The organism is Pseudomonas sp. HLMP (genome assembly GCF_046365545.1).
GTDB classification, from domain to species: Bacteria; Pseudomonadota; Gammaproteobacteria; order Pseudomonadales; family Pseudomonadaceae; genus Aquipseudomonas; species Aquipseudomonas guariconensis_B.
Map to the genome: position 1 here is coordinate 1 of NZ_JBDLLR010000001.1, position 219,108 is coordinate 219,108.

Here is a 219,108-nt window from a genome sequence, read left to right on the forward strand (position 1 = left end):
GGCCGGTGACCATGTCGGTGCCGGCAGGGCCGGAGGTGCCGATGCACACGCCGATGTTGCCGGGGTTGGCGCGGGTGTAGCCCTCGGCCATGTGCGAGGCGCCCTCGACATGACGGGCCAGCACGTGGTCGATGCCACCGATTTTCTTCAGCGCAGCGTAGAACGGGTTGATGGCGGCACCGGGGATGCCGAACGCGGTATCTACACCTTCACGGCGCATGACCAGAACGGCGGCCTCGATCGCTTTCATGTTGGCCATATGTGTACTCCTTCGCACGGGTCGATAATTTTTGTAGTGGATGCCAGTCTGTATTAGGCTTCCGTGCGGTAGAACACCTGAAAATTGTTTTCTGTCGATATGAAAGGTATCGAATGGCCCGGTACACAGAACTGCACAGCTTCGTCCAGGTCGCCCAGAAGGGCAGCTTCGCGTCCGCCGCCCTGAGCGAGGGGGTGACCCCGGCGATCCTCGGCCGGCGCCTGGATGCGCTGGAGAAACGCCTGGGCGTGAAACTCATGCACCGTTCGACCCGCGGCTTGCGCCTGACCGAGCTGGGTGAGCAACTGCTGGAGCGGGCCAGGCTGCTGCTGCGCGACTTCGACGACATGGAAGCGGATATCAGCGGCTGCGGCTCGATGGTGAAGGGCAACCTGTTGGTCTCGGCGCCGGCTTCGTTCGGCAGGCTGCACGTCGCGCCCCATGCCCTGGGCTTTCACCAGCAGTTCCCCAACCTGAAACTCTCGTTCAACCTCACCGACAGCCTTGTCGACCTGGTCAGCGAGGGCTACGACATGAGCATCCGTATCGGCGGGGTGACCGACCCCAACTACGTGGCCGTCAAGCTGTTCGGTAATCGTCGGGTGGTCTGCGGCACACCGGAATACTTCGCCCGTCATGGCCGGCCGACCACCCTGGAGGAACTGGCCGAGCACAACTGCCTGGCCTTCACCCTCCAGGGCGGGCAGCAACGGGGCTGGGTGTTCCAGCGCGATGGCCGGCAGGTGGCGATGCGGGTCAGTGGCAACCTGGCCTGCAACGATGGCGAGCTGTTGTTCTCCTGGATGCGCCAGGGGCTTGGGATCGGCTGGCGCTCGACCTGGGAGATCCACAACGAGTTGATGAGCGGCGAGCTGGTCACCGTCCTGGATGACTTCGCCCTCGATGACTACGATATCCAGGCGGTGTTTCCCCAGCAGCGCTTCCTGCCGGCCAAGGTGCGCCATTTCATCGAGTACCTCAAGGCGGTGTACCAGAGCCCTGGGTATTGGGCCCAGTAGGCGGCGCGCCCGACCGTGCTATCGTCGGACGGCGGTCAACGCGGGTACAACTGCTCTTCTATCGAGACCGTGCGTGACGAACGTTCGCCACCGGTATGCAGTGTCGTGTCCGTTTCGATCAGCATGACCGCGCATTCCTCTTCGGCGATCGGCTTGTGCTGCACCTGTTTGGGGATCACGCAGAACTCCCCGGCGTTCAGGACAATGGTGCGATCCTCGAGTTGAATCCGGAGCGTGCCATAGATCACCGAGAACATCTCGTCCTCATGTTCATGGGCATGCCAGACGAACTCTCCCTTCAACTTGGCGATCTTGATGAATTGGTTGTTGACCCGGCCGATAACCCGCGGTTTCCAGTACTCGGTTATCGCTTCCAGCTCGCGTTGTGGATCGATGTTGGTCACAGTGTTGGTCATGTGCATGCTCCCGTTAGGCTGAGGCTTGAAATCTAAAGGGGAGCATGGCCTTTGCGTAGCGACGAATTATAATGCCCCCATTAACGTCGCTAATGACCAGACATGCCAAAAGTCCACCACATCGACCTTGCATTGCTTCGTGCCTTCGTGGAGGTGGCCGATACCGGCAGCATGAGCGTCGCCTCGGAGCGCCTGCATGTGACCCAGGGGGCTGTCAGCCAGCGAATCAAGCGGCTGGAAGCCTTCCTCGGCTGCCAGTTGCTGACGCGAGATGCCCAGGGCAGTCGCCTGACCGGGCAAGGGCAATCACTGTTGCCCGATGCCCGACGCCTGTTGCGGATGAACGACCGCCTCTGTGCCCGCATGGGTGACAGGGCGTCTGCCGATCCGGTGCGCCTGGGGCTGCCCTTCGACATGGCCGGCGCCCCGCTGGCGCCCTTGCTCAAGGCCTTCGGTGAGGCGTTTCCGTGGGCTGAGGTGAAGATCGTCAGCGCCTCGTCTCTGGATATCGTGCAGGCGTTCGCCAACGGTGAACTCGACCTGGCGCTGAGCCAAGGCCCGGTGAGTGTCGCATTGGGCGAGCGCCTGGCTGTGGATCAGTTGGTGTGGTTGGGCAATGAGGCGGTCTCGGCACGGCGGCCATTGCCCTTGTGCTTCCTGACGGCCAATTGTGCCTTTCGGGATACCGTCTCCCAGCGCTTGGACGAGGCGGGCACCGCGTGCAAGGTGGTGTTCGAGAATGCATCGGTGGATACCACGCTATCGATGGTCATCAATGACCTGGCGGTAACCCCTTGGTTGCGCAGCCTTGTGCCTGTCGAGGCGAAGGGCCTTGTCCTGGACGCCGGGTTGCCGGTGTTGCCTGATTTTGCGATTCGCTTGCAGGTGGAAAGCAATGCGAGCCCGGCTGTGTCAGGGCTTGCGCAGATCATCAGGGATCACTATCGGCAGGTGCTGCAGCGGCCTGCACGCATCCGCCACGCAAGCCACTAGAATATCGCCTCCCTTGTCGTTTCACGGATACCGCTCATGAGTACCCCGACCTTCCGCCAGGCCACGTCCCGCGATGTGGACCGCTGCTACCAGATCGAGACCGCCGCCTACGAAGGCGACGAGGCCGCCACCCGCGAGAAGATCGCCACGCGCATCGCCCAGTACCCCGAGGGGTTCCTGGTGCTCGAGCTCGACGGCGAGGTGATTGGCTTTATCAACAGCGGTTGTGCCGATGAGGTCGTGGTGTCCGACGAAGCCTTCAAGGAACTGGTCGGCCATGACCCGCAGGGCGCCAATGTGGTGATCATGTCGGTGGTCGTCGACCCGGCGTTCCAGGGCCGTGGTTTTGCCGGGCAGTTGATGACCCGCTTCGTCGCGCAGATGCGCCAGCGTGGCAAGGCGAGCATCCACCTGATGTGCAAGGCGCGGCACGTGGGGATGTACGAGAAAATGGGTTATCGCTATGTCCGGCCCTCGGCCTCCGACCATGGCGGCATGGCCTGGCATGAGATGGTCATGCCGCTCTAAGTCCTCGGTTGCTGTCGCAAACGTGGCCTTGATGCAAAAAAAATGCATCGATACCGCAATGATGGCCTCTTGCAAATAAGCCCAAGGCCATGGGGCGCTGGAGATAGGCGCTGGTTTCGGGTGTTTCGCCTTGGTTACATATATTCATTTTGTTGCACTCAAGCCCCATTTAATTTCAATTAATTTCAGCAAGCCAGCGCTCTAAGCTCCTCCTGTCGCCGCGCAGTCCAGCGGCTTCAGGAGTTTTCCCATGTCGCATGCTTGTGAAACACAGGACCCCGCCACACCCCCTTCCGATGATCTGGTCGACTGGCTGCGCCTGCTCATGCGCGCCGAGCGTGCCGGTGCCCGGCTGATGCTCGACAGCGCCCGGCAGACCGACGACCCCGTGCTGCTCCAGCGCCTGGAGCGCTTGCACGACGGCGAGGCGCAGAGCTGCCAGCGCCTGCGTCATTGCCTGGAGCGGCTCGGTGCCAAGCCCGGCGCTGGCGTGGGCGAGTTCTACGCCAAGGCCATGGCCATCCCCGACCTCCACGAGCGCCTGCAGTTCATCGCCCGCGGCCAGCGTTGGGTGGCGCGGCAACTGCAGGCGCGCCTGCCCCTGATCGAACAGGACTGGCTGCGCCAGGAGCTGGACGTGGTGCTGCGGCTGCACCAGGACACCCCCGACGTTTGAAGCGCGTCCGATCTCCAATACTGACAAGGACACACCATGCCTTCCGAGCTTTCCACCGACCTGCGCAGCGCTGCGCCGGCCAATCGCACCACCCGTTTCGCCCGTTCGTTGCTCGCCCAGGCCGGCCTCGGCCTGGAGGGCGAGCAGCCCTGGGACATGCAACTGCACGCCGCCGACGTGCCCCAGCGCGCCCTGGCCCAGGGCAACCTTGGCCTGGGCGAGGCCTACATGGACGGCGACTGGGATTGCGAACAGCTGGATGAGTTCTTCACCCGCTTGCTGCGCTCCGGGGTGGCCGACCAGGTCAGCCCGCTGGCGCTGATCTACCATGCCCTGCAGGCCCGCCTGCTCAATCGCCAGACGGCCCGGCGTGCCTGGACCGTGGGCGAGCGCCACTATGACTTGGGCAACGATTTCTACGCGGCCATGCTCGACCCACGCATGACCTATACCTGCGGCTATTGGAAGGAGGCCAGCGACCTGGCCCAGGCCCAGGAAGCCAAGCTCGACCTGATCTGCCGCAAGCTCGGCCTGCGCCCCGGCATGCGTGTGCTGGACATCGGCTGCGGCTGGGGCAGCTTCATGGGATTTGCCGCCGAACGCTATGGCGTCGAATGCGTTGGCGTGACCATCTCCCGCGAGCAGTGCCAATGGGCCGAGAAACGCTACAAAGGCCTGCCCCTGGAGTTTCGCCTGCAGGACTACCGTGAGCTGGACGAACGCTTCGACCGTATCGTCAGCATCGGCATGTTCGAGCATGTCGGGCGCAAGAACCATCGCACCTTCATGGAAGTCGCGGCGCGTTGCCTGGGGGATGATGGCCTGTTGCTGCTGCACACCATCGGCAAGAACCGTCGCCGCGACGTACCGGACCGCTGGATCGACAAGTACATCTTCCCCAATGGCGACCTGCCCTCGATCGGCCAGATCGGCGATGCCGCCGATGGCTTGCTGGTGGTCGAGGACCTGCACAACTTCGGTGCCGACTACGACCGCACGCTGATGGCCTGGCATGACAACTTCGAAGCCCACTGGCAATACTTCGCCAACGAGTTGGGGGAGCGTTTCCGGCGTATGTGGCGCTATTACCTGTTGTCGTGCGCCGGGGCGTTCCGCGCCCGGGATATCCAGCTGTGGCAGTGGGTGATGTCGCGGCGCGGCGTGGTCGGTGGGTATCAGCGGGTCAGTTGAGTGAGCAGGGGCCGCTTGGCGGCCCCTGCCTGACCCCCGCGAGAGATGGCGACACTGCTGTACAAATTCTGTTCAATTTAACAGAGGCCGCCGCCGGCGTGACTTACAGCGTTTTATCCACAGACCTACCCACGTTTTTTGTGGACAGATTTCCCAACGCAAAGAATGACTTATCGCACGTCCAGCAGGGCCGCGTTGGCCTGCCTGACCAGTTCGATCCACTCGCTCGTGCTGATCACGCCGCGACGTTCCAGGTCTTCGGCCCAGCGCAAGGCCTGATCGTACTTATCCTCCTCTAGGATGCTTTCCCCGAGAAAACGGCTGCGCCACTCCAGCATTGCTGCAGTGCCTTTCTTGCATTCCATGTATCGATCGACTCCAAGGCAAATGGCCGGCCCCTGCGTGAGAGGCCGCTCGACGGCGGCGCGAGGTTACACGAGTCATTTGCGCTTGAGAATTACTTGCAGATACCGCTTGTCCAGGTGTTGCAAGGGGGAGGGGGCATGCAGGAGGGGAAGGGCCAGGCCCGCCTGGCGGATTAGACGGGCCGCTGGGGTATATCAGCTTGGTGGGATGGTGCCCAATAGGCCGACCAGGATTGTCAGCAGCAGGAAACCACCCAGGAACAGTGCGAGCTTGCCCATCGGAACCTCTGTGTGTGATGACGGAACGGGGGATATTGTCGGGCCTGGGCTGATACGGTTACAGAGGCAGGTTCGATGGAAAAAAGCAGATCAGATGAACCTGCGGTATGGCTTGCATGGGGCCGCTTCGCAGCCCCAGTACTGACTACCCGACCGCCTCACGGCCGCGCTCGGCGCAACGCCTGCAGCAACTCCCGGACCCGCGTCGGCATCTCACCGCCCGGGTACAGCGCATGCATCTGCGGATCCTGCCCGCTGCTGGAGGTCAGGCGGTACTCGGGGCAGACGCGCACCAGGCGGCCGGCACGGACCTCAGGTTCGCCGACCCAGTCGGCCAGGCGGGCGATACCAGCGCCGGCCAGCGCGCTCTGCAGCACGGCGCTGCCGGCGCTCAGGCGCAGCCGTGGATGCGGCCGCAGGCTGGTGATCTGGTCGTCACGGCAGAAGTGCCAGGCCTTGAGGATGCGCGGCGCGGTGTGCAGGATCAGCGCGTGCCCAGCCAGTGCTTCCGGCTCTTGGGGCGTGCCTTCGCGGGCCAGGTAGCCGGGGCTTGCGTACAGGTGGCGTCGGTAGCTCCACAGCGGGTAGCCGATCAGTTCGCTGGACTGGGGAAAAGCGCCGCGCACGACGAAGTCGAACTTGCCCTGCAGCGGGTCGAGGGGCTGGTCGCTGAACTGCACGTCCAGGGTCACCTGGGGATGGCGCCGAGAGAACTCGGCGAGCACCGCCGGCACCACCTGCTGGCCGAGCAGTTCCGGCGCGGCGAAGCGGATCCAGCCTTGCGCCGTGCCACGGAGCGCCGCCAGTTCGTCGGCGGCATCGCGTTGCACATCCAGCAAGCGCTCGGCATGGGGCAGCAGGCGCTCGCCGGCTTCGGTCAGGGTCACGGCGCTGGCGTTGCGGTTGAGCAGCTTGGCGCCAGCGTTGTCCTCCAGAGCTTGTACCGCACGGGTCACGGCGCTGGGCGAGCGGCCCAGGGCACGGGCTGCGGCGACGAAGCTGCGTTTGTGCGCGACACTGACGAAGGCTTGGATCTCTCGCAACATGTCCAATGCCATGGACGACTCCTGATTGCAGTTTTTGCAACGTGGCATTTCAACACAAGCGCGACGCTTTGATTAGCCTTGGCCGGGTTTTTACTGCCTGGAACCGCGCCCATGATGGATATCGTCCTGCTTTCGTTGTTCGCCTTCGCCGCCGGCCTGATCGACGCTGCCGTGGGAGGCGGCGGGCTGATCCAGATCCCGGCGTTGTTCAACGTGCTGCCCAACGCTCAACCAGCGGCTCTGCTGGGCAGCAACAAGCTGGCTTCGGTGTGCGGCACCAGCTTTGCCGCGCGCTCGTTCATCCGCAAGGTGCAGCTGGACTGGGGGCTGATCGTGCCGGCGATGCTCAGCGCCTTCGTCATGTCGTTCGTTGGCGCGGCCACGGTCTCCCTGGTGCCGCCGAGCGTGATGCGTCCGGCGGTGCTGGTGCTGATCGTGCTCATGGCCCTCTACACCTTCTGCAAGAAGGATTTTGGCACCCTGCACACACCGGCCCGCATCGGCCGCAAGGAGCAGTGCCTGGCGGTGCTGATCGGCGGCGCGATCGGCTTCTACGACGGCCTGTTCGGGCCGGGCACCGGCAGCTTCCTGATCTTCCTGTTCATCCGCTTCTTCGCCCTGGACTTCCTGCATGCTTCGGCCTCGGCCAAGCTGGTCAACATCGCCACCAACCTGGCGGCGCTGGTGTTCTTCATCCCGTCTGGCAACGTGCTCTGGGCCATCGCCCTGCCCATGGCGGCGTTCAATATCCTCGGCGCGCTGACCGGGACCTGGCTGGCAGTGCGCAAGGGTGCGGGGTTCGTGCGTGGATTGTTCCTGGTGCTGCTGTGCGTGCTGATCGCCAAGCTGTCGTGGGACCTGCTGGCAGGATGAATCAGACCACCTGACGCTGTGCCTCGGCCTGTTCGACCCGGTTGCGGCCATGGGCCTTGGCCCGGTACAGCGCCTGGTCGGCGTGGGCCAGCAACTCGTCCAGGCTGGGCGCGGGTTGGCCCTCGGCGCAGCCGGCCAGGCCGATGCTGACGGTGATCTGCAGGCGCTGGTCGGCCAGTTGCACGTGCAGGTCCTGCACGGCGCGGCGCAGGCGCTCGGCGGTGAACTTGGCCTGCTCCGGCGCCAGCCCTGGGAGAATGACCACGAACTCCTCGCCGCCCAAGCGGGCGAACAGCTCACCCTCATGCAACTGGTCTTGCAGGGTGCGGGCGAACTGGCGCAGCACCTGGTCACCCACGGCATGGCCGTGGCGGTCGTTGATGCCCTTGAAGTGGTCGATGTCGAGCATCATCAGGGTCAGCGGCAAGGCCGGCACGTGCTGCTGGCGGTTGTCGAGCAGGGCGCTGGCGCGGCGGGTGAAGGCGCTGCGGGTCAGGGTGCCGGTCAGGTGGTCGACCGTGGCCTGGTGCGCCAGACGCGCCAGCAGGCTGCGGTTGGCATTGCTGACACAGGCCACCACCAGTGGCCCGAGCACCAGCATGGCGATGCCCAGGCGCGCCGACACCAGGGTGGTGACGCCGGATTCGCTCTGCGGCACGCTGAAGTGCATGAGGTTGTGGGCTACGGCGACGATCAGGGTGCTGCCGGCGGTCAGCGCCAGCAACGAGACCAGGAACGGCGAGTAGGTCCAGGCGCACCACAACAGCGCGGCGATGGGGAAGGCGATGGCACCGGGCCCACCGAAGGCGATGCTCAGGGCCAGCGAGGCCAGCAGCACCAGCAGCGGGGCGAGGCGGATCGCCTGGCCGCCACCGCGTACCAGGGCGCGCAGCGAGGGGGCGGTGAGCAGCACCGGCAGGACCAGCACGTTGGTGGAGAACTGTTCGCTGAACCACGCAAGCCAGGTAGCGCGCAGCGACTGCTCGAACCATGGGGCGGCCATCATGCAGGCCAGGCTGGCGGCCACCGCGGCCCCGGCGGCGCAGGCGCCGAACACGCAGAGCACGCCCTGGGGCGTGCGCAGGCGCCGGTGCGGGCGTGGCAGACGCGACAATAGTTGCCAGAGGGTGACGATCACGCCCAGGTTGCACAGGTTGAACCACAGCGCGGGCGGCCAGGCGCTGCCACAGGCCAGGTCGGCGGCGACCATGGCCATCCAGACCAGGCCGAACCCTGGCAGGGTGGCCTGCCGTGGGTAACGCAGCAGGACACCCGCCAGCACCGCATTGACCGGCCAGAACAGCGACAGCGATTCGATCGGGCGGGCGAGGATGCCGCCCAGGGTCAGGGCAAAGGTCAGGCCGAACAGGACGAAGGGAGGCAGCAGGCGCGACTGGACTGGAAACACCATGGGCTCGACCGGCAAGCGGAGACGGAATCCAGGACAACGGCTGAAGGCACCTGGGTCAATAGGCGCCAGTGTGTTTCGAGAGGGTAGTTGATGTCAATTGGATATTATCGTGTCGCGAACAGCGGGGATAATGCCATTTTGCCACTTTTCTGCGTCCCTAGAGTCCATAGAACCACGGCACCATCAGCACGGTCACCAGCATCACCAGCAAGGTGAACGGCACCCCGACCTTGACGAAGTCGGCGAAGCGGTACTGGCCGGGGCCCAGCACCAAGGTGTTGACCGGTGAGGACACCGGTGTCATGAAGGCCGCCGAGGCCGCCAGGGCCACCGTCATGGCGAACGGGTAGGGCGACATGCCCAGCTGTTGCGCGGTGCTGATCGCCACCGGGGCCATCAGCACCGCGGTGGCGGTGTTGGAGATGAACAGGCCGATCAGCGCGGTGACGGCGAACAGGCAGGCGAGGATGGCGCTGGGACCGGCATTGCCGAGCAGGCCGACCAGGCCGCTGACCGCAAGGTCGATGCCGCCGGTCTTCTGCAGGGCCAGGGCGAAGGGCAGCATGCCAACGATCAGCACCAGGCTCTGCCAGTGGATGGCGCGGTAGGCGCTGTCCATGTCGATGCAGCGGCCGGCACCCATCAACAGGCAGCCGATCAGCGCGGCGACGACATTGGGCACGGCGCCACTGGCCATCAGGCCGACCATCACCGCCAGGCTCACCAGCGCAAAGGGCGCACGGGTGCGAGCCGGGGCTACCTGGTCGATTTCCGCTGGCAGGCTCAGCACCAGGAAGTCTTTCGGCTGGCTCTGCAGCTGGCGTACCGCCTTCCATGGGCCGACCACCAGCAAGGTATCGCCCAGGCGCAGCTTTTCTTCCACCAATTGCTCCTCGATGGCCGTCTGTTCCCGGCGCAGGCCCACCACGTTGAGGCCGAAGCGGCTGCGAAAGGCAAGCTCCAGGAGGGATTTGCCGATCAGTTGCGAGCCAGGCGGCAGCGAGACTTCGGCCATGCCCAGCTCCTGGGACTGGTCGATGAAATAGGCGGCCTTGAAGTGCAGGGGCTCCAGTTGCATGGTCTGGCACAGGCTGCGCAGGTCGTCGCGGTTGGCGAACAGGTCGAGCAGCAGCACATCGCCCTGGTGCAGCACGGTGCCGGAGTCGACGCTGATCACCCGGGTGGTGAACTTGTGCTGGCGCTCGATGCCGATCACGTTAGCGCCATGCCGGGTGCGCAGTTCCAGTTCGCCGAGGGTGTGGCCGATCAGCGGCGAACGGGGGCGGATGCGCAAGCGCCGTTCGCGGCCGTTGAGCTTGTAGTCCAGCACCAGGTCGAGCAGGGTGCGGCGGGTTTCCAGACGGCCGTCCTTGCGCACCTCGCCCTTGAGCCAATGGCGGGTGAGCAGCATGTAGCCGATCCCCAAAACCAGCACCACCAGGCCGAAAGGGGTGAAGCTGAAGAAGCTGAAGCCCTGTTCGCCATGGCGCACCAGTTCGCTGTGCACCACCACGTTGGGTGGCGTGGCCACCAGGCTGAGCATGCCGCTGATCAGGCCGGCGAAGCTCAGCGGCATCATCAGCCGGCTCGGTGAAAGTTGCAGGCGCGCGGCGATGCTCAGCACCACCGGGATGAAGATCGCCACCACGCCAGTGGAACTCATCACCGAGCCCAGGCCGGCAACCGCGACCATCAGCAGCACCAGCAGGCGTACCTCGCTGTTGCCGGCGCGCTCGCTCATCCACTCGCCGATGCGGTAGGCGATGCCGGTACGCACCAGGCCCTCGCCGATCACGAACAGTGCGGCGATCAGGATCACGTTAGGGTCGCTGAACCCGGCCAGAGCTTGTTCGACGGTGAGAATGCCCGAGAGTGGCAGGGCCAGGATCACCAGCAGGGCGACCACATCCATGCGTGGACGATTGACGACGAACAGGGTGACGACGATGGCCAGCAGGCCAAGGACCCAGAGCAGCTCATGGTTCATGGGGAGGGGGTGTTCCTTCACTCGAGGCACGGAAGACGATTGTGCCCAGTGTGGCAGCTTGCGGTGAAGGAGGTGTTGATGTGTTGCAGGTTTTTGCTGCCAAGGTTTCCGTGGGCAAGCCCGCTTCCAAAGGCCCCGCGCCTATTTCAAGAGCTGCGCAGGGCCTGTGGGAGCGGGCTTGCCCGCGAGGGGAGTACCCCGGTCAGTGGCGATGACGACGTTTGTGCTTGCGGCCGTTGTCATCGCCCAGGTGGTTGCCGATGGCGCCACCAGCCGCACCGCCCAGGCCCGCACCGACGGTGGAGCCGGTCGAGCCGCCGAGCTTGCCGCCTATCACGGAGCCGCCGGCCGAGCCCAGGCCGCCGCCGATCGCCGCTTCGGTACGGTTGCCCTTGCGCGCGCCGACCGCGCTGCCAGCGGCACCGCCAAGGCCGGCACCGATGGCCGCGCCAGTGCTGCCGCCGATCTGTTGACCAACGACGTTGCCCAGGGCGCCCCCCAGGCCGCCGCCGATGGCTGCGGTGCCGTCACCGGCGAAAGCGCCCTGGCACAGCAGCAGGCCGAGGGCGAGGGAAGGCAGAGTCAGACGCATGATATGAACCTCGAAGGAATCATCAGGATAAGGATGTCGCGGCACGGGTGGCCATCAGGATGGCAAGGACGCTTCAGCGGTAATGGCGGTCACGGTAGTTACGGCGATCATCATCACGGTCGTGACGCTGATGATGGCGGTGCCCACGGTCACGATCTCGATCACGCCAGCCATCCTTGTCGTGGTAGTGGTGGCTGTGGCAGCCGCCGACCAGGAGCACGGCAGCAATCAGGGAAAGGCTTGCAAGGCGAGTCATCACGATATAGGTCCTTGATCCGCAAAGGTTTACGGGACACCTCATGAGACAGGGAACGATCGATTTGGTTTCTCTGCCACGCAAGATTTTGTCGCGCGAGCGATGAATGGGCGTGCCTGGCGGCTGCTGTTCTGTCCCGTTGGGCCATGGCTTGGGCGTGCGGCGCACTCTAGACTTCAGCCATTGCCGCCCCCGCAGGCGCGGTATAGCGCCAGGCCGCAACCAAGACGGCCCATCTGCCACACGGTGAATCACGATGATCGCCCATACCCCCACGCTGTTCGCTGCCGTTGCCCTGGTTGCGACGATCCTGGCCTTTTGCCTGTTGCTGGTCGGCCAGCTCAACCGCCGCGACAACCTGTTGCTGACCGGGTACGGGCTGCTCGCCCATGCCCTGGCCTATGTTTGCTACACCCTGTATGGCCATGCGCCGCTGTGGATCAGCTATGGCCTGGGCAACAGCCTGCTGTCGCTGGCCCTGGCCTTCTATTCGGCCAGCCTGTTCCGGGTGCGCGAGCAACGGGTGCCGTGGCGGTCCATCTTCGTCATCCCGTTCTTCATGCTGGCGGGCCTGATGCTGCTGCTCGATACCCTGGAGCCGCGCATGCTACTGGCCACCCTGGTGCTGATGCTGCAGTGTTCGCTGATCCTGTGCTGGGCGCGGCGTCGGGCCGAACATCAGGGGCGGGCGCACCTGTTGTTGATGATCGGCGCGCTGATCAGCCTGGTGGGCTTGGGAATGCGGGTGCTGGCGGTGGTCTTTGGCGAAGCGGCCGAGATGCGCTATGACACCAGCAATCTCAAGCAGACCATTTCCGTCAGCATCGGTACGGTCACGGTGATGATGTACGCCATCGGCCTGGTGCTGATGGCCAAGGAGCGGAGCGAGTCGCGCCTGCAGCACCTGGCCCTGCGCGATGTGCTGACCGGCACCTACAATCGCCGGGCGATCCTCGAGCGTTTCGCCGTGGAGCTGGAGCGGGCCCGGGACGAGCAGAGCGAGCTGGCGGTGGCGATGATCGACATCGACCATTTCAAGCGCATCAACGACCTGCATGGCCACCTGGCCGGAGACGAAGTGCTCTGCCATTGCGTGCGCCAGTTGCAGCAGCGCCTGCGCCAGGGCGACAGCCTCGGGCGCTATGGCGGCGAAGAGTTCCTGCTGCTGTTGCCGCGCACCGATCGCGAAGGTGCGTTGGGCGCCCTGCAGGGCCTGCGCGAGGCCATTGCCCGAAGCCCCGCGCGCTTTGCCGGGGGCGATATCGAACTGCGTTTCAGTGTCGGGCTGTGGTGTGGCGTGCCGGGGCCGCACCACAGCATCGCCAGCCTGATCGCCCAGGCCGATGCGGCGCTGTACCAGGCCAAGGCCGGTGGGCGCGATGCCGTGCGCATGGCGGCCCTGCTAGGGGGCTAGGTCAGTGGATGGCCAGGATCACCCCATTGGTGATCTGCACCAGCACGTAACGCTCGCCCAGGCGTACCCAGTGGCTTTCCTTTTCAGGCGCGGGCAGACCCTTGGCGCGCCAGTCGCGTATGGCCTGGTCGTCGCGCTTGTACTGGTCCGGCGCCTTGTCGCCGACCTTCAGTTCCCGCTGGCTTTGCGGGGCGGTGACGCTGTCCTCGCCCGCCGTCGCCGCCAGGGGCAGGCAGGGCAGGGTAGCAGCGAGCAACAGGGCCGACAGCGATGGGCGCAGCTTCATGGGGTGTCTCCTCCGTGGCGATACATGCCTTATCTGCGACAGCGGTGCACGCAGGACAATTCACTCGCCGTGGCGCCAGTGCTAGAGTCGCCTTCTTTTTTGCCCCGAGGATGGAACATGCGAGCAATTCTGCCGATGGCCGCAGCGCTGGTGCTGGTCGGTTGTGCTTCCGCAACCATGGATGCGGCGCGTGGCGGTGCACCCACCGCCCAGCTCGATTCGAACAAGACGGCGGACATCGTTGCCCAGTGCATCCAGTTCAGCTGGCAGGAGGAGGCGGTGTTCGGTGTCGACGCCAGCGGTTACCTGGAGCGGCGCAAGCAGGGCGGGTTCACCGTCTATACCCGCGAGGCCGAGTCGTTCGCCGACATCTACCCGCAGGCTGGCGGCACGCGGGTCGACTACTACGCGCAGAAGCAGGATTCCACGGCCTTGCGCCGCCGCGCGGCCGCCGCGACCTGCCTGTGATTCAGCGAGGCATGTAGCGCAGCTGCCAGCGCCGCGGGATCTTCAGCGATACCAGGCCCAAAAGGGCTGTGAGCAGGGCGCTGGCCAACAGGGCGGAGCGGCCGAACTGCTGCTCCAGCAGCACGCCACCGATGGCACCCAGGAACATGCCGCACCAGGGCACCAGCTGTACCCGCCAGCCCATCCGGCGCTGGCCCAGCAGGGTGCGGCCCAGGCCACGGCCGAAGCGCGACAGGGCGCCGGTGACGTAGGTCAGGCCGATCGGCAGGCCGTTCACTTCCTCGACCACCGCGTTGATCATGCCCATGGCCGTGACCGCTGCCAGCAGCGCCGGCAGTTGCAGGGGGGCCGGCAGCAGGCCGGCCACCGCCAGCAGGGCGGCGATCAGGGTCAGCAGGGGCCATGGCCGGCGCCCGGTCTTCACCGCGATGATCACGCCCAGGGCGTTGCCAGCGACAAAGGCGCCGATCACCAGCGCCAGGCGTATGACCGGCCCCAGCTCGGCGTTGCCCAGCGAGACCGCCAGGCGGGTGGTGTTGCCGCTCATGAACGAAACGAAATCGCCGGTGGCCATGAAGCCAATGGCGTCGGTCATGCCGGCCAGGACCGACAGGCAGGCGACGAAATACAAGCCGACCGTGCCACGGCGCTGCACGCGCTTCTGGCACTGGCCGTTGACCGACACGCTCCCCGGTAGCATCGTTTTTCCTCCGTCTCAGCCCAGGCGGCGATATGGGCCATTAGCCGCTCGTACTTCCCGCGTTCGACGGTGATGCCCGTGAATACGCTGAAAGCGGGAGTATACCCGAGCGGTCAGCCGGAGTTGATGGGAGCGGTTCGGCTTTGCTGGGGCCGCTTCGCGCCCCAATTACGCCCGTGAAGCCTTCGGCTCAGGACAGGAACCCCCCATCGACATTGAGCGCCGTACCTGTGGTGTAGCTGGAAGCCTCGCTGGCCAGGTACAGCACCGCCCCGGCCATTTCGCTCGGCTCAGCCACGCGCTTGAGCGGGATCTGCTGCAGGGCGGCATTGAGGATGGCGTCGTTCTTCACCAGGGCGGAGGCGAACTTGGTGTCTGTCAGGCCCGGCAGCAGGGCGTTGCAGCGGATGCCGAACGGTGCGCATTCCTTGGCGAAGACCTTGGTCATGTTGATCACCGCGGCCTTGGTCACCGAATAGATGCCCTGGAACAGGCCCGGGGACACACCATTGATCGAGGCCACGTTGATGATGCTGCCGCCGCCGTGCTCACGCATCAGCTTGCCGGCTTCCACCGACATGAAGAAGTAGCCGCGGATGTTCACGTCCACGGTCTTCTGGAACGCCCCTGGGTCGGTGTCCAGTACGTTGCAGAACTGCGGGTTGGTGGCGGCGTTGTTGACCAGGATGTCCAGGCGGCCGAATTGCTCGCGGATACCGGCGAACACTTGCTGGATCTGCTCCAGCTCGCCGATGTGGCAGGCCACCGCGGTGGCTTTGCCGCCGGCGGCGATGATGGCGTCGGCGACCTGCTGGCAGCCTTCGAGCTTGCGGCTGGAGACGATCACATGGGCACCCTGCTGGGCCAGCAGGTGGGCGATGGCTTCGCCGATGCCGCGGCTGGCGCCGGAGACGAAGGCGATCTTGCCATCGAGGTCGAACAGGTGGGTCTTGGACATGCCGGTTTTCCTTCTTGTCTGTCCCAGGGGGCGCTGTTTACAGGGTGGACTTGTCGATCACTTGCAGGGTCATCTGCTCCAGCAGCCGGTTCATGTGGATGAACTGGGCGAAGCGCTTGTCCTGCGTCTGGCCATGGTAGAAGCGGTAGTAGATCTGTTGGACGATGCCGGCCAGGCGGAACAGGCCATAGCAGTAGTAGAAGTCGAAATTGTCGACCTGGATGCCGGCGCGCTCGGCATAGTAGTCGACGAACTGGCGGCGGCTGAGCATGCCTGGCGCGTTGCTCGGCTGGCGGCGCATCAGTTGCACCGGCGCCGGGTCGTCTGCCTCGATCCAGTAGGCCAGGCTGTTGCCCAGGTCCATCAGCGGGTCGCCGAGGGTCGCCATCTCCCAGTCCAGCACGCCGATGATGCGCATGGGGTTGTCGGCATCGAGGATGACGTTGTCGAAGCGGTAGTCGTTGTGCACGATGCCCGGGCGCGGATGATCGGCGGGCATCTTCTCGTGCAGCCAGGCGGTCACCTGCGTCCAGCGGGGGGCATCCGGGGTCAGGGCCTTCTCGTAGCGGTTGCTCCAGCCTTCGATCTGGCGTTGCACGTAACCCTCTGGCTTGCCCAGGTCGGCCAGGCCGCAGGCCGTGTAGTCGACTTGGTGCAGCTCTACCAGGCGATCGATGAAGCTCTTGCACAGGGCTTCGGTGCGGCTGGCGTCCAGGCCCAGGGACGGCGGGATGTCCGAGCGCAGGATGATGCCCTTGACCCGTTCCATCACGTAGAACTCGCTGCCGATCAGCGAGGTGTCGGTGCAGTGCGCGTAGGCCTTGGGGCAGTAGGGGAAGCCGCTGTTGAGCTGGTTGAGGATGCGAAACTCGCGGCCCATGTCGTGGGCGGACTTGGCCTTCTGGCCGAAAGGCGGGCGGCGCAGCACGAACTCCCGGCCCGGGTAGCTGACCAGGTAGGTGAGGTTGGAGGCCCCGCCAGGGAACTGGCTGATCGTCGGCGTGCCGGCAAGGCCTGGAATATGAGCCTTGAGGTAGGGATCGATGACGGCCGCATCGAGCTCTTCGCCGGGGCGTACCTGGGTGGACTGGTCGGTGAGCGTCATGCGTTTTCCTTATTCTCGATCGCAAGGACTATTGGCTAATCTAATTTCCTGCCGCCGCTGGTACAAGCGTGCCAGGCGCCTTATTGGTAAGGGTGTTGCCGGGCGATCAATGCACCTGATGGGCCAGCCCAGACCCCGGGCTGTTCTGTCGTGCAGAAAACATACGGCCGACGAAGGACCCCGTGGGAGAGGGCTTGCCCAAAGGCAACGGCCGGCAGAGGCAAAAAAAAAACCGAAGCGCATCAGGCTTCGGTTTTCTCGTCGGCGTTCGTGGCCGCCACTCAGGCTGGGAACAGCTCGCTGAGCTTCATCGACAGCATCATGTCGCCCTCGACGCGCAGCTTGCCGCCCATGAAGGCCTGCATGCCATCGGTTTCGCCGCTGACGATGCCCTTGAGGGTCTCGCTGTCCATCACCAGGGTGCAGTTGGCATCCGGGTTCTCGCCTTCCTGCAATTGGCAGGTGCCGTCTTTGACGAGCAGGGCGTAGTGCTTGTCCTCGTCGGTGATGTTGAAGCCGAACACCAGGTCCAGGCCGGCGGCAGCGGATGGGTTGAACTTCTCTTGCATCTTCTTGACGGCATCAGCTACGGAGGTCATGGCGCATTCCTTATAGAGTGATATTCACGTCCCCGCAGGGACAACAACAGGCCGGGCTCATCGATAGGTGACGAGCTCCGGCACCTTCAGCAGCCGCACATGGGCTTGGCTGTTGAAGGAAGCCAGTGTCACGTCGCGGCCACGGAACTTCAGCTGGCTGAGCGACGTGTTGATGATCTGCCAGTTCAGCGCGAAGGCTTGACTGGGGGTGATCCGGGTAACCAGGTGGAGCAGGGCGGCGATGGTGCCGCCTGAGGTGAAGATGGCGATGTCGTCACCGCTGCTGGCGCGTTGCAGGACACGCCCCAGGCCTGCCTCGACACGGGCGGTGAAGGCCTGCCAGGTCTCCAGACCATCCTCTTCTTCATGCTCGCCGTCGTACCAGCGCTGCACCATCAGGGCGAACAGACGTTGGAACTCGCTACGGTTCTGCGCGCCGTTGCGCAAAACATGCAGCGCTTCGGGTTCTTCGGGCAGCAGGCCGGGGAGTAGGGCACGGATCACGCCATCGGCGTCGAACTCGTCGAACGCCGGGTCGGTCTCTATGGGCGGTACCTGGCAGCCGTTGGCGTGCATCGCCTCCAGCGCCAGGCGCGCGGTGTCCTGCTGGCGCCGCAGGGTACCGGCCACGCAGTGGTCCAGGCACAGGCCCAGTTGGGCCAGATGCTCGCCCAGGGCCTGGCTCTGGCGCACGCCCACGGGCGACAGGACGTCGTAGTCGTCGGCACCGAAGGAGGCTTGGCCATGTCGGATCAGGTAGATGTTGCCCACGGAGGAGTCCGGCCTGGTGAAGTTGCTGCGAGGTTAGGATGCGGCACGAAGGCTGTCAATGAAAAAACATACAAGCGTTTGAAAAGGTTGTTTGAACTGTATTGCTGCCGTTTTCCGTGGCTGGCAGCGCCACAGGCGCACCGGTATGCTTGGAACAGTTTCGCGCCGTTGGGCGCTGGTCTATCAAGGAGTCAACGTGGAGTTTCTTGCCGAATACGCAAGCTTTCTCGCTAAAACCGCCACCCTGGTGATCGCCATCCTGGTGGTCCTTTCGGCCATCGCCGGCATGCGTGGCAAGGGGCGGCGCAAGCCGGGCGGGCAATTGCAGGTCACCCGTCTCAACGAGTTCTACAAGGACCTGCGCGAGCGCCTCGAGGCAGGCCTGCTCGACAAGCCCCAGCTCAAGGCCCTGCGCAAGCAGCAGGCCAAGGCGGAAAAACAGCAGAAAAAGGCCAAGGGCGACGACAAGAGCCGGGTGTTCGTCCTCGATTTCGATGGCGACATCAAGGCTTCGGCTACCGAGAGCCTGCGCAACGAGATCACTGCGCTGTTGACCCTCGCCACCCCACGTGACGAAGTGGTGCTGCGCCTGGAGAGCGGTGGTGGCCTCGTCCACAGCTACGGCTTGGCGGCCTCGCAGCTGGCGCGTATCCGCCAGGCCGGTATTCCGCTGACCGTGTGCATCGACAAGGTCGCTGCCAGCGGCGGCTACATGATGGCCTGTATCGGCGAAAAGATCATCAGCGCGCCCTTCGCGGTGCTTGGCTCGATCGGCGTGGTGGCGCAGTTGCCCAACGTCAACCGCTTGCTGAAGAAGCACGACATCGATTTCGAGGTACTCACCGCCGGTGAATACAAGCGCACCCTGACGGTATTCGGCGAGAACACCGAGAAGGGCCGTGAGAAATTCCAGGAAGACCTGGACGTCACCCACCAGTTGTTCAAGGATTTCGTCGCCCGCTACCGCCCGCAGTTGCATATCGACGAGGTGGCCACCGGCGAGGTCTGGCTGGGCGTCGCCGCGCTGAACCGCAAACTGGTCGACGAAGTGCGTACCAGCGATGAGTATCTGAGCGAGCGGGCGCGAGAGGCCAACCTGTTCCATCTGCACTACGCCGAGCGCAAGAGTCTGCAGGAGCGTATCGGTATCGCCGCCAGCGGTACCGTTGAGAACACCCTGGTCGGCCTCTGGAGCAAACTCGGCCGCCTGCGCTAACACCTTGAACCCCTTGAAGATTTTTTCTGACAAGGGGGTTGCAAGGTTCTGCGAATGCAGACATAATGGCGTCCATCGAAACGCAGCTGACTTGAAAAAGTCCTGATGTTTCAAGGAGATAGCGAAGCGTGAGCAGCTAGATCCGAACTTTGAGGCCGAGTAGCAAAGTGGTTATGCTCCGGATTGCAAATCCGTCTACGCCGGTTCGATTCCGACCTCGGCCTCCACCATTCGAAAGCCCCGCAGCCATTGAGGTTGCGGGGCTTTTTTCATGCCTGCGGATTTTGCTGGCCCCGGCCATTTGGGACAATTCTGGGACACTGGAAGAAATTGCATGTCCCACGTGTCCCCGGCAAAATCCGGTGCATGGCCACTATCGAGCAGCGCCCCAACGGGGCATGGCGGACCAAGATCCGCCGAAAAGGATATCCGACCCTCTCCGCGACCTTCGATACCAAGGCCGAGGCCCAGCGCTGGGCGGCTGAGATCGAGGGCGACATGTCGCGCGCCAGGTTCGTGGACATGCGCGAGGCGGAGAGCACCACCCTGGAGGAGGCGCTTGACCGTTACTCTCGCGAAGTGACCTCGGCCAAGAAGGGCGCCAAGCAGGAAATGACCCGCATCGCCAAGTGGAAGAGGCACAGGCTAGCGAAGAAAGGCCTGGCCGCAATCCGCTCCAGCGACATGGCTGCATATAGGGATGATGAGCTCAAGGAAGGGAAGTCCGCCGCTACGGTCAAGCTCGACCTAGCGGTGATCAGCCACCTTTTTACAGTGGCCATCAAGGACTGGGGTATTGAGGGGCTGAGCAACCCGGTGGCTCGGCTGAGGATGCCGAAAGGGGCGAAGTCGCGTGATCGGCGGCCGACTGCCCAGGAACTGAAGGATGTGATTAAGGCGGCTGGTGATATCCACGCTGAGATGCCGGCGATCATCGGTATTGCGGTCGAGACGGCGATGCGCCGTAGCGAACTGCTGACTCTTCGTCGTGAGAACGTCAAGGCGAAGCACGTGATCCTGGAAGACACCAAGAACGGCTCCCGCCGACTGGTGCCGCTGTCCGTCCGGGCTCGAAACCTGCTCGAGTCTCTTCCAGCGCGCTTGGATGGCAAGGTGTTTTCTCTGGTGCCGCACTCGGTCAGCCAGTACTTCACCCGGGCGTGCCGGGCTGCCAATGTCGAAGACCTGCACTTCCATGACCTTCGACACGAAGGCACGTCGAGGCTGTTCGAAAAAGGCCTGTCGATGATGGAGGTCAGCGCAATCACGGGGCACAAGTCCTTGAGCATGCTCAAGCGCTATACGCATCTGTGCCCCGATACCCTGGCTGACAAGCTCGGCTAGCGCACGCTGGCCAGCGTCGGCGGCGCCTGGCGCTTCCGGCCGGGCTTCGCCGGCGTGTGCATCCCCCTCTCGCACTCCTGCAAAAACTGGCGAACCGTGCTGACCCTCCAGCAGATCCGGGCGCCCTGCTTGAAGAATGGCGGCAGCCAGGGTGCGCCGACCTGCCGGGCGCTGCGGATGGCGGATTCTGACCGACCAAGCAACTTGGCCAGTTCGGGGATGTGGATGATCTCTTGTTCCATGTAGGGCTCCTGCCGCACCCGGCGGCATCAGTAGGATGCGACTATCTTTTTGCGCTGCTCATGCAGCTCGTTCTCTTTGGCCAACTGCGCCTCACGGTCAGCGAGCCACTTCCTGGCTTTGTCCTGTGCAGCCTTGGCGCTGGTGAACAGCTTCGGCCTCGGGTGCTTTACGCCTTTGCTGTCTACGCAGAACAGGCCTTTTCGCACGATGATGACCTCCCTGACGGCGAAGTCATCGCCTAGGGTGTAGGCCTTGAATGGGGTGGTCATGCAGGTCTCCACGCCGCCGGTGGCGGCAGGTTGGTGGTCAAGCTAGGTCAGCCAGGGCAAATACGATGCCGCGGCAGTAAGGCTCGCAGTCTTCAACCACTTCGAAAGTGGCGTGCGGAATGTCGGTCTTGTAGGTCCAGGAGTAGCCATCCTCCTTGCACCACAGGGCTTCGATGGCTCGGGCAGTCTGCTTGCGTGCGGTGTACTGAACGATTTCCTCGTCTGTCTCCAGGCAGTCGCGATATGGAAGTACGCCCCTGGCATCAACCCGCACAGTGCCGCCGTCGTAGCATCCAACTTCGTCATAGACCGCGCCATCGAACTCCATCAAGTCATCGCTTGCTCCATACACGATGACTAGGCCTGCGGCCTTGGCTGCCTGGCGCAGGTCGGAGGTGATGGCGCGGTGCACCGGGTACTGGGAGCCATTCAGGCGTGCGGCCAGTTCTTCTTTCGTCATGGTAATAGCTCTCCATGCCCGTGCATGTATGCGGCGGGCTTGAGTAGTTGGGGAAGGGTTAAGCTGGGCGCTTCATGAAGGTGATCCAGTGCGTCTTTTCGCGCTTACCGGACTTGTGGCCAAACAGGGGCTTTTCGGGGGTGAGGGCCAGCAACTCACTCACCAGCACCTGGGTTTCGTTCCACTTGAAGATCAAGATTCCTTCGGGCTCCAGCACGCGGAAGCATTCGGCAAAGCCTTGGCGGATGTCCTCTCGCCAGTCGCTGGTGAGCACTCCATACTTGGCTCGCATCCAGCTATCCACGCCGGCGCGGGTCAGGTGTGGCGGATCAAAAACGACCAGTCGGAAGGTTGAGTCCTCAAAAGGCAATTGGCGGAAGTCCATCAGCACGTCAGGCTCCACCTTCAGCACCCGGCCATCGCAGAGCAGGTGTTCCTCGTCACGGATGTCGCCGAACAGGGCGCGCTGGTCCTGCTTGTCGAACCACATCATGCGGCTGGCGCTGCAGGGGTCGAGTACCTTGGCTGTCGCGCTCATCGCGGCCACCTGTAGATCATATAGGCCATGTACATCAGGGGCAGGATCATGGCTTGACCTCCATGGTCGCGTCGATGGCGCACTCGATGTCGTCAGTGTCAGGGTGGCCGCGCTGGTCGCTCCACTGGGCGTTGACGTTGCAGACGTTGTAGACGTGAGCTGCGGCATCGACGTACCAAGCCAGCTTACTGACGAACCGATACCGCTCGGCGTCTTTGCGAAGAGACTCTTTCTCGGCCACCAGCTTGCCCAGGGCGCCGTAGCACTCAGCCAGCAGGTTGTTGGCCACCTCGATCGCCGGCCCCTTGCCGGTCACGCCTCGCTGGCAGGCCTTCATCAGGGCTTCCACGCTGTTCTTCTCAGTCGGCATCAATCAGCTCCTTCGGCACCTTGACGGTATCGCCGAGCAGGTCATTGACTATCCCTCGGCACAGAGAGGCCAGAGGCGTTTGCGAGAAGTGCAGGCCGCCAAGGCCAAACACGCACGCCTCATCACCTTTCAGAAGCTTCTCGCAGTCCTGCTGGTAGAGGTGGGGCGTCTTGCTGCGGTAACGGACCGCGTTTTCCCGGCCGATATCTCGCAGTGTTTCGAGAACATCTTGCTGACGATCGGTGAGCCTCACAGCTACCGCCTTTTCTTCAGGCATGACTTCGTCCTTGGCCGCCATATCGCGGCAGTGAATAGAGGGGTGGATGGCGCTTAAGCTCTGAATCAATCGGGCGTCCAGTCGTCAGGATCACATGCCTTTCAAACGCCGCCCGCTCATCGTGTTCAACCGGCGCGCTCGGCTCTGCGCTGGCGGATATGGTGTCTTGCAGTTTTTCGAGATACTGCGCCCGTTTCTTCCCACTGCTGCCGATCAAGCCCCAGCAAAGCGCGCTCAGCTCGGCAAGCTTGCGATCAGAAGCCTCCAGTTCCCAGCGCCATTTCCTTGCATAGTCTTCCGCCGATTTCGTCTGGTTCTTCAGGTTGCCGATATGGCAGGTAATCATCCTCCCAATATCGTCCGGACGATCAGGGAAGCGGGCGCGATCCTCAATCAGCCTGATGTTCTCGGCGCGCAGCCGCTCAACCTCGCCAGGGGTAGCGTGGGTAAACAGCGGTACGGCATGCTTACCTTCTTCCTGCATTACCTTGATGCCTACGGCTTCACAGTTTGTTGACCAGATGCGGATATTGCCGTTGTCGGCGAATACGGCGTAGGCAACGGGTTCGCCATGGTGCTGCTCGGCTGGCTGGGCCAGGGCCTTGCGCAGCTCGTCTGCCACACTTCGCTCTGCGCTCGGCCCCTCGAAGTGGATTTCAAGCCACTTGGCTGCGCTCTCAGCTAGCTCGCGGGGCACGCTGATCATGTCGGTGTTGCTGGATCGGTTTTCTATGGGCATGTGAATGTCTCGCGGGTATATTGAGCTCGCTGGGTATGTTTCATTGGAAGAGCTGACTAGTGAGTCAATGCCATGATGGTTTATCACTTCTGCAATGAGCAATATGGGTTGCAAAATATAGAAAGGTCGAGGTTAAAAGTTGCGACCGTAATGGATCTCAATGATCCATTTGAAATGATGTGCTTGTCATCTGAAGATCCAGAAACCAGAAAAAGCCTTCGTTTCTTCAAAAGTCGTATAGCGGACCTATATGGAATGCTCTGTTTCAGCAAAACATATGCCAGCCCTGTGCAGTGGGGTCACTACGGAGATAGGCACAAGGGAATATGTTTAGCTTTCGAAATCGACGATTCGTCACTCCATACTGTTGAATACCGCAACGGGCGAATGATTTTTGATCCGGAATCCTACCTCTCTAAATCAAAGGAGCAGAAATACGATTTCATGCTGCGGCAACTCAGGATAAAGCACTCAGAGTGGTCTTATGAGAAAGAGGTAAGGCAGATTTTCTTACTAGAGAAGTCGCAGAGTATTGATGGGTTGTATTTCATGCCGTTCTCTGAGATTGGGTCGCTTCGACAGGTCATTGTCGGTTGTAACTCGTCGCTCAAAAGATCGAAGCTCGCGGCAGTGCTCAGAAATGATTACCCCGAGGTTGAAATTTTCAAGGTAAGGACCGCATTTAAACAGTACAAGATCGTGAGGAATCGCGACGATAATCTTTGGCTGTGAGTGTTTTCCTATCAGGCAGCGAGGCGCCGGTAAAGCTGTATGAGGTCGGATGCGTTCGCGGCGACCAGTGCCCGAGCTTCGTCTTTGCAGACGCTGTTGCCCAGCAGCTTCACCTGGTCAGCGCCGGAGATTGGCTTCCAGTACAGCTGGCCGGTTTCCTCATCAAGGAACAGCCCGCGGTCGATGATGTAGTCGGCCCGGAACCCTTGGGCGCGCTTCAGCTCGTGCGGCTTGAGCATGCGCAGGGTAATGTCAACCATCACGTAATCGCCGACCATCACAACGTCGGCGTGCTCGGTGAAGTGCTGCGGCAGGTACCTGCGCATGAAGGCTGCGCACTTGTAGGCTGCTGCATTGTCACGCTCAAGCTGGGCCTGTTCGTGATCGCCCTCACCGCGGCAAACACCGCACAAATCGCGCTGGAGCGGATAACCGACGCTGGAGACGTCGATCCGGATTGGCCAGGATTCGACTACATCGAGAGCAACTCAGCATCCCTGCAGCTGGATAGTTCCACTCTCGAGGGGGACTGGGCTGGCGCCTACGCCGGCTGCCCGGTTGGCGAACTGGCGACTTCGTTCGAATTCGATGTGATGTGCCCGCAAGGCCTGGCCAGCGTGGACAAGAAGGGACGGGTCAACAGCTGGTCCGTCACGTATGAAGTTCAGTGGCGTGACATGGCGACAGCGGGTGCCTGGTCGTCTTATCGCGAAACGATCACCCGTGCCACGCTCGATCAGATCGCGTTTACTCGCAAACTTGATCTGGCATACCCAATGCGACCTGAAATCAGGATGCGGCGCATCGGGGCGAAATCGACCGAAACAAACGTTCAAGACATGATCCAGTGGTACGGGCTTCGTTCGCGGTTGCCAAGCCCAGCTTCGTACCCGGGCGTCACCACGATATCGATTGCCGTGGCGGGTGGGGGGCGACTGGGCGCCCAGTCGGAAAACCGGGTATCTGTCGTAGGCACTCGAATCCTGCCAACCCGGGAAAACGGTCAATGGACAGAGAAGCGGCCTGTGCGCGACCTTGTCGCGCCGTTCTGCTATGTGGCCAAGAAGGCCGGCTATCAGGACGCTGACCTCGATCTGATGGAAGTCGACGCACTCGCAGAGGGGGTGAATGAGAACTTTGAGTTGGGTGAGCGCTTAGATGGGGTAGAGCGAATGCCAGAGATGGGTTAATGTTGCCGCATTTAAATATGAGCTAACGGTATGGAACGGAAAATCCACTCGAAGCTGATCGGGTATACAATTTTTTCCCTTTGGGCATTGCTGTTTCTCAGTGCAGCGAGCTGGGTTTTAGTTGGCTCAGTTTCCTATTGGGTTAAACATGGGTGGCTCCCTCCAGATAGTTCAGGTTGGGCCCAAGCAATCGGTGGTCTGTTGGCAGTAATTGTCGCTATCACTGTTCCTGCGTTTCAAAATTTCAGCCAGTCTCGACAGCTGAAGGAAAAGGAAGAACTTGTTCGCTTGGAGGGAATCCAAGCGACGAGAGCTTTAGTCGAGCATGTTTTGCGTGTACAAAAGCGACTTCTCAGTGCACTCAAACTGCTTGGCTCTCAAAAAGGTATATATAGTCCGCTGGCAGATGCCAAGGCCGAATCTCACGAAGCTATACAAGCTGCGGCAATGTTACGAGAAATCTCGGTTGTTGACTTGAATATTCAAATGGTTCATTTCGTAGTCAGGCTGCGGGAGGTCGCCAATTTTGGTGAATTCGCCGGGAATCAGCATGACCACTACCAGTTGCTGGGGTATGCAAACCCAGATGTAGTAAGTCAGCTTCAGAGAAATACAGAAACTTTGAATAAGTGGGTGGAGGAGTTGGATGACCTGGAAGCTTTTGCGAAGTGAGTTCGATTGAGAGCTTACGCGGCTTGGAGTACCGCTTCTATCACCCGCTGCCCAGCCAGCGGCGGAAACGCATTGCCAGCCATGTGCATGGTCAGCCGGTGGTTTTCAGGCCGCAGGGTATCAGCCGGGAACGACATGGCGGCCAAGGCCTCGCTGGCGCTGAGCATTCGCATGCGGTCGCCGTCGACCAAGGCCCAGCGGTCCAGGGTGGTGATGGTGCCGATCGGTCGGTTTATGTCGCAGCCGGTGTTGCCGGAGCCATTGCCGTAGTAGGGCATGATGAACCGGTCGCCGAAGCGCTGGCGCCCGTTTCGCGCTCGGTCGAGCGTGGCCTGGGCCCGGCCTGGCTTCTCGATCTGCGACCACCGACCGGCGTCGAAGTCGAGGAAGCTCGCTGCCGGCACATGCCGTTCCTGTGGCAGCTGCAGCATCAGCGGCGCTTTGCTGCGGGTCAGCACGATGAACAGTCGCACCCTGTGCTGCGGCACTCCGAGGTCGGTGCAGTCGACGATATGCGGAGCGGCCTGATACCCCAGCGCCTGGACCGCTTGCAGCCATGCCGGGTAGAGCACCCAGTCGGTGAACTTTGGCACGTTCTCGATCACCGCCGCTTGTGGCCGGTGGAACTCAAGGGCTGACACCGGTGCCCAGGCCGTAGAGCGCGAAGCATCATGCTCAGGGTTGCCCGACTTCTTGCTGCGGGCCTTGGCGTGTCCTTGGCAGCAGGGCGATGCGAGTAGGATGTCGTGTGCTGGTACTTGCTCCCAGCGTGCCTGGTGCAAGTCCTGGCAGACGTGCTGCGTGTCGGGGTGGTTGGCGCTGTGCCATTCAACGGCCACGGGCCAGTGGTTTGCCGCCCAGAGAACATGGACGCCTGCGACGCGCGCGCCGATGTTCCATCCGCCGAGGCCGACGAAAAGGTCAATTGCTGTGGTCACGTTGCATTCCTTACGTGTAGGCGCGCTGCCCTCGTTGGGGCGCAGCGAAAGCTGAGTGAGACGGAGCGGGGTGCAGCATTGATGAGGATTGGCCGCGTTAGGACAAAATTCTGGTAGTCTCAGGCTTGCTATCTATTCGACGCGAGCCAAATGAAATGACCCTTAAAATCAAAGAAGCTGTCCAGATTGCAATTGACAACGTTGTTGAGCTTTTTTCTGAGCAAAAGCTGTCAAGCGTATTGCTAGAAGAAGTAGCTCGGGATAGCGAAGGCAATTTTTTAATTACTGTAGGCTTTGAAAGAGCCGCCCCGAGACGGGCAGGTAACGCGCTGGCCGGTGGCATAGGGGCCCTCCTGTCTACGCAAAGGGCCTATAAAGTAGCGTTTATCGACAAGGAAACTGGCGAACTAATTTCGGTAAAAGATCGGCTGCTTGAAAAATAATGTCCCGAAAAATAGTGCTGGACACTAATCTTCTTATCTTGCTTGTGGTTGGGTTGTATGAGCCTAACTACATATCTCAGCATAAGAATTTGCAAGATTATTCGTTGCGAGACTTTGAAGATTTGATTGTTCTAATCGACGGGGCTGACATCGTTGTTACAACTGCTGTGCTTGCAGAGGCAAGCAATTTGCTTTGGCAAACCTCGCCACCACACAAGCAAAATCTCCGGCGGGTTCTGGGCGAGCTTATTTCAAAGTCCATGGAGCACCGCCCCGTTTCAATACAAGTGGCTGAATCAACACATTTTATGCAGTTAGGTCTTACTGACGCCGGAATTCTAGAGCTTCCAGCAGGATCCGGAGTTATTCTTACCGTAGATCTTGACCTGCACTTGGCTGCGCTTGAAAAGGGCCTCGAAACGGAGAATTTTACCCACTATCGCGATTTCTCTTGAACCAAAAAGTTCATGAAGGTCAGCTGTGACGCCCCCTCCCTAGAGGGGGCGCCTGATTGGTTACTTGGCGTCGAAGGTGCCTAGGGATAGCTTCGCGGCGGTACCAACCTTGTCGTTGAGAACAGCCTTGAACTCTTGAGCAATGGCCTCGCGCTGGGCTTCTTCACCAATCCAGCGCAGTTTCAGCACCGGTTGAGAGCCGCCGGTGATGACGGAGACGCACAAGCGGATCATCCCAAAGTAGATACAGGTAATCCACTTCCCTCAGGTCAGACACTTGATCGGGGCTCCAGTGATGTTTGTTGATCAGGTAAAGCTGGAGCGCCTGCTCCGTAGTCAGGTGCCCCCAGAGTGCCAGCGGTTCTTTGGCGATTTTTTCTGCAAAGCACAGAAGCTTGTAGTGACCAAGCGCTTGGTGCTCCGCCTGATATCGATTCGCTCCCGGCCAGCTCAGGTCTGGCTTGTCCCTGAGCTCGTCTGCAAAGCGAGAAACCAGCTTCTCCCACTCTGCCCGGTAATTGATCCGGGGAAGTTTCATGTCCGGTCTCCTTGGACCTTGTTGTGTGGAAGCAAAAAGCTACCACGGATGCACCGGACACCCATAACGCCCGAACTGCGGACATAAAAAAACCGGGTGGCAGCCCGGCTTCTTCAACAGCAACAAACGAGGTCCATTATGCACTTGGCAATGGATGCTAGCAATACCGCGCCTTTGTCCGTAACAAATAGGAGTGGAGACAGCTAATCTGTCTGCGCTTACTGCTTTGCCACACTCAACGCCCAGCCCAGCCCAGCCCAGCGCTGGGCTTTTTGCATTTGGTTCGCGGAGTCGTGATATCTTTTTGCCTCTATTTGTGGAGGCAGGGAATGAAGGTCAAGAACTGGAATGGCTGGGAGTACGATTGGCTAAAACTGGTGGATCACTATCGCGATGCGCCGGCATTACCTGGTGTCTATATCGTCTGTGCGGATCGCGCAATCGCACGCGCTGTTGGAGTCGACGACAATGGGATCCTTACGGTTGGTGAGTCGGACAACTTGAGACGTCGGCTTGCTGCCTTTGTCCGATGTGCAGGAACGAAAGGCGCTACTGGGCACATGGCGGGTTGGCGGTTCAACTTTGCTTCGTTCGAAAAAATGTTCCCTCTGGATACGCTATGGGTGAGCTGGTATCCCACTATCGACAAAGCGGCGGCATACGCGAAGGAGGGAGAAATGCTTGGGCTGTACCTAGCCGAGCATTACGAGCTCCCGCCCCTCAACTACAAGTTCAACTGGTCTCCCCAAGAGCGGTGACAGATGGCTCCGGCCCGCGCAGTGTTTTGCATCTGCCAAGAAGATAGGTCAAATGGATCAATCTTGGCCTCTTCGGCTTTGCGCACAATGCTCTCTGTTTGCTGGGTGCGAAGCAGCCTTCAATAATGAAGGGGTGTGCTGCTCGGTTGGGAGGAGTGTTGATTGGAAAATCTGCTCAGGCTTGGTCTATGCCATAGAAATTGCCTTGATCATGCTGGCCGCACTTTCAGTGGGGCGAACGTTTGATCACCTGCCGGGCCTTGGGCGGGTATTCCCGCCAAGGGTCCGGCAGCGAGGTATACGCTGTACTTCAAAGCTTAGAAACATCCGCCTCAACGACATCAGCCGCTGGCGCCTCAGTGCTGGTGGCCAGTTCCGTAGGAAGGGTAGAAAAGGTCACGGCATATTTGCCCAAGTCGTTTTCCTGCCGCTGGAAGCTGATCGCCACCTTGTCTCCTTTCCAGTTCATCACCTCCGTCAGATAGGAGGCCCCGGACTTCATCTTGATCCACTGGCTCTTCTGCTCGGCAGGTTCACCAAAGCGTTCGGTCAGCATGTCCGTGACCAAGTAGAGACTATTGGCATTGCCGCTGAAGACCAGCTCGCGCACCTGCCCGCCCGACAGGGTGGCGATCAGGTTGTAGCCTGGCGATATGGGCAGGTAGGGGAGGCCATGGATCTCAAAGCGGTTCGGGTCGGCGGTCGCTACCCGGCAGGGCTCGGTGGGGCGGGTTTCGTCGGTTGGGCATTCTGCGACTTGCTGCAGGAAATCACCTTGCAAATCGACGCCGAGAAATGAGCTCGGTTCCTGTGCCCAAACGCGTCCGGCCTGGCTGGAATCTGCCCAGGCAGGGTGGATGAGGAGCAGGCTTGCCGAAGCGGCCAAAAAAAATAGAGGCCTCATGGGGTCCGTCCTTGTGAGGTAAAAAAAGGATTCAGCGCCACAGGATACGCGCCCGCGCAGCAGGTTCAAATGCTGTCGGAGTGCCATTGCGGCGAAGTAGCGGTCCTGCGTAACAGACGAGAGGAACACGAAAAAGTTTAAGGCAACGCCAGAAAATGTGAGACGCATCACATTTTCTGGCTTAAAAAGGCGATCTTTCTGGCAGGCAAAGAAAACCCGCCATCAGAGGCGGGTTGAAAGAACGTACGAAGCCTGTGCATTGTGCTCGGGATGATGTCAGAAATTCGTGAAGAGCATGTCCAGAGTCTGTCGAAATGCCGCAATGATGGGCTTGTCCACGGCTGATGCGATAGGGCGCAAAAAAGAGCCCGCCATGGGGCGGGCAAGGACGTTTGAAGGGAGAGCATCCAGGCTAGCTGGCAGGGGGTTAAGCCAGCGTTAAGCACGAGCGATTGACCTGGCGCTCGGATCGCCCTATACAGGCGGGCGCTAACCTCAGGAGCCAGGCATGCACGACGAAGACGACCTTCCCGAACCCGAGCACGATCATCTGCTCGATCATGAATTCCTCTACGACGACTTCGACCCGGAGGCCGATGCCCAAGGTGCCTTGGATGAAGCCGAGGAAGACGAAGCGCTGCTGGATGATTTCGACGATGAGGACCACCCGGCCTGGCACGACGAGGTCGACGACAATTGAGGCCTGCGATACGCAGGCCTCTTTGCAGGTAGCCTCACCGCGAGGCGCGTCCGGCCAGGCGTCAACGGCGATCGAGCGAGAAGCGTCCGGCGCCGGTCAGGGCCAGCAACAGCAGGCCGCCAACGATACTCAGGTTCTTGAAGAACTGGGTCATGTTGGCGCTGCGCTCGGGGTCGACCATGTTCCAGAAGGGGTGGCCGAGCAGCGCCGTGCCCACCACGAACAGCGCGAACAGAAACGCCAGCGGGCGGGTATAGAAGCCCAGGATCAGCAGGATGCCGACGGCGAACTCCATGATCACGGCGATCGCCGCTGCCAGCATCGGGACGGGGGCGCCCAGCGACGTCATGTAGCCGACCGTGCCTTCGAAGCCGGTGAGCTTGCTCCAGCCGGACATGATGAACAGGATCATCAGCAGGACGCGGGCGATCAGGATGATCAGGTCGCGTTGACCTTCGAACAAGGAGTAGCGCATGGCGAGGTTCCAGTGGACGGGGACATGTTCCACTTTAGCAGCCGCTTCGATTTGCGCCGGATGGAAGAAAGGCGCCGCGAGGGCGCCTTTCGAAAGAAGATGGTGCGAGTGGCGGGACTCGAACCCGCAAGGCTGACGCCGACAGATTTTAAGTCTGCTGTGTATACCAATTCCACCACACTCGCACGCTTGAAAGGGTCGTGGCGACCGGCGCGCTTCAGGGCAGAAGGGCCTGGCAATCAAGCGCGCTTTATAACCCATCGTTATAGCCGAGTCAACCACACCGCGTCTTCCAGGCGGATATGGGCAGGGATTGGATATGTCCGTTGACACCTTGCTGTCACTGGGCCACTGTTACGTCATTGGATCCAATGGGTACGCAATCATGCCTTCGGCCACGCCGTCCTCCACCCCTGCGCGTATCGTCCGGCCGAAGCTGTTCTGGCGCTTGTTGTTCCTCCAGGTCTATCTGTTGGCGATTTTCCTCTATCTGAGCCTGATGGCCTTGGGCGGTTACCTGCTGATGCTGGGCTTCGACGAGCCGCGCCCGGAGGCGCAACGGCTGATGGCCCTCGGGGGAGGGGGCGCGATCATGCTGGTTTGCCTGTGGCTGCTGAAGGTGGCGCTGCCGCGGCGGCTCAGCCCTCAGGTGGTCGAGCGGGAAAGCTGACGAGCGTCTCATGCAAACCGGGCGGTGAGCCTGCAATGGGCTTGCCGCATGATCAGGCCTGCGCGCAGCTGTCTATCCTGTATCGGTACCCATACACTACGCTCAATCAATATGTCCCCTGCGGTGCCCGTGGAGCTTGCATGGTTTCAGCCGACCGCCCCAACCAGCCGGAAATCCCCACCAACCTCTACGAACGGCTGGTCCAGTCGGTGTTGGACTACGCCATCTACATGATCGATCCCACAGGTACCGTGGTGTCCTGGAATGCCGGTGCCGAGCGGATCAAGGGCTACCGTGCCGATGAAGTGATCGGCCAGCATTTCTCATTGTTCTTCACGCCCCAGGATCGTGCCGACGGGCGTCCCGAATATTTGCTGCGCCAGGCCCTGGAGCAGGGGATGGCCCAGGATGAAGGCTGGCGGGTACGCAAGGATGGCACGCAGTTCTGGGCCCTGGCTGCGCTGGATGTGATTCGCGACGAGGCTGGGCGGATCATCGGCCTGGCCAAGGTCACCCGCGACATCACCGACCGCCGCGAATCGATGCTGCAACTCGATGCCATCCGCGTCCAGTTGTTCCAGGCGCAGAAGCTCGAGGCCCTGGGCCAGTTGACCGGCGGGCTGGCCCACGACTTCAACAACCTGCTGACCATCATCCTCAGTTCCGCCCGCCTGGCCCTGGGCAGCCAGGATTCGCAACGGGTGCAGCGCCTGCTCCAGCACATCCTCGATGCCGGCCAGCGCGGCACCCAGCTGACCCGGCAACTGCTGACCTTCGCCCGCAACCGGCAAATGAGCGTCACGCGCATCGCTCCGGCTGAACTGATCGACTCCACCCGTGGTCTTCTGGAGCATGCCCTGGCCAGTGACATCGAACTGGAGGATCGGGTGGAGCCGGACCTGCCGCTGATCGAAGTGGATGCCGGGCAGTTGCAGATGGTCCTGCTCAACCTGCTGTTCAATGCCCGCGATGCCATCGAAGGCCAGGGGCGTATCCGCCTGGAGGTGGGCTGTGTGGAGCTGGCGGGCGAGGTGGAAGGATTGCAAGGGCGTTTCGTGCGTTTCGATGTGCACGACACCGGCCAGGGCATAGCGCCAGAGGTGTTGCCGCGCATCTTCGAGCCGTTCTTCACCACCAAGGCGTTCGGCAAGGGTACCGGCCTGGGGCTCAGCCAGGCCTATGGTTTCGCCAGGCAGAGCAATGGCGCCATCTGCGTGGCCAGCCAGGTGGGCGAGGGGACGAGCATGAGCCTCTACCTGCCGGCTTGCCCAGGCGCCCCCGACCCCGATCACAACGAGTAGACAACATGGCAGAACCACTCAAGCGGCTGGCGACGGGAATCGAAGGGCTCGATACCCTGCTCAAGGGGGGGCTGGTGGCGGGCGCCTCCTATATCGTCCAAGGCCCGCCGGGAGCAGGCAAGACCATCCTGGCCAACCAGCTGGCCTGCGGCCATGTGCGGGACGGTGGGCGGGTGCTGGTGGCGACCTTGCTCAGCGAGTCTCACGAGCGGTTGTTCCAGTACCTGTCGACCCTGGCGTTCTTCGATCCGGCGCTGGTCGGCGACCCGATCCAGTTCGTCAGTGCCTTCGACACCCTGGAGCAGGAAGGGCTCGATGCCGTGGTCAGGCTGTTGCGCCAGGAGATCGCCCGGCAGCAGGCCAGCCTGCTCATCGTCGACGGCCTGCTCAATGCAAGGGTACGGGCCGAAACCAGCCTCGACACCAAGAAGTTCGTTTCCGAGCTGCAGGGGCATGCGGCGTTCGCCGGGTGCACGGTGCTGTTGCTGACCAGTGCACGGGTGCAGGAGGGCAGCCCGGAGCACACCATGGTCGATGGGGTGATCGAGCTGGGCGAGCACCTGGTGGGCAGCCGCGCCGTGCGCCAGATCCAGCTGCGCAAGACGCGTGGCAGTGGCGCGTTGTCAGGCCTGCACGAGTGTCTGATCAGCGAGGCCGGCTTGCAGGTCTACCCGCGCCTGGAGGCCTTGTACAGCCACCCGAGCCAGATGGGGTCGGAAACCTTCAGCCGGGTCACCACTGGCATCACGGCCCTGGACGAGATGCTCGGCGGTGGCGTGGGCAAGGGTTCGGTCAGCCTGGTCATGGGGCCTTCGGGCATCGGCAAGACCTCCTTGGGGCTGGCCTTTCTCGCCGCCTCCAGCCACGAGGCGCGCGGCTTGCACTTCGGCTTCTACGAAACCCCGGCGCGGCTGCGCCTGAAGGCCACTGCGCTGGGCCATGACATTGCCATGCTGGAGCGCCAGGGCGACCTCGAGCTGTGCTGGCAGCCGACCACCGAAGGGCTGCTGGACCAGGTCGGTGCCCGCTTGCTCGAACGGGTCCAGGCGCTGGGGGCCCAGCGCGTGGTGATCGACAGCCTGGGCGCCTTCAGCCGGCTGGCGGTCGATCCGGCGCGGCTCAATGCGTTCTTCCGGGCATTGACCGGCGAGTTGCGCGCCCGCGATGTCAGCGTCCTGTTGACGTGGGAAATGCGCGATATCTTCGGCTCGGAAATCACGGCCCCGGCGCCGGACCTGTCGAGCATCGTCGACAACCTGCTGTTGATGCGCTTCGTCGAGCTGGATTCGCAACTCAGGCGCATGGTCTCCATCCTCAAGGTGCGCGACAGCCACCATGATCCGGCCCTGCACGAGCTGTGCCTGGGCCCGCAGGGCATCACCCTGCGCAAGGCCTTCGAGGGCGCCAGCGGCGTGCTTTCCGGCACGGCGGTGCCCCAAGGGGGCGACTGATGGGATAGCGCGATGAACACCATCCTGATCGTCGACGACGAGTACCTGATAGCCGACATCCTCGGGTTCGCCCTGGAGGATGAGGGGTTTCTCGTCGAGAAGGCCAGCAACGGCCGCAAGGCACTGGACGCGCTCAAGGACAAGCGGGTGGAGCTGGTGATCACCGACTACATGATGCCGGTGCTCAATGGCGAGGAGCTGGTCAGGGCGATTCGCGAGGAGTTGCAGTTGCCGGACTTGCCGGTGATCCTCATGAGCGGCGCGCAAGCCAGCCAGGGCCGCATCTGCCCGGAGCTGTTCGCCGCGGTATTCGACAAGCCCTTCGACATGGACAGGATGATCGCCAAGGTGCGCGAACTGCTGGGCACCTGAAAGGTGGCCCGCCGGGGCGGGTGGGGCGTCGGTCAAGCGCATCCGTGCGGCTCGAGACTTTAAGGAAGGTCAGTGCTGGTCGTCGTTTTTCTCCGGTGCCGGATTGCCGGCCTGGATGCGCTTGAAGATCTCTTCGCGATGGACCTGGACATCCTTTGGCGCATCGATGCCGATCCTCACTTGCATCCCTTTGACTCCCAGAATGGTGACTTTGATGTCATCGTCGATGACGATGCTTTCGCCAACCTTGCGGGTGAGTATCAGCATGTAGTTCTCCTTGGTGATGATGAAATCCGCACGGCCAGGTGCCGTGGCGGTGGGAGCTTGTCCCTCTTCCTTCTCATTAAAGACGCTTTCGGCGCAGAGTAATTCCCCTGCAGACAAATTCTGTTGCCTGTCTTTAGTCGCAGGCGCCGACCAAGGCTCGAGGCAGTCAATCGGCGAAGGTGCTCGGTGGCAAGGATAGGGTGCTTGCGTCCATATGGGAAATTTCTCTGCTTGATAGCGTAAATAGTCGGGCTCAATGATCGTTTATATGTCCAGCGCCTGCAGAAAATGCAGCGATCGAGCGCTATTGTGGCGCTGCCCATGAGCATCTTCAGGCCGGGATGGGTATCGTCGACAGCGTGCTGGTTCGCGAGCAGTGGGCCGTCGGGCATCGGCGGGGTCCATCGGCCAGTGGCTGAAACAATGGATAACGCGCGTTCGGTCGATGCTCAGCCCAACAGCGCCACCGACTTGATCTGCGCCCACAGTGCCTGGCCCGGGTGCAGGCCGAGCTGGTCCGCCGAGTAGCGGGTGATACGTGCAAGCAGGGCATTGCCGGCGGCGTCCAGGCTCACCATGACATGGGCCGGGTTGTCTGCCGGGCGGCATTCACGGACCCGTACCGGCAGCCGGTTGAGGATGCTCGAGGCGCCGTCGGCGGTAAGTGCCAGGCTGACGTCGCGGGCCTGCACCTTGAGCCTGAGGGTACTGCCCACCACCTGGGCAGGATGGGCGATGCGCAGCACAGGACCGTCGTTGCCCGGCAGGCGCAGGTCGAACAGTTCGTAGTGCGGGTCATGGCCGACGACCACGCCTTCGAGCACCACGCCGGCATCCTCGCCTTGGGCCAGGGGCAGGTCGAGGCGGGCCAGGGTCTGGCCGATCGGCCCGCTGGCCGTGGCCTGGCCCTGTTCCAGCAGTACCAGGTGGTCGGCCAGGCGGGCGACCTCGTCCTGGGCATGGCTGACGTACACCAGGGGGATGTCCAGTTCGTCGTGCAGGCGCTCCAGGTAAGGCAGGATCTCGCGTTTGCGGGGAGCATCGAGGGCGGCCAGGGGTTCGTCCATCAGCAGCAGCCGAGGGCTGCTGAGCAGCGCCCGGGCAATACCGACCCGCTGCGCCTCGCCCCCGGAGAGGGTGGCCGGCCTGCGCTCGAGCAAGTGGCCGATCCCCAGCAGCTCGCAGGCCTGCTCCAGGCTGACCTTGCGTTCATGGGGCGCGATCCGCCGCCAGCCGAAGGTCAGGTTGCCACGCACCGACAGGTGCGGGAACAGGCTGGCCTCCTGGAACACATAGCCCACCGGGCGCTTGTGTGGTGCCAGGAAATAGCCGCAGGCGCTGTCTTCCCAGACCTCGCCGTTGACTTCGATGTAGGCGCTGGCGGCACGCTCCAGCCCGGCCAGGCAGCGCAGGCAGGAGGTCTTGCCCGAGCCCGAATGGCCGAACAGCGCACTGATCCCGCGGCCAGGCAGGTGCAGGTCGACATCCAGGGTGAAATCGCCGCGCGCCAGCTTCAGGCGCGCCAGTATCGATGAAGGCATGTCAGCTCCAGCCAGCCTTGCCGCGGCGGCCAGCATAGAGCACGAGCAACACCAGGAAGGAGAACACCAGCATGGCGCCGGCCAGCCAGTGTGCTTGCGGATAGGCCATGGCCTCGACGTGATCGAAGATCTGCACCGAGACCACGCGGGTCTTGTCGGGGATGTTGCCACCGATCATCAGCACCACGCCGAACTCCCCCACGGTGTGGGCGAAGCCCAGGATACTGGCGGTGACGAAGCCCGGTCGGGCCAGCGGCAGCACCACGTGAACGAAGGTGTCCCAGGGGCTGGCGCGCAGGGTGGCGGCCACCTCCAGTGGACGCTGGCCGATGGCGCCGAAGGCGTTCTGCAGGGGTTGCACCACGAACGGCATGGAGTAGACCACCGAGCCGATCACCAGCCCTGTGAAACTGAACACCACGCTGCCCAGGCCCATGGCCTGGGTGGCCTGGCCGATCCAGCCATGGGGGCCGAGGGCGATCAGCAGGTAGAAGCCGATCACCGTCGGTGGCAGCACCAGCGGCAGGGCTACCACCGCACCGATCGGCCCGCGCAGCCAGGAGCGCGTGCGGGCCAGCCACCAGGCGATGGGCGTGCCCACTATCAGCAGGATCAGGGTGGTCAGGCTGGCCAGCTTGATGGTCAGCCAGATCGCGCCCAGGTCACTGGCGTCCAGTGGCATCAGATTTCATAGCCGTAGGACTTGATCAGCGCGGCCGCTTTCGGGCCCTTGAGGTAGTCGACCAGAGCCTTGGCGGCCGGGTTGTCCTTGCCCTTGTCGAGGATCACGGCATCCTGGCGGATCGGCTCGTGCAGCTCGGCGGGGACGATCCAGGCCGAACCGCTCTGGACCTTGCCATCCTTGTAGATCTGCGACAGGGCGACGAAGCCCAGCTCGGCATTACCGGTGGAGACGAACTGGAAGGCCTGGGTGATGTTCTGGCCTTCGACCAGCTTGGCCTTGGTGGCTTCGGTCAGTTGCAGCTTGTCCAGCACCTGGGTGGCCGCCAGGCCGTAGGGTGCGGTCTTGGGGTTGGCGATGGACAGGTGGCGGTATTCGTTTTTCTTCAGGACCTCGCCCTTGTCGTCGACATAGCCGGGCTTGGCCGACCACAGGGCCAGGGTGCCGATGGCATAGGTGAAGCGCGAGCCTGGGACGATCTGTTTTTCCTGTTCCAGCTTGGCGGGTGTGGTGTCGTCGGCGGCGAGGAACACCTCGAACGGTGCGCCGTTCTTGATCTGCGCGTAGAACTGGCCAGTGGCGCCGTAGGCGGCGACCAGCTTGTGGCCGGTGTCTTTCTCGAAGTCCTTGGCGATGGCCTGGATGGGCGCGGTGAAGTTCGCCGCGACCGCCACCTGGACTTCATCGGCCCAGGCGCTGTTGAGGGAGACCAGGCTGGCCAGGGCACTGGCGGCCAGGTGGGACAGGCGGATACGCATGGGGACAGCTCCTTGGGATGGTTTTCGTTATGTGGCGGAATATATAGCGATAAGCCATCCGTCGGGAAGGGGCGGGCGGGGGATTTGTGGGTAGTACAGGGCCCATTCGCGAGCAAGCCCACAGGGGCGCGGTGCTCACGAATCATGTGCCCGGCAGAGGGCTTTGGGGCGCGAGCGGCCCCACATGGCAGTGCTCAGCGCCCCATCTGTTCCAGCGCCTTGTCAGCCATCTCCCGGGTCAACTCGCCAGCCGACCGCTGTCGCCCCAGGCGCAGCGCCTGGCCCGCCCACAGGTTGCTGAAGTCGCTGTTGCCCTGCGGGTCGCGAATCGCCCGCAATGGCATCAGCGCCCCTCCAGCCAGGGGGAAGTGCGGTGCCAGTGGGCTCATCGGCCCCAGCTCACGCATGATGCGGTTGTTGATGCCCCGGGCAGGACGGCCGGTGAACAGGTTGGTCAGTGCCGTGTCGCTGGCCGGCGCGCTGTCCAGGGCGCGGCGGTGCGCCGGCGACACCTTAGCCTGCGGGCAGAACAGGTACGCGGTGCCGACCTGCACCGCCGAGGCGCCGAGCGCCAGGGCGGCGACCAGGCCACGGTGGTCGCCGATACCGCCGGCGGCGATCACCGGCAGGCGCACCGCGTCCACCACCTGGGGCACCAGGGCGAAGGTGCCGATCTGGCTGGTGATGTCGTCGCTGAGGAACATGCCGCGGTGGCCGCCGGCTTCATAACCCATGGCGATGATCGCATCGCAGCCGTTGGCCTCCAGCCATACCGCTTCCTCTACCGTGGTGGCGCTGGACAGCACCTTGGCGCCGCTGGCCTTGACCCGTTGCAGCAGGTCGGCGCGGGGCAGGCCGAAATGAAAACTCACCACCTCCGGGCGCAGTTGCTCCACCAGCTGGCAGCTCTGCTCATCGAAGGGCGCGCGGTTGGATACCGGGGTCGGGGCGTCGAAGTCGGCGCCCACCTCCTCGTAGTACGGCTTGAGCGCCTGCTTCCAGCGTGCCTCGCGCTCGGCATCGGGCGCTGGCGGCTGGTGGCAGAAGAAATTCAGGTTGAGCGGGCCCTGGCAACTGGCGCGGAAGGCCTCGATCTCGCCACGCACCTGCTCGGCAGAGAGCATGGCACAGGGCAGGGCGCCCAGCCCGCCGGCATTGCCCACGGCGATGGCCATGGCCGAGCCGGTGGCGCCGGCCATGGGGGCCTGCAGGATGGGCAGTTGGATGCCCAGCAAATCGAGGATACGGCGGTCTGGCCAGGTGCTCATGCGCTACTCCTGTCAAAGGGGGTTGCCGGTCAAAGGGCCTTGCTGACCTGGATGTCGCTGATCTTCTCGGCGTCCTCGCCGTGGATCTTGCGCAGCGCTTCCAGGGCCTGCTCGTGGGAGGCGTCGGGCATCACGGCGAAGTCCCAGCGGCGCTCGCCGTCGAGCTTGTACTTGATGACGTATTTGATGGTCTGGGTCATGGCGGGCCTTATCCGAGTTTCGACGACGAGCGACGGATGATCTTGATCTTGTGGGTGAAGGTCGGCTTGCGCGTCACCGAGATCGGCCGTGGGCTCACGGTATCGATGGTGATGTTCCAGAAACCGGTGCTGGGCACGGTGATCTTGGCCGGGAAGCGCACGAAGTGGCCACCGTGGTAGGTGTGCCGGCCGCCGTTCTTGAAACTGCGGAAATTGGCGTCGTTCATCAGGCGGATGTTGCAGCGCTGGGAACACTCGATGACGACCACGTCGTCCTCGTTGAGGTGTTCGCGCTGGTGTACGAATTTCATGTGATGCTCCGCAAGGGTCGGTTTTGCAAAGACGAAAGATACCACGATGTCGGGGTGCGCTTGCGCCTGCCATGGCCGGCACGGGGATAAATCCGCCAAAGCCGGGAGCAAATCGGCCCGGCCGTTGTCCAACGGTTCCTGTGTGATGTCTGTGTGATGCAAGGGGTAGATCGAATGAAGTGGGTGGTGGCGGCGGTGTCGTTGGCGTTGGGTGGTTGTGTCAGCGTTTCGGAGCTGGAGCAGTCGAGGGAAACGCTCGACGTGATTTCCGGAAAGACACCGCGTGAGTATGCCGATTGCGTCAAGTCCAGGCTGGCCGACAGCCGTGATCCGTTGGTGGAGGAGCCGCGTGGCGACGGCCTGCGCCTGATCGTGCCGCAGAAGCTGGCCGCTGGTGCCGGCCCTGCGGCACTGGTGGATATCGACAAACGCGGCAGCGGCAGCAGCATCAAGCTGCACGAGCGGCTGAACAACTTCCCCCTGCGCCTGGGTGACGTGCGTACTGCGGCTACCCAGTGCATCTCCGGTTCTTGATCCAGCTCAGCAAATGAGCGATTAGCAGGCGGACTGCCATTCTCCTTGTCCGGTGGGCGTTGTTCCCCACCGGCGATAGGCCTACTATTTTCAGGCTTATATCGTTTAAGCCTAAGCTTATAACAAGGAAATGGAGCGTCCCGTGATGAACCCGTTGAGTCGTGTCGTGATCGGCAGCCTGCTGATCCTGGCCTGGCCTTCGGCGCATGCCGTCGATGGCCAGAAAGTCTTCACCCAGGGCGGGCAGAACCCCGCCGCCATGGCCTGCCTGGGCTGCCATGGCCCGGATGGCAAGGGCATCGCCGCCGCCGGCTTCCCGCGCCTGGCCGGCCTGCCGGCTGGATACCTGAGCAAGCAACTGGATGATTTCCGCGCGGGCAGCCGCAAGCAGGCGGTCATGGAGCCGCTTGCCAAGGCATTGAGCGATGAGGAAATCAAGGCTGTCAGCGCCTACCTGGCCAGTATGCCGGCCGACCCCGCACCTGACCTGCGCCGCCAGCAGATGGCCACGGACCCTGTGTCCAGGCTGGCGCTGTACGGCGACTGGAGCCGGCAGATACCCGGCTGTGTGCAGTGCCACGGCCCAGGCGGCAGCGGTGTTGGCGAACACTTCCCGCCGCTGGCCGGGCAGCCGGCCGCCTACCTGGTGGCGCAACTCGACGCCTGGCGCGACGGCAGCCGTCGCAACGACCCCAATCAGTTGATGGTCGGTGTGGCCAAGGCCATGACCGACGAGGAGGTCAAGGCGATCGCCGCGTTCTTCGCCCAGCCCGCCAGCCAGGAGGTCAAGCCATGAAACCGATGCTTCCAGCCCTGTTGCTGATTGCCCTGGGCAGCGCCCAGGCGGCGCCCATCGCGATGGAGGACCAGTCCCAGCTCAAGGTGCCCGGCAGCCAGGCGGCCCCGGTGTTCACCCCGCCGGCGGAGAGCGACCTGCCCGACAACGCCTTCGGCCAGATGGTCCGCGAGGGCCATGCGCTGTTCGTCGATACCCGTCGGCTGATGCCCGAGGCGGTGGGCAACGGCATGAACTGCAGCAACTGCCACCTCGACCAGGGGCGCCTGGCCCATTCCGCGCCGCTGTGGGGCGCCTACCCGATGTACCCGGCCTATCGCAAGAAGAACGACAAGGTCAACACCTACGCCGAGCGTATCCAGGGCTGCTTCCAGTTCAGCATGAACGGCACGCCGCCGGCCGCCGACAGCCCGCAGATGACCGCCCTCAGCGTGTACTCCTACTGGCTGGCGACCAAGGCAGCCACCGGCGTGGAGAGCCCGGGCCGTGGTTACCCCGAAGTGCCACAGCCCAAGGGGGGCTATGACTTCACCCGGGGCCAGCAGGTCTACCGTGAGCAGTGTGCGATCTGTCACGGCGACCAGGGCGAGGGGCAGAAGGTGGCCGGTGAATACGTGATGCCGCCGTTGTGGGGCAAGGACTCCTACAACTGGGGCGCCGGCATGCACCGGATCAACACCGCGGCGTCCTTCATCAAGCACAACATGCCCCTGGGGCGGCCTGGCAGCCTGAGCGACCAGCAGGCCTGGGACGTGGCGGCCTGGATCAATCGCCATGAGCGGCCCCAGGATCCGCGTCTGGTGGAAGGCTCGATCGAGAAGACGCGGCTGAAGTTCCATGCCAACGACGGGGTCAACCTGTACGGGCAGAAGGTCGATGGCGTGCTGGTCGGGCAGGGGACTGGCGGCTGATCGTGGCAACGGGGCTGCTTTGCAGCCCTGGATGTCTGGGTGGTGTTCCCTACCGTTGTCACATCCCCGCCCCCAGGTTGTCACAGCCCTGCAATGGCGCCTGGGGTGCAATGGCTGCAATCTTCGCAAGGGAGCGTGGCCATGGAACTCTGTGTGATCGGGGCGGGGTATGTGGGGCTGGTCACGGCGGCGTGCTTCGCCGAAATGGGCAACCGCGTGGTCTGCCTGGAGCGCGATTCGGCGCGCCTGGCACAGTTGCGCCAGGGCCAGTGCCCGATCTACGAGCCCGGCCTGCACGCCTTGCTGCAGGCCGGGCTGCGCGCTGGCCTGCTGAGTTTCACCGAGCAGTGGGAGTTGGCCTTGGCCAAGGTCGACGTGGTGTTCATCGCTGTCGGCACACCGAGCCAAGAAGATGGTTCGGCGGACCTGCAGCATGTGCTGGCGGTGGCCGACAGCCTCGCTCGCCACCTCACCCGGCCGTGCCTGGTGGTGAACAAGTCGACCGTCCCCGTGGGCACCGCCGAGCGGGTGGGCCAGCGCATCGCCAGCGGCCTGCGCGAGCGCGGCGCACGCTTTGCCGTGGAGGTCGCGAGCAACCCGGAGTTCCTCAAGGAAGGCAGCGCCGTCGACGACTTCATGCGCCCGGACCGCATCATCATCGGCAGCGACAGCGAGCAGGCCAGCCAGTGCTTGCAGCGGCTCTACGCACCCTTCGTGCGTAACCGCGAGCGGGTGCTGGTGATGTCGCCGCGGGCCGCGGAATTCAGCAAGTACGCCGCCAATGCCTTCCTCGCCGCCAGGATCTCCCTGGTCAACGAACTGGCCGGGCTCTGCGCGCGCCTGGACGTGGACATCGAGCAGGTACGCCGGGGTATCGGCAGCGACCGGCGCATCGGCAGCCACTTCATCTATGCCGGCTGCGGCTACGGTGGTTCGTGCTTCCCCAAGGACATGCGGGCATTGATCCACTGCGCCGAGCAGGCCGGCTACCCGCCTGACATCCTGCGTGCCGTGCAGGCGCGCAACGATGTGCAGAAGACCATGCTGTTCCAGGCCCTGCGGCAGCACTTCGGTGGTTTTTTGCGCGGGCGCAACGTGGCGATCTGGGGGCTGGCCTTCAAGCCGGGGACCGACGACCTGCGCGAGGCGCCCGGCCTGGTGCTGCTGGATGCCCTGCTGGCAGCAGGCGTACAGGTCCAGGCCTGCGACCCGGCGGCGCTGCCAGGGGTCGCCGCGCGCTACCCGCAGGCCCTGGCCTCGGGCCAACTGCACCTGACGCACGACCCCTATGCCTGTGTCGAAGGCGCCGACGCCCTGGTACTGGTGACCGAGTGGAAGCAGTTCCGCCAGCCGGACTTCCCGCGTGTGCGTGGCCTGATGCGCATGCCGGTGCTGTTCGATGGGCGCAATATTTACGATCCCTCGGAACTATCTACACTGGGTTACCTCTATCATGGCATCGGTCGGCCACGGGCGGGGCATTGTAAGGTGACTGCCGCCTGATTAGACTGCGCCGAACTCCACAGGCCCAGCCTTTGTTTTAAGGACGTATATGATCAAGAAATGCTTGTTCCCGGCAGCCGGTTACGGCACCCGCTTCCTGCCCGCTACCAAAGCCATGCCCAAGGAAATGCTGCCGGTGGTGAACAAGCCGCTGATCCAGTATGGCGTCGAAGAGGCGCTGGATGCCGGCCTGAACGAGATTTCCATCGTCACCGGCCGCGGCAAGCGCGCCCTGGAAGACCACTTCGACATCAGCTACGAGCTGGAGACCCAGATCAAGGGCACCGACAAGGAAAAATACCTGGTCGGCATCCGTCGCCTGATCGAGGAGTGCTCGTTCTCCTATACCCGCCAGACCGAAATGAAGGGCCTGGGCCATGCCATCCTCACCGGCCGCCCGCTGATCGGCGACGAGCCCTTCGCCGTGGTCCTGGCCGATGACCTGTGCGTCAACCCGGAAGGCGACGGCGTGCTGACCCAGATGGTCAAGCTGTACAATCAGTTCCGTTGCTCGATCGTCGCCATCCAGGAGGTCGATCCGCAGGAGACCAACAAGTACGGCGTGATTTCCGGCGAGATGATCCGCGATGACATCTACCGGGTGAACACCATGGTCGAGAAACCCAAGCCGGAAGATGCCCCGTCCAACCTGGCGATCATCGGCCGCTACATCCTGACCCCGGACATCTTCGACATCATCAAGAACACCGATCCGGGCAAGGGTGGCGAGATCCAGATCACCGACGCCCTGATGCAGCAGGCGCAGAACGGTTGCGTGATCGCCTACAAGTTCAAGGGCAAGCGTTTCGACTGCGGGGGCGCCGAAGGCTACATCGAGGCGACCAACTTCTGCTTCGAGAACTACTACAAGGCCGGCAAGGCTTACTGAGCCTCGAGCCATGAGCGGCGAGCGGGCGGCGGTGTGACCGCCGTTTCTTGCAGCGTGAAGCTTGCAGCTCGCCACAAAAAGAGCCACCCTCGGGTGGCTTTTTTTGTGGAGTCTGGATTGTGGCCTACGATTTTGATCTGTTCGTGATTGGCGCCGGTTCCGGCGGTGTGCGTGCGGCGCGCTTCGCTGCGGGCTTCGGCGCGAAGGTGGCGGTGGCCGAGAGCCGCTACTTGGGAGGGACCTGTGTCAACGTCGGTTGCGTGCCGAAGAAGCTGCTGGTCTACGGCGCCCATGTGGCCGACGAGCTCGAGCAGGCCGCAGGCTTCGGCTGGACCCTGGAAGAGGGGCATTTCGACTGGGGCACGCTGATCGCCAACAAGAACCGCGAGATCGAGCGGCTCAATGGCATCTACCGCAACCTGCTGGTCAACAGCGGCGTGACCCTGCTGCAAGGCCATGCGCGCCTGACCGGCGCCCATGAGGTCGAAGTCGAGGGCCAGCGCTATACCGCCGAGCACATCCTCATCGCCACCGGCGGCTGGCCGCAGGTGCCGGACATCCCGGGCAAGGAACTGGCGATCACCTCCAACGAGGCCTTCTACCTCAAGGCGCTGCCACGGCGCATCCTGGTGGTCGGTGGCGGCTACATCGCGGTGGAGTTCGCCGGTATCTTCCAGGGGCTGGGCGCCAGTACCACCTTGCTGTATCGCGGCGACCTGTTCCTGCGGGGCTTCGACGGCTCGGTGCGGAGCCACCTGAAGGAAGAGCTGGAAAAGCGCGGCCTGGACCTGCAGTTCAACAGTGACATCCAGCGCATCGACCAGCAGGACGATGGCAGCCTCAAAGCCACTCTCAAGGACGGTCGCGAACTGGTCGCCGATTGCGTGTTCTATGCCACCGGCCGCCGCCCGATGCTCGACGACCTGGGCCTGGAGAACACCGGCGTTGAGCTCGACACACGCGGCTTCATCCGCGTCGATGAGCAGTACCAGACCACCGAGCCATCGATTCTCGCCATCGGCGATGTGATCGGCCGTGTCCAGCTCACCCCGGTGGCCCTGGCCGAAGGCATGGCCGTGGCGCGCCGGTTGTTCAAGCCCGAGCAGTACCGCCCGGTGGATTACCAGAACATCCCCACCGCGGTGTTCAGCCAGCCGCCGATCGGCACCGTGGGCCTGACCGAGGAGCAGGCGCTGGAGGCCGGGCACAAGGTGCAGATCTTCGAGAGCCGCTTCAGGCCGATGAAGCTGACCCTGACCGACATCCAGGAGAAGACCCTGATGAAGCTGGTGGTCGATGCCGAGACCGACAAGGTCCTGGGATGCCACATGGTCGGGCCGGACGCCGGCGAGATCATCCAGGGCCTGGGCATCGCCCTCAAGGCCGGTGCGACCAAGCAGCAGTTCGACGAGACCATCGGCGTGCACCCGACGGCGGCCGAGGAGTTCGTGACCCTGCGTACGCCTGCCCGCTGACCTGCAATGCCTATTCGCGGGCTTGCCCCGATGCCCTGGCAGTTGGGGCCGCTTTGCGCCCCATCGCGGGCAAGCCCGCTCCCACAGGGGCCGCGTAAAGCCCCTATCAGTTCTCTGCGTGACAGCGCAGCCCAAAGACTGGGTAATCTCCCACAGGTACGAGTCGTACCCTAGATGACGCGGTTTGCAGGGACTCTGTGGGAGCCGGCTTCCCGGCGATGGGCTGCAAAGCAGCCCCAGCTGTTTGACTGACAGCCCCGCGCAATCCTTTGCTCAGCTCGAACCCTTCTATTAATAAACCCCGGTTATAGCCAAAACCAATCAGCAGCATGAGGTTTGCCAATGAGCCTTTCCCGGTTCCATTGGTTAGGATTCTCTCCGTCAACGATTTTCAACCCCATGAAGGAGCGTCTCTCATGCCTATCATCAACAGCCAGGTCAAACCGTTCAACGCCACTGCCTACCACAACGGCGAGTTCGTCGAGGTGAGCGAAGCCGACCTCAAGGGCAAGTGGTCCGTCGTGTTCTTCTACCCAGCCGACTTCACCTTCGTCTGCCCGACCGAGCTGGGCGACCTGGCCGACAACTACGAAGAGTTCCAGAAACTCGGCGTGGAAATCTACGGCGTGTCCACCGACACCCACTTCACCCACAAGGCCTGGCACGACACTTCGGAAACCATCGGTAAGATCAAGTACCCGCTGATCGGTGACCCGACCCACGCCATCGCCCGCAACTTCGACGTACTGATCGAGGAAGCCGGCCTGGCCGACCGCGGTACCTTCGTGATCAACCCCGAAGGCCAGATCAAGATCGTCGAGATCAACGACGGTGGTGTAGGCCGTGACGCCAGCGAGCTGCTGCGCAAGGTCAAGGCTGCCCAGTACGTCGCCGCCCACCCGGGTGAAGTCTGCCCGGCCAAGTGGAAAGAAGGCGAGGCCACCCTGGCCCCTTCGCTGGACCTGGTCGGCAAGATCTAAGACCGTGCGCCAGCCGCGGGCGGTGAGCAGCCGCCACACCTGAAGCTGTCACCGCCCCGTCGAACGCCCGGGCGCACCTGCCTGGGCGTTTTTGTTTGAAGAGATTGAAAAAGGAAATCGCCCGTATGTTGGACGCCACGCTTAAATCGCAACTCAAGGCCTACCTGGAGCGGGTCACCCAGCCGATCGAGATCGTCGCTTCCCTCGACGACGGCGCGAAGTCCCGCGAACTGCACGACCTGCTGGTGGAAATCGCCGGCCTGTCGAACCACATTACCCTGCGCGAGGACGGCACCGACGCCCGTCGTCCATCGTTCTCGCTCAACCGCCCCGGGGCCGATATCAGCCTGCGTTTCGCCGGCATCCCCATGGGCCATGAATTCACTTCCCTGGTGCTGGCCCTGCTGCAGGTCGGCGGCCACCCGTCCAAGGCCAGCGCAGAGGTGATCGAACAGATCCAGGCGCTCGAAGGTGAGTTCCTGTTCGAGACTTATTTCTCGCTGTCCTGCCAGAACTGCCCAGATGTGGTCCAGGCCCTGAACCTGATGGCGGTGCTCAACCCCAACGTGCGCCATGTCGCCATCGACGGCGCGCTGTTCCAGGACGAGGTCGAGGCACGCAAGGTCATGGCCGTGCCCAGCATCTACCTCAACGGCCAGGTCTTCGGCCAGGGCCGCATGGGCCTGGAGGAGATCCTTGGCAAGATCGACACCAATGCCGGTGCCCGTCAGGCCGAGAAGATCAACGCCAAGGACGCCTTCGACGTGCTGGTGGTCGGCGGTGGCCCCGCTGGCGCCTCCGCCGCCATCTACGCGGCGCGCAAGGGCATCCGCACCGGCGTTGCGGCCGAGCGCTTCGGCGGCCAGGTGCTCGACACCCTGGCCATCGAGAACTTCATCTCGGTGCAGGAGACCGAAGGGCCAAAGCTGGCTACCGCGCTGGAAGAGCACGTCAAGCAATATGACGTCGACATCATGAACCTGCAGCGCGGCGAAGCGCTCATCCCGGCCACCGATGGTGGCCTGCACGAAGTGCGCCTGGCCGGTGGTGCCTCGCTCAAGGCCAAGACCGTGATCCTGGCTACCGGTGCCCGTTGGCGCGAGATGAACGTGCCGGGCGAGCAGGAGTACCGCGCCCGTGGCGTGGCCTACTGCCCGCACTGCGACGGCCCGCTGTTCAAGGGCAAGCGCGTGGCGGTGATCGGCGGTGGCAACTCGGGCGTGGAAGCGGCCATCGACCTGGCCGGCATCGTCGCCCAGGTGACCCTGATCGAGTTCGACAGCCAGCTGCGCGCCGACGCGGTGCTGCAGCGCAAGCTGCACAGCCTGCCGAACGTCAAGGTGATCACCAGCGCACTGACCACCGAGGTGCTGGGGGATGGCGAGAAGGTCAACGGCCTGCGCTACAAGGACCGCACCAGCGACGAGCTGCATGAGCTGGCGCTGGAAGGCATCTTCGTGCAGATCGGCCTGCTGCCGAACACCGACTGGCTCAAGGGCACCGTCGAGCTGTCGCCGCGTGGCGAGATCATCGTCGATGCCAAGGGCCAGACCAACATCCCCGGCGTGTTCGCTGCCGGTGACGTGACCACGGTGCCCTACAAGCAGATCGTCATCGCCGTGGGCGAGGGCGCCAAGGCCTCCCTGGCAGCCTTCGATCACCTGATCCGGACCTCGGCACCGGCGTAAGCTTGTAGCGAACCCTTCGCGGCGGTCCGGCGCGAAGGGTTCGTCACGCATGGCTCAAGTCAATCAGGTTCACCGGGTGTCTATGCTTAATCAGACACTTTCGGGAATCTCATCCATGACCCTGATCAGCCGCGAACCCTGGTGGTTCGAGCCACCCAAGCCCGGGCAGAAGGAGCAGGACCTGCACTGGGGCTACCTGGAAATCTACGCCGACGGGCGCACCGTATTCGTCGACCAGCGCCCCAGCGACCGGGAGCTGGCCGAACGCAAGAGTTGCCGCAACTTCCCCGACCCCGAACAGCCCTGACTCAGCCTTCGAGCTGGGCCAGGCGTGCCTCCAGTGCGGCGATCCGCGCCTCCAGCGCCTCGATGCGCTCCTCCGACACGTTGCTGGCGCCACTGCGCTCGCCGCCACCCTGCTGGCGCGCGGCGAGGATCGCCTCGATCTCCGCCGGGTCGCCCAGGGCATGGGTGTAGCGGTCCTCGCGCTGGCCGGGCTGGCGTGGCAAGTGCAAGGCCAAGCCGCGCGACACCAGGCGTTCGAGCTGATGCTGGACCTGGTCGATGTCTTCGAAGTCGTGCAGGCGGTTGCTGCGGGTCAGCAGTTCGTTGAGGGTCTGTGGCCCGCGCAGGAACATCAGCCCCATCAACACCAACTGCGCCGGTACCAGTTCCAGGCCCTTGTCCACCCGCTGCTCCCAACGGTCGGCGCGGCTGCCCATCTGCAGGCGGGTCATGCCTTGCCCTTCCAGGGCGCGCAGCGCCTGGCCGACCTGGCCGGGGGAGAGGTTCATCACCGGTTCCCGGCTGGTCTTCTGGTTACAGGCCAGGACCAGGGCGTTGAGGGTCAGCGGGTAGGTTTCCGGGCTGGTGGCCTGCTTTTCGATCAGCGAACCGAGCACGCGGATCTCGATGCTGTTGAAGCGGCCTTCGCCTGCGGTTTCGTGTTCTGACATGGCCCTGTCTCATTGCGAGGAAAAGGCCACTAGCCTAGGTAAAGCGCTGGGCTTAATCAATCGGGGGCGCCGATCTCAAGAGCGGCGCGGGCTTTGGGGGAGCGCCGAACCGCCGCGAAGGGGCCGCACCGCTGACTCAAGCGCTACGCCGCTCCTGCGCCTGGCACGCCGCCGCGGTGAACAGCACGTCGGTGGAGGAGTTGAGCGCGGTTTCCGCCGAGTCCTGCAGTACGCCGATGATGAAACCGACCGCCACCACCTGCATGGCGATCTCGCTGGGGATGCCGAACAGGCTGCAGGCCAGCGGGATCAGCAGCAGCGAGCCACCGGCCACGCCCGAGGCGCCGCAGGCGCAGATCGCCGCCACCACGCTGAGCAGCACGGCGGTCGGCAGGTCCACGGGAATGCCCAGGGTGTGCACGGCAGCCAGGCTCAGCACGGTGATGGTGATGGCGGCGCCGGCCATGTTGATGGTCGCACCCAGCGGGATCGACACCGAATAGGTGTCCTCATGCAGGCCGAGTTTTTCCGACAGCGCCAGGTTGACCGGGATGTTGGCTGCCGAGCTGCGGGTGAAGAACGCCGTGATGCCGCTTTCGCGCAGGCACAGCAGCACCAGCGGATAGGGGTTGCGACGGATCTTCCAGAAGACGATCAGCGGGTTGACCACCAGGGCCACGAACAGCATGCAGCCGATCAGCACGGCCAGCAGGTGCAGGTAGCCGAGCAGGGCATCCAGGCCGGACTGGGCCAGGGTCGAGCTGACCAGGCCGAAGATGCCGAGCGGGGCGAAGCGGATCACCACGCGCACGATCAGGGTGACGCCGTTGGACAGGTCCTCGACCACGGTGCGGGTGGTCTGCCCAGCGTGGCGGATGGCCACGCCCAGGCCGATGGCCCAGGCCAGGATACCGATGAAGTTGGCATTGAGCAGGGCATTGACCGGGTTGTCGACGGCGCTCAATAGCAGGCCCTGGAGGACTTCGCCGATGCCGCCGGGGGCGCTGAGCGAGGCTTCGCCGGTGCTCAGCACCAGGTGCGAGGGGAACAGCATGCTGGCGACCACGGCCACCACCGCCGCGGCGAACGTGCCCAGCAGGTAGAGCCAGAGGATCGGGCGGATGTGGGTTTCCTGGCCGTGGCGGTGGTTGGCGATCGACGCCATGACCAGGATGAACACCAGCACCGGCGCCACGGCCTTGAGGGCGCTGACGAAGACCTTGCCGAGGAACGCAAGGTCACGGGCTGCGGCCGGGGCGAGCAGGGCCAGGACGATACCGGCCACCAGGCCGATGCAGATCTGCGTTACCAGGCCGGTGCGGTTGATGAGGCGGAGGACGGGGGTCATGTGCAGCAGAATCTCGTTCTTGTAAAAACCGGCCACTCTACCACAGGCCTTGGCTGACCGGTGCTGCATGGCCGTGGGGGGCTGCGCAAGGCGCCCTCATGACCCCGCCGAAGTCACCAATGAAACAATTCCCGCCGCGCCCCCTCGGTAATCGCCACGATCCCCGGGTGCTTCACCTTCCGCTCCACGGAAATGGCATAGAACGACTCGTGCACCGCCTCGGTCTGCCCGATCAGTTGCACGCCATACTGCCGGCACACTTCCTCGGCGATCACGCTGGGCGCGACGAAAATGCCACTGCCGGACTGGCCGAAGGCCTGCATCAGGGCGCTGTCGTCGAATTCGCCGACGATCCGCGGCTGCACCTGCTGCTCGGCCAGCCAGCGCAGCAGGCGGCTGCGCACCACGGTTTCCTGGCCGGGAACCAGCAGCGGTGCATCGTCCAGGCAAGCGGGAAACGGCCGGTCATGGCGGTGGGCCAGGGCAGGGGTGGCGAAGAAGCTAAGGCCGCATTCGCCGAGCTTCTGGCTGTAGCCCTTGATGTCCAGGTGGCTGGGCATCGGGCTGTCGGAAATCACCAGGTCCAGGCGCTGGATGGCCAGGTCGGCGAGCAGGCGTTCGAGCTTGTCTTCGCGGCAGTTGATGCGCAGCACGCTGTCCAGCTCCATGGTCGGCGCCAGCAGGCGATAGACGATGGACTTGGGGACCACGTCGGCCACGCCCACGCGGAACAGGATCTGCTCCTGGGGCCCGGCCCGCAGCATGGCTTCGAGCTCGCCGCCGATCTGGAACATCTGCTCGGCGTAGGCCAGGGCCTGGCGGCCGGTCTCGGTCAGCTCGAGCTGGCGGCCGACGCGCTGGAACAGCTCCAGGCCGTAGGTCTGCTCGAACAGGCTGATCTGGCCGCTGATGGTCTGCGGGGTCAGGTTCAACTGTTCGCTGGCGCGGGCGATGCTGCCGGTCCGGGCCACCACCCAGAAGTAATGAAGCTGGCGGTAATTGAGCATCCTGGATGTCCGATGTTCGTAAAATCCGAAGTATAACCGCCAAAAATACGAATTTTCCTGATGTATTGCGCTCTCTAGAATACGACCCCATCAGGGCGCCAGGGGCGCCAGCGTAATATCGACGAGCGAGGACTTCATGCTGCAACTCAAATCCATCGGCACCCCCTTGGTGCTGGTTCTGGCACTGTTCACCATGGCGGGCTGCGACCAGGCCGAGAAATCCGCCCAGCAGATGCTCGACCAGGCCGCCGAGTCGGCCAAGCAGGCCATCGACAAGACCAACGACGCTGCCCAGCAGGCCCTGAGCGAAGCGCTCGGCTCCCAGGGCGAAAAGCCCCAGGCCGATGAAGGCCAGCGCAAGACCCAGGACATCTGACCCAGACCCGACTTAGGATCGACCAATGGAATATTTGCTGGAACTCGCCGCAAGCCCTACCGCCTGGGTTGCCCTGGCCACCCTGGTGGCCATGGAAATCGTGCTGGGTATCGACAACCTGATCTTCATCTCCATCCTCACCAACAAGCTGCCCGAGGCCTACCGTTCCAAGGCGCGGCGCATCGGCATCAGCATGGCCCTGATCATGCGCCTGGCGCTGCTTTCCACCGTGGCCTGGATCGTCCAGCTGACCGAGCCTGTGATCGATGTCTTCGGCCAGAGCTTCTCCTGGAAGGACATGATCCTGATCGCCGGTGGCCTGTTCCTGTTGTGGAAGGCGACCAAGGAAATCCACGAGAACGTCGACCCGCGCGGCGCCAAGGAAGAAGCCAAGGCCGGTTCCACCGTGACCCTGGGCTTCGCCGCCGCCATCGGCCAGATCCTGCTGCTCGACATCGTCTTCTCGGTCGACAGCATCATCACTGCCGTGGGCATGACCGAGCACCTGCCGATCATGATCATCGCCGTGATCTGCGCTGTGGTGGTGATGCTGGTGGCCGCCGACCCGCTGGCCAAGTTCATCAACGACAACCCGACCGTGGTGATGCTGGCCCTGGGCTTCCTGATCATGATCGGCATGACCCTGATCGCCGAAGGCTTCGGTGCCCATGTGCCGAAAGGCTATGTGTATGCCGCGATGGCCTTCTCCACGGCGATCGAAGTGCTCAACATCCTGGCGCGCCGGGCGCGGGTGAAGCGCGAAGCCGCGCAAGGCTGAGGGCTGGGGCCTTGTATAGCGAAAGGGCTGCGTTGCAGCCCTGGGACTATCCGATCAATGCGCACCCGCATGCCGCCGGGCACGACGCACCGGCTGTGGCTTGGGCTGGGCTTGGGGGGGCAGGTGGTGATGGTGGGCGTGACGGCGCACGATGCGCAACACACCCCACAGCATGGCGGCTGCGACACTGAGCCACATACCTACCAGCATGAGGATTGCCATTGTCAGGCTCATGTGTGCCTCCTTCTCTCAGGCGGGCTGCGCTCGCCTTCCAGACACTGCTTTAGTCTAGCGCGTTGCCCGTGACGTTCCATTGACCGAAGGTCTATTCCCTTGGGCCGATTCGTTCCAAGCCGGTGCCGGGCTATACCCAAGCGCGTGCCCGGCCTATGATCGGTACCCATGGCCGGGCGCTGCCTGCCTGGCGTCGAACAAGCGAGTGTCCATGTTGCAAGATTCCTTCACCTCACGGGCCACGGGCCCGCGCCGCCTGCTGGCCGCGTGCCTGGTGATCGCCAGCCTGGCCGGATGCGCCGGCACGCCACCTCCCGCGCCCAAGGGCCTGCCGCAGCGGGTCGAGATCAGCAGCGTGCCGTTCTACCGCGGCAATGCCAATCACAGCGGTGCCATGGCCCTGGCGGCGGTCCTCTCGCAGCAGGGGGTGGGCATCACCCCGGGCCTGCTGGACAAGCCCTTGAACCTGCCACAAGGTGTCGACGCGCTGGAAACCGGCATTGCGAGGGTGGCGCGGGAGTACGGCATGGTCGTCTACCCGCTGGACAAGCGCCTGGACGCCCTGCTGGCCCAGGTGGCCGCAGGCAATCCCGTGCTGCTGCGTTACCAGGAGGGGGCGGCCTGGTGGAGCGAGCCGCGCTATGCGGTGTTGATCGGCTATGACAGCTACAAGCAGCGCGTGTTGCTGCGCTCAGGGATGCATCGTCGGCAACTGATGGCATTCGACGACTTCCAGGCGGCATGGGCGAAGGAGGGGCGTTGGGCGGTGCTGGTGCAGCCGCCACGGCAACTGCCGGCCCAGGTGGACCGACAGCGCTGGCTGCAGGCTGCCGACGAATTGGCCCGGGCGGGCCAGGAGATCGCGGCGAAGCAGGCGGTGCGCAGCCTGGGGCAGTGACTTTGCCTGTACCGGCCTATTCGCGCCGAACCGCCGCGAATAGGCCGGTACAGCCAGCAACTACCTCAACTGACGGGTACCGGCATGGCGGTACCCGCCAACCAGGGACTCAGATCCCCAGACGGTCGCGCAGGCTGTAGTACCAGGCGCCGAGGGCGCTGAACGGCACGCGCAGCAGCTGACCACCCGGGAACGGGTAGTGCGGCAGGCCGGCGAAGGCATCGAAACGCTCGGCCTGGCCGCGCAGGGCCTCGGCCAGCACCTTGCCCGCCAGGTGGGTGTAGGTGACACCATGGCCGGAGCAGCCCTGGGAGTAGTAGATGTTGTCGCCGATACGGCCGACCTGCGGCAGGCGCGACAGGGTCAGCAGGAAGTTGCCGGTCCAGGCATAGTCGATCTTGACGTTCTTCAGCTGCGGGAAGGCCTTGAGCATCTTCGGACGAATGATCGCCTCGATGTTCGCCGGGTCACGGGCGCCATAGACGACGCCGCCGCCGAAGATCAGGCGCTTGTCGCTGGTCAGGCGGTAGTAGTCGAGCAGGTAGTTGCAGTCCTCGACGCAGTAGTCCTGCGGCAGCAGGGTGCGCGCCAGGTCTTCGCCCAGCGGCTCGGTGGTGATCACCTGGGTGCCGCAGGGCATCGACTTGGCCGCCAGTTCCGGCACCAGGTTGCCCAGGTAGGCGTTGCCGGCGACGATGATGAACTTGGCGCGCACCTTGCCCTGCGGGGTGTGCACGACCGGGTTGGCGCCACGCTCGATGCGCACGGCCGGGGTCTGTTCGTAGATCACGCCGCCCAGCGACTCCACGGCGGCAGCTTCGCCCAGGGCCAGGTTCAGCGGGTGGATGTGGCCGCCGCTCATGTCCAGCATGCCGCCGACATAGTTGTCGCAGGCGACCACTTCACGGATACGCTTCTGGTCCATCAGCTCCAGCTGGGTATGGCCGAAGCGCTCCCACAGGCGTTTCTGCGACTCCAGGTGGCCCATCTGCTTGGCGCTGAGCGCGGCGAACACGCCGCCGTCCTTCAGGTCGCACTGAATGTTGTACTTGGCCACGCGCTCACGGATGATGCGGCCGCCTTCGAAGGCCATCTGGCCCAGCAGTTGCGCCTGCTTCGGGCCGACGGTGCGCTCGATCACGTCGATGTCGCGGCTGTAGCTGTTGACGATCTGGCCACCGTTGCGGCCCGACGCGCCGAAGCCGACCTTGGCAGCCTCGACGATGCTCACCTTGAAGCCGTTTTCCAGCAGGAACAGCGCGCTGGACAGGCCGGTGTAGCCGGCGCCGATGATGCAGATATCCGTCTCCACCTCACCCTGCAGCGCCGGACGTGGCGGCACCGGGTTGGCCGAGGCGGCGTAGTAGGACTGGGGGTAGGGGGTATTGGCCATGCTCGGGGAACCTCGTGTTTTATATTTTTAACGAATGTACCGATGCTATCAATAATAATAAACACCCGCTAGTCGTCTGTTGAAAATCCTTTACTCGGCCCTGGTGCTGGCTTCTGTCCAAATATTTTTTAGATTCAGTGGGTTAGAGTGAAAAAAACAGTTGACACCGATTTTGGAATGCGTAGAATGCGCCCTCATCGACAGGCACATAGCTCAGTTGGTTAGAGCACCACCTTGACATGGTGGGGGTCGTTGGTTCGAGTCCAATTGTGCCTACCAAACGAAAGTCCCGGTTTACGGGCATGAAGAAGGGCGATCCGCAAGGGTCGCCCTTCTTCGCTTTTGCAAAAGCCCACTGGATCTCGGCGACCCTGACGCAGGCCGCCGACGTCCATGCAAAAGCTGTCAGAGCACGTTCGCGGCACGTATCCTCGGGCCGCTGTGGGGCAACCTGGACAGCGCCACGGTGCAGCAGGCCAATGCCCGGCGCAGCTATGACGTGCAGCCGGTGAAGCTGGACAACCTCGATGAGCAGCAGCGCATCGCCGATGCGTTCTACCGCGAAGGCTTGCTGCCCAAGCCGGTGGATGCGCGAGCGGTATCTGTATTCGAGCCGCTGGGCGAATGATCGTCGCGGCGGGCTAGCCGGGCAGAGCGCGAATGCCAGGGGGCGTTCGCTACTCGGTCGCTTCAAAAGCCTTGTGGTACTCCACGATGCCTTCGGGGAGTTCACCGCCAAAAGACAAGGCTTGGAAGTACTCAGGCGCAACGCCAGGCAGCGTGAGGCCGGCGTGGGCTCGGAACCCGAAGCGGCCATAGTAGCCAGGGTCGCCCAGCACCACGCAGCCAGCCCCGCCAAGGCGCTGTAGTTGGGCAAGGGCGGCTTTCATCAAGGCCGAACCGATACCTTGCCCCTGGCGGCCCGGCTGCACGGAGATAGGCCCAAGGCCGTACCAGCCCGTTGCACCGGACGAGATCGTGACGGGTGAAAGGGCGACATGGCCAATGATCGCATCATGCTCTACCGCGACCAAGGAGACGGTCAGCTGGTTGGCGCGTCGCAGTGCATCGACAATGAATTGTTCGGTATGGCTTGAATGCTCCTCGTGCTCGAACGCCGTCTCGGTCAGTTGGGCGATGGCGCTGATGTCTTGGGGGTGTTCAGGGCGGATGGTCGTGTTCATGCTGATGTTTTCTCTGGTGTCCTTGTCGATGATGCTGCGAAGCACCTCGAATAGAGGGGCGGCATCGGTGTATTTCCTGCCATAGGCCAGATTGAATGCGTAATCGAAGCCAGTTGGGTTCTTGCCCTGGTTGTGCTGCAGGAGGGTCTCCAGCTTGTCTAGCGCCTTGACGGCTTTTGCTTCTGGCGATCGTGCATGTTCATAGTCATCCCAGAGCGCCAGTATCTCGGCTTGCAGCGTTTCATCCAGTGCCTGGGTCAAGAGCAGAAGATCATTTCGCTCTTGCTGGTTCTTGTTGGGAAACGCGTGTTGGCTGACGGCGGGAATGTCGCCGTTGATGGCCTCGCCCAAGTCGTGAATCACGCACATCTTGAGCATTTTCAGCGTATCGAGGCCGCTTAGCTGCGCCTCGAAAACAATGGCCATCAGGCAAAGGCGCCAACTGTGCTCGGCCGTGCTTTCGGTGCGCCCGGAGGAGGTGTGTGCGCTTCTGAGCACGTCCTTGAGCTTTTCCGCCTCGCGCAGGAATGCAAGGCGCCCTTTGAGTTTCTCGATGTCCATAGACCCCTCTGATTTCGTCGGTGAACAGCATGCCGTTCACCTTGATGAGGCCAGCCTAGATCCGAAGGTGTTCAGCGTCCACGCATAAAATATGCGAGCAAAGGGGAGGGCGATCCGTCAGAGCGTCTCTACCAGGCGCGCGGCCGTTCCATCCGAGAGGGGGATGCGTGTCCAGCGACAGAGGCTCTGGCTGATCGGCACGAGGGACGAGTCGTTGTTGCCGGTTGTGAACTCCAGCGCTGGCGGTGCGAGGGCTTCCCGCCACCCCGATTCATCCAGCGCGAACTCCTTGCTGACGATCTCTGGCGTAGCGAAGCGCCACAGCGAACGACCCAGCAGGTCGCTGAGCGGGCTGGCGAACTGGGCGGCGCGCGAAGGGGAGCAGGCCAGCAAGCGATGCGTCAGGTCGCAAATGAGGTGAACGGGCCGTGAGCTTTCCCTGACCAGCCGGGCCAACGCTTGATCGGCGGCTGCATCGAGGCGCGCGGCCAGCAGTCGTTCAAGCTTTTCGTGTGCGAGGGGATCCATGGCCTGTACGCCGCTTTCCCAGCGCGAGATGGTCGACTGAGTGACGTTGAACAACGCCGCGGCATGGGATTGCTTGACGCGGTGCAGTAGGCGCCATCGCCTGAGCGCAATGCCGGGCAATGCTGGTTTTAGCGACAGGTCAGGCATCTTGGCGTCCGGGGACGTGGCGGGCTGGCCAGTGTGATTTAGGCAAGACCAGCCTGCAAGTTGGTTCGATAAACGGGAGTCAGGTGGGAGGTGCTCGCCGTGCAGACATTGTGCCTTTAGAGAGCCTTGATCCCCTATCCTGGTCATTGTTGTCGCAAGAAAGAAACCGTAGCCATGCCCAGCAACGCGTCGAGAGGGGCATGCTTTGGCCCTAGAACAACTCCCTTTATAAGGGGGCCAGTCAGTGCGCTAGCCGTGCCCCGTTCGCAGCCGTGTGCCAATTGGCACTACGCCACGGACATCCGCGCCGTGAGGTTCTGTTGCATGTAGTCGAGGAACCGGCGCTGAAACAGCATCGTATGCTCATGCGCAGCGGCTTCCGCCGCATCCGGATCACGGGCGGCGATGGCATCGATGATCTCGTCATGGTCACGACCCAGCCGGTGGGTGCTCGCCGAGCTGACCACGTGATCGAAGTGCAGGTGCAACAGGCGTTGCCCTTCACTCAGCAAGCGCTCGTAGTAGTTGATGAAGTACGGATTTCGGCCGGCCTGGGCGATCGCCAGGTGGAAGGCCTTGTTCAGCTCGGACATGGTCTGGAAGTCGCCATCCGTTACGGCCTTGAGGTAGGCCGCGTCGGCCTGGCGGATGGCCTCGAGGTCTTCGGCGCGGTGCTGGGTCGCGGCCAGGCGAGTCACCGCACGCTGCATCAGGTCCAGCGCCGAGATGTAGTTGGGGAATTCCTCAATCTCGAACGGGGTCACCAAGGTGGTGCGGTTGGGAAGGATGACCACCAGCCCTTCGGTAATCAGCCGTGCCAGGGCATCGCGCACCGGTGAGCGCGACAGGCCGAACTGGGCGGCGAGCGACACTTCATCCAATTGCACGCCGGGCTTGAGCTTCAACGTCAGGATCTGCTTGCGCAGTTCTTCATATATGTAGCGGCCGCTGTGACGACGGGGGCCGCCTTCGAGGTCGTTGTCTTTTGCCATCATCGGTTCTCGGTTGGACCGCGCCATGGTCGCGTGCGGCCTTCGTTATCTTGCCGTGCTTGTCGACGGTGTAGCCGGCAGCATGCTGCGGGGATGGCGGCTGCGTCAAACATGCCTGGCGGGTGTCGAGCAGTAGGAGCAGGAACGCACCGTGCTCCGCCTGCCTACCAGGAGCACGGTGCGCATGGGCTACTGGTCCAGGCCCACCCCCCAGGTATCGCTGAGCATGAACCCCGCCGCCAGCGGATCGTCAGGGTCCACACCGATCTGCTGGAGGCCATAGAGCCAGGCCCGCCCGGTTACCCGAGGCAGCACCGCGGGGCGGCCCGCCACCTCGGTATGGCCCAGCAGCGTGACCTGGAACTGCCCGCCGATGGTCGAGCGTGACACCAACTGGTCACCCGCCTGCACCAGCCCCCGCGCCGCCAGCGTGGCGAGGTTGGCGGAACTGCCGGTCCCGCAGGGCGAGCGGTCGACCCGCCCCGGGGGCAGGGTGGTGCAGGTCTGGTAGGTGCGGTCGTCCAGCCGATGACGGAACATCACGTAGGCCACTTCGTTGACCGAAGACAGCAGCGGGTGCTGGATCGCCAGTTGGCGGTTGATCACAGTCTTCAGCGCCACCCCGGCATCGGCCAGGGCGCGGGCATGTTCAGGGGCGATCGACAAACCGGTCTGCTCGACATCGACCAGGGCGTAGTACACGCCACCAAAAGCCACGTCGACCTTGAGCGTGCCGAACGCTTCGGTCTCGATGGCCAGGTCGAGGTGCTCCACGAACGCAGGCACCATGTCCAGTGAGACGCTCAGGCAACGGCCATCCGCGCATTGGGCGCGGGCGGTCACCAGACCGGCCGGGGTGTCGAGGACCACGGTGGTTTCCGGCTCCTGCATCGGCACCATGCCCAGCTCGAGCAGGGCGGTGACGACGCAGATGCAGTTGCTGCCGGACATCGGGTGCGCCTTGTCGGCCTGCAGCACGATGAAAGCGGCATGGGCCTCGGGGCGGGTGGGCGGTAGCAGCAGGTTCACCGACATCTGTAGGCAGCCGCGCGGCTCCAGAGTCACCAGGCGGCGCAGGCTGTCATCGACCTCGTTGATGTAGTTCATCTTGTCGAGCAGGGTGGCGCCCGGGATACCCAGGACGCCGCCAGTGATGACTTTGCCGATTTCGCCCTCGCAGTGCACTTCGGCCAGTTGCAGGGTCTGTTTCCAACGCATGGGTGTTACCTCACTTGATGTACCAGCCCCAGGGCTGTTCGCTGTCGTAGCGCGTGATCTGCTTGGTTTCCAGGTAGTTGTTCAGGCCCCACTCGCCCAGCTCGCGGCCGATGCCGCTCTGCTTGTAGCCGCCCCATGGGGCCTCGGTGAAGGTCGGCTGCGAGCAGTTGATCCAGACAATACCTGCACGGAAGCGACGGGCGACACGTTCACAGCGCTCCAGGTCCTTGGACATCACCGCGGCACCGAGGCCGAAGCGCGAATGGTTGGCCGAGCTGATGGCCTCTTCTTCAGTATCGAACGGGCGAATGCATACCACCGGGCCGAAGATTTCTTCGTTCCAGATCCAGCTGTCTTCCGGTACATCGGCGAAGATGGTCGGCTGCAGGTAGAACCCCTTGTCCAGGTGCGCCGGACGCTCGCCACCCGATACCAGGCGGGCGCCTTCTTCCAGGCCGCGGGCTATCGCCTGCAGGGTGTTGTCGTACTGGCTGCGGTTGACCAATGGGCCGAGCAGCACGCCTTCTTCCATGCCATTGCCGATCTTGATCTTGCGCGCCTCCTCGGCAAGGCGGGCCAGCAGCGGCTCGTACGCGGAGCGTTGCACCAACACGCGCGAGGTGGCGGAGCAGACTTCGCCCTTGTTCCAGAAGATCCCGAACAGGATCCACTCCACGGCGGCTTCGATGTCGCTGTCGGCGAAGATCACGAAGGGCGACTTGCCGCCCAGCTCCAGGGTGACGTTCTTGATGTCCTGGGCCGCGGCTTGCATGATGCGGCTGCCCACCGGGACGCTGCCGGTGAACGCCAGCTTGTCCACGCCAGGGTGGGCGGTCAGCGCGGCGCCGACCGTGGACCCGGAACCGGTGACGATGTTCAGCACACCTGCCGGCAGACCGGCTTCATCGGCGATACGGGCCAGCTCCAGCGCCGTCAGCGAGGTTTGCTCGGAAGGCTTGAGAATGATGCAGCACCCTGCGGCCAAGGCCGGGGCGACTTTCCAGGCGGCCATCAGCATCGGGAAGTTCCACGGCACGATGGCCCCGGCAACACCGATCGGCTCCTTGCGCGCCACCGAGCTGAAGCGCTCGTCCGACAGCGCGACAGGTTTTTCACGCTGGGCATCGAGCGCTTCGGCCATGTTGGCGTAGAAGTCGAAGCAGCCTGCGGTATCGCCGATGTCCCACATGGCCTCGGGGAACGGTTTGCCATTGTCGCGAACCTCCAGGGTTGCCAGCTCTTGCTGGCGCGCGCGAATCCCATCGGCGATCTTGCGCAGGTAACGGCCGCGCTCTGCGCCGCTCATGCGCGGCCAGGGGCCCTCGTCGAAAGCGGCACGGGCCGCCTTCACCGCGGCGTCCACGTCTGCGGCGCAACCGGCTGCCACCGTGGTGATCAGGCTCTCGTCACTCGGGTCGAAGGTCTCGAAACTATCGCCATTGACGGGGCTGACCCATTGGCCGTTGATGTAGAACTGGTCGTAGCGGTTCATGCGTTTCCTCCAAGGACGGCGAAGCGTCGGGCACTGAATGCAGAGAGATCCTGGGTTGGGCTGCGTTGGGCAGCGAGGTCGCTCACCAGGCGGCCGGTGGTAGCGCCGAGGGTGAGGCCGAGCTGGCCGTGACCGAAGGCCAAAAGGGCGTTCTTCAGCCGTGGCGAGCGGTCGATCACAGGTTTGGTATCGGGCAGGAACGGGCGGTAGCCGACACCGAACTCCATGCCTTGGGTGTTCAATTGCGGCAGGACGCGGCGGGCCTTTTCCATGATGATTTCGGCACGCTTGAAATTGGGCTCGGCATCGGCGCCGGCGAACTCGAGGGTGCCGCCGATCTGCAGGCCGCGGGTCATGGGGGCGAAGCAGAAGCCGCCGTCGGCGTAGATCACCGAATGGCGAAATTCCACGTCGGGTCGTGGCAGCACCGCCTGATAGCCGGCGATACCCGCCAGCGGAATGTTCACGCCGAGGGTGTCGAAGAATGCCCGCGCACCAGTGCCTGCGGCCACTACCAGCAAGCCGGCGGGTACGCGACTGCCGTCGGCCAGGGTCACGCCAGTCGCCTGGTCGAGGTTTTCATCGATTTTCACCACCCGCTGGCGCACGCGCCTGCCGCCCTGGGCAATGAAGCTTTCGGTCAGGGCGGCGATGAAGCCTTCGGTGTCGTTCACCGCACGCCAGTCAGGGAACATCAGGCCATGTTGGAACTTGCCAGCCAGGGCCGGCTCCAGGTCAGCGATCTGCGCGCCGTCGAGCTCCTCGGAACGAAAGCCCAACTGCTTGCGCAAGGCCAGGTGGGGGCGCTCGTGGGCCAGGCCGGCAGGGGAGTCGAACACCTCGATAATCGGCCGGTCGCCAAGCAGAGCCTTGTCCGGGCAGGCATCGAGTAGAGGGGCATAGTCTTCATAGACATGCTGGGTCAGGCGCGCCATGTCCTGGGCGATCTCATGGATCTTCGACGGGCGGGCACAGGCCAGGAAACGCATGAACCAGGGCAGGATCCCCGGCAGCGCGCTGGGGCGCAGGGCCAGCGGGCCTTTCTGGTCCAGCAGCCAGCCAGGGATCTTCATCAGGATGCCAGGCTTGGACAACGGGATGACTTCGCTGACCGCCATCTGGCCACAGCTCCATTTCGCGGTGCTGTCGCCGGGCGCGGCAGGGTCGACCAGGGTGACCCGGTGGCCGTCGCGCTGCAGGTACAGCGCGCAGCATACGCCGACAATGCCGCCACCGATGACCACGGCCTGTTGCGATGACGTTTGCGGGTTGTTCATGAGAGGCGTGCTCTTCAAAAGGTGGTGGGGTTCCTGTGGGGGCGGGCTCGTCCCGCACACAAGGGCATGGCCCTTGCCATATACCGGTGTCGTCAGGGGCCGGCCTATTCGCGGGCAGGCCCGCTCCCACAGGGGGAGTGCATCAGGCTTGCGACGCCTCGTACGCCTTGCGGAACTCGGCTTTTTCTTCGTCGGTCAACGGCAGCAGCGGTGCCCGTGCGTTGCCTACCTTGAAGCCGGACAGCTCGGCGCCGTACTTGACCTTCTGTACGAACTTGCCGCTTTCCAGGTTGGCCATGGCCGGGAACAGGCTGCGCATGACTTGCTGGGCACCGCGGATATCGCCGCTGGTGAACGCCTTGTGGAAGGCGACGACCTTCTCCGGGAAAATGTTCGCCGGGCCGCAGATCCAGCTGTCGGCGCCCCACAGGTAGAAGTCCAGGGCCTGGTCGTCCGAGCCGCAGGACAGCTGGATGCCCTTGTATTTCTCGCCGATCTCGATGGCGCGCAGCAGGTTGCCGCTGCTTTCCTTGATGCCGATGACGCGCGGGTGCTCATGCAGCGCGGCGACCACGTCCAGGCCGACTTCGACGTTGGTACGGATCGGGTAGTTGTACAGCACCACGTTGATCTCGGGGAAGGTTTCGAGAATGGTGTTGTAGTGGGCCAGCAGTTCCTCCTGGGAGGGCAGGGCGTAGTAGGGCGGCGCGATCAGCAGGTGGGTGTAGCCCGCCTCGACGGTCTGCCTGACCTGCTCCAGCACCTCGCGGGTGCAGGCGCCGTTGGCGCCGGCGATCAGGGTGCCACGGTCACCGACCACTTCCTTCACCGTGGCCAGCACCTGGCGGCGTTCTTCGTTGGTCAGCGCATAGTATTCGCCGGTGGAGCCCAGCGGCACGAAACCGCTGACGCCCGCGGCCAGTTGATGTTCGAGGATCGAGGCCAAGGTGTCGTGATCGACCTTGCCAGCGGCATCGAATGGGGTGACCAGGGCAGGCAGGATGCCATTGAGTTTCATGGTGAAGTCTCCTTGTTGGGAATCAGTAGGCGTAGCGGCGCAGCAGGCGCCCTTCGACCACACCGACCAGGCGGGTCAGCGGGAAGGCCACGAGGAAGTAAATGACTGCGACAGCCGACAGGAACTCGACCGGGCGGGCGGTGCTGTTGGAAATGTTCTGGCCGACGAACATCAGGTCGGCCACCCCGACCGAGGAGATCAGCGCGCTTTCCTTGAACAGGCTGACCACGTTCGACAGCAGTGGTGGCACAGCGCGCAGCAAGGCCTGGGGGAACACCACGTAGAGCACCTTGACGCGGGAGGTGAGGCCCAGGGCCGTGCAGGCGTCGTGTTGTTCGCTGGCGATCGACTTGAGCGCACCGCGGAACGTTTCGCTGGTGATCGCCCCCATGTACAGGGTCAGGGCGATCAGCACCGAGACGTAGGGCGGGATGTCCAGGCCGAATATCACCGGGAAGCAGAAGAACACCCAGAACAGCTGGATCAGCAGCGGCGTGCCACGGAAGAACTCCACGTACAGCGTCAGCGGCAGGCGCACCAGCTTCAGCTTCAGCTGCCGCAGCAGGCTGACCACGAAGCCGAACAGGCTGCCGAGCACGGCGCAGGCACCAGTGAATGCCAGGGTCAGGCCCAGGCCTTTGAGCAGCACCGGCCAGTAGTTCAGGACAACCGAGAAATCGAGTGGCATGGCTATCTCCTCAGCGCTGGCCGGCCAGTTCCTGGCGCCGTTCGAACCACTGCACCAGCTGCGCGATCGGTAGCGACAGGGCGAAGTAGATGAGGGCGATCAGGGTGTAGGTTTCCAGCGGGCGGTAGGCTTCGGTCGCGAGGCTTTTGCCCACGTACATCAGGTCGGCGACGGCAACGATGGCCACCAGTGCGCTCTGTTGCAGGGTGCCGATGCCGTTGGTGATCAGCACCGGCAGGGCGCTGCGCAGCGACTGCGGGAGGATCACGTACAGCGTGCGTTGCCAGCTTTTGAGGCCCAGAGCGATCGAGGCATCCAGGTGTTCACGCGGCACCGCCTGCACGCCGGCCCGATAGGCTTCGGCGTTGAACGCGGTGAGGTTCAGGCCCAGGGCCAGGAAGCCCATGGCTATCGGGTCGATGAACACGTCGAACAGCATCGGCACGCAGTAGAAGAACCAGACGATCTGCAACAACGCCGGTGTGCAGCGGAAGAACTCGATGAACAACTGCGCTGGCCAGCGAATGAAGAACCAGCGGCTCAGGGTCATCAGGCACAGCACGAAGCCCAGGGTCAGGCCGATGAGGTTGGAAACCAATGCCAGTTGCAGGGTGACCTTCAGCCCATCCAGCAGCGCAGGCAGGCTGCCGTTGAGGAAGTGGAAGTCGAATTGGTAGTTCATCACGGCGTCCTCAATCGAACTGCACGACCTTTTCGAGGAACTCACGCGTGCGTGCTTCCCGTGGCTGGGTGAAGATCTGCTCGGGATGGCCTTGCTCGACCACCTTGCCGTTGGCGCAGAACACCACGCGGGTGGCGATGTGGCGGGCGAAGTGCATGTCGTGGGTGACGATGATCATCGCCATCTTCTGCTCGGCCAGTTGCATCATCACGTTCTGCACTTCGATGACCATTTCCGGGTCGAGCGCCGAGGTGACTTCGTCGAACAACATCAGGCGGGGTTCGAGCATCAGCGCACGGGCGATCGCCACGCGCTGCTTCTGCCCGCCGGAGAGCTGGCTTGGGTAAGCGTGCAGCTTGTTTTCCAGGCCCAGGCGGGCGAGGTAGGCGCGCGCTTTCTCGGTGGCTTGGGCCTTGCCCAGGCCATGGACCTTGACCGGCGCCAGGATCAGGTTGCCCAGCACCGACAGGTGCGGGAACAGGGTGTAGTGCTGGAACACCATGCCGATCTGCTTGTGCAGGGTTTCATCCAGCGGCTTGCCCAGCTTGCGGCTGCCATCGATATAGGGCTTGCCCTGGAAATGGATCGTGCCGCCCTGGATGCCCTCGAGCCCCATCAGCACCCGCAGCAGCGAACTCTTGCCGCTGCCCGATGGACCGATGATCACCAGGCGGTCGTCGGCACGCATGTCCAAGTTCATCTGGTCCATCACCACCAGTTGCTCGCTATAGGCCTTGCGCACGTCGCGCAACTGGATGAAGTCGCCGCCCTGGGGCGAATCCGGGCCGAGCGAAACCTGTGGCTGGGCTGCCACCAAACGAGGGATGTTCATCGCGATTGTCTCCACGAGGGCGCACTGGGCGGCACCTCGGCTCAGGGTTACGGGAGGCTGTTGCCTGCGGCGTTGGTTGCGGTGCGCGCTGTGTCGGTCAGGCCGACGGTCTTGCCGGGCCTGGCCAGTGGTGCATGGGGGCGTTTGCAGAAGTGCCTAGCAGCCCGGGTGGGCGCTTGCCACCGCCATGGCGTTTGGAGCGAAGGGCTGGCAGCACCTGCGCAGGCGCTGTGGGAAGCGGTCTGAGCCATTTTGATTCTCTCCGATAGCTTGTTCTTGTAGGCAGAAGAGTCGATCAACAGTTGATGAGTGCTTTGCTGAGCTTCTTGTTGTGTGCAATGTTGTATTCAGACTATGGCCGCCTTGAGTGTACTGTCAACACACGTGGGGAAAAATTTATTCGCTTGCCTTGGCGCGCCGTCCATCCAGGACAAAAGGAAGGCCCGAGGGCGCGAGGAAAGAAACGAGGGGAGCGAGAGAGGCCGATTCCAACCATTCGAAAAAGCCTGTTGACAGCATCCGGTGTGCTTCATAACCTGCATGCAGTAATGCACACAATATGGCGTGCACTGCCCAGCGCTTACCTTCCTGCCTACAACAATGATTAACAGTGAGGTCAAAAATGCTCCGTTCCCTCAAGCCGCTTTTCCTGGGTGCCAGCCTTTGCGGCGCCATACTTGGCCAATCCATGGCCCAGGCTGCTGAAACCTCGGTTTGGCAGAATGTGCAGAAAGCCGGTGTCCTGCGTTGTGGCGCTGCGGTAGCCGCGCCCTATGTCATGCGCGATGCGCGTTCAGGTGACTACAGCGGCTACTTCGTCGACCTGTGCAGGGACTTCGGCGAGAAGGTGCTGAAGGTCAAGGTCGATTTCGTCGACACGAGCTGGGACAACCTTGTCGCCGGCTTGCAGAGCGGCAAGTGGGACTTGGCCATGGCCCTCAACCAGACTCCCGAGCGCGCGCTGGCCGTGGCATTCACCACCCCCGCCACGGACTATCAAGTGTCGTTGCTGGTGAACAAGAACAACCCCAAGTTCACGGACATCGAGGACGATCTCGGCGCCCTCGACAAACCCGACGTGACCTTCGCCGTCATGTCCGGCACCGCCCAGGACAAGGCGATCTCCTCGGTGATCCGGAACGCGAAGATCATGCGTCTGCCAGGCATGGACGAGACCCGTCTGGCGGTGATGTCCAAGCGCGCCGATGTACTGGTGGACGCCAGCGACACCAACCACCTGTTCGCATTGGCCAACGCCGATTGGGCGCGCGAGATCCTGCCCAAGCCGGCGCTGGCCAAACAAGGCGTCGCGTTCGGCGTGCGCCGGGACATTTCCCCGGCCGACATGGACGTGCTGAACATCTACCTCAAGCAGCGCCGCGACAGTGGCGACATCGACAAGCTCGTGGACAAGGCCTCGGTGCAGGCCAACGCCGCGAAGTAACCCTTCGTCGTTAACCGGGAATGCCGTCTTCGCGCGCGAGGCAGGCGGCACCTTTGCATCTTTATCAAGAGAAGGTGAGCACGGATGAACGATTCCACACGCCCATTGGCTGGCCAGACATTGCTCGTCACGGGTGGCTCCGGCGGTATCGGTGCGGCGATTGTCGAGCGCCTGGCGGCTGAAGGTGCCCGACCGGTGATCCACTACAGTCGCGACGCGCAGGGCGCGCAAGCCTTGCTCGAGCGGATTGGTGGCCAGGGCTTTATCGTCCAGGGCGACCTGTCCCAGGACGATGGTCCCGAACGATTGTGGCAGGCAGCGATGGCCCTGGCCGGCGGACGCCTTCATGGCCTGGTCAACAACGCGGGTATTCGCACGGAGATTCCCTTGCACGCGCCGTCATCCGAATGGCGTGCCGCCTGGCGCCGCGAGTTCCAGGTGAACTTCTTCGCGGCGGCCGACCTGTGCCGTGAGGCGGTCGAGCATTTTCGCATCCATGGCGGTGGCCGCATCGTCAACATGGCCAGCCGTGCCGCCCAGCGTGGCTACGCGGCCGACGCCTTGCCCTATGGCGCCAGCAAGGCTGCGCTGATCAACCTGACCAAGTCACTGGCGCGCAGCGTGGCGGGCGAGGGTGTGGTCGCCGTGGCCATCGCGCCCGGTTGGGTCCGTACCGATATGGCCGAGCGCTTCGTCGCCCAGTTCGGCGAGGCCGCGGCGACTGCCGACATTCCCGTGGGGAGCATGGCCAGCCCCGAAGAGATCGCCGAGTTGGTGGCCTTCACCTTGCGTCCGTCCCAGGTTTCGCTCAATGGCGCGACCCTGGATGTGAACGGCGGCAGCTATATCCGATAAATCGAGGAGTCGACGATGAACAGGTTCGAAAACAAGGTGGCGATCGTGACCGGTGGTGCCGGGGGGATCGGCTCGGCGATCGCCGGTCGGTTGGCGGCCGAAGGGGCGACGGTGGTGGTCAGCGACGTCAATCTGGAGGCGGCCCAGGGCGTCGCCGAGGCCATTCAAGGCAACGGCGGCAAGGCCATCGCCGTGGCGGCGGATATCGCCCAGGGTGAGGCCTGCCGGGCGCTGGTGGAGACGGTTGTCAGGCAATTGGGGGGGATCGATGTGCTGGTCAACAACGCCGGGATCAACCGCCGCGGCAACCTCCTGGCGCTGACGGAAGATGACTGGCATACCAGTTTCGCGGTCAACCTGGACTCGATGTTCCACCTGTGTCGGGCGGTATTGCCGATCATGATCGAGGCGGGAGCCGGCGCTATCGTCAATACGGCCTCCCAGTGGGGGCTGCATCCTGCGCCCGGGCACATCGCCTACAACGTGACCAAGGCTGCCGTGGCCTCGTTCACCCAGAACCTGGCGCGTGACTATGCGCCGCAGAACGTTCGGGTCAACGCGGTATGCCCTGGCGAGATCCATACGCCGATGCTCGAGGCTGGCGTGCGGCGCTCGGGAAGGACCATCGCCGACCTGGACAAGCTGGTGCCCTTCGGCCGGATCGGCAAGCCCGAGGAGGTCGCGGCGCTGGTGGCGTTCCTCGCGTCGGATGAAGCGGCGTTCATGTGTGGTTCGTTGGTGGAGATTACCGGGGCGCAGGCGGTGGCTTGAGTGGCGCCGCCTTTGTGATACTGGGCTGCAAAGCAGCCCCGAATGGAGACCGCTCACGCCCAGATGTCGCTCACGACAAAGCCTTCGGTGAACGGATCGTCATGGTCCAGCACATAGGTATTCAGGCCATAGATCCAGCTGGTACCGGTAATGGTCGGCACCACGGCCTTGTAGTCGCCGATACGGGTTTCCTCGACCAGGCGGCCGGTGAACACGTTGCCCAGCACACCCTGGTGGCGGAAGTCCTGGTTCAGCGGTAGCTCGCCCTTGGCGTGCAGGACCGCCATCTTCGCGCAGGTACCGGTGCCGCATGGGCAGCGGTCCAGTGCACCGGTCCAGGTGGAAGGGTTGTCCCAATCCAGCTCACCGGAGGCGACGGTGACGGCGTTCTTCCAGTCGGCGTCCGGGCTGTCGGTGGGGCCGGACAGCTGGGAAATGGTGATGCCGATGCCAGGGTAGTCGGGATGCGCGACCGGCAATTGCTCGGCAGCGGCCTGGCGGATCATGGCGCTGACGCGCGCGATCTCGCCGCCATGCTCGGGCTTGAGCTCCAGGCCCGGGAACTGGCGCACGTCGGCGATCGCATAGAACATGCCGCCCCAGCCCACATCGACCGTCACTTCGCCCAGGTGGGGCACCTGGATCTTGGCATCCAGGTGTGCGGCGAAGGCCGGCACGTTCTTGAACGTGACACTCTTGACCTTGCCGTCGCGGCATTGCGCCTTGATGCCGATCAGCCCGGCCGGCGCTTCGAGGATCAACTCGGTGACGGGTTCCTTCATGGGCAGCATGCCCATTTCCAGCAGTACGGTGACCACCGAGATGGTATTGCCACCGGACATCACTGGGTATTCGACCTGTTCCATGATGATATAGCCGGCATCGGCGTCGGGATGGCTCGGGGGCACGATGAGGTTGCAGCACAGGGGAGGGTAGCCGCGGGGTTCGCGCAGCATCAGCTTGCGCAACTGATCGTCGTTTTCGCGCAACCATTGCATCTTTTCGTGAACCGTCTTGCCCGGGATATGTGGAACGCCACCGGTGATGACGCGCATCGGCTCGCCGGCGTGCGTATCGACAGCATGAATGGTTCTTTTGAAGGCCATCGGGATCTCCAGCTTATGGGTATCGAACAGACTGTCTGTGGCGCAATGCCCGTCAGTTAAGCGGCATTGGCCTGTAGCGGCACTTTCTCACCCCTGGCACCTGCTGCCCTATAACGTCTGGGACAGCTCGTGTGACGCCAGGGCGCGCAGCTGTACGTCCTTCACGTCCTATCAATCGCCGGAAATAGCAAATCCATGACAAAAGGCGTGGCCGTTCTATCAATTGTCATGACTGTAATATCGGTGCCCTGTGCCGGCTGAGCATCATGTCGCGACAAGACAACCTGTTCAGAGGCACCCTCACTATGTACCGTGGATTCTGGTATGCCCAGGCACTCGACCTGGACAGCGACCTGGCCCCTGCGCTGCAGGACTCGATTCAAGCCGATGTCTGCATCGTCGGCGGTGGTTTCCTTGGCCTGTGGTCGGCCATCCGCCTCAAGCAGGCGCATCCCGGGAAGACCATCGTCATCGTCGAGCGCGACCGCTGCGGTTCCGGTGCCAGCGGGCGCAACGGCGGCATCGCCACCAACTGGTGGGGCAAGTACCTGTCGCTGCGCACCATCTGCGGAGACGTCGAGGCACGGCGCATCTGCGAGGCGGCCGAGTCGGCCATCGACGAGATCGGCAGCTTCTGCCAGGAGCACGGTATCGATGCCCAGTACCGCAAGGACGGCTGGCTGTGGACCGCCACCAACCAGCGCCAGTTGAATTCCTGGCGCGTGCTCACCGACGGCCTGCAGAACCTGGGCGTCAACCCGTTCCAGGAGATGGCGCGCCACACCATCCAGGGCCGCGTCGGCTCGCCGCTGGTGCTCGGCGGCATCTATGATCCCAACGCCGCCACCGTGCAGCCGGCCATGCTCGCTCGCGGCCTGCGCCGCGTCGCGCTCAAGCTTGGCGTGAAGATCTTCGAGAAGTCCCCGCTCACCCACCTGGCGCGCGGCCCCAAGCCTGTGGTGCACACGGCCAAGGGCCATGTGAAGGCCGACCGCGTGGTGCTGGCGATGAACGCCTGGGGCGCAGCGTTCCCGGAGCTGCGCCGGATGATCGCGATCATGTCCAGCGACATGGTGGCCACGGCGCCGGTCAAGGCCAAGCTCGACGCCATCGGCTTGAGCGGCGGCGAGTGCATGACCGACTCGCGCACCGTGCTCAACTACTGGCGCAACACCCCGGATGGCCGCGTGGTGTTCGGCAAGCCGCTGGGCCAGTTCGCCTTCGCCGGGCGCATCGGCAACCTCTACGAGAAGCCTTCGCCGGCCGCCGACAAGGTCGCCGCCGAACTGCGTCGGTTGTACCCGCAACTGGCGGACGTGCCGGTGGTCAGCAGCTGGACCGGCCCGATCGACCGCGCCATGAAGGGTTTGCCGAACTTCGGCTACCTCGACCGTCACCAGAACATCGCCTACGGCATCGGTTTCTCCGGTAATGGCGTGGCCACCACGGTGTTCGCCAGTCGCATCATCAAGTCGCTGGTCGAGCATGCCAACGACGCGTGGGCCAACTGCGGCCTGGTCAACCAGAAGATGAAGCTGCTGCCGCCCGAGCCATTTCGCTTCTTCGGCGCGCACATGGTGCGTGACGCCCTGGTGCGCAAGGAGTCGCTGGAGGACCACGACCAGGACGCCGGCTTCGTCACCCGCCAACTGGTGGCCATGGCGCCGGCCGGCTACGTCCCCGCCCAGAAAAAATAAGGACAAGATCGTGAGCGAACATATCGTCTTCCTCGACGACGAGGGCCTGGCATCCTCGACCCGTCTCAAGCGGCCTGACTGCGCGCACACCTGGCAGCAGTTCGCCTATACCCATCCGGACCAGGTGCTCGAGCACCTCAAGGACGCCACCATCGCCCTGACCTGCAGCGTACCGCTGCGTAAGGAGCACCTGCGTCAGTTGCCCAAGCTCAAGATGATCTCGCTGGCCCTGACCGGCCGCGACATCGTCGACGTCGACTATTGCGAGGCCCATGGTATCGAGGTGGCCAGCGTGCCTGGCTACGCCGCCAATACCGTGGCCGAGCACAGCATGGCGATGATCCTCGAGCTGTTCCGCCGCCCGGCAGCCTTCACCCGGCTGATGCGCCAAGTGCACGCCGGCCAGGCGCAGCACAAGAACATCTACTTCGACCACCGCATCCGCGATGTGCGCGGCAAGCAACTGGCGATCATCGGCAGCGGCCCGATTGCCCTGCGCCTGGCCGAACTGGCCCGTGCGTTCGGCATGGAGGTGTTCTTCGAAGACCGCGGTGGCAAGCGCAGCGGCCCGGATTGCCGTCCGCTCGCCGCGCTGCTGCGTAGCTGTGACGTGCTGTCGATCAACTGCCCACTGACCCCGCAAACCCACGACCTGATCGACGCAGGTCGATTGGCCCTGATGAAGCCCGACGCCCTGGTGATCAACACCGGCCGTGGCGGCATCGTCAACGAGGCGGCGCTGATCGATGCGCTGCACAACGATCGCCTGGGGGGCGTGGCGCTGGATGTGGTGGAGCATGAGCCGCTGCACCCGAGCAACCCGCTGTTCCAGCTGATCGATCGCGACGATTTCATCCTCAACCCACACATCGCCTGGAGCAGCGAAGACGCCATGCAGCAGTTGATGGACAGCGCCGTGGACAACATCAGCCGCTTCGTCGCCAGTCAGGCCCCGGAAAAAAGGATCCAGCGCGCATGAGCATCGTGATCAAGAGCAGTTATGTCGACGGCGCCTTCGTCGGTTTCGACGCGGCCAGCGACCTGCTGGAAAACCGCAACCCCTCCAACCCGGCCGAGGTCATCGAGCGCTTCGTGCGCGCCGATCAGGCCCTGACCGAACAGGCCATCGCCGCCGCCCGCCGTGCCCAGCCCGTTTGGGCGCGCAGCAACCCGCAGCAGCGCGCAGACGCGCTGGACTTCATCGGCAGCGAGATCCTCGCCCGCCGTGAAGAACTGGCGACCCTGCTGGCCCGCGAGGAAGGCAAGGTCGTCCGCGAAGCGCTGGGCGAGGTGGACCGCGCCGGCCGTTCGTTCAAGTTCTACGCCCAGGAAGCCCTGCGTGCCGAAGGCGAGAAATACCAGTCGGTGCGCCAGGACGTGGGTATCGACGTGTTCACCCAGCCCCTGGGCGTGGTGGGCATCATCGCGCCGTGGAACTTTCCCATCGCCATCCCGGCATGGAAGATCGCCCCGGCCCTGTGCTTCGGCAACAGTGTGGTGTTCAAACCGGCGGAGCTGGTGCCGTCCTCGGCCTGGGCGCTGGCCGAGATCATCAGTCGCGCCGGGTTGCCGGCCGGCGTCTTCAACATGCTGGTCGGCCCCGGCCGTAGTGTGGGCGACACGATCATCCGCTCGCCACAGGTCGATGGCATCAGCTTCACTGGTTCCGAGCACACCGGGCGGCAGATCGCCAGGTTGGCGGCTGAAGGCATGAAGAAGGTGCAACTGGAGATGGGCGGCAAGAACCCGCTGGTGGTGCTCGACGATGCCGACCTGGAGCAGGCGGTGGAGGTTGCGCTCAACGGCTCGTTCTACAGCACCGGCCAGCGCTGCACTGCCAGTTCACGGGTGATCGTCACCGAGGGCATCCATGATGCCTTCGTCGCCCGCCTGGCCGAGCGCACCCGGGCGCTGACGGTTGGCGACGCCTTGCAGGCCAGTACCGACATCGGCCCGGTGGTCGACGGCCGTCAGCTGGAGCAGAACCTGTCGTACGTGGCCAGCGGCGTGGAGCAAGGCGCGAAGCGGGTATGCGGTGGCGAGCGGGTGGAGAACGAGGCGGGTGCCTACTTCTTCACGCCGGCGCTGTTCACCGAGGTCACGCCGGACATGCGCATCTACCGCGAGGAGATCTTCGGGCCGGTAGTGAGCGTGCTCAAGGTGCGTGACTACGACGAGGCGTTCGCGGCCGCCGAGGACACGGCTTTTGGCTTGTCCGCCGGCATCGTCACCACCTCGCTGCGCCCTGCCGAGCACTTCAAGCGCAACAGCTCGGCGGGGATGGTGATGGTCAACCTGCCGACGGCGGGGGTGGATTATCACGTGCCGTTCGGCGGCAACGGCGCCTCGAGCCTGGGCTCGCGCGAGCAGGGCACCCATGCCCGACAGTTCTTCACCCGAGTGAAGACCACCTACCAGTTGGCTTGAGTCAGCCCCCGGGGCTGCAAAGCAGCCCCAGGATTACCCGCTCAAGGTGATGACCGAGATCTCGCATTCTTTGAGGTAATCCTTCTATTTCTTATATTCATGCGAGCTTAATCTGAAGCTGTCATGTGGCGAAGTGCCCGGTGAACTTCAAGTCAACGGGTACACATGATTGAACGTTGTGGTGAACGGAATAATCAAGGCACTTCCAGATTGTTTGGCTGGCGGCCAGGGAGTGCCTGGCTTCGCCGGGTAATTAGTTTGAGGCCCTCACGAAGGTGAGCGGCACGATACGGCAGTTTCTAACAATAACAACATTATTCACTAGCGTACGACGCCATGTGTCATGCGTGAAGTGTAGTTCAGCAGCGAGAAGAAACCGAGGCAGCAAGACATGACCAATAATCATAAGATTTCATTAGAAGATGCCCCCCTTAACAGTTTCCATAAGAAACTGGCCGTTTATTCATCAGGTGCTCCGTTCCTGGACGGTTATATCCTCAGCATCATTGGCGTAGTACTTGTCCAGCTCAGCCAATCGCTGCAGCTCACCGTCTTCGAAGAAGGCATGGTCGCGGCGGCATCGCTCATCGGCATGTTCTTCGGCGGCTTCGTCGGCGGCCTGTTCACCGACAAACTCGGCAGGAAAACGCTTTACGTACTCGTGTTGGTCGCGCTTGCGGTGTTCTCGCTCGGGCAGTTCTGGGTCACCTCCGCGGCCGCACTGATCACGCTGCGCCTGTTGCTGGGTATCGCGATTGGCGCCGACCATCCCCTGGCCACCTCGCTGCTGGCCGAGTTCCTGCCCAGGAAACAGCGCGGCTCCATCCTCGCCAGCCTGGTGATGATGTGGTTCGTCGGGGCGGCGGTCGCCTATGTGGCTGGCGAGCTCATCTTGCGCAGCATGGGCCCTGAAGCCTGGCGCTGGGCATTGGCCAGCGCGGTGGTGCCGGCGGTGCTGTTCCTGATCATGCGTGCCGGCACGCCAGAATCCGCCCGTTGGCTGCTGAGCAAAGGCCGTACTGCCGAAGCGGATCAGGTGATCAAGAAAGTCTATGGCGACGCCTTCTCGATCGCCGACCTGCCCGAGCCTGTGGCCGAGCGCCGGGTATCGGTCTGGTCGCTGTTCCATTCCCACTATGGCAAGCGCATCTTCTTCGTCAGCATCTTCTGGACCTGCTCGATCATTCCGCAGTTCGCCATTTATGCCTTTGCACCGAAGATCCTCTCGGCCATGGGGCTGACCGGTGATTTGGCAGCCTGGGGGGCTGTCGCCATCACCATCATCTTCGTCCTTGGCTGCCTGCTCGGTGTGAAGCTGATCAACCCATTGGGCCGGCGCAACATGCTCATCCACAGTTTCCTGTGGTCCGGCCTGGCGCTGCTGTTGCTTGGCCTGTATCCAGACGCCGCCGGCCTGTTGACCCTCGCGCTGTTTGGCAGCTACGCGCTGTTCATCGGTGGTGCGCAGGTACTCCAGTACGTTTATCCAAACGAGCTTTTCCCTACTGAAGTACGGGGTTCGGCCGTCGGCCTCGCGACCTCCCTGTCGCGTATCGGTGCGGCGATTGGTACCTACCTGGTACCGATGTCCCTGTCTTCGATCGGTATCGCCAATACCATGATCGTGGCCTTCGGCATCTCCATGGTGGGCCTGTTCTTTACCTGGAAGATGGCCCCGGAAACGCGTTCGCTTGACCTGGCAACGGCGAGCGCCGCCTGAGGCGACAGGTTACGAGTGAGCCTATTGATTTAGCTGGAGCCTGCTCCCCCACAGGTCCCAGCTAAATCAACGCGTTACGATTCTTTTGTGGGTCGGCTTGCCGGCGACGAGGCGCGAAGCGGCCCCAGGCTCGACTACGGCGGGCTCAGCGCTTGAGCGCCTCATGGGCGAGCACGTTGCGTGTGGTGGTCTCGTAGTGCTCCTGGAGCAGCGCGCAGGCTTTGTCGACATCTCGCGCCAGCGCGGCTTCGAGGATGGCCCGGTGCTCGCCGGGCACATCGCGCGTGGCGCCGTCGGTGTAGTGCAGCGAGAGCATCCGGTAGCGCGCGGTCTGGTCGCGCAGCAGGCGCGACAGGCGCAACAGCCAGGGGGAGCGGCAATTGGCGATCAGCGCCTGGTGGAAGACTTCGTGGGCGTTTTCCCATTCCGGCTTCATGAGCCGCTCCGAGCCTTCGACGATGGGCAGGCGATCGAGCCGGTGATGGGCGGCGATCAGCTGGCTTTCCCATTCCAGATCGCCATTGCGGATCGATTCGGCCAAGGCCTGGCATTCGATGAGCAGGCGGGTGCGGGTGATGTCGCGGATTTCCTCCGCAGGGTTACGAACCACAACAAGAGGTCTTCCCATGCGCTACGTTCGCTTCACTCTCCAAGGCACGCCCCGTGCTGGGCGTTCGCACCACCGAGGGCGTCAAGGTTCTTGGGGAACAGACGCTGGAGTCGCTGCTCGAGCGCGGCGTCGACCTGGCGACCTACGGTGCCCAGGCCCAGGGGCCGCTGGTCGAGCTCGGCGAGCAGGACTATCTGCCGCTGATGAGCAAGCCGGGCAAGATCATCTGCGTCGGCCTGAACTACGCCGACCACACCAAGGAATCGCCCTACGCCCAGCCGGACTACCCGACCCTGTTCCCGCGCTTCAACAGCAGCCTGACGGCGCACAACAAGCCGCTGATCCGCCCACGTATCTCCGACACCCTGGACTACGAAGGCGAGATGGCCGTGGTACTCAAGAGCGGCGGCCGCCACATCGCCAAGGACAAGGCCCTGGAGCACATGGCCGGCTACGCGTTGTTCAACGAAGGCTCGGTGCGCGAGTACCAGTTCAAGTCGCCGCAGTGGACGGTGGACAAGAACTTCGACGAGTCATGTCGGCCATTGGCCTGGGCAGTTGCCCGGGCGGTCGGACCGGGTAGGGCGCCCGCAGGTCGAGGATGCTGCCTGAAGCAGCATCTACAGGGATGGCGCTGAACTTCAGGGGGGCACCCTGTGGGAGCCGGCTTGCCGGCGATGGGCTGCAAGGACCTGCGCAAAGTTTTTGATTTTTTTGAAAAAAGCTTTACAGCCTTTTGAATCCCCCTTAATATGCGCGCCACACGACAGGCACATAGCTCAGTTGGTTAGAGCACCACCTTGACATGGTGGGGGTCGTTGGTTCGAGTCCAATTGTGCCTACCAAACAAAAGTCCCGGTTTCCGGGCACGAGAAGGGCGATCCGAGAGGGTCGCCCTTTTTGCTGTGCAAAACTTTTGCCCCCACCTAGAGATGGTCCGGTCGTACCGAGGCCATCCAGCAAATGCTGCAATTCAACCTGGCGCAGGCATGTAAGCAAGCCCTTGACCCTGCACGCTCGGCCAGCTTCAGCCGCTACCCCGGCAACAAGAAAGCACCCGGCACGCCGTTGCGGCGGCCGGGGCTTGGCGGTCAGTCGCTCAACGGGATTTCCATGCCGTCATTGCCGACGATGATCGGTCCCTTGAAGGTCGTGCCCACGGCGGCGCGCCAGTCGGCATCGGTGATGCTCGGGTCGTCAGCCGGCACGAAGTGGCTCAGGACCAGGGTTTTCACCTTGGCTGCGGCGGCGACGCGGCCAACGTCCTCGGCGGTGACGTGGTGGCTGATGATCGCCTTGGCCAAGGTCTTGCCATTGCCGATGCGCGCAGCCAGGCGATCGACCGCCTGGACATGCACCACTTCATTGATCAGCACATCGGCATTGCGCGAGAAATCGGCCAGGGGCGGGAAGTAGTTCAAGTCACCCGACAGCACGATGGTCTTGCCGCCCACCTCGAACTTGTAGGCGAAGGCCTCGCCATCGGCGAACGGTGGGTGCGGCACGCGCAAGGCGCTGACTTTCAGGCGGTCGTCCTGGAAGACCACGCCCTGGTCGATGTCGTGGGCGGTGACCAGTGGGCGTGGGTCGGGCTTGCCCTCGTCCTTGATGCGCAGGCCGATGTCGATGGCGAAGGTCTCCCACACATGGCGGGTCATCTCGGTGGTGCCCGGCGGCCCATAGACAGCGACCGGGGTTTTCAGGCCGCTGGCCCAGCTGTTCATCAACACCGCCGGGTAGTCGACGATGTGGTCGCTGTGCAGGTGGGTGATGAACACGCCCTTGAGCTTGGCCAGTGGAAGCTTGGCCTGGACCAGCCGCAGGCTGGCGCCGTAACCGGCATCGAGCAGGTAGACATCGTCATCCACGACCAGCGCGGTGGATTGCGGCAGCTTCTCGGTGGCGAGCATCGACGGCCCGCCCTTGGTGCCCAGCAGAATCAGGCGCACCTTGGGGGGCTGGGCGTCTGGCTGGGGCGCTGCCAGGGCTGCACCGCTGGCGAACGACAAGGCGGTGGCCAGCGCCACGGCGCGGGGCAGGGTGGACAGGGCGGAGCGTAGGGTGAATGCCATGAGTGGGTTCTCTTATTGTTGGAAACAAGTGGGGTGGGGCGTGCGGCCGAGCCGGTCGCGTTATGGTTAATATATTAACTATCGTCAAGCCATTTACCACAGTGCCAGGCTGTAGCCGATGATCACGCGGCTTTCGTCGAAGTCGTTGGTCAGGCCGCTGCTGGAGCGGAAACTCGAATTGCGCAGCCGCAGGTTGACGTTCTTCAGCGGCCCGCTTTGCACGGTGTAGACCAGGTCGGTGTCGCGCTCCCATTCGCGGCCGTGTTTCACGGTTGCCGTGTTGACGTGGCGGCCATCGACATAACGGGTCATGAACGTAAGGCCGGGGATGCCCATGGCTGCGAAGTTGTAGTCGTAGCGCACCTGCCAGGCGTCGGTTTCGGCCTTGTTGAACACGCTGGCGGTCACCAGGTTGATCGAGTAGGGATCGCGACCGGGAAACGGGAAGTCGCCGTCGCCTGACAGGTTCTGGTAGCCGACGGCGAATTTCTGCGCACCCACGGTCAGGGTCAGCATGCCGTTGAAAAAGCGATTGTCGATCTTGCCGCCGTCCACGCGGGTGGGCGCGCGCAGGGCCTTGTCGCCTTGCTCTTGGGTGTCGAAGTAACGCAGGTCGCTGCGCAAGTTCATGCCTTCGCCCAGCGGCAGGTCATGCACCAGGCCAACGAAGTGCTGGCGGTAGATGTCCGCCATCTGCGCGACGTAATAGGTGGCGGCCAACTGTGGGCTGACCGCATAGGTGCCACCGGCAAGATCCAGGTGGTCGCTCTCGACGCCGGCATAGCCGATAGGGTCGTTGCTGGAGGCGTCGCGCAGGTTCTCTTCTTTCAACCGGCCTGCGTTCAGGATAAGGCCTTCGATGTCGTGCGAGGTGAGCAGGGCGCCGGAATAGGTCGAAGGCAGCAGGCGGCCATCGTTGTAGCTGACCACGGGCAGCAGGGGTTGCAAGGTGCCGACCTTCAGCACGGTCCTGGACACGCGCAGTTTTGCGGTCAGCCCCAGGTTGCTGTAGTCATCCACCGGCTCCTGGCTGGCGCCATAGGGCAGCAGGCCAGTACCCCGCCGATCGCGGCTGGCGTCGAGCTTGACGCCGAGTTTGCCCAAGGCGTCGACCCCCACGCCAATCAGCCCCTCGGTGTAGCCAGACGCCATGCGCAGGACAAAACCCTGGGCCCATTCCTCGGACAGGTTTTGTGGGGCATTGGCCTGGTGGTAGTCGCGATTGATGTAGACGTTGCGCAGCTCCACGCTGGCTTTGCTGTCGCGGACGAAATCGGCATGGGCGCTCAACGGGGCAAGCATGATGCACAAGCCGTTCGTTGCTGCTGCGCGCAGGCAGTAGGGGGGCATGAGTGATTCCTTTTTTGTTCTTGTAGGTGTCGATGAGGTTCGCCTCGCTGCTAAATTGTTAACATATTATCTTAATTTTTGTGAAGATTTTTTTGTGAATTCCCAATGAAATAGCCACTCGTGCGCGAGGCTCTCAGTGCGATTTCTTTTTTTATTAATAAATTAATGGTGTGTTCGGCCCGTTGGATACTTGCGTACCCCTGCCGACGACTCTAATCTGCGGGCTTTCCCTTTTACGTGTGAAGTCAATGGCCGACCCCAGACCGTCCCTGACCCTGACCCTGTTGCAAGCCCGCGAGGCGGCGATGGCGTTCTTTCGCCCCTTGCTCAACGAGCACGACCTGACCGAACAGCAATGGCGGGTGATTCGCATCCTGCGGTTGCAGGGCGAACTGGAAAGTCATCAACTGGCGCACCAGGCGTGCATCCTCAAACCGAGCATGACGGGTGTGCTGGCCAGGCTGGAGCGCGAAGGCCTCGTGCGGCGTTGGAAGTCATCGCAGGACCAGCGCCGGCTGCTGGTGACCCTGACGGAGAAAGGGCAGCAGTGTTTCGTATCCATGAGCGAAGGCATGGAACGCAACTATCAGCGCATCCAGGAGCAGTTCGGAGAGGAAAAAATGCAACAGTTGCTGGGTTTGCTGGAGGAGTTGAAGCGCATCAAGCCTTGAGGGCCTGGTTGCGAAGGGGCCTGTTCAAGTCTTGATGTACTATTTTTTGGCCAGGGCGCTTTGGGCCGCTCTCTTCAGTTAGCCCTCAGCTAGGAAAACGCCAATCAAGTCCGCCCAACTCGCCTGGCCTGTGCTGAACAGCCCTCGGTACAGCCTATACGCGCCTGGCCTCGGGAACATGCTCCACGTTCTGTCGGGGCGGTGTTATCAATAACTACAAGAATAGGGAGCCGCTATGGATCGCCTGTTAAGCATCGAGGCGTTCGTCCGGGTCGCCGAAACCGGGAACTTCGCTCGTGCCGCACAGCAGCTCGGTGTTACTCGATCCGTGGTCACCCACCGTATCCAGCAACTGGAAGCGTTCATCAATACGCCGCTGTCAGGTATATCGCAAGGGCTACCTACGTCCCTTGGGGCTGCAAGGCAGCCCCAAAATGATGACTGACTGGCATGGGTCCACGGCGTGCCTACCGGGCCTGGAAGACCTGAAGGCACGCCCACCTTGAAGCCGGCGTCGTAGCTCTCGAGCCGCATGGCTTGCAGGCGTAAATCATGGTTGGCGTATTCGTACTGGATGAACGCCGTAGTCTTGGCCGGCGAAACACGCGTGGCCGGAAGGTCCCGCCATTCGCCGTCCTGGCCAAGTCGTTTGCGAGTCGACCGACTGCCCTGCAGTCAAGGCATTGACATTAAAGTTAACTTTAAGGCTACTGTCCGAACACGATCACCTTGAGGTACTCCCGATGAACGTGTTCAGCCCCCTGACCCTCCCCAATGGTTCGACCCTTGCGAACCGCATTGCCAAGGCCGCCATGGAAGAAAACATGGCCGATGCCGACCACGCGCCCTCGGCCCGGCTGATGCGTCTCTACCAGGCCTGGGCGGACGGTGGAGCCGGGCTCATCATCACTGGCAATGTCATGGTCGATAACCGTGCAATGACCGGCCCTGGGGGCGTGGTGCTGGAGGATGAGCGGCACCTCGACACGTTCCGCCAATGGGCGAGGATCGGGCGCTCGCAGGGCGCGCAGTTCTGGTTGCAGATCAATCATCCCGGTCGGCAGATGCAGGCCAACCTGGGGCAGAAGACCTGGGCGCCCTCCGCGGTACCTTTGGCGCTGGGCAGCATGTCCAGGCATTTCGCCACGGCGCAGGCCATGACGCCGGAGCTCATCGACGAGGTCATCCGCCGTTTCGCCAATACGGCGCGGCTGGGCGAGCAGGCCGGTTTTACCGGTGTGCAGATCCATGCCGCGCATGGGTATCTGCTCAGCCAGTTTCTCTCGCCACTGAGCAACCGGCGGACGGACCAGTGGGGCGGTTCCCTGGAAAACCGCGCGCGCCTGTTGCTGGACATCGTCAAGGCGGTGCGGGCGGTCGTCTCGCCTGGGTTCGCCGTGGCCGTCAAGCTCAACTCAGCTGACTTCCAGCGTGGTGGCTTCAGTGCCGACGAGGCCAAGCAGGTGGTGCGCCTGCTCAATGCGCTCGAGGTCGACCTGGTGGAGATTTCCGGCGGCAGCTACGAGGCACCGGCGATGCAGGGCGAAGCCCGGGATGGCCGGACATTGGCGCGGGAGGCTTATTTCCTGGAGTTCGCCCGCGACATTCGAGCGGTGGCGAAGATGCCGGTGATGGTGACCGGCGGTATTCGTCGACGCTCGATAGCCGAGCAAGTGATCGAGAGTGGGGTGCAGATGGTCGGGATCGGTACGGCCCTGGCGATCGATCCCGCCTTGCCTCGGCGCTGGCAGGAGGGCAAGGACACCGTGCCCCAGCTCCCGCCGATCCGATGGAAGAACAAAGCCCTCGCCTCGCTGGGCAACATGGCGGTGGTGAAGTTCCAGCTGCGCAGGCTGAGCGAGAACAAGGCACCCAATCCACAGGTGGCACCTTGGTGGGCCCTGGTGGTGCAGCAGTTGGCCAACGCCTTGCGTACCCGGCAGTACCGTCGGCGCATGGCTGGTCGATAGCCGGCTTGATCCCCAGGGAGGGGTACTCACGAGTCTCGGCTGCACACCCTACGCCTCGCTCTGCCGGACCGCGAATGCACTCGGGCATGGCATGCCAGAACCCGCGACCAGCACCGGTGCCAGCGTGGCCGAGACCGGCTTGGCGGTCTACCCGAGTACCCGGCGTGCGACGAACAAGATCAATGCGTTCATCGAGCACCTGCGCGAGTACTGGCATCGCCACCCATTGAGCTGATGCTCGCGGCGGCGCCGAGGATCATCGCGGTGAGTTGTTCGGTGACCTGCTGGGGCGGTTCGATGTCCTCGACGTCGGGAAGGCTTTCCAGCATGCCGATGACCCCGCGGGTGAAGCACTTCATCCGTGGGCCTTCAAGGCTCCCGTGGATCGTGACAGGGCCGATGATGGCGGCCAGGCACTGCGTGTATTCATGATGCAGAGCGCCGAGCAGGCGACGCTGCTCGGCCGTCAGGTTGCGCCGCTCCCGCAGCATGAGCTGCAACCGTTTGCGCTCGCCGAGCTGGAACTCGACGAAGGCGCCGACGAAGGCACGCAGGCGGGGGCGCATGCCCTGGACGTTCTTCAACCTTGCCCGGGTAAGGCCGAGCAGGTCGCTCATGCACTCCTCGATCAGGTCGAAGAGCAGGGCCTGCTTGCTTTCGATGTGGTAGTACAGTGATCCCGCGCCGATGCCCAGGTGGGCGGCCAGGTCGCGCAGGCTGGTGTTCTGGTAACCCTGTTCGGTGAACAGGTCCACGGCCGCCAGGTGCAGGCGTTCCTGCGTGCCGGTCGGCTGGGCGAATCTTGAGCGGCTGTTCATGGGGGCTTGGAGTGTGTCGTCGAAAGGGGCAGGGATCGGGCTTGCCGCCCCGGCGGGGCGACAAGCCGTGTTCGCTAGCAGCGTTGCTGGCCCAGGTCCTGGCCATGCGAATGCGGCCGGCGCCGGGCCCATTGCCGGGCGAGCGGATAATAGACCAGCGCCGGCAGGATCAGGCCCACCAGCCAGGAGATATCGGTATCACCCAGGTGCTGCACCAGTGGGCCGGTGTAGAAGCCAGTGGCGATGAAAGGCATCTGCACCGCCACGCCGAATGCATAGGTACCGATACCCACCCAGTTCCAGCGTCCGTAGCGGCCATCCGGGTCGCCCAGGGCGGGGATGTCGTAGCGCTCCTTGGTGATGAAGTAGTAGTCCACCAGGTTGATGGCGCTCCAGGGGGTGAAGAACGCCAGCAGGAACAGCAGGAACGACTTGAACGCGCTGAGGAAGGCGTGCTGGCCGACCAGCGCCAGGCTGGTGGAGACACCGACGATGCACAGGACGAACAGCAGGCGCTGGCCGTGGGAGACGGTAAAGCGGCTGCGGAACGCGCTGACGATGGTGGCGATGCACATGAAGCTGCCGTAGGCGTTCAAGGTGGCGATGGTCACCTTGCCGAAGGCCACGCTGAAGAACAGCAGGCTCGCCATCACGCCACTGGCGCCCAGGCCAACGATGTAGCTCACCTCATGACCGGAGAAGGCATCGCCCGCCAGCGCGGCTGCGAATACACCGAGCATCATGGAGGTTTGCGAGCCCAGCACCGAACCCAGGCCGACGGCCAGGAAGGTACGCAATGGGGAGGTCGCGCTCGGCAGGTAGCGCGAGTAGTCGGCGACGTAGGGGCCGAAGGCGATCTGCCAGGAGGCCGACAGCGAAATGGCCAAGAGGAAGGTACTCCAGCTGAAGTGGCGGTTGTCGAGCAAGGTGACGATGTCACTCACCGACAGCAGGCGCACGAACAGGTAGGCGAAGGCCACCAGGCCGAGCACGCTGGCGACCCGTCCCAACAGGTGGATCACCCGGTAGCCGCAGACCGTCAGCACCACGATCACGGCGGCGAAGACGAGGATGCCCGCCGTGTCGCTGACGTTGGCCATGCGACCGATGGCCTGGCCGGCCAGTACCGTGCCGGTGGCGTTGAAACCGATGTACATGATGCAGACCAGTACCAGGGGGATCACGGCCCCGAACACGCCGAACTGCACCCGGCTGGAAATCATCTGCGGCAACCCCAGGCGCGGCCCCTGGGCGCCGTGCAGGGCCATGACGATGCCGCCGAACACCTGACCGATCAAAAGGCCGATCAATGACCAGAACACATCGCCGCCCAGCACCACCGCCAGGGCGCCGGTGACGATGGCGGTGATCTGCAGGTTGGCGCCGAACCACAGGGTGAACTGGCTGAAGAGGCGGCCGTGCCGTTCGCTCTCGGGGATGTAGTCGATAGAGCGCGTTTCAATGAGGGACTTGCCAGACATGAGGGTTTTCTCCTGCGGCGCCATTGGCCATGGCGCCTCTATTGTTGTTATGCAACGGATGCCCTGCAGACCCGGGCGGCCACTACCGCCCAGGCCGGTCGCCTCAACTGCGGGCAGCGTCCAGTACGGCGCGGGAGATGATGATCTTCTGTACCTCGGAGGTGCCTTCGAAAATGCGCAGGATGCGCGCATCGCGCACGAAGCGCTCCAGAGGCAGGTCGCGGATGTAGCCATAGCCGCCATGCAGTTGCAGGGCGGCATCGGTGATGAAGCCGGCGGCCTCGGCGGCGAACAGCTTGGCGGTGGCCGACTCCAGGCTGAAACGCTCGCCCGAGTCGCGCCGAGCCGCGGCCTGCATGGTCAGCAGGCGCGCCGCTTGCAGTTGCGTGTGCATGTCCGCCAGGCGCCACTGGGTGCCCTGGTAGGCGGCCAGGGGCTTGGGGCCGATATGCCGTTCCCGGGCCCAGCCGAGGCTGTACTCCAGGGCTGCGCGGGCGATGCCCAGGGACATCGCCGCCACTTCCACCCGGCCGCGGTCCAGCACTTCCATCGCGGTCTTGAAGCCCTGGCCCTGCTCGCCCAGCAGGGCCGAGGCGGGCAGCCAGCAATCCAGGGCCAGCTCGTAGATGGTGCTGCCGCGCAGGCCCATGGTCTTCTCCGGGCTGGAGAAGGTGATGCCCTCGGTGCCCTTGGGGATGAGGAAGGCGCTGATGCCGTGGTGGCCTGCGTCGGCGTCGGTCTTGGCGTAGAGCACGATGAAGTCGGCTTCGCGGGCATTGGTGATGTAGTGCTTGCTGCCCCGGATGCGCCAGCCGTCGTTTTCCTGGATAGCGCGGGTGCGCATGTCGGCTGGGTTGGAGCCGGCGGCAGGTTCGGTCAGGCCGAAGGCGCCGAGCAGCTCGCCGGTGGCGGCGCGGGGCAGCCAGGCCTGGCGCTGCGGTTCGCTCCCACCGATGAGGATGGAGTCGGTGGCCAGGAAGTGCGCGGTCAGCGCCGAGGCGGTGGAGGCGCAGGCGGCCGCCACCGCCTCCACCACACGGCTCATCGTCAGGCTGCCGATGCCCAGGCCGCCGTAGGCCTCGGGCAGGTTGATACCCATGAAGCCCAGCTCGCCCAGGGCCTTGAGGCTACCGGCGCAGAAGGCCTCGGCCTCGTCGTAGCCTTGGGCGTTGACCTGCAGCACCTCGCGGGCGACACGCTCGGCAGATTCGATGACCGCGAGCTCCGCGGCGTCCAGTTCGAAGTTCATCTTCATTCTCCAGTGGGGTTCAGGCCGAACAGGGCATTGGCCTCGCCCAGGCGTGGGGCGGGCGAGGTGGCGTGGGGTTTGTTGCCGTTGAAGAAGATCGGCTGCGGGACCAGGGGCGACTGCACGCCAGCCTCCACCAGCAACTGGCGGGTTTCGGCCTGTTCGCTGCCGGTGGCTTGTGCCAGGTTCCAGACCGGGGAGGCGGGTACGCCGGCGTCCAGCAGCAGGTCGCAGATCTGCGCGACACTGCGAGTGCCTGTCCAGGCTTCGATCTGCGCCTTCAGTGCCGCCTCGTTCGCGGTGCGCGAGCCGTCGTCGACGAAGCGTGGGTCATCGGCCAGGGCCTCGTGCGCCATGCAGTGGCACAAGCGGCGGAACAGCTTGTCGCTGGCCACCGCGATCACCACCAGGCCATCGACGGCACGGTAGGTGTCGAAGGGTGTCGAGACCGGATGGCGGTTACCCACCAGGCCCGGTGCACTGCCACGGGCGAAGAGGTTGGACAGGCCGGTCACCTGCAGGCTGACCAGCACGTCGAACATGGCCACGTCGAGGTACTGCGCGCCTGTCCCGTGGAACTCGCGGGCGAACAGCGCCGAACTGATCGCCCAGGCGGCATAGACCCCGGCGCATAGATCGCCCAGGGCTTCGCCGCTGCGAGTCGGGCCGGTCTGCGGGAAACCCGTCACGCTCATCAGACCGGACATGGCTTGGGCAACGATGTCGTAGGCCGGGCGCGCGGACAGCGGCCCGCTCTGGCCGAACCCGGAAATGCTGGCATAGATCAGCCGGGGGTTGAGCGCCTTGAGGCTGTCGAAATCGATGCCCAGCCGCTGCGTCACGCCGGGGCGGAAGTTCTCCACCACGACGTCTGCGTCGGCCACCAGCTCATGGAAGCGGCGCAGGTCGGGCGGCGCCTTGAAGTCGAGTTCGACACTGCGCTTGCCACGGTTGATCAAGCCGAAGTAGATGCTCTGGCCATCTGCGCCGAAAGGGCCCAGGTGGCGGCTGTCGTCGCCATGGCCAGGGACTTCGAACTTGATGACCTCGGCGCCCAGGTCGGCCAACATCGCGGTGCAATGCGGGCCGGCCAGCACGCGGCTGAGGTCGAGCACACGGATGCCCTGCAATGGCCTTGGCGTAGAGTTGTGCTGGTTCATGACAGTGGCCCTCACGGCTTGCCTGTGATCATCGGCAGGTCCAGGCCCTGCTCCTTGGCGCAGTCGATAGCGATCTGATAGCCGGCGTCGGCGTGGCGCATCACGCCGGTGCCCGGGTCGTTGGTCATGGTGCATCACTGGAAAAAGGCCGGTGGGCCGGGGCAGATACCGGGGTATGCGACGCATTTGGAAGAAGTGGCGAAGACGGCGCGGTATTTGAAATATGGTGGATATGTGGCGATTGGGTTGGGGGCTTCTTCGTCCTACTTGAAAGTGCAGGAGGTTTGTAGGGCGGGAGAGACGCAGGAGTGTAAACAGGTTCGTTTTATTGAAATAGGTGGTTTTGCTGGAGGTATCACTGGTGGTGTCGTAGGGGCAACGATAGGGAAATCGGCTATTAAAGTAGTTTGCGGTTTCGGTGTATGGGGGCGAGCATTCTGCGGAATCGCAATGATTGGGGCCGGATCTTTTGCAGGAGGAGTCGCTGGAGGAATTGGCGGGGAAGAACTGGGTGAGTTTATACATAAGGTTGAATATGATTGATTTGAGTGAGTGGCCCTCGGCCTTAAAGATCGCCTCGCTCTTTACACCGTTTCTGATTATGTTGGTGGGGCTGGCAATTGAGCTGCATATCGCTGCGTCGAGGCACTTCGAGGTGATGTGTGCAGCACTCCAACGGAGCAGAGGGCTTCACGATGAGCTCAAAAATGGAGGTGCACTGACCTTGAAGCTCCGGTTGATGACGGTGAGTGCCATGACGGCGGGAATGATGTGGCCCAACTTGAGTATTCGCCAAGGTTGGTTGGATCCAGAGGACAGTCGACTCTTTCCGGCCTATCTCAAGAGGCGAATGAAGACAGGTATGTACTGTATGTACATTGGCATGGGGTGGATTGCCTTCGTCGTTTTTCTGGTCGAATTCAAGCGAACATGATGTTGTGCGGATATAAACGAAAATCCCTGCTGGAGAACAATACCGTTCAGTTAAGCATTTCAGTTGTCATTTGGTCTGCAAGGCAGCCCCAACAATGACGAAGCGCCGCTTGTGTAATGGCGAAACACCTCGCGCTCGTTCCGTCCATTGCGGCCATCCAATTCATCTCATTCCGGTGTTTCAACAGGAGTCGCCAGCACCTTGTCGATGCGTTTGCCGTCCATGTCGACCACCTCTAATATCCAGCCGTCCCACTCTACCCGGTCGCCAGTGACCGGCACCCGGCCAAGCAGCAGCATGACCATGCCGGACAGGGTGTGGTAGCGGCCCCTGTTTTCCTCGGGCATTGTCTTGAATGCCAGGCGATCCTTCATCTCCAGGATCGGGATGGCGCCATCGAGCAGCCAGGAGCCATCGTGCCGCTGGACGGCCCAAGCATCGTTTTCATCGTCAGGGGTGAACTCGCCGGTTACGGCTTCCAGTACATCCTGCAGCGTGACGATGCCTTGCAACTCACCATATTCGTCGATCACGAACGCCATGTGCATGCCATTGGCACGAAATTGCTCCAGCAGCTCCATGCCGGTGAGGGTTTCAGGCACGAACACGCAGGGAGGGAGTTGGTCGGTGAAGTTGGGCTGCTCGCCCTTGGCCAGGCAAGCAAAGGCCTGCTTGGCATGAATCAGGCCGAGCAGGTTGTCCAGGCCACCGTCGCAGACCGGAAAACGAGAGTGCTCGGACTCGATCATCACCTGGACGTTCTCTTCCGGGGGCCTGCGAATGTCGACATAAACCAGGTCTGAACGCGGGATCATCAACGAGCCGAGTCGGCGATCGTCCAGGCGGAACACATTGCGTACCATTCGGTGCTGATGGTGTTCGATCACTCCAGCCTCGGAGCCTTCTTCGAGCATTGCCTGGATTTCTTCCTCGGTGACGCTCGGATTGTCGAGCGGACGCACGCCCATGATGCGCAGAATGGCCTGGGTCGACCAGGACAGCACGGCCACGAAAGGACGCGTCAGGAAAGCGAGGGTCACCATCGGCCGCGCGACCAAGCGGGCAATGCCCTCTGGATTGATTTGCCCGATGCGCTTGGGCACCAGTTCACCGATCACGATGGAGACGTAGGTGATCACGATCACCACACCTGCCGTGGCTCCGAGGCTTGCTGTCGCGCTCGGCACACCCAGGGTTTGCAGCCATTCGGCCAAAGGGGCGGCCAATACAGCTTCACCGACGATACCGTTGAGGATGCCAATGGAGGTGATGCCAATCTGCACGGTCGAGAGAAACCGGGTCGGGTCCTCGCCAAGCTTGAGGGCTACCGCGGCTGATGAGTCCCCTTCGGCCACCAGCCTCATCAACCGTGCTTTCCTCGCTGCCACCAGGGCGATCTCCGACATGGCAAACAGGCCATTGAGGACGATCAGCAAAGCCAGTATGAAAAATTCCATTGCTGTTCTCCTACGTACACCACCGAGGCAAGTTCCATGCACTCGTTTTCTGTCGGTACGGGCAGCCAAAGCGCACGTGCGGTAGGCGCAGCACGCCACCGAGGCGGGATCGAAACAGGAAAGCTGGCGTGATGGGGCGGCTGGTCAGAGGCCGTGCGGAGCGCTCTGCTGGGGGGGATAGTTCGCAGTATGGGCCTTTCTCGTCAGGGAAGGCGCAACTGGGTGGCTCCGATGAAGTTGCCATGCAGGAAATAGGGAGGCCAAGGGAACTTAATGTTAACCACTGCTATTTCGGGTGTGGAGGGCATTGTTTTACAAGCTGTGTGATTCGGTCGCTACCTCGCATGCTCAATCTGGGGCCTCACCCGCGATGAGGCCCACACAGATACCGCGAAAATCAGCAGCCCTCGAACGGAATGCTCTGCACCACCTCCAACTCATACCCTGCCAACCCCGCATACTTGAGCGGCGGACCAAGGTGGCGCAGCTTGCCCACGCCCAGGTCCTGGAGGATCTGCGCGCCGGTGCCGACTTCCGAATACACCTTCGATTGGCCCCTCTGGTACGGACGCACCGGCTGGGTCAATTGCGGCACGCGCTCGAGCAGGGCCTGGGAGGATTCGTGGTTGGCGAGGATCACGACCACGCCGGCACCTTCCTCGGCAACCTTCTCCAGCGCCGCCCACAGTGTCCAGTTGGCCGGGCCGGCATACTCGGCGCCGACCAGGTCGCGCAGCGGATCGATCACATGCACCCGCACCAGGGTCGGCAGGTCGCGGCGAATGTCGCCCATCACCATGGCCATGTGCACGCCGCCTTCGATACGGTCCTCGTAGGTCACCAGGCGGAAGGTGCCGTGCACGGTCGGCAGCTCGCGCTCGCCGATGCGCTTGATGGTCTGCTCGGTGCTCAGGCGGTAGTGGATCAGGTCGGCGATGGTACCGATCTTGATGCCGTGGCGCTCGGCGAACAGTTCCAGGTCCGGACGGCGGGCCATGGTGCCGTCGTCGTTGAGCACCTCGACGATCACCGAGGCCGGGCTGAAACCGGCCAGGCGTGCCAGGTCGCAGCCGGCCTCGGTGTGGCCGGCGCGGGTCAGCACGCCGCCTTCGCGGGCGCGTAGGGGGAAGATGTGGCCGGGCTGGACCAGGTCTTCGGGGCGGGCGTCGGGGGCCATGGCGGCGGCCACGGTGCGCGCCCGGTCGGCGGCGGAGATCCCGGTGGTGACGCCCGTGGCAGCCTCGATGGAGACGGTGAAGGCAGTGCTGAAGGCGCTGCCGTTGCTCGGCACCATCTGCTCCAGGCCCAGGCGTTGGCAGTGCTCGTCGGTCAGGGTCAGGCAGATCAGCCCACGCGCCTCGCGGGCCATGAAGTTGATGGCCTGGGCGTCACAGCGCTCGGCGGCGATCAGCAGGTCGCCCTCGTTCTCACGGTCCTCGTCGTCCACCAGCAGCACCATCTTGCCTTGCCGATAATCCTCGAGGAGTTCTTCGATGCTATTGAAAGCCATGCTGCACACTCGCTGTGGTAGGGTGGTGTTTATGGTATACCATCATACATAAATATCTCTATAGAGGAGAGCGACGGATGAAGGCCTACTGGATCGCCCATGTGGATGTCACCGACCCCGAGCAGTACCAGCAATACACCCAGCGTGCCCCGGCGGCCTTCGCCGCGTTCGGTGGCCGCTTCCTGGCCCGTGGCGGACGCAGCGAGGCGATGGAGGGGCGGCCTACTCCCCAGCGTAGCGTGGTGATCGAGTTCGAGTCGTACGAGCAGGCGCTGGCGTGCTATCGCTCGCCGGCGTACCAGCAGGCGTGCCAGTATCGACAGGGAGCGGCCAGGGCCGAGGTGATCATTGTCGAGGGCGCTGCGCCCTGAACGCAGGCTCAGGCTGCAGGATGCAATCGAACAGGAGCCTGGGCGGGGCTCAGGGCGCCTTGAGGTCCAGTGCCAGGTCCCTGGCCGCTTTGGTGGCCAGCACGCTCATGAGTTTGTTCATTTCATCCTGACGCCCGATACCACCCTCTGCGCTACCCATCATTACGCCTGGCACCGGGGCCCGTGCTGCGGCATCGGCCCAGGCACGGTTGATCTGCACCAGTGCGTCGAGCTTGGTTTGCAGGGCGCCGTCGGCCTTGAGCGATGCCTCACGGGCGTAGGCCTCGGCGTCGGCCGTGATCTTGGTCGCTTCGGCATTGACCCTGGCCTTGTCCCGCAGCAGTTCGGCGGTTTGCTTGTCGATCTCGGCACGCCGGTGCTCCCGTTCGGCATTGATCAGCGTGAGCTGCTTCTCCGTTTCGGCTTCGGTGGTGCGTTCGATCTGCTGACGCAGGCTTTCCTGGCGCTTGGCCTCGACATCCTTGGCGCCGCGGGCGGAGACCAGCTCCTTCTCTTCTTCCTCCTTGAGGCGGTTCTGCCGGGCCACCGCCAGCTCGGCCAGTGCCTGCTGCACCCGTACCATCCGTTGCTGGTACTGCGGGTTGGGGTCGATATGCGTCACCCGCGCATCGACGACCTCGACACCGAACAGGCGAAACTGCTGTTGCTTGCGCAGCTCCTGACCATCCTTGTCGAGCTTCTTCTCGATGATGAAGCGGGTCGAGGAGTTGTCACCGAAACTGCCCTGGTCGGTGCCGGCCTGGAGAATGGCGGTCTGTGCCGGGAAGTTGTCACGTTTGACGCGCACTTCCTTGCGGCTGGTCAGGTACAGGCCATTGCGCAGCTGGTTCTCGAATTCGGCACCGAAGTGGCTGCGGTTGCCTGCGTAGTAGTCGTCGGCGCTCATCAGCGAGGCCGTGGCTTGGAGGGTTTCCTTGACCGCTGGCAGCAATGCTCGCTGGAGGAAATTGTCCGGCGTCCGGTATTCCTGGGCGATCTTCAGGAACGCTTCCCCCGAGGGCAGGCGAAACTGGGTGCTGAATTCGGCCTTTGCGTCGACATTCCCCAGGAACACGATGGGCAGGTTCTGCAGGACCACCGCAGGTTGCCCACGAGGGGTGTCCTCCTGCTGATCCACCTGCAAGGCCGACTGGACGCCGATGGTACGGCGCCAGACGGTGCTGCGGCCAAACCACTTGGTCGCATAGCCGACGTCCTCGACCACTTTCTCTTCGCCGAAAATGGTGCGCACGTGGGTCATCTGACCCGCCTCGTTGTAGAAGAACACCTTGTCGAAAAGTATTGCGAGGGCGCCAAGGGCGAGTGCCGGGAGAGCGATGCTGGTGACGAGTTTGCGGTGCTTGCGCAGGAAGGCGGCGGATCCAACCAATGGATTCGTATGCATGGGAACTCCTTATCCGGGGGAGCGGGCATGCTGGCGATGGACGCGGCTCATTTCCATCAGGTGAATCGGTTGTCTCTGTGGGAGGCGTCCCAAGCCTCTGTCAGTCGATGCGTTCAGCGGCCATTGGGGCTGCAAAGCAGCCCCAATGCGCTTGATTGATTGGCATTGCGTAGCGGCGGAGTCAAACCCCCGCGGCGAGCTTGGCACTCATCTGCCGACGACGATAGGCACTGTCGCGGGTCGCCAGCCACCAGTACAGCGGCGAAGTCACTGCCAGCCCCACCAGCCACGACAGGTCGGCACCGTTGATGTGCGCGGACACCGGGCCTACGTACAGCGGCGTGTTCATGAACGGGATCTGCACCGCGATACCCACGGCATAGGCGATCAGGGCCTGCGGGTTGTAGCGCCCGTAGATACCGCCATCGACCTTGAAGATCGACTGGATGTCGTAGTCGCCCTTGTGGATCGCATAGAAGTCGATCAGGTTGATCGCCGTCCACGGTACCAGCACCACCAGCAGCACCAGGACCATGTCGACGAAGTGGCCGATGAAGTCCGCCGAGGCGAACACCGCCACCACGCAGCAGGCCGCCAGGACGATCAGCGACAGCACCGCACGGCTCTTGGCGGTGGGGATCCAGCGGTAGGCGAAGGTCTGCACCAGGGTGATGATCGACAGCACCGCGCCATACAGGTTGAGGGCGTTGTGGCTGATCACGCTGAGCAGGAACAGCACCAGCATCAGCGGGCCGATGGCACCGGTGGCGAGTTTGACCGCGTCCATGGTGTCCATGCCCGCGGGGATCGCCAGCACCGCCACCGCACCGAACACGAACGACAGGCTCGAGCCCAGGGCCGAACCCAGGTAGGTGGTCCAGAAGGTCGACGACACCTTCACGTCGGCCGGCAGGTAGCGCGAATAGTCCGACACGTACGGGGCGAAGGCGATCTGCCAGAGGGCCGCCAGGGACACCGTGGCCAGCCAGCCGGAGATGTTGAAGCCACCGCGGGTGAGGAAGTCGTCGCTCTGGATGTGGCTGAAGATGTAGCCGAAGCCGACCACGATGCCGATGCCCAGCACCCAAGTGCCGATGCGGTTGAGCACGTGGATGAAGCGGTAGCCGATGATGCCGATGATCCCCGAGCCCAGGGCACCGATGACGATGCCCACCGGCACCGGCACGGCCTCGACCACCCCATGCAGGGACTTGCCGGCCAGGACGATGTTGGAGGCGAAGAAGCCGATGTACATCACCCCGGCGATCACCACCACCAGCAGCGCGCCGAGGGAGCCGAACTGGGCGCGGCTCTGGATCATCTGCGGGATGCCCATCTGCGGGCCCTGGGCCGAGTGCAGCGCCATCAGCACGCCGCCGACCAGGTGGCCGACCAGGATGGCGACGATGCCCCAGACGAGGTTCAGGTTGAACAACTGCACGCCCAGCGCGCCGGTGACGATGGGCAGAGGCGCGATGTTGCCGCCGAACCAGAGGGTGAACAGATCCCTTACCTTTCCATGGCGGTCCTGCGGGGGCACGTAGCCGATCGTGTGTTTTTCTATGAGGGGTGCCGATGTGGCTGCACTGGTCATGACGGACTCCAAGGCAAGGAGGGGCGCGCGGGCGTGCCCGGGTGCGTGCCGGCAAGGGGCGACGCGTTCTTGTTGGCGCGATCATGCGGGGTGCGGGAGGATCGATAAATTAGTAAATATGTACCCATAAGCGTTAAAAAAACTAAGGCTGGCAAACGGTTGGAAACGGGCGGGTGCAAGGCCCTGTCGGACGGTGTATCCTTCATTTGATGTAGATATCCCGTCAAATGAGGTTATCCATGGCCGAGACGACAGAAAAACCACGTGTCCGCCGCTCCGCGCCCGCCAGGCGAGGCGCTGACGGGCGTTATGTCGCGATCGAGGGCGGGCGCAAGGCAACCGTCGAAGCCCGCGAGGCCAGCGGTGTGTTCTGGGGCTACTCCAAGGCCCATGACCAGCTCACCGAGGCAGAGCGCCTGGTGCAGATCCGCGACGGCTTGCCCGCCAGGCTCTACCAGGAGGTCAAGCGCCTGTTCAGCTTGCCGGAGAAGCAACTGGCCGAGCTGTTCAATGCGTCGATTTCCACGCTCGAGCGCCGCGTGCGCGATAACCAGCCACTCGATGCGGTGGCCTCTGAGCGCCTGGACCGGATCGCCGAGATCACCCACCAGGCGGTGGCGGTGTTCGAGAGCGAGGCCGATGCCATCGCCTGGATGTCCCGGCCCAACGATGCCCTGGGCGGCACTGCGCCGGTCATGCTGTGCGAGACCGGGATCGGCGCCAAGCAGGTGCGCCGGGTGCTCAATGCCCTGGAGTGGGGCGGCGTCGCCTGATGCTGGCCTGGCGCGTGGCCAAGGCGTCGCGGGCGGACGACCTCAGCGGTCGGGGCGCGGCCATCGTGGGAGGGCGCTGGAACCAAGTCGACGTCCCCGCGCTGTACATGGGCCTGACCCCGGCCATCTGCAGCCTGGAGACCTTCGTCCATGCGTCCGGGCGCCCGCAGTTTCCACTCAAGATCACCTGCTTCGAGTTGCCCGGCGATCCCGCCCTCTATCTCGAGCCCGGGCCTGCCGAGCTGCCCGCGGGCTGGGATGCGCTGCCGGCCGATAGCCCGAGCATGGCCTATGGCACCCGCTGGCTCCAGGCGCGCAGTCACCTGGGCCTGATCGTGCCCTCGGTGGTGCTGCAACTGGAGCGCAACCTGGTGGTCAACCCGCTGCACCCGGCGATCGGCGAGGTCCGGGTGCGGGAGGTGTTCGACTTCGTCTATGACGAGCGGATGTTCAAGGTGCGCAGCAGATGAGCCGCGTAATGCCTACGGGAGCAGCTTTACCGGGGCGCCGTATCGTTCAGGAGGCGCCGAGCACCTTGCCGAGCAGTTGGCACACCTGCTCGGCGGAGTAGGGCTTGGCGAGGAAGTCGAAGCCCTGGTGGCCGCCTTCGGCGATGGCGTCGCTGTAGCCGGAGGTGAGGATCACCGGCAAATGCGGGTGGCGCTGTCGCAGCTCCCGGGCCAGTGCCAGGCCGCCCATGCCCGGCATCACCACATCGGAAAACACCGCATCGAAGCTGCCCTGCGTACCGTTCAACTGCTCCAGGGCGTCCTCGGCCGAGGTCGCCCAACTGATCTGGTAGCCATGGTCCTTGAGGATCTGCGCGGTGAAACTGCCGACATCCGGGTTGTCCTCCACCACCAGGATGCGCCGCCGGCCGTCGTTGCCATGGAGCGTGACGCAGGTTTCGGGGGGGGTGTGTTCGTCCTGGAGTTGCGTCACCTGCGGCAGGTAGAGGGTGAAGGTGGTGCCCTGGCCCGGCACGCTGGCGACCTGTATGTCGCCGCCGGATTGCTTGACGAAGCCGAAGACTTGCGACAACCCAAGGCCTGTGCCCTGGCCTGCGGCCTTGGTGGTGAAGAATGGATCGAAGATGCGCTCGAGCAGCTCCGGAGCGATGCCGACACCGCTGTCGATCACCGAGATGGCCGCGAACGGCCCGGGTTGTGCAGGTTGCCCATGCAGGCTGGGCATGGCTTGGTCCGGCGACAGGCGCAGGCGCAAGGTGCCTTCGCCGGCCATGGCGTCGCGGCCGTTGATCATCAGGTTGATGATCGCGGTTTCCAGTTGGGCGAGGTCGGCGCGGACATGGCAGGGCGCGTCGGGCAGTTCGAGGATCACCTTGATCCGCGCGCCGGTGGCGGTGGCGAGCATCTCGCTCATGGCTTCCAGCCGGGGGCCGGCCTCGAACACCTGGGGGCTGAGGGTCTGGCGGCGGGCGAAGGCCAGCAGTTGGCCGGTCAGCTTGGCGCCACGATCGACCGTTTCGGCCATGGTCCTGAGGTAGCGCTGGCGGCGTGTTTCGTCGAGGTCTGGGCGCTGCAGGAAGTGCAGGGACGAGCGGATGATGGTCAGCAGGTTGTTGAAGTCGTGGGCCACGCCACCGGTCAGCTGGCCGATGGCTTCGAGTTTCTGGGCCTGGCGCAGCACCGCCTCGGTGTGCAGCAACTGCAGGGTGCGCTCCTGTACCCGTTGCTCCAGGGTGGCGTTGAGCGCTTCCAGTGCCGCTGCCGCCTCGCGCATCTTGGCATGGGCCTGGGCCCGCTGGATATGGGCCCAGCAGCGTTCGGTAACCTGCCCGATCAAGGATCGCTCGTAGTGGGTCCAGGTGCGCGCGAGCTTGTCGTGAATGGACATCAAGGCGGTCAGGCGGCCGTCCTTGATCAAGGGCATGCAGATGCTGGCGGTGATATCCAGGGCCTTGAACGCCGCCGCATCCGCGGCGGGCAACTGCCGAAAGGTGTCGTCGATCACCAGGGCCTGGCCGGCGCGCAGGCGGTTGACCACCTGTTCGCCGAAGTCGGAGATGCGATACCGGCCGACCAGGCGCGGCTGGCCTGGCGCCACCCAGTCGCCGCAGACGGTGACACCGTCCTCGTCGGGGTCCACCACAGCATAGGCGCAGCTGGACAGTTGCAGGTGCTCGCCGAGCATGCATGTGGTGACGGCCATGATCCGCTCAGGGTCGGTGACGTGGGCCACAGCCCGGCCCAGGCTGTCGAGAAAGTGCAGGCGCTGGTTGCTCACCACGCTGGTGGTGGTTTCGGTCACCGTGTCGAGCATGCCCACGACCTTGCCGTCCAGGTCGCGGATAGGGCTGTAGCAGAAGGTGAAATAGGCTTGCTCGGGGCCGCCGCGGCGATCGATGACCAGGGGAAAGTCCTGGATGTACACGGCTTGGCCGGCCAGGGCCAGTTGCGCCATGTGGCTGATCTCGCTCCAGGCTTCCTGCCACACGTCGCTGAACGGGCGACCGAGGGCGGACGGTTTTTCACCGAGGATCTCGGAGAAGGCGTCGTTGTGCAGGGTGATCAGTTCCTGGCCCCAGAGCACGGCCTGGGGGAAGCGCGAGGTCAGGCACAGGGCCACCGAGGTCTGCAGCACATGTGGCCAGGTGTCCAGCGCCCCCAGGGGCGTGGCTGCCCAGTCGTGGTGGCGGATGCGTTCGGCCATGAGCCCACCGCCTTCTAGCCATTTCGCCATGTGCGCTGCCGCTCCTTTGCATGGGGATCAATAGGGTGCACCCGCAAGCGGCGGTTGGCGAGAGATTTTATGCAGGCTGTGGCGCAGTGCCAGTCAGTTGAGCGGCGCTTTGTCATTTTTGGGGCTGCCTTGCAGACCATCGCTGGCAAGCCCCACAAGGTGTGAGTCGACCCCAAAATGATACGGTTTGCAGGGACCATGGGGAGCCGGCTTGCCGGCGATGGGGCCACCACGACTGGCGAGTCAGCGAATGAAGTGCACCTTGCCGGTATCGTCGTTGCCCATGTAGATGCCATATACCCCGGCCTGGCGCTCGAGGATGTAGCGCTCGAGGATCTGCCGGATGGCGGGGTAGTAGATCTCGTCCCAGGGGATCTCGTCGGGCCCGAAGAAGCGGTAGGCCAGGGTCTCGGGGCCGTGCTGGCCGGTCTCCTGCGTGGCGATGGCGCGGAAGATGATGTACACCTCGCTGATCCTCGGCACGCTGAAGATGGAGTAGGGCGAGACGATCTCGGCCTGCACGCCGCTTTCCTCCCAGACCTCGCGCAGGGCTGCCTGCTCGGTGGTCTCGCCGGCCTCCATGAAGCCTGCGGGGAGGGTCCAGGTGCCGGGGCGCGGGGGGATGGCTCGCTGGCACAACAGGTACTTGCCGTCGCGCTCGATGATGCAGCCGGCGATGATCTTCGGGTTGATGTAGTGGACGTAGCCACACCCCGTGCAATGCAGGCGTTCGTGGGTGTCGCCGTTGGGAACGCCCCGGGCCAGTTCCGTGGTGCAGTGCGGGCAATAGCGCGGGGCGTTGGGCATGGTCAGCGGCCTATGCGAGGGTCTTTGAGGACCAGCGGCTCGACGATCGCACGCACCGTGCTGTTGTCGTCCTGCTTCTGGCGCAGGTAGTCCAGGGCCACCTTGGCGGCGGCGCGCACATGGTCGACCGAGGCCTGGTGGGCGGCCTGTGGGTCGCCGCTCTTGATCGCCTCGACGATCTTCTCCATCTCGCGGTTGCTGGCGCCACGGCGGTTCTCCTGGGACACCGAGGTGGCGCGCAGGTAGCTGATGCGCGCTTGCAACTGGCGCAGCTGGGTGGCGGCGACCTTGTTGCCCGAGCCTTCCAGGAGCACGTCGTAGAAGCCTTGCACCGAGTCGAGCACCTGCTGCAACTCGCCTTCCTCGAGGGCCTCGCGATTCACTTCCAGGGCGCGCTCCAGGGCGCGGATGTCCTTGGCCTTGGCGTTGAGGGTGAACAGCTGGACGATCAGGCCTTCGAGCACGCAGCGCAGCTCGTAGATGTCGCGGGCGTCTTCCAGGGTGATGATCGCCACCCGTGGGCCCTTGGCGTCGGCGAACTCCACCAGGCCTTCGGACTCCAGGTGGCGCAGGGCCTCGCGCACCGAGGTGCGGCTCACGCCGAGGCGGTCGCAGAGGTCGCGTTCGACCAGGCGATCGCCGGGCAGCAGGTGGAAGTTCATGATCGCCCCGCGCAGTTTGTCGAGCACGATTTCGCGCAGGGTAACGGGGTTGCGGTTGACCTTGAAGCTGTCGTCGAGGGGCTGGCGTTTCATCGAGTGCGCTCTGAATGAGGCTGCCCGGCCGCAACCGCTGGAGCACCACGAACCTGGGGCGCTCCATGCAGGGGTTCGAACAGCCCGCTGTTAACGGGTTGGCTCCGCATCGGCTTCTGCGAACGCTTCGCGGGCCAGGCGGAAGCTGTCCACCGCCGCGGGCACGCCGCAATAAATGCCGACCTGGAGCAGGATCTCGCGAATCTGTTCACGGCTCAGGCCATTACGCAAGGCGCCGCGGATGTGCAGCTTGAGCTCGTGGGGCCGGTTGAGCGCGGAAATCATGGCCAAGTTTATCATGCTGCGCTCTTTGAGCGACAAGCCGTCGCGGCCCCAGACATGGCCCCAGCAGTATTCGGTGACCAGTTCCTGCAAGGGCTGGGTGAAGTCGTCGGCGTTCTGGATCGAGCGGTTGACGTAGTCCTCGCCCAGCACCTGGGTGCGGATCGCCAGGCCTTTTTCGTACTTCTCGTTGCTCATGTGCCGTGTTCCTGCATGGTTGAAAAAAGGGGGGCCGCAACCGAAGGTGAGGGGGACAGTGCGGCCCCCCGGAAACAATGGGGCTGCTGTGCAGCCCCGGCTCAGCCCAGCGAGGGCAGGGCGCCGAGCTTGCCCTTGTGGTAGACCATCGGTGTCACCGGCTCCTGCGGCAGGATCAGGTTCTTCACCTGGCCGACGATGATCGCGTGGTCGCCGCCGTCGTACTCGCGCCACAGCTCGCACTCGATGATCGCCGTGGCCTTGGCCAGCAGTGGGTTGCCCAGCTCGCTCAAGTGCCAGTCGATGCCCTTGGCCTTGTCCTTGCCTTTACCGGCGAAGGCGTAGGCCTCAGCGGTCTGGTCGGCGGACAGCAAATGGATGGCGAACTGCTTGCTGTCGCGCAGGATCGGGTAGGTGTCGGAGGCGTAGTTGGGGCAGAACAGCACCAGTGCCGGGTCGATCGACAGCGCGCTGAAGGCGCTGGCGGTGATACCGACGATGGCGCCGTCGGCGTCCAGGGTGGTGACCACCGTGACGCCGGACGGGAAGGAGCCCATCACGTCTTTGTAGATGCCGGGTTCGATCATCTTGTGCTACCTCGATCAACGCATCACGAACGGGTCGGGCATGGGCGCCGTGGACAGGTTGATCCACACCGTCTTCAGCTCGGTATAGGCCAGCACCGAATCGATGCCGCTCTCGCGGCCGTAGCCGCTGTTCTTGAAACCGCCGATCGGCGCCATGGCCGAGACCGCGCGGTAGGTGTTGACCCAGATGATCCCCGAGCGCACGTCGCGGGCCAGGCGGTGGGCGCGGCCCAGGTCGCGGGTCCAGATGCCGGCAGCCAGGCCGAACTGCGAGTCGTTGGCGATGGCCAGCGCCTCATCCTCGGTCTTGAAGCGGATCACTGCCGCCACCGGGCCGAACACTTCTTCCTGCATGATCTTCATCGAGTTGCTGTCGCACTCGAACAGGGTCGGCTCGTAGAACCAGCCGTCGCCCTCGACCTCGGCACGCTTGCCGCCCAGGCGCAGCTTGGCGCCTTCGGCCTGGGCCGCGGCGACCAGGCCCTCGACCACGGCCAGTTGCTGGGCGGTGGCCATCGGGCCCATTTCGCTGGCGTCGTCCTGCGGGTTGCCGATGCGGATGCGCTTGGCGCGCTCGACCAGGCGCTCGACGAAGGTGTCGAAGATCTCGTCCTGCACCAACAGGCGCGAGCCGGCCACGCAGCTCTGCCCGGAGGCGGCATAGATGCCGGCCACCGCGCCGTTGACGGCGCTGTCCAGGTCGGCGTCGGCGAAGATGATGTTCGGCGACTTGCCGCCCAGTTCCAGCGACAGCTTGGCGAAGTTCTCGGCGCTGCTGCGCACCACGTGGCGGGCGGTGGCGGCGCCACCGGTGAAGGCGATCTTGCGCACCAGCGGATGGCGGGTCAGCGCCGCGCCGGTGCTTGGGCCGAAGCCGGTGACCACATTGACCACGCCGGCCGGGAAGCCGGCCTCGAGGGCCAGGCGGGCCAGCTCGAGGATGGTCGCCGAGGCGTGTTCGGACGGCTTGAGCACGATGGTGTTGCCGGCGGCGAGCGCCGGGGCCAGCTTGATCGCGGTCAGGTACAGCGGGCTGTTCCAGGGGATGATCCCGGCCACCACGCCGATCGGCTCGTGCACGGTGTAGGCGAACAGGTCCGGCTTGTCCAGGGGCAGGGTGCCGCCCTCGAGCTTGTCGGCCAGGCCCGCGGTGTAGTGGAAGAACTCCGGCAGGTAGCCGACCTGGCCGCGGGTCTCGCGGATCAGTTTGCCATTGTCGCGGCTTTCCAGCTGGGCCAGGTGTTCCTTGTTCTCGGCGATCAGGTCGCCCAGGCGGCGCAACAGCTTGCCCCGCGCGGTGGCGGTCAGGCCACGCCAGGCCTTGCTCTCGAAGGCGCGCTGGGCGGCTTGCACGGCCAGCTCCACATCGGCTTCATCGGCGTCGGGCAGTTGCGCCCAGGCCTTGGCGGTGGCCGGGTCGAGGCTGTCGAAGGTCTTGCCGCTCTGGGCATCGCGCCATTGGCCGTCGATGCACATCTGGAAACGAACGAGGGTCATGCAACAATCCCCTTGGCGGATTCGGTGAGGGTGTGGGCGTGCTTGAGGAAGTCCAGCAGCATCTTGTTGACTTCACGCGGCGCTTCCACCGGCATCATATGCCGTTGTTCGGCCAGGACCACGCTGCGAGCGCCCGGGATGCGCGCGGCCAGCTGGCGGGTCATGTCCGGGGTCGACCCCAGGTCGTGCTCGCCGGTGGCGATCAGGGTCGGCACCTGGATGCTGCCGAGGTCATCGGCGCGGTACATGTCCTGGGTGGCGAACAGCTTGTAGGTGGTCAGGTAGCCCTGCGGGTCGTTGCTGGCCAGGGTCTGGCGGATGGCCGCGACCTGCGCCGGGTTGGCCGCCTGGTACTCGCGGCTGAACCAGCGTGCCAGGGCCGCTTCGGCATTGGCGTCGGGGCCGTGTTCGGCGGCTTGGGCGGCGCGCGCGATGACCCCGGCGCTCTGCTCGGGGCTGCGGTTGAACACGCTGTTGAGCACCACCAGCGCCGCCAGGCGCTGTGGATGGTGCAGGGCGAAGGCGCGCGCGACCAGGCCACCCATGGAGAAGCCGATCACCGTGGCCTGCGGGATCTGCAGGTGGTCGAGCAGCTCGGCCAGTTGCGCGGCATAGCCTTGCAGGTCGGTGTCGGCAGCGGGTCGTGGGCTCTGGCCGTGGCCGAGCATGTCGTAGGCGATGACGCGGTAGTCGCCGGCCAGGCCGACGAACTGCCCGCCCCACATTTCCTTGTTCAGGCCCACGCCGTGGATCAGTACCACAGGCTGGCCCTGGCCGAGGCTCAGGTAACTGGTCCCGGCCGGTGTACGTTCAGCAACAGGCTGAATCATGGAGGGCGCTCCTCAAGGTCGGGCGTGGCGGCAGTGCTTGCACGCAACGCCCCGGCCCGTCTGGTTGTTGTTATTGAGCGTTGGCTTTCTCGGCCGCCAGTTCTTCCAGGTCGATGTAGCGGTTACCGATGCGCGGGTGCAGGCGGCCGCCATCGGAGGCGCCCAGGACCACGACGATCTCGTCGGCGCGGGGGGCGTCTTCGATCTGCATCTCCAGGGTGATGTAGTGCGAGCGCAGGCCTTCGTCGTCCTTCTGCATCATCGGGATCTGGATCGAGGTGCCCGGGCCGCCGCGCTTGTTGGTGAAGCTCAGGTAGCTCTTGGCCTGGACCGCTTCGCGGTAGTGGTTGCCGAAGCGCAGGGTATGGATCACCGCGGAAGCGTGCTCGATCTCGCCGTCAGCGCCGACCACGGCGGCCTTGCCATAGGCTTCGATCTTGTCGGCACCGCCGATCGCCGCGCACAGGCGCTCGACCATCAGCGCGCCCAGCTCGGAGCAGTTGGCACGGATTTCGGGCTTGAGGTCTTCGACGAAACCGCGACCGGCCCACGGGTTCTTGATCACCACGGCCAGGCCGACCATGGTCACCGGCTTGTCGGTAGCCTTGCCGCCTTCGATGCGGGTCTCTTCGGAGTAGGTGACGATCTTGCGGATTTCGAAACTCATGAGCGGCTCCTGTGGAGGGTTATCAGGTCTTGTTGTCTGATGGTATACCATAATATCGATAGCGCAAGAGGCGGGACGAAAATTTCTCTAGGGCGGCTGCACGCTACAAGTCGCAAGCGAAGCGCGTCGGCTGAACCTTCGCGCTCGCTACTTGCGATTTCGGGTGGACGGCGCGTACCGCTTTTACTTGCAGCTTGCCGCTAAAAAAACGCCCGCTCCCGAGAGCCACGGGGCCCCAGGAGCGGGCTGGTCCCGCGCTATTGCTGGTGAGGGGTGTCAGGCGAACGCCGGCACCACTTCCTTGATGAACAGCTCCAGCGACTTCTTCTTCTCGGCGTGCGGCAGGCTGTTGTCGCACCAGAAGCTGAACTCGTCGACGCCGAGTTCCTGGTAGTACTTGATGCGCACGATGATCTCTTCCGGGGTGCCGATCATGGTGTTCTTGCGGATGTTCTCCAGCTCGAACGCCGGCACCTCGGCGAACTTCGACTCCGGGCTGGGCTCCAGGAAGCCGTTGACCGGCGTGGTCTTGTTGCCGAACCAGGCATCGAAGGTGCGGTAGAAGCGCGAGATGGCTTCGGCACCGACCCTCCAGCCTTCCGGCTCGGACGGGCTGTGCACGTGGGTGTGGCGCAGTACCATCAGTTGCGGGCGCGGCACGTCGGGGTTGTTGTCCAGGGCAGCCTGGAACTTGTTCTTCAGGTCCAGGACCTCCTCGTCACCCTTCATCAGCGGGGTGACCATGACGTTGCAGCCGTTCTTCACCGCAAAGTTGTGCGAATCCGGGTCGCGCGCGGCAATCCACATCGGTGGCAGGCTTTTCTGCACCGGCTTGGGCACGCTGGTGGAGGTCGGGAACTTGTAGACCTCGCCTTCATGGGCGTAGTCGCCTTGCCACAGCTTGCGTACCACCGGGACCATCTCACGCAGGGCCTTGCCGCCGTCGGTGGCCGGCATGCCGCCCGCCATGCGGTCGAACTCGAACTGGTAGGCGCCACGGGCCAGGCCCACTTCCATGCGGCCGTTGCTGATCACGTCGAGCAGGGCGCATTCGCCCGCCACGCGGATCGGGTTCCAGAACGGCGCGATGATGGTGCCGGCACCCAGGCGGATCGTCTCGGTGCGCGCGGCCAGGTACGCCAGCAGCGGCATCGGGCTGGGCGAGATGGTGTATTCCATGGCGTGGTGTTCGCCGATCCATACGGTGCTGAAACCGCCGCGCTCGGCCATCAGGGTCAGTTCGGTCAGGTCTTCGAACAACTGGCGGTGGCTGACCTGCTCATCCCAACGTTCCATGTGCACGAACAACGAAAATTTCATGGGGCTTTCCTCGGAGCTTGAAAGTGTCGCCTGTCGGGACAGGCGTCAGGAGTCTCGACGGATGCCTGGGCACCCGTCATAAGGTGACTTCAGGCGAAGGCCGGCAGGCTGGCCATCTTGCCGCGGCAATAGACCATCGGCCGCGGCGCCTCTTCAGGGACGATCAGGTTGTGCACCTTGCCGACCATGATGGCGTGATCGCCCCCTTCGTATTCGCGCCACAGCTCGCACTCGATGATCGCCGTGGCGTTGGCCAGCAGCGGGTTGCCGAGTTCGCTCAGGGTCCACTGGATGCCGGCGGCCTTGTCCTTGCCCTTCTTGGCGAAGGCATAGGCCTCGGCTTGCTGCTCGCCGGAGAGCAGGTGGATGGCGAAGCGCTTCTGCTTGATCAGCACAGGGTAGGAGTCGGAGCTGTAGTTGGGGCAGAACAGCACCAGCGGCGGGTCCATGGACAGGGAGGAGAAGGCGCTGGCGGTGAGGCCGACGATCGAGCCGTCGTCGTCCAGGGTGGTGATGACCGTGACGCCGGACGGGAAGGAGCCCAGGACGTTCTTGTAGACGGTTGCGTCGATCATGGCGTGTTCCTCGGAAGGGACTGCGGTGGTCCGCGGTTGTTATCGTTGATGTGTCTGATGGTATACCGTAATACCTGTTTTGCAAGCGGAATTTTTTCTCCCCTGGTGCATGCGATGAACGGTACAGGCCCCGTATTCCTTGGCGTGGCTCCATCTACGGGCGCTGCCGGGCCGGGCGCGAGGCAGATCAGATGCACTGAAAAAGCGCAGCTCAGTGTTGTCAAAGTTTTGGAATACCATAATATGGTGCGCAGCTGAGAGGCCGCCTCGAGCGGTTTCCTTACAAAGATAAAAACGACCTTTCGAGCTGAAACCTATGTCCCAACCGTCGTCGCAACACCAGTTTGTCGAAAACCACACGGTCGATTACGTTCCACCCGCCGAGCGCCATGGGAAGGCGCGCGACCTGTTCACCCTCTGGTTCAGTACCAACATCGCGCCACTGCCCATCGTCACGGGGGCCATGGTGGTCCAGGTGTTCCACCTGAACCTGCTGTGGGGCCTGGTCGCCATCGTGCTGGGTCATCTGCTGGGTGGCGTGGTCATCGCCCTGGCCTCTGCGCAGGGACCGCAGCTGGGCATTCCGCAGATGGTCCAGAGCCGTGGCCAGTTCGGCCGCTACGGCGCCTTGCTGATCGTGTTCTTCACCGCGCTGATCTACGTCGGCTTCTTCATTTCCAACATCGTCCTGGCGGGCAAGTCGATCCACGGCATCGCCCCCAGCGTGCCGATGCCCACGGCCATCGTCATCGGTGCCCTGAGCGCCACCGCCATCGGGGTGATCGGCTACCGCTTCATCCATGCCCTCAACCGCATCGGCACCTGGGTCATGGGCTCGGCGCTGCTGGCCGGCTTCATCATGATGTTCGCCCAGCAACTGCCGGCCGACTTCTTCAGCCGCGGCGCGTTCAACCTGTCCGGCTTCATCGCCACCGTGTCTTTGGGCACCATCTGGCAGATCAGCTTCTCGCCGTACACCTCCGACTATTCACGCTACCTGCCGCGCGAGATCGGCATCGGCAAGCCATTCTGGGCCACCTACTTCGGTGCGACCCTGGGCACCATCCTGTGCTTCAGCTTCGGTGCGGTGGCGGTGCTGTGCGTACCTGAGGGCACTGATGCCATGGCTGCCGTGAAGCAGGCCACCGGTTGGCTGGGGCCGATCCTGATGGTGCTGTTCCTGCTCAACATCATCAGCCACAACGCCCTCAACCTGTATGGCGCGGTGCTGTCGATCGTCACGGCGATCCAGACCTTCGTCGCCCACTGGACACCGAGCGTCAGGGTGCGGGTCGCCCTGGCCTCGGTGATCCTGGTCGGCTGCGGGGTAGTCGCGTTGAACGCCTCGGCGGACTTCATCGGCCAGTTCATCGGCCTGATCCTGGCGTTGCTGCTGGTGCTGGTGCCCTGGGCGTCGATCAACCTGATCGACTTCTACCTGATCAAGAAAGGCCAGTACGACATCGCCTCGATCTTCCGCGCCGATGGTGGGATCTATGGGCGTTTCAACCACCACGCGATCGTCGCCTATGCCTGCGGCATCCTGGTGCAACTGCCGTTCGCCAACACGTCGCTGTATGTGGGGCCTTATTCGAATCTGGTCGAAGGAGCGGACCTGTCGTGGCTGTTCGGGTTGCTGGTGACCTGCCCGCTGTACTACTGCCTGGCGACCCGGAGCCAGCAGCAGAAGGTGGCAGGGGTGGTCGGGGCGAGCGAGTGAGCCTGTCCTGATCGCGCTCCCGATGGCTTGCAATGCGCTACCCACCGTGAGGGCTAGACTGAAACCTTTCCAACCCGTCCACGGAGCACGACCATGACCAGCAAGAACACCCTCTGCCTCTGGTACGAAAAGGACGCGCTGGAGGCGGCGACCTTCTATGCCAAGACCTTCCCCGACAGCGCAGTGGGGGCGGTGCACCATGCACCAGGCGACTTTCCGTCGGGCAAGGCGGGCGATGTGATCACCGTCGAGTTCCGCGTCATGGGCATCCCCTGCGTAGGGCTCAACGGTGGGACGGCGTTCAAGCATACCGAAGCGTTCTCGTTCCAGGTCTGCACCGAAGACCAGGCCGAGACCGACCGCCTGTGGGACGCCATCGTCGGCAACGGCGGCCAGGAGAGCGTCTGTGGCTGGTGCAAGGACAAATGGGGCGTGTCATGGCAGATCACCCCCAGGGTCCTGCTCGAGGCCATCGACAACCCCGACCGGGCCGCGGCCAAACGGGCATTCGACGCCATGATGGGCATGACCCGGATCGATGTCGCGGCGATCGAGGCGGCGCTGAAGGGCTGAAAGGGCGAGCGAAGGTGGGCGTGCAGCGACACCTTTGATGCAGGTCAAGCGGTCCCCCGCGTACAGAGGCACGATCAGGGCATCCTTCCCTTGCCTGCGAGGTGTGCCATGTCCGATCAACAACGCCTGATGCTCGTCGTCTCCCCGCTGATGCGGCGTACCTCGGCCTACGACCGGGCCGTGGCCCTGGCCAAGGCCAAGGGCATGGCGCTGCACATCGTCGCCTTCGACTACCTGGAGGGCCTGGCCACCGCCGGGCTGGTCAACCCCCAGGCCCTGGCGGCGTTGCGCCAGGGCTATGTCGAGCAGCACCGGCAATGGCTGGAAAGCCAGGCTGCGCCGATGCGCCGCAATGGCCTGACGGTCACCACCGAGGTGGTCTGGGTCGAGGATGCGCTGGAGGAGATTCTCGTGCACCTGCGCGAACACCCCTTCGCCATGCTGATCAAGGACATCGAGCACGAGTCCCGCCTGATGCGGGCCTTGTTCACGCCCCTCGACATCCAGTTGCTGCGAGAGTGCAAGGTGCCCATGCACTTCGTCGGCCAGAGCCGCCATGCCTTGCCGCAGCGGGTGCTGGCAGCGGTCGACCTGTCGCGCCCGGCGCAGCAGTACGAAGGCTTCAACGAACGCATCGTCGGCGAGGCGGCGAAGCTGGCCATGCAATGCGGCGCCCAGCTCGACCTGCTCTACGCCTATGACCTGGGGGCGCTGTACGATGAGGCCGACGACAGTGGTCGGCGTTCCTTCCTGTTCAGCTCCAACCTCTCCGAGACGCTGTACACGGCCCAGCGCGAAGCGTTCGACGAACTGGCCGAGCGCAACGGCATCGCCCTGGAGAACCGCCACATGATCACCGGCGACCCGGCCAAGGTCCTGGGGCAGTTCGTGGAGAACCATGGCATCGACATCGTGCTGATGGGCCGCACCCACCATCGCGGGCTGGCCAAGTACATCGGCAGCACGGTCGAGCGGGTGTTGTACAAGCTGCCAGGCAGCGTGCTGGTCATCACGCCGGACGCCGCCGACGGTTGAGAACCCAAGGCACCCTCGGCGCAGGATCCGACTGAACCCTCGCGGCCCGTGGCTACCCAACGCATTACATGCTCACGGGAGAACGCTCATGGAGATCGGAACGATCTGGATCATCATCGCCGCCATCGTCATCCTGCTGGAGATGCTGGCCATCTGGCACATCATCGGCAGCGAGCGACGCGCCGAACGCAAGATGCTGTGGATCGTCTTCGTGGTCTACGCGCCGATTCCCGGCCTGATCGTGTGGGCCTGGATGGGGCCACGGGCGGTGAAGGGCAGGGCCGTACTGCAGGAAAAATGACGACTCAATGCACCGTCTTGCGCTGCCTGACGCAGTCCTGGGCCTGCTCCCCCAGCGCGTCCAGGCGTGCATCCCGCTGTTGCTCCGCCTCGATCATCGCCGCCTGGCCATGCTGCTTGAGCAGGTAGGCATGGATCTGCCGCACCTCGAGGGTGCGATAGATCGGTGCGATGTCCAGGCGGCCGACCAGCGCTTCGCTGGCCTGGCCGGTGCTGCTCATCAGCACCTGCGGTCCATTGGCGGCCACCACCTGCATGCCCATCGTCTCGAACCAGGGCACCAGGCTGGCGAAGACGTTCAGCTCCACGCAGGCATAACGTGATTGCAGGTCGGCCAGCAGCGCCCGGGCGATCCCCTGGCGGCGATGGCTCGTGGCCACGGCAAGGAAGGCCAGGGTGCAGGCTTGGTCGTTGTCCTGGGCGGGCAGCGACAGGGCGAAGCCGAGCAGCCGCTGCGGAGCCTCGGCATCCAGGGCCAGGGTCAGTTCCACCGCCAGGCCGCGGGTGCCGTCCATGGCCTGCAGGTATTGGTGGACCTCCAGGCCGACCCCGTACTGGTACAGCGGATAGAGCGGATTGTCCGGGCTGATGGCAACGCTGCTCAGCTCGCCGACATGGTCGATCACCAGTTGGCGGATCTGGTTCTGGAAGGACTCGGGGGGCACGCCGTCAGGGCGGCTCAGGATGAACATCGGGGCAGGCTCCGGCATCTGTTGGGTCTTCCCACGCCGGGTGGGGCGGGGTGCACAGTCTAACCATCGGGTGGCGCGGGGCAAGCCCGCCACGGCGATCGCAACGCACGAAGCGTTCCGATCGCCCCCGGCTCTCAGGTAAGCTCGTCTTTCCAGCGAGATACCGCGAGAACCCGCATGACCCCGACCTACCTCACCCTCGACAGCCTGCTCACCGGTCGCGCCCGGCCTTTCACCCGCCCCGGTTCGTACAGCGGCATCGACAAGCATCCCCGGCAAGGGCCGCTCAAGGTGACGTTCCTGGGCCTGGAGGGGGACGAGCAGGGCGACCTGCGGGTTCACGGCGGGGTGGAAAAGGCCCTCCACCATTATCCGCGCGAACACTACGCCCAGTGGGCCGAGGCGCTGGGCGGGCATCCGCTGCTGGCCCAGCCCGGCGCCTTCGGCGAGAACTTCAGCAGCACCGGCTGGCGTGAGTCGGACGTCTGCCTGGGCGACCGTATCCGCGTGGGCTCGGCCCTGCTGGAGATCTCCCAGGGACGTATGCCTTGCTGGAAGCTCAATGATCGCTTCGGCGTGGCGCAGATGGCCTTGCAGGTCCAGCAGAGCGGACGCACGGGCTGGTATTACCGGGTGCTGGAGGAGGGCACGGTCGAGGCCGGCGACGCCTTGCAATTGGTCGAGCGCCCCCATGGCGACTGGTCCGTCGCACGGCTGTCGGCGGTGCTGTTCGACAAGCGCCTGGAACCCGAGTTGTTGCGCGAGTGCCTCACGCTGCCCTTGGTGCCATCCTGGCGCAAGACCTTGCAGCGGCGCCTGGAGCAGCACCAGGTCGAAGACTGGGCGCCACGCCTGCAAGGCAGGCCCGCATCATGATCGCCTTGTCATTCTCGTGTGTCGAAGGAGCAAGCCATGGCCTATGACGTGGACGATCGCCTGGTGATCGGCGTGGCGTCGAGCGCGGTGTTCGACCTCAGCGACTCCGACGCGGTATTCCGTCGCGAGGGCGAGGCCCAGTACCGCAAGTACCAGGAGCAACACCTGCATGTGCCGCTGGGCAAGGGCATCGCTTTTCCCTTCATCAAGCGCCTGCTGGCGATCAACGACCTGCGCGACGACCCTGACGATCCCTTGGTAGAGGTCGTGCTGTTGTCGCAGAACGACCCGGACACCGGGCTGCGGGTGATGAAGACCATCGAGCACTACGGCCTGAACATGACCCGGGCGATCTTCATGCAGGGCCGTTCGCCCTACGAGTACATCCCGGCACTGAACATCGCCCTGTTCCTTTCCGCCGACAGGGCCCATGTGGACGCGGCGATCCAGGCCGGCTACCCGGCCGGGCAGGTGCTCGACTCCCGGTTCGACGACGATGAGCATGACACCGGCCTGCGCATCGCCTTCGACTTCGATGGCGTGCTGGCCGGCGACGAGTCGGAGGCGGTGATGCAGCGCGATGGCTTGCAGGGCTTCCATGCCCATGAGGTGACCAATGTCGCCCAGCCCCACAACCCTGGGCCGCTCAAGGAGTTCTTCGTGCGCATCGCGCGGATCCAGGCGGTCGAGGAACGCTACAAGCTCGACCACCCCGGCTATGAGAACCGCCTGCGGGTGTCCATCGTCACCGCGCGCAACGCGCCGTCCCATGAGCGTGCGCTGACCACCTTGAAGAGCTGGGGCGTGATGGCCAACGATGCGTTCTTCCTCGGCGGCATCGAGAAGCGCCGGGTGCTGCAGGTACTCAAGCCGCACATCTTCTTCGACGACCAGTCGGGCCACCTGCAGGGCACCAGTACCGTGGTGCCCTCGGTGCATGTGCCGTTCGGCGTGGTCAACCAGCCGGCCTGAGCCTCAGAACCAGCGGTCGTTGCGCTTGCGCCCGCGGGTCAGGGCCGGCAGGATCAGGCCCGCGAGCAGGCCGGCACCGGCGATGCTGCCGCCGTAGACCATGTAGCGCATCATCACCTGCTTGTTCTCGTCGCCCAGGCGTGCCTGGGTGTCACGCAACGACGACTGGGCCTGGTCGAGCTGCTCGTTGAGCGCCTTGTTGCGCGCCTCCAGCTCGTCGATCAGCGCCTTGCGCGAGTCCAGGGTTTCCTGCATGCCCTGCACGCGGTTCTTCCAGCTGTCGTCGATGGTCTTGAGCTGCTCGGAGAGCTGGGCGACCTGAGCGTCCAGCTGGGGCAGGCGCTCGGCCTGGCCGGGCACGGCCTGCAGGTCGCTGGTGAGGATCCACACCAGGTCGCCGTTCTGCCCGCGTACCTGGCTGTAGCTGCCCTGGGTGCCGATCAGCGTGACCTTCTGCCCGGCCTTGAGCGTGCCGACGATGCGGTGGCCGTTGGTCGGGCCGCTGCGTACGTAGGTACTCAGGGTGTCGCTGACCCAGCGTGCGTCGCTGGCCGGTTCTTCGGCATGCACGGGGGCGGCGAGGGCGATCAGGGCGGCGATCAGGCTGCCGCGCAGGGCGGGAAGGGCGGAGGAGGCTGGGCGCAAATCAGGCATGGTGGTCTTCGCTGAAACAGGACGGAAAAAGGCCCGGGTCACGGGGCCGTCGAACCGGTCGGTGGATTGACCGTCAGCGAAAGACCGTTTTTATCGAGGCAGGTTCACTGCTTGGGGTAGGAAATGTCTACAGGATGTTGCGTCGTCCCGGGCTTCAGATAGGGGGGCGCAAGCGCCCCCGTAGCCTCAGGTCACGACCTGGTAGCAGGGCACATAGTCGGCCCCGCCCGGCAGCTTCATCCGGTGCTGGTCGACGAACGCCTGCAGCAGCCGGCCCAGCGGGTCGAGCACTGCGCTGTCGCCACGGATCTGGTACGGCCCGTGCTCCTCGATCAGGCGGATTCCCTTGTCCTTGACGTTGCCGGCGACCACCCCGGAAAACGCCCGGCGCAGGTTGGCGGCCAGCTCATGGGGTGGCAGCTCATGGTGCAGCTCGAGGTTGGCCATGTTCTCGTGGGTCGGGTCGAACGGGCGCTGGAAGCTTTCCTCGATCTTCAGCAGCCAGTTGAAGTGGAAGGCATCGTTGCGCTCGCGGCGGAACTGCTTGACCGCCTTGAGGCCCTCGACCATCTGCCGGGCCACCTCGGCCGGGTCGTCGATGATGATCTGGTAGTGGCTCTGCGCCGCCTCGCCCAGGGTGGCGCCGACGAAGGCATGCAACTGCTGCAGGTAGGCCTCGGCGCTGCGCGGGCCGGTGAGGATGACCGGGAACGGCAGGTCCTGGTTGTCCGGGTGCATGAGGATGCCCAGCAGGTACAGGAACTCCTCGGCGGTGCCGGCGCCGCCGGGGAAGATGATGATGCCATGCCCGACCCGCACGAACGCCTCCAGGCGTTTCTCGATGTCCGGCAGGATCACCAGCTCGTTGACGATGGGGTTGGGCGCCTCGGCGGCGATGATGCCAGGCTCGGTCAGGCCCAGGTAGCGGCTGCCGTGCATGCGCTGCTTGGCATGGGCGATGGTGGCGCCCTTCATCGGCCCCTTCATCACGCCCGGACCGCAGCCGGTGCAGACGTCCAGCTTGCGCAGGCCCAGCTCGTGGCCAACCTTCTTGGTGTACTGGTATTCCTCGCTGCTGATCGAGTGGCCGCCCCAGCACACCACCATCTTCGGCTCCACGCCGGGGCGCAGGGTGCGGGCGTTGCGCAGCAGGTGGAAGACGTAGTCGGTGATGCCCTGGGAGCTCTCCAGGTCGATGCGCTGGCTGGCCAGCTCGCTCTCGGTATAGACGATGTCGCGCAGGGCGCTGAACAGCATCTCGCGGGTGCTGGCGATCATCTCGCCGTCGACGAAGGCATCGGCCGGCGCGTTGAGCAGTTCGAGGCGCACACCGCGGTCCTGCTGGTGGATACGGACTTCGAAATCCTGGTAGGCCTCGAGGATGGTCTTGGCATTGTCGACATGGGCGCCAGTGTTGAGGATGGCCAGGGCGCACTGGCGGAACAGGGTGTACAGGCTGCCGGTACCGACTTCGCTCAGTTGCTGGACTTCACGTTGCGACAGCGTCTCCAGGCTGCCTTTGGGGCTGACGGATGCGTTGATGACATGGCGTTGGGGCATCTAAGTCTTTCCTGTGCGTATGGAACTTCCTACTGGGATACCACCATACCGACAAATGCGCGCCGCAACGAGAGGGGGGCCCAAAAAGCTTGGCGCCCCTGCCATTCATCCGAACAGGCGCTGTACGCCATGGACGATCGCCAGGCCACCGCCGACCAGCCAGAGGTTGAGAATCGCCCCCGTGAGCAGGGCGCGAGGGCCAGCCTGGCGGATTTGACTGAAACGGGTCTCCATGCCCAAGGCGGTCATGGCCATGGTCAGGGCGAAGGTGTCGAGACCGTTGATCGTGGTGACCAGTGTGGTGGGCAGTATGTGCAACGAGTTGACCAACACCAGCAGGAGGAAGCCAAAGGCGAACCATGGTACTGCGATCCGGCCGCCCCCCTGGGCTTGGTCGTTCCGGCGCGAGTGGCTGATCCACACGCCGACCACCAGCAGTACCGGCACCAGCAGCAATACACGGGTCATCTTGACGATGGTGGCGATGTGGGTGGCCTCGGGGCTGACGTTGCTGGCCGCGCCGACGACCTGGGCCACCTCGTGGAGGGTGCCACCGAAGAACAGGCCCACGCCGACGGTATCGAGGTGTATCCAACCGGCAGCGACCGCCAACGGGTAGAGGAACATCGACAGGGTGCCGAACAGCACCACGCTGCCCACCGCCATGGCAGCCTTGTGCGGTTGGGAGCGCAGCGCCGACTCGAAGGCCAGCACTGCCGCAGCGCCGCAGATCGCGCTGCCGGCTGCGGTGAGCAATGCGGTGTCGCGGTCCAGTTTCATCAGCTTCATGCCGACCCACAGGCCCACTAGCAGGGTGCTGGCGACCACCAGTAGCGAGACCGTCAGGCCCGACCAGCCGACCTGGGCGATTTCCTGCAGGCTCACCCGCAGGCCGAAGAACGCCACGGCCAGGCGCAGCAAGTTGCGCGCGGAGAAATTCACCCCCGCTGCCCAGCTTTCCGGCAGCCCATGGCGCAGGCCATTGCCGTACAGGGCACCAGCGACGATGCCGACGATCAGCGGGCTGATGCCTAGGCTGGAGATGGCCGGCAGGGCAGCCACTTGAGTGACCGCGAGCGCGAACAGAGCAACGAACAGGATGCCGTTGAGCCGCCCACGGGTGGTGTGGGTAGGCGCAAGGGCGGGGGCCGAAGGGGTCGTGGCCATGGTAGGACCTCCGATCTGGGGTGATGAGGCCTACGTTAATTCAGTTATAAGCTTATAAAAAATCGTCATTTGGAATGCCAGATATCCATTTTGCTGATACTTTGTCTTCATGACCCCTGAACAACTGATAACCTTCGCCACCGTCGCCGAGCATGGCAACATCAGCCATGCCGCAGCAGCCCTGCACCTGTCGCAGCCGGCCGTGTCGGGCCAGCTCAAGCTGCTGCAGGAAGCCTTCGGCGAACCGCTCTACCAGCGCGCCGGGCGCGGTGTACGCCTGACCGCTGCCGGCGAGCAATTGCTCGAGCATGCCCAGCGGTTGCGCGAGACCTTCCACCAGGCCCAGGCCCTGCGCGATGCCCTGCGCGGGCTGGAGCGCGGTACCTTGCGCATCGGCGCGAGTACCACCCCGGCCAGCTACCTGTTGCCGTACCTGATCGCGGATTTTCATGCGCGCTATCCGGACGTGGCGGTGACGACCACCAACGGCAACACGGCGGAGATCGTCGCTGCCCTGGGGACGCTGGACATCGCCTTGATCGAGGGGCCGCCAGGGCAGGAGCTGCCGCTGGGCACGGGCGTCACGGCGTGGCGCGAGGACGAGATCGTGGCCATCGTCCCGAGCGATCACCCGTTGGCCAATGGCGCCACTGCGCAGACACTCGAGGCGCTGGGCGCCTATCCGTTGGTACTGCGCGAAAGCGGCTCGGGGGTGCGCCGGCTGGTCGAGCGTGCCTTTGCCCGCGACGGCGTGGCGATGCGCGTGGCCCTGGAGATCGCCGGGGTGGAAGGAGTGAAGGAAGCGGTGCGTGCAGGGATGGGCATCGGCTTCGTTTCGGCGATGTCGATTCGTCATGAAGACAATGCGTTGTACCGGTTGGGTATCGCGCCGAAGCCGTTGACACGGCATTTCTCGATCCTCATGCCCCATGCCGCGACGCCGTCCCGGGCAGCGGCGCGGTTCATGGAACTGTGCCTGGACGCGACAGTGGGCGGTTGACCCTGGTCGATGTCGAGCCGCCCATGGATGTTCAATCGCCGCGTGACAGGGGGCCAGGCCACATGCTGCGCAGCACGCTGTCCCGGCGTACCAGGGCATGCACCAACGCGGCGCCCAGGTGCAACAGGATGGTGGCGTACAGCAGGTAGCCTGCCCAGCCGTGTGCCTGGCGCAACACCGTATAGAGTTGCAGGTCGTGGGGCGCGATCGCGGGCAGTTGCAGCGGGCGAGGGTAGCCGCCAGCCGAAAGCATGGCCCAGCCCAGCAGCGGCATGGCCAGCATCAGTGCGTAGAGCAGCAGGTGCGAAGCCCCCGCCGCGAGCCGTTGGAGCGCCGGCAGGTCACGTGGCAATGGTGGGTGGGGCAGGGCCAGGCGCAGGCCGATGCGCAGCACCACCAGGGCGAGCAGGGCCAGGCCCGTTGCCTTGTGCAACTCGACCAGCACTGGATGACGCGGCGACAGGTCGCCGACCATGCTCACGCCGATGAACAGCATGGCCAGGATCAGTACGGCCATCAACCAGTGCAGCAGGCGGGCCAGCGGGTGGAAGGTGGTGGGGGCGAGCTTGTTCATGGGCGGCCTCCGGTGCCGAGGGACTCGCGGCTGCGACGGTTGAAGGATTCCGAATAGGCCGCCGAACGGGCGGCGAGGATAGGGTCGGCGGACGGTTCGATGCCGGGGGGCAGGATCAGCGGGTCGAAGTTGATGTCACGGCAGGCGCCTTGCTCCGGGGCATCGACTTGTTCGATGACCAGGGTGCCCGCGTCGATGCTGCGGCGTTCGGTGGGCCAGGGGCGGGACGGGTCGTCCACCGGGTCGTCGGGCTCGGCCAGTGTCAGGCGCAAGGTCCAGCGCAGTGGGCCGTGGGCCAGGCGCCGTTGCAGGTCGTGCTGCAGGTAGCGTTTGTCCTCGACCTCGCTCGGCAGCGGGGCGAAAGGCGTGCCGGGCTCCAGTTGCCAGCGCACCGGGCGGGCCTTGCCGCCATCGTCGACCAGGTAGAAGGCATTGATGCTGTGGTACGCGGTGCTGGCGAAGCTGTCGCTGGGCGTGTAGCCGGCTGCCCACTGGCGGAACGCGGCACTCTCGGGGTGGGCGGCGAAGAACGCCTGCATCTTCGCAGGGTCCGGCTTGCCTGTGGCGGGGTCCGGTGCCGCAGCCAGGAGCTGTTGGTAGAAGGCCTCGGGCGTAGCGATCGCCAATACCGGCGTATTGTTCATGCCGGTTCGCCAGACGTGCCCATCATCGCTGCTGAACTGCAGGGCCAGGCTGCGCACCGGCACACGGGTGTCGGGGCTGAACGGGTTCGCCCCACCGATGGCGAAGCGGCCGATCACCGGCACCCGAGGCTGGCTGAAGACCCGTGCGCTGGACAGTGGCTCGGCCAGCCCACTGCTCTGGAAGTAGCCACTGACGCACAGGCCCTTGGCGTGGTTCTTGCGGTAGCCAGGATGATGGCCGGCTTGGGCTTCGAAGGTGTCGACGATGCGCTGCGGGGTCAGCGACGGGCCGCCGATCCAGCCGGCGGCGTAGGCAAAGCCTGCGCCCAAGGCCAGCAGGCCGGCACCGATGGCGGCCAGGCGCAGGGCCTTGGCGGGGCCGTGCAGGGGTGTGTTCATGGTCAGGATCCGGTCAATGAGTGAGCCGGTACGACGTGGGGTGGAAAAATTTATTCCCGGCCAGGGAATGGATTTCGTCCCTGGCCGTCTGCCTCTTACACTGCAAACCCAGAAGGCCGGGACCTGACCATGCATGATCTGGATGACCAACAATGGCACGAACTGCTCCAGCGTTTGCGTCGCTTCGCCTTGTGGCTGACCCGCGACCCAGGCAGCGCCGATGACTTGGTCCAGGCCACGGTCGAGCGTGCCCTGAGCCGCCGTGGGCAGCAGCGCGAGGCCGACAGCGTGCGCCCGTGGCTGTTCACCATCCTGTATCGGCTGTTTCTCGACGGTAAGCGCCGCGAGCGCCTGCACGCCCGTTGGCTGGCATGGTTCGGGCGTGCCCAGGAAGAGGCGGTGGGGGGCGAGACGGAGCGGATCGTCATGGTGCACGCCGACCTGCAGGCGTTCGCCCAGCTACCGACCGAGCAGCGGGCGCTGCTGTTGTTGGTCAGTGTCGAGGGCTTGAGCTACAAGGAGGTTGCCCAGGCCCTGGGTATCCCTATCGGTACGGTGATGTCGCGCCTGTCGCGTGCCCGTGCCGCCCTGCGTGAACTGGCCGAGGGCCATCCGACACCCCCGGCTTTGCGGAGACTGAAATGACGCAACTGATTCCCTCTGAGCATGAGTTGCATGCCTATGTCGACGACCGGCTGGACCCAGCACGCCGGGCTGAGGTGAAGGCGTGGCTGGCGGCCAACCCACGGGAGGCGGAGAGGGTCGAGGCCTGGTGCAGCGATGCCCGGCGGCTGCGGGCGGCCCTGGCCGGCTTCGCCGAGCGGCCTGGCCATGCGCAACTGGACTTGGGGCGCCTGCGACAGCGCCTGCGCCAGCGGCGTCGCCGGCAGTTGGCATCGGCTGCGGTGTTGTTGCTGGCCTTGGGCGTGGGAGGCGTGGGCGGGTGGCAGGCCCGCGAGGCGACGCTGGTGGCGCGTAGCCTGCCGATGGCGGATGCCGTCCAGGCACATCGCCTGTTCGCTGGCAGCTCGGCGTTGGATGTCCAGGCGAGTGATCCGGCGCAGCTACAGGCTTGGCTGGCGCGGCATTTCGATCAACTCGGGCAATTGCCAGATCTGGGGAGCTATGGGTTCCGTCCCGTGGGTGCGCGGTTGCTCAGCAATGAGCAAGGGGCGGCGGCACTGCTGGTGTTCCAGGATGGCAGCGGGGAGCGGATCAGCCTGTTCCTGCGCTCGCCTGGAAGTCGGCATGAACGGATGCCCAGCGGGCAGCGCACGGAGGGGACGCTCGAGGCGCGCTACTGGTCCCATGGGGCCTACAACTTTGCGTTGGTCAGCGCAGTGGATGATACGCGGGGGGAGCAGGTACGGCAGGCGTTGGGGGTGGGTTTGTAAGGTCAATGTTCTTGAGCCTGAACCTGCTGTGGGCTGAGCAGCGGGGTTCAACCCACATCATTGTCATTTCCTCTTACCGCGTCGAACGGAAGCATCCTCCAAGGCCTCTGGAGGCGGTGGGGCTGCGCGGACGTTGAAGAGGCGGCAGATGACGTACCAGCAGAGGGCAACGGACAGGTTGTAAGGGAACAACACGGCCCAGAACGGCAGTTGCCAGTTTTTCTTGCCCTGCATTTCACCAGGCTCGCCGGTTCGCCAGGGAGCGTAGTGCTGCCAGGCTTCAGCGGGTGTCAGGCAGATCTGATGCAGGGGCTTGTACCACCAGTTGGGTTCTCCGGGGGGCGGTAGTTTGTCGGGGCCGTGCTCCATGAAGTGGCGGAGGTATTCCCAGACTTCGGCGACGTGTTTGATGCCGGGTTCGGTCGGTTCGTTGCTGTCGACCCAGAGGCAGTCTTTCTGATGGAGGGTGCCATCTGCTCTGCGGGGAGCGAAGGCGAGTGCATAGCTGGTACTGAAGGACGCACCGCCAAATTCGGTGCGTTTGAATAGGCCGCCCCCCATGTCGTGCCAATCGAAAATGAAGAGCTTATTGAAACGCTGATAATAAACCTTTCTTGTGGTGCGATTGAGGTAAAAGCTTGATAGTTTTACTATGAGGAATATCCTGTAGATCAGGAAGGGGGTGAATATCAAGGGGAGTGATAAGTATATTGCTATTGATGCTGTGTCTGATAGGATGACTTCCCGATATCTCTTGTTGAATATGTCTGAGTAAGTTGCAAGCGCTAAAGCCAAGGTCATTGCAGTATAAAGCTTTCCCATAAAAACCGAGTCGGTTACCCATGGGTTCCGCAGGGTTAGTAGGATTTTGCTCATGCTGACGACTTGGCCGCCTATCCTTGGAGTTTTTTTTGAGTCGGTGTGTGGAGAGAAAAGCCATATTGTTGCCATGTGGTTACCTCTCAACTCTGAATTTTTGAGAGACCTCTGCCTCTTCATCTAGTCCCATGTTGGGTTGGTAACTGATTTCCAATGTGGCATGCCTAAGATATTTTGCTTCGCTTTTGAAGTTTAAAATCAACCCCGCAGCGACTGTGTAGCACTTTGGTATGGCTGAGAGTGTGGTGACGTTACCGTTTTCTTGATGACTATTCAAACTTGCGCGCCATTCACTCTGGCCGAGAATGAAACCCCGCAAAAGTATTGTGAATTCCACTGTAGGTGCTTGCTGAGCTACTTCGTTGTGAACAATTGCTGTCCAGTTTGGAGGTGACCAGGTGTTGTTATCAGACCATCCACTCTCTAACCCTTCTATACCAAGCGCTGCTGCTTCTTTTTTTGAAAGCAAGATAGGTAGGTAGATGGTGGTATACCAGGCTCTGATTTCTTCATGTAAGGTGCTGAATTTGGGCAGCTTTTTCTCAAGGTCAAGAGCTATATTCTTTCGAATTTCCCCATCGCTTTGGCGTGTGCCGAAAATGGTTCTGACTGCCCATAGCTCAATGGGGGTGTGAAGACGTTCATTTGCCTTCGCGTGAAGATATAGCCCTCCAGCAAGTATCGCGACACCAAGCAGGACGACTGCCGCTGCAGTCCAATTGGCAAAGAAAAGCACTGTTGTAGGTCTGGCGATGGCCAAACTCCCCTCTAGAACAAGAATAGAACCGGCAGCTATGGAAATGCCACCAGAGAGAGTGTATGAGGAAGCTTTCGAGTCGCCATTTTCATTTTGCCTGATGTATTTTTCATAGTCTGAACGGAGACCGAGGAGCGTGGCGGGGTACCCGAAGAGGCGAACAAATAGATTGCTACTTAAGAACTTGATAAATCCATTACCAAACGCCATCCCAGGCACCGTGGAACTCAACCTCAACATCAGCGCCTTTTGCATCGCCCGAACGCTCACCAGTGTCCCCGCCGCTGCGCCTATTACCCCGAAGATCGACGCGGCGAACCCCGCCGTGTATTCCGGTGCATCGCTTTTCTGCAAGTTCTGGTAGGCCGCTTTGAGCGAGATCACGTTGAACCACAGCATCCCGCTATTCAAACCGGTTCCAACCCCACCGGTGAGCAGCCCGACAAAGGTCGGCTTCACACGCAATGTGGTCGTGAGCTCGACCGCCACCGTCCGGCTCCCCGTGACCCGCAGCTGTTTCATCTCCTCGACTTGGGCCATTCCGCTTTTCAGGTACCGTTCCACCTCCTGGCTGAACGGATTCTCGCGTACGGCCTGGTCGGTGATCCGGTAGCGCGCCGCCAGCAGCCCCAGGGCTTTCTCGGCATTGGCTTCCTTGGCGGCCATCAGCACTTGTTGGCGCAGGGTGTGGCTGGCGTCCCAACGGGTGCGGCCGCGCATGCGCTTGAGCACCACGGCGCTGACGGACTGGGCGGTGAGGTCGGTGATGTCGGCAATGGCCGGGAAGCGCCCGGCCAGGCCCTCGATGACATTGTCGCTGCCACCCAGCAAGGTGCCGACCGTATCGGCTTTTTCCCTGAAGGGGTTGAACGGCGCCAAGGCCGTGTAGAGGGGGCTGTCGTGCTGGTCCAGCCATTGCTCGAGGCGCTTGAAGCGTCGGTCGTGGTCTTCGGTGCCGGGGACTGGCTGGGCCATGGGGTGGATCAGCAGGGCCAGGGCGATCTCCAACCCACGGGCGCAGGTCGGCTCGTCACGGTCATAGGATGACAGCGCGGCCGCCAGGCTGTGCGGGTCATCGATGTGGTGGGCCTCAGCGGTGGCCAGCCAGGTGTCGTGGTCGTCGCTGGCCTGCAAGGCAAGGTCCTGCAGGGCCTTGATGCGCTGCTCCAGTTCATCGCGCTCGGCCAGGAACTGCCGGTACTTGGCCGTGTCGATGCGTTGCCCCAGGCGTGCGCCCATGGAGGAGTAACGTTCATCGGTGAGGGCGCGGTAGCGGGCCTCGGCCCGGGACAGCGTGCGCCCGGTCGCCTCTGACTGAAGCCGCTGCGCGGCCAGCTCCGGGGATGGGGATTCTGGCGGGTACAGGCTTTCCAGGGTCTTGTTCAGCAGCATGGCCACCAGGTTTCGATGATGGAAATCCCGGCTCTGCCGGCTCAGCCGTTCTGCATCGAGTTGGTAGCAAGGCGGTACGCCTGCCTGCTCGGAACCTTGTGCCGGCCTGGTGTGTTCAAGCTGCTCGGCCGGCATCAGGTCGCGCAGTTGATGTTGGTAGGCCGAAACGGACAAGCTCAGGTCCAGGGTCATGCCTTCGGCATCGCTCAGCGCCACCACCGCCGGGATTTTCGGCTGGGTGCTGGGGTAGTGCCGGGCCATGGCGCAGAGGCTGCCGATGGGCAAGGTGTCGGTGAGCGGGTGGCTGCTCCAGGCCAGCGACATGCGCCGGTCCGTGGGCTTGAAGTCCTCGACCCAGGTTTGCAGGGCACTGACCGGCAATACATGGGGCTGGGTGGAAGGCGAGTGGTTGCCGGCGATCAGCTCGGCCATGTCCAGCGGGCGCATGTGCCGTTTGCGCAGCGCCACCGAAGCGCTGATGCGGGCGGTCATGGCGTTGCTCCACAGGTGTGGGCTGTAGCCGATCCACACCTCCTTGGCGGTGTCCTCGCAGGTGTCGGCCCATACCCAGGGCATGGGCCGGCTGGACAGGTAGCGGTCGCGGCGGTGGTAGTGCTCCAGCCCTCGGTACCTGAGTTCCTTGTAGTAGCCCTCGCCATCGTATTCATGGATGACCAGCTTTTCGCCCAGGGGACCTTTCATGAACACGTAGATGTAGCCCGGGCGCAGGGCACGTAGGGTGTAGGCGCAGTGGTGCAGCGGGGCAAACCCTTGCTCCAGGTTGAAGCCCGAATCGGCGTAACGGCAGGGCGGAGCATCGCCCATGCGTGGGACGATGGCGTAGCGCACGGGCAGGATGGGTACCCGTGCACTGCAGGCGGGGCCAGAGGTGGCGCTGCTGACGGAGGCGTCAGTCATGGGTGTTTTCTTCCTTGCAGTGGATCAGTGCTTGCAGCTCACGCAGGCGGGCCTGTGGCGGCTCGTCGAGGTGACCGAAAGCTCCGGACACTAGCGAGGAATCATTTTTAGAAGGAGCTTTGCGCTTCCTAAAATGCTGTGGGAAATTTCGTTTTTGATTTGAGCAGGGCGATATGCTCGTGGCATTTGCCCCTTTTAGCCGGAGTCTCGAACCTTACCTCAGCGTCCGCTCGATCCCTCCGAGCAGCAGGCTCTCCATCAGGCCAAGCCCTTCGCCCTCATCCAGGCTCCGTTCGCGCAACAACCCTGGCAGTTGATTGAGCAGTGTCGCCAGCACATGCCCTGTGGCCGCCAGCGCCTCTCCCTGCAACCGCGCCTGCGGTGCGATCAAGTGCAGCAGCCCCTTCTCGTACCGCTTGCGCAGCGCCGCCAGGCGCGCCTGCTGGTCCTCGTTGAGGCAGCAGAAATCCCGCTCGGCCAGGCGAAACTGCAAGGGCCGCTCGGCGTGCAATTGCCAGTGCGCGGCAATCAGGCAGGGCAAGGCCGCCTGCCCGCGGGCCAGTGCCCGGCGGCCTTGGTCGAGGGTGGCCTGCAGTTCCTCGTAGAGCTCCTCGATCAGGTCGTAGAGCAGGTCTTGCTTGCTGGGGAAGTGGTGATACAGCGAACCTGCGGTCAGGCCGACATGCGCGGCCAGTTCACGCATGCTGACCTGGCCGAAGCCCTTCTCGGCGAAGAGCGCCATGGCCTTGTCGCGGCGCTCTTCGAAGCTCGCACAGCGCAGGGCGGCGTTGATCGGCATGGCGCTCGCTCCTCAGTAGGTGAAGAAACCGCGACCGCTCTTGCGCCCCAGGTAACCGGCGGCAACCATCTCCTTGAGCAGCGGGGCGGGGCGGTACTTGCTGTCGTTGAAGCCTTCGTGGAAGGCCTCCATGATCGCCAGCAGGGTGTCCAGTCCGATCAGGTCGGCCAGGGCCAGCGGCCCGATCGGCTGGTTGCAGCCCAGGCGCATGCCGGTGTCGATGTCCTCGGCGCTGGCCAGCCCTTCCTGGCGGACGAAGATGGCCTCGTTGATCATCGGCACGAGGATACGGTTGACCACGAAGCCTGGGCGGTTGCCGGCGGTGATCGGCGTCTTGCCCAGCTTTTCGGTGACCACCAGGGCCTGGGCATAAGTGCTGTCGCTGGTCTGCAGGCCTCGGATGATTTCCACCAGCGCCATCATCGGCACCGGGTTGAAGAAATGCACGCCGATGAAACGCTGCGGCTGTTCGATGCTGGCGGCCAGCTCGGTGACCGACAGCGACGAGGTGTTGGTGGCGATCAGGCAGTCGCTGGCAACGTTGGCCGCCACCTGCTGGAGGATGCGCTGTTTAAGCGCCAGGTTCTCGGTGGCGGCCTCGATCACCAGTTGCACGCCGCCGAGTTGGGCGTAGTCGGTGCTGGTGCGGATGCGCGCCTTGGCTGCCGTCGCCTGGTCGGCGTCGAGGGTGCCCTTGTTGACCTGGCGTTCCAGGTTCTTGCCCAGGGTCGCCAGGCCACGCTCCAGCGCGGCATCCGAGACATCGATCAGCAGAACCTGGTAACCCGCTACCGCGCAGACCTGGGCGATACCGTTGCCCATGGTGCCGGCGCCGATCACGGCGATATGTTGAATGCTCATGCGACGACTCCTCAAACGCGCTCGAAGACCACGGCGATGCCTTGGCCGCCGCCGATGCACATGGTGGCCAGGGCGTAGCGGCCCTGGATGCGGTGCAGTTCATGGATGGCCTTGGTGGCGATGATCGCCCCGGTGGCCCCGACCGGGTGGCCGAGGGAGATGCCCGAGCCGTTGGGGTTGACCTTCTCCGGGTCGAAGTCCAGGGCGCGGGCCACGGCGCAGGCCTGGGCGGCGAAGGCTTCGTTGGATTCGATCACGTCCAGGTCGTTCACCCCCAGGCCGGCTTTCTCCAGCGCCTTGCGGGTGGCCGGGATCGGGCCCAGGCCCATCAGCTCCGGCTCGACCCCGGCATGGGCATAGGCCACCAGGCGGGCCAGCGGCTTGAGGCCCAGGCGGCGTACCGCCTCGCCCGTGGCCAGGACCAGGCCGGCGGCGCCGTCGTTGATGCCGCTGGCGTTGCCGGCGGTGACGCTGCCGTCTTTCTTGAACACCGGCTTCATGCTGGCCAGTTGTTCGGCGCTGGACTCGCCACGCACATGCTCGTCCACGGCGAACTGCACGCTGCCCTTGCGGGTCTTCAGCTCCAGCGGGACGATCTGGCTGTCGAAGCGGCCCTGGGCGATGGCGTGGGCAGCGCGGCGCTGGCTGGTCAGGGCCAGTTCATCCTGCATTTCCCGGGTAATACCGTGCTTGGCCGCGACATTCTCGGCGGTGATGCCCATGTGGAAGTGTTCGAACGGGTCCTGGAGGATGCCGACCATGTAGTCGATGCCCTGTATGTCACCCATGCGCGCGCCCCAGCGTGCCTGGGGCAGCAGGTAGGGGCCACGGCTCATGGACTCGGCGCCGGCGGCCAGGGCCACGTCGGTATCGCCCAACAGCAGGCCCTGGGCCGCCGAGACGATCGCCTGCAGGCCCGAGCCGCACAGGCGGTTGACGTTGAAGGCCGGGGTTTCCTTGGGAACCCCGGCGTTCATCGCGGCGACCCGGCCCAGGTAGGCGTCGCGGGGCTCGGTGGGGATCACGTTGCCCATCACCACGTGGCCGATCTGCTCGGCGGCCACGCCCGAACGTTCGATGGCGGCACGGCTGATCGCGGTCGCGAGGTCGGCCAGGGCCAGGTCCTTGAGGGAACCACCGAAACCGCCGATGGCGGAACGGACTGCACTGACGACGTAGATTTCTGCGTTGCTCATTGGAGGCTCCGATTGCGAAGGCATGGCGGGAGCGGGCCAGGCTCTGCGAGAATGACCGGCGTTCCCGGGATGGGTCGAGTCTAGGCAAAGGCCAGGGCATGGCCTATGCCGGATCTGTTCAGTCAACCTGGCATTTTTTGCCACTCAGCATAGACAGCGAAAACCAGCCATGCGCGATAGCGATTCGGTCGCGGTGTACTTCCTCAATGCCATGGTCCACACCCTGCGCGAGCGCCCTGGCGAGCGTGACGAGCGCCTGCGTGCGGTGGGTATCGACCCGGCCCTGCTCGACCAGCCCCAGGCCCGCGTGCCGGCCAAGGCCTTCGCCCGCCTGTGGCTCGACCTGATCCATGCCCTGGACGACGAATTCTTCCGCCTTGACAGCCACGGCATGCCCCTGGGCAGCTTCGCCCTGATCTGCCGCGGACTGATCCAGGAACCGAACCTGGAAAAGGCCTTGCGCCAGTGCCTGGGCAACTTCGCCCTGTTCCTGCGTGATTTGCACGGGACGTTCTCGGTGCGTGGCGGGCGCGCGGTGATCAGCGTGCAGTCGGACATCGCCGATCCGTTGACCCGTGTGTATGCCGAGGAGACCTACCTGGTGCTGGTGGTCGGCCTGCTGTGCTGGCTGGCCGGCCGGCGCATCGCCATCGATCGCACCGAACTGGCCGTGGCGCGTCCGGCGCAGGACGACGACCTGCTGCTGTGGGGCCCCGACCTGCGCCTGGGCAGCGGGCGCACCGAGGTGGAGTTCGACAGCGCCTACCTGCGCTTGCCGGTGGTGCAGGACCTGGCGGCGCTGAAGACCTTCCTGCGCAGCGCCCCCCAGGGCCTGGTGATCCGCTTTCGCAACCAGAACGGCCTGGTGGCCGAGGTCTACCGGCATTTGCGCGCCCGCCGCTACGGGCAGTGGCCGACCCTGGCCGCCATGGCCGGGCAGCAGGGCATCAGCGCCAGTACCTTCCGCCGCCAGCTGGAGCGCGAAGGGCGCTCGTACCAGCAGATCAAGGACGAAGTGCGCCGGGCCATGGCCTTCGAACGCCTGCGCGAGGGGGTGTTGAGCATCGCCGAAATCGCCGAGCAGACCGGCTTCCAGGAGCCCAGCGCCTTTCATCGCGCGTTCAAGAAATGGACCGGTCATAGCCCGGGCAATTACCGCGCGCGGCTGCTCGGGCGTTGAGCTGGGGCTGTGCTGGCGCATTGGGAGCGGGCGGTGGGCACGGCCTATGGGCAAGCGGCCCTGGATGGAACTGAAGGCCCCAATTGAGCGGGTTCGACCGCGAAGGGGCCTGCCCTGGCCGCGATCCGATCAGGCCGGCACCATGGCGAAACCCACGCCGAAGCGGTTCCAGGCATTGATGGTGGCGATGGCCAGGGTCAGGTTGGCCACCTCGGCCGGTTCGAAGTGTTCCAGCAGCGCTTCGTACTCAGGCTGCGGAGCACCCCGCTCGGGCAACCGGGTCAGGCTCTCCAGCCAGGCCAGGGCCGCGCGCTCACGGGGCGTGAAGTAACGGGTTTCCCGCCACACGCTCAAGGTCTGCAGGCGCGCCTCGGTCTCCCCGGCCTTGCGTGCATCGTTGGCGTGCATGTTGACGCAGTAGGCGCAGCCGTTGATCTGCGAGGCACGCAGGCGGACCAGCTCGAGCAGCGAGTGTTCCAGGCCGCTGTTGGCCAGGGCCTGTTCCAGGCCGATCATGGCCTGGTAGGCCTGCGGGGCGTGCTTGGCCCATTCGATGCGGTTGTGCATGGGGTACCTCCAATGGCTTGAGGGGTTGTACAAGGTGTGGGGAGTACCTTAGCGCCGCGCCGCGACCGGCCCGATAGCCAATCCCGCACTTTGCCAGGAGACCAATCTGCTCATTCGGCCGAGCACTGACTTGCATCCAATCTCTTCATTTCAGCCTGGGGCCCCGAGCCGGGATAATGACCGGGTCTTGCACCAGGAGAACGACCCCATGTCCGAAGAACGTTTCATGCGCGAAGCCCTCGACCTCGCTCGCGCCAATATCCAGGCCGGCGGCCGGCCCTTCGGTGCCGTGCTGGTGTACCAGGGGCAGGTGGTGGCCCGTGCGGTCAACGAGATCCACAGCACCCAGGACCCGACCACCCACGCCGAGATGCAGGCCATCCGCAAGGCCGCCCAGGCCCTGGGGCGGGCACGCTTGGATGGCGCGCAGATCTATGCCAGCGGCCACCCATGCCCGATGTGCCTGGCCGCCATGCACCTGTGCGGTATCGAGCGGGCCTGGTTCGCCTACGACAACGACGAGGGCGAGCCCTATGGCCTGTCCACGGCCGAGGTCTACGCGCAGATGGCCCGGCCACCCCAGCAGCAGAGCCTACCCCTGCGGCCGCTGAAGCCGGCCGGCGAGGCTGACCTGTACCGGCAATGGCAGCAGGCCCACCAGGCATGAGAAGCGCGCTGAACCTGCTGCTGGTGGTGCTGCTGGCACTGAACCTGCGGCCGATCCTCACCAGTATCGGCCCGCTGCTCGAGCCCATGCGCGCCAGCACCGGCCTGGGCTACCAGCAGGCGGCGCTGCTGACTGCGCTGCCGGTGCTGTGCATGGGCCTGGTGCCGCTGCTGCAGCCCTGGCTACGACGCTGGTTGAGCGAGCACGGCGGCATGCTCATGGGCCTTGCGGCCATCGCCTTGGCCTGCCTCTGGCGCCTAGAACTGGGCAGCGCCTGGGCGCTGATCGCCAGCGCGGTGCTCGCCGGGCTTGGTGTGGCCGTGGTCCAGGGCATGATGCCGGGCCTGGTCAATCGCTGGTTCCCTGGGCGCCTGGCGGCGGCCATGGGCGTGTACTCGGCGGCGCTGATGAGCGGTGGTGGTTTGGCCGCCGTGCTCGGGCCGCACATCAGCGGGTATTTCGGCCATTGGCAGGCCGGCCTCGGCGTCTGGGCGCTGCCGGCCGTGCTGGCGGTGCTGGCCTGGAGCGTCCTGCGTCCACGCCAGGGCCTGCCGAAACTGGCTGGCAGCGGGGGCGGGCACTGGTTCGGCAACCGTCGTGCCTGGTTGCTGGCGCTGTACTTCGGCCTGATCAACGGCGGCTACACCAGCATGGTGGCCTGGCTGCCGGCCTATCACCTGGAGCATGGCGGCACGGCCCAGGGCGGTGGTGAGCTGGTCGGCCTGATGACGATCTTCCAGGTTGCCGGTGCCCTGGGCCTGCCGCTGTTGCTGCGGCGCCTGGCGGACCGTCGGCCCGGCCTGTGGCTGGCGCTGTCGATCCAGCTGGGCGGCTTTCTCGGCCTGTTGCTGGCGCCGACGCTGGCCATGGGCGTATGGGTGGCGATGATCGGCCTGGGCCTGGGCGCCTGTTTCAGCCTGAGCCTGACCTTGACCCTGGAGCACCTCAGGACGCCCGCCGAAGCCGGTAGCCTGGCGGCTTTCGTCCAGGGCATCGGTTTCATCATCACTGGCATCGTGCCGTACATCACCGGTTGGCTGCGCGATACCAGCGGCGACTTCCAGGCGTCCTGGACATTGCTCACCGTCACGGTGCTGGCCATGTTGCTGGTGACCGCGCGCTTCGCCCCGCGTGGCTATTCCGCCGCCATCGCCCGGTCGCGGCCGGCGGCCCAGGCAGCGCTCAATTGAGGCCTTGCAGGGTATCGCGGACCCGGTCCAGGGCCGGGTCGATATCCAGCAGCTCGATGGCACCGAAACCCAGCAGCAGCCCCGGGCGCACCGGGGCCTCGCTGAAGAACGGCGCCAGGGAATAGAGACCGACCTCCACCTTGCGCGCCAGGCTGGCCAGCAGTTCCACGTCCACCCCCGGTTTGGCCAGGGCGCTGAGGTGAAAGCCGGCATTGGCCGGCACGGCCGTCAGCCAAGGCGCCAGGTCGCCTTCCAGGCGCATCAGGATCCGTTCGCGTCGGGCGCTGTAGATCTCGTGGCAGCGGCGGATGTGCTTGCTCAGGTAGCCTTCGCCGATAAAGCGTGCCAGAGCCCACTGTTGCAGGCTCGGGCTGTGCCAGTCGCTCAGGTGCTTGGCCACGCAGGCGGCTTGCAGCACGCTGGGCGGTAGCACGGCGTAGCCCAGCCGCAGCTCTGGCAGCAGCGTCTTGGAGAAGGTCCCCACGTAGGCCACCAGCCCATGCCGGTCGAGGCGCTGCAAGGCATCGTCGGGCGGCCCCTGGTAGCGGAACTCGCAGTCGTAGTCGTCTTCGATCACCACCGCCCCCAGCTCGGCGGCCCTGGCCAGCAAGGCCTCGCGGCGCGCTTGGCTCATCGGCATGCCCAGCGGGAACTGGTGCGACGGCGTCACGTAGATCAGCCGCGTGCCGTCGGCGATCCGCTCCACGCACAGGCCTTCGTCATCCACCGGTACCGACTGCAGGCGCGCGCCGAGGGCCAGGAACAGCTGGCGCGCCGGTGGGTAGCCAGGGTCTTCCATGGCCACCTGGCAGCCGGGCTCGACCAGCACCCGGGCGATCAGGTCCAGGGCCTGCTGCGCGCCGTTGCACACCATGACGTCCGCGGTGCTGCATTGCACACCGCGGGCGAAGGCGATGTGATGGGCGATGGCCTCCCGCAGTTCGGGCAGCCCCTGGGCTGGGAACTGCCGCTGCGGGTGGCGCTGGCTGCGGCGCAGGGCGTAGTGCAGGCAACTGCGCCACTGGTCGAAGGGAAACTGCGCCTTGCTCGAGGCGCCCCCGACGAAGTCGTAGCGCGACGGCGCTTCCAGGGCCGGCCTGTCGAGCACGGTGGCGCGCTGGCGCCAACGCTCCAGGGTGTCGGCCGCCGCCAGGGGGATGGCCTGGGCTGCACTCGAGCGCAACGGCCGGCGTTGCCTGACGAAGGTGCCACGGCCGACCACGCCGCTGAGCAGGTTGTCGTAGGTCAGCCGCGAATAGGCTTCGGCCACGGTCTTGCGCGACACTCCCAGTTGCTCGGCCAGCAAGCGGGTAGGGGGCAGTTGGGTGCCGGCCGCGAGGTGGCCGCTGTCGATACTGGCGCGCAGTTGCTGGTAGAGCTGGTCGGCCAGGCCTTTGCGGCCTTGCAGGCGGATGTGCAGTTCCATGGAGCTGTCCGGGGCGGTTCGGGCCCCCAAGCTTCGAGCCTTGTGCCGCACGCTGCAAGCACAAACCCCGCGAGCCCGCTGGCAATGGCGTCAGAAGCGTGCCGTGCTGACCGTGATGTAGCCCTTCTCGGGCAGGGCGATGCGGATCACCGTCTCGTCGGCCGGTGCCTTGCGTTTTTGCTTGATGCGCACGCCGTCGACGGCGGCGGCGCGCATGCGTTCGGGGATGGCCCGGCCACTGGGGTCGAAGAAGATCTCGCTGGCCAGCAGCTCGATGCGCTCGATCAACTGGCGCGTACGTTCGTCGGTGGCGCAGAAGAACATCACGCCGGAGAGGTGCGGGTCGTCGTCGGGGTTGTTCACCTCATGGGCCAGGAGCTGGCGCAGGGCATCGCGCAGCTCGGCGGCGCAGCGGCAGTATGAATGCATGGCGGGAGGCCTCCTCTGGAAAGTGGGCTCGCGCCGGGCCGCTTGCTGCGGTCGCGACGCCATCCAGGGCGGATCATGTTTTCGTTGAGCTGTAGCGACAAGTAAGACGCTTCCCTACATGGCTTGGGAAATTTCGGAAGCTACCAGGCGAACGCCAGGGCCGGCCTTGATGCTGATCAAGACCAGCCCTGGCGTTCAGGTCGGGAGGCGGGGCCGGCTGGCGAGACACTTTTCTACTGCGCCAACCGCCTGATCATTGCCACCGTCAGGTACAGTCGTGGCGCGATGCTGGTCAGTTCGATGTACTCGTCGTCGGCATGCAGCCCGGCGCCGACCACGCCCATGGTTTCCAGCACCGCCGGTTTGGCACTGCCTGGCACATAGGCGTAGCCGGCATCGGTGCCAAAGCGCATGGCGATAGGTTCGAGGCTGCGGTCGACCTGGCCATACAGCTCGCGGGCGGTTTCGGCGAGCTGGCTGGAGCCCTCGTTGCGGGCCAGGGGTGGGCGGCCCTTCTCCAGGGTGACGGTGGCCTGGGTGTCCTCGATCAGCCGCTTTTGCGCGATGCGCGAGGCGTCGGCCGCCACCCGTTCGGTTTCGCCCAGGTCCGAGTAGCGCATGTCCGCCTCGGCGGTGGCCAGGTTGGGGATGATGTTGGCCTTTTCGCCAGCCTTGGCCAGGGTCCAGTTCACCGTGGTGCCTTTGCTGGCGTCGCCCAGGTCCTTGAGTTGCAGGAGCTGGTGCGCCAGTTCCGTCAGGGCGTTGCGGCCTTGCTCGGGCGCGGAGCCGGCATGGGAGGAGCGGCCCTTGACCTCCAGCTTCAGGCGGTTGATGCCGTTGGTGGCGACGGTTACGGCGTCCTTGTCTGGCGGTTCGTAGGAGAAGACGTAGTCATGCTTGCGTGCCAGCTCGGCGATGATCTGCTTCGAGCCGGCCGAGCCCATTTCCTCGTCCGGGTTGAACAGCACGGTGAGGGTGCGGTAGCCCTTGAACTGTTGCTCCTGCAGGAGCTTGAGCGCATGCAGGATCATCGCCACGCCGCCCTTGGCATCGGCGACGCCGGGCCCGTAGGCACGCTCGCCCTCGATGCGAAACGGCCGCTTGGCCGCCGTGCCGGGCCCGAACACCGTGTCGTAGTGGACCATCAGCAGGAAGTCTTTGCTGCCGTTGCCCTTGAAGGTGCCGACGATGTTGTCGCCCACCGAGGGCTTGGCCGGGTGGGTCTCGACGGTGGCACCCAGGGCGCTCAGGCGCTTGGCCAGCTCGGCACCTATCTCGGTCAGGCCGGGCTCGGTGCCTGTGCCGGTATCGACCGAGACCAGATGCTTGAGGGTATCCAGGTAGGCAGGTTGTTCGGCCTGGGCCTGCTTGAGCAGGTCCTGGGCGGAGGGTTCGGCGGCGATGGCGCCGGTGCAGGCGACGCACAGGGCAAGCGCCAGGCTCAGGGGTGGGCGTGATAGTGGCATGGGCCTCGATCCTTGATTGTATGGTCTTGTTGCCAGGTTCAGCCTAGACCCTGGCCTGGCCTTGGCCAGGCATTATTGATCGCTCAGCGGGCCGTCCTGCGCCAGCAGCGCCTTGGCCAGTTCCTCGTCGCTGGCCTGCAGGCCCGGGTTGGCCTTGCGTGCCTGCTCCAGTGCCGATTCCACGTAGGCACCGCGGATGGCGCCGCCGCTGGCGATGAAGGCCGACAGCTCGTCGCGGGCGGGAATGATCCGTTTGTCGTCCTTGAAGGTCGAGTACAGCGAGGCGGAGATCCCCGCCGAGGTGGCGACATCGCCCGCGTCCACACGGGCCAGGGCCGAGCCTGCGGGCAGCAGGAGCAGCAGCGAAGGGACGAGCAGTAAGTGGCGCATGGCAAGACCTCCGGAACGGGTGAAGCCCAAGGAATTTACTGCATGCAATTATGAGCGGGGCAGGGGCGTCGGAGTTCCCTTTGGCGTTTCGCCAGGCCAGGGGGTGCTGGGGCTGCGCAGCAGCCCCAATACCGCTTCAGCCGGCCTCAGCCCTCCATCCCCTCGATCAAGGCCCACAGCCGTGGATCATTGAAGTCCTCGATCACCAGTTGCGCCCCGGCGGCGAGCAGGCGCTCGCTGGATTGGCTGGTGGCGATGCCCACGGTGAAGATCCCGGCCCCGCTGGCGGCCTTGACGCCCGGCAGCGAGTCCTCGAAGGCCAGGGCCTGGCCGGCCTTGGCGTCCAGGCGCTGCAGGCCGGTCAGGTAAGGCAGGGGGTCGGGCTTGGGGCGCAGCAGTTCCTCGGCCACTAGCACATGCCTGAAGCGGCCCTGCAGGCCCATGGCCGCCAGCATGTGCTCGGCGTTGAGCCTCGGCGCATTGGTCACCACGCACATGCCGATGCTGCGCACCTGCGCATACTCCAGCAGGCGGGCAAGCCCCGGCATGGGCTCGAGGCGTGGGGACAATTCGCGGAACAGCGCCTCCTTGCGCTCGGCCAGGGCTTGGCGCAGCTCGGCGCTGGCCGTGGGGAACAGCTCGGCGAACAGCGCGCCATTGGCCCGGCCGCTGACCTGGGCATCGAACTGCGCCTGGCTCAACTCGCGGCCGTCGTGCTCGCGCAGCAACTGGCGGAAAGCCTGCAGATGCAAGGTGTCGGTGTCGGTGAGGGTTCCATCGAGGTCGAACAGCAGGGCGGTCAGCATCGGGCATCCTGGCGGGGAAAACGTCAATGCTGGGCATGATAGTCAAAGCCGACGACGAAGGGGGCTGTTCACCGTTTCACGAAAAGAGTACAAATGTACTCCATGGACAACATGCCCCCCAAACGCCGCGCCATCCTCGAGTTCATCCGCGAACGCATCGCCGACCACGGCCAGCCGCCGAGCCTGGCCGACATCGCGCAGCGTTTCGGTTTCGCCTCGCGTAGCGTGGCGCGCAAGCACATCACCGCCCTGTGCCAGGCCGGCTTCATCGAGGTCACGCCCAACCAGGCGCGTGGCATTCGCCTGGCCGAGCCCCTGCGTCGCCCCGAGATCCTGGAAGTGCCCGTGCTCGGCCAGGTAGCGGCCGGTGCGCCGATCGGCCCCGACCTGGGCATCCACGAGCAGTTGTTGCTCGACCCCAGCCTGTTCCGCCGTACCCCCGACTACTTGCTCAAGGTGCGTGGCGACTCGATGATCGACGACGGCATCTTCGACGGTGACCTGGTCGGTATCCGCCAGCAGGCCGAGGCACGCGACGGCCAGGTCGTGGTCGCCCGGCTGGACGGCGAGGTGACCATCAAGCGCCTGCAGCGCGTGCCCGGCGGCTACCGCCTGTTGCCGCGCAATCCGGCCTATGCGCCGATCGAGGTGGCGCCGGGCCGGGAGTTCTTCATCGAAGGCGTGTTCTGCGGCTTGCTGAGGCGCGACTGATGGGCGCGGTGGTCGATCTCGACAGGTTGCTCGACCAGCGTCGGGTATGGCGCGGTCGCCAGGCCCAGGCGCGCCCACTCGGCCAGCAGCCCACCGGCCATGCCTCGCTAGACGAGCGGTTGCCCGAAGGTGGCTGGCCGGCGGCGGCGCTCAGCGAATTGCTGTTGGCCAGCCCTGGGTGTGGCGAACTGCAGTTGCTCTGGCCGAGCCTTGCACGCTTGACCGGCGAAGGCGGCCGGGTGGTGCTGGTGGGCCCGCCCTTCATCCCCTATGCACCGGCCTGGCAGGCGGCAGGGGTGGACCTGCGCGGGGTGGTCCAGGTGCAGGCGCGGCAGGCCGATGCCTTGTGGGCGGCCGAGCAGTGCCTGCGCTCCGGCAACTGCGCGGCGGTGCTGTGCTGGCCCGAGCGTGCCGACGACCGCGCCTTGCGCCGCCTGCAGGTGGCTGCCGAGGCTGGTCAGGCCCTGGCCTTCGCCTGCAGGCCGCAACAGGCCGCGCACAATCCCTCGCCAGCGGCACTGCGCATCGCCATCGACGCCCGGCCGCCTCAGTGGCGAGTGCTCAAGTGCCGGGGCGGCCTGCCACCGGTCATGCCGATCGCCTGCCCGCAGTGGAGGTGACGGCGCCATGCTCTGGGCCTGTATCCTCTTCCCCCAACTGGCGTTGGACACCGTCCTGCGCGAGCGCGACGACCCCGATTCGCCGCTGGTGCTGATCGCGGGACCGTCCCAGCGGCGGGTACTGCAGGCGGTCAATGCGGCGGCCGCCAGGCTCGGCTTGCGTGCCGGGCAGACCTTGACCGCCGCCCGAGCCCTGGCCGATGGTTTCGCCTGCGTCGAGACAGACCCGGCACGCATCGAGCAGGTGCAGCAGCTGTTGGCGGCCTGGGCCTACCGTTTCAGCGGCCAGGTCAGCCTGCATTACCCGCGTGCCTTGCTCCTGGAGGTTGGCTCCAGCCTGCAACTGTTCGGCCCCTGGCCTTCGTTCGAGGCGCGCCTGCGTCAGGAGCTGGGCGCCCTGGGGCTGCGCCAGCGCATCGTCCTGGCGACCAACCCGGTGGCGGCGCGCATGCTCGCCAACGGCCACGATGGCCTGGCCGTGACCCGCCCCGAAGAGACCCGCGCGGCCCTGGCCAGCATGCCGGTCGGGCGGGTCGGCCTGCCCACGGAGGCGGCCGAGGCGTTCGCCCGCATGGGCCTGCGCCGGCTCGGCGAGGTCCTGGCGTTGCCACGCGATGCCCTGGCCAGGCGTTTTGCCGCCGACGTGCAATTGCACCTGGACCAGTTGCTCGGCCTGCGCAGCCTGGGGCTGGACTTCCATCGCCCGCCGGACCGCTTCGAGGCACGCCTGGAGCTGAACTTCGACGTCGAGTCGCACCAGGCCCTGTTGTTTCCCTTGCGCCGCTTGGTCAACGACCTGGCCGCGTTTCTTGCCGGCCGCGATTGCGGGGTGCAACGCTTCGAGCTGTACCTGGAGCATGCCGACGGGCCGGACACCCGGCTCAAGGTCGGCCTGCTGGCGGCCGAGCGCGATGCCGCGATGCTGTTCGAGTTGGCCCGTGGTCGCCTCGAACCGCTGCGCATCCCGGCGCCGGTGCGCAACCTGCGCCTGCTGGCCGAGGACCTGCCGCCCTTCGTGCCCCAGCATCGGGCGCTGTTCGAACCCCGGGCGCAGCAGGCCCAGCCGTGGGAGCAATTGCGCGAACGCCTGCGGGCGCGGCTGGGCGACGAAGCGGTCAAGGGCCTGCGCGCCGAAGCCGACCCGCGCCCCGAATGCGCCTGGCAGCTGGCAGAGCAGGGCGCCCAGGGGGCCGTGACGGTCGCGCCTGGCAGCCGCCCCGGTTGGCTGCTGGCCGAACCCCAGGTGTTGCCGCAGGCCGGCCTGCGCCTGCTGGGCCAGGCCGAGCGCATCGAGTCGGGCTGGTGGGACGGCGGCGATGTGCGTCGCGACTACTACTGCATCGAGACCCGCGATGGTTTGCGCGGTTGGGCCTACCACGACCTGGCCCGGCCCGGCCCGCTGTGGCTGCAGGGCTGGTTCGCATGAGCGCACCGGCCTACGCGGAGCTGCACTGCCTGTCGAACTTCAGCTTCCAGCGCGGTGCCTCCAGCGCCGACGAGCTGTTCAAGCGGGCCCATGAGCAGGGCTACCAGGCCCTGGCCATCACCGACGAATGCACTCTGGCTGGCATCGTTCGTGCCTGGCAGGCTGCTCGGCAACACCCACTGCATTTGATCGTCGGCAGCGAGGTGCGCGTGCACCAGGGGCCAAGGCTGGTCCTGCTGGTCGAGGACCTGGGCGGCTACCAGAACCTCTGCGCCTTGATCACCCAGGCGCGGCGGCGGGCGGAAAAGGGCGACTACCAGCTCCTGGCCGAGGACCTGCAGGCCCATTGCCAAGGCTTGCTGGCGCTGTGGATCGCCGATGAACCGAGCGATGCGGCGCCTGGGCAATGGCTCAAGAGCCTGTTCGGCGAGCGTCTGTGGCTGGGGGTGCACCTGCACCGGGGCAGCGACGATGCCGGCCGCTTGCAGCGCCTGCGTGCCCTGGCCGGGCAGTTGGGGATCCGTGCGGTGGCCTGTGGCGACGTGCACATGCATGTGCGTGGCCGCCGGGCCCTGCAGGATTGCATGACCGCGATCCGCCAGCACTGCAGCGTGGCCGAGGCCGGCCGCTACCTGTTCCCCAATGGCGAGCGCCACCTGCGCTCGCGCGAGCAGTTGGCCGAGCTGTACCCGGCCGACCTGCTGGCCGAGACCCTGGCCATCGCCGGGCGCTGTCGTTTCGACCTGGGCGAGCTGAAGTACCAGTATCCCCGTGAGCTGGTCCCGCAGGGTCACACCCCGGCCAGTTGGCTGCGCCAGTTGTGCGAGCAACGCTTGCCCGAGCGCTGGCCCCAGGGGCCGAGCGCCAAGGTGCGCAAGACCCTGGCCAGGGAGCTGGCTCTGATCGAGGAGCTGGGCTACGAAAGTTATTTTCTCACCGTCCACGACATCGTCGACTTCGCCCGGCAGCAGGGCATCCTCTGCCAGGGCCGGGGCTCGGCCGCCAACTCGGTGGTGTGCTTCGTGCTGGGCATCACCGAGCTGGACCCCATGCAGCACCGGCTGCTGTTCGAGCGCTTCCTGTCCCGCGAGCGCAACGAGCCGCCAGACATCGACGTGGACTTCGAGCACGACCGCCGCGAAGAGGTGATCCAGTACGTGTTCCGTCGCTATGGCCGGCACCGGGCCGCACTCACCGCGGTGGTCAACACCTACCACGCCGCCGGTGCGGTGCGCGACGTGGCCCGGGCGCTGGGGCTGCCGGCCGACCAGGTGGATGCCCTGGCCAAGTGCTGCGGGCGCTGGAGCGACCGCATCCCCGATGCGCAGCGCCTGGCCGAGGCTGGCTTCGAGGCGCAGAGCCCGTCGCTGCGGCGCATCCTGGTGCTGGCCGGCGAGCTGATCGGGTTTCCCCGGCACCTGTCCCAGCACCCTGGGGGCTTCGTCATCTCCGAACAGCCGCTGGACCGCCTGGTGCCGGTGGAGAACGCCGCCATGCCGGAGCGCACGGTGATCCAGTGGGACAAGGACGACCTCGACCTGGTCGGCCTGCTCAAGGTCGACGTGCTCGCCCTGGGCATGCTCAGCGCGCTACGGCGCTGCTTCGACCTGATGGCCCGGCACCGTGACCGGCACCTGAGCCTGGCGACCATCCCGGCCGACGATCCGGCCACCTACGCCATGATCAGCCGTGCCGAGACCATGGGCGTGTTCCAGATCGAGTCGCGGGCGCAGATGGCCATGTTGCCCCGGCTCAGGCCACAGACGTTCTACGACCTGGTGATCGAGGTGGCCATCGTCCGCCCGGGGCCGATCCAGGGCGATATGGTCCATCCCTTCCTGCGCCGGCGCCTGGGGCAGGAGCCGATCAGCTACCCGACGCCGGCGCTGAAGGCGGTGTTCAAGCGGACCCTGGGCGTGCCGCTGTTCCAGGAGCAGGTGATGGAGCTGGCCATGGTCGCTGCCGACTACAGCCCCGGCGAGGCCGACCAGTTGCGTCGCAGCATGGCCGCCTGGAAGCGCCATGGCGGCTTGGAGCCGCACCGCGAGCGGCTGGTCCGCGGCATGCTGCGCAACGGCTACGACCAGGCCTTCGCCGAACGCATCTTCGAGCAGATCAAGGGGTTCGGCAGCTATGGCTTTCCTGAGTCCCATGCCGCCAGCTTCGCCTTGTTGTGCTACGCCAGCAGTTGGCTCAAGTGCCACGAGCCGGCGATCTTCACCTGTGCCCTGGTCAACAGCTGGCCCATGGGGTTCTACAGCCCCGACCAGTTGTTGCAGGAGGCGCGTCGCCAGGGTGTCGAGGTGCGGCCGGTGGATGTGTGCCACAGCGAGTGGGACTGCACCCTGGAGCCGATGGGGCAGGGGGCGCTGGCGATCCGCCTCGGGCTGCGCCAGGTGCGCGGTTTCAACGAGGCCGACGCCCGGCGCCTGGAGCAGGCGCGGGCGCAGCGGCCCTGGCGGGACATCGAGGACCTGTGCCTGCGCGCTGGCCTGGACGGGCGCGCCCGTGCCCGCCTGGCCGATGCCGGTGCCCTGCGCACGCTGGCCCGTAACCGGCACCAGGCACGCTGGCAGGTGGCGGCGGTGCAGGCGCAACTGCCGTTGTTCGCAAGTGTGCAGGCCACGCCGGAAGCGCCGGTGGCATTGCCGGCGCCGACGTTGGGCGAGGACCTGCTTGCCGACTACGCCACCCTGGGCACTACCCTGGGGCCGCATCCGCTGGCCCTGCTGCGCTCCCGCTTGCGGGCGTTGGGCTGTCGCAGTTCCGGCGAACTGGCCGGGGTCGGGCATGGCGACAGCATCGCCGTGGCCGGGCTGGTGGTGGGCAGGCAGCGGCCACAGACCGCCAGCGGGGTGACCTTCGTCACCCTCGAGGACGAACACGGGATGGTCAATGTGGTGGTCTGGCGCGACCTGGCCGAACGCCAGCGCAGGGCGCTGGTGGGGGCGCAGTTGCTCAAGGTGAGTGGGCGGCTGGAGCAAGAGAGTGGCGTCAGGCACCTGGTCGCCCGACGGCTGGAGGACATCAGCCCCTTGTTGCAGGGGCTGGATGTGCGCAGTCGGGATTTCCATTAGGGCAAGCGACATTGCTCGCTTTTCAGGGTGTCAGGGCTGGCTTATTCGCGGGCAGGCCCGCCCCCCTTGGTAGCCTTCAGACCATCGCCAACCGCTGCTTGCGCGTAGGCGCCGGAAACGCCCGGTCGATCGCCCGCAGGTCCTCGCTGGTCAACACCAGGCTTCCCGCCGCGGCATTGAGTTGCACATGCGCCGGCGCCACCGCCTTGGGTATGGCGATCACCCCGTCGTTGCGCGTCACCCAGGCCAGGCTGACCTGGGCCGGGGTCGCCCCGTGGCGCTCGCCGATCTCGGCCAGCACCGGGTGCTGCAACAAGCGCCCGGCCTGGGCCAAGGGGCAGTAGGCCATGGTCGGCAGTTGGCGCGCCTGGCTCCAGGGCAGCAGGTCGAACTCGATGCCGCGTTGGGCCGGGTTGTACAGCACCTGGTTGGTGGCGCAGTCGGGATTGTGCAGTTCGCGCAAGTCGTCGACATCGAAGTTGGAGACGCCCCAGCGGCGGATCTTGCCTTGCTCGCGCAGGCGCTCGAAGGCCTCGACGGTTTCCTCCAGCGGGTACTGGCCGCGCCAGTGCAGCAGGTACAGGTCGATGCAGTCGGTACCCAGGCGCGCCAGGCTGCGCTCGCAGGCGGCGGGCAGGCCACGGCGGCTGGCGTTGTGCGGATAGACCTTGCTGACCAGGAACACCTGGTCGCGGCGCCCGGCGATGGCCTGGCCGACCACCTGCTCGGCGCCACCCTCGGCGTACATCTCGGCCGTGTCGATCAGGCTCAGGCCCAGTTCGATACCCTGCTGCAGGGCGGCCACCTCGGCCGCCCGGTTGCCTGGGTCTTCGCCCATGTACCAGGTGCCCTGGCCAATGGCCGGAACCGTGGCGCCTGCCAGTTTCACGAAACGCATGTCACCTCCTGTGGTCGGGTGTGGGAAAGCAATACCTCGAGCAGCGCCTGGGCTGCGGTGGAGAGCTTATGGTCGCTCAGGGCGATGACCCCGATGCGTCGCTCCACGCTGGGCTCGACCAGTGGTACGCAGCGGGCACCGAGCTCCTGCATCTGGCCGATGCACAGCGCTGGCACGGCGCTGACGCCCAGGCCGTTGGCGACCATGCGACCGATGGTCGACAACTGGTGGCTCTCGAAGGCCACCGCCAGTTTGCCATGCTCGGCCGCCAGGTGCTGCTCCAGCAGCAGGCGTACCGCCGAGGGGCGTTGCAGGGCGATGAAGTCCTCGGCCAGCAGTTCGCGCCAGGTCACTTGCCGCTGCCCGGCCAGGGGCGAGTCGGCGGGCACCACGGCGACGAAACGGTCCAGGTACAGCGGGTGGAAGCGCAGGGCGTCGCTGCCTTCCGGTTCGAAGCCGATGCCCAGTTCGACGCGGCGATGGCGCACCAGCTCCAGCACCTGTTCGTTGATCACGTCGTGCACGGTGACGTTGACCCGCGGGTAGCGCTGGCGGAATACCTTGAGCGACTGGGGCAGCAGGTTGCCGGCGAAGGCCGGCATGGCCGCCACCGCGACCCGGCCCAGTTGCAGGGTGAAGCGCTGGCGCAGCATCTCCTCGGTGTCGTCCCAGTCGGCCAGCAGGCGCCGCGCCAGGGGCAGCAGCACCTCGCCCTCGGGTGTCAGGCTGACGCTGCGGGTGGTGCGGGTGAGCAGGGCGCCGCCGAGGTTGTCCTCCAGGGCCTTGATGGTCAGGCTCAGGGCCGGTTGCGAGACGTGCAGGTGCTCGCCGGCCTGGGCGAAGCTCTTGTACTTGGCCACGGTGACGAAGGCGCGCAGTTGCTTGACGTTCATGGCAGGCTCGGTTTTGTTTTGGAAAAATTATCAATCGATGATTAAAACAAAATTAACAAATCAGTCGCCAGCGGTGAAGATGCCCACACATGCACTTCAACAACTACAACAGGGCGAATCAGCATGGCCGGACTGGACAAGCGCGTAGCAACCTATGAACAGGCCCTCGAAGGCCTGACCGACAACATGACGGTACTGGCCGGCGGTTTCGGCCTGTGCGGCATCCCCGAGAACCTCATCGCCGAGATCAAGCGCCGTGGCGTCAAGGGCCTGACCGTGGTCTCCAACAACTGCGGCGTGGATGGCTTCGGCCTGGGCGTGCTGCTGGAAGACCGGCAGATCCGCAAGATGGTCGCCTCCTACGTGGGCGAGAACGCCGAGTTCGAGCGCCAACTGCTCAGCGGCGAGCTGGAAGTCGAGCTGACCCCGCAAGGCACCCTGGCCGAGAAGATGCGCGCCGGTGGCGCCGGTATCCCGGCCTTCTACACCGCCACCGGCTACGGCACCCCGGTCGCCGAAGGCAAGGAAGTGCGCGAGTTCAAGGGCCGCAAGTACATCCTCGAAGAATCCATCACCGGCGACTTCGCCATCGTCAAGGGCTGGAAGGCCGACCACTACGGCAACGTGGTGTACCGCAACACCGCGCAGAACTTCAACCCGCTGGCCGCCACCGCCGGCAAGATCACCGTGGTCGAGGTCGAGGAGATCGTCGAGCCGGGCGTGCTGCTGCCCAGCGAGATCCACACCCCGGGCATCTATGTCGACCGGGTCATCGTCGGCACCTTCGAGAAGCGCATCGAAAAGCGCACCGTCAAGGCCTGAGCGCCGTCCACAGAACAACAAAGAGATCCTGACCATGGCACTGACCCGCGAACAGATGGCGCAACGCGTCGCCCGTGAACTGAAGGATGGTTACTACGTCAACCTCGGCATCGGCATCCCGACCCTGGTGGCCAACTACGTGCCCGCCGACATGGATGTGATGCTGCAGTCGGAGAACGGCCTGCTGGGCATGGGCGAGTTCCCCACCGAGGGCACCATCGATGCCGACATGATCAACGCCGGCAAGCAGACCGTCACCGCCCGCCGCGGTGCCTCGATCTTCGACTCGGCCCAGTCCTTCGCCATGATCCGTGGCGGCCACGTCGACCTCACCGTGCTCGGTGCCTTCGAGGTGGACGTGGAGGGCAACATCGCGTCCTGGATGATTCCCGGCAAGCTGGTCAAGGGCATGGGCGGCGCCATGGACCTGGTGGCCGGTGCCGAGAACATCATCGTCACCATGACCCACGCCTCCAAGGACGGCGAGTCCAAGCTGTTGCCGCGCTGCAGCCTGCCGCTGACCGGCGCCGGCTGCATTCGCAAGGTGCTCACCGACCTGGCCTACCTCGAGATCGAGGATGGCGCCTTCATCCTGCGCGAGACCGCACCGGGAGTGAGCATCGAGGAAATCATCGAAAAGACCGCCGGCAAGCTGATCGTGCCGGACGATGTGCAAGAAATGACGTTCTGACGGACGTTGTTGGCAAGCCCCCCATCGGAGGGTGAGCCCGTTCCCACAATGGACCACGCATCCATTGTGGGAACGGGTTCGCCCCCCGATGGGGTTTTCGTCGTTTCAGGAAAGACCAATAAGAAGGAAAACAACCGTGGCCGCTGAAATCCAAGACAGCCGCTCTGCTCGCTTTGCCCTGCGCTGCTCCAACTGGGCCGAACGCTGGTTCCCCGACTCCTGGGTGTTCGCCGCCCTGGCCGTGGTGCTGGTGTGCCTCGGCGCCCTGGCCATGGGCGCCCAGCCCACCGACACCGCCAAGGCGTTCGGCGATGGTTTCTGGAGCCTGATCCCGTTCACCATGCAGATGGCCTTCGTGGTCATCGGCGGTTACGTGGTGGCCAGTTCACCGCCCGCGGCGCGGCTGATCGACCGCCTGGCGCGCCTGCCACGCAACGGCCGCTCGGCGGTGTGCTGGGTGGCGCTGATCTCGATGCTGGCATCGCTGCTCAACTGGGGCTTGTCGCTGGTGTTCGGCGGCCTGCTGGTGCGCGCCCTGGCGCGCCGCCAGGACCTGAAGATGGACTACCGCGCCGCGGGTGCCGCCGCCTACCTGGGCCTGGGTGCGGTATGGGCGCTGGGCCTGTCGTCGTCCGCCGCGCAGCTGCAAGCCAACCCGGCCAGCCTGCCGCCCTCGATCCTGGCCATCACTGGGGTGATCCCGTTCACCGAGACCATTTTCCTCTGGCAGTCCGGCGTCATGCTGGCAGCGCTGGTGATCATCTCGCTGATCGTCGCCTATGCCACCGCGCCCGGCCCGAACAGCGCACGTACCGCCGAGGCCTGCGGCGTCGACCCAAGCTTCAGCGCGCCCCCACCGGCGCAACGCACCCGCCCTGGCGAGTGGCTGGAATACAGCCCGGTGCTGACCCTGCTGCTGGTAGTGCTGGCCGCCGGCTGGCTGTACCACGAGTTCGCCACCAAGCCTGCGATCACCGCGATCTCCGGGCTGAACACCTACAACTTCCTGTTCATCATGCTCGGTGCCTTGCTCCACTGGCGCCCGCGCAGCTTCCTCGACGCGGTGGCCCGTGCCGTGCCGACCACCACCGGCGTGCTGATCCAGTTCCCGCTGTATGGCTCGATCGCGGCCATCCTCACCCAGGTCAAGGGCGTGGACGAACAGACCCTGGCCCATCACATTTCCACCTTCTTCGTGCAGATCGCCTCGCATGACACCTATGCCGTGCTCATGGGCGTGTACTCGGCGGTGCTCGGCTTCTTCATCCCCTCGGGCGGTGGCAAGTGGATCATCGAGGCGCCCTACGTGATGCTGGTGGCCAATGACCTGCAGTACCACCTGGGCTGGGCGGTGCAGATCTACAATGCCGCCGAAGCCCTGCCGAACCTGATCAACCCGTTCTACATGCTGCCGCTGCTGGGCGTGCTGGGGCTCAAGGCGCGGGACCTGATCGGTTTCTCGTTCGTGCAACTGCTGGTGCATGTGCCGCTGGTGCTGGTGCTGCTGTGGGCGCTGGGGACGACGTTGCAGTACACGGCGCCGGTGATGCCGTAGGGCGAGCGGGTTGTCGCGCGCAGCGCTCGCAGGGGCCGCTTCGTGAGGCGGCACCCATGCCGGTTCTGTCATCCTGGGGCTGCAAAGCAGCCCCAGGACTCCTCGACCGGAGCTGTCTTTCTTTTCGTTTCGATGACATTTCGATAACGAATCTCATACGAGATTCGTTTTCACATGACTGCCACCTCACGGCAGCCAAGGACTTTCATCGAACGAACAAGGAGAAAGGCCGCGATGTTCGCGCCCATCAGCCGTTCCATGACCCTGACCCTGGGTCTGTGCAGCACCGTCATCACCCCCCTTGCCCTGGCCGACGACACCTCGTCGAATCCCGACAATGGCGTATTGGAGCTCGGTTCCACCGAGATTCTCGCCCAAGGGCTGGGCAGCACCACGGAGCACACGGGGTCCTACACCACCGGCAGCATGAGCGCTGCCACGCGCTTGAACCTGTCGATCAAGGACACTCCGCAATCGGTCTCGGTGCTGACCCGCCAGCAACTCGACGACTTCCAGCTCGATACCCTGTCCGAAGCCATGGCCCACGTCACCGGCGTGACCGTGCAACGCAACGACTCGGAGCGGCCGACGTACTACTCGCGCGGCTACGCGATCAACAACTTCCAGGTCGACGGGATGCTCAACACCTTCTCGGGGCTCAAGTCGGACTCGGACACCATCATCTACGACCGCATCGAGGTGGTGCGCGGCGCCACCGGCCTGACCACTGGAGCGGGGGACCCGTCCGGGACCATCGCCATGGTACGCAAGCGCCCGACCCACGAGCTGGCGATCAAGACCGGTGTCAGTGCCGGCAGCTACGACAACTACTACAGCTACCTGGATGTCGGCGGCCCGCTGGGCTGGGACGGGCGCCTGCGCGGGCGCACGGTGCTGGCCTACCGTGACAGCAAGTCGTTCATGGACAAGTACGCCAGCCAGCGCGAAGTGGCCTACGGCATCCTCGAGGCGGACCTGACCGACAGCACCGTGCTGGCAGTGGGCTACGACTACCAGAACAAACATGTGCAGGGCTCGTCCTGGGGCACGGTGCCGTACTGGAACGCCGACGGTGGCAAGGCCGACCTGCCGCGTTCGACGAACTTCGCCGCGCCTTGGTCGTCCTGGCCACTCAAGGACAAGACGGTGTTCGTCACCCTGGACCAGCGCTTGGGTGATGACTGGCAGCTCAAGGCCGCCTACACCCATCGCCAGAGCGACAGCGACGGCAAGCTGTACTACGGCGGCAACGGTTTCCCCGAGGCCGATCGCAGTGGCATGACGGCCTGGACCGCGCATTTTGCCGGTGAGGAGAAGATGGATGCCATCGACTTCAACCTGGCCGGGCCTTACCAGCTGTTCGGGCGCAGCCATGACTTCATGATCGGCTACGGCGAGTCGGAGCGGCGCAACACCTCTCCCTACCTGGTCGGCCAGCCGCTACCGGATGGCTATACGCAGATTCCGGACTGGAAGTACATGGGCTCGATTCCCAAGTTCTACGACACCGATACCGGGCTCGACGAGTCGCGCGACTACACCCGGCAGAAGGCCGGCTACATCGCCACCCGGCTCAACCCCACCGAGCGCCTGCACTTCGTGCTGGGCAGCCGCTATGGCAGTTGGCGGACGAAAAGCCGCTCGTGGGAATACGACGCGGCGCTCAACGCCACGGAAAACCCAGCCAGCGAGCAGACACAGAACGACCAGTGGACGCCCTATGCCGGGGTACTCTACGACCTCACCGAGGCGTACACGGTCTATGCCAGCTATACCGACATCTTCAATCCGCAGACGGTACGCGACGTCAACAGGAAGTACCTGGAGCCCATCGTCGGCAAGGTCTACGAGGTCGGCCTGAAGGGCAGCCTGCTCGAGGAACGACTCAACCTGAGCACGGCGGTGTACCGCTCCAACCAGGACAATGTCCCCGAACAGGACGATTCGGTCCCGCCGGGAGACAATGGCGAGGTGTTCTACAAGTCAGGGGGCAAGGGCGTGGTCGTGGAGGGCTTCGAAGCCGAGATCGCCGGCGAAGTCATGCCCGACTGGCAGATGAGCCTGGGCTACAGCTACACCCATGCCGCGGCGGGCGATCATTCGCGCAAGAGTACCGAACAGCCCTTGAACCTGGTGCGCTTCGCCACGACCTACCAACTCACCCCGGCGCTGACGGTCGGCGGCTCCCTGGACTGGCAGAGCGGCAACTACAAAGCGGGGAAACGCCCGGTGGGGCGTGGCGAGGATGGCAGGATCATCACGGTTGCCGATACCATCAGCCAGAAGGCCTTCTCGGTGGTCGGCCTGATGGCCCGCTACCGCTTCGACGAGCACCTGTCGGCCTCGCTGAACGTGAAGAACCTGTTCGATGAGCATTACTACAACAACCTGGGGTTCTACAACGGCGTCTATCATGGTGAACCGCGTACCTTGATGGTCAGCCTGGACTGGCAACTGTAGCCGCGGCCCGGAGCGTTTCCCGGGGGCGGCGGTGGAGGAGGGGGAGAGGCGATGATCGAGGTATCGCGGTTCTGGCGGGACCCGGCATTGCCCTTCGTCGAGGCGCGCCGCGTGGGGGATGGGCGCAAGGTCTGCTATGCGGCCCATTCCCACGAGAGCTTCTCCATCGGCGTGATCACCGGTGGGCGTAGCACCTACCTGACGGGAGGTACCCGGCGAGAGGTCGCTGCCGGTACCACCGTGCTGATGAACCCAGGTGTGGTGCACACTTGCAACCCGATCGACGGGATGCCCTGGTCCTACCTGATGCTGTTCGTCGACCTGCCCTGGTTGCAGGCGCAGGGCTTCGTGCTGCTCGAGGTGACCTGGAGCACGTCGGCGGCGCTCTATGGTCGGTTGCTGCAGGTGTTCGCCGACCTTTTCGATGGCTGCACGGCAGCTGGGGCGAGCGGCAAGGAGGCGATGCTAGCCGCTTTCTTCGCGGCGTTGCCTGGCTACCTGGAGGCAGCGCCTGCGAGGGCCGGCACTTCGGAGCATCCGCGCCTGGACGCTGCGGCGGCGTTCATCCGGGCCCATCGTCTCGACCCGTTGAGCCTCGAGGACATCTGTGCGGCCGCTGGCTTGTCCAGGGCCTACCTGATCCGCGCCTTCGGCAAGCGTTTCGGACTGACGCCCCATGGCTACCTGCTGGACCAGCGCGTGCAGCATGCCCGTGCCCAACTGCGCCAGGGGCGGCCCATCGCCGAGGTGGCGTTGGAGGCCGGGTTCGCTGACCAGGCACACCTGCAGAGGGCGTTCAAGCAGCACCTGGCGGCGACGCCGGGGCACTATCGCAGTGGCAGCCGAAACTAGTCTGCCAACACGTCAACCCAGCACCAGGTAAAGCGCACTGGCCACCAGCAGTACGGCCAGGCTGCGGTTGAACAGCCGCATATGCCGAGGATCGCCCAGGTAGTGGCGGATCACGCTGCCGGCCCAGGCCCAACTGGCGATGGACAGGAAACAGATCGGGCCATAGATCCAGGCGAACAGCCACAACAACTGCTGCTCACCCCCGGTATAGGCACCGATGCCGGCCACCGCGGCCAGCCAGGCCTTGGGGTTGAGCCACTGCATGAGTGCGCCATACCAGGCCGAGGGCGCGCCGTGCAGAGGGTCGCCGCCCAGCGCGCCCTGGTCGCGGGCCAGCTTCCAGGCCATGTACAGCAGGAACAGCACACCACCCCAATGCAGCCCCAGGCCCAGCAGCGGCCAATGCACGAGCAGTTCGTGCAGGCCCAGGCCGACCAGCACCAGCAGCAGGCAGAAGCCCAGGGTGGCGCCGAGGGCATGTTGCAGGCTGGCCCGCAGGCCATGACGGGCGCCGCTGCCGAGGGCCACGAGGTTGACCGGACCAGGGGAAATGGACGCCGCCAGGGCGAAGGCGGCCATGGATAGGGACAGGCTCATGGGGCATACCTTGTTGTCGGTGAGGCCGCCATCTTGGCGGGCAGGCCGTGCCGAGGTATTGAAGAAAAGTCCCCCAGCAGCTCTGTGACAGCTTTTGTAATAGTTTCACGTTGCCAGAAAAAGCCGCTGTGATTGTAGGATCGTCTTTCGCAATCACTTACAAGGTATGTATGAGCACCTTCTCGGAGCCTCCCAGTTCCTGGCCGTCCCGGCCATCCTTCCCCCGTCCCCGTGACGCTTCCCATGTGAGTATCCGCTGATGGAATGGCTAGCCGACCCCACGGCCTGGCTGGGCCTGCTCACGCTCATCGTCCTCGAGTTGGTCCTGGGCATCGATAACCTGGTGTTCATCGCCATCCTCGCCGACAAGCTGCCACCGCACCAACGCGACCGCGCGCGGGTGATCGGCCTGACCCTGGCGCTGGTGATGCGCCTGGGCCTGCTGGCGAGCATCTCGTGGATGGTCACCCTGACCGAACCGTTGTTCGAGGTCTTCGGCAAGAGCTTCTCCGGCCGTGACCTGATCATGCTGTTCGGTGGTGTGTTCCTGCTGTTCAAGGCCACCATGGAACTGCACGAGCGCCTGGAGGGCCATGTCACCCAGGCCAGCGGCGCGGTGCGCCATGCTGCGTTCTGGCCGATCGTCGCGCAGATCGTGGTGCTCGACGCGGTGTTCTCGCTGGACGCGGTGATCACTGCGGTGGGCATGGTCGAACACCTGTCGGTGATGATGATCGCGGTGGTCTTCTCCATCGGCATCATGATCGTCGCCAGCAAGCCGCTGACCCGCTTCGTCAATGCCCACCCGACGGTGATCATGCTGTGCCTGGGCTTCTTGATGATGATCGGCTTCAGCCTCACCGCCGAGGGCCTGGGCTTCCATATCCCCAAAGGCTACCTGTACGCGGCGATCGGCTTCTCGTTGCTGATCGAGCTGTTCAACCAGTTGGCCCGTGCCCGCCGCAAGCGCAGCGTGCAGCAGCACCGGCCGCTGCGTGAGCGCACCGCGCATGCGGTGTTGCGCCTGCTCGGCGGGCGCCGGGTGGAAGCTGACGAGGTGGGCGAGGAAATCGCCGACCTGGTCGAGGGGGGTGAGGAGCAGGTGCTGTTCGATCGCCGCGAACGGGTGATGATCAGCGGTGTGCTGAACCTGGCCGAGCGACCGATCCGCACGGTGATGACGGTGCGCGCCGAAGTCGATGCCATCGACCTGGGGCTGCCGCCCGAGGCCGTCGCCCAGGCGCTGGCCAACTCGCCGTATTCGCGCCTGCCGCTGATCCGCGACGGACGCATCGACGAGCCACTGGGCTTCGTGCACAAGAAGGAGTTGCTCAAGGAGCTGCTGTCCGGCAGCCAGCCGGACCTCGAGCGCATGGCGCACCAACCGCTGAACCTGCTGGAGAGCTTCAGCATCCTCAACGCCCTGGAGCAGATGCGTGGCCAGTCGACGCACATCGCCTTCGTGGTCAATGAATTCGGTGACTTCACCGGCCTGCTGACCATGACCGATATCCTCGAGTCGATCGCCGGCGAGTTGCCGGACGCCAGCGAGGTGGCAGGGCCAGGGATCGTCGAGGAGGCCGACGGCTTCATCGTCAGTGGTGCCCTGAACCTCAGCCAGGTCCAGGCGCGCACCGGTTTCTGCGCCCGCGCCACCGACGACTACCAGACCCTGGCGGGGCTGGTGATGAGCCTGCTGGACCGTCTGCCGGTGGTCGGTGACCGCCTGGCCTGGAATGGCTGGACCATGACCGTGGTGGCGGTGGAGGAGCGTCGGGTGCGTCAGGTACGCCTTACACCGGGCGCCGACGTTGCCGCAGCAGGTGCTTGATGCCTTCGAGCACCAGCACCAGCACGGCGGCCCAGATCGGCAGGTAGGTCAGCCACTGGTCTGGGCCGATGGTTTCGCCCAGCAGCAGGGCGACGAACACCAGCAGCACCGGTTCGACGTAGCTGAGCAGGCCGAACAGGCTGAACGGCAACAGGCGGCTGGCCAGCACATAGGCGATCAATGCCGAGGCGCTGATCGCCCCGAGCAGCGGAATCAGGCCGTACAGCGCCGAATGCCCGGCCAGGTCGGCCGCCGATAGCGGGCTCTGGGTCACGAAGTACAGGGCCCAGGGCAGCAGCAGGCACATGTCGCACCACAGGCCGCCCAGGTGGTCGGTGCGGCAGCGGCGGCGCAGGACGAAGTAGATCGGGTAGCCGGTCATCACCACCAGGGTTTCCCAGGCGAAGCTGCCGTGTTGGTACAGCTCGTGGCCGACGCCGAGGGTGGCGCAGGCTACCGCGACCTTCTGCAGGCGCGACAGCCGCTCGCCATACACCAGCCGGCCGGTCAGGACCATGGCCAGCGGCAGGAGGAAATAGCCCATCGAGACCTCCAGGCTACGCCCGTGCAAGGGTGCCCAGAGAAACAGCCACAACTGCACGCCCATCAGCCAGGAGGTGCCGATCATCCCCAGCAACAGCACGGGCGTCTGCCGCACCCGGGCCAGCAAGCCGCCGACCCGCTTCCAGTCGCCGGTGACCAGCATGAACAGGGTGAGGCAGGGTAGCGTCAGCAGGGTGCGCCAGCCGAAGATTTCCTCGCCGTCCAGCGGCGCGAGCAGGGAGGTATAGAAGTACATCACGGCGAACAGACAGGACGCCATGACCGACGAAAGAATGCCTTTTGACACGAATGCCTCGGTTAAGGGAGTTGAGCGGGTGGATCAGCCGGGCATGATCTCAGGGGGCGCGCCCTGCGGCAACCGCGCGCTGGCATGCTGGGTCAGGGCCTGGAGGAAATCCTCCAGCGGCATCGGCCTGCCGAACAGGTAGCCTTGCTGGAAGTCCACCTGGTGGCGCGCCAGGTAGTCGCGCTGGACCTCGGTTTCCACCCCTTCGGCGACGATGCCGAGCCCGAGCTTGCCGGACAACTCGACGATGGTGTCGAGGATGTGCTGGGACAGGGCGTCACCCCCGATCATGGCGACGAAGCTCTGGTCGATCTTCAGGTAGTCGACCTTGAACTGGCGCAGGTAGTTGAGGCTCGACTGGCCGGTGCCGAAGTCGTCCAGGGCGATCATCACGCCCATTTCATGCAGTTTGCCGAACAGTTCCAGGGTCACCGGCGTGGCCTCGATCAGCTTGCGCTCGGTCAGCTCCAGGGTCAGTACCACGCGCCCCGGTGGGAAGTGCTGGAGGAAGGTACGGCAGTCGTCCAGCAAGCCCAGGTCGCGGCAATGGTCGGCGGTGATGTTGATGCCGATGTGAAAGCCGTCCTCCAGCAGCGCGGCATAGGGCGCCAGGCCCTGGGCGGTGTGCAGCATCAGGGCGCGGGTCATGGCGACGATCTGCCCGCTGTGCTCGGCGTAGGGGATGAACAGGTCCGGGCGCACCAGGCCTTCGCGCGGATGGTTCCAGCGCATCAGCACTTCGACGCCGGCCCAGCGGTAGTCGTCCTTGCGCACCACGGGCTGGAAGTATGGCAGGAACTCATCCGCCTCCAGGGCCCGGCTCAGTTCGGCGCGTGGGGAGGAGGCGCGGCGGATCTGCCAGCGGCAGACACCGCCGGCCAGGGCGCCGAGCAACAGCAGCAGGCTGAGCAGGGCCGGGTAGTGCTCGCGCATGAAGGCGTGCTTGATGCCAGGCCCGTAGCCGCCGTGCACACTGAAGGGGTAGCGGGTCGAGGCCTGTACCACGGCGGCGCTGACCGCCACCGGTGGGACGCCGCTGCGGACCACGCCGTCCTTGCCCATCCAGTGCTCGCCGACCTGCAGTTGCAGGACCTCGTCGGGGCCGATCAGGCGCAGGGCGGTGAGTAGGTGGTCGCCATCGACCGTGGCGATGGCGCCGCGGTCGCCGTCGCTGGCGCGGTACACCAGCAAAGGATGGCCAGGGGTGACCGAGTTACCGTCCATCAGCCACAGGCGGCCGTCGGTGTAGTCGCGGGCATTGACCGGCTCATCGAAGTCGCCGAACAACGAGGTGCAATACAGGGTGTTGTGCCGGAACAGGTTGGTCGAACGCACGAAGGCGTTGCGCGTGACGTGCCCGCGCAGCTCCAGCTGGGCCTGGGCGCACGGGCTGCCGGCCAGCGGCAGCAGCTCCTGGGTAGTTGTGCTGAGGCTGTCGAGGATGTGCTCGACGTGCTCGACCACCTGTCGGGCCGTCGCCTCGCTGCTGTAGTGCAGCTCCCGTTCGGTCTGCCAGTGCATGACCGCAAGGCCGCACAGCAGCGGCACCAGGCCCACGCCCCAAGGGAACAGGGTACGCCAACTCCAGCGGGCGGGACGTTTAGCCGTGAGGGGCATGCTGACCTAATCTATTGAAAGAAAAACCTGCTAATGATAGCCGTTTGCCCATTACCAGGGCCAACTAAAGCGCGACAAATGAATTTACGCACTGTAGAATCGCGTTACGAATACAAGAATAAGGTTCCCCGCCTTCCGGGGGATCAAGCCCTCCGAGAATGGGTCCATATGACATATCATGGGTTCAAGCTGATCATTGGTGACTTCCTGGCCCGCAGCGTGCGGGGCATCCCCTGTTCACCACCTTCCCTGTGCGACATCCACGGCAACTAACCGTTTTTTTCGCAGCAGATGAGGACACGAACATGGCTGATATCTTCGACAACCCAATGGGCCTGATGGGCTTCGAATTCATCGAACTCGCCTCGCCGACCCCTGGCGTGCTGGAACCGGTATTCCAGATGCTGGGCTTCACCAAGGTGGCGACCCACCGTTCCAAGGATGTGCACCTGTATCGCCAGGGCGGCATCAACCTGATCCTGAACAACGAGCCCAAGAGCGTCGCCTCGTACTTCGCCGCCGAGCACGGCCCTTCGGTTTGCGGCATGGCGTTCCGTGTGCGTAATGCCCACGAAGCCTATGCCCGTGCCCTGGAACTGGGCGCCCAGCCGGTGGAGATCGAGACCGGGCCGATGGAACTGCGCCTGCCAGCGATCAAGGGTATCGGCGGTGCGCCGCTGTACCTGATCGACCGTTTCGAGGAAGGTAGCTCGATCTACGACATCGACTTCAAGTTCATCGAAGGCGTGGACCGCAACCCGGTCGGCGCGGGCCTGAAGATCATCGATCACCTGACCCACAACGTCTATCGCGGGCGCATGTCCTACTGGGCCGGTTTCTACGAGAAGCTGTTCAACTTCCGCGAGATCCGTTACTTCGACATCAAGGGCGAGTACACCGGCCTGACCTCGCGCGCCATGACTGCGCCCGACGGCATGATCCGCATCCCGCTGAACGAGGAGTCGTCCAAGGGGTCGGGTCAGATCGAAGAGTTCCTGATGCAGTTCAACGGCGAAGGCATCCAGCACGTGGCCTTCCTCACCGACGACCTGCTCAAGACCTGGGACGCGCTCAAGGCATATGGCATGCGTTTCATGACCGCGCCGCCGCAGACCTACTACGAGATGCTCGAGGAGCGTCTGCCAGGGCATGGCGAGCCAGTCGGCGAGTTGCAGGCACGAGGCATCCTGCTCGACGGTGCCTCGGAGGCCAACGACAAGCGCCTGCTGCTGCAGATCTTCTCCGAGACGCTGCTTGGCCCGGTGTTCTTCGAGTTCATCCAGCGCAAGGGTGACGACGGCTTCGGCGAAGGCAACTTCAAGGCCCTGTTCGAATCCATCGAGCGCGACCAGGTTCGCCGTGGCGTGCTGAACGTCGAGTAAGCGCACGGGCGTACCCCCTCATCTTTCGGTCGAGGGGGTGCGCCGGGCGTTGTTGCGTGCCCTGAAAATCCCCCAGTAGGTGATGCCCGCCGTCAGCAGGCCCACCAGTGCCAGCGAAGGCAGGACCTGCAGCGTCGATTGGCGGATCTCCTGCGCGGTGAAGCCCTTGGGGTAGCCCCCTTTCGCCGTATAGCCGTGCTTGACCGAAACCGCGCTCTTGAAGAACTCCGATTGGGAGGGCGGGCTTTCGTCGCGGCTGTCCCCCATGCTCCAGATGTACTTGTCGCCAAACTCCAGCGTGAGCAGCAGCCCGTCCTGGAAGCCATGCAGTTCGTTACGCAACTCGATGCCATAGGCGGTCGCGATGACGCCGGGGTTGGCGTGGGCGAGCCGCAGCTCGACGACCACGCCATTGGGTGTGGTGGGGGAGTTGAAATTGAGCCGGACATGTTCGGTCGGGCTGGCGAAGGCCGGGGTTTTCACCTGGACTTGCGGTACGCTGCCACAGTAGGCCTGGCCGTCCCGGGTGAGTATCAGGGCGCGGATGCGTGGGTCACTGGCGGCGAGCTGCTTGAGCGGCTCCTGGGCCTCGGCGCATGGCTTGCCGGCCAGCGACAGGGCGTTGATGGCGGCGACCTGCAGGTTGTCCAGGACCCGGTCGACGGCGAAGATGGCTTCCTGGACCGAGACACGGGCATTCTGCTCCAGCTTGCTTTCCAGCTGGTACACCATCACCAGCAGTCCCGACACCATGGGCACCAGGCCGATCGCCAGGATCAGCAGCAATTCCAGCAGGCTGCGCCCTGCATAGGTGAACCTCGACATTGGCTTGCGATCCTCCTGTCAGGCTGTCCGTGAGTGGACAGACGGCAGGAGGTTACGTCGGGCAAGAAGGGCGGGCTGTAGCCGCTATCCGCTTGTCGCGCGGGCTATCGGGCCGACCGCTGTCGGACTCATGCCGGCTTTCTCAGGCGCTCCAGCACCCGTTCCGCCACCCGTTGGCTGGAGGCCGGGTTCTGGCCGGTGATCAGCCTGTCGTCGCAGACCACGAACGCCGCCCAGGGATCGTCGTGCTTGCTGTACTTGCCGCCGCGGGCCACCAGTTCGTTCTCGGTGAGGTAGGGCACTACCTTGTCCAGCTCCGCCAGTTTCTCCTCGGTGTTGGAAAAACCGGTCACCTGGCGGTCCTTGACCAGCAGGCTGTTGTCGCTGAGCTTGACGTTGAGCAGCCCGACCACGCCATGGCATACCGCACTGACCACGCCACCGTTTTCGTAGATGCGCCGCGTCAGGTCCTGCAGGGCAGGGTTGTCCGGAAAGTCCCAGATGACCCCGTGGCCGCCGGTGTAGTAGATCGCGCAATAGTCGTTGGCCTTGGCCTGGCCGGGGCTGAGGGTGTTGCCAAGGCGATTCATGAAGGCTTTGTCGTCGTACCATTGCCAGTCCAGCTCCGGGGCCATCTGCAGGCTGTGCGGATCGATCGGTACGTAGCCGCCCAACGGGCTGACGTAATCGACCGCATAGCCGGCTTTCTGCACCTCGTCGACGAAATGCACCGCCTCGCCCAGCCACAGCCCGGTGGCCCGGTGGAGCGTCGGGTATTTCGCGGTATTGGTCAGCACCACCAGGATCTTCTTGCTCATGGCCACACTCCCAACGGCTGGAAAAGGCCCCCGGTTGCTCGGAGAACGGGGGAAAGCCTAATGAGCATAGCCGGCAATGCCAGGAAAACCATGCCCTGATAGCGCTGTGCTAGCCTTGCCCGGAATCGTTTCCATATCGCTGAAAAACCAGGGGACAGGGGCTATGACGTCGGACACTTTCATGCAGGCCGCCATCGATGAAGCGCGCCAGGGACTGGCCGAAGGTGGCATCCCGATCGGCTCGGTGCTGGTGCACCAGGGGCGGATCATCGGCCGGGGGCATAACCGCCGGGTCCAATGCGCCAGCGCCATTCTCCATGGCGAAATGGATGCCCTGGAACGGGCAGGGCGTCAGCCGGCCGAGGTCTACCGGGAGGCAACGCTTTACACCACCCTGTCGCCGTGCGCCATGTGCAGCGGCGCGATACTGCTCTACGGCATCCGCCATGTGGTGGTGGGCGAGAACCGCACGTTCATGGGCGAGGAGCAACTGCTGCAAAGCCGCGGCGTGCGCCTGGAGGTGCTGCAGGATGCCGCCTGCGAGGGGATGATGCGGGACTTCATCGCCAGCCATCCGCAACTGTGGGACGAAGACATCGGGCGTTGAGACGCCCTATCATCCTTTCCCCAGCATCTGGGCGACACGAGCCTGCAGGTGCTTGAGCTCGAAGGGTTTGCAGATCAGTTGCATGCCCGGGTCGAGAAAGCCGTTGCGGGCCATGGCCGTCTCGGCGTAGCCGGTGATGAACAGTACCTGCAGGCCGGGCCGCAGCTTGCGAGCGATCTCCGCCAGTTGCCGGCCATTCATCCCGGGTAGCCCGACATCGCTGATCATCAGGGCGATCGGTTGTGGCGAGCGCAACACCTGTAGCGCCTCGTTGGCATTGCAGGCGGTGTGGCAGGGAAAACCGTCTTCGCGCAGCGCCTGGCAGAGCAACAGGCGCACCGCCTCGTCGTCCTCGACCACCAGCACGTCGCGGTTACCGCCTGTGCTCGGCCCGGCGGTGCTGCAGGCCTGCGGCTGGGCCTGGTCAAGGTAGCGCGGCAGGTACAGGTCGACCCGCGTGCCCTGGCCGATCCGGCTGCGCAGGGACACATGGCCATGGGACTGCTTGCTGAAGCCATAGACCATCGACAGGCCAAGGCCGACGCCCTGGCCGACCGGCTTGGTACTGAAGAAGGGTTCGAAGGCCCGTTCCAGGGTTCTCTCGGACATGCCCTGGCCATCGTCGATGATGCTCAGGCACAGATAGTCGCCACTGGGCAGCCCACCTCCGCGAAAGCGTGTGGCATCGATCCGTTGGTTGCTCGCCTCGATACTCAGGTGGCCACCGCTTGGCATGGCTTCGCAGGCGTTGAGCAGCAGGTTGTCGAGGGCTTCGTGCAACTGTTTGTCGTCCGCTTCGACCAACCACAGGTCGGCTGGCAAGGTCAGGCGCACATCCACCGAGACGCCCAGGCGGGCTTGCAGGTCCTGCGGCTGCAGTAGATCGTGCAGGTCGACGATGCGGCTTTCCAGGGATTGGCGCGAGGAAAACGCCAGGAGCCGATGGGTCAGCCGGGCAGCCCGGGAAACCGCCTCCTGGCCCATGCGCAACACGCCTTCGAGTTGCTCGGTACGCCCTTGTTGCAGGCGCTTGCCGATCAGCTCGAAGCTGCCGCCGATACTGGTCAGCAGGTTGTTGAAGTCATGCGCGACGCCACCGGCCAATTGGCCGATGGCCTCCATCTTTCGGGTCTGGTGCAGCATCTGTGCATCGGCCTGGTGACGTTGCATCTCGTTTTCCAGGCGTTGCTGCAGGTCGAGCAACTGGTCGCGGGCCAGGTATTGGCGACGCCGGGTGCGCAGGGCTGCTTGGCTCAGGTTCGACAATTGCGCGGCGTCCAAGGGCAGGGGCAGCAGCCACACGTTGCCCAGCCGTGGATGGGGTGGGCCGGTGCTGGGCGAGTGCGTGTCGGCCAGTAGGACGATGGGCAGGTCCGACCATGGCGGCTGCTGGTCGATGAAACGCTGCAAGGGCGATTGCGGCCCGCATGGCAGGGCTTGCTCGGCGGCGACCAGCAGGCCGGCGCCTTCTGCCAGCCAATGGCCCAGGCGCTGCGGGTCGGTGGTGCACAGGCACTCCACGCCCACGCTTGCCAGGACACGGGAAACATCTGCAGCGATCTGCGTGGGTGCCAGGATCAGGGCACGTTCGTCCACGGCTAACGAACCGGCCAAGGTAGCTCTCCTGTGACGATGGGCTGGCGGACCGATACCCACTGGACCACGGGACGACGACCAGGGTTCAACCCAAGGTGTACGATTCCTTTACAGCCCTTGCTGCAGCAGCGGGTCGTCGGGGTTCTGCCGCTCCAGCTCGGCCAGCAGTACCTGGACGTTCTGCAACTGGCCGGTTTCCTTCCAGTACTGGATCAGCAGCACCCGTGCACGACGGTTCGCCGGCTGCCGGTCGAGCAGGGTCTGCAGCTGTTTCTGCGCGGCCTCGACCTGGTCCAGTGCATGCAGGGTCACCGCCAGCACGTAGCGATAATCGGCGTTGTCCGGTGCCAGCTCGACGGCACGGGAAAGGGCCAGCAAGGCATATTCCTGTTGCTCGTGGCGTGTCAGCCACAGGCCCAGCTCGTGCTGCAGGAAGGCGGAGTCCGGCTGCAGGGCCAGGGCCTTGGCCAGTACCTGGCGGGAGGCATCGTGCTCGCCCTGGCGCTCCAGCAGGCGCACCTGGATGGCCAGGGCGTCGAGGTCATCCGGTGCGATCTCCAGGCTGCGGCGCAGGGCAGCGGCAGCGTGCTCGTAGTCGTGCTCGTGCAGGTAGAGGCGGGCCAGGTGAACCTGGGCGGCGGCATCGTCAGCTTGCGCCGTCAATGCCTGTTGGTACTGTTCCAGGGCATGCTGGAGCGGGCCGAAGTACAGGCCGATGGCGTCTGGGTCCAGGCCCAGCAGGGCGTCCACCGCGGCGAAGCGCACGCTCTGCTCGCTGTCCTCCAGCAACGGCCCCAGCACCAGGCTGCGCTGTGCCGGGGGCAGCAGTCGGCGGATGCTGGCGATGGCGGCGCGGCGTACCAGTGGGTCGCCGTGCTCCAGGTCCAGCCGGGCCAGCTTCAACGCTTGGGGCGAGGGGTAGTTGGGAAGTTCGACATACAGCGCCGCGCGGCGGATTGGCGCCAGGTCGTTGCGCTGCAGTTGCTGGTACAGGACCCGCGCCGCGCCGGGCTGGCCTTCATGGGCCTGGCGCAGGGCCTTGGCGTAGCTTTGGGGGGGAAGGCTGGGCTGGCTCGGTGGGGCGTCGCGCCACAGGTAGCCGACCAGCACCGATGCCAGGATCAGCAGCACCAGGGCGATCAGGTAGCGGCGGCGTAGGGGCATTGGCGGGTCCGGGTCGAAGGGAAGGGCAGAGCTTGGGACAGGCGGGCGGTAAATGCAACGGGGTGTCCTGGTGGACCGGCGTAGATGCAGGGTTACGCTGGATGAACGTGTGCGTGGAAAGCACTATGCTTGCCCCATGAGTACCCCCCATGTCCTTCGCCAACCCTGCCCACCAGGCGCCTGCAACTGCGGGCGCGAACGTCTGCACGAGGGGCCGCCCCAGGTCCAGCGCATCCTGCTGCTGACCCGCCAGGAAGAAAAGCGCCTGCTCGAGCGCCTGGAAAACCTCAGGGACCTGGCCGACCTCGAGCGCCTGCAGCTTCGCATGTACGAGCAGTTGGGCATCCGTGTACGCATTGCCCCCAGTTACAACGAAGTGCGCACCATGCGCGGCATCGTCATCGAGCTGGACGACCAGCCAGGCCTGTGCCGCAAGACCCGCCAGGCGATCCCGGCCGCCATCCGCCGGGGCCTGGAGCGCAATCCCCAGGTCGCCTTCCGCCTGCTGGACGCCCACGACCTGCTGCGCGACGCCTGAGCCTCAGCGCATGGCCACCAGCTTGATGCCGAACCCCACCAGGCAGGCCCCGGCCAGGCGCTCCAGCAGGTTGGCCACACGCGGGTTGGCGCGCATGCGCTCGGCCAAGTGATGGGTCAGCAGGACTGCTGCCAGGCCATAGAGGAAGGTCAGAGCGGCCACGGTCACCGCCATGAAGGCGAACGTCAGCGCGCCCTGGTGGCGCACCGGGTCGATGAACAGTGGGAGGAACGCCATGTAGAACATGATCGCCTTGGGGTTGAGCAGGGTGATCATCATGGTCTGGCGCAGGTAGCGACCACTGGCCATCCGGCTTTCCCGCGGCGCGCCCCCGGGCTTGCTCAGCACCATGCACAGCCCGAGCCAGGCCAGGTAGGCTGCGCCGGCCCACTGCACCACATGGAACGCCGTAGGGTAGGCGGCCAGCAGTGTCGCCACCCCGGCCACGGCCAGCCACATCAGCACTTGGTCGCCGAGAATCACCCCGCACGTGGCGGCCAGGCCACCCTTGATACCGCCCTTGCCGGTGGCGGTGATCAGGGCGAAGTTGCCCGGCCCGGGGATGGCCAGGAGGATGATGAAGGCAATCACGAAAGCGCCGTAGTCGGTCACGCCGAGCATGGGGGATCTCCGGGTGGGCATCGTCGGGGGATGAATGGATATAGGCCATCATCCACCTCGCTTGCAAGGCGGACAGGGGATTTTCTAATTTTTCATGGGTGTCTTTCGTTTCCTTGGAAGCCGACCTGCGCGCCGCGCATCGGCCTTCATCATTCAAGGAGACAGGCAATGACTTCCGTTTTCGACCGCGACGACATCGTATTCCAGGTAGTGGTCAACCACGAAGAGCAATATTCCATCTGGCCTGACTACAAGGCGATTCCCAACGGTTGGCGCGCCGTGGGCAAGAGCGGCCTGAAGAAGGAGTGCCTGGCGTACATCGACGAGGTGTGGACCGACATGCGTCCCCTGAGCCTGCGCCAGAAGATGGCCGAAGCCCAGGCGCAGTGAGGCGGGCCGGTGAGCGCAGTGAACCTGTTGTGCCTGCCTTATTCCGGCGCCAGCGCCATGGTCTACAGCCGCTGGCGCCGCAAGCTACCGGCCTGGCTGCAGGTACGCCCGGTGGAGCTGCCCGGGCGCGGTGCACGCCTGGGTGAACCCCTGCAGACCGACATGCAGGCCCTGGCACGCCAGTTGGCCAGCGAACAGCGCCTCGCTGCCAGTGCCCCCTATGCGCTGCTCGGCCATAGCCTCGGCGCACTGCTGGCGTTCGAGCTGGCCCATGAGCTGCAGGCCCTGGGCTGCCCGGCGCCGCTGGCGCTGTTCGCTTGCGGTACCGCCGCGCCGACCCGTCGCGAGGACTACGACGGCAAGCACTGGCGCGACCCCAAGTGCGACGACGAACTGCTCGCCGAGCTGCGCGAGTTGCAGGGGACGCCCGAGGAGGTGCTGGCCAACCAGGAGCTGATGAGCCTGACCCTACCGATCCTGCGCGCCGACTTCCTGCTGTGTGGCCGTTACGCCTATCGTCAGCGCTCGCCGCTGCAGTGTCCCGTGCATGTCCTGGGCGGCGAGGACGACCGGGCCAGCGAGGAGCAGTTGCTGGCCTGGCGCAGGGAAACCGTGGGCGACTTCTCCCTGGCGCTGTTTCCCGGTGGACATTTCTTCATTCATGAGCACGAAGACCGCGTGCTCGGCAGGCTGGCCGAGTCCCTCGAGCCGCTGCGCCTGTCCGCCTGATTGACGTCGCCCCCACCCTTGGTGGATCGTTGTGGCCCATCGCGGGCCACTCCTATTCCCAGGCAAAAGGGCAGACAATGCTGATCGATCCTCACAACGCCACGCTGCTGGTCGTCGACATCCAGGAAAAACTCATCGGTGCCATGAGCGACCCGCAGGGTACCCGGGCGCGGGCCCGCTGGTTGCTGGCCGCGACAGCGGACCTCGCGCTGCCGACGGTGATTTCCGAGCAGTACCCCAAGGGTCTGGGCCCGACCCTGGCAGAGCTCAAGGCAGCCTCGCCGGCGGCCGAGGTGGTGGAAAAGCTGTATTTCTCCTGCGTGGCCGCCGAGTGCCTGCCCGCCAGCCTGATGGCGCGCGAGCAGGTCATCGTCTGCGGCATGGAGACCCACGTCTGCGTGCTGCAGACGGTGCTCGGCCTGTTGGCCCAGGGCAAGCAGGTGTTCGTGGTCGAGGACGCCTGCGACAGCCGCACGCCGGCCAGCAAGGCGGCGGGCCTGGCGCGCATGCGCGATGCCGGGGCGCAATTGGTCACCCGCGAGATGGTGCTGTTCGAGCTGATGGGCAGTGCCAACCACCCGCTGTTCCGCCATATCAGCAAGACCTACCTGGTGGGCGAGCAGCCTTGAGCGAAACCACCGTCTGGCGCCAGGTACTGCTGGGGGCGGCGATCCTGGCGTTGCTGCAGGGGTGTGCCACGCCCGGTGGCGAGCCGGTGGCCGACCCGGCCAAGGTGCAGGCCCAGGTCAAGCGCCTGCTGCCCGCGTCAGTGCGCGATCGCGACGGTTGGGCGCGGGATATCCAGACAGCGTTCAGTGCCCAGCGCCTGGCGCCGAGCAAGAGCAACCTGTGCGCGGTGCTGGCGGTGACCGAGCAGGAGTCGACGTTCAATGCCGACCCCCAGGTCCCCAACCTGGGGCGCATCGTGCGGGAGGAGATCGACCGGCGCGCCGCGCGCCTGCATGTGCCAGGCATGCTGGTGGAGGCTGCCTTGCAGACGCCCTCGAGCAATGGCCAGACCTACCAGCAGCGGCTGCTCTCGGTGCGCAGTGAGCGGCAGTTGAGCGGCCTGTTCGACGACTTCATCGCCGGCCTGCCGCTCGGCCGTACCCTGCTCGGTGGCCTCAACCCGGTGCGCACCGGTGGGCCGATGCAGGTCAGTATCGATTTCGCCGAGCGCCATGCCGAGGGCTATCCCTATGCCTACGAGGGCTCCATTCGCCAGGAGGTCTTCACCCGGCGTGGCGGCCTGTACTTCGGTATCGCCCACCTGCTGGGCTACCCCAGCCACTACGAGCGCCAGCTGTACCGCTTCGCAGATTTCAATGCCGGGTGGTACGCCAGCCGCAACGCAGCGTTCCAGGCGGCGCTGAGCCGGGTGACGGGCCAGACGCTGGCGCTCGACGGCGACCTGGTCGCTCCGGGTGCGATCATGCCCGGCCATACCGAGCAGGCGGCGCGCAAGCTGGGGGTGAAGCTTGGGCTGCGCAACCCGCAGATCCGCAGCCAGTTGGAGGAGGGCGAGCGCCTGGCGTTCGAGGAAACGGCCCTGTACCGCGGGGTGTTCGCCCTGGCCGATGCGGCAGCGGGCAAGCCCATGCCTCGGGCGGTGCTACCGGGCATCGAGCTCAAGAGCCCGAAGATCACCCGCAAGCTGACCACGGCGTGGTTCGCGGGGAGGGTGGACGAGCGTTATCGGCGGTGCATGCAGCGGTGATCATGGGGCTGCGCAGCAGCCCCAGATGGCCCTCGATGAAAGCCCGCCTGCAACAAGGCCCCAGGCAATCAGAGGGTCAACGCTCCGACCACCTGGTCGACACTGGCCTTGAGCCCGGCCACGGCATCCGCCGGGTCACTGTCCACGACCAGCAGCCTGGCGCCGGCGGCCTCGATCACCTTGGCCACCGCTGGGTCCGGCTGGCGGTGATGCAGCACCAGGGCCACGTCCTGGGCCGCGAGGTTGTCGCCCAGGGCCTTGAGCGCCGCCTCGTCCCATTTGTCTTCGGCCGGCAGCGGCTGCTCCACCACGTCCAGGTTGAGGCCGCTGGCCAGGTAGCCCAAGCGTTCGGACAAGCTCACCACGCTGAGGTTGTCGGCCTCGGCCAGGCGTGTCTGGCTGCTGGAGGCCAGCTCCAGCAACTGGCGCTTGAGGCCGGCGAGGTTGGCCTGGATCTTCGCTTTGTCGGCCGGCGACAGGCGCTCGAGATCGTTGGCCAGCACATCGGCCATGCGCCCCAGGTTGGTCGGGTTGAGCCAGGGGTAGGCCGCGAAGGCGTCGTCACCCTTGACCGCGATACCCGGCAGGGCACCGTCCACCGGGCGCGCAGCGTCGATCTCGACGATGCGGATGTTGCTGCGCCGGGCCATGGGGTAGAGCGGGTCGTCGCGCCAGATCGAGCGCAGGCCGATCACTGCGTCGGCCTGCTGCGCCGCCTTCTGCAGGCTGGCGCCACCGCGGCCGCTGAAGTACGACGGTTGGCGGCTGGCCGGCAGGTTGGCCGGGGCGGCGCGCTTGAGCTGCACGGTGGTGCCGTCGAGCAGGGCGACCGCCAGGCTGTGGGTCACCGGCAGGGTGGTCAGCACTTGCGTGGCCGCGACCTGCCCGGTGCGCGCGGTCGGTTGTGCCGCCAGGGCGAGGGAGGGCAGGCCGGCCAGGGCGAGGGCCAGGGTCAGGTGCTTGAGGCTCAGGGTCATGCCGGGTTTCCTTGCAGGCGTGGAACGAGGGCGCGGGCCAGGGCGGCGAGGGCGAAGCATGCGCCGGCGACCAGGATGATCGCGGCGCCCGATGGCACGGGCAGGTCGAAGACGATCGGCAGGAGGATGCCGAGCAGGGTGCTCAGGGTGGCGATGACCACCGAGGCGAAGAAGAACCCCTTGAGCGACTGGCTGACCAGGCGCGCGGCAGCGGCCGGGATCACCAGCAGGGCGCCGACCAGGATCGCGCCGATCACCTTCACCGAGGCCACGGTGACCAGGGTCACCAGCACCACGAACAGGTAGTCCAGCGTCTTCACCGCCACCCCGCGCACCGCAGCCAGTTGCGGGTTGAAGCTGGCCAGCATGATGCGGTTGTACAGCGGCACGGCCAGGGCCAGCACCAGGAGTGCGACGATGCCCAGCACCACCAGGTCCTGGGCGCTGACGGTCAGCACCGAACCGAACAGCACGTTCTCCAGGATATGCACGTTGATCTTGCCGGCCAGCATCAACAACAGGCTCGCCCCCAGGGCCAGGGAGACCGAGAGGAACACGCCGATCAGCGTATCCGGCGACAGCCCCGTGCGGTTGCGCAGGAAGTTGAGCAGGATGCCGAACAGCAGGCAGTAGCCGAACAGGCTGCCATAGGGGCCGGTGTACGGCTCGCCGAGCAGGATGCCGATGGCCACGCCGGTGAGCGCGGCGTGGCCGACCGCCTCGGAGAAAAAGGCGAAGCGCTTGACCACCACCAGGGTACCCAGGCCGCCGAGTACCGGGCCGATCATCAGGCCGGCGAGCAGTGCGTTGACCACGAAACCGTAGGCCAGGGCCTCGGGCAGGTAGCCAGCCGTGGCCCAGTCCTGGACCAGCTGGCGGAAAGCTTCATAGCTCATCAGGCAAGGTTCTCGCTGCGAGGGTGGACGGAGAACAGCCCGAGCAGGCGCTCCGGGGTCAGGGCCTGGGCGGGCGGAGCATCGAACAGCACCTGGCGGCTCAGGCCCGTGACCCGGTCGGCCAGGCGCAGTACCGCCTCGAGGTCGTGCTCGATCCACAGCACCGTGGTGCCGGCCTGGCGCCAGCTGTGCAGCAGCTGTTCGAACACCTGGATACCGGCCTCGTCGAGGGCCGACATGGGCTCATCGAGCACCAGCAGTTGCGGCTCGGGGATCAGCCCCTGGGCCAGCAGCACACGCTGGCGCTCGCCACCGGACAAGGCGCCCATGCGCCGCTTGCGCTTGTCGAGCATGCCGACCCGCTCCAGGGCGGCGTCGATGGCCGGGCGGATGCGCCGGGACAGGCCGAGAAACGCCGGGCGGCGCTGGCACATGGAGGCCATGAAATCGTCCACGGTCATCGGCAGGCCACGGTCGAACTCCAGGGCCTGGGGCACGTAGCCGATCACCTCCTGCTCGCTTGGCCAGTGCAGGGTCAGTTGGCCTTGGTGCGGCATCTGCCCGAGCAGGGTCTTGATCAGCGAGCTCTTGCCGCCGCCGTTGGGGCCGACGATGGCGTGCACGCTGCCGGCGGCGACGCTGAAGGCGACCTGCTCGAGGATGCGTGTGCGGCCCAGGGTCAGGTCGATGCCGGCGAACTCGATGCGCGGCCCGCAGGGCGCGGCGAGGTTGGCGGCCGCGGTCATGCGCGGTTCTCCTGGATGGCCTTGACCACGGTGTCGAGGTTGCGTTTCATCTCCACCTCGTACTTGTCCTTGGTGTAGTCGCCATAGGAAATGTGGGTCAGCGGATAGATGTGCACGCCGGACTCGCGCTGGATGGTGTCCACGTAGGCGGACGGGAAGTCCATCTCCGAGAAGATCACCTTCACGTCCAGGGCCTTGAGCTGGTCGATGGTCTTCTTCAACTGCGCTGGGCTCGGCTCGATGCCGTGGGCCGGCTCGACCACTGCGGTGACCTCCAGGCCGAAGTCGCGCACCAGGTAGTCGTAGGCGGCGTGGATGGTGGCCACGCGGAAGTCGGCGTTCGGCGCCTCGGTGACCTTGGCCAGGGCCTCGGCGCGCAGGGCACGCAGGCGTTTGGCGTAGGCGCGGGCGTTCTGCCGGTAGACGGCGGCGTTGTCCGGGTCGAGCTTGCCCAGTTCGCGGGCGATGTTGTTGACCTGGGCGATGGTGGCGCTGATCGACAGGAATGTGTGCGGGTTGACCACTTTGCCAGCCCCCCGGGCGGCGATGCCGGTGGCGGCCAGCAGCGGCACGTTCGCGTTGGCCTCGATGGTCTTGATCTGGGGCTTCTCGCTGGCGGCGATCATGCGGTCGGCGAAGTCGTCGTGGCCGATGCCATTGAGCACGACCACGTCCAGGGTGCCAATGCGCTTGATGTCCTCGGCGCGCGGTTCATAGGCATGGGGATTGAAGCCGGCCGGGATCAGCGGCACCACCTCGGCCTTGTCGCCGACGATGTTGCTCACATAGCTGTAGTAGGGGTGCAGGGTGATGCCGATGCGCAGGGGCTTGCCGTTGTCGGCCTGGGCCAGGGCCGGCAGGACGCAGGCCAGAAGCAGGGGGAGGACGCGGCGGGCGAGGGCGGAGCGGAACATGGAGGAGTCCTTGGGTTCAGTGGCGGTGTTGGCGGGTGACCCCGGCGTCGTAGTGGCTGACCACCTGCTGCCAGCCGGCGGCGATCAAGGCCTCCTGGCCCAGGTCGGCGGGTGGCGTGGCGGTACCGTCGCGGCGTAGCCAGACATCAGGGTGGCTGTCGCCGTCAGGCGGCAGGACCAGCAGGAAGCTGCCGGCCACCTGGGCATCCTGGCTGCGGCCGAGGTAGGCGCCGGCGTCGAGCCACTGCCATTGGTGGTTGCCACGGCTCGCGCTACTGGCGTCGGCGACGAAGGGCGGCAGGCCATCCTCGGCCAGTGCCTCGACCTGTGGCGCTTGGCTTTGCTCTTCGCGCAGCGCCTGGATTTCGTCGAAGGCGACCCACAGGTCGGTATAGATGCCCTGTTCCGCGGCATTGAGGTCGCGGCGCACATCGAGCTGGTGGCTGGCCACGGCCTGCTCGTCCTGGCGCTCGCCCCGCAACCCCACCACCGTGGCGGCGAGCACCACGATCAGCACGGCGGCCAACAGCACGTACAGGGTTTCATGCCCGGCGCCTGCCGGGCGCACCAACTGGGCGCGACTCATGGTTCACCGATATCGGCGTAGTCCACTTCCACCACGTGGCCGGGCCCAGCATCGAACAGCACGTAGAACTCGCCGTCGGGGCGCTTGAAGGTCAGGGTCGAGTCATCACCGAGCTTGCCGCCGACCAGCACCTGTTCGTCGTAGCCGATCACGTCGAGGGTCACCCCCGGTGCGCCGCTGCCATCGGAGAAGCCGCCGGTGCACTTGATCTGGTCGCCGTCGACTGGCTCGCACTCGCACATGGGGTTGTGGGCCAGGGCGGGCGTGGCGGCCAGCATCAGCAGGGGCAGGGCGAGCCTGCGCATCAGGTGTTTCATTTCTTGCCTCCTTGTTTCTCGAGCCAGGCCACGGTGGCTGGCGACGCCTTGGCCAGCGGGACCGAGGCCTGGTGCATGCTGCCGTCCCAGCCTTCGATGGTGATCCAGATGTCGGCGTCGGGGCGGGTGCGCGGCGGGACCGGCAGCGAGGTACCCATGCGGTATGGCGCGCCGAAGAACAACGTGCCGGCGGCGCGCAGGCTGCGGGGCTTGCCGATGCGCAGGTAGACGGCCTTGGCGCCGTCGATGCAGGTCTTGCACAGTGCGGCGTTGAAGCTCTTGAAATAGCCCGCCGGGCCATTGGCCTGCGGTGGCTGGTCGCGCAGCTCGGCCAGGTCCAGGCTGTACGGGCCGACCTGGATGCCGCTGATCTGGTTCACGCCCAACCCAGCCTCGCCGCGAAACAGCTTGGCGTCGGCGAAGTACTTGGGCATGAAGCCCAGGGGAATGAGGATCAGCAGGATGTTCAGGTGGAAGCGCCACTTCAGCCAGAACTGCTTCAGGGGGCTGGCGGGCAGGGTCTGTGCCTGGCTCATGGCTGGATCTCCACGGTGGTTTCGCTATGTGCCTTGCGTGGCCGGGCCTCGCGCTCGCCGCGCTTGAGGGCGGCGGCGGTGGCCTGGGCGGTGCGCTTGGTCCAGATCAGCAGGCCGCTGAACACCATCAGGGTCAGGATCAGGCCGAAGAACGCCCAGATGAGCTTGATCGGCAAGCCGCCGAAGTCGCCGGTGTGCAGCGGGCGCATGGACTCGGTGACGAACTCCAGGGTCGAGCGGTCCGAGAGCAGGAACTGGCTGTCGACGTTACGGGTATAGGGGTTGACCTCGGCGGTCTGGAACATCAGCGGGTACCAGCCGCGCCCACCCATGCTGATGTGGCTGTAGGCGGTGCCTGGCAAGGAGATGAAGGTGATGTCCAGGCCGGGGATCGCCGTGGTGGCGATGCGCTGGGCCTCGTTCAGGTCGATGCGAGGGGCAGGGCTGCCGTCCTCGGTGCGAGGTACGTCCTCGCGGGCGATCACTGGCACCACGGGTTCGGTGGAGATCGTGATGTGGTTGTCGGCGAGGATCGCCTGGATCAGGAACCAGGTGCCGGTGATGGAGATCACCGCGATGAACCAGATCGACCAGACACCGGCCAGGCGGTGCAGGTCGCCCCAGAAGATCCGCGGCCCATGGCTACGCCGCGGCAGCTTGAAGAAGCCTTTCCAGAACTTCTTGTAGACCACCAGGCCGGTGACCAGCGAGGCCAGCATCGGCAGGCCCAGCAGCGAGACCAGGTACCAGCCCCAACTGTAGCCGTTGGTGAACGGCACCAGCCACCAGCCGTGCAGGGCGCGGGTGAAGGCTTCGAAGTTGAAGTCCGGCATCTTGCCCTGGATCGCGCCGGTATAGGGGTTGACGTAGAGCGTCCGTGACGTGCCGTCGGCGAGGGTGGCGCTGGCGGTCAGTGCGAAGTGCGAACCATCCGGCTGGCTCAGGGAGCGCACCACCATGTCCGGCTCGGCCTTGTGCATGGCGTCGAGCACCTGTTGGAAGCTCAGGCGCTCGGCATCGTCGTTGGGCTTGGTCGCACGCACGTCGGGGTTCGCCAGCCAGACGATCTCCTGGCTGACCACGGCCAGCATGCCGGTGAAACAGACGATCAGGACGAAGAACCAGATCGGCAGGGCGAGCCAGCTGTGGACGAGGAACCACAGCTTGGACTTGGATTTTTTCGTTTGTCGGGCCATCGGTCGGTCTTCTGAAAAATGAGGGTCGAGTCACGGCTCAACCTGGAGGCTGCATCTAATAAGACGAATGAGAATCGAAATCCTGCCACTGTAAATGAAAGCAAATATTTCAGCGATGGCCATTAGGGGCTTTCGGGCCTGCCTGGGCCCTGGTTTTCTGCAGATTTTATCTGGGAGGGGTTGCCAACTGGGCATCAGCGGGCGGCACAGCGCCAGGAGGGGGCGCTGTGTATGGGGGAGGGCGCTTCAAGTTGAACAACATTGGGGCTGCGTTGCAGCCCCTGATATTCAGGCGCGGGTAAGCGCTACGACGTCATGTGCCCCCGTGGCTTGTTTGCTCAGGTGCTTGTACAGCGACTGACCGATTTCAGCGGCGCGTACCGGCAGCACAGACAGCAAGGTATCGCTCAGGCCATGGGATGCTTCGCAGAAGCCTTGTAGGTAGACACTGGCGCCGAACTCCGGGCTGGCCAGGGCGCGGTAGTCGCGGTCCACGTCGAAGTCCTTCAGGTGCTGCTGCAGGGGGGCGAGCAGTTCGCGGTGGGAGCGGCGCTCGTAGCCGGTGGCGAGGATGACCGCGTCGTAGCGATGGGTCTGGCGTACGTTGGTGGCCAGGTCGCGCAGGGTCAGTTCGATACCTTCGGCGGTGTTCACTACATCTTCGATAGTGCGACGGCAAAGTACGGCATGACGGTGATTGTGGGCGACCTTCTGGCGATAGAGAATGCCGTAGATGCGTTCGAGCAGGTCGACATCGACCACCGAGTAGTTGGTGTTGTGGTACTCGGCGATGAGTTTTTCGCGCTCGGCGTGGGGCTGGTTGAACACCAGGTCGGTGTACTCGGGGGCGAAGATCTCGTTGACGAACGGGCTGTCGTCGGCCGGCTTGAGCGCCGAGGCGCGCAGGACCATGTCGACCTTGACCGATGGGTAACTGTCGTTGAGGTCGATGAAGGCCTCGGCGGCGCTCTGGCCGGAGCCGACCACGGCGATGCGCATCGGCTTGCCCTCGGTGCAAGGCAGTTGCTGCAGGGCGCTCAGGTACTGGGAGTGGTGGAAGATACGAGGGTCGCCCTTGAAGGCGCGGAAGGCCTCGGGGATCTTCGGCGTGCCGCCGCTGCCGACCACCACCGAACGTGCACGGCGCAGGTGTTCGCGACCCTGCTGGTCGCGAGATACCAGGCGCAGGTGATCGACGCGACCGTCGCGCAGTTCCGGTTCGATGCGCAGCACCTCTTCGCCATACACCGCCTGGGTGGCGAAATGCTCGGCGGCCCAGCGCAGGTAGTCGTTGTATTCCAGTCGGCAGGGGTAGAACGTGCCGAGGTTGATGAAGTCGGCCAGGCGTTGTTTCTGGTGCAGGTAGTTGACGAAGCTGTATGGGCTGGTGGGGTTGCGCAGCGAGACCAGGTCCTTGAGGAAGGAAATCTGCAGTTCGCTCTGGGTGGCCAGGGTGTTGCCGTGCCAGCGGTAGTCGCTCTGCTTGTCGATGAACAGGGCATCGAGGGCATGGCCGTTGGTTTCGGCGAGCTCTTCCAAGGCAATGGCCAGGGCCAGGTTGGAAGGGCCGAAGCCGACGCCGATAAGGTCGTGGATTTTTTCGGGGGAAGAGGTCTGGCTCATGGAGGCGTTCCTTGGATAGTCGTATAGAGGCGCCGCGCAAGGCGCTCCGAGTCCTGCGCAAGTACACCGATTAGGACGAGCCGGAGGGTGGAGAATTTACCTGGGGGGGCTTGCGGCGGTCACTCGACTCAAGAAATGTCCTGGATAGCCGATAGAAGCGGGGTACAAGGACTCAAGTGAGGACATGGGGAACATGGTAGGAATCACCGCAATCAACATCCCCGCGGCATCGCTGCCCACTGCTGGCGAGGTGAGCGAGGCCGGGCAGGGGCGCCAGCGCGAAGGGCGCTTGCAGGTCGATGTGTCCGGGCTTCGTGGTGGCGAGCGAGCGCAACAGGCGCAAAGTGCCGAGGACAGCAGCGAGCCGCCGCACATCAAGCAATTGCGCGAGATGATCAAGAAGCTGCAGAAGCAGTTGGCCGAGGAGCAGAAGCAACTGGCCGAGCTCATGCAGCGGGAGATGGACGAAACCAGCAAGCTGGCGGCGGTCAGCGCCAAGCAGGCCAGCATCGCCACCCTCAATGGCGAGATCCTGGCGGCTACCGCCCAGTTGCTCGAAGCGCTGAGCAAAGCCGGTGGCAGCAGTGCTGGCGGTATGGTCAGCACCCAGGCCTGAGAGGGCCTGGGGTGTCACCTTGGGCTGCAACGCAGCCCTGGCCGCGCAGTCAATCCGCTGCCAGCCGCGCGCGGTTCTGGCGTTCGGCCTTGTACTGCATCGCCACCGCCGGCGCCGGCTTGGCCGTGCCGGTTTCCAGCCATTGGCGCATGCGGCTGGCATCGGCGAAGTGGGTGTACTTGCCGAAGGCGTCGAGGATCACCATGGCCACCGGGCGGTTGTCCATCTTGGTCAGCAGCACCAGGCAGTGGCCGGCATCGTTGGTGAAGCCGGTCTTGGTCAGCGTGATGTCCCAGTTGCTCTTGTTCACCAGGTGGTCGGTATTGCGAAAGCCCAGGGTGTAGTTGGGCTTGCGGAAGGCCACGGTCTTCTCGCGGGTGGTGGACAGCTCGCTGAGCATCGGGTACTTGCGCGACGCCAGCAGCAGCTTGGCCAGGTCGCGGGCCGTGGAGACGTTCTGGGTCGACAGGCCCGTGGGCTCGACATAGCGGGTCTGCGTCATGCCCAGGCTGCGGGCCTTGGCGTTCATCGCCTTGATGAAGGCGCCATAGCCACCCGGGTAATGGTTGGCCAGGCTATTGGCCGCCCGGTTCTCCGACGACATCAGGGTAATCAGCAAGGTCTCGCGCCGGTTCAGTTGGCTGCCCAGCCGCACCCGCGAATAGACACCTTTCATCTGTGGGTTGTTGGCGACGGTCATGGTGAGCATTTCGTCCATCGGCTGCCTGGCGTCGAGCACCACCATCGCGGTCATCAGCTTGGTCACCGAAGCGATGGGCACCACGCGGTCGGCATGGCTGGCGTACAGCTCCTTGTGGGTGTTCAGGTCGATCAGCAGGGCGCTGCCAGAGGCCAGGTGCAGCTTGGCGGGGTCGCGTTGTACCTGGGCCGAGGGTTGTGCAGCAGCGGTCGACGGAGGGATGGTGGTTCCTGTGAGCAACAGCAGCAGGCTGAGAATGGACAGGGGAGTTTTCACGTTGAGGCTCACTAAAGGTTGGTATGTCGTTGGCTGTGCAAGGGTTTCCCCCAGAAACCGTGCATTCTGGAGTATGGTCGAAGTGCTGTCGATTGCTCGTTGATCGCAGGCGTCGAAATGAAAAAAGCTTCATGCTGGAACGTTTCTCCCCGGCGCCGTTCGTCGGCTCGCCAGGTCAAAAAAAAGCCCGCCAGGGAAGGCGGGCAACAGAGGCATAGAGAGCAACGCACAACAAAATTCGTTCAGGCGAGCAAGCTTGTAGCCTGCAGTCGTTCGGCAAGGGCCTGGGCCGAAGCCCGCGATGCCAGCGGGCCGCTGACCGCCTCGCCATTGCGCACCAGGTACCAGCAGGCCAGCATTCCCTGTTCACGCAAGGGAGCCGGGACGGCGCTGCCGATGACGGACATGATCTGGATAGTGGCCATTGGGTATCTCCTGTGGAACTTGGCCCTACCTTACGGAGCCGTCGGCGCGTTTTGAAATCAACTTCCTCGATAGTGATCATTGCTTTTATCAACGATCGCCAGCGCAGTGGGTGTCCCCATGATGACAGCGGTGACCGTCAAGCGAGTAGCGGGTGCAGGGTAAAGGTTGTGTAAGGATGGCAGGCACTCTCTGTTACGCTGCATGAACGATTCAGCGAGAAGGAACAGGCAATGGCCATCCCACCCAGCAGAGACACCGTCCTGTGCATTTCCCTGGCCGGGCGGCCCGGCACCTTCGGGGTGCGCTTTCACAACCACCTCTACCAGCAGTTGGGCCTGGACTATTACTACAAGGCCATGACCACCCAGGACCTGCCGGCGGCGGTGGCGGGCATCCGGGCCCTGGGTATTCGCGGTTGTGGCGTGTCGATGCCCTACAAGGAAGCCTGCATGGCGCTGGTCGACGAGATCGACCCGTCGGCGGCGGCGATCGAATCGGTCAATACGCTGGTCAATAGCGACGGCCATCTGAAGGCGTACAACACCGACTACCTGGCGGTGCGCCAGTTGCTTGCACGGCATGAGGTCGATCCGGGTACCGCGTTTGCCTTGCGTGGCAGCGGCGGTATGGCCAAGGCGGTGGCCAGCGCGCTGCGGGACGCCGGGTTCCGGGAAGGGATCATCGTCGCCCGCAATGAGCAGGCCGGGCGGCAATTGGCGGATGTTTGCGGTTATCGCTGGCAGGCCGAGCTGGACGACCTGTGCCCGCCGATGCTGGTGAACGTCACCCCGATCGGCATGACGGGCGGGCCCGAGGCGCAGCAGCTGGCGTTTCCGGAAACTGCCATCGCGGCGGCCGAACGGGTATTCGACGTGGTCGCGATGCCGGCGCGCACGCCGTTGATCGCCCGGGCCGAGGTGTTGGGCAAGCCGGTCATCACTGGGTTGGAGGTCATTGCCCTGCAGGCGCTGGAGCAGTTCGTGCTGTACACCGGGGTGCGTCCGACGCAGGCGCAGGTGGACGCCGCGGTGGTCTATGCCCGGGGGCAGGATTGACGGGGCCGCTGTGCGGCCCCCGGTTCACCAAGGCTCAGAAGGCCTTGCGATGGCCATCCAGCTGCTGGTCGACCAGCCACCGCCCATGGGCGAGCGCCGCATGCTGGGCATTTTCCAGGTCGCAGAGAAACGCCATCTTCAATGGCAGCGCGATGCGCCTGCTGGTGTGCCCTTCCGGGTCGGTGATCCGGCAGCCGGCGGCATAGGGCAGGGGGGAGTCCGGGTGAGCCATCACGCTGGCGGTGATGGTGTGGTCGCGGTATTCACAGTGAAGGGTTTGCATCGTCCTTACCTCGCTGTGGCTTGGAAGCGGTCATTTCCATATACCACAGCGAGGGGCCGGGAGTTCCCGGCCCGACGAGCGTACCGCGCAGGTTTCAGCCCTGGAGTTCGCCAGGCTGGATGATTTCCACCCAGTAGCCGTCCGGGTCCTTGATGAACGCCAGGTGCTTCATGCGGCCATCACTCAGGCGCTTCTGGAAGGGGACTTCCAGGGCTTCGAAGCGCTCGCAGGCTGCGCGCACGTCCGGCACCGAGATGCAGATGTGGCCGAAGCCGCGCGGATCGGTGTTGCCGTCGTGGTAGGCGAACTCGGGGTCGTTCTCGGTGCCGTGGTTGTGGGTCAGCTCGAGCACGCCAGGGATCGACTTCATCCATTGGTGGCGCTCGGCGTCGTCGGCCGGGATCCGGGCCGGGTCGACCAGAGCCAGGAAGTACAGGCTGAAGGCCGCTTCCGGGAAGTCGCGCTTGTCCACCAGGCTGAAGCCCAGGACACGTGTGTAGAAGTCCAGGGACTTCTCGATGTCCTTGACCCGCAGCATGGTGTGGTTGAAGACGAAGTTGGCGGTGGCGGCGTCCGGCTGGGCGGTGACGCCGGGCAGGGTTTGCAGGTCGTGCAGGCTCATGGGTACTCCAGGAACGGGGCTGGGCCGTGAGGCGCCAGCGGTAAAGACAGGTGCGTCATGATACGGCAGTCAGGTGGGCGCGCAAATGAAAACGCCCTGCACGAAGGCAGGGCGCTGGAATTAGAGGCCCGCATGTGCGGGCGCGTGATGGGGTCGCTAGTCCTTTAGCTGGTTCGATACTGGACCAGCCGCTGTGAAAAAAGTGTGAAGTGTGTGTTGATGTTTCATGAGCGCACCCAACTTTCCACGGTCTTGGCGCCGTACTGTTCTTTCCAGGCCTTCAAGCCACGATGGTTGCCGCCTTTGGTCTCGATCAGCTCGCCGGTGTGCGGGTTCTCGTAGACCTTCACCACCCGCGGGCGGCGTTGCTGTTTCGGCGGTGTGCCCGGGGCCTTGGCCGCCTGCTTCGGATCGAGGATGGCAATGATGTCGCGCAGGCTCTTGTCATAGCTCTTCATCAGGCCGAGTAGTTTCTGCTCGAATTCGATTTCGCGTTTCAGGCCGGCATCCTTTTTCATCGCTTCCAGTTGCGCCATCTGCTCCTGAAGCGCTTTTTCGGCAGCACGAAACTCTGCAAGTCTGGACACTGTCATCACTCCTGTAAGTCTGCCGTGGCATGACGTGACGAACATTGAAAAGCAATAAACGCCGGCCACGCGGTGGGAAAAAACTGTTCGCTGATAATGAGTGTAGTAGTCGTCGGCTAGTGGGTAAACCGCAAACTTTCAATTCATTATCCGGGAACTTTGCTAGTTTTTTGCGCGGTATTGGCCAAGGTGCGCGGCATGCCCTGCCCGGGTGTCTAGACCATGGTCCAATGGCCTGTCGTAGAGCGTCCAGGCGATCATGGCAGATGATGGCGGGGGATCTTTTTCCGCTGTCTTGCAGCCCTGGGGGCAAACTGCGCTCCCGGTTGATATTCGCCCTTCTTTTCGGATGTCCCCTCGCATGTTTCCCCCCTTTCCCCTGGCCCCTGGGCGCCGTGTTGCCGGCCTGTTCTTGCTGTGCGCCGCTATCGATGCCCAGGCCGCCGGTTTTCTTGAAGACAGCACGGCCAAAGTCGAAGCACGCACTGTCTATTTCAACCGGGATTTGCGTGATGGCCACAGCAGTTCCAGCCAGGGCGCATCGAAGCGTGAAGAGTGGGCGCAGGGTTTCATCCTCGATGTTCGCTCCGGTTATACCCAGGGCCCACTGGGTTTCGGCGTGGATGCCCTGGGCATGGCCGGCTTCAAGCTCGACTCCAGCCCGGCAGACAGCAACAGTGGGCTGTTGCCCTCCAGTGGCCATGACCCGCGCCGTTCCGCCGACGAATACGCCAAGCTGGGCGTGGCCGGCAAGCTGAGGCTGTCGCGCACCGTGCTGCGTTATGGCTCGATGATGCCGGACATGCCGCTGCTCAAATACAACGATGGCCGCCTGCTGCCAACCCTGTTCCACGGTGCCATGCTGACTTCGCAGGAGGTGCGCGACCTGAAGCTCACCCTGGCACGCCTGGACAAGTACACCGCACGTGACTCCACCGACCGCCAGGACATTCGCGTCCACTGCAAGAACAAGCGCTACGCCTGCGGCATCGAGGCCGACCACTTCGACCTGGCCGGCCTCGACTACCGTTTCAATGACCGCCTCAGTGCCCAGTACCAGGTGGCGAAGCTGGAGAACATCTATCGCCAGCACTTCCTCGGCCTGGTGGCCAGCCAGCCGTTGACCCTGGGTAGCCTGGTCGCCGACCTGCGCCTGATCAAGAGCGACGACATCGGCAACGCCCGCGCCGGAGCGATCGACCACCGCGCCTTCAGTGGCATGCTCGGCTACAACCTGGGTGGCCACAAGGTCAGCGCCGGCTGGCAGCGCATGTACGGCGAGAGCGCGATGCCGTACCTCGACGGCAGCAATCCGTACCTGGTCAACTACGCCCAGGTCAACGACTTCGCCGCGGCCCAGGAGCGTTCCTGGCAACTGCGCTACGACTACGATTTCAAGGCTCTCGGCGTGCCGGGGCTGACCTTCTTCACCCGCTACATCAACGGCGACCATATCCGCGTGCCAGGCAGCACCGCCGAGGGCCGGGAGTGGGAACGCGACACCGAGCTCAAATACCAGGTGCAGGGTGGCACCTTCAAGGACCTCAGCGTGCGCCTGCGCAACTCCACCTACCGCAGCAACTACGCACAATGGGCGCGGGACATGGACGAGACGCGGATCATCGTTAGCTACAACTTCTCGATTTTGTAGGACGCTTTACCCGATGCGGGCGGACGGTCGACAATGGCCGCTGGTTTGCGGACGGGCGGGGCGATGAAACAACTTCTACTGATTGGCATCGGGCCAGGCGATCCTCGCCAGGTCACCTTCGAAGCGGTGGACGCGCTGCGGCGCGCCTCGGTGTTCTTCGTGCTGGACAAGGGCACCGACAAGGATGAGCTGGTGCGCCTGCGCAAGGCCATCCTCGAGCGCTACCGGCCGCAAGGTGGTTACCGCCTGGTGCAGGTCGAGGACCCGCGTCGCGATGGCCAAGCGCCGGACTATGTCGGTGCGGTGCAGGACTGGCACCAGCAACGTGCCGCCCTGTATGCCCGCCTGCTGGAGGACGAACTTGGCGTCGAGGATGTCGGCGCCTTCCTGCTGTGGGGCGAGCCGGGGCTGTACGACAGCACCCTGCGCATCCTCGACCTGGTCCGTGAACGGGGTGTGGCGCTGCGCCTGGAGGTGATTCCCGGGATCAGCAGCGTACAGGCCCTGGCGGCGCGTCACCAGATTCCCCTCAACCGTATCGGCGAGCCGCTCACCGTGCTGCCGGGCCGGCGCCTGGCCGGGCAGGCGCGTATCGACAACGTGGTGGTGATGCTCGACGGCCAGTGTGCCTTCGCCGAACTCGACGACCCGGGGCTGACGATCTACTGGGGCGCCTACCTGGGCAGCGCCGACGAGATACTCATCGCCGGGCCCCTGGTGGCGGTCAAGGCGCAGATCCTCGAGGCCCGCGAGCAGGCGCGGCGGCGCAAGGGCTGGATCATGGACACCTATCTGCTGCGGCGCTAGTGGCCTGCACGTCGGCCAGGCGGTTCTTCGCCTCGATCCATTGGGCCATGTACTGGGTGCTCTTGTGCTGGTGATGGCGCAGCATGGCGCCGGTGAAGTTGTACAGGCGCTGCTCGGCCAGGTGCGCCAGGCTGTGTTCGATCCGCTCGACCAGGGCCGGGCCGTGGCGACGCTGGTCGTAGCGCGCCTGGAGCAATGGCGCGCAGGCAGCTTGCGCCTGCTGCCAGGCTGCTTCGTCGCTGTACAGACGCACGGCGGCCTCGGCCAGCCCTTCGGCGGTGCTCGCCACCGCGCCGGGCCAGGGCAGTGGGCCATGCATGGCCTCGGCACCGATCGGCGTGGTCACGCTGGGTGTGCCGCAGAGCATGGCGTCGGTCAGCTTGCCCTTGATGCCGGCACCGAAGCGCAGCGGCGCCAGGCAGATGCGCGCGGCGCTCATCACCGCCAGGGCATCCTCGGCCCAGTCCTGCACATGGAAGCCTTCGCGCGGGTTGTGCAGGGCCGTGGCCTTGGGTGGGGTATAGGCACCGTACAGATGCAACTGGGCCTCGGGCAGGCGCCGGCGGATCATCGGCCAGAGGTTGTGCTTCATCCACAGCACCGCGTCCCAGTTCGGCGCATGGCGGAAATTACCGATGCTCAGGAAGTGCTGGCGTTCGGCGTACGGGCGCAGGCTCTGGGTGGCCGGGTCGAGCATCAGCGGGCACCAGTGCAGCAGGTAGTCCGGCACGCCGAAGCCGTTGACCAGCAGGTCGATCTCCACGTCGGAGATGATCAGCGACAGGTCGCTGCGGTAGATCGCCGCCAGTTCCCGCTGGGTCAGGTCGGCCGGCGCCATCTGGCGGAACAGGTCGGGGCCGCTGGTGTTGAACAGGGCGCGGAAATCGTTGGGGTCCAGGCCCTCCACCAAGCGCCGGCGCAGCAGCTGGTGGCGGGCCTCGCGCAGGCTCTGCAGGTCGGAGGTCTCCAGGACGCGCAGGGCCTGCGGGCAATGTTTCGCCACCCGCCAGCCGAACTGCTCCTCCATCATGAAACGGTCGAACAGCACGACGTCCGGGGCCAGGTCGACGACGAAGCGGTCGAAGCTTTCATCGTTGAGGGCGATGGCCTGTTCGGCGATACCCAGCGCGGCGAGGTCGGCCTTGTGCTCGCCGACGCTTGCCGGGCTGGCGAAGGTGATGCGCCAGCCGTGGGCCAGGAAGCTTTCGAGGATCTGCATCATGTGCCCGCCGGCGGCGGAGGAACGAGGCTCGGGCCAGACGTAGCCGATGACCAGGACGTGGAGCATGGGGGAGGGCCTTGGGGGTCAAAAGGTGCTATTTAATCATGAGTCGATGGGAATGGCCCTGTCCCCGCACCTCACGGCCTACCCAGTATCCCCACCACCTTTTCACGCAACTGCTCGATGCTGAACGGCTTGCCGATCAGGTGCATGCCCGGCGGCACCTCGACGCTTTCGGCATAGCCGCTGGCGAACAGCACCGGCAGTTGTGGCCTTGCCTGCCGCGCCCGGGCCGCCAGTTCCTCGCCGCGCATGTCTGGCAGGCCCACATCGGTCATCAGCAGGGCCAGGGGCTGCCCGGGATCCTCGAGGATCGCCAGCGCGGCAGTGGCGCTTGCTGCTTCGATGGCCGTATAGCCCAACTCGTCGAGCACTTCGACCATCAGCATGCGTACGATGTCGTCGTCTTCGACTACCAGAAGTTGCATGATCCGGGGTCCTGTTCAGGGAAAAGGGGATTTCTACTCAGTGCCTGCGGCGCTGGCAGAAGTTCCCCCCAGCATAACGATCGGCACCTTTCCAGGGAACGATTGGCGCAGGGTACCTTCAAATACTGGCTAAGTGCCCTGTCAGACCTGGCAAAGCTGGTTAGACTCGCTATGAAGCCAGTGGGCGCAGCGGCAGGACCTGCCCACCAGGCCCTTCAATGGACTTTTTTCGCTCAGGCGTTTTCAGATGATTCAAGCAGCCTCGATGGATCAGCAAAGCTTTCGCAAGCTGTTGAGCCGCAACATCGGTCTCCCCCTGGGGGTGGGCCTGCTGGGCGCCGTGGCCTTCGTCGCGGTGATCAACTACCTGCTCTCGGCCATGCAGTGGGTCGAGCATACCGATCAGGTGATCGGCAATGCCAACGAGACGGTCAAGCTTTCGATCGACATGGAAACCGGCATGCGCGGTTTCCTGATCACCGGCGACGAGCGCTTCCTCGACCCGTACGAGGTGGCCAAGCCACGCATCTTCAGCAGCCTGCAGAGCCTGCGCGCCATGGTGGCGGACAACCCGCAGCAGGTCGAGCGCATCGACCGGCTGATCGCCTTGCAGCGCGCCTGGAACGACTTCGGCGGCGCCATGATCGCCCTGCGCCGCAACCAGGGCGACTACCAGAGCAGCATTGGCAACGGCCAGGGCAAGCGCCTGACCGACGAGATCCGCAAGGAGTTCGACGATCTCATCGCCAGCGAGCAGCAACTGCGCATGACGCGCAATGCGACGGTCAACACCGTCACGATGACGGCCATCAGCGTCTTCGTGGCGTTGATCGTCGCCCTGACCGGGCTGCTGGCGTACCTGGGCCGGCGTGACCTGCTGGCGCTGTCCGACAGCTATGTCGACAACCTGCAGGCCCAGCAGCGCGCGGCCGAGCGGCTGGAGCAACAGGCCTGGCTGCGCAACGGCCAGACCCAGTTGGCCGAGCAGGTGCTGGGCCAGTTGACCCTGCCCATGCTCGGCGACAATGTCTTGCGTTTCTTCGCCAGCTACCTGGGCAGCGTAGTAGGGGCCTTCTACATACGCGACGAGCAGGGGCATCTGGTTCGGGTAGCCAGCTATGGGCTGGATGCCGAGGAACAGGCCCGCGAGCAACGGCTCGGCAGCCAGGAAGGGCTGCTGGCCCAGGCGGTTCGCCAGTCGCGCCTGCTGCGCCTGGACGATCTGCCGCAAGACTACTACCGCCTGAGCTCCGGCCTGGGCAGCGGCCTGCCACGCAGTGCCTTGCTGATGCCGCTCAGCGATGACGGCCAGGTCAATGGCGTCATCGAGCTGGGCTTCTTGCGGCCGTTGCACGAACGCGACGGCGAGCTGTTGCAGCAGGTCGGCGGCAACCTGGGCATTTCCATCGAAACCGCCCGCTACCGCCAGCGTCTGCAGGAGGTGCTGGCCGAGACCCAGCAGCTCAACGAAGAGCTGCAGGTCCAGCAGGAAGAGCTCAAGACCGCCAACGAGGAACTGGAAGAACAGTCGCGGGTGCTCAAGGAGTCCCAGGCCCATCTGGAGACCCAGCAGGCAGAGCTCGAGCAGACCAACGAGCAGTTGGCCGAGCGCACCGAGGCCCTGGACCGCAAGAACAGCGAGCTGAACCAAGCCCAGCTGGAATTGCAGGCTCGCGCCGAGGACCTGCAGCGCTCGAACAGGTACAAGTCCGAGTTCCTCGCCAACATGTCCCACGAGTTGCGCACGCCGCTCAACAGCTCGCTGATCCTGGCCAAGCTGCTGGCCGAGAACGCCGAAGGCAACCTCAGCGAGGAACAGGTCAAGTTCGCCGAGTCGATCTACTCGGCCGGTAACGACCTGCTCAACCTGATCAACGACATCCTGGACATCGCCAAGGTCGAGGCCGGCAAGCTCGAGGTACGTCCGGAGCCCACCCAGCTCGAACGCCTGGTAGAAGGGTTGCAGGCCATGTTCCAGCCCCTGGCCCAGGACAAGGGCCTGGCCTTCAAGGTTCAGGTCGAGCCGCAGGTGCCGGCGACCTTGTTCACCGACCGCCAGCGCCTGGAGCAGATTCTCAAGAACCTGTTGTCCAACGCCATCAAGTTCACCGAGCACGGCCAGGTCAGCCTGGACATCAGCCAGCAGGCCGGGCAGGGCATCGTTTTCACCGTGCGCGACAGTGGCATCGGCATCGCCGCCGACCAGCAGCAGGCGATCTTCGGCGCCTTTCACCAGGTCGACGGCACCAGCAACCGCCGCTATGGCGGCACCGGCCTGGGCCTGTCGATCTCCCGCGACCTTGCCCACCTGCTCGGCGGACACATCAGCGTCGACAGCAGCCCTGGCCAGGGCAGCGTGTTCAGCCTGGTCCTGCCGGCGCGTTACGAGGCACCGGAGGAACAGGACCACGCGCACAGCCCGCGACCTGACGCCGATGAACCGCCGGCACCGCTGACGATGCCGGTGCCCGTCCAGGCGCCACGCCAGGCCCCGGCATTCGCCGACGACCGCGAGCGGGCGCCGTTCACCCGGCGCTGCATCCTGGTAGTCGAGGACGAGCCGAACTTCGCCCGTATCCTTTTCGACCTGGCCCACGAGCTGGGCTACGACTGCCTGGTGGCCCAGGCCGCCGACGAAGGCTTCGCCCTGGCCGTGCAATACACGCCGGACGCCATCCTGCTCGACATGCGCCTGCCCGACCACTCCGGGCTCACCGTGCTGCAGCGCCTCAAGGAGCAGGCCTCGACCCGCCACATCCCGGTGCACATCCTCTCGGTGGAGGACCGCGTCGAGGCGGCCATGCACATGGGCGCGGTGGGCTATGCGGTCAAGCCCACCAGCCGCGAGGAGCTCAAGGACGTGTTCGCCCGCCTGGAAGCCAAGCTCACCCAGAAGCTCAAGCACATCCTGCTGGTGGAGGACGATGACCTGCAGCGCGAGAGCATCGCTCGGCTGATCGGCGACGACGACATCGAGATCACTGCCGTGGCCCTGGCCCAGGACGCCCTGGCGCTGTTGCGCGAGCACGTCTACGACTGCATGATCATCGACCTGAAGCTGCCGGACATGCTCGGCAACGAGCTGCTCAAGCGCATGACCTGCGAGCAGATCCGCGCCTTCCCGCCGGTGATCGTCTACACCGGGCGCAACCTCACCCGCGAGGAAGAGGCCGATCTGCTCAAGTACTCGCGCTCGATCATCATCAAGGGCGCGCGCTCGCCGGAGCGCCTGCTCGACGAGGTCACCCTGTTCCTGCACAAGGTCGAGTCGCAGCTGTCCCACGAGCGCCAACGCATGCTCAAGACCGCGCGCAGCCGCGACAAGGTCTTCGAAGGGCGCAGGATCCTGCTGGTGGACGACGATGTGCGCAACATCTTCGCCCTGACCAGCGCCTTGGAGCACAAGGGCGCCATCGTCGAGATCGGCCGCAACGGGCGCGAGGCCATCGAGCGCCTGGAGCTGCACGAGGACATCGACCTGGTGCTGATGGACGTGATGATGCCGGAGATGGACGGCTACGAGGCGACCCGGCTGATCCGCCAACAGCCCCGCTGGCGCAAGCTGCCGATCATCGCCGTGACCGCCAAGGCGATGAAGGATGACCAGCAGCGTTGCCTGCAGGCCGGTGCCAACGACTACCTGGCCAAGCCGATCGACCTGGACCGGCTGTTTTCCCTGATCCGTGTCTGGCTGCCGCAACTGGAGCGAATTTGACTAGCGAACGTAACACCGATATCGAGATCCGGCTGCTGATCGAGGCGATCTACCTCAAGTACAGCTACGATTTCCGCGATTATTCCGGCGCTTCGATCAAGCGCCGGATCCTGCATGCCTTGCGCCAGTTCGACTGCCGTACGGTGTCGGCGCTGCAGGAGCGGGTGCTGCACGACCCGGGCATGTTCATGCAGCTGCTGCAGTACCTGACGATCCCGGTCAGCGAGATGTTCCGCGACCCGGGGCACTTCCTCGCGCTGCGCAACGAGGTGGTGCCGCTGCTGCGCACCTGGCCGTCGCTCAAGGTATGGATCGCCGGTTGCAGCACGGGCGAGGAAGTCTATTCGATGGCCATCCTGCTGCACGAGGAAGGCCTGCTCGAGCGCACCATCATCTATGCCACCGACATCAACCCGCACTCGCTGGAAAAAGCCAAGCAAGGCATCTACTCGCTGCAGGACCTGCACAAGTATGCCGAGAACTACCGCAAGGCCGGTGGGCGTCGCGACTTCTCCGAGTACTACACCGCCGCCTATGGCAACGGGATCATGGACGCCAGCCTGCGCGACAACGTGACCTTCGCCGACCACAGCCTGGCCACCGACAGCGTGTTCTCCGAGACCCAGCTGGTGTCTTGCCGCAACGTGCTGATCTATTTCAACAAGGACCTGCAGGACCGCGCCCTGGGCCTGTTCCACGAGTCGTTGTGCCACCGCGGCTTCCTGGTCCTGGGCAGCAAGGAGTCGGTGGACTTTTCCGCCTACGGCGAGCGTTTCGAGGCGCTGGTACGGCCCGAACGGATCTACCGCAAATCATGAACGGGGTAGAGGCGGTGGTCATCGGCGCTTCGGCCGGCGGTGTCGCGGCGCTGTTCAAGGTGCTCGATGCCTTGCCGCCGGGGTTCGGCATCCCGGTGCTGTGCGTGTTGCACCTGCCTGACGACCGCCACAGCCAGCTGGCCGAGGTGCTGCAGCGGCGCCTGCACCGGCCAGTGCGCGAGGCCCGTGACAAGGAGCGCATCGCGCCGGGGCTGATCTACGTGGCCGGGCCTGGCTACCACCTGTCGGTGGAGCGTGACCTGACCCTGTCGCTGAGCCAGGAAGAGCCGGTGCATTTCTCCCGCCCGGCGATCGACTTCCTGTTCCAGTCGGCGGCCGATGCCTATGGCCCCGGTTTGCTTGGCGTGCTGCTCACCGGTGCCAACGAAGACGGTGCCCAGGGGCTTGCCTGCATCAAGAACAGCGGGGGCCGGACCGTGGTCCAGGACCCCCGCGACGCACAGGTCGCGCTGATGCCGGAGGCCGCACTGGCCCTGCATCGGCCCGACCATATCCTTTCCCTGAACGGTATCGGGCAACTGCTCGCGACCCTGGAACCCTGCGCATGCTAAGCCATATCATCGCCAAACTGCTGATCGTCGACGACCTGCCGGAAAACCTGCTGGCCCTCGACGCCCTGATCCAGGGTGCGGATCGCGAAGTGCACAGGGCCCAGTCCGCCGAGCAGGCATTGTCGCTGATGCTCGAGCATGAGTTCGCGCTGGCCATCCTCGATGTGCAGATGCCGGGCATGAACGGCTTCGAGCTGGCCGAGCTGATGCGCGGTATCGAGAAGACCAAGAGCATCCCGATCGTCTTCGTCAGCGCCGCCGGGCGGGAGATGAACTATGCCTTCAAGGGCTACGAGAGCGGCGCGGTGGACTTCCTGCACAAGCCTCTCGATACCCTGGCGGTGAAGAGCAAGGTCTCGGTGTTCGTCGACCTGTACCGCCAGCGCAAGGCCCTCAATCGCCAACTGGAAGCCCTCGAGCACAGCCGCCAGGAGCAGGAGCAGTTGTTGGCCCAGCTGCAGGTGGCGCGCAGCGAGCTGGAGCATGCGGTGCGCATGCGCGACGACTTCATGTCGATCGTCTCGCACGAGGTGCGCACGCCGCTCAATGGCCTGATCCTCGAGACCCAGCTGCGCAAGATGCACCTGGCCAGGGGCAACCTCGCGGCCTTCACCGAAGACCGCTTGCGCGCCATGGTCGAGCGTGACGAACGGCAGATCAACAGCCTGATCCGGCTGATCGAGGACATGCTCGATGTGTCGCGGATACGCACCGGCAAGTTGTCGATCCGCACCCAGCCGTTCGATCTCGGCCACCTGGTACGGGGGTTGGTCGAGAACTTCGCGGCCCAGGCCACCGCCCTCGACACCCACATCGAACTGGAGCGCTGCGAGGCATTGCCGGGGGAGTGGGATGAGTTCCGCATCGAGCAGGTGGTGGCCAACCTGTTGTCCAATGCCCTGCGTTATGGCGAGCGGCGGCCGGTACGGGTGCGGGTGTTCGAGGCGCACGGCATGGCCTGTGTGCAGGTTCAGGACCAGGGCATCGGCATCAGCGCTGCTAACCAGCAACGGATCTTCCAGCAGTTCGAGCGGGTCGCTGCGCAGCAGGCCAGTGGCGGCCTGGGGCTTGGCCTGTACATCTGCGAGCAGATTGTCCAGGCTCACGGCGGGCGTATCCAGGTCGACAGTGAGGAGGGCAAGGGGGCGACCTTCAGCCTGTACCTGCCGCTGGCGACGGCACGGCGAGAAAGCGACCAGGCGCAGGCAACCTCTGCGTGAGCCTGGGGTCAGATAGCCAACCTGTTGAATTGCAAGGCGCTGCCATGAGTGAAGATGCACAAGATGTCGTATTGATCGTCGAGGACGAGCCGGCGATTCGCATGATCCTGCGCGATTACCTGGCAGGCGAGGGCTACCATGTGCTGGTGGCCGAGGATGGCGAGCAGGCCTTCGCCATCCTTGCCAGCAAGCCGCACCTGGACCTGATGGTGACCGATTTCCGCCTGCCGGGCGGGATCTCCGGCGTGGATATCGCCGAGCCGGCGGTCAAGCTGCGGCCGGACCTGAAGGTGATCTTCATCAGCGGTTATCCGGCGGAAATCCGCGATTGCGGCAGCCCTATCACGCGCAAGGCGCCGATCCTGGCCAAGCCGTTCGACCTCGATAACCTGCGCGAACAGATCCAGGAATTGTTGCGCTGATGATGACACCAGGCCTGGGCAAGGCCCGTTAGGAAGACCATGTGGCAATTTGATCCGGTATCGCTCAGGCTCTTCATCGCTGCGTGCGAGGAGGGCAGTATCGCGGCGGCCGCGGCACGGGAGTTCATCGCGCCTTCAGCGGTGAGCAAGCGGATCTCGGACATCGAGTCGGCCTTCGCCACCGCGTTGCTGGTGCGCGGCAAGAAAGGCGTGGCGCCCACCCCGGCCGGGCAAGCGTTGCTCCGCCATGCACGAAAGTTCATGCGCGACATCGAGCGCCTGCAAGGCGAGCTGAGCGAATATGCCGAAGGTGCTCGCGGCCATGTGCGGGTGCTGGCCAACGTGTCGTCGCTCATGGAGTTCCTGCCCGAAGAGCTCGCCCGCTTCCTGGCCGAGAACGAACATATCCAGGTCGATGTCGAGGAGCGGTTCAGCTCGGATGTGGTACGTGGCATCGAGGAAGGGCAGGCTGATATCGGCGTCTGCCGCAAGTCCATGGCCGAAGGCGACCTGGAGTTCCATCCGTACCGCAGCGACCACCTGGCGGTCGTGGTCAATGCCCGCCACCCCCTGGCGGGCCGTGAAAGCCTCAGCTTCGTCGAGACGCTGGATTTCCATCACCTCAACATCTCGGCCTTTTCCACGCTCGGTACCCAGATGCAGAAACGGGCCCGTGCGGCGGGCAAGGACTTGCAGTACCGAACCTGCGTATCGTCCTTCGATGCGGCGCTGCGCCTGGTGGCTGCAGGCATGGTGCTGGCCATCTTTCCCCGCGAGGCGGTGGCGCGGTATGTGGAGCTGTTCGGGCTGCGGGTCATTCCGCTGACCGATGACTGGGTCACGGACGAGTTCGTCATCTGCGTGCGGGACAGCGCGAGCCTTTCGCTTGCGGCCAGGCGCCTGCTCGATCATCTCTTGGCCACACCTGTTTCCGCATAGGCAAGCGGCACCGGCGTCGCGCTATCCATCGCCGACGGAGATGGATAGCACCGCCAAAAACGTCTTTTCCGCGCTTTGCGAGCTCCTTAGGCTGGCAGCACTTCCTCTCGCCTGGGGCCGGCATGAACCACATCACCTTGAACGAAGTCGGCATGCGCGATGGCTTGCAGAGCCTTCGCAGCATCATGCCCACCGCCGCGAAGCTGAAATGGATCGACATGGCCTACGAGGCCGGTGTGCGGCACATGGAGGTCGCATCGTTCGTGCCCGCCAAGCGCCTGCCGCAAATGGCCGATGCCGACGCGGTCGTCGCCCATGCCCTGGCCTTTGCGGACCTGACCGTCACGGTGCTGGCGCCCAATCTGCACGGGGCACAGGCCGCGCTCGCCTCTGGCGCCCAGCGCATCATCGTGCCGGTGTCGGTCAGTGCCGCCCACAGCCTGTCGAACGTGCGCCGTAGCCCGGAGCAGATGGTCGAAGCGTTCGCCCGCATGTGCGAGCTGCGCGACCAGGCAGGCCATCCGGTGACGATGATCGCCGGCATGTCGACCGCCTTCGGCTGCACCTTGCAAGGGCAGGTTCCCCTGCACGACCTGCTCGCGTTGACAGCGAAGGTCGTGCAGGCCGGTTGCGACATCGTTTCCCTGGCCGATACCACCGGCCACGCCACCCCGGGCCAGGTCGAGCGAACGCTGCAGGCGGTGCGAGCCGTTGCCGGCGACAAGCTGCGCTCGGTGCATTTCCACGATACCCGCGGGCAGGCCCTGGCCAACTCGCTGGTGGCTGTCCAGCACGGCATTCGTGAGCTGGATGCGTCCCTGGGCGGCATTGGCGGGTGTCCGTTCGCCCCGGGGGTGTCGGGTAACGCCGTCAGCGAAGACCTGGTGTTCATGCTCGAGGGCATGGGCTTTCGAACCGGTATCGACATCGAGCGCTTGCTGGCGTGCCGGAAAGCCGTCGAAACCTCGCTGCCTGGCGAACAGCTGCATGGCCACCTCGCACGTGCCGGCCTGCCCAGGCGCGTTCCAACCTTTGCTTGATTCACTCGGGCGTGAAGGCCTGTAACGGAGTGTATCCGATGTCAACGCTGCCGCTTGAAGGGATTCGTGTCGTCGAGCTGTCCCACATGGTGATGGGGCCTGCGTGCGGCATGGTATTGGCTGACCTGGGCGCCGAGGTGATCAAGGTCGAACCACCGAAAGGGGATGGCACGCGGCACCTTCCCGGGGCGGGCGCGGGCTTTTTCAGGATCTTCAACCGCAACAAGAAGAGCGTCGCCGTCGACCTGGGCACGACGGCCGGCCAGGAAGCGATCCTGGCCCTGGTCGATAGCGCCGACGTGTTCATCGAGAACTTCAAGCCCGGGCGCATGGCCGGGTTCGGCCTGGACTACGACACGCTTCACGCGCGTAACCCCGCGCTGATCTACGTGTCCCACAAAGGCTTCCTGAAGGGCCCTTACGAACATCGCCTGGCATTGGACGAAGTCGTGCAGATGATGGGCGGGCTCGCCTACATGACCGGCCCCGCGGGGCAACCGCTGCGTGCGGGCAGTTCGGTGAACGACATCATGGGCGGCATGTTCGGCGCCATTGGCGTTCTCGCCGCCTTGCATGAGCGAAACCGGACGGGCAGAGGCAAGGCGATCCAGAGCGCCCTGTTCGAGAACTGCGTGCTGCTTTGCGCCCAGCACATGCAACAGTATGCCGTGACCGGCCAGGCACCTGCGCCGATGCCCAGCAGGATCAGCGCCTGGTCGATCTATGACGTTTTCAGGTTCGCAGGCGATGAGCAGATGTTCGTCGCGGCAACCGGCGATGGGCAATGGGCTGCGCTGTGCAGGGTCCTGGGCCAGGAAGCGCTGCTGGACGATCCCAGCCTTGCGACCAACACGGCGCGTGTGGCGCAGCGCCCCCGGCTGCTCGCCCACCTGGCCGAGATCTTCGCCACCCTGGATGCCAGGGCGCTGGCGGTGGAACTGGAGCGCAATGGCATTCCGTTCGCGGCGATTCGTAAGCCCGAGGAACTGTTCGACGATCCCCACCTGCAGGCCAGCGGTGGCCTGGCCACGTTGCAACTGGACGACGGTTCGCATACCGAAGTGCCGTTGCTGCCACTGAGCTTCGATGGGGAGCGTTTCGGGCCTCGTCTTGCATTGGCGCGCGTGGGCGAACATACCGTCGAGGTCATGCGAGGCCTGGGGTATGACCATACCCGGATCGAGGGGCTGCAGACGGCCGGTATCTTCAGCGCCGCCAACGAGCCTGATGCCGTTTAACTGACCGGCATTGGGAAAAGGACTTTTCATCTCGAACAATTAGAAAAACCGGAGAAACCCCATGGTCACCGTTACCAACGCTTCGGCCCAGCAGGCCTCGGGCGAGGATCATCTGAAAGAGTTGCTGCTCTACCGCCGGGTGGCCTGGCGCATCGTCCCGCTGGCCATCATCTGCTTCCTGTTTTCCTATTTCGACAGGATAAACATCAGCTTCGCCAAGACGCAGATGCAGGCCGAACTGGGGCTGAGCGATACGGCCTATGGCCTGGCCGCGAGCATGTTCTTCATCGGCTACGTGCTGTTCGAGGTACCCAGTGGCCTTGGCCTGAGGAAGTACGGTGCGCCGGCCTGGATCTGCCGCATCATGATCTCGTGGGGGCTGGCGACGGCTGCCCTGGTGTTCGCGTATTCGCAATACACCTTGTACTTCCTGCGCTTTCTCATCGGGGTCATGGAGGCAGGGTTCGGCCCGGCCATCCTGTTCTACATGGCGTGCTGGTTCCCCAAGAAGCAGCTGGCCGGCATCAATGGGATCTGGTTCCTCGCCATCCCCCTCTCCGGCGCTGTCGGCGCGCCGCTCGCAGGGCTGGTGCTCAACGGCATGGACGGTTTCCTGGGGTTGGCGGGGTGGCACTGGCTGTTCGTGCTCTCCGGCCTGCCGTGCTGCCTGATGGGGCTGGTCGTGCTGTGGAAACTGGACCGGGATATCCAGTCCGCCAAGTGGCTTTCCCAGGAAGAAAAGGACCTGCTGCAAAAGAATGTGGAAGCTGGGCGTGACAAGGTGCCCGAAAGCCATTCCTCGTTCTGGAGGGTGCTGGTGACGCGCGAAGTGGCGGTTTTCGCGTTCGTGTACTTCGGCATCAAGATGGCGAGTTATGGCCTGAACTTCTGGATGCCGCACCTGATCGCCCAGTCGGGCGTCAAGGACATGCTCCATGTCGGCATGCTGACCGCCTTGCCTTACGCGGTCGCCTGCGTTGGCATGCTATGGATGACGCGGCGATCCGACCGTACAGGGGACCGCAAGTCCTACCTGATGCTGTGCATGCTGGCGTCCACGGTCGGTTACCTACTGGCTTGCTGGTTCTTCGACAGCCCGGTCATATTGATGGCGGCCCTGGTGCTCGCGACCGCAGGGTCGTTCATCGCGATACCGATCTTCTGGTGCCTGCCCCAGTCGACGTTTTCGGGCATCGCCATCGCCAGTGCCGTTGCCGCGGTGAACTCCATGGGGCAACTGAGCGGCATGATCGCCCCGGCCATGGTGGGCTTGATCAACGACCTCACCGGGCAGACGTACATGGGCATGCTGGCGATCGTGCCGGTGTTGATCGCCAGTTGCTATGTGCTGGCGCGCTATGTGCGCAATCCTGCAATGGGCTGATGCCTGCCGCGGCCAACTGGGTTCATTTGCCTTTCTTCATCGAGGTTGTATCTTTTTACTGTTCTTGAAACATCAGCGGTATTGCCAGCGACCCCGCTATAACAGCGGTTGATAATCCAACTATCGACTTATAGCGTTATCGGATAAGTCGTGTAGGGAGTGACCATGGCGAATCGACGCAAGGTACCTGGTGTTCGCAACTACGATGGCCCGGCGGGAGGCTGGGGCGCACTCAAGGCGACTGCAACGGCGGTACGAGAGCAGATGGACACGCTCAAGGCGCCTATCACCCTCATGCGCACCAACCAGCCGGACGGTTTCGATTGCCCAGGGTGCGCCTGGCCGGACAAGGAGCATCGCTCGACCTTCCAGTTCTGCGAGAATGGCGCCAAGGCCGTGACCTGGGAGGCGACCAACAAGCGCGTCACCCCGGAGTTCTTCGCCAACCACCCGGTCGCCACCTTGCTCCATCGCACGGACTACGAGCTGGAAGATCTCGGCCGGCTGACCCACCCGATGGCCTACGACCGGGCCAGCGATACCTACAAGCCGGTCGAATGGGAGCAGGCATTCGCCAGGATCGGCGAGATACTCCGTGGCCTGGAGCCGAACCAGGTCGAGTTCTATACCTCCGGCAGGGCGTCCAACGAGGCGGCCTACTTGTACCAGTTGTTCGCCAGGGCGCTGGGCACCAACAATTTCCCGGACTGCTCGAACATGTGTCACGAGCCCACCAGCGTGGGCTTGCCGCGTTCCATCGGCATGGGCAAGGGGTCGGTGTCGCTGGATGACTTCGAGTCTTGCGAGCTGGTGATCTCGATCGGCCACAACCCCGGGACCAATCATCCCCGCATGATGGGGACCCTGCACGAAGTGTCGCGACGCAAGGTGCCGATCATGGTCTTCAACCCGCTTCGCGAGCGCGCGTTGGAGCGCTTCGCCGACCCGCAGAACATGATCGAGATGGCTACCTACGGCTCCACGCGGATCGCCTCGACCTACTTGCAGGTGAAGGCCGGCGGTGATGCGGCGGCCATCAAGGGCGTGATGAAATCGCTGCTGGAGTTGGAAGACGCTGTCGGGGGTGTGCTCGACCATGAATTCATCGAGCACCACACCAATGGTTTCGATGCGCTGAAAGCCGACCTGCTGACCACCGCCTGGCCAGACATAGAACAGGCCAGCGGCCTGAGCAAGGCGCAAATGGAGAAGGTGGCTGCAGCCTATGCCAAGTCCAACGCGACCATCGTCACCTATGGCATGGGCATTACCCAGCACAACGAGGGGACGGCCAACGTCCGGTTGATCTGCGACCTGCTGATGCTGCGGGGGAATTTCGGCAAGCCTGGCGCGGGGATCTGCCCGCTGCGCGGCCACTCCAACGTCCAGGGCAACCGGACGGTGGGCATCACCGAGAAGCCCTCCGCCAGCTTTCTGCGGAAGATCGAAGAGGTATTGGGCTTCAAGCCGCCAACCGCGCATGGCCACGACGCCGTGCAGGCCATGCAGGCGATGATCGCCGGCACCTCCAAGGCACTCATCTGCCTGGGCGGCAACTTCGCCGTGGCGCTGCCTGACCCGGGCCAGTGCTTCCCGGCCATGGGCAAGCTGGACCTGAGCGTGCACATCGGCACCAAGCTCAACCGTACCCACTTGCTGGTCGCCAAGGAAACCTTCCTCTTCCCGTGCCTCGGCCGCACCGAGCTGGATGTGCAAGGGGGCGTGCGCCAGTCCATCACCGTCGAGGACTCCATGTCGATGGTCCATGCCTCGGCCGGTAAGTTGAATCCCGCCTCCGAGTTCTTGCGCTCGGAACCGGCGATCGTGGCGGGCATGGCCCACGCGACCCTGCCTGACAGCCCCGTGCCCTGGCTGGCGCTTGCCGCGGACTACGACAAGATCCGTGACCTGATCGAGAAGACCATCCCGGGCTTTGACGACTACAACGAGCGCATCCGTGTTCCCGGTGGGTTCCGCATGCCGCTGCCTGCCACGGAGCGGGTGTGGATGACACCTTCCGGAAAGGCTGAGTTCTTCGTCTTCCCAGGGCTGCATGAAGACAAGGAAGTCGATGGCGACGATGTCTTGCGCTTGATCACCCTGCGTAGCCATGACCAGTACAACACCACCATCTATGCGATGGATGACCGCTACCGCGGTGTGTTCGGCCGGCGCGATGTGCTGTTCATGAACCCGGCGGACCTGGAGGCGCGTGGCCTGGCCCATGGCGACCTGGTGGACATCGAGACGGTCTCCCATGGCAGGAAGATGCGCTATGAGCAATCACGGCCATCGAGTACAAGATCTCTGCTGGCTCGGTGGGGGCGTACTATCCGGAGGCGAACCAACTGGTGCCACTGGATTATATCGACGTGGACAGTGGCACGCCGTCGTACAAGTCGGTGCCGGTGCGGGTGATGCGTTCGGAGCCCAACTGAGCGAAGTGCTTTCGGTTGGTGGGGCAACTGCCATTAGGGCCGCTGCGCGCCCCTCGAGTTCGGCGCTATCCTGTGGGAGCCGGCTTGCCGGCGATGGGGCGCGCAGCGGCCCTAATATTTGCCAACTCGATCCAGGGGCTGGACGCTGCTCTGATATGGGCGTCGAATATATTAATGGGTCTATATTCATATAGGCATTTGCAGCTTATGAATGTTCGCAGTGTTCGTCAAATTGCTTTCTTTTAATACTTGATAAGTGTCATCTATCACTAACTTGCAATGCGTCGGAAACCCCTGTTTTTACGGGCTCATAGATAAGCCCGATCACTCTGTAGTTACTTTTGATTGGACGGAGCGCGGCAGCAAAAATAGTCTGCCGTTGTAAAGTTTTGAAGCGCACCTGGAAGTTCGCACTTCAATTCGACCTCCCTCTGCGTGCCAATCAAGGGTTACCTGATGAGCGAAGAAGAACATATTAGAACCTACAACGGGCCGGCTGCCGGCTGGGGTGCGCTCAAGAGCGTGACCAAGGCCTGGCTGGGCAGCGAGAATGCCTTCAAGAACCTGCGGGCCATGCTCAAGACCAACCAGAACGGTGGCTTCGACTGCCCCGATCGCCGATGGTAGTGTGGGGTTTCCCCATGTGAGAGTAGGTCATCGTCAAGATTCATTTCGCAAAACCCCTATCTGCGCGAGCAGGTAGGGGTTTTGTCTTTTAGTAGAGAGACCAGAGATTCGCTGGCACGTCCTCCACGACGGTCCGGCACACAGAATTTCTTGACGACCATAGAGCGTTGGCACCACCTGATCCCATCCCGAACTCAGCAGTGAAACGACGCATCGCCGATGGTAGTGTGGGGTTTCCCCATGTGAGAGTAGGTCATCGTCAAGATTCAAATCCAAAGCCCCTGTCCGCGATGCGGACAGGGGCTTTGTCTTTTCCGGCCCTACGCCATCGTCGCCTTGCGCGCTTTCCCGATCCGGCGTGCCTGCAACTTGCGCCACCAGATATAGACCCCGGTAAACGAGAGCACCGCTATCGCCACGCCCAGGATGGCGATCAGCACCTGGCCGGTCGTTCCGATGATCCGTCCACCATGGATGGGTAGCTGCAAGCGATAGAACTGTTCGCCCAAGGTCCCCTGGCCCGCTATCTCCTGGCCCAGCAAACGCCCATCGGTGCCGTGGAAGAACAGCCAAGACTTGCCGTGGGCATCGGTGTCATGCTGGCCGAAGCCGGCGCCATAGAAGTTGTACTCGAAGCTGTAGTAGAGCTCGCCGATCGGTGCGGACAACCCAAGCCTTGCCCCTTCCTCCTGGGCCCTCTGGTAGGCCTGTTGATAGGTCAGCAGGGTCACCCCCAGTTCGTTCTTGGGCATTGCTCCACGGGCCTCGTAGACGCTTGGCGCGACGGGTGAGAACAAGGATACGGCGGGCTTGAACACCTGTGCCGGCAGGTTCATCGCCACGCTGCTGATGGCGATGGGTAACAGCAGCAGCCACAGCCACAATCCGCCGGCCCTGTGGATATCCAGGTTCAGGCGATAGGCGTGCCCGCTCTTGATCTTCCAGGCGGTCGCCCATTTGCGCCAGAACGGCCGCCCGCGGGGCAGGGTGAGCAGCACGGCGATGAAGCAGTCCAGCACCCAGAGGATGGCCACCACTCCCATCAGCAGGATGCCCCAGTTGCCTGGCAGGGTCAGGCTGTAGTGCAGCTCCAGGATGAACGGCATGAAGTTCTCGCGAGAGAAGCAGCACTCGCCCCAGTAGCGCTGGCCGAGGGTCTCGCCGCTCACGGGGTCGAGATAGAACACCGTGTTCTTTTCGGCATAGGGCTGGTCAGTGCGCGGGTCGTTGCGCGGCACCATGGCCAGCAATGCGGAATGTCCGGCTTCCTGTGGATATTCCATGTACCAGACCTGCAGGCGCGGATGCTCGGCTTGCAACTTGTCCACAAGCGCGCCGGGTTGCTGCGGCGTGCCGAGCGCCGGCGCTTCATAGAAGCTGGGGTTGAGCCATTCGTCCAGCTCGTGGTGGAAAGCCAGCAGGCTGCCGGTGAGGCCAGCCAGGGCCAGGAACACAGCCGTCACCAGGCCCAGGTAGCGGTGCAACAAGACATAGCATTGACGCATCGGTCGGGACTCCAGGAAAAACGCCAGAAACGAAAAAGCCAGCACCTGGTTTCAGGCGCTGGCCTCGAGCACATGGAGGGAGTGGTCAGAACTGGTAGCTGACCGTGGCGCTGACATTGCGCTCCTCGCCCATATAGCAGTAGTTCAGGCTGGCACAGGAGGCGATGTAGCTCTCGTTGGTCAGGTTGTTGGCGTTCAGGCGCACATCCACGCCCTTGAGCCCGACCTTGCCCAGGTCGTAGCCGACCGAGGCATCGAACAGGGTGTAGGAGGGCACCTTCATGCTGTTCTCCGCATCCACCCAGCTGTAGCCGACATAGCGCACGCCGCCGCCCAGCCGCAGGCCGTCGAGCGGGCCCTGGCGAAAATCATAATCGGCCCACAAGGAGAACATCTGCTTCGGCGCCTGGGTCGGCGAGTTGCCCTTGTTGTCGAGGTTGCCCGACACCAGGCTGGGCATCGACTTGGCGTACTCGACATCGGTGAAGGTGTAGCCGCCCAGTACCCTGAGGTTGTCGGTCACCTGTACGTGGGCCTCCAGCTCCAGGCCCTGGGAGCGCACCTCGCCGACGGCGCGGTAGAACTCTTCGTCCGGTTGCTTGGACGCCAGGTTCTCTTGCTCGATGCGGAACACCGACGCCGTGAACAGGTTGTCGCTGCCCGGCGGCTGGTACTTGATGCCCGCCTCCCACTGGGTGCCCTCGGTCGGCGCCAAGGGGCGGCCGTCCTGGTCGGATACGGTGTTGGGGTTGAACGACTCGGAGTAGCTCACATACGGCGCGATGCCGTTTTCGAACAGGTAGAGCACCCCGGCGCGGGTGGTGAACTTGGAGCGATCATCGCTGACCCTGCTGTCGGTGTCGCGGTTTTCCTCGGACACCTTCACCCAGTCCTGGCGCAGGCCGAGGGAGAAGCGCCACTGGTCCAGTTCGACGAGGTCCTGCAGGTACACGCCGGTCTGCTGCAGGCGGCGCAGGTAGCGGTTTTCGCCGAGGACCTGCAAGTTGCCGTTGCCGTACTGCGGGTTGCCGGCATCCAGCGGATCGACAGTGCCATAGCGCCAGGCCACATCCGCCTTGCGCCGCTGATAGTCGGCACCGAGCAGCAGGGTGTGCTTGGCCGAGCCTGTGAAGAATTCCGCCTGGAGCATGTTGTCGACGATGAACGAATGCAGGCGCTCGTCACCGCCGGTATAGGCGCGGTTGAGGATCGTGCTGGTACTGTCTGCCCAGCCGGCCGAGTAGACCTGGTCCATCGACACGTCCGAGTCCTGGTAGCGGAAGTTCTGGCGGGCCGTGAAGACATCGTTGAAGCGATGCTCGAACTGGTAGCTGAACGACTGTTGGGTACGCTCGTAGTTGTCGATGTCCGGCTCGCCTTCGAAGAAGTGATCGGACAGGCGCAGGCCGTTACGCGGGTGCAACATGCCGTCCGCCGGGTTGCCGCCGTGATAGCCGCCATTGGGGTCGTGCTGCAGGTAGGCCTGCAAGGTCAGCGAGGTGTCCTCGCTGAAGTCGATGCTGACGGCCGGCGCGATGGCGTAGCGCTCTTCCTTGTTGTGGTCGAACTGGGTGTCGGAGGCATCCGCCAGACCCGTCAGGCGGTAGGCGATGCGCTTGTCGTCGTCCAGCGGGCCGCTGAAGTCGAAGCCCATGCCGCGCTGGCCCTGGGTACCGACCGTGGCCTGGACCTGGCGATATGGGTCGAACAGCGGTTTCTTGGTGGTCAGTGCCACCAGGCCGCCGGGCGAGCTGCGGCCGTAGAGCACGGAGGAGGGGCCCTTGAGGATGTCGATGCGCTCGAGGAAGTACGGGTCGACCTGCATGGTGCTGTAGGTGCCGTTGTCGCCCATGGACTTCAGGCCATCGACGTAGATGTTGTCCACCGAACCATCGTTGAAGCCGCGCATGGCCACGTAGTCGTAGCGGTGGGTGGCGCCGTAGGGGTTGGTCAGGACGCCCGGCGTGTAGCGCATGGCCTGTGCCACGGTCTGCGCGCCCTGGTCGTCCATCTGCTGGCGGGTCACCACCGAGACCGACTGGGATGTCTCCAGCAGCGGCATGCTGGTCTTGGTGGCGACCTGGCTGTGGGTGGCGTTGTAGCCCTCCATGCTGCCTAGCGCGTTACCCAGGGTGAAGCTGCGGATATCGGTGCTCGGCAACGATAGCGCCGCGTCTTCCGGCAAGGGATGCAGCACATAGCTGCGGCCATCCTGGCTGACAGCCTCGAGCCCTGTGCCATTGAGCAACTGGCGCAAGGCCTGGTCGGTGGAGTAGTGCCCCTGCAGGCCGGGCGACTCTAGTGCGCCAGTCAGTTGCGGGGTGCTGGACAGGGTGATGCCAGCCTGGCGGGCGAACTGGTTGAGCACATCGTCGAGGTTGCCGGCAGGGATCGCATACTGCTGGCTGACCTCGGTCGGCTCCGCGGCCTGAACCAGCAGCGGCGCGCTGCCGAGGCCGAGGGCCGTGCCGAACAGCGCGGCGCGCACCGCCTTGCCAAGGCGAGCTGAATTGAGGACAGGTCGAAAATCATTCGTACTCGCGAGGGGCAGCGAGGGCAGAGCGTCAGGCATGGAGAATATCCGTCGGGTCGAAAGGGCTGGTAGGAGTCGCTTACTGTCCTAGCCGGACGCTCGAGAAAAACCCGCCAGAAAAATCTGCAAAAAAGAGCAGACTCACCCCATCCGCTTCACCCGGACCCACCAGCGGGTGCGTTGGTGGAGCCTGACCGGCAGTGTCTGTGGCAGCAACTCCAGCAGCCCGTCGGTGTCTTCCAGGCGGAACACACCAGACAGGCGCAGGTCGGCGACTGCCTCGCTGCAGCCGAGATAGCCGTGGCGATACCGGCCCACTTCGGCGAGGAAATCGGCCAGGCGCATGTCACGGGTGACGATCAGCCCTTCGGCCCAGGCGCTGGCATCCATGGCTTGCTGCTCGACCTGCTGCGCGCCCTGGGTATCCAGACGCCAAGCCTGGCCGCTGGTGATCCACTGCAACTGGCCATGGCCAGGGCGGTGGATGGCCACTTTCCCCTGGCTGACGCTGACCCGCGTGCAATCGGCGTCCTGGCGTACCACGAAGCGTCCGTCGAAACCCTCCAGCAAGGCATCGCGGGTTTCCACCAGCAGGGGACGTCCCTGGCCTTGCAAGGCATTGCAGGTGAGCATCAGCTCGCCCTGCCTGAGACGAATGAGCCGCTGCCGCTGGTCGAAGGCCAGGTCCGCGGCGCTGCGGGTATTGAGCTGCAGCAGCGAACCATCCGGCAGTTGGAAGCTGCGGCGCTCGCCCGTGCCGGTGGCGTAGTCCGAGGTCCAGGCGTGCAATGCATCGAGGTCCTTGCCCAGCCAGGCTGCGGAGCCCACTAGAGCGACCCCGCCCAGCAGCTTCAGGGCCTGGCGCCGGTGCAAGCGACGCTGGCTGGTCTCCAGGGTCCGCAGGGCCACACCGGCGGCGGGGAGGGCGCGCAGGTCAAGGTCCTGGTGCAGGCTGAGCACCCGTTGCCAGGCCAGTTCATGTTCATGGTGGGTGCTGCGCCATTGTTCGCATTGCTGCGCCAGCGCCGGGTCGTGACCGCTTTCGCGCAGCCTCAGCAGCCAGTGGATGGCCTGCTTGACGACCTGTGGCGGGGGATGTGCTGGGCCCATTGTCTCAGCAGCCGTCTTCGTAGCGCAGCAGATAGCAGTGGTACAGCGCCTCTGCCACGTAGCGTTCCACGGAGCGCAGGGAGATGCCCATCTGTTCGGCGATCGCCTTGTGGCCCAGCCCTTCGCACTGGGCCAGCAGGAAGGCGCGGCGGACCTTGGGCTTGAGACCGTCGAGCATGTGCGCGATGCGCTCGAGCAACTCCAGCATCAGTTCGCGGGTTTGCGCTGACGGTACCTGGGCTTCCGGCAGGTGGGCCAGGGCCTCGAGATAGGCGCGTTGCAGCTCTTCGCGCCGCCAGTGATCGATCACCAGGCCCCGGGCGACCGTGCGCAGGAAGGCGCGTGGGGCGCTGAGTTCCAGCTGCTCGCGTTGTAGCAGGCGCACGAAGGTGTCCTGGGCCAGGTCCGCCGCGTCGGCGGCGTTGCCCAGTGTGCTGCGCAGCCAGTTGTATAGCCAGCCGTGATGATGGCTGTAGAGCGTGTGCACGGAGTCTCTGGAGGGCATGGAGAGGCGCTGGCGTCAAAGGGTATGAATGATAATTAGTCTCATTGTTTGCGGGCTGGCATTATTTTGCAACTGTCACTGATCGATATCGAGCCTGGGGAGACAGGGCTGCCTTGCAGCCCATCGCCGGCAAGCCGGCCGCCACAGGTACTCCACCAGGCCCGAGGGCAGTGGTGAACCTGGGAGCCGGCTTGCCCGTGATAAGGCCGGTACAGACGCACCCCATCTGTCTCATGTGGCCTGTAGCCAGCCGAGCTGCATTCAGCTCAGCAGCGTGCGCACATTCCCCATCGCCTCATCGGCAAAACCCTGCAGGAATGCCTGGAACCCAGGCAGCGCCTCGGCGCCGCCCTCCCAGGGTTCGGCCTGGATGGTCCAGGTGGCCCGGCTGTGCTGGCCATCGAGCGCCTCGACCTGCATCGCCGCCCACAGGTTGCCGATGTTCAAGCTGGTGTAGATCAGGCTCCAGGTCATGGTCATGGCTTGCTCGTCGCGTGAATTCAACTGTTCGATGACCACGTTGCCATCCTTGAACAGCTTCTTGCGTACCGAGCGCACGCCACTGCCGGTCATGTCGATGTGCGACAGCGCTGGGATGAACACCGGGAAACCGGCGAAGTTGCCGACGATGTTCCACACGCTGGCGGCCGGGGCGGCGATTTCCACGCTGGAAACCACCTGGCAGCCATGCGGATTACGGATCAGGGTATCGGGTTCGAGAACGTGCATGTCGTATTGCTCCTGTCGTGAATGAAGGGGGTCAGATGAAGCCGATGTCGCTCAGGTAGCGGCAGCCACGACGCAGCAGCTGCGGCGTCTTGGCCGGGTAGCTGGCGCCCATGCGCCGTACCCCCGCGCGGGCGTTGTGGTGCTCGATGGCGCTGATATCGCCGATGTCTTCCTCGAAGCCATCCAGGTAGAAGCCCAGGACCTCGAACAGCGCGTTGTCGCGATCGACATGGCCGAGTTGGCGCTGCCACTGTCGGATACCCACCAGCTCGAACACATGGCCCTGCGCGCGGAATGCCGCCAGGTAGTCGCGCCAGCGCAGCGGCTCGGGGTTGTGCAGGTTGAATACCCACTGCCGAGGCTGGTGGCCGCTGGCGTGGAAGGCGATGAAGCGGGCCAGGAAGTCGACCGGCATGAGGTCGAAGTCGATGTCCAGATCCGGCACCTGGCCCAGTTGCAGCGAGCCTTTGAGCATCAGCATCAGGCGATTGTGTTGGGGTTGGCAGACGCCGCTACGGCTGTCGAAGGTGATGTTGCCCGGGCGGAACAGGTTGACCCATACGCCCTGCTCACGCGCCCGTTGGAGGATCCGCTCGCCGACCCATTTGCCCAGGTTGTAGCCATTGCGGATGTAGACTGGCGGCGTCGCTGCCGGGCCTTGCTCCAGCACGCGGCCGTCACTGGACACCGCGCTGCAGGCCGAGAGGGTCGAGACGAAGTTGAAGACCTTCTTGCGCTTGCCTTCGCACAGGCGCAGGCACTCGAACAGCGGCTCGATGTTGTCGGCGGCCAGTGCCTGGTAGTCCAGCACGTGGTTGACCTGTGCGGCGTTGTGCAGCAGGGCGCCGTATTCGCGGTCCAGGTAGTCGTAGTCCTGCTGGCACAAACCCAGGCGCGGTTGGCGCAGGTCGGCCTCGAACACCCGTATGCGGCCCCGGTCCAGGGTCAGGCGATTGTCCGCCACGGCCTGGGCGAAACGTTCGGCGGCGCCCTGGCCATCGCGGCTGCGCACCAGGCAGGCCACCTCGCTGGCTCCCCAGTCGAGCAGCGCCTCGACCAGGTGCACGCCGAGGAAACTGTTGGCGCCGGTGACGATGACCTTGTGCACATCACCCAGGCACTCCACGGGTAGCACCTCCAGGCCCTGCTCGCGATTGGCGTCCTGCTCCAGGCGCACCAGGGGCGTTGCCTGGTCGCGCTCGGTACCGTCGAGCAAGGCGCCCAGGCGCTGCAGGGTCGGCTGTTCGATGAAGTGGTTGATCGCCACACCCTGGTCGAACTGCTCGCGTATCTCCAGCAGCAGGCGCGAGAGCAGGATCGAGTGGCCGCCGAGGTTGAAGAAGCTGTCGTCGATGGAAATGTCCGCCTCCGGCAGGTCCAGCAGGCCACTCCACAGGCTGCGCAGGCGTTGTTCGGTGGGCGTGCGCGGCACGACCCGATGGCTACCGGGCAGGGTGCGCGGCAATGCTTGCAGGGCGTGTCGGTCGACCTTGCCATTGGCCGTGTAGGGCATCCGCTCCAGCACCTGGTAGAACGTTGGGCACATGTAGTCGGGCAAGTGCTGCTCGGCATGGGCGCGCAGGGCCGTCTCGGCGTCTTCCCGGGCCGGTTGTGCGGTGAAGGCCAGGATCCGGCGCTGGGCGTCGATCACTACCGCGACCTGGGCGAACAGGTGACTTTCGCGCAGGCAGTGCTCGATCTCCTCCGGCTCGACCCGGAAGCCACGGATCTTCACCTGGTTGTCACGCCGGCCGCACAGTTCGATGCCATCCACGCCCCACTTGGCGATGTCCCCGGTGCGATAGGCGCGCAGGCACTGGCCGTCGGGCAAGGCCAGCTCGACGAAGCGCTGCGCGGTCAGGGCCGGGTTGTTCAGGTAGCCCAGGCCCACACCCGGGCCACTGATGTACAGCTCGCCCGGGGTCTGCTCGGGCACTGGGCGCAGGTCCTGGTCGAGGATCAGCACCTGGGTGTTGGCGATCGGTGTGCCGAGGTTGCGATTGCTGTCGCCAGCAGCGAACAGCCGGGTGGTCGCCAGTACCGTGGTTTCGGTCGGGCCGTAGATGTTGTGCATCCGGCACTGCGCGGCCAGGCGGGCGATGACCTCGGGTTCGCAGACATCGCCGCCGGTGACCAGGTGGCGCAGGCCCAGCTGCTCGTCACGGGGCAGGATGCTCAGCAGGGCCGGTGGCAGGAAGGCATGGCTGACCTCCTGGGCATGGATCAGCCGCACCAGCTGTTGCGGGTCGCGGCGCTGGTCGTCGCTGGGGATCACCAACTGCGCTCCGCAGGCGAAGGTCGGCAGGATGTCGAGCAACGAAGCGTCGAAGCCGATGGTCGAGAACTGCAGCACGCGACTGTGGGCGTCCAGCGATACGTGCTCGGCGTACCAGGTCATGAAGTGAGCAAGGTTGCGCTGGCTGAGCAGCACGCCCTTGGGCTGGCCGGTGGTGCCGGAGGTGTAGATGGCCACGCATGGCGCATCCGCCGAGGCCTTGCGCAACTGCAATGAGGGCAAGGGATGTCCGTGCGACGCGCCCAGCGTGCGTACATCCAGGCCGGGCAGCCCCGGCTGGTCCTGGCCGTCATGCAGCAGGACGCAGGCGCCGGCATCCTCGAGGATGCGCTGGCGCCGTTCGGGCGGGGTGGCCGGGTCCAGTGGCAGGTAGATGGCCGCGCAGCCGAGTACCGCCAGCAGGCTGGCATAGAGTTCGGGCGACTTGGCCATGCACACCGCGACCACTGCAGGCTGTCCATCGGCCTCCGGCAACAGGGGCAGCAAGGCGCGCTGGATACCGACGACGCGGGCATGCAACTGGTGATAGCTGTGATACTGGCCGTCACGGTTGAGGGCAGGGTGGTTGGCGAACTGGCGCAGGCGCTGTTCCAGGCCTTCCACCAGGCCTGCCCCGGCCTGCTCCAGCAGGTCGGCGCGCTGCGTGTGGTTGAACGGGTGCCGGTAGGCCAGCGATTCCAGCCACCCCAGGTCATGTTCGCGTTCTTGCAGGCCGGGGCCGACCGTGGGCGCCTGTTGCAGGTACTGGGGATTGCGGGCGAAGCGGGTGACCTGCAGGGCCAGTAGCTCGCGCAGCGCTTGCAGGGCGTCTTCACGCAGCTGCTGGCCATTGCCGGAGGCTGGCGGCTGCAGCGGCACCCACTCGATCAGGCGCTGGGTGCTGGCACTGGCGCACCAGCACAGCAGTTCCAGTCGCGGCAGTGGTTCGGCGCAACGGGCGCCCAGGCGCAGCCTGAGCAGCGGTGTGCCGCCCAAGGGCTGCCAGATGGCGCTGTCCAGCGCCAGGGTGCCGTCTTCTACCACCAGCAGTGACCTGGCCAGGGACAGGGCGTCCGGGATTTCGACCAGGGTCGCGCCGTGGCCGTGTTCGTCGAGCATCTTGGCAAGCTGGCGCAATGCGGGGCTGGTGCCCACCAGGAGTATGTCGAGGCGTCTCATGGCGGTCTCCTCAGGGCAGGTAGTCGCGCAGCGCGGTTTGCACGCAGGCCGACTCGAGCATCGAGCTGCTGCGCAAAAAGCGCAGGATGTTGCCCAGCAAGGGGTGCTGGTGGTTGATCGGGTAGGCCAGCGCCCGGGCCTCTTCGCGCAGGGCCTGGCGTACCGCCTGGCTCACCGGCAACGCATCGATCAGGCTGAAGTCGAAGGCCTGCTGGATGTCGCTGGTCAGGTACTGGCCGAGAAACACCGGCAAGACCTGCGCGATGGCCTCGCGATCGGCCTGCGGCGCGGCCTGCCAGTAGATACGCGCCAGGCGTGCCCAGAAGCTGGAGTGACGTCCTTCGTCGAGCAGATGGTCGGCCATCAGCCCCTTGACCGAAGGCTTGACCGTGTCGTCGCGGGCGAAGGCGGCGACATCGTCGGTCAGGGTGTTCTCGGCGATGCCCACGCAGATCAATTCCATGGCATCGCGCAACGCCACTGGCACCTGCGCCAGCGCCGCGGGGATGGCGCGGCTCAGCTCGATCTCCCGAGGCAGGTCGATCGGTTCGATGCCAGTCAGGGCGATGGTCTGCTGCAAGAAGTCCATGGCCACCAGGGCGTGGTAGTCCTCGTCCACCACCACGGTCATGGCGTCGTAGCGGCAGGCGAAGGGGAACGGCACGGCGAAGCGGTCCTTGGCGATGCGCCGGGCCGTGCGGTCGACGATCTCGGTTTCGAAGATCACCACGTCGTTGATGAACTTGTAGAGGCTCTGCACCAGTACGAAGTCGCGCAACTGCGGGCATTCGCGTTGGAAGGTGGCGCCGAGCACCAGGGGCTGGCGGCTCAGCGGATAGATGAGCCGTTGATCGTCTTCCACCCGCCGGCGTGGCCGGGTACGGATGGTCGCGCGTTCTTCCCAGGCCTCGGCGAAGGAGCGGTATTCGTGGGCTTTCATGGCGCGACCTCGGCGATTTCCGCCTGCAGGGCGGCACGCAGCCGGTCCCACAGGGCCATGCGGCTGTCCACGGCGGCGATGGCCGCCTCGTAGACCTCTTGCTGACGCTGCGGATCGTGCGCGACCAGTCGTGCCAGCAAGTGCTCGGCCGCCGGGCCGTGGTCCTCGGCGTCGACCTCGATGTGCCGTTGCAGGTAGTAGCGGAAGGTTGGCGCCTGGTCGCTGCCGATGCCCCAGGCGTCGAGGATCTGCTGGAACATCGTCGGGATCACGCTTTCCCGGCCATGCAGGAAGGCGGCGGCGACGCGATGGGCAGGCGCCTGCAAGGCGACCTGCAGGGTGTCGCTGACGAAACGCCGGGCCGCTTCGCTGGCGCCTGCGCGCTGCAAGGCCGTGGCAGGGTCGACGCCTTGTTGCTGCAGCTCGATGAAGCGTTCGATGGCCTGGGTGCTGGCGCCGACTTCGCGCATGGCGTCCAGGTACAGCTCGAAATGGCTGTAGTGGCCTTGGCCCAGACGGTCATCGGACTCCTCGCCCAGGACGATCTCGTTGATCAGCCTGGCAGCGGCCGGGTCGGCCGGCGGCAGCCAGGGCAGGCTGACGCAGGTCAGCTCCCGTTGCAGGCGCTTGGTCAGCGACATGAAGTCCCATACGGCGAATACATGGGTTTCCATGAAGCGGCGCAAGGTATCCAGCGAGTCGATTTCGGAAAATAGCGGGTGCCTGGAAAGTTCGGCTTTCTTGTTGGAAAGTGTGCTCTTCAATGTGCTCATGGCAAATGTCCATAACGAGGTGGCATCGGGTGGATTGTTCCTGCGTGTCGAGCGTCGACGTTTATTCAGGCGAGCGAATGCCTCGATTGAAGTTTCGATGCTGAGCGATATGCAGAAGGCCTGCAGGGCATGAGCGCCTTGGTTTCAGGGTGCATGGCTGCTGGCGTTTGAAAAGTTAGAGCAAACTTAAAGTTGTGCGCAATCGTTTTTTTGATATTTTTATTTTTCCAACTTTATTGGCGAAAAGAGCGTCTCGATAAAACTTCTGGAAAGTTTTATTGGGCACGAGTGTACTCCCTCCGATAAATAAGATCGGAAAAACTTAAAAGAGTGAATGCCTCACTCGGGAGCACTGGTGAACTGGGATATGGGGTATTCGACTATCGAGGGGGCGGCTGATGCTTTTCGGCGCGTGCCCCGGTGGCAGACTCCTTCTGCAGGTGGGAGAAAGGCGAACGATCCGGCCTGCCAGATGGCGATCAGCGACCGTTGCCGGCCCTAGAGTGTGCCGAAACGGCTGGGGGTGCCATGGTCAATGGCAGAAAGGCGGGGGAGTCGTAGGAGTGGGCAAGCGCCAATGCTGGTCGCAGCCACCATTCGGGGCTGCGAAGCGGCCCAGGAGGACAACGTGCCAAGCCCCACACCGGGGGCGTTCGTCAGTTGGCCGGCTGCTTGTCGAGGTAGTTCCTGATGGTGCGCGCCGCATTGTTCAGGTGGCGCTCCAGGACCCTGATGGCTTCGTCCACCAGTTTGTCGCTGGCCGCATCCGCCAGGGCGATATGGTCGTCCTGGGTCAGCTTACCCAGCCCCATCGAGGACAGGTGGAAGCGCAGGAAGCGTTCCTCCTCGTTGAGTTCCACCTCGATCATGCGCAGCAGCTTCTGGTTCTTCGCCTTGCTGTAGAGCGCCATGTGGAACAGGCGATTGAGACGCCCGATCTCGGCATGACGGGTCTCATGTTCCAGCTGATGGATATAGCCGCGGGCGAGGGCGATGTCGCTGGCATCGAGCAGCGGGATCGACTGACGCAGGGCCTCGGACTCCAGGAGCACGCGCAGCGCATAGGTGTCGACCGCATCCTCGCCGATCAGCGGCGCGACCACCGCTCCCTTGTGCATGACCACCTGCAGCAGCGATTGCGCCTCCAGTTGACGCAGCGCCTCACGCACCGGCATGCGGCTGACGCCGAACAGCGTGGCGATCTCCTGCTGGCGCAGGGCGGTGCCTGGCGGCAGACGGCCGTCGAGAATGGCGCTGCGCAAGCGTTCCTCGATCACGCTACGCGCCAGATGCGGTGGTACCTGTTCGCTGCCCAGCACAGTACTCAGGAGTCTGGTTTTCTCGGCCACGCGGGGTCTGCCTCGATGATGTCCAAGATTGGATCCAATTAAACTAGTTATTCGCGAGAGGGGTGTCAAACTGTCACGATGACAAGCACGCCACGTGCCAGGAACGTGCAGCTATCGTGAAGGAAGTCGTTGGTCAAAGGAAGCCGTACATTCCCTTCGATGGTTGGGAAATTCATCCCACCTCGTTCGTCGAGCAGTGATTGTACGGTGCCATTGTCTTTTCGTCCCCCAGGCAGCACCATCGCTGCTTTCGATTGGTCTGAGCAGGTCTTCGCAGTGGCGATACCCCGGATGCTCACACTGGCCGCACGGCGTCTCGGCCTGGCCCTGTTGCTGGGTGGCCTGCTGCTGGGCGGCCTGCGTGCGGAATGGGACTTTTCCCAGATCAGCCGGCGTGCGCAGGGGCTCTATGGCCCCCTTGGCCCTGGCCAGGCACGCATCGATGCCTGGCAGGCGCTGTTGTCCACCCACGGGCAGGGCAGCGAGATGGCGCGCCTGCAGGCGGTCAACCGCTTCTTCAATCAGCAGCTGCGCTACGTCGAAGACATCGACCTGTGGCGTGAAGTGGACTACTGGGCCACGCCCATCCAGGCGTTGCTCAAGGGGGCCGGCGATTGCGAGGACTACGCCATCGCCAAGTATTTCAGCCTGCGGCGCATGGGCATCCCCCGCGACAAGCTGCGCATCACCTACGTCAAGGCGCTGCAGCAGAACCGGGCGCACATGGTCCTGACCTATTATTCAAGCCCACAGGCCCAGCCGCTGGTCCTCGACAGCCTGATCGACGCCATCCGGCCGGCCAGCGAGCGTACCGACCTGTTGCCGGTGTATGCCTTCAACGGCGAGGGCCTGTGGCTGACCGGTGCCTCCGGCAACCGGAAGGTCGGCGACACCAAGCGCCTGTCCCGCTGGCAGGATGTGCTGAAGAAAATGCAGGCCGAAGGGTTCCCGGCCGAACCGGTCTACTGAAGGAGCACAGATGTCATTGTTCAAACAATTGCTGCTTGCCATTTGCCTGTTCCTGGTGGTCGCCTTCAGCGGCAGCTTCGTGGTCAGCCTGGAAAGCTCGCGCAGTCAATACGTCAACCAGTTGCGCTCCCATGCCCAGGACGCGGCGACCGCGCTGGCCTTGTCGCTGACGCCGAATATCGATGACCCGGCGATGGTCGAGCTGATGGTCAGTTCCATTTTCGACAGTGGCTACTACGCGAGCATCAGGGTCATCGACCTGGGCTCCAACGCCGTGCTGGTGGAGCGCCATGCCGAGCCTGACCGTGATGGCGTGCCGGCCTGGTTCGTCCGCTTGATCGGGCTGGAGGCGGCCGCTGGCGATGCCATCGTCAGCCGTGGCTGGCAGCAGGCGGCGCGGGTCGAGGTGATCAGCCACCCGATGTTCGCCCTGGCCAAGCTCTGGCAGGGTGCGCTGGGCAGCCTCGGCTGGCTGCTGCTGTGCGGTGCGCTCAGCGCAGCCCTCGGTGCCCTGTTGCTGCGTCGCCAATTGCGGCCGCTGGACTACATGGTCGCCCAAGCCCAGGCCATCGCCCGCCGCGAGTTCCTCAGTGCGCAGCAGCTGCCGCGCACGCCGGAGCTGCGCCGGGTGGTGCTGGCGATGAACCAGATGGTCGAGAAGCTCAAGGCGCTGTTCACCGAACAGGCCGAGCGCAGCGAGAAGCTGCACGCCGAGTCCTACCAGGACAGCCTCACGGGGCTCGCCAACCGGCGCTATTTCGAGATGCAACTCAATGCCCGGGTCAGCCACCCGGAGGAGGCGCGCGCCGGTTACCTGCTGTTGCTGCGTGTCCAGGACCTTACCGGCCTCAATGCCCGCCTGGGCGGCCCGCGCACCGACCAGTTGCTGCAGGCGGTGGGTGAACAACTGCTGAGCACCTGCGCGAGCTACCCACAGACCAACGACCTGATCACCCGCAGCCGAGGTGGCGAGTTCGCCGTGCTGGCGCCGGGCATGGTCCACGATGAAGCCGTGCAACTGGCCCAGGCCCTGGAGGCCAGCCTGCAGAGCCTGCACACGACTGGCGCCAGCGACGTCGACCCGGTCGCCTGCATCGGCCTTGCGCCCTATAGCCCCGGCGATGCGCCGCATGCCCTGCTCACGCTGGCCGACGAGGCCCTGGCGCGTGCCGAAAGCCAGCCGGAGCCAGGCTGGGTCTGCCTCGAGCAGGGCATCGCGGTCCAGGCCGCCGACAGTCATCATGCCTGGCACACGCGGCTCGACCAGGCCTTGGCCAAAGGGCAGTTCGAGCTGTTCTTCCAACCCGTGGTGGACAGCCAGGCGCCTGGGCGGGTGCTGCACTACAAGGTCGTCTCGCGGCTGCACATCGAGCACGACGAGACGTTGGCCGCCGGCCGCTTCCTGCCCTGGCTGGAGCGCTTCGGCTGGATGCCACGCCTGGACCTGCTGGTGCTGGAAAAGGTGCTCGGGCACCTCCAGGGTCATGACCAAGCCTTGGCGTTGAACCTGTCGGCCGCGACCCTGGCCGACGACAAGGCGCTGCGGCGGGTCTATGAGCTGCTGGGCCAGAACGCCGCGCTGGGGCCTCGGCTGACCTTCGAGATTGGCGAAGAGCAATTGCCGGAGCAGGACTTCCTCGAACACCTGACCCGACGCCTGCGCAGCCTGGGCTTCGGCCTTGCATTGCAGCGCTTCGGTGGCCGCTTCAGCATGATCGGCAACCTCGCCCACCTGGGGCTTGCCTACCTGAAGATCGACGGCAGCTACATCCGCAACATCGACCGGGAGCAGCACAAGCGCCTGTTCATCGAGGCGATCCAGCGGGCGGCGCACAGCATCGACCTGCCGCTGATCGCCGAGCGGGTCGAAAGCGAAGGGGAGGTGCAGGTGCTGCGGGAGATGGGGGTGCAAGGTATCCAGGGGCAGTGGGTCGGCGAACCTGCGCCTTGGCGCTGACCGGGGGAGGGCCCTCTGCCTGGCAGCGCAGCCAGCGTTGTACGGACAAGCCCGCTCCTCCAGTCGTCAGATCAAGCCGCCTCCCTCATCTTCCTCGATCAGATTGTTCAGCCCACCCAGCGCCTTGCGCGCCGAGGAGCGGCTGAGCAGCTTGGCCTGGGCATCGGCGGGCAGGTCGGTGATGCTGATCACCCCCTTGGTGGTCAGTACCTCGATGAGGTCCTCGAGCACGCGGATCATGTCCAGGTCGCTCTGCTTGAGCTGCCGGAGGCTGTTTTCCACCACGTCGTCGGCGAACCACGCCTGGACCCGGGCATCGTCAGCCGGGAGGATTTCCGTGTACCCGGCATACGGGGCAGCCTCTACCCGCAGCAGCTGACCCGCGGCGTCGCGTTGCACGTAGAACATGGCGTCGATCCTCGTCTGGTTGCCCCTTCATCGTAGGCAGCATAGGCAAGGATCCCAAGACCTGTTGCGCTGGCCTAACAAATGTCATCTTGACATTATTTTTTCAGACTGCTGTAGAATTGACGTAATTCGCAAGATTCTTTCTTTTATGATGTTTTTTTGACGCTTTTCTGCGTCAAAAATCTTGCCCCCTTTGACCCTTCAGGCGAGCGACGCCTGCCGCAATCGGTAGGCGTCGCTCCCGAATTTTTAGAGTCACGGTTTTGGCGAAAAATATTCTCTCTTCAGCCATACCCGGCCTTGATGCCGAGCATGGCCAGTTCCATGAGCAGGGTGTGTACTGGCTGGCGTGCGATATGGCCGAAGATGCCGCCATGGTCTGCCGTCAGGTCGTCAACGCCATGGCAGAGGACGCCAAGGCCGCCTTCATCAGCGATGCGCGAGGTATGCGTGAAGTGCTGGATGCGCTCGATCCGGATCTCGGCCCGGGCGAAATGGCGTTGTATGAGGCCGACCGGCAAGCCGCCCTGCACCTGGCCGAGGACTTGTCCCGCATAGAGGCGTCCGGGCGGCTTGTTCTTGCCTTCCTGCCTGCGGCTGTCTGGGAGGGCGGGGACATAGGCCAGTGGTGCCACGAGGTCCGAGACCGCGTGCGCGACACTGGGGCAGTCCTGCTGGTGGTCAGCGAAGGCCAGAGTGTCTGGCTGGTCGAGCAATTGAGAGCGCACAACCAGAATCTCGATGGCATGGCGCAACTGTATCGCGGCCAGGGTGGCATGCGTTACCTGCTGCATTTCTGGAGCAATGCACTGGGTGTCGTCGGTACCGAGGATGTCGAACTCACCCATGATACCGGTGGTTTCGCACTGGCTGGCCGTCCTCATTCGCTGGGCAGGACCGGGGGCGATGAACTGCTTTGCCTGGCGCAGCGCAAGGTTCTGGAGGGCGCACCGGCCTTCTCCGAGCATTGGCAGTTGTTCGACAGTGTTTCCGAACTTGGCGTCAGGGCCGGCGTGGCAGTATCGGCGACGGTGATCTTCGCCATGGAGGGTGGGCAGCGGCTCGACATCCTGGCCCAACAACTCCATACCCTGCGCCAGTTGCGCGGCAATGCGTTGAAATTGGTGGTCCGCGAGATGGCGCCCACCTTGCGATACCAGGACGAGCAACTGTTGCTGGCATGTGGCGCCAGCCTGATCGTGCCCTTCGGTGCCAGCCTGTCGCGCTTTCTGACGCAGGTCGACAGCATTCAGGGTTATGCCTGGCGCCGACGCCTGCCCAGCGATTTCGAGGCACTGCTCACTCGGCTGAGGCCGCTACCGGTGTGTGGCCTTGTGGCGCCGCGGGTGTTCGCCGAGGCGGTACAGCAGATGTGGCAAGGCCGGCGCAATGGCGAGATCGTCCATCAGTTGCTGGTGTTGCGCCCTGCACCCGGCTTGTCGCCGTTGCAGGCCTGCTCGCGTAGCCTGTTCCGCCGCGATGGCGATATCGCGTGCATCGCCGATGGCGTGTTGTACCTGTTCCTGTTCGCCTGCCGGGCGGAGGGTGTCGAACAGGCGTTGGACTATATCTTCCAGTTGTCCTGGCGGGAGCTCTTCATCGGCCAGGAGCTGCTCGATGACCTCGGTGCCTTGGAAGCCCCTGCATTTCTCGACGAGACCGTGCCGGAATCGCCAAGCGTCGAGTCGGCCAGCATGCCGCTGTCGCAGGTACGCCCGGCGCTGAACCCCCGGCGGATATCGCTGCAGCAGTGGGAAGCTGCATGAATTTCTCGCAACTGCTGCAGGTCATGGCCATCACCGCGCTGGTCACATTGATCCTGGTGCTTTCCATCCTGCACCTGAAGACCCTGATCCAGGGTTGGCTCAAGCACCGCCTGGCGCCCCGACGCCTGAAGGCCCTGGGCGTGCGTAGGCGTGGGGAGAGCCGGCATGAATAGCCCGGCATCGATCGCCAACCCGCTGGCCCGTTGGCCGGGGCTGGGCCTCTGGAACCTGTATTTCCTGGCGAAGTTCCTCATGCTCGGTGCAGGCTTGCTGGATTTCCAGGCATTGCCCAACCTGCTCTTCGCCGCGTTCTTGCTGGTGCCGCTGCCATGGCGCTGGCTGCGCATCGGGCGACAGCTGCTGGCGGTGCCGATCGGGATCGTGCTGTTCTACCAGGACACCTGGCTCCCGCCGTTCCAGCGGCTGCTGGCACAGCCGGGTGTGTTCGACTTCACCGCAGACTACCTGCTGGAGCTGCTGGGCCGCTTCATCAACTGGAACCTGTTGGGCACCCTGCTGCTGTTGGTAGTGGCTTACTTTTACCTGCGTCACTGGTTGCGCCTGAGCACCCTGAGCCTGGCCGGGCTGTTGTGGCTGGCCGCGAGCGGGTTGTCATCGATCGCGCCGGTCGTCTCACGGCAGGCGACGGCCGAGGTCACCACGCAACAGGCAACTGTTACGGTGGCCGACAACGCCACCCTCGATGCCAAGCTGAAAAGCTTCTTCGACAGCGAGCGCCAGCGTGCCACCCTGTTCCCGGCTGCAAGGCCCGACGAGCAGCCCTTCGACCTGTTGGTGATCAACGTCTGTTCGCTCGCCTGGGATGATCTCTCGACCGTAGGCCTGCACGACAACCCGCTGTTCGCACGCCTGGACGTGATCTTCGAGCAATTCAACTCGGCCACCTCGTACAGTGGGCCGGCGGCCATTCGCATGCTGCGCGCCAGCTGTGGCCAGGCCTCGCACGACATGCTGTACCAACCGGCGCCCGAGCAGTGCCTGCTGTTCGAGAACCTCGCCAGGCTGGGCTTCGAGCGCGAGACACTGCTCAACCACAGCGGGCATTTCGATGGCTTCCTGGGCGATATCGTCAACCAGCGCATGCCGCAGCCGGCGTTGACCAATGCCGACTTTCCCCGCGCGCTGGTCGGCTTCGATGGCTCGCCGATCGCCAGTGACCTGGCTGTCCTGCAGCGCTGGTGGGAGCGCCGCCTGGCTTCCGGTGAGGCGCATGTCTCGCTGTTCTATAACACCATCAGCCTGCATGACGGCAACCGGGTAGTGATGGCCGATGGGGGCACGCGTGCCGCCGACTACGGTAGCCGGGCGAACCGCCTGTTCGATGAGCTTGGCAAGTTCCTCGATGAGTTGCAGCGCAGCGGCCGGCGTGTCGTTGTGGCGATCGTGCCGGAGCATGGCGCGGCGCTGCATGGCGACCGCATGCAACTGCCCGGCATGCGCGAGATCCCTACGCCGTCGATCACCCACGTGCCGGTGGGCCTGAAGTTCATCGGCATGGGCCAACCCGATCGCCGCGAGCCGCTTCGCGTTGCGGCGCCCTCCAGCTACCTGGCCCTGTCCGAGCTGGTGTCCCGGATCTACGCCAACCAGGGCGCCGGGCAAACGCTGGACGTGGCCGGCCTGCTCGAGGGCCTTCCCACCACCGAGCACGTGGCTGAGACCTCCGGTGCACAGGTAATGGATTTCCAGGGCAGCACCTACATGCGCCTGCAAGGGCAGCGTGACTGGCAGCCATTACCCAAGGAGAGCAATCGATGACGAGCAAAGCCGACCCGGCCAACCGTAGCGATGACATCACCCGGCTGCGTCAGCACCTAGGCCTGCCAGAGCTGCATTACCAGGACATCTCCATGATGGTTGGCGTGCGCCAGGCGCTGGAGCGTTGGCCACTGCTGGGCGAAAGCTGTACGCGGGCGCTGGGTGAACTCGGCAACCCAGCAGCGCCCGCTCCCAAGGCGACCGTGCCATGACCAGCCTTGCACTGCACGGGCTGCGTGGTGGCCTGGGTCGCAGCGCCCTGCTCGCTGCCCTGGGATATGCCCTGCGGGAACTGGGTGAGCGGGTGTTGCTGGTCGACCTGTGCCCGGACAACCTGCTGGGGCTGCACTTCAACCTGCCGCTCGCTGGCGGTGACGGCTGGGCGTGTGCCGAGTTGGATGGGCGACCGTTCGACGATCCGGTGTACGAAGTGCTCGACGGCTTGTGCGTGATGCCATTCGGCGATCTCGACGAAACGGCCCACGCCAGCCTGGCAGGCAAGATCACGCCCGGTGCCTGGCGTCCACGCCAGGCACAATTGGCCCGGCACTTCGACTGGGTGCTGTTCGACCTGCCCATGGCTGGCCCGTTGAGTGCCCTCGAAACGGACGTGCGCGTGCTGGTCGCCGAGGCCGAGATGGCCAGCCACGTACTGCTGGGGCGTCGGGCGCTGGAGCGCTACGACTTGTTGCTGGTCAACCGTTTCGACCCGGCCAGCCGCTTGCAGAGTGATGTGCTGATGGTCTGGCGCAGGCTCTACCACCGCCGCCTGCCCTTGCAGGTGGTGCACCGTGACGAGGCCTTTGCCGAGGCATTCGCCAGCAAGGCGCCGGTCGGGCACTACGCGCCCCAGAGCCTGGCCACCCGTGACGTGCAGAGCCTGGCCGTGCGCTGCCTGACGAGGCGGCAGTCATGAAGCTGTCGCCTTCGAATCCCTACGGCTACTTCATCGCTCAAGGCGCAAGCTGGCCAACGGCCTTGCTGTTCACCTTGGGCACGTGGCTCGCTTTTCTCCTGTTGCGCCTGGAGTCGCCAGCCTGGCAGGCGCTGCTGGCTGACCGTCGGCGGCTGTTCCCGCAGGTGGCCGGCAAGCGGCCGACCCTGGGTGACCCGCTGCGCCTGCTGATCCAGGGTGCCTGGCTGCTCATCCGGCGTGAGCCGAGGCCACGCAGCCCAGGCCTCCTGGCGCGTGCCGGGCAGGCCCTGGGTGGCATCGCCGGTGGCTTGGCCAGACGTGTGCGTTCGTACCATGCGTGCCTGATCGAAGGATTGCAGCAAGTGCCCAGGCGCATGCGCACCAACGCCTTGCAACGCGAGGCGGCCCAAGGCCTGCAACGCCTGAGCGTTGGCGCCCGACGGCTGTTCTATACGGTGCTCACCTTGTGCGCACTGGCGTTGGCGCTGCTGTGCGTGACCGAGCCGTTCGGCTATCTGGCGCAGTTGGTGTTCATCTTGCTGCTATGGGGCATCGCCCTGCTGGTGCGCCACATGCCTGGCCGCTTTCCGACACTGATGCTGATCGTGCTGTCGACGATCATTTCCTGCCGCTACCTGTGGTGGCGCTATACCTCGACACTGAACTGGAACGACACCACGGACCTGGTCTGTGGGCTGATCCTGCTGGTTGCCGAGACCTATTCCTGGTTCGTGCTGATCCTGGGGTATATCCAGACCTGCTGGCCCCTGGAGCGCAAGCCGGCGGCCCTGCCGGCCGAGCCTTCGCACTGGCCGACGGTGGACCTGATGATCCCCACCTACAACGAGGACCTCGCGGTGGTGCGTACCACCGTGCTCGCGGCCCTGGGCCTGGACTGGCCGAGGGAGCGCCTGCGTATCCACCTGCTCGACGACGGACGCCGGGAAGCCTTCGCCGCCTTCGCCGCCGAGGTAGGCGTCGGCTACATCACCCGGCCAGACAACAAGCACGCCAAGGCCGGCAACCTCAACCATGCCCTGGGCGTCACCGATGGCGAACTGGTTGCGATCTTCGACTGCGACCATGTGCCGGTACGCTCCTTCCTGCAGATGACGGTCGGCTGGTTTCTCAAGGACCCGCGTCTGGCGCTGGTGCAGACGCCCCACCATTTCTTCTCGCCCGACCCGTTCGAGCGCAACCTGGGGACCTTCCGCCGCCGGCCCAACGAAGGCGAGCTGTTCTACGGCCTGATACAGGACGGCAACGACATGTGGAACGCCGCCTTCTTCTGCGGCTCCTGCGCCGTGCTGCGACGCAGCGCCCTGGAGAGCATCGGCGGTTTCGCCGTGGAGACCGTGACCGAGGACGCCCATACCGCCCTGCGCCTGCATCGCCAGGGCTGGAACTCAGCCTACCTGCGTATCCCACAGGCTGCCGGGCTGGCCACCGAAAGCCTGTCGGCGCATATCGGCCAGAGGATCCGCTGGGCACGCGGCATGGTGCAGATCTTCCGCACCGACAACCCGCTGTTCGGCCGTGGCCTGAGCCTGTTCCAACGGGTCTGCTACGCCAACGCCATGCTGCATTTTCTGGCGGGCCTGCCACGGCTGGTGTTCCTCACCGCGCCACTGGCATTCCTGTTCCTGCATGCCTACATCATCTACGCACCGGCGCTGATGATCCTGCTCTACGTACTGCCGCACATGATCCATGCCAGCCTGACCAACGCCCGCATGCAGGGCAAGTACCGGCAGACCTTCTGGGGCGAGGTCTACGAGACGGTACTGGCCTGGTATATCGCCCGGCCCACCACGGTCGCCCTGCTGGCGCCGAAGAAGGGCACGTTCAACGTCACAGCCAAAGGTGGGTTGATGGAGCAGAGCCAGTTCGACTGGCGTATCGCCCGGCCGTACCTGTTGTTGGCAGTGCTCAATTTCGCGGGCCTCGGTTTCGCCGCCTGGCGCTTGTTCACAGGCCCGGTCGATGAGATCGGCACGGTCATCGTCAGTTCGCTCTGGGTGATCTACAACCTGCTGATCATCGGCGCGGCGGTGGCCGTGGCGGCCGAGGTTCGCCAGGTGCGCCGCGCACATCGGGTACGGATGCACCTGCCGGCCGCCTTGGTCCTGGACAACGGGCACGCCTACCCGTGCACCTTGGTGGACTACTCCGATAGCGGCATCGGCCTGGAGCTGGGCGATGGCCTGGCACCCATGCCTGGCGAGCGGGTGCGCCTGCTGCTCAGCCGTGGCGAGCGTGAGTTTGCCTTCGGTGCACGGGTCAGCCGCCGTGTTGGCCGGCACCTGGGCCTGACCTTCGATGCGCTGGATGTGCAACAGCGCATCGACCTGGTGCACTGCACCTTCGCCCGCGCCGATGCCTGGCTGGGCTGGCAGGAGCAGCACCAGCCCGACCGCCCGCTGCGCAGCCTGGTCGATGTCCTGAAACTGGGCGGTGTCGGCTACCTGCAGTTGCTCGAGCACGTCCCGGCCCGCCTGCTGGGGCCCCTGCAACCCCTGGTCCTGCTGGTGCGCTGGCTGGCCAGTTTCATGCCGCGTACCCCGCGCCCACTCCCTTCCACGAACCTTCTGACCCGAGACGCATCATGACCCGTTACTGCGCACATGCCTGGGGCATGGCGATGGCGCTGCTCGCCTCCGTGTTCCAGGTAACCGCTGCCGCGACCCCGGCCACCCTCGATGCGCCTGCCGAGCCGATGGTACCCAACTGGCCTGTGTCGAGGACGTTCGAGCAGCTTGGGCACCCAGCCGATACGTTGTTGCTCGGCGTGCGCAACAACGAGCAGGTCGAGTTCGGCGTGCGCCGCGATCGGCTGGCCACCGAGGCGCTCCTGCAACTGGACTACACCCCGTCGCCAGCACTGTTGCCGACCCTGTCGCACCTGCGGGTCTACCTCAATGACGAGCTGATGGGCGTGCTGCCAGTGGAGAAGGAGCAGCTTGGTCAGCGCGTGCAGCGCCAGTTGCCCCTCGACCCCAAGCTGATCGGCGATTTCAACCGGGTGCGCCTAGAGTTCGTGGGTCACTACACCGACATCTGCGAAGACCCTGCACACAGCGGCTTGTGGCTGAACCTCAACCGCAAGAGCGAGGTCCGCCTGCGCGAACAGGCGCTGGCGATGGAAAACGACCTGGCCTTCTTCCCGCTGCCGTTCTTCGATGCTAGGGATACCGGCAAGGTCGACCTGCCGGTGATCTTCGCCGCGACCCCGACCCTCGGCGAGCAGCGTGCCGCTGCGATCCTGTCTTCGTACTTCGGCAGCCAGGCCGGCTGGCGCAAGGCGACCTTCCCGGTGCTCTTCGATCGCCTGCCAGTCGCTGGCGAGCGGCCGAAACCGGCCATCGTCTTCGCCAGCAATGAAC

The 219,108-nt window shown here is 64.5% G+C and carries 221 protein-coding genes, 4 tRNA genes, 1 rRNA gene and 9 pseudogenes (1 of these 235 only partly in view); 108 read left to right on the plus strand and 127 right to left on the minus strand.

Going from position 1 to position 219,108, the window contains the following annotated elements:
* A partial coding sequence (locus ABFA30_RS00005) for a thiamine pyrophosphate-binding protein (RefSeq protein WP_410045014.1) occupies positions 1-259 on the minus strand: 259 nt, incomplete at its 3' end.
* 113 nt (positions 260-372) lie between these two features.
* Here ABFA30_RS00005 and ABFA30_RS00010 point away from each other — a divergent pair.
* On the plus strand, positions 373-1,278 hold the full coding sequence (locus ABFA30_RS00010; RefSeq protein WP_225790776.1) for a LysR family transcriptional regulator: 906 nt from the start codon (positions 373-375) through the stop codon (positions 1,276-1,278).
* A gap of 35 nt (positions 1,279-1,313) precedes the next feature.
* On the opposite strand, the gene ABFA30_RS00015 is transcribed toward ABFA30_RS00010, so the two are convergent.
* Complete coding sequence (locus ABFA30_RS00015; protein WP_225790775.1) at positions 1,314-1,694, minus strand: cupin domain-containing protein; 381 nt, start codon at positions 1,692-1,694, stop codon at positions 1,314-1,316.
* 102 nt (positions 1,695-1,796) lie between these two features.
* On the opposite strand from ABFA30_RS00015, the gene ABFA30_RS00020 reads away from it, so the two are divergent.
* The 4 genes from ABFA30_RS00020 (at position 1,797) to cfa (ending at position 5,082) form a co-directional block, all read left to right on the plus strand.
* A complete protein-coding gene (locus ABFA30_RS00020; RefSeq protein WP_225790774.1) occupies positions 1,797-2,687 on the plus strand; it encodes a LysR family transcriptional regulator in 891 nt (296 codons plus the stop codon).
* Between the two features lie 36 nt (positions 2,688-2,723).
* Entirely contained in the window at positions 2,724-3,215 is a 492-nt protein-coding gene (locus ABFA30_RS00025) for a GNAT family N-acetyltransferase (RefSeq protein ID WP_410045015.1), read from the plus strand.
* A gap of 250 nt (positions 3,216-3,465) precedes the next feature.
* The gene (locus ABFA30_RS00030) at positions 3,466-3,891 is read left to right on the plus strand and encodes a DUF892 family protein (protein ID WP_225790772.1); all 426 of its coding nucleotides are present in this window, start codon (positions 3,466-3,468) and stop codon (positions 3,889-3,891) included.
* Positions 3,892-3,927: 36 nt separating this feature from the next.
* Complete coding sequence (gene cfa / locus ABFA30_RS00035) at positions 3,928-5,082, plus strand: cyclopropane fatty acyl phospholipid synthase (RefSeq protein ID WP_225790771.1); 1,155 nt, start codon at positions 3,928-3,930, stop codon at positions 5,080-5,082.
* Positions 5,083-5,252: 170 nt separating this feature from the next.
* On the opposite strand, the gene ABFA30_RS00040 is transcribed toward cfa, so the two are convergent.
* Together ABFA30_RS00040 and ABFA30_RS00045 are read right to left on the minus strand one after the other, a co-directional pair.
* A complete protein-coding gene (locus ABFA30_RS00040; RefSeq protein ID WP_225790770.1) occupies positions 5,253-5,447 on the minus strand; it encodes a hypothetical protein in 195 nt (64 codons plus the stop codon).
* Positions 5,448-5,884: 437 nt separating this feature from the next.
* Positions 5,885-6,784 carry a LysR family transcriptional regulator gene (locus ABFA30_RS00045; protein WP_225790769.1) on the minus strand — a complete coding sequence of 300 codons (900 nt, stop codon included), beginning with the start codon at positions 6,782-6,784 and terminating at the stop codon, positions 5,885-5,887.
* A 99-nt stretch (positions 6,785-6,883) separates the two neighbouring features.
* On the opposite strand from ABFA30_RS00045, the gene ABFA30_RS00050 reads away from it, so the two are divergent.
* Positions 6,884-7,645, plus strand: a complete 762-nt coding sequence (locus ABFA30_RS00050; RefSeq protein WP_225790768.1) for a sulfite exporter TauE/SafE family protein — start codon at positions 6,884-6,886, stop codon at positions 7,643-7,645.
* Between the two features lies 1 nt (position 7,646).
* Here the strand turns inward: ABFA30_RS00050 and ABFA30_RS00055 are convergent, their stop codons facing one another.
* The 4 genes from ABFA30_RS00055 to ABFA30_RS00070 form a co-directional block, all read right to left on the minus strand.
* Positions 7,647-9,071, minus strand: coding sequence for a diguanylate cyclase (locus tag ABFA30_RS00055; protein ID WP_410045016.1), 1,425 nt, complete (start codon positions 9,069-9,071; stop codon positions 7,647-7,649).
* A 142-nt stretch (positions 9,072-9,213) separates the two neighbouring features.
* Positions 9,214-11,043, minus strand: coding sequence for an SLC13 family permease (locus ABFA30_RS00060; protein ID WP_410045017.1), 1,830 nt, complete (start codon positions 11,041-11,043; stop codon positions 9,214-9,216).
* Positions 11,044-11,245: 202 nt separating this feature from the next.
* On the minus strand, positions 11,246-11,635 hold the full coding sequence (locus tag ABFA30_RS00065; RefSeq protein WP_225790765.1) for a glycine zipper domain-containing protein: 390 nt from the start codon (positions 11,633-11,635) through the stop codon (positions 11,246-11,248).
* A 73-nt stretch (positions 11,636-11,708) separates the two neighbouring features.
* Positions 11,709-11,891, minus strand: coding sequence for a hypothetical protein (locus tag ABFA30_RS00070; RefSeq protein ID WP_225790764.1), 183 nt, complete (start codon positions 11,889-11,891; stop codon positions 11,709-11,711).
* A gap of 256 nt (positions 11,892-12,147) precedes the next feature.
* On the opposite strand from ABFA30_RS00070, the gene ABFA30_RS00075 reads away from it, so the two are divergent.
* Positions 12,148-13,305, plus strand: coding sequence for a GGDEF domain-containing protein (locus tag ABFA30_RS00075; protein ID WP_225790763.1), 1,158 nt, complete (start codon positions 12,148-12,150; stop codon positions 13,303-13,305).
* Between the two features lies 1 nt (position 13,306).
* Here the strand turns inward: ABFA30_RS00075 and ABFA30_RS00080 are convergent, their stop codons facing one another.
* Positions 13,307-13,591, minus strand: coding sequence for an RcnB family protein (locus ABFA30_RS00080; RefSeq protein WP_225790762.1), 285 nt, complete (start codon positions 13,589-13,591; stop codon positions 13,307-13,309).
* Positions 13,592-13,708: 117 nt separating this feature from the next.
* Here ABFA30_RS00080 and ABFA30_RS00085 point away from each other — a divergent pair, with 117 nt between their 5' ends.
* Positions 13,709-14,059, plus strand: coding sequence for a hypothetical protein (locus tag ABFA30_RS00085; protein ID WP_225790761.1), 351 nt, complete (start codon positions 13,709-13,711; stop codon positions 14,057-14,059).
* A gap of 1 nt (position 14,060) precedes the next feature.
* On the opposite strand, the gene ABFA30_RS00090 is transcribed toward ABFA30_RS00085, so the two are convergent.
* The 5 genes from ABFA30_RS00090 to ABFA30_RS00110 form a co-directional block, all read right to left on the minus strand.
* Positions 14,061-14,759 (minus strand): YoaK family protein, encoded by a 699-nt coding sequence (locus ABFA30_RS00090; RefSeq protein WP_253080878.1) that lies wholly within the window; start codon positions 14,757-14,759, stop codon positions 14,061-14,063.
* A 190-nt stretch (positions 14,760-14,949) separates the two neighbouring features.
* Positions 14,950-15,717 carry an SDR family oxidoreductase gene (locus tag ABFA30_RS00095; protein WP_253080877.1) on the minus strand — a complete coding sequence of 256 codons (768 nt, stop codon included), beginning with the start codon at positions 15,715-15,717 and terminating at the stop codon, positions 14,950-14,952.
* A 37-nt stretch (positions 15,718-15,754) separates the two neighbouring features.
* A complete protein-coding gene (locus ABFA30_RS00100; RefSeq protein WP_410045018.1) occupies positions 15,755-16,822 on the minus strand; it encodes a phosphotransferase family protein in 1,068 nt (355 codons plus the stop codon).
* Between the two features lie 281 nt (positions 16,823-17,103).
* A complete protein-coding gene (locus tag ABFA30_RS00105; RefSeq protein ID WP_225790757.1) occupies positions 17,104-17,421 on the minus strand; it encodes an SCP2 sterol-binding domain-containing protein in 318 nt (105 codons plus the stop codon).
* 57 nt (positions 17,422-17,478) lie between these two features.
* On the minus strand, positions 17,479-18,192 hold the full coding sequence (locus tag ABFA30_RS00110) for a histidine phosphatase family protein (RefSeq protein ID WP_410045019.1): 714 nt from the start codon (positions 18,190-18,192) through the stop codon (positions 17,479-17,481).
* Positions 18,193-18,388: 196 nt separating this feature from the next.
* On the opposite strand from ABFA30_RS00110, the gene sohB reads away from it, so the two are divergent.
* From sohB to ABFA30_RS00125, 3 genes are all read left to right on the plus strand, one after another.
* Positions 18,389-19,408, plus strand: a complete 1,020-nt coding sequence (gene sohB, locus ABFA30_RS00115; protein WP_225790755.1) for a protease SohB — start codon at positions 18,389-18,391, stop codon at positions 19,406-19,408.
* Between the two features lie 153 nt (positions 19,409-19,561).
* Positions 19,562-19,635: transfer RNA gene (locus ABFA30_RS00120), tRNA-Cys, on the plus strand.
* 139 nt (positions 19,636-19,774) lie between these two features.
* Positions 19,775-20,752, plus strand: a complete 978-nt coding sequence (locus ABFA30_RS00125) for a tyrosine-type recombinase/integrase (RefSeq protein WP_253168207.1) — start codon at positions 19,775-19,777, stop codon at positions 20,750-20,752.
* On the opposite strand, the gene ABFA30_RS00130 is transcribed toward ABFA30_RS00125, so the two are convergent.
* The 7 genes from ABFA30_RS00130 to ABFA30_RS00160 are packed head-to-tail and all read right to left on the minus strand — an operon-like array spanning position 20,749 to position 23,648.
* Positions 20,749-20,994 carry a helix-turn-helix transcriptional regulator gene (locus ABFA30_RS00130; protein WP_253168208.1) on the minus strand — a complete coding sequence of 82 codons (246 nt, stop codon included), beginning with the start codon at positions 20,992-20,994 and terminating at the stop codon, positions 20,749-20,751. The genes ABFA30_RS00125 and ABFA30_RS00130 overlap by 4 nt on opposite strands.
* A gap of 27 nt (positions 20,995-21,021) precedes the next feature.
* Positions 21,022-21,264: a hypothetical protein gene (locus ABFA30_RS00135; RefSeq protein WP_253168210.1), complete on the minus strand. Its 243-nt coding sequence runs from the start codon at positions 21,262-21,264 to the stop codon at positions 21,022-21,024.
* A 37-nt stretch (positions 21,265-21,301) separates the two neighbouring features.
* Positions 21,302-21,724 (minus strand): hypothetical protein, encoded by a 423-nt coding sequence (locus ABFA30_RS00140; RefSeq protein WP_410045020.1) that lies wholly within the window; start codon positions 21,722-21,724, stop codon positions 21,302-21,304.
* Between the two features lie 58 nt (positions 21,725-21,782).
* Positions 21,783-22,262 (minus strand): class I SAM-dependent methyltransferase, encoded by a 480-nt coding sequence (locus ABFA30_RS00145; RefSeq protein WP_253080871.1) that lies wholly within the window; start codon positions 22,260-22,262, stop codon positions 21,783-21,785.
* A 46-nt stretch (positions 22,263-22,308) separates the two neighbouring features.
* Positions 22,309-22,632 carry a hypothetical protein gene (locus tag ABFA30_RS00150; protein ID WP_410045021.1) on the minus strand — a complete coding sequence of 108 codons (324 nt, stop codon included), beginning with the start codon at positions 22,630-22,632 and terminating at the stop codon, positions 22,309-22,311.
* The gene (locus ABFA30_RS00155) at positions 22,622-22,909 is read right to left on the minus strand and encodes a hypothetical protein (protein ID WP_410045022.1); all 288 of its coding nucleotides are present in this window, start codon (positions 22,907-22,909) and stop codon (positions 22,622-22,624) included. Before ABFA30_RS00155 ends, ABFA30_RS00150 begins: the two co-directional genes overlap by 11 nt.
* Positions 22,902-23,648 (minus strand): hypothetical protein, encoded by a 747-nt coding sequence (locus ABFA30_RS00160; protein WP_410045023.1) that lies wholly within the window; start codon positions 23,646-23,648, stop codon positions 22,902-22,904. Before ABFA30_RS00160 ends, ABFA30_RS00155 begins: the two co-directional genes overlap by 8 nt.
* Positions 23,649-23,720: 72 nt before the next feature.
* Here ABFA30_RS00160 and ABFA30_RS00165 point away from each other — a divergent pair, with 72 nt between their 5' ends.
* Positions 23,721-24,380, plus strand: coding sequence for a DUF2971 domain-containing protein (locus tag ABFA30_RS00165; protein WP_410045024.1), 660 nt, complete (start codon positions 23,721-23,723; stop codon positions 24,378-24,380).
* An 11-nt stretch (positions 24,381-24,391) separates the two neighbouring features.
* Here ABFA30_RS00165 and ABFA30_RS00170 read toward each other — a convergent pair.
* Positions 24,392-24,733: pseudogene (locus ABFA30_RS00170) on the minus strand (DNA cytosine methyltransferase); the annotation flags it as partial.
* A gap of 27 nt (positions 24,734-24,760) precedes the next feature.
* Here ABFA30_RS00170 and ABFA30_RS00175 point away from each other — a divergent pair.
* Positions 24,761-25,570, plus strand: coding sequence for a hypothetical protein (locus ABFA30_RS00175; protein ID WP_410045025.1), 810 nt, complete (start codon positions 24,761-24,763; stop codon positions 25,568-25,570).
* 30 nt (positions 25,571-25,600) lie between these two features.
* Positions 25,601-26,242, plus strand: coding sequence for a hypothetical protein (locus ABFA30_RS00180; RefSeq protein WP_410045026.1), 642 nt, complete (start codon positions 25,601-25,603; stop codon positions 26,240-26,242).
* A gap of 14 nt (positions 26,243-26,256) precedes the next feature.
* Here the strand turns inward: ABFA30_RS00180 and ABFA30_RS00185 are convergent, their stop codons facing one another.
* Complete coding sequence (locus ABFA30_RS00185; protein WP_410045027.1) at positions 26,257-27,180, minus strand: DNA cytosine methyltransferase; 924 nt, start codon at positions 27,178-27,180, stop codon at positions 26,257-26,259.
* A gap of 155 nt (positions 27,181-27,335) precedes the next feature.
* On the opposite strand from ABFA30_RS00185, the gene ABFA30_RS00190 reads away from it, so the two are divergent.
* Both ABFA30_RS00190 and ABFA30_RS00195 read left to right on the plus strand, forming a co-directional pair.
* A complete protein-coding gene (locus tag ABFA30_RS00190) occupies positions 27,336-27,623 on the plus strand; it encodes a hypothetical protein (RefSeq protein WP_410045028.1) in 288 nt (95 codons plus the stop codon).
* Positions 27,623-28,078 carry a hypothetical protein gene (locus ABFA30_RS00195; protein ID WP_410045029.1) on the plus strand — a complete coding sequence of 152 codons (456 nt, stop codon included), beginning with the start codon at positions 27,623-27,625 and terminating at the stop codon, positions 28,076-28,078. The genes ABFA30_RS00190 and ABFA30_RS00195 overlap by 1 nt, the downstream gene beginning before the upstream one ends.
* A gap of 60 nt (positions 28,079-28,138) precedes the next feature.
* On the opposite strand, the pseudogene ABFA30_RS00200 reads toward ABFA30_RS00195, so the two are convergent.
* Positions 28,139-28,312: pseudogene (locus tag ABFA30_RS00200) on the minus strand (DUF2303 family protein); the annotation flags it as partial.
* Positions 28,242-28,616 carry a hypothetical protein gene (locus tag ABFA30_RS00205; protein ID WP_410046071.1) on the minus strand — a complete coding sequence of 125 codons (375 nt, stop codon included), beginning with the start codon at positions 28,614-28,616 and terminating at the stop codon, positions 28,242-28,244. The pseudogene ABFA30_RS00200 and the gene ABFA30_RS00205, both read right to left, overlap by 71 nt.
* A 329-nt stretch (positions 28,617-28,945) precedes the next feature.
* Here ABFA30_RS00205 and ABFA30_RS00210 point away from each other — a divergent pair, with 329 nt between their 5' ends.
* Positions 28,946-29,374, plus strand: coding sequence for a hypothetical protein (locus tag ABFA30_RS00210; RefSeq protein ID WP_410045030.1), 429 nt, complete (start codon positions 28,946-28,948; stop codon positions 29,372-29,374).
* 310 nt (positions 29,375-29,684) lie between these two features.
* Here the strand turns inward: ABFA30_RS00210 and ABFA30_RS00215 are convergent, their stop codons facing one another.
* Positions 29,685-30,446 carry a hypothetical protein gene (locus tag ABFA30_RS00215; RefSeq protein ID WP_410045031.1) on the minus strand — a complete coding sequence of 254 codons (762 nt, stop codon included), beginning with the start codon at positions 30,444-30,446 and terminating at the stop codon, positions 29,685-29,687.
* Positions 30,447-30,786: 340 nt separating this feature from the next.
* On the opposite strand from ABFA30_RS00215, the gene ABFA30_RS00220 reads away from it, so the two are divergent.
* On the plus strand, positions 30,787-30,978 hold the full coding sequence (locus ABFA30_RS00220) for a hypothetical protein (RefSeq protein ID WP_253081183.1): 192 nt from the start codon (positions 30,787-30,789) through the stop codon (positions 30,976-30,978).
* 61 nt (positions 30,979-31,039) lie between these two features.
* Here the strand turns inward: ABFA30_RS00220 and ABFA30_RS00225 are convergent, their stop codons facing one another.
* Together ABFA30_RS00225 and ABFA30_RS00230 are read right to left on the minus strand one after the other, a co-directional pair.
* On the minus strand, positions 31,040-31,453 hold the full coding sequence (locus ABFA30_RS00225) for a DoxX family protein (protein ID WP_368815908.1): 414 nt from the start codon (positions 31,451-31,453) through the stop codon (positions 31,040-31,042).
* A 100-nt stretch (positions 31,454-31,553) separates the two neighbouring features.
* Positions 31,554-31,638, minus strand: a tRNA-Leu gene (locus ABFA30_RS00230).
* Positions 31,639-31,838: 200 nt separating this feature from the next.
* Between ABFA30_RS00230 and ABFA30_RS00235 the strand changes: the two genes are divergently transcribed.
* The 4 genes from ABFA30_RS00235 (at position 31,839) to ABFA30_RS00250 (ending at position 35,247) form a co-directional block, all read left to right on the plus strand.
* Positions 31,839-32,123, plus strand: coding sequence for a hypothetical protein (locus ABFA30_RS00235; protein ID WP_225790777.1), 285 nt, complete (start codon positions 31,839-31,841; stop codon positions 32,121-32,123).
* A gap of 140 nt (positions 32,124-32,263) precedes the next feature.
* A complete protein-coding gene (locus ABFA30_RS00240) occupies positions 32,264-33,424 on the plus strand; it encodes a two-component system sensor histidine kinase NtrB (protein WP_225790749.1) in 1,161 nt (386 codons plus the stop codon).
* Between the two features lie 5 nt (positions 33,425-33,429).
* Entirely contained in the window at positions 33,430-34,875 is a 1,446-nt protein-coding gene (locus tag ABFA30_RS00245; RefSeq protein ID WP_253081185.1) for an ATPase domain-containing protein, read from the plus strand.
* A gap of 12 nt (positions 34,876-34,887) precedes the next feature.
* Entirely contained in the window at positions 34,888-35,247 is a 360-nt protein-coding gene (locus ABFA30_RS00250) for a response regulator (protein ID WP_225790747.1), read from the plus strand.
* A gap of 69 nt (positions 35,248-35,316) precedes the next feature.
* On the opposite strand, the gene csrA is transcribed toward ABFA30_RS00250, so the two are convergent.
* From csrA to ABFA30_RS00285, 7 genes are all read right to left on the minus strand, one after another.
* Positions 35,317-35,514 carry a carbon storage regulator CsrA gene (gene csrA / locus ABFA30_RS00255; RefSeq protein WP_043211735.1) on the minus strand — a complete coding sequence of 66 codons (198 nt, stop codon included), beginning with the start codon at positions 35,512-35,514 and terminating at the stop codon, positions 35,317-35,319.
* 449 nt (positions 35,515-35,963) lie between these two features.
* Positions 35,964-37,055 carry a molybdenum ABC transporter ATP-binding protein gene (gene modC, locus ABFA30_RS00260; protein WP_368815909.1) on the minus strand — a complete coding sequence of 364 codons (1,092 nt, stop codon included), beginning with the start codon at positions 37,053-37,055 and terminating at the stop codon, positions 35,964-35,966.
* 1 nt (position 37,056) lies between these two features.
* Complete coding sequence (gene modB, locus ABFA30_RS00265; RefSeq protein ID WP_253081187.1) at positions 37,057-37,737, minus strand: molybdate ABC transporter permease subunit; 681 nt, start codon at positions 37,735-37,737, stop codon at positions 37,057-37,059.
* Complete coding sequence (gene modA / locus ABFA30_RS00270) at positions 37,737-38,495, minus strand: molybdate ABC transporter substrate-binding protein (RefSeq protein ID WP_410045032.1); 759 nt, start codon at positions 38,493-38,495, stop codon at positions 37,737-37,739. The genes modB and modA overlap by 1 nt, the downstream gene beginning before the upstream one ends.
* Before the next feature lie 194 nt (positions 38,496-38,689).
* Positions 38,690-39,763: an NAD(P)H-dependent flavin oxidoreductase gene (locus tag ABFA30_RS00275; protein ID WP_253091425.1), complete on the minus strand. Its 1,074-nt coding sequence runs from the start codon at positions 39,761-39,763 to the stop codon at positions 38,690-38,692.
* Positions 39,764-39,792: 29 nt separating this feature from the next.
* Positions 39,793-39,963, minus strand: a complete 171-nt coding sequence (locus ABFA30_RS00280; protein WP_225790742.1) for a hypothetical protein — start codon at positions 39,961-39,963, stop codon at positions 39,793-39,795.
* Positions 39,964-39,971: 8 nt separating this feature from the next.
* On the minus strand, positions 39,972-40,274 hold the full coding sequence (locus ABFA30_RS00285) for a DUF1883 domain-containing protein (protein WP_225790741.1): 303 nt from the start codon (positions 40,272-40,274) through the stop codon (positions 39,972-39,974).
* Positions 40,275-40,448: 174 nt separating this feature from the next.
* Between ABFA30_RS00285 and ABFA30_RS00290 the strand changes: the two genes are divergently transcribed.
* From ABFA30_RS00290 to ABFA30_RS00330, 9 genes are all read left to right on the plus strand, one after another.
* Entirely contained in the window at positions 40,449-40,808 is a 360-nt protein-coding gene (locus ABFA30_RS00290) for a hypothetical protein (protein WP_225790740.1), read from the plus strand.
* Between the two features lie 145 nt (positions 40,809-40,953).
* On the plus strand, positions 40,954-41,604 hold the full coding sequence (locus ABFA30_RS00295; protein WP_225790739.1) for a c-type cytochrome: 651 nt from the start codon (positions 40,954-40,956) through the stop codon (positions 41,602-41,604).
* A complete protein-coding gene (locus ABFA30_RS00300) occupies positions 41,601-42,515 on the plus strand; it encodes a c-type cytochrome (RefSeq protein WP_225790738.1) in 915 nt (304 codons plus the stop codon). Before ABFA30_RS00295 ends, ABFA30_RS00300 begins: the two co-directional genes overlap by 4 nt.
* A 141-nt stretch (positions 42,516-42,656) precedes the next feature.
* A complete protein-coding gene (locus tag ABFA30_RS00305; protein ID WP_410045033.1) occupies positions 42,657-44,018 on the plus strand; it encodes a UDP-glucose dehydrogenase family protein in 1,362 nt (453 codons plus the stop codon).
* 49 nt (positions 44,019-44,067) lie between these two features.
* Positions 44,068-44,907, plus strand: coding sequence for a UTP--glucose-1-phosphate uridylyltransferase GalU (galU, locus tag ABFA30_RS00310; protein WP_253081190.1), 840 nt, complete (start codon positions 44,068-44,070; stop codon positions 44,905-44,907).
* A 119-nt stretch (positions 44,908-45,026) separates the two neighbouring features.
* Positions 45,027-46,382 (plus strand): glutathione-disulfide reductase, encoded by a 1,356-nt coding sequence (gene gorA, locus ABFA30_RS00315; RefSeq protein ID WP_225790635.1) that lies wholly within the window; start codon positions 45,027-45,029, stop codon positions 46,380-46,382.
* Between the two features lie 416 nt (positions 46,383-46,798).
* Positions 46,799-47,362, plus strand: coding sequence for an alkyl hydroperoxide reductase subunit C (ahpC, locus tag ABFA30_RS00320; protein WP_225790636.1), 564 nt, complete (start codon positions 46,799-46,801; stop codon positions 47,360-47,362).
* 125 nt (positions 47,363-47,487) lie between these two features.
* Positions 47,488-49,050, plus strand: coding sequence for an alkyl hydroperoxide reductase subunit F (ahpF, locus tag ABFA30_RS00325; protein ID WP_225790637.1), 1,563 nt, complete (start codon positions 47,488-47,490; stop codon positions 49,048-49,050).
* A gap of 115 nt (positions 49,051-49,165) precedes the next feature.
* Positions 49,166-49,357, plus strand: a complete 192-nt coding sequence (locus ABFA30_RS00330) for a hypothetical protein (RefSeq protein WP_225790638.1) — start codon at positions 49,166-49,168, stop codon at positions 49,355-49,357.
* Position 49,358: 1 nt separating this feature from the next.
* On the opposite strand, the gene ABFA30_RS00335 is transcribed toward ABFA30_RS00330, so the two are convergent.
* The 3 genes from ABFA30_RS00335 to nhaR all read right to left on the minus strand — a co-directional run bounded on the left by ABFA30_RS00335 (position 49,359) and on the right by nhaR (position 52,361).
* On the minus strand, positions 49,359-50,006 hold the full coding sequence (locus ABFA30_RS00335; protein ID WP_253081192.1) for a YceH family protein: 648 nt from the start codon (positions 50,004-50,006) through the stop codon (positions 49,359-49,361).
* Positions 50,007-50,142: 136 nt separating this feature from the next.
* A complete protein-coding gene (gene sstT / locus ABFA30_RS00340) occupies positions 50,143-51,354 on the minus strand; it encodes a serine/threonine transporter SstT (protein WP_410045034.1) in 1,212 nt (403 codons plus the stop codon).
* Positions 51,355-51,467: 113 nt separating this feature from the next.
* Complete coding sequence (gene nhaR, locus ABFA30_RS00345) at positions 51,468-52,361, minus strand: transcriptional activator NhaR (protein ID WP_225790641.1); 894 nt, start codon at positions 52,359-52,361, stop codon at positions 51,468-51,470.
* Positions 52,362-52,497: 136 nt separating this feature from the next.
* Between nhaR and ABFA30_RS00350 the strand changes: the two genes are divergently transcribed.
* Positions 52,498-52,737, plus strand: coding sequence for a hypothetical protein (locus tag ABFA30_RS00350; protein WP_225790642.1), 240 nt, complete (start codon positions 52,498-52,500; stop codon positions 52,735-52,737).
* Positions 52,738-52,762: 25 nt separating this feature from the next.
* Positions 52,763-53,515 (plus strand): TerC family protein, encoded by a 753-nt coding sequence (locus tag ABFA30_RS00355; RefSeq protein WP_225790643.1) that lies wholly within the window; start codon positions 52,763-52,765, stop codon positions 53,513-53,515.
* 54 nt (positions 53,516-53,569) lie between these two features.
* Here the strand turns inward: ABFA30_RS00355 and ABFA30_RS00360 are convergent, their stop codons facing one another.
* A complete protein-coding gene (locus ABFA30_RS00360) occupies positions 53,570-53,749 on the minus strand; it encodes a hypothetical protein (protein WP_225790644.1) in 180 nt (59 codons plus the stop codon).
* A gap of 155 nt (positions 53,750-53,904) precedes the next feature.
* Here ABFA30_RS00360 and ABFA30_RS00365 point away from each other — a divergent pair.
* A pseudogene (locus ABFA30_RS00365) lies at positions 53,905-54,647 on the plus strand (peptidase C39 family protein).
* 109 nt (positions 54,648-54,756) lie between these two features.
* On the opposite strand, the gene ABFA30_RS00370 reads toward ABFA30_RS00365, so the two are convergent.
* On the minus strand, positions 54,757-56,040 hold the full coding sequence (locus ABFA30_RS00370) for an NAD(P)/FAD-dependent oxidoreductase (protein WP_225790645.1): 1,284 nt from the start codon (positions 56,038-56,040) through the stop codon (positions 54,757-54,759).
* Positions 56,041-56,242: 202 nt separating this feature from the next.
* Here ABFA30_RS00370 and ABFA30_RS00375 point away from each other — a divergent pair.
* Both ABFA30_RS00375 and ABFA30_RS00380 read left to right on the plus strand, forming a co-directional pair.
* Positions 56,243-56,319, plus strand: a tRNA-Val gene (locus ABFA30_RS00375).
* Positions 56,320-56,458: 139 nt separating this feature from the next.
* Positions 56,459-56,668 (plus strand): annotated as a pseudogene (locus tag ABFA30_RS00380) (ABC transporter substrate-binding protein); the annotation flags it as partial.
* A gap of 49 nt (positions 56,669-56,717) precedes the next feature.
* Here the strand turns inward: ABFA30_RS00380 and ABFA30_RS00385 are convergent.
* The 11 genes and pseudogenes from ABFA30_RS00385 to ABFA30_RS00435 all read right to left on the minus strand — a co-directional run bounded on the left by ABFA30_RS00385 (position 56,718) and on the right by ABFA30_RS00435 (position 66,659).
* Positions 56,718-57,224 carry a GNAT family N-acetyltransferase gene (locus ABFA30_RS00385; RefSeq protein ID WP_410046020.1) on the minus strand — a complete coding sequence of 169 codons (507 nt, stop codon included), beginning with the start codon at positions 57,222-57,224 and terminating at the stop codon, positions 56,718-56,720.
* 3 nt (positions 57,225-57,227) lie between these two features.
* Positions 57,228-57,785, minus strand: a pseudogene (locus tag ABFA30_RS00390) (HD domain-containing protein); the annotation flags it as partial.
* Positions 57,786-57,902: 117 nt separating this feature from the next.
* On the minus strand, positions 57,903-58,460 hold the full coding sequence (locus ABFA30_RS00395; protein ID WP_225790647.1) for a helix-turn-helix domain-containing protein: 558 nt from the start codon (positions 58,458-58,460) through the stop codon (positions 57,903-57,905).
* Between the two features lie 287 nt (positions 58,461-58,747).
* A complete protein-coding gene (locus ABFA30_RS00400) occupies positions 58,748-59,452 on the minus strand; it encodes a GntR family transcriptional regulator (RefSeq protein ID WP_253081193.1) in 705 nt (234 codons plus the stop codon).
* Between the two features lie 189 nt (positions 59,453-59,641).
* Positions 59,642-60,670 (minus strand): proline racemase family protein, encoded by a 1,029-nt coding sequence (locus ABFA30_RS00405; protein WP_410045035.1) that lies wholly within the window; start codon positions 60,668-60,670, stop codon positions 59,642-59,644.
* Positions 60,671-60,680: 10 nt separating this feature from the next.
* Positions 60,681-62,162, minus strand: coding sequence for an aldehyde dehydrogenase family protein (locus ABFA30_RS00410; RefSeq protein WP_225790650.1), 1,482 nt, complete (start codon positions 62,160-62,162; stop codon positions 60,681-60,683).
* Positions 62,159-63,439 (minus strand): NAD(P)/FAD-dependent oxidoreductase, encoded by a 1,281-nt coding sequence (locus ABFA30_RS00415; RefSeq protein WP_253081195.1) that lies wholly within the window; start codon positions 63,437-63,439, stop codon positions 62,159-62,161. Before ABFA30_RS00415 ends, ABFA30_RS00410 begins: the two co-directional genes overlap by 4 nt.
* A 142-nt stretch (positions 63,440-63,581) precedes the next feature.
* Positions 63,582-64,457, minus strand: coding sequence for a dihydrodipicolinate synthase family protein (locus tag ABFA30_RS00420; protein WP_225790652.1), 876 nt, complete (start codon positions 64,455-64,457; stop codon positions 63,582-63,584).
* A 22-nt stretch (positions 64,458-64,479) separates the two neighbouring features.
* The gene (locus ABFA30_RS00425) at positions 64,480-65,145 is read right to left on the minus strand and encodes an amino acid ABC transporter permease (RefSeq protein ID WP_225790653.1); all 666 of its coding nucleotides are present in this window, start codon (positions 65,143-65,145) and stop codon (positions 64,480-64,482) included.
* Positions 65,146-65,155: 10 nt separating this feature from the next.
* The gene (locus ABFA30_RS00430) at positions 65,156-65,827 is read right to left on the minus strand and encodes an amino acid ABC transporter permease (RefSeq protein WP_225790654.1); all 672 of its coding nucleotides are present in this window, start codon (positions 65,825-65,827) and stop codon (positions 65,156-65,158) included.
* Between the two features lie 10 nt (positions 65,828-65,837).
* On the minus strand, positions 65,838-66,659 hold the full coding sequence (locus ABFA30_RS00435) for an amino acid ABC transporter ATP-binding protein (RefSeq protein ID WP_225790655.1): 822 nt from the start codon (positions 66,657-66,659) through the stop codon (positions 65,838-65,840).
* Between the two features lie 622 nt (positions 66,660-67,281).
* Here ABFA30_RS00435 and ABFA30_RS00440 point away from each other — a divergent pair.
* From ABFA30_RS00440 to ABFA30_RS00450, 3 genes are all read left to right on the plus strand, one after another.
* Positions 67,282-68,103 carry a transporter substrate-binding domain-containing protein gene (locus tag ABFA30_RS00440; RefSeq protein ID WP_253081196.1) on the plus strand — a complete coding sequence of 274 codons (822 nt, stop codon included), beginning with the start codon at positions 67,282-67,284 and terminating at the stop codon, positions 68,101-68,103.
* 84 nt (positions 68,104-68,187) lie between these two features.
* Entirely contained in the window at positions 68,188-68,958 is a 771-nt protein-coding gene (locus tag ABFA30_RS00445; RefSeq protein WP_253081197.1) for an SDR family NAD(P)-dependent oxidoreductase, read from the plus strand.
* A 15-nt stretch (positions 68,959-68,973) separates the two neighbouring features.
* The gene (locus ABFA30_RS00450; RefSeq protein ID WP_225790658.1) at positions 68,974-69,729 is read left to right on the plus strand and encodes an SDR family NAD(P)-dependent oxidoreductase; all 756 of its coding nucleotides are present in this window, start codon (positions 68,974-68,976) and stop codon (positions 69,727-69,729) included.
* 53 nt (positions 69,730-69,782) lie between these two features.
* Here ABFA30_RS00450 and ABFA30_RS00455 read toward each other — a convergent pair whose 3' ends face one another.
* Positions 69,783-70,835: a proline racemase family protein gene (locus tag ABFA30_RS00455; protein WP_225790659.1), complete on the minus strand. Its 1,053-nt coding sequence runs from the start codon at positions 70,833-70,835 to the stop codon at positions 69,783-69,785.
* A gap of 305 nt (positions 70,836-71,140) precedes the next feature.
* On the opposite strand from ABFA30_RS00455, the gene ABFA30_RS00460 reads away from it, so the two are divergent.
* From ABFA30_RS00460 to ABFA30_RS00475, 4 genes are all read left to right on the plus strand, one after another.
* Positions 71,141-72,532 (plus strand): NAD(P)/FAD-dependent oxidoreductase, encoded by a 1,392-nt coding sequence (locus tag ABFA30_RS00460; protein WP_225790660.1) that lies wholly within the window; start codon positions 71,141-71,143, stop codon positions 72,530-72,532.
* A 10-nt stretch (positions 72,533-72,542) separates the two neighbouring features.
* A complete protein-coding gene (locus ABFA30_RS00465; protein ID WP_253081198.1) occupies positions 72,543-73,511 on the plus strand; it encodes an NAD(P)-dependent oxidoreductase in 969 nt (322 codons plus the stop codon).
* On the plus strand, positions 73,508-74,959 hold the full coding sequence (locus tag ABFA30_RS00470) for an aldehyde dehydrogenase family protein (RefSeq protein WP_410045036.1): 1,452 nt from the start codon (positions 73,508-73,510) through the stop codon (positions 74,957-74,959). The genes ABFA30_RS00465 and ABFA30_RS00470 overlap by 4 nt, the downstream gene beginning before the upstream one ends.
* Before the next feature lie 391 nt (positions 74,960-75,350).
* Complete coding sequence (locus tag ABFA30_RS00475) at positions 75,351-76,679, plus strand: MFS transporter (protein WP_225790663.1); 1,329 nt, start codon at positions 75,351-75,353, stop codon at positions 76,677-76,679.
* Positions 76,680-76,824: 145 nt separating this feature from the next.
* Here ABFA30_RS00475 and ABFA30_RS00480 read toward each other — a convergent pair whose 3' ends face one another.
* Positions 76,825-77,289 (minus strand): FCD domain-containing protein, encoded by a 465-nt coding sequence (locus tag ABFA30_RS00480; RefSeq protein WP_410045037.1) that lies wholly within the window; start codon positions 77,287-77,289, stop codon positions 76,825-76,827.
* A gap of 53 nt (positions 77,290-77,342) precedes the next feature.
* Between ABFA30_RS00480 and ABFA30_RS00485 the strand changes: the two genes are divergently transcribed.
* Both ABFA30_RS00485 and ABFA30_RS00490 read left to right on the plus strand, forming a co-directional pair.
* Positions 77,343-77,927: a fumarylacetoacetate hydrolase family protein gene (locus ABFA30_RS00485; RefSeq protein WP_253103286.1), complete on the plus strand. Its 585-nt coding sequence runs from the start codon at positions 77,343-77,345 to the stop codon at positions 77,925-77,927.
* Between the two features lie 130 nt (positions 77,928-78,057).
* A tRNA-Val gene (locus ABFA30_RS00490) sits at positions 78,058-78,134 on the plus strand.
* A 246-nt stretch (positions 78,135-78,380) separates the two neighbouring features.
* Here ABFA30_RS00490 and ABFA30_RS00495 read toward each other — a convergent pair.
* Both ABFA30_RS00495 and ABFA30_RS00500 read right to left on the minus strand, forming a co-directional pair.
* Entirely contained in the window at positions 78,381-79,361 is a 981-nt protein-coding gene (locus ABFA30_RS00495) for an MBL fold metallo-hydrolase (RefSeq protein WP_410045038.1), read from the minus strand.
* Positions 79,362-79,454: 93 nt separating this feature from the next.
* Positions 79,455-80,711, minus strand: coding sequence for an OprD family porin (locus tag ABFA30_RS00500; protein WP_410045039.1), 1,257 nt, complete (start codon positions 80,709-80,711; stop codon positions 79,455-79,457).
* A gap of 248 nt (positions 80,712-80,959) precedes the next feature.
* On the opposite strand from ABFA30_RS00500, the gene hpaR reads away from it, so the two are divergent.
* From hpaR to ABFA30_RS00520, 4 genes and pseudogenes are all read left to right on the plus strand, one after another.
* A complete protein-coding gene (gene hpaR, locus ABFA30_RS00505; RefSeq protein ID WP_225790669.1) occupies positions 80,960-81,382 on the plus strand; it encodes a homoprotocatechuate degradation operon regulator HpaR in 423 nt (140 codons plus the stop codon).
* 235 nt (positions 81,383-81,617) lie between these two features.
* Positions 81,618-81,761 (plus strand): annotated as a pseudogene (locus ABFA30_RS00510) (LysR family transcriptional regulator); the annotation flags it as partial.
* 364 nt (positions 81,762-82,125) lie between these two features.
* Entirely contained in the window at positions 82,126-83,352 is a 1,227-nt protein-coding gene (locus ABFA30_RS00515) for an NADH:flavin oxidoreductase/NADH oxidase family protein (RefSeq protein ID WP_225790670.1), read from the plus strand.
* A gap of 91 nt (positions 83,353-83,443) precedes the next feature.
* Positions 83,444-83,587 (plus strand): hypothetical protein, encoded by a 144-nt coding sequence (locus tag ABFA30_RS00520; protein ID WP_225790671.1) that lies wholly within the window; start codon positions 83,444-83,446, stop codon positions 83,585-83,587.
* Here ABFA30_RS00520 and ABFA30_RS00525 read toward each other — a convergent pair.
* The 5 genes and pseudogenes from ABFA30_RS00525 to ABFA30_RS00545 form a co-directional block, all read right to left on the minus strand.
* Entirely contained in the window at positions 83,541-84,170 is a 630-nt protein-coding gene (locus tag ABFA30_RS00525) for a TetR/AcrR family transcriptional regulator (protein ID WP_225790672.1), read from the minus strand. The two genes, ABFA30_RS00520 and ABFA30_RS00525, sit on opposite strands and share 47 nt — an antisense overlap.
* Before the next feature lie 74 nt (positions 84,171-84,244).
* The gene (locus ABFA30_RS00530; RefSeq protein WP_225790673.1) at positions 84,245-85,651 is read right to left on the minus strand and encodes a purine-cytosine permease family protein; all 1,407 of its coding nucleotides are present in this window, start codon (positions 85,649-85,651) and stop codon (positions 84,245-84,247) included.
* A gap of 103 nt (positions 85,652-85,754) precedes the next feature.
* Positions 85,755-86,900, minus strand: coding sequence for an acyl-CoA dehydrogenase family protein (locus ABFA30_RS00535; RefSeq protein WP_410045040.1), 1,146 nt, complete (start codon positions 86,898-86,900; stop codon positions 85,755-85,757).
* 2 nt (positions 86,901-86,902) lie between these two features.
* Positions 86,903-88,060, minus strand: a complete 1,158-nt coding sequence (locus ABFA30_RS00540; protein WP_225790675.1) for a CaiB/BaiF CoA transferase family protein — start codon at positions 88,058-88,060, stop codon at positions 86,903-86,905.
* An 11-nt stretch (positions 88,061-88,071) separates the two neighbouring features.
* A pseudogene (locus tag ABFA30_RS00545) lies at positions 88,072-88,188 on the minus strand (hypothetical protein); the annotation flags it as partial.
* Between ABFA30_RS00545 and ABFA30_RS00550 the strand changes: the two are divergent.
* Both ABFA30_RS00550 and ABFA30_RS00555 read left to right on the plus strand, forming a co-directional pair.
* A complete protein-coding gene (locus tag ABFA30_RS00550; protein WP_410045041.1) occupies positions 88,187-88,603 on the plus strand; it encodes a hypothetical protein in 417 nt (138 codons plus the stop codon). The pseudogene ABFA30_RS00545 and the gene ABFA30_RS00550 overlap by 2 nt on opposite strands.
* A complete protein-coding gene (locus tag ABFA30_RS00555) occupies positions 88,596-88,994 on the plus strand; it encodes a hypothetical protein (protein ID WP_225790830.1) in 399 nt (132 codons plus the stop codon). The genes ABFA30_RS00550 and ABFA30_RS00555 overlap by 8 nt, the downstream gene beginning before the upstream one ends.
* Before the next feature lie 167 nt (positions 88,995-89,161).
* Here the strand turns inward: ABFA30_RS00555 and ABFA30_RS00560 are convergent, their stop codons facing one another.
* Positions 89,162-90,451, minus strand: a complete 1,290-nt coding sequence (locus ABFA30_RS00560) for a hemolysin family protein (RefSeq protein ID WP_225790829.1) — start codon at positions 90,449-90,451, stop codon at positions 89,162-89,164.
* A 397-nt stretch (positions 90,452-90,848) separates the two neighbouring features.
* The gene (ribBA, locus tag ABFA30_RS00565; RefSeq protein ID WP_410045042.1) at positions 90,849-91,961 is read right to left on the minus strand and encodes a bifunctional 3,4-dihydroxy-2-butanone-4-phosphate synthase/GTP cyclohydrolase II; all 1,113 of its coding nucleotides are present in this window, start codon (positions 91,959-91,961) and stop codon (positions 90,849-90,851) included.
* A gap of 77 nt (positions 91,962-92,038) precedes the next feature.
* On the opposite strand from ribBA, the gene ABFA30_RS00570 reads away from it, so the two are divergent.
* Complete coding sequence (locus tag ABFA30_RS00570) at positions 92,039-92,332, plus strand: DUF1330 domain-containing protein (protein WP_410045043.1); 294 nt, start codon at positions 92,039-92,041, stop codon at positions 92,330-92,332.
* A 49-nt stretch (positions 92,333-92,381) separates the two neighbouring features.
* On the opposite strand, the gene ABFA30_RS00575 is transcribed toward ABFA30_RS00570, so the two are convergent.
* Together ABFA30_RS00575 and ABFA30_RS00580 are read right to left on the minus strand one after the other, a co-directional pair.
* Positions 92,382-93,737, minus strand: a complete 1,356-nt coding sequence (locus ABFA30_RS00575) for an SPFH domain-containing protein (protein ID WP_410045044.1) — start codon at positions 93,735-93,737, stop codon at positions 92,382-92,384.
* Positions 93,738-93,918: 181 nt separating this feature from the next.
* Positions 93,919-95,331 carry a purine-cytosine permease family protein gene (locus ABFA30_RS00580; RefSeq protein WP_410045045.1) on the minus strand — a complete coding sequence of 471 codons (1,413 nt, stop codon included), beginning with the start codon at positions 95,329-95,331 and terminating at the stop codon, positions 93,919-93,921.
* A gap of 239 nt (positions 95,332-95,570) precedes the next feature.
* Here ABFA30_RS00580 and ABFA30_RS00585 point away from each other — a divergent pair, with 239 nt between their 5' ends.
* Together ABFA30_RS00585 and ABFA30_RS00590 are read left to right on the plus strand one after the other, a co-directional pair.
* Positions 95,571-96,104: an antitoxin Xre/MbcA/ParS toxin-binding domain-containing protein gene (locus ABFA30_RS00585; protein WP_225790824.1), complete on the plus strand. Its 534-nt coding sequence runs from the start codon at positions 95,571-95,573 to the stop codon at positions 96,102-96,104.
* Positions 96,104-96,574 (plus strand): RES family NAD+ phosphorylase, encoded by a 471-nt coding sequence (locus tag ABFA30_RS00590; protein WP_410045046.1) that lies wholly within the window; start codon positions 96,104-96,106, stop codon positions 96,572-96,574. The genes ABFA30_RS00585 and ABFA30_RS00590 overlap by 1 nt, the downstream gene beginning before the upstream one ends.
* 46 nt (positions 96,575-96,620) lie before the next feature.
* Here ABFA30_RS00590 and ABFA30_RS00595 read toward each other — a convergent pair whose 3' ends face one another.
* The 10 genes from ABFA30_RS00595 to ABFA30_RS00640 form a co-directional block, all read right to left on the minus strand.
* A complete protein-coding gene (locus ABFA30_RS00595) occupies positions 96,621-98,807 on the minus strand; it encodes a response regulator (protein ID WP_410045047.1) in 2,187 nt (728 codons plus the stop codon).
* A gap of 243 nt (positions 98,808-99,050) precedes the next feature.
* Positions 99,051-99,614, minus strand: coding sequence for an NUDIX hydrolase (locus ABFA30_RS00600; protein WP_225790821.1), 564 nt, complete (start codon positions 99,612-99,614; stop codon positions 99,051-99,053).
* 2 nt (positions 99,615-99,616) lie between these two features.
* Positions 99,617-100,369 carry a GntR family transcriptional regulator gene (locus ABFA30_RS00605; RefSeq protein WP_225790820.1) on the minus strand — a complete coding sequence of 251 codons (753 nt, stop codon included), beginning with the start codon at positions 100,367-100,369 and terminating at the stop codon, positions 99,617-99,619.
* 90 nt (positions 100,370-100,459) lie between these two features.
* Positions 100,460-100,849: a carboxymuconolactone decarboxylase family protein gene (locus tag ABFA30_RS00610; protein ID WP_225790819.1), complete on the minus strand. Its 390-nt coding sequence runs from the start codon at positions 100,847-100,849 to the stop codon at positions 100,460-100,462.
* Between the two features lie 101 nt (positions 100,850-100,950).
* Positions 100,951-101,436, minus strand: coding sequence for a flavin reductase family protein (locus ABFA30_RS00615; protein WP_225790818.1), 486 nt, complete (start codon positions 101,434-101,436; stop codon positions 100,951-100,953).
* A gap of 15 nt (positions 101,437-101,451) precedes the next feature.
* Positions 101,452-102,933 (minus strand): aldehyde dehydrogenase, encoded by a 1,482-nt coding sequence (locus ABFA30_RS00620; protein ID WP_225790817.1) that lies wholly within the window; start codon positions 102,931-102,933, stop codon positions 101,452-101,454.
* On the minus strand, positions 102,930-103,763 hold the full coding sequence (locus ABFA30_RS00625; RefSeq protein WP_225790816.1) for an alpha/beta fold hydrolase: 834 nt from the start codon (positions 103,761-103,763) through the stop codon (positions 102,930-102,932). Before ABFA30_RS00625 ends, ABFA30_RS00620 begins: the two co-directional genes overlap by 4 nt.
* A gap of 70 nt (positions 103,764-103,833) precedes the next feature.
* A complete protein-coding gene (locus ABFA30_RS00630) occupies positions 103,834-104,430 on the minus strand; it encodes an amino acid synthesis family protein (protein ID WP_225790815.1) in 597 nt (198 codons plus the stop codon).
* Positions 104,431-104,706: 276 nt separating this feature from the next.
* Positions 104,707-105,750: an LLM class flavin-dependent oxidoreductase gene (locus ABFA30_RS00635; protein ID WP_410045048.1), complete on the minus strand. Its 1,044-nt coding sequence runs from the start codon at positions 105,748-105,750 to the stop codon at positions 104,707-104,709.
* A gap of 89 nt (positions 105,751-105,839) precedes the next feature.
* The gene (locus tag ABFA30_RS00640; RefSeq protein ID WP_225790813.1) at positions 105,840-106,325 is read right to left on the minus strand and encodes a flavin reductase family protein; all 486 of its coding nucleotides are present in this window, start codon (positions 106,323-106,325) and stop codon (positions 105,840-105,842) included.
* A 316-nt stretch (positions 106,326-106,641) separates the two neighbouring features.
* Between ABFA30_RS00640 and ABFA30_RS00645 the strand changes: the two genes are divergently transcribed.
* From ABFA30_RS00645 to ABFA30_RS00660, 4 genes are all read left to right on the plus strand, one after another.
* Complete coding sequence (locus ABFA30_RS00645; RefSeq protein WP_225790812.1) at positions 106,642-108,045, plus strand: purine-cytosine permease family protein; 1,404 nt, start codon at positions 106,642-106,644, stop codon at positions 108,043-108,045.
* Positions 108,046-108,138: 93 nt separating this feature from the next.
* The gene (locus tag ABFA30_RS00650; protein WP_225790811.1) at positions 108,139-108,618 is read left to right on the plus strand and encodes a VOC family protein; all 480 of its coding nucleotides are present in this window, start codon (positions 108,139-108,141) and stop codon (positions 108,616-108,618) included.
* Positions 108,619-108,726: 108 nt separating this feature from the next.
* Complete coding sequence (locus tag ABFA30_RS00655) at positions 108,727-109,653, plus strand: universal stress protein (protein ID WP_253081620.1); 927 nt, start codon at positions 108,727-108,729, stop codon at positions 109,651-109,653.
* An 88-nt stretch (positions 109,654-109,741) separates the two neighbouring features.
* Positions 109,742-109,954: a PLD nuclease N-terminal domain-containing protein gene (locus ABFA30_RS00660; RefSeq protein ID WP_225790809.1), complete on the plus strand. Its 213-nt coding sequence runs from the start codon at positions 109,742-109,744 to the stop codon at positions 109,952-109,954.
* A gap of 4 nt (positions 109,955-109,958) precedes the next feature.
* Here ABFA30_RS00660 and ABFA30_RS00665 read toward each other — a convergent pair whose 3' ends face one another.
* Positions 109,959-110,645 (minus strand): GNAT family N-acetyltransferase, encoded by a 687-nt coding sequence (locus tag ABFA30_RS00665; protein WP_410045049.1) that lies wholly within the window; start codon positions 110,643-110,645, stop codon positions 109,959-109,961.
* A gap of 177 nt (positions 110,646-110,822) precedes the next feature.
* Here ABFA30_RS00665 and ABFA30_RS00670 point away from each other — a divergent pair, with 177 nt between their 5' ends.
* Together ABFA30_RS00670 and ABFA30_RS00675 are read left to right on the plus strand one after the other, a co-directional pair.
* Positions 110,823-111,521: an MOSC domain-containing protein gene (locus ABFA30_RS00670; protein ID WP_410045050.1), complete on the plus strand. Its 699-nt coding sequence runs from the start codon at positions 110,823-110,825 to the stop codon at positions 111,519-111,521.
* 36 nt (positions 111,522-111,557) lie between these two features.
* On the plus strand, positions 111,558-112,493 hold the full coding sequence (locus ABFA30_RS00675) for a 5'-nucleotidase (RefSeq protein ID WP_410045051.1): 936 nt from the start codon (positions 111,558-111,560) through the stop codon (positions 112,491-112,493).
* Positions 112,494-112,496: 3 nt separating this feature from the next.
* On the opposite strand, the gene ABFA30_RS00680 is transcribed toward ABFA30_RS00675, so the two are convergent.
* The 3 genes from ABFA30_RS00680 to ABFA30_RS00690 all read right to left on the minus strand — a co-directional run bounded on the left by ABFA30_RS00680 (position 112,497) and on the right by ABFA30_RS00690 (position 115,874).
* Positions 112,497-113,147 (minus strand): TIGR04211 family SH3 domain-containing protein, encoded by a 651-nt coding sequence (locus ABFA30_RS00680; protein ID WP_253091334.1) that lies wholly within the window; start codon positions 113,145-113,147, stop codon positions 112,497-112,499.
* A 186-nt stretch (positions 113,148-113,333) separates the two neighbouring features.
* A complete protein-coding gene (gene ppnN / locus ABFA30_RS00685) occupies positions 113,334-114,707 on the minus strand; it encodes a nucleotide 5'-monophosphate nucleosidase PpnN (RefSeq protein ID WP_225790804.1) in 1,374 nt (457 codons plus the stop codon).
* A gap of 105 nt (positions 114,708-114,812) precedes the next feature.
* Positions 114,813-115,874 (minus strand): YeiH family protein, encoded by a 1,062-nt coding sequence (locus ABFA30_RS00690; protein WP_225790803.1) that lies wholly within the window; start codon positions 115,872-115,874, stop codon positions 114,813-114,815.
* A 109-nt stretch (positions 115,875-115,983) separates the two neighbouring features.
* On the opposite strand from ABFA30_RS00690, the gene ABFA30_RS00695 reads away from it, so the two are divergent.
* Positions 115,984-116,874, plus strand: coding sequence for a LysR substrate-binding domain-containing protein (locus ABFA30_RS00695; protein WP_410045052.1), 891 nt, complete (start codon positions 115,984-115,986; stop codon positions 116,872-116,874).
* Positions 116,875-116,905: 31 nt separating this feature from the next.
* Here the strand turns inward: ABFA30_RS00695 and ABFA30_RS00700 are convergent, their stop codons facing one another.
* Entirely contained in the window at positions 116,906-117,448 is a 543-nt protein-coding gene (locus ABFA30_RS00700; RefSeq protein WP_225790801.1) for a cytochrome b, read from the minus strand.
* A complete protein-coding gene (locus ABFA30_RS00705) occupies positions 117,445-118,497 on the minus strand; it encodes a catalase family peroxidase (protein ID WP_225790831.1) in 1,053 nt (350 codons plus the stop codon). Before ABFA30_RS00705 ends, ABFA30_RS00700 begins: the two co-directional genes overlap by 4 nt.
* A gap of 123 nt (positions 118,498-118,620) precedes the next feature.
* Between ABFA30_RS00705 and ABFA30_RS00710 the strand changes: the two genes are divergently transcribed.
* On the plus strand, positions 118,621-119,136 hold the full coding sequence (locus ABFA30_RS00710) for a sigma-70 family RNA polymerase sigma factor (RefSeq protein ID WP_225790800.1): 516 nt from the start codon (positions 118,621-118,623) through the stop codon (positions 119,134-119,136).
* A complete protein-coding gene (locus ABFA30_RS00715; protein ID WP_368816598.1) occupies positions 119,133-119,885 on the plus strand; it encodes an anti-sigma factor in 753 nt (250 codons plus the stop codon). The genes ABFA30_RS00710 and ABFA30_RS00715 overlap by 4 nt, the downstream gene beginning before the upstream one ends.
* A 63-nt stretch (positions 119,886-119,948) precedes the next feature.
* Here the strand turns inward: ABFA30_RS00715 and ABFA30_RS00720 are convergent, their stop codons facing one another.
* The 5 genes from ABFA30_RS00720 to ABFA30_RS00740 form a co-directional block, all read right to left on the minus strand.
* The gene (locus tag ABFA30_RS00720; protein ID WP_410045053.1) at positions 119,949-120,836 is read right to left on the minus strand and encodes a DUF6708 domain-containing protein; all 888 of its coding nucleotides are present in this window, start codon (positions 120,834-120,836) and stop codon (positions 119,949-119,951) included.
* Between the two features lie 4 nt (positions 120,837-120,840).
* Entirely contained in the window at positions 120,841-123,831 is a 2,991-nt protein-coding gene (locus ABFA30_RS00725; protein ID WP_410045054.1) for a T6SS effector BTH_I2691 family protein, read from the minus strand.
* Positions 123,832-124,045: 214 nt separating this feature from the next.
* Positions 124,046-124,630, minus strand: a complete 585-nt coding sequence (locus ABFA30_RS00730) for a TetR/AcrR family transcriptional regulator (protein ID WP_225790297.1) — start codon at positions 124,628-124,630, stop codon at positions 124,046-124,048.
* 12 nt (positions 124,631-124,642) lie between these two features.
* Positions 124,643-125,491, minus strand: coding sequence for a 3-hydroxybutyryl-CoA dehydrogenase (locus tag ABFA30_RS00735; RefSeq protein ID WP_225790298.1), 849 nt, complete (start codon positions 125,489-125,491; stop codon positions 124,643-124,645).
* An 11-nt stretch (positions 125,492-125,502) separates the two neighbouring features.
* The gene (locus ABFA30_RS00740; RefSeq protein ID WP_410045055.1) at positions 125,503-126,687 is read right to left on the minus strand and encodes an acetyl-CoA C-acyltransferase family protein; all 1,185 of its coding nucleotides are present in this window, start codon (positions 126,685-126,687) and stop codon (positions 125,503-125,505) included.
* Between the two features lie 169 nt (positions 126,688-126,856).
* Here ABFA30_RS00740 and ABFA30_RS00745 point away from each other — a divergent pair, with 169 nt between their 5' ends.
* The gene (locus ABFA30_RS00745) at positions 126,857-127,867 is read left to right on the plus strand and encodes an AraC family transcriptional regulator (RefSeq protein ID WP_253081073.1); all 1,011 of its coding nucleotides are present in this window, start codon (positions 126,857-126,859) and stop codon (positions 127,865-127,867) included.
* Positions 127,868-127,996: 129 nt separating this feature from the next.
* On the opposite strand, the gene ABFA30_RS00750 is transcribed toward ABFA30_RS00745, so the two are convergent.
* Positions 127,997-128,434 (minus strand): carboxymuconolactone decarboxylase family protein, encoded by a 438-nt coding sequence (locus tag ABFA30_RS00750; RefSeq protein ID WP_225790301.1) that lies wholly within the window; start codon positions 128,432-128,434, stop codon positions 127,997-127,999.
* Positions 128,435-128,642: 208 nt separating this feature from the next.
* Between ABFA30_RS00750 and ABFA30_RS00755 the strand changes: the two genes are divergently transcribed.
* Entirely contained in the window at positions 128,643-129,101 is a 459-nt protein-coding gene (locus tag ABFA30_RS00755; RefSeq protein ID WP_225790302.1) for a nucleoside deaminase, read from the plus strand.
* Positions 129,098-130,291, plus strand: a complete 1,194-nt coding sequence (locus tag ABFA30_RS00760; RefSeq protein ID WP_225790303.1) for a cyanate transporter — start codon at positions 129,098-129,100, stop codon at positions 130,289-130,291. The genes ABFA30_RS00755 and ABFA30_RS00760 overlap by 4 nt, the downstream gene beginning before the upstream one ends.
* Here the strand turns inward: ABFA30_RS00760 and ABFA30_RS00765 are convergent.
* From ABFA30_RS00765 to ABFA30_RS00785, 5 genes are all read right to left on the minus strand, one after another.
* Positions 130,284-131,717, minus strand: coding sequence for a PLP-dependent aminotransferase family protein (locus ABFA30_RS00765; RefSeq protein WP_253102940.1), 1,434 nt, complete (start codon positions 131,715-131,717; stop codon positions 130,284-130,286). The genes ABFA30_RS00760 and ABFA30_RS00765 overlap by 8 nt on opposite strands.
* A gap of 90 nt (positions 131,718-131,807) precedes the next feature.
* Positions 131,808-132,146, minus strand: a complete 339-nt coding sequence (locus tag ABFA30_RS00770; RefSeq protein ID WP_225790305.1) for a hypothetical protein — start codon at positions 132,144-132,146, stop codon at positions 131,808-131,810.
* A gap of 233 nt (positions 132,147-132,379) precedes the next feature.
* Positions 132,380-133,612: a M20/M25/M40 family metallo-hydrolase gene (locus ABFA30_RS00775; RefSeq protein WP_253102939.1), complete on the minus strand. Its 1,233-nt coding sequence runs from the start codon at positions 133,610-133,612 to the stop codon at positions 132,380-132,382.
* A gap of 72 nt (positions 133,613-133,684) precedes the next feature.
* Positions 133,685-134,002 (minus strand): DUF2388 domain-containing protein, encoded by a 318-nt coding sequence (locus tag ABFA30_RS00780; protein WP_225790307.1) that lies wholly within the window; start codon positions 134,000-134,002, stop codon positions 133,685-133,687.
* 146 nt (positions 134,003-134,148) lie between these two features.
* Positions 134,149-134,808, minus strand: a complete 660-nt coding sequence (locus tag ABFA30_RS00785; protein ID WP_225790308.1) for an HAD family hydrolase — start codon at positions 134,806-134,808, stop codon at positions 134,149-134,151.
* A 93-nt stretch (positions 134,809-134,901) separates the two neighbouring features.
* Between ABFA30_RS00785 and lexA the strand changes: the two genes are divergently transcribed.
* From lexA to ABFA30_RS00805, 4 genes are read left to right on the plus strand one after another with little or no spacing between them, the layout of a single operon-like run.
* Complete coding sequence (lexA, locus tag ABFA30_RS00790; protein ID WP_368816179.1) at positions 134,902-135,519, plus strand: transcriptional repressor LexA; 618 nt, start codon at positions 134,902-134,904, stop codon at positions 135,517-135,519.
* Positions 135,519-136,139, plus strand: coding sequence for a translesion DNA synthesis-associated protein ImuA (gene imuA, locus ABFA30_RS00795; RefSeq protein ID WP_225790310.1), 621 nt, complete (start codon positions 135,519-135,521; stop codon positions 136,137-136,139). The genes lexA and imuA overlap by 1 nt, the downstream gene beginning before the upstream one ends.
* A gap of 7 nt (positions 136,140-136,146) precedes the next feature.
* Entirely contained in the window at positions 136,147-137,565 is a 1,419-nt protein-coding gene (locus tag ABFA30_RS00800; protein ID WP_410045056.1) for a Y-family DNA polymerase, read from the plus strand.
* The gene (locus tag ABFA30_RS00805) at positions 137,562-140,642 is read left to right on the plus strand and encodes an error-prone DNA polymerase (RefSeq protein ID WP_410045057.1); all 3,081 of its coding nucleotides are present in this window, start codon (positions 137,562-137,564) and stop codon (positions 140,640-140,642) included. The genes ABFA30_RS00800 and ABFA30_RS00805 overlap by 4 nt, the downstream gene beginning before the upstream one ends.
* Before the next feature lie 76 nt (positions 140,643-140,718).
* Here the strand turns inward: ABFA30_RS00805 and ABFA30_RS00810 are convergent, their stop codons facing one another.
* Positions 140,719-141,540 (minus strand): aldo/keto reductase, encoded by an 822-nt coding sequence (locus ABFA30_RS00810; protein ID WP_225790313.1) that lies wholly within the window; start codon positions 141,538-141,540, stop codon positions 140,719-140,721.
* Positions 141,528-142,433, minus strand: coding sequence for a LysR family transcriptional regulator (locus ABFA30_RS00815; protein WP_225790314.1), 906 nt, complete (start codon positions 142,431-142,433; stop codon positions 141,528-141,530). Before ABFA30_RS00815 ends, ABFA30_RS00810 begins: the two co-directional genes overlap by 13 nt.
* A gap of 123 nt (positions 142,434-142,556) precedes the next feature.
* Here ABFA30_RS00815 and ABFA30_RS00820 point away from each other — a divergent pair, with 123 nt between their 5' ends.
* From ABFA30_RS00820 to ABFA30_RS00840, 5 genes are all read left to right on the plus strand, one after another.
* On the plus strand, positions 142,557-143,255 hold the full coding sequence (locus ABFA30_RS00820) for a CoA transferase subunit A (RefSeq protein ID WP_225790315.1): 699 nt from the start codon (positions 142,557-142,559) through the stop codon (positions 143,253-143,255).
* Between the two features lie 34 nt (positions 143,256-143,289).
* A complete protein-coding gene (locus tag ABFA30_RS00825) occupies positions 143,290-143,946 on the plus strand; it encodes a CoA transferase subunit B (RefSeq protein ID WP_253081077.1) in 657 nt (218 codons plus the stop codon).
* 88 nt (positions 143,947-144,034) lie between these two features.
* Positions 144,035-145,501, plus strand: a complete 1,467-nt coding sequence (locus tag ABFA30_RS00830) for a short-chain fatty acid transporter (protein WP_225790317.1) — start codon at positions 144,035-144,037, stop codon at positions 145,499-145,501.
* 234 nt (positions 145,502-145,735) lie between these two features.
* Complete coding sequence (locus tag ABFA30_RS00835; RefSeq protein ID WP_410045058.1) at positions 145,736-147,961, plus strand: TonB-dependent siderophore receptor; 2,226 nt, start codon at positions 145,736-145,738, stop codon at positions 147,959-147,961.
* A 51-nt stretch (positions 147,962-148,012) separates the two neighbouring features.
* Positions 148,013-148,813, plus strand: coding sequence for an AraC family transcriptional regulator (locus ABFA30_RS00840; RefSeq protein WP_410045059.1), 801 nt, complete (start codon positions 148,013-148,015; stop codon positions 148,811-148,813).
* Between the two features lie 12 nt (positions 148,814-148,825).
* Here ABFA30_RS00840 and ABFA30_RS00845 read toward each other — a convergent pair whose 3' ends face one another.
* Complete coding sequence (locus ABFA30_RS00845) at positions 148,826-149,410, minus strand: LysE family translocator (protein WP_410045060.1); 585 nt, start codon at positions 149,408-149,410, stop codon at positions 148,826-148,828.
* 259 nt (positions 149,411-149,669) lie between these two features.
* On the opposite strand from ABFA30_RS00845, the gene ABFA30_RS00850 reads away from it, so the two are divergent.
* The gene (locus ABFA30_RS00850) at positions 149,670-151,241 is read left to right on the plus strand and encodes a TerC family protein (RefSeq protein WP_225790319.1); all 1,572 of its coding nucleotides are present in this window, start codon (positions 149,670-149,672) and stop codon (positions 151,239-151,241) included.
* Here the strand turns inward: ABFA30_RS00850 and rarD are convergent.
* Positions 151,204-152,091: an EamA family transporter RarD gene (gene rarD / locus ABFA30_RS00855; RefSeq protein ID WP_410045061.1), complete on the minus strand. Its 888-nt coding sequence runs from the start codon at positions 152,089-152,091 to the stop codon at positions 151,204-151,206. The genes ABFA30_RS00850 and rarD overlap by 38 nt on opposite strands.
* 33 nt (positions 152,092-152,124) lie before the next feature.
* The gene (locus ABFA30_RS00860) at positions 152,125-153,708 is read right to left on the minus strand and encodes an EAL domain-containing protein (RefSeq protein WP_368816175.1); all 1,584 of its coding nucleotides are present in this window, start codon (positions 153,706-153,708) and stop codon (positions 152,125-152,127) included.
* A 305-nt stretch (positions 153,709-154,013) separates the two neighbouring features.
* Between ABFA30_RS00860 and hppD the strand changes: the two genes are divergently transcribed.
* Positions 154,014-155,090 (plus strand): 4-hydroxyphenylpyruvate dioxygenase, encoded by a 1,077-nt coding sequence (gene hppD, locus ABFA30_RS00865; protein WP_225790322.1) that lies wholly within the window; start codon positions 154,014-154,016, stop codon positions 155,088-155,090.
* Positions 155,091-155,108: 18 nt separating this feature from the next.
* Here hppD and ABFA30_RS00870 read toward each other — a convergent pair whose 3' ends face one another.
* Entirely contained in the window at positions 155,109-155,915 is an 807-nt protein-coding gene (locus ABFA30_RS00870; RefSeq protein ID WP_225790323.1) for a CSS-motif domain-containing protein, read from the minus strand.
* Positions 155,916-156,043: 128 nt separating this feature from the next.
* On the minus strand, positions 156,044-156,733 hold the full coding sequence (locus tag ABFA30_RS00875) for a type 1 glutamine amidotransferase domain-containing protein (RefSeq protein ID WP_225790324.1): 690 nt from the start codon (positions 156,731-156,733) through the stop codon (positions 156,044-156,046).
* Positions 156,734-156,896: 163 nt separating this feature from the next.
* On the opposite strand from ABFA30_RS00875, the gene ABFA30_RS00880 reads away from it, so the two are divergent.
* Positions 156,897-157,340, plus strand: a complete 444-nt coding sequence (locus ABFA30_RS00880) for a nucleoside deaminase (RefSeq protein ID WP_225790325.1) — start codon at positions 156,897-156,899, stop codon at positions 157,338-157,340.
* A gap of 9 nt (positions 157,341-157,349) precedes the next feature.
* On the opposite strand, the gene ABFA30_RS00885 is transcribed toward ABFA30_RS00880, so the two are convergent.
* Both ABFA30_RS00885 and ABFA30_RS00890 read right to left on the minus strand, forming a co-directional pair.
* Positions 157,350-158,954 (minus strand): ATP-binding protein, encoded by a 1,605-nt coding sequence (locus ABFA30_RS00885; RefSeq protein WP_410045062.1) that lies wholly within the window; start codon positions 158,952-158,954, stop codon positions 157,350-157,352.
* A gap of 90 nt (positions 158,955-159,044) precedes the next feature.
* A complete protein-coding gene (locus tag ABFA30_RS00890) occupies positions 159,045-160,100 on the minus strand; it encodes a hypothetical protein (protein WP_410045063.1) in 1,056 nt (351 codons plus the stop codon).
* Between the two features lie 136 nt (positions 160,101-160,236).
* Between ABFA30_RS00890 and ABFA30_RS00895 the strand changes: the two genes are divergently transcribed.
* Complete coding sequence (locus ABFA30_RS00895; protein ID WP_410045064.1) at positions 160,237-160,638, plus strand: hypothetical protein; 402 nt, start codon at positions 160,237-160,239, stop codon at positions 160,636-160,638.
* 3 nt (positions 160,639-160,641) lie between these two features.
* Here the strand turns inward: ABFA30_RS00895 and ABFA30_RS00900 are convergent, their stop codons facing one another.
* On the minus strand, positions 160,642-161,259 hold the full coding sequence (locus ABFA30_RS00900) for a LysE family transporter (RefSeq protein WP_410045065.1): 618 nt from the start codon (positions 161,257-161,259) through the stop codon (positions 160,642-160,644).
* Positions 161,260-161,427: 168 nt separating this feature from the next.
* On the opposite strand from ABFA30_RS00900, the gene ABFA30_RS00905 reads away from it, so the two are divergent.
* The 4 genes from ABFA30_RS00905 (at position 161,428) to ABFA30_RS00920 (ending at position 164,095) form a co-directional block, all read left to right on the plus strand.
* Positions 161,428-161,649 carry an MbtH family protein gene (locus ABFA30_RS00905; protein ID WP_225790330.1) on the plus strand — a complete coding sequence of 74 codons (222 nt, stop codon included), beginning with the start codon at positions 161,428-161,430 and terminating at the stop codon, positions 161,647-161,649.
* Positions 161,650-161,658: 9 nt separating this feature from the next.
* Positions 161,659-162,378 (plus strand): thioesterase II family protein, encoded by a 720-nt coding sequence (locus ABFA30_RS00910; protein ID WP_225790331.1) that lies wholly within the window; start codon positions 161,659-161,661, stop codon positions 162,376-162,378.
* A 77-nt stretch (positions 162,379-162,455) separates the two neighbouring features.
* Positions 162,456-163,007: a hydrolase gene (locus ABFA30_RS00915; RefSeq protein WP_225790332.1), complete on the plus strand. Its 552-nt coding sequence runs from the start codon at positions 162,456-162,458 to the stop codon at positions 163,005-163,007.
* Entirely contained in the window at positions 163,004-164,095 is a 1,092-nt protein-coding gene (locus tag ABFA30_RS00920) for a DUF1615 domain-containing protein (RefSeq protein ID WP_410045066.1), read from the plus strand. The genes ABFA30_RS00915 and ABFA30_RS00920 overlap by 4 nt, the downstream gene beginning before the upstream one ends.
* A 68-nt stretch (positions 164,096-164,163) precedes the next feature.
* On the opposite strand, the gene ABFA30_RS00925 is transcribed toward ABFA30_RS00920, so the two are convergent.
* The 9 genes from ABFA30_RS00925 to ABFA30_RS00965 all read right to left on the minus strand — a co-directional run bounded on the left by ABFA30_RS00925 (position 164,164) and on the right by ABFA30_RS00965 (position 171,886).
* Positions 164,164-165,066: a metal ABC transporter substrate-binding protein gene (locus tag ABFA30_RS00925; RefSeq protein WP_410046021.1), complete on the minus strand. Its 903-nt coding sequence runs from the start codon at positions 165,064-165,066 to the stop codon at positions 164,164-164,166.
* 2 nt (positions 165,067-165,068) lie between these two features.
* Positions 165,069-165,968 (minus strand): metal ABC transporter permease, encoded by a 900-nt coding sequence (locus ABFA30_RS00930; RefSeq protein ID WP_225790333.1) that lies wholly within the window; start codon positions 165,966-165,968, stop codon positions 165,069-165,071.
* Positions 165,968-166,714, minus strand: a complete 747-nt coding sequence (locus ABFA30_RS00935; RefSeq protein ID WP_253081084.1) for a metal ABC transporter ATP-binding protein — start codon at positions 166,712-166,714, stop codon at positions 165,968-165,970. The genes ABFA30_RS00930 and ABFA30_RS00935 overlap by 1 nt, the downstream gene beginning before the upstream one ends.
* Positions 166,711-167,628 (minus strand): metal ABC transporter substrate-binding protein, encoded by a 918-nt coding sequence (locus ABFA30_RS00940; RefSeq protein WP_225790335.1) that lies wholly within the window; start codon positions 167,626-167,628, stop codon positions 166,711-166,713. The genes ABFA30_RS00935 and ABFA30_RS00940 overlap by 4 nt, the downstream gene beginning before the upstream one ends.
* 16 nt (positions 167,629-167,644) lie before the next feature.
* A complete protein-coding gene (locus tag ABFA30_RS00945) occupies positions 167,645-168,214 on the minus strand; it encodes a DUF6162 family protein (protein WP_225790336.1) in 570 nt (189 codons plus the stop codon).
* Complete coding sequence (locus tag ABFA30_RS00950; protein ID WP_225790337.1) at positions 168,211-168,531, minus strand: hypothetical protein; 321 nt, start codon at positions 168,529-168,531, stop codon at positions 168,211-168,213. Before ABFA30_RS00950 ends, ABFA30_RS00945 begins: the two co-directional genes overlap by 4 nt.
* Entirely contained in the window at positions 168,528-169,067 is a 540-nt protein-coding gene (locus ABFA30_RS00955; protein ID WP_410045067.1) for a thiamine pyrophosphate-binding protein, read from the minus strand. Before ABFA30_RS00955 ends, ABFA30_RS00950 begins: the two co-directional genes overlap by 4 nt.
* The gene (locus ABFA30_RS00960; protein WP_225790339.1) at positions 169,064-170,263 is read right to left on the minus strand and encodes a PepSY-associated TM helix domain-containing protein; all 1,200 of its coding nucleotides are present in this window, start codon (positions 170,261-170,263) and stop codon (positions 169,064-169,066) included. Before ABFA30_RS00960 ends, ABFA30_RS00955 begins: the two co-directional genes overlap by 4 nt.
* Before the next feature lie 288 nt (positions 170,264-170,551).
* Positions 170,552-171,886 (minus strand): lysine N(6)-hydroxylase/L-ornithine N(5)-oxygenase family protein, encoded by a 1,335-nt coding sequence (locus ABFA30_RS00965; RefSeq protein ID WP_410045068.1) that lies wholly within the window; start codon positions 171,884-171,886, stop codon positions 170,552-170,554.
* Positions 171,887-172,079: 193 nt separating this feature from the next.
* On the opposite strand from ABFA30_RS00965, the gene ABFA30_RS00970 reads away from it, so the two are divergent.
* Positions 172,080-172,502 carry a hypothetical protein gene (locus tag ABFA30_RS00970; RefSeq protein WP_253081088.1) on the plus strand — a complete coding sequence of 141 codons (423 nt, stop codon included), beginning with the start codon at positions 172,080-172,082 and terminating at the stop codon, positions 172,500-172,502.
* 49 nt (positions 172,503-172,551) lie between these two features.
* Here the strand turns inward: ABFA30_RS00970 and pbpG are convergent, their stop codons facing one another.
* Together pbpG and ABFA30_RS00980 are read right to left on the minus strand one after the other, a co-directional pair.
* On the minus strand, positions 172,552-173,478 hold the full coding sequence (gene pbpG, locus ABFA30_RS00975) for a D-alanyl-D-alanine endopeptidase (protein ID WP_410045069.1): 927 nt from the start codon (positions 173,476-173,478) through the stop codon (positions 172,552-172,554).
* Positions 173,479-173,720: 242 nt separating this feature from the next.
* Positions 173,721-173,903, minus strand: a complete 183-nt coding sequence (locus ABFA30_RS00980; protein ID WP_225790343.1) for a hypothetical protein — start codon at positions 173,901-173,903, stop codon at positions 173,721-173,723.
* A 231-nt stretch (positions 173,904-174,134) separates the two neighbouring features.
* Between ABFA30_RS00980 and ABFA30_RS00985 the strand changes: the two genes are divergently transcribed.
* The gene (locus ABFA30_RS00985; protein WP_410045070.1) at positions 174,135-174,959 is read left to right on the plus strand and encodes a shikimate 5-dehydrogenase; all 825 of its coding nucleotides are present in this window, start codon (positions 174,135-174,137) and stop codon (positions 174,957-174,959) included.
* Positions 174,960-174,993: 34 nt separating this feature from the next.
* Here the strand turns inward: ABFA30_RS00985 and ABFA30_RS00990 are convergent, their stop codons facing one another.
* The 3 genes from ABFA30_RS00990 to ABFA30_RS01000 form a co-directional block, all read right to left on the minus strand.
* A complete protein-coding gene (locus ABFA30_RS00990; RefSeq protein WP_225790345.1) occupies positions 174,994-175,242 on the minus strand; it encodes a hypothetical protein in 249 nt (82 codons plus the stop codon).
* Positions 175,243-175,336: 94 nt separating this feature from the next.
* The gene (gene gloA, locus ABFA30_RS00995; RefSeq protein ID WP_225790346.1) at positions 175,337-175,864 is read right to left on the minus strand and encodes a lactoylglutathione lyase; all 528 of its coding nucleotides are present in this window, start codon (positions 175,862-175,864) and stop codon (positions 175,337-175,339) included.
* Positions 175,865-176,088: 224 nt separating this feature from the next.
* Entirely contained in the window at positions 176,089-176,451 is a 363-nt protein-coding gene (locus ABFA30_RS01000; protein ID WP_225790363.1) for a histone-like nucleoid-structuring protein, MvaT/MvaU family, read from the minus strand.
* Between the two features lie 361 nt (positions 176,452-176,812).
* On the opposite strand from ABFA30_RS01000, the gene ABFA30_RS01005 reads away from it, so the two are divergent.
* Together ABFA30_RS01005 and cobF are read left to right on the plus strand one after the other, a co-directional pair.
* Positions 176,813-178,102: an OprD family porin gene (locus ABFA30_RS01005; RefSeq protein ID WP_410045071.1), complete on the plus strand. Its 1,290-nt coding sequence runs from the start codon at positions 176,813-176,815 to the stop codon at positions 178,100-178,102.
* Positions 178,103-178,165: 63 nt separating this feature from the next.
* Positions 178,166-178,909, plus strand: a complete 744-nt coding sequence (gene cobF, locus ABFA30_RS01010; RefSeq protein ID WP_225790348.1) for a precorrin-6A synthase (deacetylating) — start codon at positions 178,166-178,168, stop codon at positions 178,907-178,909.
* Here the strand turns inward: cobF and ABFA30_RS01015 are convergent.
* Positions 178,881-180,197 carry a glycosyltransferase gene (locus ABFA30_RS01015; protein WP_410045072.1) on the minus strand — a complete coding sequence of 439 codons (1,317 nt, stop codon included), beginning with the start codon at positions 180,195-180,197 and terminating at the stop codon, positions 178,881-178,883. The genes cobF and ABFA30_RS01015 overlap by 29 nt on opposite strands.
* A gap of 71 nt (positions 180,198-180,268) precedes the next feature.
* Positions 180,269-180,619: a response regulator gene (locus ABFA30_RS01020; protein ID WP_368816168.1), complete on the minus strand. Its 351-nt coding sequence runs from the start codon at positions 180,617-180,619 to the stop codon at positions 180,269-180,271.
* A 247-nt stretch (positions 180,620-180,866) separates the two neighbouring features.
* Here ABFA30_RS01020 and ABFA30_RS01025 point away from each other — a divergent pair, with 247 nt between their 5' ends.
* The 12 genes and pseudogenes from ABFA30_RS01025 to rrf all read left to right on the plus strand — a co-directional run bounded on the left by ABFA30_RS01025 (position 180,867) and on the right by rrf (position 195,297).
* Positions 180,867-184,334 carry a response regulator gene (locus ABFA30_RS01025; RefSeq protein ID WP_410045073.1) on the plus strand — a complete coding sequence of 1,156 codons (3,468 nt, stop codon included), beginning with the start codon at positions 180,867-180,869 and terminating at the stop codon, positions 184,332-184,334.
* Complete coding sequence (locus tag ABFA30_RS01030) at positions 184,331-185,152, plus strand: CheR family methyltransferase (protein ID WP_225790352.1); 822 nt, start codon at positions 184,331-184,333, stop codon at positions 185,150-185,152. The genes ABFA30_RS01025 and ABFA30_RS01030 overlap by 4 nt, the downstream gene beginning before the upstream one ends.
* A complete protein-coding gene (locus ABFA30_RS01035; RefSeq protein WP_410045074.1) occupies positions 185,149-185,724 on the plus strand; it encodes a chemotaxis protein CheB in 576 nt (191 codons plus the stop codon). The genes ABFA30_RS01030 and ABFA30_RS01035 overlap by 4 nt, the downstream gene beginning before the upstream one ends.
* Positions 185,718-186,944 (plus strand): hybrid sensor histidine kinase/response regulator, encoded by a 1,227-nt coding sequence (locus ABFA30_RS01040; protein WP_225790354.1) that lies wholly within the window; start codon positions 185,718-185,720, stop codon positions 186,942-186,944. Before ABFA30_RS01035 ends, ABFA30_RS01040 begins: the two co-directional genes overlap by 7 nt.
* Before the next feature lie 44 nt (positions 186,945-186,988).
* Positions 186,989-187,366, plus strand: a complete 378-nt coding sequence (locus tag ABFA30_RS01045) for a response regulator (protein WP_225790355.1) — start codon at positions 186,989-186,991, stop codon at positions 187,364-187,366.
* Positions 187,367-187,405: 39 nt separating this feature from the next.
* Positions 187,406-188,305 carry a LysR substrate-binding domain-containing protein gene (locus tag ABFA30_RS01050; RefSeq protein WP_225790356.1) on the plus strand — a complete coding sequence of 300 codons (900 nt, stop codon included), beginning with the start codon at positions 187,406-187,408 and terminating at the stop codon, positions 188,303-188,305.
* A gap of 122 nt (positions 188,306-188,427) precedes the next feature.
* Positions 188,428-189,345, plus strand: a complete 918-nt coding sequence (locus ABFA30_RS01055; RefSeq protein ID WP_225790357.1) for a hydroxymethylglutaryl-CoA lyase — start codon at positions 188,428-188,430, stop codon at positions 189,343-189,345.
* A 38-nt stretch (positions 189,346-189,383) separates the two neighbouring features.
* Entirely contained in the window at positions 189,384-190,583 is a 1,200-nt protein-coding gene (locus tag ABFA30_RS01060; protein WP_410045075.1) for a CaiB/BaiF CoA transferase family protein, read from the plus strand.
* 61 nt (positions 190,584-190,644) lie between these two features.
* A complete protein-coding gene (locus tag ABFA30_RS01065) occupies positions 190,645-191,967 on the plus strand; it encodes an MFS transporter (RefSeq protein WP_225790358.1) in 1,323 nt (440 codons plus the stop codon).
* A gap of 165 nt (positions 191,968-192,132) precedes the next feature.
* Positions 192,133-194,405: pseudogene (locus ABFA30_RS01070) on the plus strand (FdhF/YdeP family oxidoreductase).
* 456 nt (positions 194,406-194,861) lie between these two features.
* Positions 194,862-195,029 (plus strand): annotated as a pseudogene (locus ABFA30_RS01075) (hypothetical protein); the annotation flags it as partial.
* Between the two features lie 152 nt (positions 195,030-195,181).
* Positions 195,182-195,297 (plus strand): 5S ribosomal RNA (gene rrf / locus ABFA30_RS01080).
* Between the two features lie 55 nt (positions 195,298-195,352).
* Here rrf and ABFA30_RS01085 read toward each other — a convergent pair.
* The 9 genes from ABFA30_RS01085 to ABFA30_RS01125 all read right to left on the minus strand — a co-directional run bounded on the left by ABFA30_RS01085 (position 195,353) and on the right by ABFA30_RS01125 (position 207,930).
* Entirely contained in the window at positions 195,353-196,537 is a 1,185-nt protein-coding gene (locus tag ABFA30_RS01085) for a PepSY-associated TM helix domain-containing protein (RefSeq protein ID WP_410045076.1), read from the minus strand.
* Between the two features lie 85 nt (positions 196,538-196,622).
* Complete coding sequence (locus tag ABFA30_RS01090) at positions 196,623-199,109, minus strand: TonB-dependent siderophore receptor (RefSeq protein ID WP_225787711.1); 2,487 nt, start codon at positions 199,107-199,109, stop codon at positions 196,623-196,625.
* 102 nt (positions 199,110-199,211) lie between these two features.
* Complete coding sequence (locus ABFA30_RS01095; RefSeq protein WP_410045077.1) at positions 199,212-200,180, minus strand: FecR domain-containing protein; 969 nt, start codon at positions 200,178-200,180, stop codon at positions 199,212-199,214.
* A 4-nt stretch (positions 200,181-200,184) separates the two neighbouring features.
* Positions 200,185-200,685 (minus strand): sigma-70 family RNA polymerase sigma factor, encoded by a 501-nt coding sequence (locus tag ABFA30_RS01100; protein ID WP_225787709.1) that lies wholly within the window; start codon positions 200,683-200,685, stop codon positions 200,185-200,187.
* A 261-nt stretch (positions 200,686-200,946) separates the two neighbouring features.
* Entirely contained in the window at positions 200,947-201,414 is a 468-nt protein-coding gene (locus ABFA30_RS01105) for an SRPBCC family protein (protein WP_225787708.1), read from the minus strand.
* Positions 201,415-201,445: 31 nt separating this feature from the next.
* Positions 201,446-204,868: an amino acid adenylation domain-containing protein gene (locus ABFA30_RS01110; RefSeq protein ID WP_410045078.1), complete on the minus strand. Its 3,423-nt coding sequence runs from the start codon at positions 204,866-204,868 to the stop codon at positions 201,446-201,448.
* 10 nt (positions 204,869-204,878) lie between these two features.
* Positions 204,879-205,808 carry a diiron oxygenase gene (locus ABFA30_RS01115; protein WP_410045079.1) on the minus strand — a complete coding sequence of 310 codons (930 nt, stop codon included), beginning with the start codon at positions 205,806-205,808 and terminating at the stop codon, positions 204,879-204,881.
* A complete protein-coding gene (locus tag ABFA30_RS01120) occupies positions 205,805-206,581 on the minus strand; it encodes a DUF3050 domain-containing protein (protein WP_368816205.1) in 777 nt (258 codons plus the stop codon). The genes ABFA30_RS01115 and ABFA30_RS01120 overlap by 4 nt, the downstream gene beginning before the upstream one ends.
* A gap of 656 nt (positions 206,582-207,237) precedes the next feature.
* Positions 207,238-207,930, minus strand: coding sequence for a GntR family transcriptional regulator (locus tag ABFA30_RS01125; protein ID WP_225787704.1), 693 nt, complete (start codon positions 207,928-207,930; stop codon positions 207,238-207,240).
* Between the two features lie 207 nt (positions 207,931-208,137).
* On the opposite strand from ABFA30_RS01125, the gene lapG reads away from it, so the two are divergent.
* The gene (gene lapG / locus ABFA30_RS01130) at positions 208,138-208,899 is read left to right on the plus strand and encodes a cysteine protease LapG (RefSeq protein WP_225787703.1); all 762 of its coding nucleotides are present in this window, start codon (positions 208,138-208,140) and stop codon (positions 208,897-208,899) included.
* 10 nt (positions 208,900-208,909) lie between these two features.
* On the plus strand, positions 208,910-210,856 hold the full coding sequence (gene lapD, locus ABFA30_RS01135; protein ID WP_225787702.1) for a cyclic di-GMP receptor LapD: 1,947 nt from the start codon (positions 208,910-208,912) through the stop codon (positions 210,854-210,856).
* Between the two features lie 66 nt (positions 210,857-210,922).
* On the opposite strand, the gene ABFA30_RS01140 is transcribed toward lapD, so the two are convergent.
* Positions 210,923-211,264 (minus strand): tryptophan synthase subunit beta, encoded by a 342-nt coding sequence (locus ABFA30_RS01140; protein ID WP_225787701.1) that lies wholly within the window; start codon positions 211,262-211,264, stop codon positions 210,923-210,925.
* A gap of 335 nt (positions 211,265-211,599) precedes the next feature.
* On the opposite strand from ABFA30_RS01140, the gene bcsE reads away from it, so the two are divergent.
* The 7 genes in view from bcsE to bcsB are tightly spaced (each overlapping or abutting the next) and all read left to right on the plus strand, a layout consistent with a single transcriptional unit that may run on beyond the window.
* The gene (gene bcsE, locus ABFA30_RS01145) at positions 211,600-213,030 is read left to right on the plus strand and encodes a cellulose biosynthesis protein BcsE (RefSeq protein ID WP_410046022.1); all 1,431 of its coding nucleotides are present in this window, start codon (positions 211,600-211,602) and stop codon (positions 213,028-213,030) included.
* Complete coding sequence (bcsF, locus tag ABFA30_RS01150) at positions 213,027-213,203, plus strand: cellulose biosynthesis protein BcsF (RefSeq protein WP_225787700.1); 177 nt, start codon at positions 213,027-213,029, stop codon at positions 213,201-213,203. The genes bcsE and bcsF overlap by 4 nt, the downstream gene beginning before the upstream one ends.
* Positions 213,196-214,809, plus strand: coding sequence for a cellulose biosynthesis protein BcsG (bcsG, locus tag ABFA30_RS01155; protein ID WP_410045080.1), 1,614 nt, complete (start codon positions 213,196-213,198; stop codon positions 214,807-214,809). The genes bcsF and bcsG overlap by 8 nt, the downstream gene beginning before the upstream one ends.
* A complete protein-coding gene (gene bcsR, locus ABFA30_RS01160; RefSeq protein WP_225787698.1) occupies positions 214,806-215,021 on the plus strand; it encodes a cellulose biosynthesis protein BcsR in 216 nt (71 codons plus the stop codon). The genes bcsG and bcsR overlap by 4 nt, the downstream gene beginning before the upstream one ends.
* Positions 215,018-215,725 carry a cellulose biosynthesis protein BcsQ gene (bcsQ, locus tag ABFA30_RS01165; protein ID WP_410045081.1) on the plus strand — a complete coding sequence of 236 codons (708 nt, stop codon included), beginning with the start codon at positions 215,018-215,020 and terminating at the stop codon, positions 215,723-215,725. Before bcsR ends, bcsQ begins: the two co-directional genes overlap by 4 nt.
* On the plus strand, positions 215,722-218,334 hold the full coding sequence (gene bcsA, locus ABFA30_RS01170; protein ID WP_368816211.1) for a UDP-forming cellulose synthase catalytic subunit: 2,613 nt from the start codon (positions 215,722-215,724) through the stop codon (positions 218,332-218,334). The genes bcsQ and bcsA overlap by 4 nt, the downstream gene beginning before the upstream one ends.
* Positions 218,331-219,108 carry the 5' end (the start) of a cellulose biosynthesis cyclic di-GMP-binding regulatory protein BcsB gene (gene bcsB, locus ABFA30_RS01175; RefSeq protein WP_410045082.1) on the plus strand. The gene runs 1,502 nt beyond the window's last position, so only the first 778 of its 2,280 coding nucleotides appear in the window; the start codon lies at positions 218,331-218,333; its stop codon lies off the right edge, out of view. Before bcsA ends, bcsB begins: the two co-directional genes overlap by 4 nt.

What these genes read in the sequence shown, in the direction of transcription:
- ABFA30_RS00010 (WP_225790776.1), top strand. Translation starts at nt 373, where the DNA reads ATGGCCCGGTACACAGAACTGCACAGCTTCGTCCAGGTCGCCCAGAAG.
- ABFA30_RS00015 (WP_225790775.1), bottom strand. Translation starts at nt 1,694, where the DNA reads ATGACCAACACTGTGACCAACATCGATCCACAACGCGAGCTGGAAGCG.
- ABFA30_RS00020 (WP_225790774.1), top strand. Translation starts at nt 1,797, where the DNA reads ATGCCAAAAGTCCACCACATCGACCTTGCATTGCTTCGTGCCTTCGTG.
- ABFA30_RS00025 (WP_410045015.1), top strand. Translation starts at nt 2,724, where the DNA reads ATGAGTACCCCGACCTTCCGCCAGGCCACGTCCCGCGATGTGGACCGC.
- ABFA30_RS00030 (WP_225790772.1), top strand. Translation starts at nt 3,466, where the DNA reads ATGTCGCATGCTTGTGAAACACAGGACCCCGCCACACCCCCTTCCGAT.
- cfa (WP_225790771.1), top strand. Translation starts at nt 3,928, where the DNA reads ATGCCTTCCGAGCTTTCCACCGACCTGCGCAGCGCTGCGCCGGCCAAT.
- ABFA30_RS00040 (WP_225790770.1), bottom strand. Translation starts at nt 5,447, where the DNA reads ATGGAATGCAAGAAAGGCACTGCAGCAATGCTGGAGTGGCGCAGCCGT.
- ABFA30_RS00045 (WP_225790769.1), bottom strand. Translation starts at nt 6,784, where the DNA reads ATGGCATTGGACATGTTGCGAGAGATCCAAGCCTTCGTCAGTGTCGCG.
- ABFA30_RS00050 (WP_225790768.1), top strand. Translation starts at nt 6,884, where the DNA reads ATGATGGATATCGTCCTGCTTTCGTTGTTCGCCTTCGCCGCCGGCCTG.
- ABFA30_RS00060 (WP_410045017.1), bottom strand. Translation starts at nt 11,043, where the DNA reads ATGAACCATGAGCTGCTCTGGGTCCTTGGCCTGCTGGCCATCGTCGTC.
- ABFA30_RS00065 (WP_225790765.1), bottom strand. Translation starts at nt 11,635, where the DNA reads ATGCGTCTGACTCTGCCTTCCCTCGCCCTCGGCCTGCTGCTGTGCCAG.
- ABFA30_RS00070 (WP_225790764.1), bottom strand. Translation starts at nt 11,891, where the DNA reads ATGACTCGCCTTGCAAGCCTTTCCCTGATTGCTGCCGTGCTCCTGGTC.
- ABFA30_RS00075 (WP_225790763.1), top strand. Translation starts at nt 12,148, where the DNA reads ATGATCGCCCATACCCCCACGCTGTTCGCTGCCGTTGCCCTGGTTGCG.
- ABFA30_RS00080 (WP_225790762.1), bottom strand. Translation starts at nt 13,591, where the DNA reads ATGAAGCTGCGCCCATCGCTGTCGGCCCTGTTGCTCGCTGCTACCCTG.
- ABFA30_RS00085 (WP_225790761.1), top strand. Translation starts at nt 13,709, where the DNA reads ATGCGAGCAATTCTGCCGATGGCCGCAGCGCTGGTGCTGGTCGGTTGT.
- ABFA30_RS00090 (WP_253080878.1), bottom strand. Translation starts at nt 14,759, where the DNA reads ATGCTACCGGGGAGCGTGTCGGTCAACGGCCAGTGCCAGAAGCGCGTG.
- ABFA30_RS00095 (WP_253080877.1), bottom strand. Translation starts at nt 15,717, where the DNA reads ATGTCCAAGACCCACCTGTTCGACCTCGATGGCAAGATCGCCTTCGTC.
- ABFA30_RS00100 (WP_410045018.1), bottom strand. Translation starts at nt 16,822, where the DNA reads ATGACGCTCACCGACCAGTCCACCCAGGTACGCCCCGGCGAAGAGCTC.
- ABFA30_RS00105 (WP_225790757.1), bottom strand. Translation starts at nt 17,421, where the DNA reads ATGACCTCCGTAGCTGATGCCGTCAAGAAGATGCAAGAGAAGTTCAAC.
- ABFA30_RS00125 (WP_253168207.1), top strand. Translation starts at nt 19,775, where the DNA reads ATGGCCACTATCGAGCAGCGCCCCAACGGGGCATGGCGGACCAAGATC.
- ABFA30_RS00130 (WP_253168208.1), bottom strand. Translation starts at nt 20,994, where the DNA reads ATGGAACAAGAGATCATCCACATCCCCGAACTGGCCAAGTTGCTTGGT.
- ABFA30_RS00135 (WP_253168210.1), bottom strand. Translation starts at nt 21,264, where the DNA reads ATGACCACCCCATTCAAGGCCTACACCCTAGGCGATGACTTCGCCGTC.
- ABFA30_RS00140 (WP_410045020.1), bottom strand. Translation starts at nt 21,724, where the DNA reads ATGACGAAAGAAGAACTGGCCGCACGCCTGAATGGCTCCCAGTACCCG.
- ABFA30_RS00145 (WP_253080871.1), bottom strand. Translation starts at nt 22,262, where the DNA reads ATGAGCGCGACAGCCAAGGTACTCGACCCCTGCAGCGCCAGCCGCATG.
- ABFA30_RS00150 (WP_410045021.1), bottom strand. Translation starts at nt 22,632, where the DNA reads ATGCCGACTGAGAAGAACAGCGTGGAAGCCCTGATGAAGGCCTGCCAG.
- ABFA30_RS00155 (WP_410045022.1), bottom strand. Translation starts at nt 22,909, where the DNA reads ATGCCTGAAGAAAAGGCGGTAGCTGTGAGGCTCACCGATCGTCAGCAA.
- ABFA30_RS00160 (WP_410045023.1), bottom strand. Translation starts at nt 23,648, where the DNA reads ATGCCCATAGAAAACCGATCCAGCAACACCGACATGATCAGCGTGCCC.
- ABFA30_RS00165 (WP_410045024.1), top strand. Translation starts at nt 23,721, where the DNA reads ATGATGGTTTATCACTTCTGCAATGAGCAATATGGGTTGCAAAATATA.
- ABFA30_RS00180 (WP_410045026.1), top strand. Translation starts at nt 25,601, where the DNA reads ATGGAACGGAAAATCCACTCGAAGCTGATCGGGTATACAATTTTTTCC.
- ABFA30_RS00190 (WP_410045028.1), top strand. Translation starts at nt 27,336, where the DNA reads ATGACCCTTAAAATCAAAGAAGCTGTCCAGATTGCAATTGACAACGTT.
- ABFA30_RS00195 (WP_410045029.1), top strand. Translation starts at nt 27,623, where the DNA reads ATGTCCCGAAAAATAGTGCTGGACACTAATCTTCTTATCTTGCTTGTG.
- ABFA30_RS00205 (WP_410046071.1), bottom strand. Translation starts at nt 28,616, where the DNA reads ATGAAACTTCCCCGGATCAATTACCGGGCAGAGTGGGAGAAGCTGGTT.
- ABFA30_RS00210 (WP_410045030.1), top strand. Translation starts at nt 28,946, where the DNA reads ATGAAGGTCAAGAACTGGAATGGCTGGGAGTACGATTGGCTAAAACTG.
- ABFA30_RS00215 (WP_410045031.1), bottom strand. Translation starts at nt 30,446, where the DNA reads ATGCGTCTCACATTTTCTGGCGTTGCCTTAAACTTTTTCGTGTTCCTC.
- ABFA30_RS00220 (WP_253081183.1), top strand. Translation starts at nt 30,787, where the DNA reads ATGCACGACGAAGACGACCTTCCCGAACCCGAGCACGATCATCTGCTC.
- ABFA30_RS00225 (WP_368815908.1), bottom strand. Translation starts at nt 31,453, where the DNA reads ATGCGCTACTCCTTGTTCGAAGGTCAACGCGACCTGATCATCCTGATC.
- ABFA30_RS00235 (WP_225790777.1), top strand. Translation starts at nt 31,839, where the DNA reads ATGCCTTCGGCCACGCCGTCCTCCACCCCTGCGCGTATCGTCCGGCCG.
- ABFA30_RS00240 (WP_225790749.1), top strand. Translation starts at nt 32,264, where the DNA reads ATGGTTTCAGCCGACCGCCCCAACCAGCCGGAAATCCCCACCAACCTC.
- ABFA30_RS00245 (WP_253081185.1), top strand. Translation starts at nt 33,430, where the DNA reads ATGGCAGAACCACTCAAGCGGCTGGCGACGGGAATCGAAGGGCTCGAT.
- ABFA30_RS00250 (WP_225790747.1), top strand. Translation starts at nt 34,888, where the DNA reads ATGAACACCATCCTGATCGTCGACGACGAGTACCTGATAGCCGACATC.
- csrA (WP_043211735.1), bottom strand. Translation starts at nt 35,514, where the DNA reads ATGCTGATACTCACCCGCAAGGTTGGCGAAAGCATCGTCATCGACGAT.
- modC (WP_368815909.1), bottom strand. Translation starts at nt 37,055, where the DNA reads ATGCCTTCATCGATACTGGCGCGCCTGAAGCTGGCGCGCGGCGATTTC.
- modB (WP_253081187.1), bottom strand. Translation starts at nt 37,737, where the DNA reads ATGCCACTGGACGCCAGTGACCTGGGCGCGATCTGGCTGACCATCAAG.
- modA (WP_410045032.1), bottom strand. Translation starts at nt 38,495, where the DNA reads ATGCGTATCCGCCTGTCCCACCTGGCCGCCAGTGCCCTGGCCAGCCTG.
- ABFA30_RS00275 (WP_253091425.1), bottom strand. Translation starts at nt 39,763, where the DNA reads ATGAGCACCTGGCCAGACCGCCGTATCCTCGATTTGCTGGGCATCCAA.
- ABFA30_RS00280 (WP_225790742.1), bottom strand. Translation starts at nt 39,963, where the DNA reads ATGACCCAGACCATCAAATACGTCATCAAGTACAAGCTCGACGGCGAG.
- ABFA30_RS00285 (WP_225790741.1), bottom strand. Translation starts at nt 40,274, where the DNA reads ATGAAATTCGTACACCAGCGCGAACACCTCAACGAGGACGACGTGGTC.
- ABFA30_RS00290 (WP_225790740.1), top strand. Translation starts at nt 40,449, where the DNA reads ATGAAGTGGGTGGTGGCGGCGGTGTCGTTGGCGTTGGGTGGTTGTGTC.
- ABFA30_RS00295 (WP_225790739.1), top strand. Translation starts at nt 40,954, where the DNA reads ATGAACCCGTTGAGTCGTGTCGTGATCGGCAGCCTGCTGATCCTGGCC.
- ABFA30_RS00300 (WP_225790738.1), top strand. Translation starts at nt 41,601, where the DNA reads ATGAAACCGATGCTTCCAGCCCTGTTGCTGATTGCCCTGGGCAGCGCC.
- ABFA30_RS00305 (WP_410045033.1), top strand. Translation starts at nt 42,657, where the DNA reads ATGGAACTCTGTGTGATCGGGGCGGGGTATGTGGGGCTGGTCACGGCG.
- galU (WP_253081190.1), top strand. Translation starts at nt 44,068, where the DNA reads ATGATCAAGAAATGCTTGTTCCCGGCAGCCGGTTACGGCACCCGCTTC.
- ahpC (WP_225790636.1), top strand. Translation starts at nt 46,799, where the DNA reads ATGCCTATCATCAACAGCCAGGTCAAACCGTTCAACGCCACTGCCTAC.
- ahpF (WP_225790637.1), top strand. Translation starts at nt 47,488, where the DNA reads ATGTTGGACGCCACGCTTAAATCGCAACTCAAGGCCTACCTGGAGCGG.
- ABFA30_RS00330 (WP_225790638.1), top strand. Translation starts at nt 49,166, where the DNA reads ATGACCCTGATCAGCCGCGAACCCTGGTGGTTCGAGCCACCCAAGCCC.
- ABFA30_RS00335 (WP_253081192.1), bottom strand. Translation starts at nt 50,006, where the DNA reads ATGTCAGAACACGAAACCGCAGGCGAAGGCCGCTTCAACAGCATCGAG.
- sstT (WP_410045034.1), bottom strand. Translation starts at nt 51,354, where the DNA reads ATGACCCCCGTCCTCCGCCTCATCAACCGCACCGGCCTGGTAACGCAG.
- nhaR (WP_225790641.1), bottom strand. Translation starts at nt 52,361, where the DNA reads ATGCTCAATTACCGCCAGCTTCATTACTTCTGGGTGGTGGCCCGGACC.
- ABFA30_RS00350 (WP_225790642.1), top strand. Translation starts at nt 52,498, where the DNA reads ATGCTGCAACTCAAATCCATCGGCACCCCCTTGGTGCTGGTTCTGGCA.
- ABFA30_RS00355 (WP_225790643.1), top strand. Translation starts at nt 52,763, where the DNA reads ATGGAATATTTGCTGGAACTCGCCGCAAGCCCTACCGCCTGGGTTGCC.
- ABFA30_RS00360 (WP_225790644.1), bottom strand. Translation starts at nt 53,749, where the DNA reads ATGAGCCTGACAATGGCAATCCTCATGCTGGTAGGTATGTGGCTCAGT.
- ABFA30_RS00370 (WP_225790645.1), bottom strand. Translation starts at nt 56,040, where the DNA reads ATGGCCAATACCCCCTACCCCCAGTCCTACTACGCCGCCTCGGCCAAC.
- ABFA30_RS00385 (WP_410046020.1), bottom strand. Translation starts at nt 57,224, where the DNA reads ATGAACACGACCATCCGCCCTGAACACCCCCAAGACATCAGCGCCATC.
- ABFA30_RS00395 (WP_225790647.1), bottom strand. Translation starts at nt 58,460, where the DNA reads ATGCCTGACCTGTCGCTAAAACCAGCATTGCCCGGCATTGCGCTCAGG.
- ABFA30_RS00400 (WP_253081193.1), bottom strand. Translation starts at nt 59,452, where the DNA reads ATGGCAAAAGACAACGACCTCGAAGGCGGCCCCCGTCGTCACAGCGGC.
- ABFA30_RS00405 (WP_410045035.1), bottom strand. Translation starts at nt 60,670, where the DNA reads ATGCGTTGGAAACAGACCCTGCAACTGGCCGAAGTGCACTGCGAGGGC.
- ABFA30_RS00410 (WP_225790650.1), bottom strand. Translation starts at nt 62,162, where the DNA reads ATGAACCGCTACGACCAGTTCTACATCAACGGCCAATGGGTCAGCCCC.
- ABFA30_RS00415 (WP_253081195.1), bottom strand. Translation starts at nt 63,439, where the DNA reads ATGAACAACCCGCAAACGTCATCGCAACAGGCCGTGGTCATCGGTGGC.
- ABFA30_RS00420 (WP_225790652.1), bottom strand. Translation starts at nt 64,457, where the DNA reads ATGAAACTCAATGGCATCCTGCCTGCCCTGGTCACCCCATTCGATGCC.
- ABFA30_RS00425 (WP_225790653.1), bottom strand. Translation starts at nt 65,145, where the DNA reads ATGCCACTCGATTTCTCGGTTGTCCTGAACTACTGGCCGGTGCTGCTC.
- ABFA30_RS00430 (WP_225790654.1), bottom strand. Translation starts at nt 65,827, where the DNA reads ATGAACTACCAATTCGACTTCCACTTCCTCAACGGCAGCCTGCCTGCG.
- ABFA30_RS00435 (WP_225790655.1), bottom strand. Translation starts at nt 66,659, where the DNA reads ATGAACATCCCTCGTTTGGTGGCAGCCCAGCCACAGGTTTCGCTCGGC.
- ABFA30_RS00440 (WP_253081196.1), top strand. Translation starts at nt 67,282, where the DNA reads ATGCTCCGTTCCCTCAAGCCGCTTTTCCTGGGTGCCAGCCTTTGCGGC.
- ABFA30_RS00445 (WP_253081197.1), top strand. Translation starts at nt 68,188, where the DNA reads ATGAACGATTCCACACGCCCATTGGCTGGCCAGACATTGCTCGTCACG.
- ABFA30_RS00450 (WP_225790658.1), top strand. Translation starts at nt 68,974, where the DNA reads ATGAACAGGTTCGAAAACAAGGTGGCGATCGTGACCGGTGGTGCCGGG.
- ABFA30_RS00455 (WP_225790659.1), bottom strand. Translation starts at nt 70,835, where the DNA reads ATGGCCTTCAAAAGAACCATTCATGCTGTCGATACGCACGCCGGCGAG.
- ABFA30_RS00460 (WP_225790660.1), top strand. Translation starts at nt 71,141, where the DNA reads ATGTACCGTGGATTCTGGTATGCCCAGGCACTCGACCTGGACAGCGAC.
- ABFA30_RS00470 (WP_410045036.1), top strand. Translation starts at nt 73,508, where the DNA reads ATGAGCATCGTGATCAAGAGCAGTTATGTCGACGGCGCCTTCGTCGGT.
- ABFA30_RS00475 (WP_225790663.1), top strand. Translation starts at nt 75,351, where the DNA reads ATGACCAATAATCATAAGATTTCATTAGAAGATGCCCCCCTTAACAGT.
- ABFA30_RS00495 (WP_410045038.1), bottom strand. Translation starts at nt 79,361, where the DNA reads ATGGCATTCACCCTACGCTCCGCCCTGTCCACCCTGCCCCGCGCCGTG.
- ABFA30_RS00500 (WP_410045039.1), bottom strand. Translation starts at nt 80,711, where the DNA reads ATGCCCCCCTACTGCCTGCGCGCAGCAGCAACGAACGGCTTGTGCATC.
- hpaR (WP_225790669.1), top strand. Translation starts at nt 80,960, where the DNA reads ATGGCCGACCCCAGACCGTCCCTGACCCTGACCCTGTTGCAAGCCCGC.
- ABFA30_RS00515 (WP_225790670.1), top strand. Translation starts at nt 82,126, where the DNA reads ATGAACGTGTTCAGCCCCCTGACCCTCCCCAATGGTTCGACCCTTGCG.
- ABFA30_RS00520 (WP_225790671.1), top strand. Translation starts at nt 83,444, where the DNA reads ATGCCAGAACCCGCGACCAGCACCGGTGCCAGCGTGGCCGAGACCGGC.
- ABFA30_RS00525 (WP_225790672.1), bottom strand. Translation starts at nt 84,170, where the DNA reads ATGAACAGCCGCTCAAGATTCGCCCAGCCGACCGGCACGCAGGAACGC.
- ABFA30_RS00530 (WP_225790673.1), bottom strand. Translation starts at nt 85,651, where the DNA reads ATGTCTGGCAAGTCCCTCATTGAAACGCGCTCTATCGACTACATCCCC.
- ABFA30_RS00535 (WP_410045040.1), bottom strand. Translation starts at nt 86,900, where the DNA reads ATGAACTTCGAACTGGACGCCGCGGAGCTCGCGGTCATCGAATCTGCC.
- ABFA30_RS00540 (WP_225790675.1), bottom strand. Translation starts at nt 88,060, where the DNA reads ATGAACCAGCACAACTCTACGCCAAGGCCATTGCAGGGCATCCGTGTG.
- ABFA30_RS00550 (WP_410045041.1), top strand. Translation starts at nt 88,187, where the DNA reads ATGGTGCATCACTGGAAAAAGGCCGGTGGGCCGGGGCAGATACCGGGG.
- ABFA30_RS00555 (WP_225790830.1), top strand. Translation starts at nt 88,596, where the DNA reads ATGATTGATTTGAGTGAGTGGCCCTCGGCCTTAAAGATCGCCTCGCTC.
- ABFA30_RS00560 (WP_225790829.1), bottom strand. Translation starts at nt 90,451, where the DNA reads ATGGAATTTTTCATACTGGCTTTGCTGATCGTCCTCAATGGCCTGTTT.
- ribBA (WP_410045042.1), bottom strand. Translation starts at nt 91,961, where the DNA reads ATGGCTTTCAATAGCATCGAAGAACTCCTCGAGGATTATCGGCAAGGC.
- ABFA30_RS00570 (WP_410045043.1), top strand. Translation starts at nt 92,039, where the DNA reads ATGAAGGCCTACTGGATCGCCCATGTGGATGTCACCGACCCCGAGCAG.
- ABFA30_RS00575 (WP_410045044.1), bottom strand. Translation starts at nt 93,737, where the DNA reads ATGCATACGAATCCATTGGTTGGATCCGCCGCCTTCCTGCGCAAGCAC.
- ABFA30_RS00580 (WP_410045045.1), bottom strand. Translation starts at nt 95,331, where the DNA reads ATGACCAGTGCAGCCACATCGGCACCCCTCATAGAAAAACACACGATC.
- ABFA30_RS00585 (WP_225790824.1), top strand. Translation starts at nt 95,571, where the DNA reads ATGGCCGAGACGACAGAAAAACCACGTGTCCGCCGCTCCGCGCCCGCC.
- ABFA30_RS00590 (WP_410045046.1), top strand. Translation starts at nt 96,104, where the DNA reads ATGCTGGCCTGGCGCGTGGCCAAGGCGTCGCGGGCGGACGACCTCAGC.
- ABFA30_RS00595 (WP_410045047.1), bottom strand. Translation starts at nt 98,807, where the DNA reads ATGGCGAAATGGCTAGAAGGCGGTGGGCTCATGGCCGAACGCATCCGC.
- ABFA30_RS00600 (WP_225790821.1), bottom strand. Translation starts at nt 99,614, where the DNA reads ATGCCCAACGCCCCGCGCTATTGCCCGCACTGCACCACGGAACTGGCC.
- ABFA30_RS00605 (WP_225790820.1), bottom strand. Translation starts at nt 100,369, where the DNA reads ATGAAACGCCAGCCCCTCGACGACAGCTTCAAGGTCAACCGCAACCCC.
- ABFA30_RS00610 (WP_225790819.1), bottom strand. Translation starts at nt 100,849, where the DNA reads ATGAGCAACGAGAAGTACGAAAAAGGCCTGGCGATCCGCACCCAGGTG.
- ABFA30_RS00615 (WP_225790818.1), bottom strand. Translation starts at nt 101,436, where the DNA reads ATGATCGAACCCGGCATCTACAAAGACGTGATGGGCTCCTTCCCGTCC.
- ABFA30_RS00620 (WP_225790817.1), bottom strand. Translation starts at nt 102,933, where the DNA reads ATGACCCTCGTTCGTTTCCAGATGTGCATCGACGGCCAATGGCGCGAT.
- ABFA30_RS00625 (WP_225790816.1), bottom strand. Translation starts at nt 103,763, where the DNA reads ATGATTCAGCCTGTTGCTGAACGTACACCGGCCGGGACCAGTTACCTG.
- ABFA30_RS00630 (WP_225790815.1), bottom strand. Translation starts at nt 104,430, where the DNA reads ATGAGTTTCGAAATCCGCAAGATCGTCACCTACTCCGAAGAGACCCGC.
- ABFA30_RS00635 (WP_410045048.1), bottom strand. Translation starts at nt 105,750, where the DNA reads ATGAAATTTTCGTTGTTCGTGCACATGGAACGTTGGGATGAGCAGGTC.
- ABFA30_RS00640 (WP_225790813.1), bottom strand. Translation starts at nt 106,325, where the DNA reads ATGATCGACGCAACCGTCTACAAGAACGTCCTGGGCTCCTTCCCGTCC.
- ABFA30_RS00645 (WP_225790812.1), top strand. Translation starts at nt 106,642, where the DNA reads ATGTCCCAACCGTCGTCGCAACACCAGTTTGTCGAAAACCACACGGTC.
- ABFA30_RS00650 (WP_225790811.1), top strand. Translation starts at nt 108,139, where the DNA reads ATGACCAGCAAGAACACCCTCTGCCTCTGGTACGAAAAGGACGCGCTG.
- ABFA30_RS00655 (WP_253081620.1), top strand. Translation starts at nt 108,727, where the DNA reads ATGTCCGATCAACAACGCCTGATGCTCGTCGTCTCCCCGCTGATGCGG.
- ABFA30_RS00660 (WP_225790809.1), top strand. Translation starts at nt 109,742, where the DNA reads ATGGAGATCGGAACGATCTGGATCATCATCGCCGCCATCGTCATCCTG.
- ABFA30_RS00665 (WP_410045049.1), bottom strand. Translation starts at nt 110,645, where the DNA reads ATGTTCATCCTGAGCCGCCCTGACGGCGTGCCCCCCGAGTCCTTCCAG.
- ABFA30_RS00670 (WP_410045050.1), top strand. Translation starts at nt 110,823, where the DNA reads ATGACCCCGACCTACCTCACCCTCGACAGCCTGCTCACCGGTCGCGCC.
- ABFA30_RS00675 (WP_410045051.1), top strand. Translation starts at nt 111,558, where the DNA reads ATGGCCTATGACGTGGACGATCGCCTGGTGATCGGCGTGGCGTCGAGC.
- ABFA30_RS00680 (WP_253091334.1), bottom strand. Translation starts at nt 113,147, where the DNA reads ATGCCTGATTTGCGCCCAGCCTCCTCCGCCCTTCCCGCCCTGCGCGGC.
- ppnN (WP_225790804.1), bottom strand. Translation starts at nt 114,707, where the DNA reads ATGCCCCAACGCCATGTCATCAACGCATCCGTCAGCCCCAAAGGCAGC.
- ABFA30_RS00690 (WP_225790803.1), bottom strand. Translation starts at nt 115,874, where the DNA reads ATGGCCACGACCCCTTCGGCCCCCGCCCTTGCGCCTACCCACACCACC.
- ABFA30_RS00695 (WP_410045052.1), top strand. Translation starts at nt 115,984, where the DNA reads ATGACCCCTGAACAACTGATAACCTTCGCCACCGTCGCCGAGCATGGC.
- ABFA30_RS00700 (WP_225790801.1), bottom strand. Translation starts at nt 117,448, where the DNA reads ATGAACAAGCTCGCCCCCACCACCTTCCACCCGCTGGCCCGCCTGCTG.
- ABFA30_RS00710 (WP_225790800.1), top strand. Translation starts at nt 118,621, where the DNA reads ATGCATGATCTGGATGACCAACAATGGCACGAACTGCTCCAGCGTTTG.
- ABFA30_RS00715 (WP_368816598.1), top strand. Translation starts at nt 119,133, where the DNA reads ATGACGCAACTGATTCCCTCTGAGCATGAGTTGCATGCCTATGTCGAC.
- ABFA30_RS00720 (WP_410045053.1), bottom strand. Translation starts at nt 120,836, where the DNA reads ATGGCAACAATATGGCTTTTCTCTCCACACACCGACTCAAAAAAAACT.
- ABFA30_RS00725 (WP_410045054.1), bottom strand. Translation starts at nt 123,831, where the DNA reads ATGACTGACGCCTCCGTCAGCAGCGCCACCTCTGGCCCCGCCTGCAGT.
- ABFA30_RS00730 (WP_225790297.1), bottom strand. Translation starts at nt 124,630, where the DNA reads ATGCCGATCAACGCCGCCCTGCGCTGTGCGAGCTTCGAAGAGCGCCGC.
- ABFA30_RS00735 (WP_225790298.1), bottom strand. Translation starts at nt 125,491, where the DNA reads ATGAGCATTCAACATATCGCCGTGATCGGCGCCGGCACCATGGGCAAC.
- ABFA30_RS00740 (WP_410045055.1), bottom strand. Translation starts at nt 126,687, where the DNA reads ATGAGCAACGCAGAAATCTACGTCGTCAGTGCAGTCCGTTCCGCCATC.
- ABFA30_RS00745 (WP_253081073.1), top strand. Translation starts at nt 126,857, where the DNA reads ATGCGCGATAGCGATTCGGTCGCGGTGTACTTCCTCAATGCCATGGTC.
- ABFA30_RS00750 (WP_225790301.1), bottom strand. Translation starts at nt 128,434, where the DNA reads ATGCACAACCGCATCGAATGGGCCAAGCACGCCCCGCAGGCCTACCAG.
- ABFA30_RS00755 (WP_225790302.1), top strand. Translation starts at nt 128,643, where the DNA reads ATGTCCGAAGAACGTTTCATGCGCGAAGCCCTCGACCTCGCTCGCGCC.
- ABFA30_RS00760 (WP_225790303.1), top strand. Translation starts at nt 129,098, where the DNA reads ATGAGAAGCGCGCTGAACCTGCTGCTGGTGGTGCTGCTGGCACTGAAC.
- ABFA30_RS00765 (WP_253102940.1), bottom strand. Translation starts at nt 131,717, where the DNA reads ATGGAACTGCACATCCGCCTGCAAGGCCGCAAAGGCCTGGCCGACCAG.
- ABFA30_RS00770 (WP_225790305.1), bottom strand. Translation starts at nt 132,146, where the DNA reads ATGCATTCATACTGCCGCTGCGCCGCCGAGCTGCGCGATGCCCTGCGC.
- ABFA30_RS00775 (WP_253102939.1), bottom strand. Translation starts at nt 133,612, where the DNA reads ATGCCACTATCACGCCCACCCCTGAGCCTGGCGCTTGCCCTGTGCGTC.
- ABFA30_RS00780 (WP_225790307.1), bottom strand. Translation starts at nt 134,002, where the DNA reads ATGCGCCACTTACTGCTCGTCCCTTCGCTGCTGCTCCTGCTGCCCGCA.
- ABFA30_RS00785 (WP_225790308.1), bottom strand. Translation starts at nt 134,808, where the DNA reads ATGCTGACCGCCCTGCTGTTCGACCTCGATGGAACCCTCACCGACACC.
- lexA (WP_368816179.1), top strand. Translation starts at nt 134,902, where the DNA reads ATGTACTCCATGGACAACATGCCCCCCAAACGCCGCGCCATCCTCGAG.
- imuA (WP_225790310.1), top strand. Translation starts at nt 135,519, where the DNA reads ATGGGCGCGGTGGTCGATCTCGACAGGTTGCTCGACCAGCGTCGGGTA.
- ABFA30_RS00800 (WP_410045056.1), top strand. Translation starts at nt 136,147, where the DNA reads ATGCTCTGGGCCTGTATCCTCTTCCCCCAACTGGCGTTGGACACCGTC.
- ABFA30_RS00805 (WP_410045057.1), top strand. Translation starts at nt 137,562, where the DNA reads ATGAGCGCACCGGCCTACGCGGAGCTGCACTGCCTGTCGAACTTCAGC.
- ABFA30_RS00810 (WP_225790313.1), bottom strand. Translation starts at nt 141,540, where the DNA reads ATGCGTTTCGTGAAACTGGCAGGCGCCACGGTTCCGGCCATTGGCCAG.
- ABFA30_RS00815 (WP_225790314.1), bottom strand. Translation starts at nt 142,433, where the DNA reads ATGAACGTCAAGCAACTGCGCGCCTTCGTCACCGTGGCCAAGTACAAG.
- ABFA30_RS00820 (WP_225790315.1), top strand. Translation starts at nt 142,557, where the DNA reads ATGGCCGGACTGGACAAGCGCGTAGCAACCTATGAACAGGCCCTCGAA.
- ABFA30_RS00825 (WP_253081077.1), top strand. Translation starts at nt 143,290, where the DNA reads ATGGCACTGACCCGCGAACAGATGGCGCAACGCGTCGCCCGTGAACTG.
- ABFA30_RS00830 (WP_225790317.1), top strand. Translation starts at nt 144,035, where the DNA reads ATGGGGTTTTCGTCGTTTCAGGAAAGACCAATAAGAAGGAAAACAACC.
- ABFA30_RS00835 (WP_410045058.1), top strand. Translation starts at nt 145,736, where the DNA reads ATGTTCGCGCCCATCAGCCGTTCCATGACCCTGACCCTGGGTCTGTGC.
- ABFA30_RS00840 (WP_410045059.1), top strand. Translation starts at nt 148,013, where the DNA reads ATGATCGAGGTATCGCGGTTCTGGCGGGACCCGGCATTGCCCTTCGTC.
- ABFA30_RS00845 (WP_410045060.1), bottom strand. Translation starts at nt 149,410, where the DNA reads ATGAGCCTGTCCCTATCCATGGCCGCCTTCGCCCTGGCGGCGTCCATT.
- ABFA30_RS00850 (WP_225790319.1), top strand. Translation starts at nt 149,670, where the DNA reads ATGGAATGGCTAGCCGACCCCACGGCCTGGCTGGGCCTGCTCACGCTC.
- ABFA30_RS00860 (WP_368816175.1), bottom strand. Translation starts at nt 153,708, where the DNA reads ATGCCCCTCACGGCTAAACGTCCCGCCCGCTGGAGTTGGCGTACCCTG.
- hppD (WP_225790322.1), top strand. Translation starts at nt 154,014, where the DNA reads ATGGCTGATATCTTCGACAACCCAATGGGCCTGATGGGCTTCGAATTC.
- ABFA30_RS00870 (WP_225790323.1), bottom strand. Translation starts at nt 155,915, where the DNA reads ATGTCGAGGTTCACCTATGCAGGGCGCAGCCTGCTGGAATTGCTGCTG.
- ABFA30_RS00875 (WP_225790324.1), bottom strand. Translation starts at nt 156,733, where the DNA reads ATGAGCAAGAAGATCCTGGTGGTGCTGACCAATACCGCGAAATACCCG.
- ABFA30_RS00880 (WP_225790325.1), top strand. Translation starts at nt 156,897, where the DNA reads ATGACGTCGGACACTTTCATGCAGGCCGCCATCGATGAAGCGCGCCAG.
- ABFA30_RS00890 (WP_410045063.1), bottom strand. Translation starts at nt 160,100, where the DNA reads ATGCCCCTACGCCGCCGCTACCTGATCGCCCTGGTGCTGCTGATCCTG.
- ABFA30_RS00895 (WP_410045064.1), top strand. Translation starts at nt 160,237, where the DNA reads ATGAGTACCCCCCATGTCCTTCGCCAACCCTGCCCACCAGGCGCCTGC.
- ABFA30_RS00900 (WP_410045065.1), bottom strand. Translation starts at nt 161,259, where the DNA reads ATGCTCGGCGTGACCGACTACGGCGCTTTCGTGATTGCCTTCATCATC.
- ABFA30_RS00905 (WP_225790330.1), top strand. Translation starts at nt 161,428, where the DNA reads ATGACTTCCGTTTTCGACCGCGACGACATCGTATTCCAGGTAGTGGTC.
- ABFA30_RS00915 (WP_225790332.1), top strand. Translation starts at nt 162,456, where the DNA reads ATGCTGATCGATCCTCACAACGCCACGCTGCTGGTCGTCGACATCCAG.
- ABFA30_RS00930 (WP_225790333.1), bottom strand. Translation starts at nt 165,968, where the DNA reads ATGAGCTATGAAGCTTTCCGCCAGCTGGTCCAGGACTGGGCCACGGCT.
- ABFA30_RS00935 (WP_253081084.1), bottom strand. Translation starts at nt 166,714, where the DNA reads ATGACCGCGGCCGCCAACCTCGCCGCGCCCTGCGGGCCGCGCATCGAG.
- ABFA30_RS00940 (WP_225790335.1), bottom strand. Translation starts at nt 167,628, where the DNA reads ATGTTCCGCTCCGCCCTCGCCCGCCGCGTCCTCCCCCTGCTTCTGGCC.
- ABFA30_RS00945 (WP_225790336.1), bottom strand. Translation starts at nt 168,214, where the DNA reads ATGAGTCGCGCCCAGTTGGTGCGCCCGGCAGGCGCCGGGCATGAAACC.
- ABFA30_RS00950 (WP_225790337.1), bottom strand. Translation starts at nt 168,531, where the DNA reads ATGAAACACCTGATGCGCAGGCTCGCCCTGCCCCTGCTGATGCTGGCC.
- ABFA30_RS00955 (WP_410045067.1), bottom strand. Translation starts at nt 169,067, where the DNA reads ATGAGCCAGGCACAGACCCTGCCCGCCAGCCCCCTGAAGCAGTTCTGG.
- ABFA30_RS00960 (WP_225790339.1), bottom strand. Translation starts at nt 170,263, where the DNA reads ATGGCCCGACAAACGAAAAAATCCAAGTCCAAGCTGTGGTTCCTCGTC.
- ABFA30_RS00965 (WP_410045068.1), bottom strand. Translation starts at nt 171,886, where the DNA reads ATGAGCCAGACCTCTTCCCCCGAAAAAATCCACGACCTTATCGGCGTC.
- ABFA30_RS00970 (WP_253081088.1), top strand. Translation starts at nt 172,080, where the DNA reads ATGGTAGGAATCACCGCAATCAACATCCCCGCGGCATCGCTGCCCACT.
- ABFA30_RS00980 (WP_225790343.1), bottom strand. Translation starts at nt 173,903, where the DNA reads ATGGCCACTATCCAGATCATGTCCGTCATCGGCAGCGCCGTCCCGGCT.
- ABFA30_RS00985 (WP_410045070.1), top strand. Translation starts at nt 174,135, where the DNA reads ATGGCCATCCCACCCAGCAGAGACACCGTCCTGTGCATTTCCCTGGCC.
- ABFA30_RS00990 (WP_225790345.1), bottom strand. Translation starts at nt 175,242, where the DNA reads ATGCAAACCCTTCACTGTGAATACCGCGACCACACCATCACCGCCAGC.
- gloA (WP_225790346.1), bottom strand. Translation starts at nt 175,864, where the DNA reads ATGAGCCTGCACGACCTGCAAACCCTGCCCGGCGTCACCGCCCAGCCG.
- ABFA30_RS01005 (WP_410045071.1), top strand. Translation starts at nt 176,813, where the DNA reads ATGTTTCCCCCCTTTCCCCTGGCCCCTGGGCGCCGTGTTGCCGGCCTG.
- cobF (WP_225790348.1), top strand. Translation starts at nt 178,166, where the DNA reads ATGAAACAACTTCTACTGATTGGCATCGGGCCAGGCGATCCTCGCCAG.
- ABFA30_RS01015 (WP_410045072.1), bottom strand. Translation starts at nt 180,197, where the DNA reads ATGCTCCACGTCCTGGTCATCGGCTACGTCTGGCCCGAGCCTCGTTCC.
- ABFA30_RS01020 (WP_368816168.1), bottom strand. Translation starts at nt 180,619, where the DNA reads ATGCAACTTCTGGTAGTCGAAGACGACGACATCGTACGCATGCTGATG.
- ABFA30_RS01025 (WP_410045073.1), top strand. Translation starts at nt 180,867, where the DNA reads ATGATTCAAGCAGCCTCGATGGATCAGCAAAGCTTTCGCAAGCTGTTG.
- ABFA30_RS01035 (WP_410045074.1), top strand. Translation starts at nt 185,149, where the DNA reads ATGAACGGGGTAGAGGCGGTGGTCATCGGCGCTTCGGCCGGCGGTGTC.
- ABFA30_RS01040 (WP_225790354.1), top strand. Translation starts at nt 185,718, where the DNA reads ATGCTAAGCCATATCATCGCCAAACTGCTGATCGTCGACGACCTGCCG.
- ABFA30_RS01045 (WP_225790355.1), top strand. Translation starts at nt 186,989, where the DNA reads ATGAGTGAAGATGCACAAGATGTCGTATTGATCGTCGAGGACGAGCCG.
- ABFA30_RS01050 (WP_225790356.1), top strand. Translation starts at nt 187,406, where the DNA reads ATGTGGCAATTTGATCCGGTATCGCTCAGGCTCTTCATCGCTGCGTGC.
- ABFA30_RS01055 (WP_225790357.1), top strand. Translation starts at nt 188,428, where the DNA reads ATGAACCACATCACCTTGAACGAAGTCGGCATGCGCGATGGCTTGCAG.
- ABFA30_RS01060 (WP_410045075.1), top strand. Translation starts at nt 189,384, where the DNA reads ATGTCAACGCTGCCGCTTGAAGGGATTCGTGTCGTCGAGCTGTCCCAC.
- ABFA30_RS01065 (WP_225790358.1), top strand. Translation starts at nt 190,645, where the DNA reads ATGGTCACCGTTACCAACGCTTCGGCCCAGCAGGCCTCGGGCGAGGAT.
- ABFA30_RS01085 (WP_410045076.1), bottom strand. Translation starts at nt 196,537, where the DNA reads ATGCGTCAATGCTATGTCTTGTTGCACCGCTACCTGGGCCTGGTGACG.
- ABFA30_RS01090 (WP_225787711.1), bottom strand. Translation starts at nt 199,109, where the DNA reads ATGCCTGACGCTCTGCCCTCGCTGCCCCTCGCGAGTACGAATGATTTT.
- ABFA30_RS01095 (WP_410045077.1), bottom strand. Translation starts at nt 200,180, where the DNA reads ATGGGCCCAGCACATCCCCCGCCACAGGTCGTCAAGCAGGCCATCCAC.
- ABFA30_RS01100 (WP_225787709.1), bottom strand. Translation starts at nt 200,685, where the DNA reads ATGCCCTCCAGAGACTCCGTGCACACGCTCTACAGCCATCATCACGGC.
- ABFA30_RS01105 (WP_225787708.1), bottom strand. Translation starts at nt 201,414, where the DNA reads ATGCACGTTCTCGAACCCGATACCCTGATCCGTAATCCGCATGGCTGC.
- ABFA30_RS01110 (WP_410045078.1), bottom strand. Translation starts at nt 204,868, where the DNA reads ATGAGACGCCTCGACATACTCCTGGTGGGCACCAGCCCCGCATTGCGC.
- ABFA30_RS01115 (WP_410045079.1), bottom strand. Translation starts at nt 205,808, where the DNA reads ATGAAAGCCCACGAATACCGCTCCTTCGCCGAGGCCTGGGAAGAACGC.
- ABFA30_RS01120 (WP_368816205.1), bottom strand. Translation starts at nt 206,581, where the DNA reads ATGAGCACATTGAAGAGCACACTTTCCAACAAGAAAGCCGAACTTTCC.
- lapD (WP_225787702.1), top strand. Translation starts at nt 208,910, where the DNA reads ATGTCATTGTTCAAACAATTGCTGCTTGCCATTTGCCTGTTCCTGGTG.
- ABFA30_RS01140 (WP_225787701.1), bottom strand. Translation starts at nt 211,264, where the DNA reads ATGTTCTACGTGCAACGCGACGCCGCGGGTCAGCTGCTGCGGGTAGAG.
- bcsF (WP_225787700.1), top strand. Translation starts at nt 213,027, where the DNA reads ATGAATTTCTCGCAACTGCTGCAGGTCATGGCCATCACCGCGCTGGTC.
- bcsG (WP_410045080.1), top strand. Translation starts at nt 213,196, where the DNA reads ATGAATAGCCCGGCATCGATCGCCAACCCGCTGGCCCGTTGGCCGGGG.
- bcsR (WP_225787698.1), top strand. Translation starts at nt 214,806, where the DNA reads ATGACGAGCAAAGCCGACCCGGCCAACCGTAGCGATGACATCACCCGG.
- bcsQ (WP_410045081.1), top strand. Translation starts at nt 215,018, where the DNA reads ATGACCAGCCTTGCACTGCACGGGCTGCGTGGTGGCCTGGGTCGCAGC.
- bcsA (WP_368816211.1), top strand. Translation starts at nt 215,722, where the DNA reads ATGAAGCTGTCGCCTTCGAATCCCTACGGCTACTTCATCGCTCAAGGC.